The following is a 224,438-nucleotide window of genomic DNA, read 5'->3' as shown; positions in this document are numbered from 1 at the left end:
GTGCGTCGGTGTCCTCGCCGAGCTGGCCGCGGGCCGTGCGGCGCTGGAACTGGGCATCGGCACTGGCCGCATTGGCTTGCCGCTCGCGCACTGCGATGTGCCGGTCACCGGTATCGACAATTCGCCTGCGATGCTCGAGGCCTTGCGTGCCAAGCCCGGCAGCGAACGCCTGCACCTGGTCTGCGCCGATTTCGCCGACATGCCGGTATGCGGGCCGTTCGGCCTGATCTACGCGGTGGCGGCATTCGGGTATCTGCTGACGCAGGCCGAGCAGCTGCGTTGCATGGTCAACGCGGCGCGCTGCCTGGCGCCCGACGGCCGCTTGCTGATCCAGAGCGCGGTGCCGGGTGCGGAGGTGTTCGAAAGCGGCGGCAAGGTCAGCCAGGTGCTGGACGTGTCGGACACCGACGGCGATGGCGCGGCAGTGATGCTGGTGTGCTCGCAGCCCGATCCGCTGCAGCAGCGCATCGACCAGCGCGTGGTGGTACTGGGCGAATCCGGTACGCGCATCTTCAGCGAGCGCCGCCGTTATGTGTGGCCATCGGAGCTGGACCTGATGGCGCAGATCGCCGGCCTGCGCCTGGAGGCGCGCTGGAGCGACTGGGCACGCACGCCGTATCACGGGCGCAGCCGGATCCAGATCTCGGTGTACGTGCCTGCCAGTGAGCGCACGGCCTGAGAGATTCACGCCGTCGTAAGCGCTTGACGGCGATGTCCGGTCTGCGAGTGGCGGCGTCGGAAGTAGTTGGGCTTTATCGCATTCGGCGTCTGCGGCCATGCCGCTGCCGGACTAGGCTATCCCGTTGGTGTATAGGCGAACCGCGCCTGCAGCCGCGCGCATCGTGTCTGGTCTGGTCGACGCCGTGCTACGACCCGGCACGGGCGCTTGGCTTCGCGATCGCCAGTTTGCGGCGGGGAACACTCAGCATGTCATCCTCGGTTGCGAAGTGCCGCGCTAGCCCGCGCCATGGGAGGCAGTGACAGCAAATCAGGCAAGCAACGCATCGACCAGATCAGCGTGGGCACCGGCCCCGGTTTCATGCATCGCGTGCATAGCCTGCTTCGCGTTGTGCGCGGATCGCCAGGACAAAGACGGTATCCAGCGCCACCACGTATCGGTAGAGGGCGATATATCCCTGAGCGCCTTGGCCAATCACCAGTTCACGCAGATCATGGCGCGTCAGCCGGCCGATCAGCGGATTGTCCGTCAGCACGTTCGATGCGCTGACGATCTCGCTCAGACGCTCTTGGATATGCTCGGCTTCGTGTTGTTCCAGATGGCCGATGATGCGCCGTAGGTCCTCGTTGACAGAGGGCAGGAACTCGACGTGCGCCATGCTATTTCGCGAACTTGCGGGCGGCGGGAGGGGGAATGTCCTTGCCCTCAATGCGTTCCATCAGATAGCGACGCATCTCGTCCCAGGGAATGCTCTCGCCGGTTTCGAGGAATTCGCCCCAACGGCGCTCGGCCTCTGCATGGAAGTCGACGCGCCGCTCGGCCAGCTCGGCCTTCTCGGCGATGGCTTCCAGGATGAAGTTGTGCGACGTGGTGCCGGCCGCTTCCGCGGCCTTGGCGACGCGGGCCTTGAGCGCGTCCGGCAGGCGGATGGTTGTGGTGCTCATGGGGAGCTCCAGGCGATTGGTGTGGAATCAATGTAGCACAGGTGTGGTACAGACGGCCTGGCTGGACAGGCGCGTCGGCCGACTGGCCGGAAAAGGCCGCTTGCAGCAGGGACTGCGCAAGGTGACGATGTCTGCGGCTTTCGCTCCTTACGAATTTCCAGCCCCCTGTCTCCACACGCTCGCAGCGCCGGTCGCACAAAAAACGGGCGCCTCGCGGCGCCCGTTCTGGTCTGCCTGGCGATGTCCTGCCGATGACTCAGTAGCGGTAGTGCTCCGGCTTGAACGGGCCGTCGACCGGCACGCCCAGGTAGGCGGCCTGCGCGTCGGTGAGCTTGGTCAGCTTCACGCCGATCTTCTCTAGGTGCAGGCGCGCCACTTCCTCGTCCAGCTTCTTCGGCAGGCGGTACACCTGCTTCTCGTAGCTGTCCTTGTTCTGCCACAGGTCGATCTGCGCCAGGGTCTGGTTGGCGAAGCTGTTGGACATCACGAAGCTGGGGTGGCCGGTGGCGCAGCCCAGGTTGACCAGGCGGCCTTCGGCCAGCAGGAAGATCGCGTTGCCGTTGGGCAGCACGAACTTGTCCACCTGCGGCTTGATGTTGATCTTCTGCACGCCCGGCAGCTTGTACAGCGCCTCGACCTGGATCTCGTTGTCGAAGTGGCCGATGTTGCAGACGATGGCCTGGTCCTTCATCTGCGTCAGGTGCTCGATGCGGATGATGTCCTTGTTGCCGGTGGTGGTGACGTAGATGTCGGCCTGGCCGAGGGTGTCCTCGACGGTGTTGACCTCGAAGCCTTCCATCGCCGCCTGCAGCGCGCAGATCGGGTCGATCTCGGTGACGATGACGCGGGCGCCGTAGGCGCGCAGGCTGTGCGCCGAGCCCTTGCCGACGTCGCCGTAGCCGCACACCACCGCGACCTTGCCGGCCAGCATCACGTCCATCGCGCGCTTGAGGCCGTCGGCCAGCGACTCGCGGCAGCCGTACAGGTTGTCGAACTTGCTCTTGGTCACCGAGTCGTTGACGTTGATCGCCGGGATCAGCAGGGTGCCGGCTTCGGCCAGCTGGTACAGGCGGTGCACGCCGGTGGTGGTCTCTTCGGAGACGCCCTTCCAGTCCTTGACCACGCGGGTCCAGTAGCCGGGGCGCTCCACCGCCACGCGCTTGAGCAGGTTCTTGATCACCTGCTCCTCGTGCGAGGAGGACGGCTCGTCCACCCACTTGGCGCCGTTCTCCAGCTCATAGCCCTTGTGGATCAGCAGGGTCACGTCGCCGCCGTCGTCCACCACCAGTTCCGGGCCGGTCTGGGTGCCGTCGGGCAGGGTGAAGGTCAGCGCGTCGAGGGTGCAGTCCCAGTATTCCTCCAGGGTCTCGCCCTTCCAGGCGAACACGGGGGTGCCGGTGGCGGCGATCGCCGCGGCGGCGTGGTCCTGGGTGGAGAAGATGTTGCACGAGGCCCAGCGCACGTCGGCGCCGATGTCCTTCAGCGTCTCGATCAGCACCGCGGTCTGGATGGTCATGTGCAGCGAGCCGGTGACGCGCACGCCGGCCAGCGGCTTGGCGGCGGCGTACTGGCGGCGGATCGACATCAGGCCCGGCATCTCGTGCTCGGCGATGTCCAGTTCCTTGCGGCCCCAATCGGCCAGGGAAATGTCGGCGACCTTGTAGTCGCCCTCGGTGGAAAAGCGCTTGAGTGCAGCGTTCATCGATAAAGCTCCGGTCAATGGCGAGAAACTCGCGAAGTCCGGGCGCCGTTGTCGCTCAAGCCTCGCGCCGAGCCTGGCCGGATCTGGAGACGGAGAATCCTGTCTCGATCCGGTCGCAGCGCCCCTCGGCGCAAGGGGTAACCGATTATAGCGGCTGCCGCGTGTGGCGCTTGAACGCGGGTCGGGGCGGGCAATGGCATGCCCAAGCCCAACCATCGACAGGGGGCGGGACGCGCCGGCCCTGCTACCGTCGCTGGTTCGATCGATGCGAAGGAAAGGGGAAGAGATGAACCAGATCACAGTGCGCGGGCGCCGCCGTGTCGCCAGGCCGGTCTGCGGCCTGCTGTGCGCGGCCCTGGCCGCGGCCGGCAGCGCCGCCGCCAACGCGGCCTCGGCACCTGCGGCGGCTGCCGCCGCCGATCCTGCGGACAGCGGCTACCAACTGCCGTCGGCGCCACTGCAGGCCATCGTCGATGCGCCGCGACCGCCGCAGTTGTCGTTGAGCCCGCGGCGCGATCTGGCGGCGATGCTGCAGTTGCCTGCGCTGCCCGGCATCGCCCAGGTCGCGCAGCCGGAACTCAAGCTGGCCGGGCTGCGCATCCATCCGCGCACCCGCTCGCAGAGTCGCTTCGCCTTCGGCGACAAGCTGTGGCTGCTGCGCATCGCCGACGGCAGCGAGCTGCAGATCGAGGGCCTGCCGTCGCCGCTGTCGATCGCCGGCATGGCCTGGGCGCCGGACCAGCGGCATCTGGCCTTCAACCGGGTCGACGGGCGCAGCGGCGCCAACGAACTGTGGGTGGTGGACATCGCCGCGCGGCGGGCGCGACGTGTCGCCGAGCGGCTCAACACGGTGTCCGGCGAGGGCTATGCGTGGATGCCCGACAGCCGCCAACTGCTGGTGTTGCTGCAGCCGCAGGCGCAGGGCGCGGCGCCGCCCGCCGACGCGGTGCCGACCGGGCCGGCGGTGCAGCAGACCGCCGGTGGCGGGGCCACCGCCTTGCGCACCTACCAGGACCTGCTGAAGAACGAGGCCGACGCGCGCCAGTTCGACGATCAACTACGCGCGCAGCCGGCGCTGGTCGACGTCGACGGGCGGATGCAGCGCATCGCGTCTCCCGACCTGTATCTGTCGCTGGCGCCGTCGCCGGACGGCCGTTATCTGCTGGCGCAGCGCCTGCAGCGGCCGTTCTCCTACCTGGTGCCGGCCAGCGGCTTCCCGCGCACCATCGAGGTGCTGGACCGCGCCGGCAAGCCGGTGCACACGGTGGCGCAGCTGCCGCTGGTGGAAGGCCTGCCGACCGGCAACGATGCGGTGCGCACCGGCGTGCGCGATATCGACTGGCGCAGCGACGCCCCAGCCACCCTGGTCTGGGCCGAGGCCCAGGACGGTGGCGATCCGGCGCGCGAGGCGGCGGTGCGCGACGCGGTGCTGATGCAGGCGGCGCCGTTCAAGACACCGCCGGTAACGCTGGCGCGCCTGCAGTCGCGCTTCGCCGGCATCGCCTGGGGCCGCGGCGACCTGGCGCTGATCGACGAGTTCTGGTGGAAGACGCGCCAGACCAGACAATGGCGTGTGGCCCCGGACCATCCCGCGCAGGCGCCGCAGCTGCTGGTAGAGCGTTCGCAGGAGGACCGCTACGCGGATCCGGGCACGCCGGTGACGGAGCGCGATGCGGCCGGCAACCCGCGCCTGTTGATCGCCGCCGACGGCCACAGCCTGTTCCTGCGCGGCGAAGGCGCCTCCCCGCAGGGCGATCGGCCGTTCCTGGATCGCTACGATCTGGACACGCGGAAAAGCACGCGCCTGTTCCAGTCGCAGGCGCCGTATCACGCGGTGCCGCAGGCCTTGCTCGACGCCAGTGGCCAGCGCCTGCTGATCACCCGCGAGACGCCGCAGGAGCCGCGCAATTTCTACCGGCTCGACGCTGCGAACGCGGAGCCGGTGGCGCTGACCCATTTCACCCATCCCACGCCGCAGTTGCGCGACGTGCACAAGGAGCAGATCCGCTATCGGCGCAAGGACGGGGTGGAGCTGACCGCGACCCTGCTGCTGCCGCCGGGCTACGACGCCAAGCGCGACGGCCCGCTGCCGATGCTGATGTGGGCCTACCCGGGCGAGTTCAAATCCGCCGACGCCGCCAGCCAGGTCACCGATTCGCCGTACCGCTTCAACGCGATCGGCTACTGGGGCCCGCAGGCGTTCCTGGCGCTGGGCTATGCGGTGCTCAACGATCCGTCGATGCCGATCGTCGGCGAGGGTGCGCGCGAACCCAACGACACCTACATCGAGCAACTGGTCGCCGATGCGCAGGCGGCGGTGGACGAGGTGGTGCGTCGCGGCGTCGCCGATCGCAACCGCATCGCCATCGGCGGGCATTCCTACGGCGCTTTCATGACCGCCAACCTGCTCGCGCACACCCGCCTGTTCAAGGCCGGCATCGCCCGCAGCGGCGCCTACAACCGCTCGCTGACCCCGTTCGGCTTCCAGTCCGAGGAGCGCACCTACTGGCAGGCGCAGCCGGTGTACCAGGCGATGTCGCCGTTCAACTACGCCGACCGGATCAAGGATCCGCTGCTGCTGATCCACGGCGCCGAGGACAACAACTCCGGCACCTTCCCGATCCAGAGCGAGCGCATGTACGCGGCGATCAAGGGCAACGGCGGCACCGCGCGGCTGGTGATGCTGCCCAACGAGGCGCATGCCTACCGCGCGCGCGAGTCGGTGCTGCAGATGCTGGCCGAGAGCGAGCGCTGGCTGCGCACCTATCTGGGACCGGCGCCCACGCCGACGTCCACGCCGGCTGCGGCAGGCGCCACGCCGCGCTGAGCCGCGCCTGCGCCACGGCCGCACGTGCGTGCCGCCGTGGCGCAGGGCGCTGCTGTGCAGTGCAAATGGTTCGCTTTGAAACCGTCGTGCGGCCGACGGGAACGCACTCCCTTTTCGGTTAGGCTTGCGGCGCCCCCACTGCCGAGCCATGCGTTTCCCGATGAACGAGTCCCGCAGCAGCATCGTCTTCGCCACACCCGACCTTCCCCTGCGCGACGACGTGCGCCGCCTCGGCGCCCTGGTGGGCGACCTGCTCGCCGAACAGGTCTCGGCGCAGTTCCTCGACGAGATCGAACGCATCCGCACCACCGCGATCGCGCGCCGCGAGCGCGCCGCGCCGCTGTCCTCGCTGAGCGAGCAACTCGCCGGCCGCGCACCGCGCGATGCCGAAGCGCTGGTGCGCGCCTTCAGCACGTATTTCCAGGTGGTCAACATCGCCGAGCGCGTGCACCGCATCCGCCGCCGCCGCGACTACCAGCGCAGCAGCGCCGACACGCCGCAGCCGGACGGCCTGCTCGATGCCTTGCGCCGGCTCAAGGCGCAGGGCGTCGGCATCGACGAACTGCGCGACTGGCTGCCGCGCATCGACGTGGAGCCGGTGTTCACCGCGCACCCGACCGAGGCGGTGCGGCGCGCGCTGCTGGAGAAGGAACAGTTGATGGTGGCCAGCCTGGTCGACAACCTCGACGGCCTGCGCACCCCGGGCGAGCGCGCCACCGACGCGGCGCGCTTCCGCATGGCGCTGACCGCCTCGTGGCAGACCGCCGATTCCTCGCCAGTGCGTCCCACCGTGGAGGACGAGCGCGAGCATGTCGGCTTCTACCTGACCCAGGTGCTGTACCGGGTGATCCCGGTGATGTACGAGACCCTGGAGCACGCCATCGAGCAGACCTACGGGCAGGCGCTGAGCCTGCCGCGTCTGCTGCGCTTCGGCACCTGGGTCGGCGGCGACATGGACGGCAACCCCAACGTCGATGCCGCCACCATCACCGCCACCCTCGACGCGCAGCGGCGTGCGGTGCTGGAGCGCTATCTGAAGGAACTGTGGCAGCTCGCCAGCCTGCTCAGCCAGTCGACCACCCTGGTCGCGGTGAGCGCGCCGCTGCTGGAGCAACTGGAGCGTTACCGGCAACTGCTGCCGGAGGCCGCGGCGCGCTCGCGGCCGCGCCATGGCGACATGCCGTACCGCCTGCTCAACGATCTGATGCGCGCGCGCCTGCAGGCGACCCTGGACGACGCGCCCGGTGCCTATGCCGCGCCGGCCGAACTGGAAAGCGATCTGCAGTTGATCCTGGACAGCCTGCAGGCCAACAAGGGCCTGCACGCCGGCTGGTTCGCGGTGCGGCGCCTGCTGTGGCGGGTGCGCAGCTTCGGCTTCCACCTGGCGCGGCTGGACGTGCGCCAGGAGTCCAGCGTGCACGCGCGCGCGGTCGCCGCCGCGCTGGACACGCAGGACTGGGACGCGCGCGCGGTGGAAGCGCGCGCAGGCCTGCTCGGCCCCTACGCCAGCGGCGAACAGGCGCTGCCGGCGGCCGACGACGAAGGCAATGCGCGGCTGGACGCGGTGTTCGCCGCGCTCGCCGATGCGCGCGCGCGGCACGGCGCCGATGCGCTGGGCAGCTACATCATCTCGATGGCGCACGACCGCGCCGACGTGCTGACCGTGCTGGCGCTGGCGCGCCGCGGCGGCCTGGTCGATGCCGACGGCGCGGTGCCGCTGGACATCGTGCCGCTGTTCGAGACCGTGGACGACCTGCGCGGCGGCACCGCGACCCTGCGCGACCTGCTGGCCGACCCGGTCTACCGCCGCCACCTGGCCGCGCGCGACGACGTGCAGATGGTGATGCTCGGCTATTCCGACAGCGGCAAGGACGGCGGCATCGCCGCCTCGCGCTGGGGCCTGCAGCGCGCGCAGGTGGAGCTGCTGGAGGCGGCGGCCGAACTGGGCATCCGCCTGACCTTCTTCCACGGCCGCGGCGGCTCGATCGTGCGCGGCGGCGGCAAGACCACGCGCGCGCTGGAGGCGGCGCCGCGCGGCAGCGTCGACGGGCGCCTGCGCGTGACCGAGCAGGGCGAGGTGATCCACCGCAAGTACGGCATCCGCGCGCTGGCGCTGCGTTCGCTCGAACAGATGACCGGCGCGGTGCTGCTGTCGAGCCTGCGCCCGCGTGCGGCCGATGCGCGCGAGGCCGGCTGGCGGCCGGTGATGGACCTGGTCGCCGAGCACAGCAGCCAGGCGTACCGCGGCTTCGTCGGCGATGCCGAGTTCATGCGCTATTTCCGCCTGGCCACGCCGATCGACGTGATCGAGCGCATGACCCTGGGCTCGCGGCCGTCGCGGCGGCTCGGCCAGGATGCGGCGCTGTCCAACCTGCGGGCGATTCCCTGGGTATTCGCCTGGAGCCAGGCGCGCGCGGTGATCCCGGGCTGGTACGGCGTGGGCAGCGGCCTGCAGGCGGCGGTGGACGCCGGCCACGAGGACGCGCTGCGCGCGATGGCCGCGGACTGGCCGTTCTTCCGCACCTTCCTCGACGACATCGCCATGGTCCTGTCCAAGGGCGACCTCAACATCGCCGAGATGTTCTCGCGCCTGTCCGGGCCGCTGCACGCGCGCTTCTTCCCGCGCATCCGCGACGAACTGGCGCTGACCAAGGGCTGGGTGAAGGCGCTGACCGGGCAGTCGTCGCTGCTGCAGCACGATCCGCGCCTGGCCTTGTCGATCCGCCTGCGCAATCCGTACATCGACCCCATCAGCGTGCTGCAGGTGGACCTGCTGCAGCGCTGGCGTGCCACCGACGGCGAAGACGAGGAATTGCTGCGGGCGCTGGTGGCCTGCGTCAACGGCGTCGCCCAGGGCGTGCAGAACACCGGCTGAGCCCAGTGCTTCCAGGGCGCCGCCGGTGGGTACCGGCGGCGGCCGACCGTGATCCGCTTGCAAGCGGACAAAATTGTCCGATAATGCCGCGCATGGAAATGCGAGCCGATACCGCCCACCGCCGCCGCCTGTTGCTGGACGCCGCCGACGAGGTGTTCTGCGCGCACGGCGTGCTGGCGCCGCTGGAACTGGTGGTGGAGCGCGCCGGCCTCGGCCGCGCCACCCTATACCGCCATTTCGCCGACCGCACCGAACTGATGGCCGCCCTGCTGGAACGCGGCCTCGACGGCCTGGAGGGCTGCGCGCGCGAGATCGGTACGCGGCCGGACGGGCTGTTCCTGCTGATGGACGACGTCGCCGAACACATCGCGATGTCGGCGCCGCTGGCCGACTACTGGCGGTCGATGCCGCGCGAGCATCCGACGATCGCCGCGGCGCATACACGGGCGATGGCGATCCTGCTGCCGTACCTGCAGCGTGCGATCGCCGCCGGCCTGTGCCGCGCGGACCTGGGCGAGCAGGACCTGGCCCTGGCGATGGACATGCTCGGCGCCTGCCAGCGCGGCAGCGACGAGGCCGAACGCAAGGCGCTGGCGCAGCGTTGTTGCCGCCTGCTGTGCCACGCCCTGGCCACGCCCGCGGCGGCGGCCGAGTTGTGAGCGCCGACGGCGCCGCGCGTCGACGCGCCTGGCCATGGCGGCTGGCGCGCGCACTGGCGATGCTGGCGGTGCTCGGCGCCAGCCTGTGGGGCGCGCTGTTCCTGAGCTATCTGCCGCATACCGGCGCGGTGGTGCGCTACGGCTCGGCGCTGCTGTGGGCCGCCTTGGGCGGCGCGGCGCTGTGGGGCCTGCGGCATCCGCGCGAGTACCGCGTGCTGCCGCTGCTGTTCGCGGTCGGCTGCGCCGGCATGGCGGTGGGCTGGTCGGCGCTGCAGCCGCAGCAGAACCGCGACTGGGCCGACGATGTCGCGCAACTGCTGCAGCCGCAGGTGGACGGGCACGTGGTGACCCTGCACAACGTGCGCAATTTCGCCTGGCGCAGCGACCACGACTACACCCCGCGCTGGGAGACGCGCCGCTACGACCTGGAGCGTCTGGCCTCGGCGGACCTGGCGCTGTCGTACTGGATGGGGCCGGCGATCGCCCACACCCTGGTCTCGTTCGGCTTCGACGACGGCCGTCGCGTGGTGTTCTCGCTGGAGATCCGCAAGGAGCGCGGCGAGGCGTTCTCGGCGCTGGCCGGGTTCTTCCGCAATTTCGAGCAGGTGATGGTGGCCGCCGACGAACGCGACATCCTGGCGGTGCGCAGCAACGTGCGCGGCGAGGACGTCTATCTGTACCGGCTCAACCTGTCGCGTGCGCAACTGCGCCAGCTGTTCCTGGGCTACGTGGCGCGGGCGCAGCAACTGCAGCGCACGCCGCGGTTCTACAACACCGCCACCAGCAACTGCACCACCATCGTGTTCGAACTGGCGCGCAAGCTCGATCCGGCGCTGCCGCTCGATGTGCGCCTGCTGCTGTCCGGCTACCTGCCGTCCTACGTCTATGCGCAGCACGGCTTCGTGCCCGGCTACAGCCTGGCCACGCTGCGCGCGCGCGGCCGCATCGGCGAACGCGCGCGCGCGGCTGGCGTTGGCGACGACTTCTCCACGCGCATCCGCGCCGGCATTCCCGGCGACGATCCCGCCGTCGCGCCATGACCCGGTACTTACGTCTTGCGCGGTGCGCGGGCACCGCGCTGCTGGCTGCCGGGCTGCTGCTCGGCAGCGGTTGTGCGATGGTCAGCGTGCAGTCGCGCAGCGCTGCCGACTACATCGCCACCCAGCGCGGCGACGTGCTCAGCACCGGCAAACTCAGCGATGCCAGTCTGGAGACGTTGCGCGTGCTCGCGCTCGACCCCAAGACCTGCGAGGCCGACGTTGCGGCCTGCGCCACGCAGCTGCGCGCCCTGCAGGGGCTGGATCAGGAGCGGCGGCTGGCGACCCTGTCGGAGCTGTGGGTGCATGCGGCCAATGTGCGCACGCCGCGGCAGGCGAGGGCGCTGGACGACGCGACGCTGCAGGCCTGGCTGGAGGCGGCGCGCTACGCTTACGCCTACCTGTTCTACACCCAGCGCCCGGCCAGTGCGCGCGCCTTCGAGGACCGGCAGACCCAGGTGCGCGACTACTACAACTACGCCGTGCAGCAGGTGGTCGGCGAGCTGTTCCTGCGCTGGCGCGCCGGCAGCGCCAGCGGCGAGTTGCACGACGACGACACGCTGCGCACGGCCGGCTGGCAGGTGCGCGCGGACATGGGCAGCTTCCGCCTGCCGGGTGGCGTGGCACGGCCGGACGCGATGCTGCCGGCGTCGACGCTGCGCTTCGATGGCCTGCGCAGCACCTACCGCCGCGACGGCTTCGGCGCCGAACTGGTCGCGGAGATCGCGCCGTCCAAGGTCGGCGATCCGACCGCGGCGGCGGCCGCCAAGGCCGCGCCAAACCCGCACGCGCCCGCGTTCAGCGAGATGCCGTATGCGCCGACCACGGTGCTGCTGCGCTTCGACGGCGACAGCCTGGCGCAGGTGCTGGACACCCGCAGCGTGGTGGTCGCGCCCTACGATCCGTACCGCGATGGCGAGGTCGAGGTGCACGGCCAGCGCCTGCCGCTGGCGGCCAACTTCACTGCGGCCTATGGCCTGTGGCTGGCCCGTGCCGGCTTCGCGCGGCAGTCGCTGCGCTCCATGCTCGGCCGCGAGGATGGCATCGACCAGCCGCATCTGTACCTGATGCAGCCGTACGATCCGGACCGACGCATCATCCTGATGCTGCACGGCCTGGCCAGCAGTCCGGAGGCCTGGGTCAACGTCGCCAACGAACTGATGGGCGACGAACAACTGCGCCGCCACTACCAGATCTGGCAGGTCTACTACCCGACCAACATGCCGATCGCCTGGAACCGCGCGCAGATCGAGACGCTGGTGCAGCAGACCCTGCGCCATTTCGATCCGCAGGGGCAGGCGCCGGCCTCGCAGCACATGGTCCTGATCGGCCACAGCATGGGCGGGGTGATCGGGCGCCTGTTGGTCAGCGACTCCGGCGACACGCTGTGGAACGACCTGATCGGTGCGCGCGGCGACCGGCGCCCGCTGGACCCGCAGGCGCTGGCGCAGTTGCAGCCGCTGCTGCGCTTCGCGCCGTTGCCGGAGGTGGACCGCGCCATCTTCATCGCCGCGCCGCAACGCGGCACCACCTTCGCCGAAGGGCGCCTCGGCCGCCTGGCCGGGCGCCTGGTGCGCCTGCCGGTGACGCTGCTCGATCGCTTGAACACCTTGCTGCAGGGGATCGACGGCCCCGACGGCGCGCCGGTGCGCGTGCCCAACAGCATCGACAACCTGCGCGACACCGATCCGTTCGTGCGCGCGGCGGCGGACCTGCCGATTTCGTCGGCGGTGCGCTACCACACCATCATCGCCCGCCGCGATCCGGCGGTGCCGCTGGCCGACTCCGACGACGGCTTGGTGCCGTATCGCAGCGCGCATCTGCCGGGCGCGGTCTCCGAACTGGTGATCACCTCCGGCCACAGCGTGCAGGAGACCCCGCAGGCGATCCTGGAGATCCGCCGCATCCTGCACGCGCAATTGCAGGCGGACGCCGCCGCGCCGCGCTGACGCCGCCCGCGACGTGGGCCGCGCGCTCGCGTCGTCGCACGCCGGAGTCGCTGCGTGGTCGCGCCGCGCCAATCCGCAGACGGGCGACGCAATCGCCTGCGCGCGCGACGACGCGCACCTGACCCGAGCGCCCGACGCGCCGCTTGCTCCTGAGTGCCACCCCTGCATCGCGGCGCACGCAGCGCCGCAGTTGTGCCGAATTGCGCAGGAAACGCGCCGAATCGCCAGGCTTTGGTTTCAGATGACATCGTTGTCATCAAATTGCAGCCGCGTCCGCCAACAATGCGCGCCGCCGCGAACACGATCACGGCCTCTCTCCCCTCCATGCCCGGCCTGCGGCCCGTTCCGTTGGTCGCGCCTACGTTCGGATTTTTCATGTCGCACTCGATCCATCTTCAGAAACGCCTGTCACTGGCGATCGCCACCGCGTTGCTCGGTGTCGCGCCGATGGCCTTGGCCCAGGCGCAGGATGCGCAGGAGACGCAGACCGCCGCGTCCGACGCCAGCGCCAAGACCCTGGACAAGATCACCGTCGCCGTCACCCGCTACAACGCCGCGGACATGCAGATGGCCGCGACCAACACGGCCAACGTGCTGTCGGCCGAGGACCTGAAGTACACCGCCGTGCACAACATCGCCGAGGCGCTGGGTCTGCTGCCCGGCGTCAACGTGGTCAACACCGGGCAGTCGTACTTCGGCGGCGTCGACGGCGCCGCGCGCGGCGAGGGCATGTTCGCCTCGGTGCGTGGCCTCAATGCCGAGTACAACGTCAACCTGATCAACGGCGTCAACGTGGCCCAGGGCCTGCCCTACAGCCGCAGCGTGCAGCTGAGCCTGCTGCCGCCGTCGGGCCTGCAGACCATCGTGTTGAACAAGACCTCCACCGCGGCGATGGACGGCGACGCGATCGGCGGCACCATCGACTACCGCACCCCCAGCGGCTTCGACTACAGCGAGGCGATGGGCGGCAGCGTCACCGCCAGCGGGCGCATGGAAAGCCGTGCGCGCGACTACGGCGACGACGGCCTGGGCAAGGGCGCGGCCGGCGAATTCCACGCCAAGTTCGGCGCCGACAACCAGTTCGGCGTGTACACCAGCGCGTACTACGACGAGCGCCACTACGTGAACAGCGAAGTGGCCAACGCTGCCGCCTCGCGTGGCGACTGGGGCAAGAAGTACTTCTCGCGCACCACGGTCAGCGGCCAGCCGGCGCCCGGCTACGATCCGCAGGATCTGCTGATGGCCACCGGCGCCAACATCGGCTATTCCGCCGGCGACACCAAGCGCTACGGCGGCAACGTGTCCTTCGACTGGCACGTCGACCCGAGCCTGCAGCTGTACGCGCGCGCCACCTACGCCTACGCCAAGACCGAGCAGAACACCGGCTACACCCAGCTGGTGCCGGCCAACGTGAGCCTTGCGCAGATCGGCACCACCGGCGTGTACCAGCCGCAGATCAACCGCGTGGCGGTGCGCTACTGGTACGAGACCAACCCGGAAGTGGCGGACCTGGCCACCTTCCAGTTCGGCGCCGACAAGCAACTGGGCAACTGGACGCTGTCGCCGAACCTGTTCTACAGCTACGGCGACAACGATCGCCCGGACCACGTGGAAATCTCCGCGCGCGTGGACCAGTACGCCTCCACCCAGTTCCCGTACGGCGGTGCCAGCACCTTCTCCGGCTACGACGGCGACGGCTTCCCCAAGCCGCTGCTGACCCCGGCGCTGCAGGCCCAGGCCAGCGACATCGGCAGCCTGTATGCGCGTCGCTACGGCCAGCTGACCAAGTCCTACAGCGGCCAGACCAAGGGCGGCGCCAAGTTCGACGTGCGCTACGACTTCGACCAGGGCGCGCTGAGCAACATCCAGTTCGGCGTGAAGTACGTCGACAGCTCCCGCGACTTCACCTCGCGCGACTGGACCAACAGCAAGTTCACCGACGGCACCCTGCTGCGCGACACCGGCCTGGTGGTCGGCCAGTACGACTCGGTGTACCCGGGCAAGTACGCATGGCCGACGGTCAAGCTCAGCAACGGCGGGCTCAAGGCGATGATCGCCCAGCACCTGACCGCGGCCAGCTTCGACACCTGCGGCAGCCTGGCGATCAACAACCAGAACTGCGCGACCATGCGTGGCGACGAGGCGGTGACCTCGGCGTATGCGATGGCCACCTTCCGCAGCGGCGACCTGGAAGTGATCCCGGGCGTGCGCTTCGAGCACACCAGCATCCGCAACACCTTCTGGACCATGCCCGAAGACGCCAACGGCAACGAACTGCCCGGCTTCTTCAGCAGCAACCACACCAGCTACGACGTGCCGCTGCCGAGCGTGTTCCTGAACTACCGCCCGGGCAACGGCAACGCGGTGTACCGCGCCTCGGTGTGGACCAGCTACACCCGGCCGGCGCTGGTGCAGCTCGGCGGCGGCGCCAACTACGACGTCTCCAGCGACGGCACCACGGTCATCACCGAGGGCAATCCGGATCTGAAGCCGATCAAGTCGCTCAACGTCGACCTGTCCGGCGAGTGGGACAACGGCCACGGCGGCCACGCGATGCTGGCCGGCTACTACAAGCGCCTGACCGACTACATCTACGAGAGCGGCTCGGATCCGGCCAACGCCGGCACCAGCACCGGCGCCGGCAATGTGCGCTACGTGCGTCCGCAGAACGGCGGCGACGGCAAGGTGCTCGGCGTCGAGGCCGCGGTGCGGCAGACCCTGCAGGGCATGCCGGCACCGCTGGACGGCTTCGGCATCGGCGCCAACGTCACCCGCCAGACCACCCGCGTCGACCTGGGCATGGACGGCTTCCACGACGAGCGCATCCAGAACGCGCCGGACCTGATGGCCAACGCCGAGCTGTTCTACGAGAAGGGCCCGCTGTCGGTGAACCTGGCCTACCACTACTCCGGCGAGTACGTCTCGGTGTACGACTACTACAACCGCGGCGCGACCTGGGACGACCTGTGGGTCAAGCCGATCACGCGTGTGGACCTGCACGTGGGCTACACCTTCAACGAGCACCTGCGTGCCGACCTGTCGGTGGCCAACCTCACCAACCGCCTGAGCTACTGGGCGCACGTGGGCCACAACAGCACCGCGATCTCCGACATCGTCGATGCCGGCCGTACCGCGCTGCTGAACGTGAAGTACACGTTCTGAAGCGGGCGCTTGCGCACGCGGGACGTCGCCACCCGCCGCACGGCCCTGTGCCGCGCGGCGGGTGGGGCGTTGTCGGCCGCGCGCTGCTGCTCGTCTGGCTGGCGCTGATCGGCCTGCCGGGAGCGGCCAGCGCGGCAGCGGCACCGGTGACGGTGCCGATCGACGGCTTGCGCCTGGACCAGGTGCAACTGCTCGGCTCGCACAACAGCTATCGGCCGGTGCCGACCGCGCAGGTGCGCCAGCGCCTGCAGGCGCACGATGCGGCCGAATGGCCGGCACTGGCCTATGGCCATCCTTCGCTGCAGGCCCAGCTCGCGCTGGGGCTGCGGCAACTCGAACTCGACGTGGCCGCCGATCCGCACGGCGGCCTGTACGCCGCGCCGTATGCACGCGCGGATGCGGCGACCCGGGCCCGCATGCACGCGCCCGGCGCCAAGGTCCTGCACCAGCCGGGCCTGGACTACGCCAGCCATTGCCTGCGCTTCCGCGACTGCCTGGCGATCCTCGCCGCCTGGTCGCGCGCGCACCCGCGGCACACGCCGCTGGTGGTGCTGGTCAATGCGGTGGATTTCGATCCGGTGCCGGGCCTGTGGCCGCACCGTTCCGCCTTCGACGCTCATGACCTGGACTCACTGGACCGCGACATCGCCGAGGTGGTCGGGCGTGCGCGCCTGATCGTGCCCGACGACGTGCGCGGCGACGCGCCGAGCCTGCGCGAGGCGGTGCTGGCGCATGCCTGGCCGCGGGTGGCGCAGGCGCGCGGCCGCCTGCTGTTCGTGCTCGACGGCAATCCGCGGCACGAGGCGCTGTATCGACAGGATCATCCATCGCTGCGCGGCCGCATGATGTTCGGCTGGTACGCGCCGGACCAGCCGGAAGCGGCGGTGCTGTCGATCGAGGATCCGCTGGCCGAGGCGCCGCGGATCCGCGCGCTGGTGACGCAGGGCTTCCTGGTGCGCACCCGCGCCGATACCGATGGCCGCGAGGCGCGCGCGCACGACCGCCGCCGCGCACGGGCGGCGCTGGAGGCCGGCGCGCAATGGATCAGCACCGATTACTACGCTGGCGCCCCGGATCCGCAGCGGCTGGGCTACTGGCTCGGTATCGCCACGGGCCTGCGCTGCGACCGGGTCACGGCCGCATGCGGCACGAGCGCACCGTGAGACTTTCCATGTTGGGGACGATGATGAAAACAAGAACGCGTTGGATGCTGTGGGTCGTGCTGCTGGTGGCGGCATTGGGCGCGCAGGCGCGGCCGGCGCCGAAGCCCTCGCCCGCGCTGCAGGTCGAAAAGGTCTGGATGCTGTTCCGCCACGGCGTGCGCGCGCCCTTGCCGGGCGAGGCCGCGGCCGCCGCGCTGGCGTCGCAGCCCTGGCCGGTGTGGGACACGCCGCCGAGCCTGCTCACCGCGCACGGCCGCACGGCGGTGGAACGCAGCGGCGACTACACCCGGCAATGGCTGCTGCGCGATGGCGTGCTGCCGGCGCAGGGCTGCCCGGCCGACGGCACGGTCAGCATCTACGCCAACACCGACCAGCGCACCATCGTCAGTGCGGAGCTGCTCGCCGACACCCTCGCGCCCGGCTGCCATCTGCAGGCCGGCCACCAGGCCGAGGGCAGCGACGATCCGCTGTTCCGCCCTGTGGAAGCCGGCGCGGTGGAGTTCGATGCCGCCGCCGCGGTGGCCTCGATCCAGCGCCAGACCGGCGGCCCGGGCGCGGTGCTGGCACCGTATGCGCGCGAACTGCGCACCATGCAGGAGATCCTCGGCTGCACGGAGCGCTGCGACTTCGTGCACATGCCCTCGTCGCTGACCCCGGGCGCAAACGGGCGCAGCCTGGCCCTGCACGGCCCGTTGGACCTGACCTCGGGCACGGCCGAGGTGTTCATCCTGCAGTACGCAGAAGGCATGCCGCTGGACCAGGTCGGCTGGGGTCGCGCGACGCCGGCGCGCATCGCCGCGGTGTCGCGACTGCACGCCTTGCTGTTCGAGATCTACGCACGGCCGCAGTACATGGCCGCGCGCGCGGGCGCGCCGCTGGCGCACCGCCTGCTGGACACGCTGGGCGCGGACGACGCGCCGCGGCTGAGCGTGCTGGTCGCCAGCGACACCCACATCGCCGCGCTCAGCGGCCTGCTCGACCTGCACTTCCATCTGCCCGGCTTCGGCCGCGACGACGCGCCCCCGGGCGGTGCGCTGGTGGTGGAGCAGGTGCGCGATGCACGCAACGGCCAGCGCTACGTGCGCGTGCGCTACCAGGCGCAGTCGCTGGATCAACTGCGCGCGCTGACTCCATTGAGCCTGCGCCACCCGCCGCTGCTGCAGACGCTGCAGATTCCGGGTTGCAGCGATGCCGCGACCGGGCTGTGCCCGCTGCCGAAGTTCCAGGCGCTGCTGCAGGCGGCGCTGCAGCGCCGCGGCTGAGGCGCTCCCACCGTGACCATCGCTGCTGCCTGGCGGACCTGGGCGAAGCACACATGCCGTGCCGCCTGTACGGCCGCCCTTGAGCGCACGCCGACGATGCGGTAACGCGCGCGGCTGCCTGCGGGAGTCGACTGTCATGCAGCCGCGGCAAGCGCCGCCGACAGCCGACTGACACCCTCCGTCGTCGGGACTGAAGTCCCTCCCACAAGGAGGCCCAGTCCATCCTGCGGAACGACTTCCGTTGCGACGCGCGTTCCAAGCAACGCCTGTCGCGGCCGAAGCCGCTGCTGCGCGGAAGCGTTCCTGCGGCATGGCGCACCTCTGCCTGCATGGCCGCTGCCAGTGTCCGCCACTGGCCAGTTCCCACCACCCAAACGCAGAACGGGCCGCAATGCGGCCCGTTCTTTCTTGCAAGCGCGGGCAGGCCGGCTTACTTCAGCTTGGCGTCCGCGCGCAGCGCCTCGGCGCGGTCGGTCTTCTCCCACGAGAACGCGGTGGCCTGGTGCTGGGCGCCGGTGCCGTCGGTGTAGGTGAAGGCCTTCGGGGTGCGGCCGAAATGGCCGTACGAGGCGGTCTGCTGGTACATCGGGTGGATCAGGTCGAGCATCTGGATGATGCCGAACGGACGCAGGTCGAAATGCTTGCGGATCAGCTTCTCGATCTTGTCGTCGGCGATCTTGCCGGTGCCGAAGGTGGTGACCGAGATCGAGGTCGGCTCGGCCACGCCGATGGCGTAGGAGACCTGCACTTCGCAGCGGTCGGCCAGGCCGGCGGCGACCACGTTCTTGGCGACGTAGCGCGCGGCGTAGGCGGCCGAACGGTCGACCTTGGACGGATCCTTGCCGGAGAACGCGCCGCCGCCGTGGCGCGCCCAGCCGCCGTAGGTGTCGACGATGATCTTGCGCCCGGTCAGGCCGCAGTCGCCCACCGGCCCGCCGATCACGAACTTGCCGGTCGGGTTGATGTGGAACTTGGTGCCCTTGTGCAGCCACTTGGCCGGCAGCACCGGCTTGAGGATTTCCTCGCGCACGGCTTCGACCAGGTGCTTCTGCTTGATGTCCGGATCGTGCTGGGTGGACAGCACCACCGCGTCGATGGCGGTCGCCACGCCGTCTTCGTAGCGCAGGGTGACCTGGCTCTTGGCGTCCGGGCGCAGCCACGCCAGCGGCGAGTTCTTCTTCTTGCGCACCTTGGCTTGCTGTTCGACCAGACGGTGCGACAGGTGGATGGCGGCCGGCATGAAGCTGTCGGTCTCGCGGGTGGCGTAGCCGAACATCAGGCCCTGGTCGCCAGCGCCCTGTTCTTCCGGCTTCTTGCGGTCCACGCCCTGGTTGATGTCCGGCGACTGCTTGCCGATCAGGTTGAGCACGCCGCAGGTCTCGCCGTCGAAGCCGACGTCGGAGCTGTTGTAGCCGATGTCCAGGATCACCTTGCGGGTCAGCGCTTCCAGATCGATCCAGGCGCTGGTGGTGATTTCGCCGGCGACGATCGCCACGCCGGTCTTGACCAGCGTTTCGCAGGCCACGCGCGCGCGCTTGTCCTGGGTCAGGATCGCGTCGAGCACCGCATCGGAGATCTGATCGGCGATCTTGTCCGGGTGGCCTTCGGAGACCGACTCGGAGGTGAAGAGATAGCTGGACATCGCGGCTATATCCTTGTATTCGGATGAAAAGATGGAGGCGAATGATACACGGGCGCCGGGCGGCGTGCATGCTGCCCGGGGCGGACGTTGCCCAAGGTTAACCGGTTGGCGCGCCATGGTGCGCCCGTCACCTTGCCGTAGTCAGATTGCAAGATCGGTGTCGCCGCCGCGGCCGAAGCTGTGCGCAGTCAGCAAGGGGGCTTGCCGTGCTCGCACTCGAACGCCGTCTTCAGGACCGCTACCCGCACTGGTTTGCCGGACGCCGCTCGCGGCTGGTCCGGCCATTGCTGCGCGGCCTGCAGAAATGGTCGGGACTGGACGCGCTGGACGCGTTCCTGGAGGCCAACCGCGACCTGCGCGGCTTCGCTCTGGTCCAGGCCGGTCTGGATTTCCTGCAGGCCCGCTACGTGGTTGCACCGACCGCCGCCGAGTGCATCCCGGCGCGCGGGCGCCTGCTGATCGTCGCCAACCATCCTTCCGGGGCGCTGGATGCGCTGGCGCTGCTGGACTGCGTGGGCCAGGTGCGGCGCGACGTGAAGATCGTCGCCAACGATTTCCTGTGGGCGCTGGAAGGCCTGCGCGACCTGTTGCTGCCGGTGCGCATCCTCGGCGGCGCACCGTCGCCGGCCAGCGTGCGGGCGATCGAGCAGGCGCTGGCGCAGGAGCAATGCGTGATCGTGTTCCCGGCCGGCGAGGTCTCGCGGCTGGGCTGGGGCGGCGTCGCCGACGGGCGCTGGCGCCGCGGCTTCCTGCGCTTCGCTCTGCGCACCGCCGCGCCGGTGCTGCCGGTGCGCATCCACGCACGCAATTCGGCGCTGTTCTACGGCGCCTCGGCGCTGTTCAAGCCGGCCGGCACCGCGCTGCTGGCGCGGGAGATGTTCGCCCGCCGCGAGCGCCGCATCGCGCTGAGCCTGGGCCGCGCCCGCGCGCTGCCGCAGGACCTGCCCGAAGCCGAATTGATGCGGCGCCTGCGCAGCGAGCTGTATGCGCTCGGCCGCAGCGGTGGGCAGGCCGCGCCGAACGAAGAAGCGCTGGTCGCCGCCGAGGACTCGGCGCAACTGGCCGTTGAAGTGGCCGGCCTGCGCAGCCTCGGTCATACCCTGGACGGCAAGCAGATCCGCGTCGGCCGGCTGCGCGCCGGCTCGGCGCTACTGCGCGAGATCGGCCGCCTGCGCGAGCTGACCTTCCGCGCGGTGGGCGAGGGCACCGGCCGGCGCCTGGACCTGGACGACTACGACACCTGGTACGAGCACATCGTGCTGTGGGACGGCGCCGCCACCCGCGTGGTCGGCGCGTATCGGGTCGCCCGCGGCGCGCCGGTGCTGGCCGAACGCGGCCTGGCCGGCTTCTACACCGCCGAACTGTTCCGCTACGGCGAGGGCATGCTGCCGCGGATCGCCGCGGGCATGGAACTGGGCCGCAGCTTCGTGGTGCCGGACTACTGGGGCAGTCGCAGCATCGACTACCTGTGGCAGGGCATCGGCGCCTATCTACAGGACCATCCGCAGGTGCGCTACCTGTTCGGCGCGGTGTCGATCAGCGCCGCGTTGCCGTACGCGGCGCGCGAGCAGATCGTGGCCTACTACGCCCGCTACTACGGCGACGCCAGCGGCGAAGCCGCGTCGGCGCGGCCGTTCCCGTATCCGGAAGCGCCGTCGGCGTTCGACGAACTGGACGCCGACACCGCCTTCAAGGTGCTCAAGGGCAACCTCGACGCGCTGGGCGCGGCGGTGCCGATGCTCTACAAGCAGTACACCGATCTGTGCGAACCCGGCGGTGCGCGCTTCCTCGCCTTCGGCGTGGACCCCGCGTTCAACGACGCCGTCGACGGCCTGATCGAGCTGGATCTGCAGCGCATCCGCAGCAAGAAGCGCGCGCGCTACCTCGAACGTCCCCGCAACGAAGCAGAGGTGGTGGCATGAGTCCGCTCAACAGCCTGGCGCCGCGCCGCGCGGTGTTCGTCTCCGATGTGCACCTGGGCGCGCCGCATTGCCACGCACGCGAGCTGGCCGACTTCCTCGGCGGCCTGCGCTGCGACCAGCTGTACCTGGTCGGCGACATCGTCGACTTCTGGTGGATGGCGCAGCGCCGCGCGGTGTGGAGCGCGGCGCACCAGCGCGTGGTCGATGCGCTGCACGCGCTGGCCCGCGGCGGCACCGAACTGATCTACGTGCCGGGCAACCACGACCGGCCGATCCGCCGTTTCTGCGGGCTGGCGCTGCCGGCGATGCAGGTGCGACGGCGCGCGGTGCACGCCACCGCCGACGGGCGCCGCCTGCTGGTGGTGCACGGCGACGACTACGACAGCGTGACCCAGTTCGGCGGCCTGCAGGAGAAGTTCGGCGACTGGCTCTACTACCGCATCCTCACCGGCAATCAGCTGACCAACCGCGTGCGCCGCCGCCTGGGCATGCGCTACTGGTCGCTGGCCGACTACCTGAAGCGGCAGAGCAGCGCCGCCGAGCGCTACATCGAGCGCTTCGTCACTGCCGGCCTGGACGACGCGCGCCGCCGCGGCCTGGACGGGGTGATCTGCGGCCACGTGCATCGCGCCGGACTGTTCGAGCGCGACGGCCTGGTCTACGCCAACGACGGCGACTGGGTCGAAAACCTCACCGCGCTCGCCGAAGAGGCCGACGGCACCCTGCGTCTGCTCTCGCACCGCGGCGAGGTGCTGCGCGAACTGCCGCCGCGTCTGCGGCTGGTGCAGGAGAACGTCTGGCCGCGCGCGGCGTGAATCAGACGATCGTGCCAGGCGGTGCTGCACAGCCTGGCGCGTGACTGGCAGGTCGTGCGTTCCACTGCTGCCGCGCCTGCGCGCTCCGCAGGTGTCCTTGTCGCGAATCGCCCTGGGCGTGGCACCGCCGTCCCTGCAGTGGACGGAAGCGTAGAACGCGGTGTGACCGCTATTCCACGATGACCCGTGTGTGGTGTGCATCACCACCGCGCGCGCTTGCCCGGCTTCCGTGGCATCGGGTCTACTGCGATGCGTCGGCGCGACATGCCCGGGCAGGAACCCACGTTCGCGCCCGGGCCTCACGCTGATCCATGTCGCTGCGGCGCGCGTGCGCCGCATCCCGATCAGTTCTGGAGTTGTGGAGACAGTGAAACCAGGGAAGGCGTTGTGCGGCCGGTCGCGCAGATCCATGGGGACATGGTTCGGCTTGGTCGGGTCCGGCGTTTCTGGCGATTCCGTCCAGGCGAACGTCACCGCGCCTGGCACGCGGCCGCGGACATGCCTGCGATGGGCGTGCCTGGGCGTCCTGCTTGCGGCGAGCGCGGCCGCGATTGCGCAGAACACGATCTATGGCTGCGCGGAGCCTGCGGCGCCGCGTCCGCTTCCCGATCCGCTGCTGTGCGTGCAGCAGGCGGGCGTGTCGACGCCGCACTCGGCGGGCGATGCGCGGGTCGAGGCATTGTTCGCACTTGCCAAGCAGCAACTCGATGGCGGCCGCTTCGACGCCGCCGAACAGGCGCTGGATTGCGCGCAGGCCAACCTCGGCGATGCCGGCGGCGCGCGCTTGCGCTACGAGCTCACCCGCCGCCGCGGCATTCTCGATTTCCGCCGCGAACGCCTGCCGCAGGCGCTGGCGCGCTTCGAGTGTGCGGCCACGCTGTCCCGCTCGCTGCACGACCGCATGGGCGAGGCGCGCGATCTGAACAACGTCGGTGCGGCGCTGCGCCGGCTCGGGGATTTTCGCGGCGCCCTGCGCAACCTGACGCTGAGCCTGGACATCCAGCGCGCGCGCGGCGCGGTCTCTGCGTCCGTGCTGACCAATATCGCCGACGTGTATCGCGAACTGCGCGAGTCCGACACCGCGATGCGTTACTACCGCGATGCGCTTGCCGCCAACCGCGCGCAGGGCGACGCCATCGAGGCCGCGCACGTGCAGGAAACCATGGCCGAGCTGGCGCTTGACAGCGGCGACACGCCGCAGGCGCTGGCCTGGCTGCAGGAGGCGCTTGCCGTGTACCGGGCGCAGGGCCGCCGCGTGTACGAACTGCGTGTGCACGATGGCCTGATCCGCGCGGCATTGGCGCTCGGCGACGTCGCGCAGGCGCAGCGCTGGAGTTCCAGTGCGCTGGCGCTCGCCGAGGCATGGGCGCTGCCGCTGCCGTCCGCGCTGCAATTGCAGCTGGCGCGGACCGCCCGCCTCGAAGGCAACGCGGCCGCCGCCGCGGCCCGCCTGCGCGCGGCGCTGGCAGCGGCCGCCGGCGGCGATCCGGTGCGGGTGCCGTTGCTGGAGGAGTTGGCGCGGCTGCAGGAAAGCAGTGGCGAGACGGCGGCGGCCATCGCCACGCTGCGGCGCGCGAATGCGGAGGCCGCGGCGCTGGTACGCGCGCAGCACGATCGCCAGTTGGACTGGCTGCGGATCCGCTTCGACACCGCCGAAAAGCAGCGCACCATCGATGCCCTGCAAAGCGAGAACCGCCTGCGCCAGGTCCAGCTGCGGCAACGCACGTTGCTGCTGTGGCTGGCATTGGTGTCCGGCGTCGCCGCCGCGCTCGGCCTCTGGATGTGGCTGCAGCGTCGCCGCCAGCGCGAACGTTTGCTGCAAGCCGCACGGCAGGTCCGCCACGAGGAGCAACTGGCCCGCTATCGGCGAGAGGCGGACGCGCTGGCCGAGGATCGCAGCCTGCTGCAGACCCTGCTCGACAGCCGCGAGGACGCGCTGTGCCTGCTCGATGCCGAAGGCCAGGTCCTGGCCACCAATCGTGCCGGCCGCCTGCTGCTCGGCGGCGCGGACGACGCCGAACCGGTCGGGCAGCCGGTGTTCGCCTGCGTTGCCAAGGGCGACCGCCCGGCGTTGCAGGCGGCGCTGGAGCGGATGGAGGACAGCGCCGCGCAGCGCCTGGAGATCGTCGCACGGCATGGCACGCCGCTCGCCGTGACCTTCACGCCCTGGCGCGGTGGCGATGGCCTGGTCGTCCTCGGCCTGCAGGAACGCGACCGTGGCGCGGTGGCGGACACCGCGCAGGCCGAGCACACGCCAGCGGAGGCCGCCGCGCCTGCGTTGCGCGATGCCTTCCGGCGTGCGCTGGTCGACCTGATGCTGGCGGTCATCGACACCTGGGAGCGCGCCACCGCGACCGGACGCCTGGAGTTGGCCGAGCGCAGCCGCATCTGGCGCGTGAACATCGACGACGGCCGCCTGCGTGCGCGGGCGATGGAGCGCTACCTGGCGGTCTCCAAATTGCCTAGCAACCCGCGCTGGCGGGACGTGCTGCGCTCGGCCTATTTCGTGCTCGCGCACTGCGGAGAGCTGTCGGCGGAGGCGCGCGCCGCCCTGCAGTCGAGGATCGACACGGTGCTGGCCTACACCCGCCGGGACGCGCTCGGCTGAGCAAGCCCGGCACTTCTCCTGCCGGCGATCGTCGGCTGCGCTAACCGGCGAGCGCGCCTGCATGGTGCGTCAGCGCCCGCGCTTGGCCGGGCAGACCACGCAGGCGCCCTTCAAGCCTTGCTCCATGCGGTAGGCGCTGTGGTGGTCGCGTGCCAGGAAGGTCGTCGGGCCGAGCACGATGGGCTTGGCCGAGCGCGACGGCGCCACCACCTCGCAATAGGCTGCAATGGTGTTCAGCGTATTGGTGTACGGCTCGTGGCTATCGACCACGCCGCACTTGTCCATCGTCTGCCGCAACTGCTCGCCGTCGAAATCGAATTTCACCACCACCTCCGGTTCCTGGCTCTCCTCCAGGCACCAGTCCGGCGGCAGGGTGTCGTGGCCGTGGGCGATCAGCGGCAAGGTCAGCAGGGCCGCGGCAAGGGCGGCATGGAAGACGGAACGGCAGGCAGGCATCGGAACCTCGCAACGCGCAGAGAAGAGACTGCAGCCTACGAATGGCGGCGGCGCGGATGCCAGCGCATCCGCGGGTATAGACCGGGAACAAATCCGCCTAAGGCCTTGATTTTTCGGCAGTGGCATCCGTGCCGCAGGCGCGAGGCGCGCCACCGTGCAGTCGCTCCGCCTGGCACGGCGTCGCCAATCCGACCCGGTTCGTTCCGTGGGCGGCCCGGCTTCGCCCTCGTGCCACGCCGACGCGCTGCCTAGCCTGGAATCGCCGGATCGCAGCGTGTGCCGATGCGGCGGTGGCCATCCCCCGGGGGCGATCCACGCACCCCAGCCATCTCCAATCCCTTCCATATAGCGAGAGAACGCTCATGAAGAAGAAGTTCCTTGTCGCAACCGCTCTGCTGGTGGGCAGTGTCGTCGGCGCCCCTGCGCTGGCGGCCGAAAACCCGGTCGACCAGGCTGGCATCCAGCACAACATGTACTTGGGCTGCCTGATGGACCTGAATGCCACGGCCGAAGACGCGCTGACCCTGCTGGTCAAGAAGTGCGGCTATGCCCCCGGCGTGCCGCTGGAACGCTTCGTCGCCACGCAGCAGCCCATCGTCGATGGCGTCGATCCGACCCGGCCGATGACCGAGAACCTGGCCGGGCTGCGCCAGCAGCTCAGCGCCTACGAATACTCGTTCATCGAGCGGATGGACCAGATCGTGCAGAACGCCGAGGACTTCGACGCGGCGGCGTTGCAGTTCGAGGAACTGGAGCGGGAAGGCATTGCGCGGCTCGACCCCAAGTCGAAGAATGGCGCGCTTGTCCTGGGCGCGCTTAGCGTGGCCAGGCACTCCACGCAGTACTGGTCCAAGTATGCCGCCGAGCATGGGGAGTCCACCGCTGGCGGAGCTACCTCGAAGAAGGGCTTCTGGAAGTGGTTTGCCACCATCGGCTCGGACGTGGTCGGCTATGCGCTCTCAAGCAACATCGGCGTGGCGGCAACCGTCTCCAATGTTGTCCACGGATGGTTCAAGTGAGCGGCTGATTCAAACAGCGCATGAAGAAGGGCAGGGCGTCCCAGCGGGCGCCTTGCCTGTTCTATTTGGCATGTAGTGGAGCGTGTTCGCCCATCCGCTCGTCAAGGCGCAGCACGCCCGCCACGGCTACCGCTGTGCCTCGATCGCCGCATCGCTGCTAGCATCGGCCGATGGATTCCCTCACCCAGATCGTGCTCGGCGGCGCCATTGCCGCCGCCATCGCCCCGGCCGCACATCGGCGCGCGGCACTGCTTGCCGGCGCCGCGCTCGGCACCCTGCCGGATCTCGATGCGCTGATCCTGCTGCCGCTGACCCGCGATCCGGTGACGCTGATGACGGTGCATCGCAGCGTCAGCCATTCGCTGTTCGTGCTGCCGTTGCTCGGCTGGCTGATCTGGTGGCTGTTCCGGCGCTTCGGCCATGGACGCGTGGCCGAAGCGCCACACCGCTGGTTCTGGGCGATCCAGCTGGCGCTGATCACCCACCCGCTGCTGGATGCGTTCACCGTCTACGGCACGCAGCTGTGGTGGCCGCTGCGGCCATCGCCGACGATGTGGTCGAGCGTGTTCATCATCGATCCCGTCTACACGCTGTGGCTGCTGCTGGCCTGCGCCATCGCCTGGTTCGCCCGCGCGCGGCGCGTGGCGCAGCAGGCGTTGCTGGTCGGACTGCTGTTGAGCAGTGTCTACCTGGGCTGGTCGCTGCAGGCCAAGCAACTGGTCGACCGCGAGGCCGACCGCGCGCTGGCGGCGATGGGCCTGGCGCAGGCGCCGCGCTTCTCGGTGCCGATGCCGTTCAACACGCTGCTGTGGCGGGTGGTGGCGATGACCCCGAGCGGCTACGTGATCGGCGAGCGCTCGCTGGTCGCCGACCACGGGCCGATGCGCTTCCAGGGCTATCCTTCCAACACCCAGGCGCTGGCGCAGGTGCGCGACCTGCCGGCGGTGCAGCGCCTGACGTGGTTCAACCGCGGCTTCATGCGCGCGCAGGTCAAGGACGGCGAACTGGTGCTCAGCGACCTGCGCATGGGCCTGGAGCCGGACTACAACTTCAACTTCGCGGTGGCGCGACAGCAGGGCGACGGCTGGGCGGCGATACCGCCGCGGCAGCTGCAGGCCGCGTACCGGGCGCCGGTGGCACGTGGGCAGATTGGTGCGGCGTTGGCGCGGATGTGGCAACGGATCTGGACCGAACCGGCATCGCCCGCGCCGGTCGGCGCTCAGGTGCCTACCGCGGCGCGTTGAGCGCGGCGCGATGCGCCTTCATTGCCGGCGCCAAGTCGCACGAAGCGGCATTGGCTGCCAGAACTTAGGCGCATACTTCTCGTGCCCGGCTGCCCCGCACGTGACCATCACCTGCCGCGGTGATTCCCGGTTGAAATCGAACTTCGTCACCACCTGCGGCTTGTGATCCTGCTGCAGGCGGCAGTCCGACGGTAGGTGCGGTGTCGTGCCCGTGGGCGGCTAACGGCAAGCTCGAAGGGCCGCGACGACGGAATGCGCGCCGGCGGCCGCGGTGCGGCCAGCGCGGCATGGACGACGCGACGCTGGTGAGTGGGTGAGCTTCCTAACCACAAGGCGCGCAACAGCCGCGTTGCAGCGACGCCGCGATTCCAGCGCATCCGCGGCGATGGATCGGGAACGAATCGGCGCAAGGCATTGATTCTTCGATCATGGAATGTCCGCCGGCAGCCAGGGCTACGTTTGCGCGATGCGGTGACGGTGCCATCGATTCGCCAATTCGACCCGGTTCGTTCCCGTCGCGACCCGGTTTCGTCCTCGTGCGTCGCCGCAGATCTGCCTAGCCTGAAACCGTCGCATCGCGCCGTGTGCCGATGCGGTGTGGTCGCCTCGCCTGGGTCCTCCGCAGGAACGTCGGGAGATCTTGGCCACCCTCCATCCATTTCATGAGAACGTTGATGAACAAAAAGCTTCTTGTCGCAACCGCCGCGCTCCTGGTCGGCAGTGCCTTCGGTACCGCCCCCGTGCTGGCGGCCGAGAACCCGATCGACCAGGCGGGCATCCGGCACAACATGTACCTCGGCTGCTTGATGGATGCCAAAGCCTCACCCGACGAGATTCTCGCCGTCCTGGTCGAGAAGTGCGGCTACAACCCAGGGATGCCGCTGGAGCGCTTCATTGCCACGCGGCAGCCCATGCTGGATGCCATCGATCCGCTCCGGCCGATGACCGAAAACCTGGCCGGGCTACGCCAACAGCTCAGTGCCTACGAGTTCTCGTTCATCGTGCGAATGGATCAGATCGTGCAGAACGCCGAGGGCCTGGATGCGGCGGCGGTGCAATTCGAGGAATTGGAACGGGAAGGCATTGCGCGGCTCGATCCAACGTCGAAGAATGGCGCGCTGGTTCTGGGCGGGCTGAGCGTGATCAGACACTCCGCGCGTTACTGGTCCAAATTTGCGGTCGACACCGCATCGAAATACGCTGCGTCTCTGGACCCGAAAAAGGGCTGGGCGATTGTCGCAGCGTGCGATGCAGTGGGTTACTTCGTGTTTCATGACGGCGAAATGGGCGCTTCCACCTCCCGCGCAGCCTTTCATGCGCTCGCTTCACAAGGATATTTCCCGCTCTACGCTTACTAATAGCGTTCCCCCTAAGCCTGCTTCAGGCGGTGCGGATGAAGGGAGGCGTTCCTGACGGGACGCCTTTTCACCAAACAGGGGATGTGGCCGTGTCGCTACTGTTCCGGTGTGCAGGCGCATGGTTGATCCGGGCTTCTGGAGCTGGCCGAGCCAACTCCGCATCGCCAGCACAGTGGCTTTGCGCGACAACTCCAACTTCGCGGTGGCGCGGCAGTGCGGCGATGGCTGCGAGGCGATCGCGCCGAGGCAGCTGCAGGCGGCTTACCGGGCGCCGGTGGCGCGCGGGCAGAGCGGCGCAGCGCTGGCGTGGGTGTGGCGGCGGATCTGGGTCGAACCGGCCGCGCCCGAGCCGGTCGATGCGGCAGCGTCGCCGCGAACACGGCTCAATACACCGTCGCGTGCGCCTGCACGAACGAATAGAAGAACACCGCGTCCGGGTCGCTCTGCACCTGGGCCATTTCCCGGCGCATGCCGGCCACGGTTTCCTCATCCACCGCGCCGGCCTGCAGCAGCCGTTCGGCCGCCGACAGCAGCAACTCTTCCCAGAACCCGATCATGGTCTTGCGCCGCGCCGGCTCGCGGTTGTCCAGGTGCAGCGTCTTGATCTCGGTGCTGACGTCGCGATAGCCGCCGGCCAGCAGCAGGTTGCCGAGCTTGGCGCCGACGAACGGGTCGCCGCCATGGTCGTACTGGAAGTCGTTGAACGCCATCCAGTAGCGCCATACGTTCGGCGAGTACGGATGCAGCAGGAACGAGGCGTTCATCACCTCGGTCACGTACACCGGCGACCCCGGTGCCAGCACCCGCCGCACTTCGCTGAGCACCCGCGCCGGCGACGGCACGTGTTCCAGCACCCAGCACAGGAACGCCGCATCGAAGCTGCGCGGCTGGAACGGCAGGTCGCCGGCGTCGGCCTGCTGCAGCGTGTAGCGGTCCTGGCACCAGGGCATGCGCTGCAGGTTGTCGCGCGCGGCCTGCAGTTGCGCCTCGCTCAGGTCGATGCCGGTGACGTGCAGCTCCGGGAAACGCCGCAGCAAGACTTCGGTCTGGGCGCCGACGCCGCTGCCCACTTCCAGCAGGCGCCGCGCGCCGGTGTAGTCGATCTGGTTGAACAGGGTGGCTTCCAGCAGCCGCGCCTGTTTCAACAGGCGTGCCTGTTCGGTGTCGGAATAGCCGTGCAGATAGGTCGGGGTTTCGGGAGACGAGCGCATGGCGATGCTCCAGGGAGAAGAAGACGTCAGGCGGCGGCGGACAAGGCCGGCGGCACCCCGGCGATCAGCGCATCGAAGTACTCGGCGGTCAGCGCCAGCTGTGCCTGCGCGCTCTCGGCGCGGTTGACCACGGCGCGGAACGCGGCGTTCTCGGGTTGATCCTTGGCATACCAGCCCAGGTGCTTGCGCGCGATGCGCACGCCCTGCACCTCGCCGTAGAACGCGTGCAGCGCCTGCAGGTGGCCGAGCAGGGTGTCGCGGACGAAGGTCAGCGACGGCGCCGGCCGCAGTTCGCCGGTGGCCAGGTAGTGCGCGATCTCGCCGAAGATCCACGGCCGGCCCTGCGCCGCACGCCCGACCATCACCGCATCGGCGCCGGTCGCGGCCAGCACCTGCGCCGCCTTCTGCGGCGAATCGATGTCGCCGTTGGCGATCACCGGAATGCGCAGCATCGCCTTGATCTGGGCGATGGTCGCGTACTCGGCTTGGCCGCTGTAATGCTGGTCGCGGGTGCGCCCGTGCACTGCCAGCGCGGCGATGCCGCAGTCCTCGGCGATGCGCGCGATGACCGGGCCGTTGCGGTGGTCGCAGTCCCAACCGGTGCGGATCTTCAGCGTCACCGGCACCGGCGAGGCCTTCACCACTGCACTGAGGATGCGCGCCACCAGCGCCTCGTCGCGCATCAGCGCCGAGCCGGCCCAGGCGTTGCACACCTTCTTCGCCGGGCAACCCATGTTGATGTCGATCAGTTGCGCGCCGTGGTCGGCGTTGTAGCGCGCGGCCTCGGCCAGTTGCTGGGGTTCGGTGCCGGCGATCTGTACGCTCACCGGGTCCGGCTCGCCGGCGTGGTCCATGCGCTGCAGCGACTTGCGGGTCTGCCAGAAGCGCGGATCGGAGATGGTCATTTCCGACACGGCCAGGCCCGCGCCCAGCCGCTTGCACAGCAGCCGGAACGGCTTGTCGGTGACCCCGGCCATCGGTGCCAGGATCACCTTCGGTTCGATCGTGTAGGGGCCGATACGCATGCGCTTAGTGTAGCGGGGCGCATGCGCTGGCGGGCCGGGCGACCCGCGCGGCCGTCAGCGCATCAGCTGGTACAGCTCGAAGCCGTTGTCCTTGCCGTCCAGGATCAGCAGCAGTTCGTCCGGACCCAGCGCGACCAGGCGGCCGACGCTGTTGCCGTGCGTGCCGTCGGAGGCATGGCCGGGCGTGTAGGCCGCTTCCGGCTCGTCGTTGACCGTGCTTGCGCCGAGGAAGGCCAGCTCATGGCTGCCGGCGGACAGCGGATACAGCGTGCCGCTGCGGCGCTGCGAGCCGCTGGTCTTGCTCAGGTGGTAGCCGCAGGGAGCGCGGCGGATCTCGGCCTTGAAGTAGGGATAGGCGTAGGCGAAGTGCGGGTCGACCTGGATCGAGCGCACCTTCCAGCGGCCTTCCAATGTGCCCGGCTGCTGCGGCGTCTGCGCGCGCTGCAGCAGTGTCCGCGCCAGCGCCGCGCCCTTTTCCTGCTCGGCATCGTCGTAATGCGCCGCGATCACCTGCTGCAGGCGTTTGGCGGAGACGGTCACCGCGGCGCGGTCGGCGTCGGTGGCCAGGCTGTTCCAGTCGCAGCGCGGTGCCGCGGCCGCGGACAGCGGGAGCAGCAGTGCGCATAGCGCGGCGAACGGGCTGACGGAACGGCGGGGCATCGGCAACTCCTTGTCGGATGCGTGGCCGGCGCAGCGCCGGCGCTGGTTTGTGATGGCAGGCAACGGCGACGGCCGGCACCGTCGCGCCGATCGCTCAGCCGGCCTCGGGCGTCAGCCGCGGCATCGACGCCGCCGCGCCTTCGGCCTCGGTGGAGCGCGCCGCGTAGTGGTTGGCGAAGCGCACGTGGGTGGCGAACGCGGCGTTCGGCGACTGCGCCAGCGACGCCACCAGGGCACCGTTGAAGGCGTCGCCGGCACCGGTGGTGTCCACGGTATGCGCGGTTTCGGCGCCGATCCGGTAGTAGGGCTGGGTGTCGCCGAGCAGGCGCTCCTCGGGGTGCGAGATGAACGCACCGACCGCGCCCAGCGTCACCACCACGGTGCCGCCCGGCAGCAGCTTGCGGCACAGCGCGTGCAGGCTGCCGCCATCGGTGGCGGCGACGTCGTCGGCGTCCACGCGCACGCCGACATGGCGGGCGAGCAGGGCGGCGAACTCGGTTTCGTTGGGGGTCAGCACGTCGGCCAGCTTGAGCAGGCCGATGCTGGTCTGCGCGTTGGCCGGGGCGGCGTTGAGTACGGTGGTCAGGCCGGCCTCGCGGGCGAGGGCGAGGGTGCCCTCGATGGTCTCGATCGGCGATTCCAGCTGCGCCAGCAGTACCCGCGCCGAGCCCAGCAGCGGGCGCTGCGCCTGCACGAAGTCCAGGCTCAGCGCGGCGTTGGCGCCGGCGCCGATGACGATGGTGTTGCGGCCGTGGCCGTCGACGTAGATGCCGCCGGTGCCGGTCGGCTCGCTGCTGGCCTCGGCGACCAGGGCGATACCGTCCTGCGCGGCCAGGCCGCGCGCCATCGCGCCGCCGGCGTCGTCGCCGAGCGCGCAGACGAAGCTGGTGCGCGCGCCGGCACGCGCCGCCGCCACCGCCTGGTTGAAGCCCTTGCCGCCGGGGCCGGTGCTGTAGCGGCCGGCGATGGTCGCCCCCGGTGCGGGCAGATTCTCGCAACGCCACACATGGTCGACATTGAACGAACCGACGACGATGACCGAACTCATAGGCATGTACTGCTTCTCGACTGGAACTGAAAAAAAGAAAGACGGGTGCGGCGGATGCCGCGGCCGGATCAGGCGAAGTGCGACAGCACCCCGGCGATGGTCGCGGTCATGAAGGTGGCGATCGAGCCGCCCAGCACCGCACGCAGGCCGAAGCGGGCCAGGTCGTGGCGGCGTTCGGGGGCCAGGCCGCCGATGCCGCCGATCTGGATCGCGATCGAACTGAAGTTGGCGAAGCCGCACAGCGCGTAGGTGGCGACCAGCCGGCCTTCCGCGCTCAGGCTCACGCCCGGCACCTGGCCCTGGACGATACGCGACAGCTCGGTATACGCGACGAACTCGTTGATGACCACCTTCTGGCCGATCAGCGAACCGACCGTGGTCGCATCCGGCCATGGCGTGCCGATCACCCAGGCCACCGGCGCCAGCACGTAGCCGAAGATGGTGGACAGGTTGGTCGGGCGGCCGATCACGCTGGCCAGGCCGGTGACGTCGCCGATCCAGGTGAGCGGCGCATTGACCAGCGCGATCAGCGCGATGAACGCCAGCAGCATCGCGCCGATGTTCAGCGCCAGGCGCAGGCCGTCGCCGGCGCCGGCGGCGGCGGCATCGATCACGTTGCTGGTGGTCTTCTCCACTTCCATCTTGACCGTGCCGCGGGTCAGCGGCGTGCCGGTTTCCGGGATCAGCAGCTTGGCCACCACCAGCGTCGCCGGCGCGGCCATGATGCTGGCCGCCAGCAGATGCTTGGCATAGAACGCCTGCTGCGCCGGGTCGCCGCCGCCGAGCATGCCCACGTAGGCCGCCAGCACGCCGCCGGCGATGTGCGCCATGCCGCCGATCATCATCGTCAGCAGTTCGGACTCGGTCATGCGCGGGATGTACGGACGCACCGTCAGCGGCGCCTCGGTCTGGCCAATGAACACGCTGGCGCAGACGCTGGTGGTCTCGGCGCCGGACACGCGCATCACCTTGGTGATCGCCCAGGCCATCACCCGCACCACCGCCTGCATCACCCCCAGGTGGTACAGCACGCCCATCAGCGCGGAGAAGAAGATGATGGTCGGCAGCACCTGGAAGGCGAAGATGAAGCCGTAGGTCTTGGTGTCGAGCAGGCTGCCGAAGATGAAGCTGGAGCCTTCGTTGACGAAGCTCAGCACCTTGACGAACACCTGGCCGAGCCAGTCGAACACCTCACGGCCGCCGGGGACCAGCAGCACCAGCGAGGCGAACCCGATCTGCAGGACTAGGCCGGTCGCGACCAGCTTCCAGTCCACCGCCCGGCGGTTGTTGGAGAACAGCCAGGTGATCCCGATCAACACCGCCAAACCGAACAGGCCGAAGCCGATCCTTCCCAATCCCTCGACCATCTGCGTCCCCGGTCCCCGACCAAAGACGGGAAGCCTAGTGCAGGGGGTGACGGCCGGCAAGGCGAGGCGTGTTCAGTCGGGGGATTCGGGATTGGGGATTGGGGATTCGCAAGAGCGGGGCGCCTGGCTGCCGACGGCGTGGCGGCGCCGACGGGGCCTTGCGGCAGCGCCGCTACACTGTGCGGCCGCCCCCCGGCCGTGCCGCGGGTTCGTTCAGCAGGAGGAGTTGCCATGCATTACCGTCGCCTCGGTGCCACCGGGCTGCAACTGTCGGCGCTGTCGTTCGGCGCCTGGATCAACTTCGGCGGGCAGACCGGCCGCGACGAAGCGCGCAACCTGATCGCCGCTGCCTGGGACCACGGCATCAACTTCTTCGACAACGCCGAGGTCTATGCGCACGGCCGCGCCGAGCAGGTGATGGGCGACGTGATCGCCGACCTGCGGCTGCCGCGCGACGGCTTCTGCGTGTCCAGCAAGGTCTACTTCGGCGCGGTCGAGTCGCCGCGCCCCACTCAGCGCGGGCTCTCGCGCAAGCACGTCACCGACGCCTGCCATGCCGCGCTCAAGCGGCTGCGAGTGGAGTATCTGGATCTCTACTACTGCCACCGCCCCGATCCGGACACGCCGGTGGAGGAAACCGTGCGTGCGATGGATGCGCTGATCCGCCAGGGCAAGGTGTTGTACTGGGGTACCTCCGAGTGGCCGGCCGAGCGCATCCGCGAGGCGGCGCAGGTGGCGCGTGCGCTGGGCCTGCACGGGCCGTCGATGGAACAGCCGCAGTACAACCTGCTGCATCGCGAGCGCGTGGAGCAGGAGTATGCGCCGCTGTACGCCGAACTCGGCCTGGGCACCACCATCTGGTCGCCGCTGGCCTCGGGCCTGCTCACCGGCAAGTACAACGACGGCATCGATCCGGCCTCGCGCCTGGGCCAGGAGCGCAATGCCTGGCTGCAGCAGGAGGTGATCGGGTCGCCCACGCAGCGCCGGGTCGAGCGCGCGCGCGCCTTCACTGCGCTGGCCGCAGCCGAAGGCGTGACGCCGGCGGCGCTGGCGATCGCCTGGTGCCTGCGCAACCCGCACGTGTCCACGGTGATCCTCGGCGCCAGCCGGGTCGCGCAGTTGCTGGAGAACCTGGCTGCGCTGGAGCTGGCCGCGCGCGACGACGCGGCGTGGTGGGAACGGGTCGACGCCGCGGTGCGCTGACGACGGCATGCGCTTGCGCCGCCGCAGTGCAGCGGTGGCGCGGCGGCGAAGGCGTTGATGTGTGGCGATCTTTGGAATCTTTCGTGGTCGGGGTTTCGATCGGGATTGCCAATCGAATCGGGCGAGAATGGGTCTTGATTAAGTATTGAGAATCATTATCATCTCGATGCACCCCGTGGATGGAGTTCGACCATGACCGCTCAACCCGTGCTGTTGCGTCACCCCGAGACCCTGAGCCTGCGCGAGCGCACCGTGCCGCGCGCCGTGCCGGCCGAAGAAACCATCAGCAGCCAGGCGCTGCTCAAGGGCCGCCGCGAAGTGCTGATCCAGCACGGCGACCGCGTCTATCGTCTGCGCCACACCAGCAACGACAAGCTGATCCTGACCAAGTGATGCCCTCCGGCCGCCGCGCGCGGCCGGTCTCCCCGCCCGATCTGCCGCCACCTGGCCCACGCCCTTGCGCGTCGGCCGCGGCCGCCTCGCAGTCGCGATCCTTCTCTCCCCCTCGGCCAGGCGCGGACCCCGCGCCGTGCCGGTCGAGGGTCTTACGCGACCACCGATGCTCCCCATGTTCCGTACCGCCCCGCTCACCGGCGCGCTGTGGCTGGCTCTGGCCGCCTGCGCGCATGCCGCTCCCGCACCCGCCTCTGCCTCCGACGCTGACGACGCCGCCAGTGCGGCGGCCGCCACCCGCGATTTCGATCGCCTGCAGGTCACCGCCACCCGCACCCAGCGCGCCATCGTCGACGTGCCCGGCAGCGTCGACGTGATCGATCGCGAACAGATGGACCGCGCACTGGTCCACGACCTGAAGGATCTGCTGCGCTATACGCCCGGCGTGTCCGCCACCGGCAACAGCGGCCGCTTCAGCGGCATCTCCGGCATCCGCATCCGTGGCCTGGACGGCAACCGCGTGCTGATCCAGACCGACGGCATCCCGGTCTCGGACACCTTCAGCTTCGGCAGCTACCTCAACGCCAACCGCAACTTCGTCGACATGGACACGCTCAAGCGCGTGGAGATCGTGCGCGGTCCGGCCAGCGCGCTGTACGGTTCGGATGCGCTGGGCGGGGTGGTCGCCTACGTCACCAAGGATCCGGCCGACTACCTGGCGCCGGGCAAGGACAGTTACGTCGGCCTGAAGTTCGGCTACGAGAGCGAGTGGAAGGGGTTGTTCGCCGGCGCGCTGGTCGCCTTCGGCGGCGACCGCTGGAGCGGCATGGCCGCGCTCAGCCATCGCCAGGGCCAGGAAAGCGAGACCCAGGGCGACAACCGCAGCATCGGCGCCGCCCGCACCGCGCCCAATCCGCTCAGCAGCGACGGCCGCAGCCTGCTCAGCAAGCTGGTCTACGCGCCCAGCGCCAATCAGCGCTTCAAGCTGACCGTGGAAGGCAACGAGGACTACTCGCGCATCGATGCGCTGAGCAACGTCACCGCCAGCATCCTGTCGCAGCGCGGCCGCGACCATCAGACCCGCGCCCGCGTGTCGCTGGCACACGAGGTGGATCAGCTCGACACGCTGCTCGCCGACGACCTGCAGTGGCAGCTGTACCGCCAGGACAGCCAGAGCCTGCAACGCACCGACGAGCGCCGGAGCAACGGCACGCTGCGGCACATGGAGCACGACTTCGACCAGCGCCTGTACGGACTGCAGGCGAATCTGCACAAGCGGGTCGATCAGGGGCGCATCGTCCACGACATCAGCTACGGCATCGACCTGTCGCACACCGACACCCACGAAAAGCGCGACGGCCGCACGCTGAACCTGCGCACCGGCACGATCAGCAAGACCGTGGGCATGGAAACCTTCCCGGTCCGCGACTTCCCGATCACCGAGACGCTCAAGGCCGGCGCCTACCTGCAGGACGAGATCGCGCTGGCCGACGGCCGCTTCAGCCTGACGCCGGCGCTGCGTGCCGACTACTATCGGCTGTCGCCGCAGGTCGATGCGATCTTCGCCACCGACAATCCCGGCGTGGCGGCGAAGAAGATCAGCGATCGCAACGTCTCGCCCAAGCTCGGCGCGATCTGGCGCCTGGACGATGCCTGGTCGCTGTACGCCAACTACGCGCACGGCTTCCGCGCGCCGCCGTACAACGACGTCAATATCGGCTTCACCAACCTGCTGATCGGCTACACCGCGATCGCCAATCCCGACCTGAAGCCGGAGACCAGTCGCGGCGCGGAGTTGGGCGTGCGCTATGCCGGTCCGGCGGTCTACGCCGGCTTGAGCGCGTACCGCAACGCCTATCGCGACTTCATCGAGTCCTATCGCTTCGTCGGCTTCAACGCCGACGGCCTGATGCTGTATCAATCGCGCAACGTCGACCGAGTGACGATCCACGGCGTGGAAGCCAAGGCCGGCATCGACGTCGGCGCACTCGATGCGCGCTGGAGCGGCTGGTCGCTGCAGGCCAGCGCGGCCTATGCCCGCGGCGACAACCGCACCGACGGCACCCCGCTCAATTCCGTGGATCCGCTGCGTGGCGTGCTCGGCCTGGGCTACGACCACAGTACCTGGGGTACGCAACTGGTCGCCACCGCGGTGGCGAAGAAGCGCCGGCCGGAACTGCCGAGCTATTACACGCCGGCCGGCTACGCGACGCTGGACCTGCTCGCACACTGGCGCTTCACCGAAGGCGCGCGGCTCGACGTCGGCGTGTTCAACCTGGCCGACCGCCGCTACATCGACTGGAACATGCTGCCCGGCGCGACCCTGGCCCGCAGCAGCGTGCTCGACCGCTACACCGGCGCCGGGCGCAACGTCTCGGTCAGCCTGGCGCTGGACTGGTAGCCCTACATGCGCATCGCTGCGCCAGCGCGTACCGGCCCGGAGCGGATCGCCGCGCCGCTGCCGCGCCCGGCGCAGTTGGCCGCACTGGGCACGGTGTTGTGTCTGTACCGCGCCCACACCGGCGCCGAACTGATCGGCTGGCGCCACGCCTGCAGCGTGGCCGCGCACCTGGACGTGGACAGCGATGGGGTGCTGGAGAGCCTGCGCTTCTACGACCGCCAGCAACAATGCTGCTGGCGCCTGTACCTGCTGCCCGACAGCGATTTCGTCGCCTGGGACATGCTGCTGTCGGCGCTACCCGCGGCGCAGGATGCCGCCGACGGCGGCGTCGCCGAGCGGCTGTGGCGGCGCGTCGCCGGGCGCCTGCGCGGCGACGGCTGGCACGCACGGGCGCTGCGCCTGCACGCGGCCGATGGCGTGCTGGCGGCCAGCGTCGCCGGCGTGTCGCCGCTCGGTGCCAGCATCGCCCGCCGCATCGCGCGCCTGGAGGCGGCCGAGGGCGATGTGCTGGTCGACTACTGCTGTTGCGCCCGCGCCGGACGCCCTGCGCCGCGCTCCGATCCCGAGCGGCCGTGGCCGCTGCTGCGGTTGTGAGCGGCCGCTGGCGTTTCCTCGTTTCCCATCAACCAAGACACCTCTCTCGATGAAGAAAGCTCCGCCCCTGCTCTGCACCCTGCTGCTTGCTGGCAGCCTCCCCGTCCACGCCGAGAGCGCCGACCCGGCGCGCGACCGTTCCAGCATCCTGGCGATGCAGGGCGAGTACACGGTGGCGTTCGCCTTCGACGAGACCGTGCTGCTGCAACCCGGCTACGCGCGCGCCGCGCCAATGCGCAGCGGTGGCGACGAAGTGGTGATCGTGGTCGAGGACAGTCCGCGCAAGGTGGTGCTACAGCATCTGCTGGTGGAGCCCAAGAGCGGGCACGTGACCAAGCACTGGCGCCAGGACTGGATCTACGAGGCGCCGCAGCGCTTCGAGTTCAGCGCCGATCAGACCTGGCAGGTGCGCCCGCTCGACGCCGCGACCACCCGTGGTGCCTGGACCCAGTGCGTGTACGAGGTCAGCGACGCGCCGCGCTACTGCGGCACCGGCCGCTGGGACTACGCCGATGGCCATCCGACCTGGACCAGCGACCTGAGCTGGCGCCCGTTGCCGCGCCGCGAGTACACCAAGCGCAGCGACTACAACGCGCTGGCGGTGATCAACCGGCACACGCTGACCCCGGCCGGCTGGACCCACGAGCAGTTCAACACCAAGGTGCTGCGCAAGCCCGATGGCAGCCAGCAGGCCATCGCCCGCGAGTTCGGCTTCAACGACTACGTCAAGACCACGAGCGTGGACTTCACCCCGGCCCGCACCTACTGGAGCGCAACCCGGGACTACTGGGCCAGGGTGCGCGCGCGTTGGGACGGCCTGCTCGGCAAGCCGCCGGGCGTGCAGCTGAAGACCAAGGTCGATGGCATGGCGATCATCGTGCCGCTGTTCGCGCAGGCCGAGGCGGTGCAACAGGGCAAGCCGGTCAGCGATGCGCAACTCGATGCGGTGTTCGCGCAATGGACGGCGCCGGCGCCGGCCGCGCGCTGAGGCCAGCGCCGGCAACACAGCCAGGGTGGGGAAGGCGGCCGGGATGGCGTCTTCCCCTTTTTCTTGCGCGTGTCGCGTTCTTTCGAGACACCTTTCCGAGGCGCGACACGCGTTGCGGCCATTGTCGCCACGTACTGCCGTCGAGCGCCGGCGGCGACAGCATCACATGTCGCGCTCCTCCAATCCCCACTCCCGATTCCCCACTCCCGGCTCCTTCACTGCTCGCGCAGTGCCAGCGCCGGCGGCGTGCGCAGGATGCGGCGGGTGCCGGACCAGCCGGCTAGCAGGCTCAGCGCCACGCCACCGAGGCCGCCGAGCAGCAGCGCCGGCCACGGCGGCGACAGCGCGAGGTCGAAGGCCTGCCTGGCCACCACCACGCCGATGATCGCCGCCGCGCCGACCGCGAGGATCGCGGCGAGCAGGCCGAGCGCGCCGAACTCCACCAGCACCGCGCCGCGCAACTGCCCGCGCCGCGCGCCCAGGGTGCGCAGCACCGCGCTGTCGTAGCGGCGCTCGCCGGCGGTGGCCTGCAGGGCGGCGAGTAACACCAGCGCGCCGGCCAGCAGGCTGAAGCCCATCACCAGTTGCACCGCCTGGGCGACGCGGTCGATGACTTCGCGCACCCGCTGCAGGATCGCGTCGATGTCCAGCAGCGACACGTTCGGATAGGCGCGGCTGAGCCCGCTCAGTTGCGCGGCCGAGGCGCGCGGCAGGTGGAAGGCGGAGATCAGGTTGTACGGCGCATCCTGCACTGCGCCGGCGTTGAGCAGCAGGAAGAAGTTGACCCGGAACGAATCCCAGTCGGCCTTGCGCACATTGGTGACGGTGAAGCTGCGTTGCTGGTCGCCGAGCAGCAGGGTGATGCGGTCGCCGAGCTTGAGCCCGTAACGCTGCGCCCAGCCTTCCTCCACCGAGGCCTCGGCGGCGGTGCTGTCGGCGGCCCAGAAGCGTCCGGACAGCAGCCGGTTGGCGGCGGGGAACTCGTGCCGCCAGGAGAAGTTGATCGGCCGGTCGCTGCCATCGCCATCGTCCTCCGGCCCCTGCTCGCGGCGCTGCGGCGGCTTGCCGTTGATCGCCACCAGCTTGCCGGTGCTGAACGGCTCGACTGCCGCATCGGCGACACCGAGCGTGCGCAAGGTGCCGAGCACCTGCTCGGCCTGATCGGGCTGGATGTTCATCAGGAAGTAGTTCGGCGTGTCCGCCGGCAGCCGGTCGCGCCATTGTCCCAGCAGGCCGGGGCCGATCACCGCCAGCAACAGCAGGGCGCACAGCGACAGCGACAGGCCCACCAGTTGCACCACGCTCAGTGCGCGGCGCCGGGTCAGCGCCGCCAGGCCCAGCTTCCAAGGCCCGCGCAGCTGTCCCTGCAGTCGCCGCAGCACCGCCAGCAGCACGCCGCCGACCGCCGCGGCCAGCGCCGCCAGCAGGGTCAGGCCGCCCAGCACCCAGGCCGCCAGCACGCCGTCGCCGGTGGCGTAGACCGCCAGCACCACGGTGGCGACCAGGGCCGCGGCGTAGACCAGCAGTGAGGTTGGCGGCAGTGCGGCAAAGCTGCGGTTGAGCACGCGCATCGGCGGGACGTCGCGCAGGCGCAGCAGCGGCGGCAGGCCGAAGCCGAGCAGCAGCAACAGGCCGATGCCGGCGCCGGCCAGCGCCGGGGTCGCCTGCGGCAGCGGCAGGCGGTCGGGAATCAGGCTGCCCAGCGCTTCGACCAGGCCGACCTGGGCCAGCATGCCCAGGCCCACGCCGAGTGCGCAGGCGGGGATCGCCAGCAGCAGCAACTGCACCGCCAGCGCACCGAGGATGTCGCGTTGGCGCGCGCCCAGGCAACGCAAGACCGCGACCTGGTCGATGCGGCGCAGGGCGAAGCGGTTGGCGGCCAGCGCGGTGGCGACGCCGGCCAGCAGCACCGCCAGCAACGCGGCCAGGGCCAGGAAGCGCCCGGCGCGGTCGAAGGCGCCACGTACGCCGCGCTGGGTGTCCTCGATGCCGACCAGGCGGTAGGCCTTGGCGCGTGGCGCCAGCCATTCGCGCAGGGCGGCGATCTCGCCGGGCGCACCGGCGAACATCAGTCGATAGGAAGCGCGGCTGCCGGGGCCGAGCAGACCGGCGGCATCGACGTCGGCGCGGTTCACCAGCAGCGGCGGCGACAACTGCATCAGCTCCCCGGAGGCATCCGGTTCGGCGCGCAGCACCCGGGTCACGCGCAGCGTGCCGGCGCCGAACTCCAGCGCATCGCCGAGCTTCAGCCCCAGCGCCTCGAGCAGGCGCGGATCGGCATAGGCTTCGCCGCGCGGCGGCGGACCGGCGCGTTCGCTGCCGGCGCCGACGGTGTCGCGCGCGACCAGCAACTCGCCGCGCAGCGGATAGCCCGCGCCCACCGCCTTGATGTTGGCCATCTGGCTGGCGTCGCCATGGAACAGCACGCTGGGGAAACTGACCATGCGCGTACTGCGCAGCCCGCGCCGTTGCGCTTCCTCGGCGAAGGCGGCGGGGATGTCCTGGCGCCCGCTGACGCCGAGGTCGCCGCCGATCACCTCGGCGGCGCTGCCGGTCAGCGCCAGGGTCACCCGGTCGACCAGGGTGCCGACCGCGGTCATCACCGCCACGCCCAGCACCAGCGCGGCGAACACGGTCAGCAGATCGCCGGCGAACAGCTCGCGGCGCAGTGCGCGCGCGGCGTGGCGCAGCACGTTCATGCGGCATCCGCCGCGTCGGCGCCGCGCAGGCGGCCGCCGTCGAGCCGGTAGCGGTGTTCGCAGCGCTGCGCCAGGCGCATGTCGTGGGTGACCAGCACCAGGGTGGTGTCGCTGCCTTCGTTGAGCGCGAACAGCAGGTCGCTGATCTGTTGCCCGGTGGCCTGGTCGAGGCTGCCCGTGGGCTCGTCGGCGAACAGGATCCGCGGCCGCGCCACGAAGGCGCGCGCCAGCGCCACGCGCTGCTGCTCGCCGCCGGACAGTTGCCGCGGATAGTGCCGCGCCCGCGCGCTCAGCCCGACCGCTTCCAGCACCTCGCGCACCCGCGCCGGATCCTCGCGTCCGGCCAACTCCAGCGGCAGCGCGATGTTTTCCGCCGCGGTCAGCGACGGCAGCAGATGGAAACTCTGGAACACGAAGCCGACCTCGCGCGCGCGCAGCGCGGCGCGCGCTTCCTCGTCCAATGCGTTGAGCGACTGCCCGGCCAGCACGATCTCGCCGCGCGTGGGCAGGTCGAGGCCGGCCAGCAGGCCGAGCAGGGTGGTCTTGCCGGAGCCGGAGGCGCCGACGATGGCGACGCTGTCGCCTTCACCGATGGTCAATCCGACCTTGTCGAGAATGTGGACCGTACCCTCCGGTCCGCTGACGGATTTGCCGACATCGCGCACGTCGATGGCGATGCTGGCGCGAAGCGTGGGGGCCTGGCTGTCGATGAGGGAATCTCCAATGCGTGGCGACGAGACGAGAAGCAAGCGGGCCTGGATGCGCCGCGCCTGGCTGCTGCTGGCATGGTGGGTGCTGCTGCCCGCCATCGCCTGTGCCAAAGGTGCGACGGGGCCGGTGCTGGTGCTCGGCGACAGCCTCAGCGCGGCGCACAACATCCCGGTGCAGTCCGGCTGGGTGGCCTTGCTGGACAAGCGCCTGCAGCAACAGATGCGGGCGCCACCGGCGGTGGTCAATGCCAGCATCAGCGGCGAGACCTCCTCCGGCGCGCTGACCCGCCTGCCGGCGCTGCTGCAGAAGCACCGGCCGTCGGTGGTGGTCATCGAACTGGGCGGCAACGACGCGTTGCGCGGGCTGAGCCCGGCCGAACTGCGCGGCAACCTGGAGAAGATGATCGTGCTCAGCCGTGACGCCGGTGCGAAGGTGCTGTTGCTGGGCATCGACGTGCCGCCGAACTACGGACCGGGCTACCGGCAGCGCCTGCGTGCGGTCTATGCGGACCTGGCCAGGCAGTACCGGACCGGCCTGCTGCCGTTCCTGCTGGAGGGCGTGGCGCTGAACCCGGCGCTGATGCAGGGCGATGGCCTGCACCCCACCGCGGCGGCCCAGCCCAAGGTGCTGGACAATGTCTGGCCTCAGCTCAAGCCATTGATCGCGCAGTAGTTTTTTTGTTGCTCAGGCAGATGAAGCGGCCTTCACGCCACCACCACCGCCCATCCGGCATGTTTCACAAAGCTGAAGACTGAGGAAGCGTTATGCGTCAGACCAAGGAAACATCCGGGCTCGTGCTGGTCGTGGAAGACAACCGCAATATTTCCGAGATGATCGGCGAGTACCTGGAAGGCCGCGGGTTCGAAGTGGATTACGCCTGCGACGGCCTGGACGGCTACCGCCTGGCGGCGGAGAACAGCTACGACGTGGTGGTGCTGGACCTGATGCTGCCGCGTCTGGACGGCATCGAAGTGTGCCGCCGCCTGCGCAACGACGCGCGCAAGTCGACCCCGGTGCTGATGCTGACCGCGCGCGACACGCTCGACGACAAGCTCACCGGCCTTGGCTTCGGTGCCGACGACTACCTGACCAAGCCGTTCGCGATCCAGGAACTGGAAGCCCGCCTGCGCGCGCTGATCCGCCGCGAGCGCCGCCAGGTCGGCTCGGAAGTGCTGAAGGTGGCCGACCTGGTGCTGGATCCGGTGAGCATGCGCGCCACCCGCGCCGGCACCGAGTTGCAGCTGTCGCCGATCGGCCTGCGCCTGCTGACCATCCTGATGCGCGAATCGCCGCGCGTGGTCACCCGCCAGGAGATCGAGCGCGAGATCTGGGGCAACGGCCTGCCGGACTCGGACACCCTGCGCAGCCACCTGTACAACCTGCGCAAGATCATCGACAAGCCGTTCGACCGCCCGCTGCTGCACACCGTGCAGAGCGCCGGCTACCGCATCGCCGACATCGCCCAGCCGATGAGCTGAGGCAACGCCCGATCGTGGACCCCGCAGCGGCCCCGGTGAACGGGGCCGCTTGCACGAAAGGCTCACGATCGGCCTTCCTATAATCGCGGCAACGATCACGGATGCCGTATGCCGCACGGGTTGCCGCGCAAACTTCGCCTCGCCCTGATCGCCCGCATCGTGTTTGCGGGCTGTGTGGTCACGCTTGCCAGTTATCTGGTGGTCGCGATCGTGCAGCACTCGCTGGTCGGCTCGATCCTGAAGCAGGAGGCGCGCTACTACTGGCGCCTGCGCGCGCAGCTGCCGCAGCAACCGCCGCCCAACAGCCACAGCCTGCGCGGTTATCTGGTGCCCGCCGGGCAATCCGATGCGGCGGTGCCTGCCGACCTGCGCGGGTTGGCGCCCGGTCTGCACGAAGATCGCCCTGGCGGCGAGATGGTGCTGGTCGACCAGACCGAGAACGGGCGCCTGTACCTGGTGTTTTTGCGCGCACCGGCGCAGCGGCTGGCGTTCTGGTTCGGCGTGGTGCCGACGTTGCTCACCCTGATCGCGGTGCTGGTGGTGGCCTGGCTGACCTGGCGGGTGTCGCGGCGCTTGCTGTCGCCGATGAACTGGCTGGCGCGGCGGGTCTCGCGCTGGGATCCGCGGCATCCAGCCGCCGCCGAACTGGCCCCGGAAAACCTGCCGGCCGACGTACAGGGCGAGGCGCGGCAACTGGCTGCCGCGCTGCATGCGCTGGCCCTGCGCGTCACCGACCACGTCGCCCGCGAACGCAACTTCACCCGCGATGCCAGCCACGAGCTGCGCACCCCGCTGACGGTGATCCGCGTCGCCACCGACATCGCCATGACCGAGCAGGAACTGCCGCCGCGCCTGCACCGCAGCCTGCAGCGCATCCAGCGCGCCGGCCGCGACATGGAGGCGGTGATCGACGCCTTCCTCATCCTGGCGCGGGAAGCGGACGTGGTGCCGCAGAGCGAACTCTTCGAGATCGCCGACGTGGTCGAGTACGAGGCCGAGAACGCGCGCGAGCTGCTGGTGGGCAAGCCGGTGACCCTGAGCGTGCGCGTGCTGGCCTCGGCGACACTGCATGCGCCGCCGCGCGTGCTGCACGTGGTGGTCAGCAACCTGCTGCGCAACGCCTGCAGCTACACCGACGCCGGGCGCATCGAGGTCGAGGTCGAGGCCGACCGCATCCGCATCCGCGACACCGGCATCGGCATGTCCGAGGACGCCTTGCGGCACGCCTTCGAGCCGTTCTTCCGCGCCGAGCCGGAGCGCCCGCAAGGGGCGGGGCTGGGCCTGTCGATCGTGCGCCGGCTGTGCGAGCGCTTCGGTTGGCAGGTGGCCCTGGAGAGCGCCGAGGGCGGCGGCATTCTTGCGACCGTGCGGTTCCCGCCGGTCACGTGAGCGCCCGCGCACGGCGGCGCGGGCGCGTCACGGTTCAATCCTTCAGGTACGGACGCAGGGTGTCGCGCCACAGCGCGTAGCCGGCCGCGTTCATGTGCAACTTGTCCGGTCCGAACAGCTCGGCGCGCGGCTGCCCGTCGGCACCCAGCATCGGCGTGTACACGTCGACGAACTGCACCTGCTTCAGGCTGGCTGCGGCCTTGCGGATCAGCGCGTTGGCCTCGGCCATCTTCGGCATCAGCGCCGCGCGCGAGGGGCTGGGCTTGATCGACAGATAGACGATACGGGTCTTGGGCAGGTCGCGGTGCACGCGGGTCACGAAGGCCACGAAGTCGTCGCGCACCTGCTGCGGGCTGCGGCCGCTGTTGAGGTCGTTGTCGCCGGCGTAGAACACGATCAGGCGCGGCTTGTACGGCACCACGATGCGGTCGGCATACCAGGTGCTGTCGCGGATCTCCGAGCCGCCGAAGCCGCGGTTGAGCGTCTGCACGCCCGGAAAATCCGTGGCCAGCGAGGTCCAGAAGCGGATCGAGGAACTGCCGACGAACAGCACGCCACCGGGTTTGACCGGATGCGCGGCATCGTCCTTGGCGAAACGCGCCATGTCCTCTTCCCAGGCCGCATTGGAGACCTGGTCGGGCACGCTGGGCGGCGGGAGTGGGGTGAGCGCCAGCGCCGGCGACATGCCCAGCAGGGACAGGCTGAACAGACTCAGGGCGAGCAGCGGTGCGCGCAGCGGCGAACGGGGCATGACGCCTCCTCGAAGCAAGGGGATCGGCGATGGTGCCGCAGGCGCCGCATGCAGGCAAATCCGTGGCGATGCCGGCGGTGCCGCGGGGCTTGTGGCAAAATTGCCGCCTATCCCGCTGCGCCTTGCCCATGACCGATTCCTTCCGGCCGTCGTCGTCGCGTCCCCGTTCCCTGGGTCGGGGCTGAGCCGTGGCCGACCAGTTCGGGCATCTGCCGCGCGGACCGCGCCGCATGCTGATGGCGGCACGCTGGTCGTGGCAGGGGCTGCGCGCGGCTTGGCTGCACGAGTCCTCGTTTCGTCTGGAGGTGTGCCTGTTCCTGATCCTGGCGCCGCTGGCGCTGTGGCTGGGGCAGGGGCCGGTGCAGCAGGTGCTGATGATCGGCTCGCTGCTGCTGGTGCTGGCGGTGGAACTGCTCAATTCGGCGATCGAAGCGGTGATCGAGCGCTACGGGCCCGAGCATCACGAACTGGCCGGCCGCGCCAAGGACATGGGCTCTGCCGCGGTCTTCGTGATGCTGGCCAACGTGGTGCTGTGCTGGGGCCTGATCCTGCTGCCGCGCCTGCTGTGATCGCCGCCCGTTTCTTCTTCCGTTAAAGGATCCGACGCCATGGCCCTCGAGTTTCTCGCCGACCCCAACACCTGGCTGACGCTGTTGACGCTGAGTGCGTTGGAGATCGTGCTGGGCATCGACAACCTGGTGTTCATCTCCATCGCCGTGGGCAAACTGCCGGAAGCGCAGCGCCCGGCCGCGCGCAAGTTCGGCATCGCGGTGGCGTGCCTGACCCGCATCGCGCTGCTGGTGTCGCTGGCGTTCCTGGCGCGGATGCAGGGCGAACTGTTCAGCGTCGCCGGCATGGGCATCTCGATCCGCGACCTGGTGCTGATCGTCGGCGGCCTGTTCCTGCTGGTGAAGGGCACCATGGAGATCCGCGAACTGATCACCGGCGGCGAGGACGAAGACCCCACCACCAGCAAGGCCTCGGGCGTGTTCTGGATGGTGATCGCGCAGATCGCGGTGATCGACATCGTGTTCTCGCTGGACTCGGTGATCACCGCGGTGGGCATGGCCCAGCACATCCCGGTGATGATCGCCGCGGTGCTGCTGGCGGTGGCGGTGATGCTGCTGGCGGCCAATCCGCTGGGCCGTTTCATCGACGCCAACCCGACGGTGAAGATGCTGGCGCTGGCCTTCATCCTGATGATCGGCGTGGTGCTGATCCTGGATGGCCTGGACGTGCACGTGCCCAAGCCCTACATCTACGCGGCGATGGGCTTCTCGGTGCTGGTGGAGTGGCTGAACCTGCTGATGCGCCGGCGCGCCGCGGCGCACCAGGTGCCCGGCGCCGGCAAGTGGTGAGCCACCGCTGAGGTCGGCTGCGTTTTCACCGGCGGCGTGGCAAGCTGCGCGCAGTCATCCGCCGGAGTCCTCGCATGCGCCTGTTGTTCCGCTCCCTGTTTTTGGCCGCGCTGGCGGTGTTGCTGTCCGGCTGCGGCTACAACGCGATCCAGCAGAAGGACCAGGCGGTCAAGGCCGGCTGGTCGGAAGTGCTGAACCAATACAAGCGCCGCGCCGACCTGGTGCCGAACCTGGTCAACACGGTCAAGGGCTATGCCGACCAGGAGCGGCAGGTGTTGACCGACGTGACCAACGCCCGTGCCCGCGTCGGCCAGGTGCAGGTCAACGCCGACGACGCCGCCTCGCTGCAGCAGTTCCAGCAGGCGCAGGGCCAGCTGTCCAGCGCGCTGTCGCGGTTGCTGGTGGTCAGCGAGAACTACCCGAACCTCAAGTCCGACCAGGCCTTCCGCGACCTGCAGGCGCAGCTGGAAGGCACCGAGAACCGCATCACCGTGGCGCGCGGTCGCTACATCCAGGCGGTGCAGGACTACAACACCTACATCCTGTCCTTCCCGCAGGTGCTCACCGCCAAGATGTTCGGCTACAAGGAGAAGCCCAACTTCTCGGTGGAGAACGAAGCGCAGATTTCCGAGGCGCCGGCGGTGAACTTCGGTGGCCAGCCCGCGTCCGCTCCACAGCAGCCGCAACAGCCGGCGCCGGCGCACTAAGCGTCGCTGCAGGCCGGCCCGACCGTGCGTTTCACCTCCGAGGCTGAGCGCGCCGCCGCAGCGACGTCGTGCGGTGGCACCCGCGCTGCGGCCGGCCGTCGACACGTCTGCGTCTGGCTGCTGCTGCTGGCGCTGCTGCCCTGGCTGGCCTGGGCGCAGGCCGAGGCGCCGATCCCGCCGCTGGATGCGCCGGTGGTCGACACCACCGGCACGCTGACGCCGAACCAGCGCCTGGAGCTGGATCGGCAGGCGGTGCAGTTGCAGCAGCGCAAGGGCAGCCAGCTGCAGGTGCTGGTGGTGCCCAGCACCGCGCCCGAGAGCATCGAGCACTACACCCAGCGCGCGTTCGACCAGTGGAAGCTCGGCCGCAAGGGCGTGGACGACGGCGTCCTGCTGGTGGTGGCCAAGAACGACCGGCGCGTGCGCATCCAGCCCGGCTATGGCCTGGAAGGCGCGATTCCCGACGCCACCGCCAACCGCATCATCCAGGAGTACCTGGTGCCGCGCTTCCGCGCCGGCGACTACAGCGGCGGGATTGCCGAAGCGACCGCGATGCTGGTCAAGCTGATCGACGGCGAAGCGTTGCCGGCGCCGGTCAGCGCGCACGCTTCGGCGTCGCGCGGCGGCGGCCCGGGATTCGGTTTCTTCGCCGGCCTGTTCGCGGCGCTGGTCGCGCAGGTGCTGTTCGCGCGGCTGTCGCGCCCGGTGCGCGGCGTGCTGAGCGGCGTGGTCGGCGGCGGCGTCGGCCTGCTGCTGAGCCTGTCGCTGTTCGTCGGCGTGCTGACCGGCGCGATCGGCCTGCTGCTGGGCCTGTTTGTGGGAATCGCACCGGGCCGTTCGGCCGGCGGCGGCGGTTGGGGCGGCTGGGGTGGTGGCGGCTTCGGCGGTGGCTGGGGCGGCGGTGGCGGTGGCGGTAGTTGGGGTGGCGGCGGAGGCGGCTTCGGCGGCGGCGGCTGGGGCGGTGGTGGCGGCAGTTCCGGAGGCGGTGGCGCCTCGGGGAGCTGGTGATGCGCCTGCTCCGGCACCTGTTCGCGCCGTCCGCACAGCGCCTGTTCCCGGCGGCCAGCCTGGAGCGCATCGGCGCGGCGATCGCCGAGGGCGAGCGCCTGCACAGCGGGCAGGTGATGTTCGCGGTGGAATCGGGGCTGGCACCGGCGCAGGTGCTGCGCGGCATGGCGCCGCGGCTGCGCGCCGAGCACGCGTTCGCACAGTTGCGCACCTGGGATACCGAGGCCAACAACGGCGTGCTGATCTATCTGCTGCTGGCCGATCACCACATCGAGATCGTCGCCGACCGTGGACTGCACGGGCGGGTGGACGCCGCACAATGGCGCCAGGTCTGCGCGCTGATCGAGCACGACATGCGTGCGGGCCAACCCGAACAGGCGGTGATCGCCGGCGTCGGCGCGGTGTCCGCGTTGCTGGCCGCGCACTTCCCGGCACAGCCGGGCCAGCAGGGCGAGAACGAACTGCCGAACCTGCCGCAGGTGCTGGATTGAGTGTGCTGCTGTGGTGGTTTGCGCTGTCAGCAGAGGCGCCGGTGTTGTGGAAGGGACTTCGGTCCCTAGGCGAGAGTGCCGGGCTGGGGCCTGATGGCTCTGCTCGTCGCGGCTGAAGCCGCTCCCACATCAGGGCGATGCCGCTCCCTGCATGGGGGGCGACGGGTGGCGTTGTGGGAGGGACTTCAGTCCCGACGCGATAGCGCCGGAGTGAATCCCATGGCTCTGCTCGTTGCCGCTGATGGCCTGGAGGCCACATGGGCCGTTCCCACAAGCAACGAGAGGCACGTGGCGTCTGGGCTGAGCATATTGTCCTGGGGTCGGTCGGTGGCAGATTCGTGCGCCTGCCAGCAGATGAAGCGCCACCCCGCTGCGCCGTCCGCAGTCGCGGCAATTAGCGGAGTCAGTGGCAGACGCGCGCGCCTGCCAGCAGATGAAGCGCTACCCCGCTGCGCCGTCCGCAGGCGCGGCAAGTAGCGGAGTCAGTGGCAGACGCGTGTGCCTGCCAGCAGATGAAGCGCTACCTCGCTGCGCCGTCCGCAGGCGCGGCGAGCAGCGGAGTCAATGGCAGACGCGTGCGCCTGCCAGCAGATGAAGCGCTACCCCGCTGCGCCGTCCGTAGGCGCGGCAAGGAGCGGAGTCAGTGGCAGACGCGTGCGCCTGCCAGCAGATGAAGCGCTACCCCGCTGCGCCGTCCGTAGGCGCGGCAAGCAGCGGAGTCGGTGGCAGAATAGGCACTCTTTGCCCCCGGCCGACGTTTGCGCATGACCTATCTCCACCAGATCGATCCCATCGCCTTCTCGTTCGGGCCGGTGAAGGTGCATTGGTACGGGCTGATGTATCTGGCCGGCTTCATCTCGGCCTGGTGGCTTGGACGCTGCCGCATCCGCGCCGGGCGCCTGCCCGGGGTGAACGAGGAGGGCTTCTCCGACCTGCTGTTCTACGCGATGCTCGGCGTGGTGCTGGGCGGGCGCATCGGCTACATGCTGTTCTATGCACTGTCCGATTTCCTGGCCGACCCGCTGCTGATCTTCAAGGTGTGGGACGGCGGCATGAGCTTCCACGGCGGCCTGCTGGGCGTGCTGGCGGCCTGCCTGTGGTGGACGCGCAAGGCGCGCCTGCATTTCTTCGACACCGTCGACTTCATCGCGCCGCTGGTGCCGCTGGGCCTGGGCTTCGGTCGCATCGGCAATTTCGTCGGCGGCGAGTTGTGGGGCAAGTTGACCCACGCCGGCTGGGGCGTGATCTTCCCGCACGCGCCGGCGACCGACGGGGTGGCCAACGCGCCAGCGCTGGAGAGCTTGATGAGCAGCGCGCAATTGCAGCAGCAGTACGCCGCCGGCCTGCTCGATCGCTATGCCCGCCATCCGTCGCAGTTGTACGAAGCAGCGCTGGAAGGGCTGGTGATGTTCGTGGTGCTGTGGACGTTTTCGATGAAGCCGCGCGCGCGCTATGCGGTGTCCGGCTTGTTCGCGCTGCTCTATGGCGTGTTCCGCTTCGCCGTGGAATTCGTGCGGGTGCCGGATGCGCAGCTCGGCTACCTGGCATTCCATTGGCTGACCCGCGGCCAGCAGTTGAGCATCCCGCTGATCCTGCTCGGCCTGTTCCTGCTGTGGCGCTCGCGCAGCGCGCCGGTGCTGCAGCCGGTGCCGCCGCCGGAGGTGAGCAAGTGAAGCAGTACCTGGATTTGCTGCAGCACGTGCTGGAGCGCGGCGCGGAGAAATCCGACCGCACCGGCACCGGCACGCGCAGCGTGTTCGGCTGGCAGATGCGCTTCGATCTCAACGACGGCTTTCCGCTGGTCACCACCAAGAAGCTGCACCTGCGCTCGATCGTGCACGAGTTGCTGTGGTTCCTGAAGGGCGAGACCAACATCGCCTATCTCAAGGACAACAAGGTCAGCATCTGGGACGAGTGGGCCGACGCGCAGGGCGAACTCGGCCCGGTGTACGGCAAGCAGTGGCGGCGCTGGACCGGTGCCGACGGTCGCGAGATCGACCAGATGCAGTGGTTGGTGGACGAGATCAAGCGCAACCCGGATTCGCGCCGGCTGGTGATCAGCGCCTGGAACGTGGCCGAGTTGCCGCAGATGGCGCTGATGCCCTGCCACAGCCTGTTCCAGTTCTACGTGGTCGACGGCAAGCTCAGCTGCCAGCTGTACCAGCGCAGCGGCGACATTTTCCTGGGCGTGCCGTTCAACATCGCCAGCTATGCGCTGCTGACCCACATGGTGGCGCAGGCCACCGGCCTGGGCGTGGGCGATTTCGTGCATACGTTGGGCGATGCGCATCTGTATTCCAACCACTTCGAACAGGCGCGCGAACAACTGGCACGCACGCCGCGGCCGTTGCCGCAGCTGCGGCTGAATCCGGCGGTGACCGATCTGTTCGCCTTCACCTACGACGACATCGCCATCGAGGGCTACGACCCGCATCCGGCGATCAAGGCGCCGGTGGCGGTGTGAGTGGCGGGGAGCGGGGAATGGAGAATGGGGAATCGGAAAAGGCGGCAGTGGCGGCGGGGACGGATTTGGAGCCGTCTACGCGCACCTCGCTGCAGTTGAGCCTGATCGCGGCGCTGGATCGGGCCAATGCGATCGGTCGCGACAACGACTTGCCGTGGCGCCTGCCGGACGATCTGAAGCGGTTCAAGGCGCTGACCCTGGGCAAGCCGGTGCTGATGGGGCGCAAGACCGCGCAGTCGCTGGGGCGCGCGTTGCCCGGGCGCTTGAATCTGGTGATGACCCGTTCCGGGCAGGTGCCGTTCGCGGACATGCAGGCGGTGGCGTCGCTGCAGGCGGCGATCGACGCGGCGCGCGCGGCCGGCGCTGCGGAGCTGGCGGTGATCGGCGGTGGCGACATCTTCGCCCTGACCCTGCCGCTGGCCGACGTGTTGTACCTCACCCATGTCGACACCGTGGTCGACGGCGCCGATGCGCATTTTCCCGCGTTCGATCCGGCGCAATGGGAGGTGGTGGCGCGGCAGGCGCATCCGGTGGATGCGCGGCATGCGCTGGCCTTCGAGTTCGTGGATTACCGGCGCCGGGCGGGCGCGGTGTAAGCAGCGGCTGGCGGATGCCGGCGCACATGCCGGGATTGTTAGGAGCGGCTAGCCGCGACACGCATTCCCGGGAACGCCTGTCGCGGCTGAAGCCGCTCCTGCGAAACCGCAACGTCTCGCGTTAGACCTATTCCTGCTCGGGCGCAGCAGAGGCAGCCGGCGCCGGTTGTCCACGGTTCGGCGCGCTGCGCCGCCGCGGCGTGGCGGTGCGCGCTGCTGGCGGCGGTCCCTGCACTGGTCGGCCGGGGACCTGCACGACCTGCAGGTCCTCGCTGTCCAGGCGCAGGGCAGTGAGCTTGCCGCCCCAGACCGCGCCGGTGTCGATCGCGTGCACGCCCTGGGTGATGGTCAGGCCCAGCGTCGACCAGTGCCCGCAGACGATCTTCAGGTCGCGCTCGACCCGACCCGGCACCTCGAACCACGGGTACAGGCCCTGCGCCTGGGTGCCGGGCGTGCCCTTTTCCTCGATCGCGATGCGCCCACGCGGGGTGCAGTAGCGGGCGCGGGTGAACAGGTTGATGATCGCGCGCGAGCGGTCGTAGCCGGTCAGGCCCGGCGACCAGGCCGGGCGGTCGCCGTACATGTTGCGGAACAGCTTGCGGTAGCCGTTGCCGTGCAGTTGCTGCTCGACCTCGCGTGCATGCTTCTCGGCCAGCGCGGTGGTCCACTTCGGCGCCAGGCCGGCGTGGATCATCATCCAGCCGAGCTGGCGGTCAGCGTGCAGCAGCTTCTGCATGCGCAGCCAGGTCAGCAGTTCGTCGCGATCCTCGGCCAGCACGATGCGTTGCAGGTCCGGATTGACCTTGCGCTGTTCGTCCGGGCTGCGCTCGCCGATCGCCAGCAGCGACAGGTCGTGGTTGCCCAGCACCACCACGCTGTGCTCGCGCAGCGAGTGCACCAGGCGCAGGGTCTCCAGCGATTGCCCGCCGCGGTTGACCAGGTCGCCGCAGAACCACAGCCGGTCCACCGCCGGATCGAAGCGGATCTTCTCCAGCAACTGCTGGGTGATGTCGTAGCAACCCTGCAGGTCGCCGATCGCCCAGACCGCCATCAGTGCAGGGTCCGCGGGACGGACAGCACGAACGGCGCGATCGCGGCGATGAAATGGGTCCCGTCGTCGGCTTCCATGTCGTAGTGGCCGCGCATCGTGCCGTGCTCGGTTTCCAGTACCAGCCCGGAGGTGTAGCGGAAATCCTCGCCCGGGCGCAGCCGCGGCTGTTCGCCGACCACGCCATCGCCGTCGACGCGTTCGATGCGGCCGTTGCCGTCGGTGATCTCCCAGTGGCGGGCGATCAGGCGCGCGGCGACGCGGCCGCGGTTGTGGATGCGGATCGTGTAGGCGAACGTGTAGCGTCCGTCCTCCGGCGCCGATTGGTCGTCGAGGAATCGGGGCGACACTTCGACCTCGATCCGATAGGGGGCGTCATCGTTCATCCCCACAGTTTAGAGCGTGTTTTGCCGTTTGAGGCGAGATGCGTCAGCGGTTGTCACGGCCGAGCCGCTGGCATGCGGCAATGGCCCTGGTGGCCGCCTGCGCGAACCGCCGGTGCGGGCTTGTTGCTGCGGCAAGCAGTGTGTAGGAGCGTCGTTGGCGGGCGGTCCGTGTTGTGCGGCTTGCGGCGCCGCGGCGTCGATGCGATGCCGTCGCCGCCACGCGCACGGCGCAGGCCAGCGAGGCCTGTGCCGGCGGCATGCCAGGTGCGGAGCGACACCCGCGCAGGGGCCTCACCACACAAGCAGGCAGATGCCGTGCGGCGAGGGACGTCCGCTCAGGCGTGCGCGATGTTGGCCAGGCGCACGAAGTCGGCGACCTCGAGCTGCTCGGCGCGCGCGTCCGGACGTACGCCCGCGGCCTCGAACTGCGCGGCATCGCAGACGCCGTTCAAGGCGTTGCGCAGGGTCTTGCGGCGCTGCCCGAATGCGGCGCGGACCACGTCGGCGAAGCGCTTGGGATCGGCGATGCCCACCGTCTGCGGCGGCCGCGGCACCAGCCGCACCACGGCCGAATCCACCTTCGGCGGCGGCCGGAACGCGCCCGGCGGCACCACGAACAGCGAGGTCACCTCGCAGTAGGCCTGCAGCATCACGCTGAGCCGGCCATAGACCTTGCTGCCCGGGTCGGCGGCCATGCGGTCGACCACTTCCTTCTGCAGCATGAAGTGCATGTCGGCGATCGCCGTGGCGTGGTCCAACGCATGGAACAGGATCGGCGAGGAGATGTTGTAGGGCAGGTTGCCGACCAGGCGGATGCGCGCGCCCTCGGCCAGGGCGGCGAAATCCACCGACAGCACGTCGCGGTTGAGGATGGTCAGTTCGCCGACGTCGGCCGCCGCCGCGGTCAGCGGCGCGATCAGGTCGCGGTCGAATTCGATGACGGTCAGCTGGCCATGCCGGCGCAGCAGCGGAAAGGTGATCGCGCCCTGGCCGGGACCGATCTCCACCAGCCGGTCGCCCGGCTTGGGATCGACCGCGCGGACGATGCTGTCGATGTAATGGCGGTCGCTGAGGAAGTGCTGGCCGAGGGATTTCTTGGCCGGAGCGCCGAAGCCGGAAGAGGAAGTCATGGCCGGCATTTTATCGGCATGCACGGGGTGGCGCGCGCTCGCAGCGACGCAGGAGCGGCATCACCGGGCCCGCCCTGGTTGCGGCAGATCGCGAACGCCGCCCGGCTATGCGCCTAGAACTGCGCGCGGCGCGCGGCCAGTTGCGCGCACAGCGCAGTGGCAGCGAACAGGCTGGAGGGGTCGGCCACGCCGCGGCCGGCCAGCTCCAGTGCGGTGCCGTGGTCGACCGCCACGCGTGGGTAGGGCAGGCCCAGGGTCAGGTTCACCGCCTGCTCGAAGCCGCTGTACTTGAGCACCGGCAGGCCCTGGTCGTGGTACATCGCCAGCACCGCATCCACGCTCGCCAGCTTCTGCGGCAGGAACGCGGTATCGGCCGGCAGCGGGCCGAGCAGGCGCATGCCCTCCGCGCGCAAGGCGTCCAGCACCGGCTGCATCACCTGGATTTCCTCCAGGCCCAGGTGGCCGTCCTCGCCGGCATGCGGGTTCAGCCCCAGCACCGCGACGGTCGGCGCGGCGATGCCGAACTCGCGGCGCAAGGCGGCCTCGGTGATGCGTAGGCTGCGTTCCAGCAGGGCTGGCGTCAGCGCATCGGCGACGGCGCGCAGCGGCAGATGGGTGGTGACCAGGGCCACGCGCACGATGGCGTTGGCCAGCATCATCACCACCTCGCGGCCGGCGTGTTGGGCCAGCAGTTCGGTGGTGCCGGTGTAGGCGATGCCGCCGGCGTTGATCGCCGCTTTATGGACCGGGCCGGTCACCACGCCGTCCAGTTCCCCGCGCAGGCAGGCATCGGCCGCCTGGGTCAGTGCGGCGATCACCGCAGCCGCGTTGGCCGGTTCGGTCGCGCCAAAACGGCTTGGCACGGCATTGGCGACCGTGCGCAGGCGCAGGTCGCCAGGGGCGAGGGCGGGGCTGGATTCGGGCAGCAGCTGCAGCGGCAGCGACAGCGCCGCCGCGGCGGCGCGCAAGGTGTCGGGATCGGCGAAGGCCAGGAGCTGGCAGTCGTGACGCGGCTGTTGCGCCAGCCGCACGCACAGCTCCGGGCCGATCCCGCCCGGCTCGCCCGGCACCAGCGCGAGCGAGGGGCGCATGGATCAGGGCTTGGCGGCGGGCGCCGGCGCGGGCGTGGCCGCCGGCGCAGTGGCGGCGTCGGTGTTGCCCACGCGCAGGTCGACGTAGGCTTCGCCGCGCATTTCCTGCAGGAAGCGGTTGTATTCCTCTTCCAGCTTGCGGCGGCCGATGGTCTCGCGGACCTGGGCGCGCTGGGTATCGCTGGTCACGTCGGTCTGGCGCTCGCCGACGCGCTGCACGATGTGCCAGCCGGCCTCGGTGCGGAACGGCTGCGAAATCTGGCCGTCCTGCAGGCTCGCGACGTGCTGGCCGAAGTCCGGGCCGAACGCGTCGGCCGGGAACCAGCCCAGATCGCCGCCCTGGCTGCGGCTGTTGGTGTCTTCCGACGCTTCCTTGGCCACGGCCTGGAAGTCGGCGCCGCCGGCGATGCGGGCGCGCAGCGTCTCGATCTTGGCCTTGGCGACCGCGTCGGGCTGCGCATCGTTGACCCGGATCAGGATGTGGCGGGCGTGGTACTCGGTGACCGTCTTCTTTTCCGGATTGGCCGAGGCGTCGCGCACTTCGACCAGCTTCAGCAGCTGGAAGCCGCTGGGGCCGCGCAGCGGGCCGGCGACCTGGCCCGGCTTCATGTCGCGGATCAGCTGCGCGAACGCGTTGGGGATCTCGTCCAGGCTGCGCCAGCCCAGGTCGCCGCCTTCCAGCGCGTTGGGACTGTCGGAATAGCGCACCGCCGCGGCGTTGAAATCGATCTCGCCCTTGTCGATCAGGTTCTTGACCCCGTCGATCTTGCCCTGAGCGGTCTTGATCTGCTCGGCGGTGGCGCCTTCCGGCAGGCCGACCAGGATGTGCGCCAGGTGGTACTGGGTGCCGGTGGTGGCTTGCTGCGCCAGCGCCGCGTCGACTTCGGCCTCGCTGACGTTGATGCGGCTCTGCGCAAAGCTCTGGCGCAGGCGCTGCACGGTGATTTCGTCGCGCACCGAGTTGCGGAAGTCGGTGTAGGACATGCCGTCGGCGGCCAGCTTCTTGCGCAGGCCGTCCACGTCGGTGCCGTTCTGCTGGGCGATGCTGGCGATGGCGCGGTTCAGTTCGTCGTCGCCGACGCGGATGCCGGTGCTGTTGGCGCGCGCGACCTGCAGCTTGACCAGGACCAGGCGCTCCAGCACCTGCCGCTGCAGCACGTTATCCGGCGGCAGCTGCGCCTCGCGGCCGGCATACTGCGCCTTCACGTTGCGCACGGCACGATCCAGTTCGCTCTGCAGTACGACATCCTCGTCGACCACCGCGGCGATGCGGTCCAGCGGTTGGGTTTGTTGCGCGGCGGCCGGAGCGGACACGCCGGCGATCGCCACCAGGGCGGCGAGAAAAACAGAAAGGGTCTTGGTCATGGAATCTGGTTCGGATCGTAAGCGTCCGGATCGGTCGTGGTGTTGCTGGGCGGGACCAAGTACAGGTCGTCGCGGTTGTAGCCGAGAATAGCACGGCGCAGAACGCGGTCCGTGTCCTGGCCCAGAGACGACAGCCCCTTGAGCACGAACTCGATCTGGAAGGCGGTATCCAACGCGCCGGTGCGGTTGCGCACGTAGCGCCGCGCCAGCGCCCGCACCGCCAGACAGCAGCTGTCCCACTGCACGCCGAGGATGCTTTCCAGCGGCTTCTTGTCCATCAGCGAGTAGTAATGCCGGCCAACGACGCTCCAGGTCGGATTGATCGGGTACAGGAACGACACGTCGGCCTGTTCCAGCAGATCGCGGCGGTAGCGGTAGGCGATATTGACGATGCCGTCGCCGGGCATCAGGTAGCGCGCGCGGAAGCTGGCCAGGTCCTTGCGCCGGTACTTGGGATCCCACTGGTAGGTGGCGCCCAGGTTCCAGCGATCGTTGATCATGTAGTTGGCATCGGCGACCCAGGCCGACTTGCCCTGCTCGATGGTGGTGTCGCTGTTGGGCAGGCTGACCCGCGAATCGCTGAAATACAGGATCTGGCCGAGGCTGACCGACAACTTCTCCTTGCCATCGTCCTGACGCAGCAGGCGCGAGCTCAGGGCCATGGTCAGCTGGTTGGCGTCGTTCTGCCGGTCGGCACCGGTGTAACGCGAATCGCGGAACAACTGGCCCCAGCTGAAGGTGAACTCGCGGGTGTCGAAGATCGGCAGGTCGTTCTGGTCGCGGTACGGCGTGTACAGGTAGAACAGTCGCGGTTCCAGGGTCTGCAGATAGTTGGTGTTGCCCCACTTGGTATCGCGGTCGAAGTACACGCCCGCATCGACCGTGGCGATCGGCAGGCTGCGCGAGGGCGTGGTGTCGCCGCCGAGCGTGGCCGCCAGATCCTTGTCCAGCTGATAGGCGGTATAACGCCAGGCCAGGGTCGGCTTGAGGAACCAGGCGGCGCCGGCCAGCGGCATCGAGATGTAGGGCTTCAGGTCCAGGCGGCTGCCGCCGGGGCGCGGGGTGACCACGCCGGTGCGTTCGTAGGTGCCGTCGGTGGTTTTCTGATGGATATCGTCGTGCACGAAGCGCACCGCTTCGCTGTACAGCCCGGCTTCGAAATAGTTGCCGAACGACTGGTCCCAGTTGAAGAAGGCGCGCGGCTGGCGGTTGTACGGCAGCGCATCCTCGGTCAGGGTGTAGTCGGTCAGCTGCCAGCGGTCGGCCATCACGCCCGCGGTCCAGGTCTCGCCAGTGCCGTAGACGCCGATCGTGCTCTGGATGTTGGACACCGCATTGCCGAGCAGGCGGTTGGAGAAGTCTTCGGTGTAGCGCTCGTCGCTGACCCAGGCCAGCGAGGCGCGCGCCTGCCACTGCGCATTGATGTTGTGGTAGCCCTGGTAACTGAAGCGGCCGCGATCCTTGTCGCGCAACTTGTCGTCCGGCAGGTAGGCGGCTTGCAGCTCACCCTTGCCACCGTCGTAGAGATAGCGGAATTCGCTGCCCAGCATCAGGCCGCGGCGGGCCATGAAACGCGGATACAGGGTGGCGTCGTAGTTCGGCGCGAGGTTCAGGTAGTACGGCTGGGTGTAGTCGAAGCCGTTGCGGCTGGACATGCCGATCGCCGGGAACAGGAAGCCGCTGCTGCGGCGATCGTCGATCGGGAACTTGAACCAGGGCGCGTACAGGATCGGGACGTTGTAGATCTTCAGGATCGCGTTGCGCGCGGTGCCGAAGCCTTCGTCGTTGTCGACGTCGATTTCCGGCGCGTGCAGCTCCCACACCCGCTGCGAGGGGTCGCAGGTGGTGTAGGTGGAGCGGTGCATCTGCCCCAGCGCGCCCTGCAGGTCGACCGAGTCAGCCTTGCCGTTGCCGCGGCGGGCCAGCAACTGGTAGCGGATGTTGGTGATCTTGTGGGTGTCGGTGTCCTGATTGCCCTCGGCGCGGTCGGCGATCATGCGGATCGACGAGTCCTGGTAGCGCACGTGACCCTCGGCAATGTAATTGCCGGTCTCGGTGTCCACCCGCAGGCTGTCCGTGCCCATGAACTGGTCGCCGCGCTTGAGCGCGACGTTGCCGGTGTAGTTGGGGATGGTGGTGGTGCCCGACAGCTGGTCGCCTTCGATATTGGTCGGCTGCTGCTCGCGATTCTGCGCCAGCTTGGGATCCGGTTGCTGCGCGTCGTCGAACTTGGGCAGCACGTCCGGGGTCGGGCACAAGCCCCAGTTCGGCGGCTTTTCAGCCGCCAATGCCGGCAGGCACAGGGCGATACTGAACGGAAGAGGGAGCAGGCGAAGGGTTCGGCGCACGCGCGTCAGGTATCGGGCGAAAACGGTCGCTAGCTTGCCCCATCCCGTGCATAGGGGCAATGAAGGCGTCCCCGGGGCGGGGGACGGGGTTCATCGGCCTGGCGGGGCGGGGTTTCGATCCGGGCGTGCCGCGCCGCGGCCGCCGCCGCGCGGGCGCGTACCCTCAGCGCAGCGCGTCGACGTGGGCGACGCTGCCCTCGCGCAGGGCCTGCAGGTCGTAGCCGCCTTCCAGCAGGGACACCACCCGGCCGCGCGCGTGCCGCTGTGCGACTGCGCGCAGTTCGGCGGTGATCCAGCCGAAGTCCTCGGTCTCCAGCATCAGGTCGGCCAGCGGGTCGCGCATGTGCGCGTCGAAGCCGGCCGAGATCAGCAGCAGCTGTGGCTTGAACGCGTCCAGCAGCGGCAGCATCTGGTCGGCCCAGGTGTTGCGGAAGCGGAAACCGCCGCTGCCCGGTGGCAGCAATGCGTTGTGCAGGTTGCCGACGCCGCGGTCGTGGACCCCGCCGGTGTGCGGGAACAGCCCGGACTGGTGGGTGCTGAGGTACTGCACCTTCGGCTCGCGCTCGAAGATCGCCTGGGTGCCGTTGCCGTGGTGCACGTCGAAATCGACGATGGCGATCCGCTCCAGGCCGTGCGTGTCGCGGGCGTGGGCGGCGGCCACGGCCACGTTGTTGAACAGGCAGAAGCCCATCGCGGTGTCGGCGGTGGCGTGATGGCCGGGCGGGCGCACCGCGCAGAAGGCGGTGTCGGTGACACCGTGCATCACCACATCCACGGCGGCGACGCCGGCGCCGGCGGCGCGCAGTGCGGCCGCGCGCGAGCCGGGCGAGAGGACCGTGTCCACGTCGAGCATTTGCGGGCCGTCGAGATCGGCCAGAACACGATCGATCAGTTCGCGCTCATGGACCCGGGCCAGGTCGCCGAGCTTGGCCAGCGGCGCCTCGCGCCATTCCAGCGCGGGAAAGGCCTCGCGCAGTGCGGTGGTCACCGCCTCCAGGCGCTGGGGCCGTTCCGGGTGTTCCGGTCCGGGCGCGTGGCCCAGGCAGGCAGGATGGGTATAGATCAGCATGCGCGGCCGCGGCCCGGGCGTGGCTCAGGCCTGGCGCCGGTCGTGGCGCCACAGCACTTCGCCGTGGCCGTCGGCCCGCGCCAGCACCCGCGCCAGCACGAACAGCAGGTCGGACAGGCGGTTGAGGTAGCGCACCGCTTCCGGGCGCACCGCGTCCTGCCGCGACAGCGCCACCGTCTCGCGCTCGGCGCGGCGCACGATGGTGCGGGCCAGGTGGCAGCGCGCCGCCGCCTCGCCGCCGGCGGGCAGGATGAAGTCCTGCAGCGGCGGCAGGGTGTCGTTGTAGCGGTCCAGGTGCCGTTCCAGCGCATCGATGTCGGCGGCATGGATGGCCGCGTGGCCGGGGATGCACAGCTCGCCGCCGAGATCGAACAACTGGTGCTGGATCGCAGTCAGCAGGTGCCGCACGTCCTCGGCCAGCGGGCAGGCCAGGACCACGCCGATCGCCGAGTTGGCCTCGTCCACGGTGCCGTAGGCGGCGACACGTGCCGAGTCCTTGCCGACCCGGTTGCCGTCGCCCAGGCCGGTGCTGCCGTCGTCGCCGGTGCGGGTGTAGATCTTGGAGAGGCGGTTGCCCATCCCGGTCAGTGACCGACCGGCTGGCCGCGCTGGCCCAGCCGCGCCAGCTGCTCGACGCCGACCTGGATCGCCGCGGCCAGCGCCACATACAGGCTGGCGCTGCCCAGGTAGGGCAGCAGCCAGTCGCTGTAGTTCTGCCACCAGCCGGCCAGTGTCGGGTTCGGCACGCTGCGGCTGACCCAGTAGAAGCTGCCCTGCGCCAGCAGGTGGCACAGCGCCACCGCCACCAGCAGGCTGGCGGCGGCCAGGCCCAGGGCGCGCCAGTCGGCGCCGCGGTAGCGCTGCGCCAGCCAGGCGCCGCCGGCCCACAGCACGAAGTAGGCCGGGATCAGGCACCAGTAGGCCGGCGACACGCAGTAGTGCTGCCAGAAATCCAGGCCCTGGCTGCGGATGACCAGGTAGTCGACCAGCACCGCCAGCGCCATCAGCAGCGGGAACGCCCAGCGGGTCCAGCTGCGCAGGTAGAAGCCGCCGACGAAGAACACCGCCCACGACGCGTCCGGGATCGCCCCGAAGTGGTTGATGCGGGTCGCGGCCAGCAGCACGGTCAACAGCAGCAGGGCGGGGAGGCGGTGGGCGGAAGGCGTCATGACGGCGGGCACCGGGGCACGTAAGACCCCGGATTCTACTGGAAGCGCGGCGCGCGCGAGCGCCGTGCGCCGCTGCCGCCACGGCACGCAAGCTGGGCGGTGGCGCTCACCGGGCAGAGGGGTGCGGGTCGTATCATGGCCGGATGAGCAAACGACATGACGTAGTGATCGTCGGCGGCGGCCTGGTCGGCGCCAGCCTGGCCATCGCCCTGGACCGGCTGGGGGTGGACGTGGGCCTGGTCGAGGCCGCGCCGCCGGGCGCGTTGCCGCCGGTGTTCGACCAGCGCAACCTCAGCTTCGCCGCCGCCACGGTCAACGCGCTGGGCGCGTTGGGGGTGATGCAGCGGCTGCGCGCGGCGACCGGCCCGATCCGCCGCATCCACGTCAGCCGCGCCGGCGATTTCGGCCGGGTGCGGCTGGAGGCCGCCGACTACGGACGCGAGGCCTTCGGCCAGGTGGTCGTCGCGCGCGACTTCGGCGAGGCGCTGGAGGCCAGCCTGGCGGCGACGCGGCAGCTGACCCGCTACCGCCCGGCGCAGTTCGTGGCACTGGAGCCCGACGCCGAGCATGGAGAGCGCCGGGTGCGGATCCTGCGCGACGGCAGCGAGCAGGTCCTGCACACGCGCCTGCTGGTCGGTGCCGACGGCAGCGCCAGCGCGGTGCGCGAGGCCTTGGGCATCGCCGCAACGCGCCACGATTTCCAGCAGACCCTGTTCGTGGCGCGGGTGCGCGGCAGCCGCCAGCCCGACGGCACCGCCTACGAGCGCTTCCGCGATGACGGCCCGACCGCTTTGTTGCCGCGCGGCGACCGCCATTACGGCGCGATCCACGCGGTCGCCGCCGAGGACGCCGACGCGGTGGCGGCGCTGGACGAGGGCGCCTGGCTGCAGCGGCTGCAGGACGCGCTGGGCTGGCGCGTCGGCCGCCTGCTCGGTAGCGGCGAGCGCAGTGCCTATCCGATCGTGCAGGTGCTGGCCGAGCGGCTGACCGATGCGCGCGCGGTGCTGCTGGGCAATGCCGCGCAGACCTTGCACCCGCTGGGCGCGCAAGGCTTCAACCTGGGCCTGCGCGATGCGCTGACCCTGGCCGAACTGATCGAGCGCGACGGCACCGACCCGGGCGCGCCGGCGCTGCTGCAGCAGTACGCGCAGCGCCGCGAGCAGGATCGCCAGCGCACGGTGACGTTCTCCGGCGGGCTGGCGCGGCTGACCGCCAACCCGGCCACGCTGCTGCGCCCGCTGCGCAGCCTGGGCCTGCTGGCGGCGGCGCAGGCCGCGCCGCTGCAGTCGTTCCTGGTCGGCGGCGCGATGGGCTTCCGCGGCGATGTGCCGCAGCTGTGCCGGGAGACGCGCGCATGAGCCGGCGCGGTGTGCTGGATGTGGTGGTGGTGGGCGGCGGCGTGGTCGGCGCGGCCTGTGCGCTGGCCCTGGCCGGCGAAGGCCTGGCGGTGGCGCTGGTCGAGGGTCGCGAGCCGCCGCGCTGGTCGGCCGACACGCCGGACCTGCGCGTCTATGCCTTCGCCCCGGACAATGCGGCGCTGCTGCAGGGCCTGGGCGTGTGGCCGCAGGTCCTCGCCGGCCGCGCCAGCGCGTACCGGCGCATGCGCGTGTGGGATGCCGGCGGCGGTGGCGAGTTGGCCTTCGACGCCGACACCCTGGGCCGCGACCAACTCGGCTGGATCGTCGAACACAATCTATTGGTCGAACAGCTGTGGGCGGCGCTGCCGGCGGCCGGCGTGCAGGTGCATTGCCCGGCACGGGTGGAGGCGCTGGAGCCGTCGGCCGAGCGTGCGCGCCTGCGCCTGGACGACGGCAGCCGCCTGGACGCGCGTCTGGCGATCGCCGCCGACGGCGCCGAGTCCACGGTGCGCGGCCTGGCCGGGCTGGACGCGCCGGCGCACGACTACGGCCAGCGCGGCGTGGTCGCCTTCGTACAGACCGAACAGCCGCACCAGGACACGGCCTGGCAGCGTTTCCTGCCGGGCGGCCCGCTGGCGTTCCTGCCGTTCGCCGACGGCCGCAGCTCGATCGTGTGGACCTTGCCCGAGGCCGAGGCGGCGCGGGTGCTGGCGCTGGACGATGCGGCGTTCGGCGCCGAACTGACCCAGGCCTTCGGCGCCCGCCTGGGTGCGGTGCGCGCGCTGTCGCCGCGGCTGGGCTTCCCGCTGCGCCGGCAACTGGTGGAGGCCTACCAGCGCGGTCGTCTGCTGGTGCTGGGCGATGCCGCGCACGTGGTGCATCCGCTGGCCGGGCAAGGCGTCAACCTGGGCCTGCGCGACGTCGCCGCGCTGGCGAAACTGGTGCGGCAGGCGCAGGCGCAGCGGGTCGACTGGGCGGCGCCGCAGCGGTTGGCGCGCTGGGCGCGTGGCCGCCGCAGCGACAACACCGTGGCCGCCTACGGCTTCGATGCGATCAACCGGCTGTTCTCCAACGACGAGCTGCACCTCACCCTGCTGCGCGGCCCGCTGCTGGGCCTGGCCGGCAAGCTGCCGTTGTTGATGCACGGCTTCTGGAAGCGCGCTTCCGGCGTGTGACTGCGCGCTCCGGCCCGGCGCGGCGGCCGCAGATTCGACCACGCGCGCCGAGCGGCGCCCGTACCCTCATCCGCCCCTTCGGGGGCACCTTCTCCTGGAGGGAGAAGGAAGAGCCAGCGTCGGCTGGTTTGCTTGAGCCCCTCTCCCCTCGGGAGATGGGTTGGGGTGAGGGTAGGGCGCGAAGCGCAGCACGCAGGCCGCGTTCCTGCCATGGAGAACGACGATGCAAGACGCGACCCGGACGCAGACCGTGGATCTGCTGATCTCCCACAGCCAGGTGCAGTTGCGCGCCCGCACCTTCGACGAGGCCGCCTGCCGCTGGGGGCCGCGCAACCTGGAGCAGGGGGCGATCCTGCACCGCGACTACGTGGTGTTCGATCCGCTGCCCGAGGACGCGTTCGGCGCGCAGGTGCACGTGGTGCTGGCCACGACGTTCGCGCCCGATCCGCGCGCGCAGCGGCGCATGCAGGTGCCGTTCCGGGTGAATCCGGATGCGCGGGTGCAGGTGGCGTCTGCCGCCGAGGCCTTCGATGTGACACTGGCGCTGCAGCCTGGCGACTACGCGCTGTACTACGAAGTCTGCGAAGGCGACGACGAGGTGTATTACCGGCTCACCCTGGTGCCGGCGGCGCAGCCGGTCGCGGCGCGCTATCTGCTGGATGATCCCTGGGGCGGGGTGCGGGATGCGCCGCTGCAGGAGGGACTGCTGTAGCTGTCGTCAGCGCGGTGGGCGAGGCGAGATGGAGGGCGTGTTGGACGACGCGCGCGGCGCGGCGATCGATGCGGCAGCGGCAGCTGCGCTGAAGCGAGCGCATGATGCTACGGCCGGCGCGTGACGGGTGTCTGCGATGTTGCCGCTTCAGAAAACAATCGCGCCGCATGCGGCGGGAAGGTCGCAGGCGGCGCGCGTGGTGGAGAGGGTGCGGGTCAGTCTACGCGTGGGTCGCGTCACGTCGACATCCAGCCTTCCAGGTCGGCCTTGCTCAGGCGGCCGTGGTGATGCACGTCGACGGCATCGAACTCGGCGTACAGCGTCGGGTCGGCCTTGGCTTCGGCGCGGCTGATGTAGCCGTCATGGTTGCGGTCGAGCTTGGCGAAGTCGATGTGGTAGTCGCCGACGATCGAGTTGGGTTCGACCGAGGTGACATTGATGATCTGGCCGTTCTGGTGCAGGGTCACTTCGTCCGGCGCCGACTGCGCCATGGCCAGCGCCGGCGCGGCAAGCAGCGCGAACGCGAACGGGACGAGACGAGGAACGATGCGGTTCATGGCACGACTCCTGTTGCTGGGAAGGAGTCAAGAACATAGGCCTGGCCGAATTAATCGACGCTAAAAAAATCGGGCGTTCGCATCTGCACGTCGGCGCTGTTTAGCAAGCGTTTCCAATGCACCCTGCAACGCGACCGAGGGTGCGCCGGCGCCCGCCATGGCGGCGCCGGACGCGTCTCTGGTGCGGCTACAGCCAGCCGGCCAACTGCGCGCGGCTGAGGCGGCCGCTGCGGGTGGTGTCCAGCGCGTCGAACTCGTCGGCCAGCGACGGATTGGCCTGCGCTTCGCTGCGGCTGATGTAGCCGTCGTGGTCGGTGTCCAGCGCCTCGAAGTCGATGCGGTAGCTGCCGGCCACACGGTCCGGCTGGATGCTGCGCACGGTCACCTGCGCTTCGCCGGGCGTGGCCGGCAACTGCACCTGGTGAGTGACCACGCCATTGCTGAGCGGCTGCGCGCGCACGTTGACCGGCACGTCGCGCAGCGGCTCGGTGGTGGCGCTGGAGGCAGTGTTGAGATTCTGCGCCGCGGCCGGCGCGACGCAGGCGCACAGGCAGCAGAGCAGGGCGAGGGAACGGCAGGACATGGACACAACGGACTCCAGTATGGCGATGGATGGCGTCCCCGGCTCAGCTGGGGATGAATGGAAACGCGAGCTTCAACAGGCCCTTCAGTCCGCCCTCGGCAGTGCTGGCGACGGCCTTGGCGCCGAGGCTGTTCAGGGCGCGGCGCACGTCCTCCCAGCGTAGCTTGCTCACGTCCTTCTTCAACAGGTCGGCGACCTCCTCGGCGGTGGGCGCCAGCTTCTGCAGTTCGTGCGTCACCTTCTCCGGCTCCGGTTGCAGGTAGCCCCAGCGCTCGGCGATCTTCAGCAGCGTGTCGAAGCGCACCGCCATCACGTCGCGGTTGCGCTCGTACACGGGCATGGCGCCGACGTCGACGATGGCCTGTTCGAAGCGTTGCTGGTCGTCGGGATGCTCGATGCGGATCGCCAGGAAGCCGTCCTTCTTGCTGCGCTCGCTGACATGCTTGGCCCCGGCGCGCAGGTTGTCCTCGGTCAGCACCGTGGCGACGATGCGCTGCAGCGCCGCCTCGTTGTCCTCCGGCACCAGCGCACGCCAGCGCGCATAGCCGTCGCGGCGCAGGCCCTTGACCTTGGCCGGGGTCACCCGCAGGCGCATCGCCACCGCGTTGTTGGAATCGCTGCGCGAGATCGCGCCGTCGCGTTCCAGCAACACGAAGATCAGCAGTTCCAGGTCGCGCTTGGTCAGCGACTGGAAGCCCTGCAGCAGGGTCAGGCGCAGGAATTCGTCGGCGAAGCCGGCCGGGTTGTTCAGTTCGATCGGCTGCATGTGCGCGGCCCTCCAGTCAGTGCAGCCAGGATGCCAGGCAGCCATTGCGCGGGCTGAGACGCCGCTGCGATACGCATCCCATCAGCGTCCGTGCTCGCGGCCGGGGCGGTCGCTGCGGAAGGTTTCGATCGCGCCGCGGTCCTGCAGGGTCACGTCGACATCGCGGCCGTCGGCGCCGCCGAAGGCCAGGTTGGTGGGCTTGCGGCCCTTGGTCGCGACCTCGTGCAGCAGCGTGCCGTCGGGGGCCAGCACGATCACCTTGCCGGCGTCGTAGCGGGCCACGTACAGGTTGCCGTCGATGTCGCAGCGCATGCCGTCCAGGCCGGCGTCGTCGAAACTGGCGAACAGCCGCTTGTTGGAGACGGCGCCGTCGGCCGCACGGTCGTAGACCCAGATCCGCCGCTGCACGCTCTCGTTGACGTACAGGCGCTTGCCGTCGGGGCTGACCTCGATGCCGTTGGTGGTCCCCATGCCGGTTTCGATCAGATGCGCGCTGCGGTCGCGGTCGATGCGCCACAGCTGGCCGCCGTCGTGCTTCCAGTCCGGGTCGCTGGCGTACAGGGTGCCGTCCGGCGCCATCGCGATGTCGTTGGGCTGGAACGCGCCCGGCAGCGTGGCGTAGACCTCGATGCGCTTGCTGCGCAGGGCGATGCGCAGGATGCGGTGCTGGCCGTAGTCCGCAACGTACATGCGTCCGCGGCGGTCGAAGCGGATGCCGTTGCCGATGCTGCCGTCGGGAAGATCCACGAACAGCGTGGCCTGGCCGCGGCCGTCGGCGTCGCGCTGGACCCGGCCGATGCTGCCGTCGTGGGCGAAGTTGACCACGTATAGCGCACCATCGGGACCCGTCGCAGGCCCTTCGATCTTGTCGGTGAATACGCCATCGCCGACCAGGTCATGGGCGCGGAACAGGGTCTCCTGCGCCTCGGCCGGGGCAGCCAGCAGCAGGGCGAGGGCGGCGAGCAGTGGGCGGCAGCGCATCGGGTGTCCGGACGGCGGGGGAGGCGGCAGTGTGCCAGAGGCCCCGGCGCATCGCGCGATAGCGCTCACAGTGCCGATGCCGCGCCAGCGGTTAGGGTGAAGCATCCTTCCGGTCGGAGTTGCGCATGGAGCCGTCCTCGCCGAATCGCCGCCGCCTGTTGCTGGCCGGTCTCTCCGCCACCGCCGCCGGTATGCTCGGAGCGTCCACGTGGGCGGCCACGCCGGCACGACGCCGCAAGCCGCTGGGCGTGGCCCTTGTCGGCCTGGGCGAGTACGCCAGCAGCCGCCTGGCGCCGGGGCTCGCCCTGACCCGGCACTGCCGCCTGGCCGGCATCGTCACCGGCTCGCCGCAGAAGATCCCGCAGTGGCAGGCGCGCTATCGCATCCCGGATCGCAACGTCTACAGCTACGACGAGCTGGAGCGCATCGCCGACAACCCGGACATCGACGTGGTCTACGTGGTCACGCCCACTCATCTGCATGCGCCGCTGAGCATCCGCGCCGCGGCCGCCGGCAAGCACGTGTGGTGCGAGAAGCCGATGGCGCTGCACGCCGAGCAGGCGCAGGCGATGATCGAGGCCTGCGCGCGCAACAAGGTGCGGCTGAGCATCGGCTACCGCATGCAGCACGAGCCCAACACCCGGCGCCTCATCGCCCTGGCCGGCGAACGCCCGTTCGGGGCGATGCGTAGCGTGCGCGCCGAGGCGGGCTATGCCGGCTACGGCGACACCGACCCGGCGCAGCGGCCGTGGCGGCTGCGCGCGCAGTACGGCGGCGGTGCGATGTACGACATGGGCGTGTATCCGCTCAACGCGGCGCGCTACACGACTGGCGCCGAACCGCTGGCGGTCACCGCGCGGCGTTCCACCGATCGGCCCGCGCTGTTCGACGAGGTCGACGAGCACATGCACTTCACCCTGGAGTTTCCGCATGGGATCACCGCGACCTGCGCGGCCAGCTTCGGCCGCACCATGAACCTGCTGCGCGCCGAGTGCGCGAAGGGTTGGTACGAACTGGCGCCGTTCCAGGCCTACGACGGCGTGCGCGGCCGGGCCAGCGATGGCCGCCTGTTCGACGCGCGGGTGCGCCACCAGCAGGCGCTGCAGATGGACGAGGACGCGCTGGCGATCCTGCAGGGCACGCCGCTGCGCGTGCCTGGCGAGGAAGGCTTGCGCGATATCCGCATCGTCGAGGCCATCCAGCGCTCGGCGCGGGAGGACGGGGCGCGGATCGTGCTGTAGCGGTGGCGGCGCCAATGCGCTCGTCACAGGAGCGGCTTCAGCCGCGATGGCTTTCCCGGGAAACCCATCGCGGTCGAGCCGCTGTTACGAAACACCGGATGTGGACGCGCGACCGCTCAGCCCGGGATCGCCAGCACCGTGATCTCTTCGCGGTCGTGGTAGAGCTGCTTGGCGCGCAACTGCAGCGGGCGCTCGGCACGCTCGGCGAACAGGTCCAGGCACAGCCGGGTCTCGTCCCAGCGCTTCTTCATCGGCAGCTTCAGATTGAAGATCGCGTGCCGGCACCAGCCCTCGCGGAACCAGGTGGCCATGCGCTCGGCGACGCGGCGCGGTTGCTCGACCATGTCGCAGACCATCCAGTCCAGCGGCTGGGGCGGTTTCCAGTGGAAGCCGTCGGCGCGCAGGTGGTCGACCAGGCCGCTGTCGAGCACGTGCTGGCGCAGCGGGCCGTTGTCCACGCTGGTCACGTGCAGGTGCTGGCGGGTCAGCACCCAGGTCCAGCCGCCGGGGGCGGCGCCGAGGTCGGCCGCGCGCATGCCCGGGCGCAGCAGCGTCTCGCGCTCGTGCGGGGTCAGCAGCGCCAGCAGCGCTTCTTCCAGTTTCAGCGCCGAGCGCGAGGGCGCCTCCGGCAGCAGCTTGAGGCGCGGAATGCCCAGCGGCCACGGCGCGCTGTCCTCGCTGTCGGCCACCGCCAGCAGGGCGTGGGTGCCGGTCACGAAGCACACGTGCAGGCGCGGCAGCCGCGGCTGCGGCTTGTCGCTGAGCAGGCCGGCCTTGCGCAGCGCGGGACGCAGCGCGTTGCCGAAACTGCGCGCCAGGCCCGACAGCGGCTTGCCGGCGTCCGAGTCCGGATGTTCGACCCACAGGTCGCCGAAGCGGGGCTGTCCGGCAAGCGCCTGCAGGATCGGCGCGATGCGGTCGCTGGCCGGCAGCTCGCGCAGGTCGGCCAGCAACTGCAGCTTCTGCCGGGCGAAGATCAGCCCGCGCCAGGGCAGCGCCTGCGCCGGCACCGCGGTGTCGCTGAGCAGCAGCGCGTAGCCGCTGTTGCGCTCGGTGCGCGCGTAGGCGGCCAGCCCGGCCTCGCCGGCGCGGGCGTTGAGCTCGGCCGCCAGTTCGGGTTCGAAGCCGGGCCGGCAGTAGCACAGCAGGCCATGGACCAGCGGGCCGTTCTCGAAGGACATGGGCAAGCCTTCCGGCGGGGTCAGTAGCGGGGGCTGTCGAGTTCGCCGTAGCGGCGCAGCACCGCGCAGGCGGCGTCGCGGTGCAGGCCGCGCACCACCTCGATGCCGCGGCGCTGCAACTCGCCGACCCAGTCCGCCGGCAGCGGGCCTTCGTCGAACGGGGTCAGCGCCATCACGTCCTCGGCGCTGGCACCGATCAGCAGGCGGTCGATGCCGGCCCAGATGGTGGCGCCGTAGCACTGGCAGCACGGCTGCGAGGAGGTGGCCAGGGTCACCGGCGACAGCACCGCGTTCAGCCGCGGGGTCTGCAGGCGCTGCTGGGCCAGCATGTAGGCCATGTTCTCGGCATGCGCCAGCGAGGTGGTCTGCGGCACCACCCGGTTCACGCCGACGGCGATGATGCGGTGGTCCGGGCCGAATACCGCCGCGCCGAATGGGCCGCCGCTGCCGGCATCCACGTTCAGCCGCGACAGTTCCACCGCCAGCGCGACCTTGTCGGTATCGCTGGCGTAGACGGCCTGCGGATCGACCGCCTCGTGGATCCAGGCGGGCAGGGTGAGGTGGACTTGCGCGTAGAGCATCAGCGGACGGGTTCGGCAGGCTGGGGGGCGCGCAGTGTATCGGCTTGCGCGGGGCGCGCGCTGCATTGCCCGGCCACGCAGGAGCAGCCGGCGATCGCGGGCGAGCCGCACACGCTCATGCGCCCGCTGGCCTGGCACTGCGCCATCACCCCCTGCGGATCGGTGGGGCTGTCGCGGTTGACGCAGGCCGGCATCGCGCCGCAGCAGTTGCCGACGTTCTTGACGGTGCAGTCGGCATCGGTGCGGCAACTGGTGTCGACCTTGATCGGCAGGCCGGGCGCGGATGCCGTGGGTGCCGGCGCCGGCTCCGACGGCTTGGCGGTCTCGCTGCGCGCGCAGGCGCTGGACAGCAGCATGCCGGCGATCAGGCACAGGGAACACAGCAACGACGCGAAATGACGGGGCATGGCGATCTTCCGTGCGGTGGAGTGCGGCCATGGTAGCAACCCACCGCGCCGCCGCCGGGTCAGCGGCGCACGACCGTCATCGCGTCGGCGCTTTCCTCCGAGATCCGCAGCGCTGTGCCGTCCAGCGCCTGGTGCAGCGCCTGGCGGATGCTGACCTGTCCCTTCACCGCGTTGACCGGCAGCGAGGCGAGGCCGGGATCGCGGTACACGACCATGCAGCCGGTGGCGTGGGCCAGTTGCTGCGAGACCTCATCGAAGCGCCCGGCCGGCAGGTCGTAGGCATGGTCGGGGACGGTGTCGCACTTGCCGGTTGCCGCCGGTGCGCTGGCGGTGACGGCCGAATCCGGTGTCGCGGCGGAAGGTGCGGTGGAAGCGTTGCTGCAGCCGGCGAGTGCGAAGACCAGCGCGAGGACGGGGCAGCAACGGCGCAGGAGGGTGTGCATGGCGCGATTCCCGTGAGAGGACCTGCGCCAGTCTAGGCAGCGCCGCTTAACCGGGCTTGGCTTCGTGCGCTGCGGGCTGCGGCCGCGCGTGCACCAGCGTGCACCACAGCACGCCGCCGAGCAGGCAGGCGATCGCCAGCAGTTCCAGCGCGGTCGGCCAGCGCTGCTCCCACAGGAAGCCGTACAGCAGCGCGAACACGGTCTCGAACACGATCATCTGCCCGACCAGGGTCAGCGGCAGCAGCCGGCTGGCGTGGTTCCAGCAGGCGTTGCCGATCACCGAAGCGAACAGCGCCAGCACCAGCGCCATGCCCCAGAAGCGCATCCAGTCGGCGCCGGCATGGGCCGTGCCTGACAGGGCGAACGCCGGCAGCGCCAGGGTCAGGGCCAGCGCGCCGGTGACCACGCCGGTCAGCAGCGACCAGTCGCGGCCGGACAGGTCCGGGCGCCGCCGCAGCCAGCGCGCGTTCTTGATCGAGTAGGCGGTCCAGCACGCCAGCGCGCCGACCGCACAGGCCAGTCCCGCCGCACGCAGGCCGAGGCTGGCGGGAATGTGCGGCCGCGCCACGGCCAGGGTCTGCACCGCGACCAGCGCCACCCCGAGCACGCACAGCGCGCAGGGCGCGGCGAGCCGGCGCAACCGCACCGCGCCGGCCGCGCGCGAACCGATGACGGTGACCGCCGCCGGCAACAGGCCGATGATCAGCGCGGTGGCGGCGCCGCCGGCCCACTGCACCGCGCTGCCCAGCAGCACGTAGTAGACGATGTTGCCGAGCAGGCTCAGGCGCAGCAGCGCCCACCATTCGGGCGCGCCCAGCGGCGCGGTCGCGGCGCGCCAGCGCGGCAGCAGCACCACGGCGGCGATGGCGCCGTAGGCCAGGTAGCGCGAGATGGCCAGTTGCAGCGGCGAGAAAGCGCTCAGCAGTTGCGGCGCCAGGAACACCAGGCCCCACAGCGCGCCCGCGACCATGCCGGTGCCGACCCCTGCCCATAGACGTTCGCGCATGCGGTTCGTTTCCGTGTCGGCCGTGTCAGCCGTGACGGCTCAGCATGCCGGTGCCGGCAGCGGCCGGCTTGTCCCAGACTCCTGTCCTGGCGCCGGGCGATGACGGCGGCGGTAGGCGGCCGGGGTCTGCCCGGTGCTGCGCTTGAGCGCGCGGGTCAGCGCGCTCTGGTCGGCATAGCCGCTGTCCTGGGCCAGGTCGGCGATCGGCCGGTTGCCATGCGCCAGCTGTCGGCGCACCCAGTCCAGCCGCCGTGCCGCCACCCAGTCCTGCGGCGTGCGTCCGAACGCGGCGCGGAACAACGCGTGCAGGCGACTCGGACTCAGGTGCGCCAGCTGCGCCATGCGCCGCACCGGCCAGTCCTGGCCGGGCGCGGCCTCGATGCGCCGGCACAGCGCCTGCAGCCGCTGCCAGCCGCGCGGCGCGGTGTCCGCCTGCAGCCAGGCCAGCACGGCGGCGCCGGCTCGGGCATGGGCGGCAGCGAGGTCCGGATGCGGTGTCTGGTCGGCGAGCAGATCCTGCAGCGGCGGCGGCAGGTCGAGGAAGGGCTGTCGCCGCAGGCGCTCCAGCGCGTCGTCGCCGAAGGCGTCGGTGCGGCAATCGACGATCAGGAAGCGGTTGGCATCCAGCGCGGACTGCGCATGCCGGGTCTGCGGCGCGACCACCGCGGCGCGGAAACGGTCCAGATAGCCGCCGCGGCCGTCCACTTCCAGCTCCAGCGTGCCGTGCAGCGGCAGCACCAGTTGCACGTGGCCATGCTGATGGGCGGCGCCATCGCGGCCGTAGCTGCGCAGGCTCAGGGACGGGGTGGGGGACATGCCCGTTACGCTAGCGCGCGGGCGGTGGCGGGGGAAGGGCGGGGATTGGGGATTGGGGATTTTTCGCGAGTGCACGGTATGTGTGGCGCCTCTGGCGACAAAAAGCCACTCCGCGATTCCACGGTGGGTGCGGCTTCAGCCCCGACAGGCGTTATCGGTAAAGCCTGTCGGCGCTGAAGCCCCTCCCACAGTGCAATCGCAACCGCCCAGCACTTGCGGAACATTTCGGGTCCCGATTTGCGGGGTTCCGAATCCCCAATCCCAAGTCCCCAATCCCGGCTTTTTAGCCCCCGCTTCAGCGCGATGCCTCACCAATAAAACAACGCTAACGCTAGCCCTGCAGGAAGCGGCCGCGCATGCAGCCATCCTGTGGGAGGGACTTCAGTCCCGACGCGATAGCGCCAAACGACGCTGCAGATTTCCCGGCACGCGGTCCGCGGCCGATGCGCTGCCTTCCTCCAGGACATCGCCGTCGCTGGAGGCATCGCACACGCGCTTGGTCAGCCGCCCTGGCCGCCGCTCCAGGTATCGCGCAACGTCACGCTGCGGTTGAACACCGGCGCGTCGGCGCGGTGGTCGTAGCGGTCGGCGACGAAATAGCCGGTGCGCTCGAACTGGAACGCCTGCTCCGGCGCGGCCTGGGCGGCGGCGGGTTCGACATAGCCGCGCACGCTGCGCTTGGAGTCGGGGTTGAGGTGGTCGCGGTAGGTCTTGCCGTCGGACTCGTCGTCCGGCTTTTCCACCGAGAACAGGCGGTCGTACAGGCGGATCTCCGCCTCCACCGCGTGCGCGGCGCTGACCCAGTGGATGGTGCCCTTGACCTTGCGGTTGGCACCCTCCATGCCCGGGCGCGATTCCGGGTCGAGCCAGCCGCGCAGTTCCACGATCTCGCCGGCGTCGTTCTTGATCACTTCGTCGACGCGGGCGATGCCGGCGCCGCGCAGGCGCACTTCGCCGCCCGGCACCAGCCGCTTCCAGCCCTTGGGCGGGACTTCGGCGAAGTCCTCGCGTTCGATCCACAGTTCGCGCGAGAACGGTACTTCGCGCGTGCCGAAGCTCTCGTCCTTGGGGTGATTGGAAAAGGTTAACGTCTCGCTGTGGCCCTCGGGCAGGTTGCTCAGCACCAGCTTCAGCGGCTCGATCACCGCCATGCGCCGCGCGGCGTGCGCGTCCAGGTCTTCGCGCAGGCAGCCTTCCAGCACCGAGAAGTCGATCACCGAGTTCTGCTTGCTGATGCCGACGCGGTCGACCAGCAGGCGCAGCGCGGCCGGCGTGTAGCCGCGGCGACGCAGGCCCTGCAGGGTGTACATGCGCGGGTCGTCCCAGCCGTCGACCAGGCCTTCGGCGACGAGTTGGGTCAGCTTGCGCTTGCTCATCACCGTGTAGTTGATGTTGAGCCGCGAGAACTCGATCTGCCGCGGTTTGGCCGCCTCGCGCGGCAGGCCCTTGTCCAGCAGCGGCTGCAGCAGTTCCGGGCGGCCGGCCAGGTCGACCTTGTCCACGCACCAGTCGTACAGCGGGCGGTGGTCCTCGAACTCCAGCGTGCACAGCGAGTGGGTGATGCCTTCCACCGCATCGCCCAGCGAATGCGCGAAGTCGTACATCGGGTAGATAGGCCAGGCGTTGCCGGTGTTCTGGTGCTCGACGTGCTTGATCCGATACAGCGCCGGGTCGCGCAGGTTGATGTTGCCGCTGCTCATGTCGATCTTGGCGCGCAGGGTGCGCGCACCGTCCGGGAACTCGCCGGCGCGCATGCGCCGGAACAGGTCCAGGTTCTCCTCGACGCTGCGGGTGCGGTAGGGCGAATCGCGGCCCGGCTCGGTGAGGGTGCCGCGGTATTCGCGCACCTGCTCGGCGGAGAGGTCGCAGACGAAGGCGTGGCCGTCGCGGATCAGCTTCTCGGCGGCCAGGTAGTACACCTCGAAATAGTCCGAGGCGTGGCGCAGCTCGGCCCAGTCGAAGCCCAGCCAGCGCACGTCGTCCTGGATCGCGGCGACGAATTCGGGATCTTCCTTGGCCGGGTTGGTGTCGTCGAAGCGCAGGTTGCAGCGCCCGCCGAATTCGGCAGCGATGCCGAAGTCCAGGCAGATCGCCTTGGCGTGGCCGATGTGCAGGTAGCCGTTGGGCTCGGGCGGGAAGCGGGTGCGCACAACCGTGTGCTTGCCGCTGGCCAGGTCCTCGCGGACGATCTGGCGGATGAAGTCTTTCTTCTCGGCCGGGGCGGAGGCGTCGGTGGCGGGGGTGTCGGACATGCGCGCGTCAACAAATTGGGTGCGCAACAGTCTACTCGGGTCAACAAACGTTGACCCTATGTTGACGTTTGTTGACGCTGGGGGCTCGGTTCGGCTGGCTGCGACCGGCGTCCCCAGCGTACTCTGCCGATCTCCCTTTGCGAGAACGCGCCATGCCTTTGCTCAGCCTCGTTATCGGCGCCCAGACCCTGTCTGCGAGCGTGCGGCGCGTCTCCCGTGCCGTCGCCAATGTCGCTGTGTACGGCTGAGGGGCCGACCATGCAGATCGCCTATCGCGCCCAGCACCTGATCGATGCGCACCTGGCCAAGCACGCGCTGGAGGATGCCGGCATCACCGCCTTTGTGTTCGGCGAGGCCCTGCTCGGTGGCGCCGGCGAACTGCCGTTCGGCGTGGTCCAGGTCTGCGTGGCCGACGAACTGCTGGAAAAGGCCCAGGAAGTGCTGATGGCATTGGGCTTGGGCGGCCAGGTGACGCGGGCGATGTAGGTGTGGGGCTGGGATTGGGGAGTCGGGATTGGGGATTGGCAAAAGCGGGGGGCTGCCGTTGCGAATCCCCAATCCCTAATCCCCAATCCCGGCCGTCAGCCATCCCGGCGGCGCGGCATCCGCCACGGCCAGCGCGCGCAGGCGCTTGAACAGCACCACGGTCTCGGCCACGTTCCAGACCCGCAGGGCGACTTCGAAGGTGTCCAGCGGCTTGGTCAGGAAATCCTTGGCGCCCAGGCCGAGGGCGCGGTGACGGGCACTGCGGCTCGGGTCGGCGGTGAGCACGATCACCGGCAGGAAACTGGACGGGCCGGCCAGGCGCGCCAGTTGTTCCAGGATCGCGTAGCCGTCCAGCTCCGGCATCATCAGGTCGAGCAGGATCAGGTCCGGCGCGAATGCAGCGACCAGGCCCAGCACCCGCTGCGGGTCGGTGGTCGCCACCACCTGGCGGAAGCCTTCGCGCTGCAGCAGTTCTTCGAGCAGGCGGACGTTGGCCGGTTCGTCGTCAATGATCAGGATGCGCGCGGCGAGGACATCGTTGCGGGTCATGCGAGGTGTCGGTCCAGAACGGAGAAGAAGTCGGCCACGTCCAGCGGCTTGGTCAGGTAGGCACGCACGGGATCGCCCTGCACGCGGGCCAGCGTGGTCGCGGTGGCATCGGCGCTGATCACCACCACCGGGATCGCCGCGGTGTGCGGCTGCGCGCGCAGCGCCTGCAGCAGGTCCTCGCCGTTGCCGTCGCTCAGGTGCAGGTCGAGCAGGATCAGGTCGGGCGTGGCCTGCTGCAGATGCGCGCGCGCCTGCGCCAGGCTGGCGGCCTCGTGCAGGCGCCAGTGCGGGCGGCGTTCGACCAGGGTGCGGATCAGCGCCTGGTTGGACGGGTTGTCCTCCACGCTCAGCAACTGGCGCTGGATCCCGCTCGCCGTCGTCGCCATCACGGCGGGGTCAGGCAGTGCCGCTGCCTGTGGGCGGTCCAGCGGCAGCGCGATCGTGAACCGCGATCCGTCCGCGCCGCTGTCCACGGCGATGCGCCCGCCCATCGCCTCGGTCAGGCGCTTGCTCAGCGCCAGGCCAAGGCCGGTGCCCTCGATCGCCGAGCGCTCGGCGCCGAGCCGCTCGAACGGCGTGAACAAGCGTTCCACCTGCGTCGGCGTCAGACCGTGGCCCTGGTCGTGCACGCTCAGCGCCAGGGACTGGCCTTCGGGCGTCGCGCTCACCCACACCGCGCCACCCGGACGGTTGAACTTGATCGCGTTGGACAGCAGGTTGATCAGCACCTGGCGCAGGCGCTGCGGGTCGGCGCGCACGGTCCACTCCGGCGGCAACTGCGGTGGCCGCAGCACGATGCCCCGCGCCTGCGCCTCCGGTGCGACCAGGCCCAGCGCCTCTTCCAGTGCGGCATGCACCGGCACCGGGCGCGGGCTCAGGTCGAGCTGGTCGGCCTCGATGCGGGCGATGTCCAGCAGTTCGGTGATCAGTCCCAGCAGGTGCCGGCCGGCGCCGAGGATGTGCTGCAGGTGGTCGCGCTGCGCCGCGCCCGGCAGGTCCATCTCCAGCACCTGCGCGTAACCGAGGATGGCGTTGAGCGGCGTACGCAGTTCGTGGCTGCTGCGCGAGAGGAATTCGGTCTTGGCGCGGTTGGCGCTCTCGGCCTCGCGGCGCGCCGACTGCGCTTCCTCGGCGCGCGCGGCGAGCAGGGTGCTGGCCTGCTGCAGGCGCTGCGCGACCTGGCCCAGTTCGTCGCCGGCCGGCGGCTGCGGCGCCAGCGGCCGGCCGTCGCCGAGGCGGTCGGCATTGGCCGAGAGCTGGCGCAGGCGCCGCGACAGCGACGAGGCGAACCAGGCCACCGCGAGCACCGCGCCGAGCCCGCCCAGCATCGCCGCGCACAGGGTGATCAGCAGGTTGCGCTGGCGCAGCGCCTGCGCCTTGGCGGTACGCACCTGCAACTGCGCGGTCTCGTAGTTGCGCAGCTCGCGCAGTTCCGCACGCAGGATGTCGAGGGTGACCTTGCCCTCGCGCAGTTGGCGGATCTCTTCCTCGCGGCTCAGGTCCGGCGCCAGCAGCCGCCGCCAGCCCTGCATCTTCTCCTCGAACAGTGGCTGGATGCGGGCGAAGCGCTGCGCCTGCAGCGGATCGGTGATGCGCTGCGACAGGCGCTGCACCACGGTCTTCAGCCGCGGCTCGGCGTCGCGGTACGGGGTCAGGAACGCGTCCTGGCGCACCAGCCGGTAGCCGCGCACGCCGGCGGCGGTCTCTGCCAGCAACGCATGCGCTTCATGCAGGTCGCTGAGCAACTGCAGGGTGCGGCGCACGTCGTTCTCGGCGGCGATGTTCTGCCGCTCCACGCTGTAGATCGCCACCAGCGCCGCCACCAGCAGCAACAGCGGCAGCGCCACCAGCGCCAGGCTCTTGCGGGTCAGCGGCCAGTCGTTCCAGCGCCGCGCCAGCGCCCTCACAGCGCCACCCCCGCCTGCACCGCGACCACCGCGGCCTGGGTGCGGTCGGCCACCTGCAGCTTGTGCAGGATGCGCTCGACGTGGACCTTGGCGGTGCCGGCGCTGATGCCCAGTTCGGCGCCGAGCGCGGCATTGGTGAGGCCGCGCGCGAGCAGCGCCAGCACCTGCCGCTCGCGCGCGCTGAGCACGGCCAGGCGGTCGGCCTGCGCCGGTTTGCGCCGTCGCGGCGCACGCGGCGGTTCGGCCGCCAGCGGCGCCAGCAGCGCGGCGATCGCGGACAGAGCCTGCACGTCTTCCGGCGCCGGGACGGTGCGGGCGTCCCAGCCCAGGCACAGCATGCCCAGCGGCACGCCCAGCGCGGCGATCGGCAGGCACAGTTCGCCGGCCTCGTTGGCGGCATTGCCGCGCAGGCGCCAGGCCTGCGCCGGGGCCTCGACGGCGACGCTGGCGCCCGGCGGCAACGCATCGCCCTGGCTGGCCAGTACCAGGCAGCGGGCGCCCCGCACCGCCAGCACCGCGGCGTGCGGGGCCGCCACCAGGGCACTGGCCGGCACGAGTGCGTGCGCAGCGGCCTGCGCGGCATCGCCGGCCTCGCGCAGCGCCGCCGCGGCGGCGGCCACGGCTTGCCAGCGCGCGGCGTCGGCAGCGTCGCGGCGCAGCGCTTCACGCCACTGGCCTGCATTGGAGGGAGGGTGCACGGGCGCGTCTCCGATATGCCGAACGGCATATTCGAGGATATGCCGCCCAGCGGATGTTGCGCAAGCCGCCGCTGCCGATACTCGCTTCGCCCCGAGACGGCATCCCCTCAGCACACGGAGACTTCCCATGCGTCGCATCCTGTTCGCCCTGGCACTGGGCCTGACCACCACCTCCACCGCGCTGGCCGCGCCGGCGATGCACTACGACGGCCAGCCGGCGACGCCGGCCAGCAGCGCCGAACGCGAGATCGCCGGCCTGTTCGAGCGCTGGAACGCGGCGCTGGCCACCGGCAATCCGCAGCGCGTGGCCGACCTGTACGCCCGCGACGGCGTGCTGCTGCCGACCGTGTCCAACCAGGTGCGCGCCAGCCGCGCCGAGATCGAGGACTACTTCAGCCACTTCCTCGCCGCCAAGCCGCGCGGCGCCATCAACTACCGCCAGGTGCGGCTGCTCGACGACGACAGCGCGGTCGATGCCGGCGTCTACACCTTCACCCTGAACAATCCCGACGGCAGCACCCGCCAGGTGCAGGCGCGCTACACCTTCGTCTACGAAAAGCGCGACGGGCGCTGGCTGATCATCAACCACCACAGCTCGGCGATGCCGGAACCGGTCGCCGCCGCCACGGCCAGCGCCGCAGCGAAGTGAACGTCGCGTCCGTCACCGCCGCCGCGGTGGTCGGGCGCACTTGAAAGCTGACTCCGGCAGCGCCATCCACACGACATCGCCGTCGCTGCCAGGAGTCCATGCCATGTTGGGAATCGGTGCCTTCAAGCAGCGCCTGCCGCGCCCGGGCGAGAGCCTGCCGGGACGCGCGCAGCCGCTGCCGCTGCACAACCGTCACTTCGTCAACGGCCATCCCTTGCGCGATGCCTTTGCCGGCCTGGAGCAGGTGCAGTTCGGCCTGGGCTGCTTCTGGGGCGCCGAACGCAAGTTCTGGTCGCTGCCCGGCGTGTTCAGCACGGCGGTCGGCTACGCCGGCGGCGAGACGCCCAATGCCACCTATCGCGAAGTGTGCTCCGGTCAGACCGGCCACACGGAGGCGGTGCTGGTGGCGTTCGACCCGCAGACCGTGCGCTTCGAGCAGTTGCTGCAGACCTTCTGGGAAAGCCACGACCCGACCCAGGGCATGCGCCAGGGCAACGACACCGGCACCCAGTACCGCTCGGCGATCTACTGCACCACCCAGGCGCAGTACGAGGCCGCGCTGGCCAGCCGCGATGCCTACCAGCAGCGCCTGGACGCCGCCGGCTACGGCTCCATCACCACCGAGATCCGCTTCCCGGCGCCGCCGTTCTACTACGCCGAGGACGAGCACCAGCAGTATCTGGCCAAGAACCCGGGCGGCTACTGCGGCCTGGGCGGGACCGGGGTGAGTTGCCCGATCGGGCTGGAGGCCTGAACGATCGCACCTGCGCGTCGTTCGCGCAGGATGCTGTCGCCATCGAGGGTCACGGCGACCGTGGGTGACGTCTCGCCGCGAGCCCGTTACTCCGCGGCACGCGGATCGCGCGTGCTTGCGGCGGCGGACCGCAGCCGCGCCGCATAGCCGGACAACTGCAGCGCCTTGCGTGGCGACAGCTCGGCCTTGAGCCGTGCGATCGCCGCATCGCCGTCGCGGCTGCGGCCGAGCGCGTAGTCGGTGCGTGCCAGTTCCAGCGTCGCGCGTTGGCGGACCGTCAGATTGCCGAAGGGATCGAAGAACGAATCCACGCGGGTGCGGTCCTGCACGCCGGTCCAGCCGAATGCCAGCTCGGCTGGAGTTTCCTCGGCGAGCCGTGCGTAGCGCCACCGTGCTTCGGCCGGTGCGAGCTGGCCGCTCAGCAGGGCCAGGCGGGTTCGCAACAGCGCCGTTTCGGCGGCCGGCGCGTCGGCGGCGTAGGCAGCCAGGACGCGGCTCATCCATGCCCAGTCGACGTTGCCGGTCTCGGCCTGGGTGCCGAGCAGGTTGAAGGCGAGGATCGCGGCGCGCTGCGTCGCGGTGGTGGCGCGCTCGACCGCGTCCGCAGTGGGGCGCCCCAGTGTGGACGGCTGCACCAGCGCGATCGCCGGGTCGTGCGCAAGGATCGCCTCCAGGTCCGGTTTGTGGAAATAGCCCACCACCACCAGCACGGTCTTGCCCGAGTGCGCCAGCGCCGCGGCGCGGATGCGCTGGGCCTGCAGGAAGGTGCGGTACAGGTACAGACGTCGCGGCAGGTCCTGGTCGGCACGTGGCGCCGGCGTCTGCGCCCACTGCCGCACCGCGGCCACGTTCTCGGCCGCATCCGCCGCGAAGAAATCGCGCTGCAATGCGGCCTTGTCGGGGAACGACAGGAAGCCCTGGAAGCCCTGTTCGCGGCGCAGTTCCAACGGGGTGTCCAGGTCCACGCCGAAGCCGAGCCTGGCGTCCTCCACCGGCGGCATCCAGTCGATCGGGCAGAGGGCGACCGGATGCGCCGCGGCGTACGGCAGGATCACGTCCTGCACCTCGTAGGTGTATTCGTAGTAATCGCCGCGCGCCGCCTGCTCCGGCGGGCGTTCGATACAGATCGCGTCCGGCGCGAGTTGCTCCAGGAACGCGGCAAGCACGCCCGGCTGGTCGCGCTCGGAGACCAGTTGCGCCGCGTGCTCCACGCCCAGGATCGCGACCCGGGTCGGTGCCGGCGTGGCGGCCATGCCGGTGGCACTGGCGGCGGCCAGCGCCAGCGAAAACAAATAACGCGCCATCCATCCGCGCATGCGCCTTCTCCTGTCGACGTCGTGGAAGCACCCTGCTGGCGCGCTGGCATGCGTGACCGCCGTTGCGTCACGCCCGCCAAGGGTCGATCGCGACGCCGCGCTCAGCCGCCGATGGCGTACCTCACGGTGTGTGACGACAAGTGTAGTCATGCGGCGCCGCCACCGTCTGCATGACACGTGGCACTGGTCGCGCTACACGAACTCGGCCGCGAACATCTGCCGCATCTGCGCGATCTGCTCCTCGCGTTCGGGGTGCAGCAGGCGCAGGCATTCCTCGGCGAAACTGACCGGGCTGGTGCCGGGGGCGGTGATCAGGCCGCCGGCGCTGACTACGCGGCGTTCCTGATAATGCGTGCTGCCGGCGTAGACGCCGGCGTGCTCGCGCAGGAAGGCTTCGGAATTGCTGGTGTGCGGGCGGCTATCGAGCAGGCCGGCGTAGGCCAGCGCCAGGGTCGCCCCACAGATCGCCGCCACGCCGCGGCCAGCCTCCAGACGCTGCAGCAGCAGTGCGCTCAGTCCTGGAATCTCGCCGGCCTGCCAGCGGTCGCTGCCGGGCAGCAGCCACAGGTCGGCGTCCAATGGCGCCAGGTCCGACAGCGCATAGGTGGGGTGCAGCTCCAGCCCGCCGATCGAGGTGATGGGCTTGCCGTCGATGCTGGCGATCTGGATCGTGTCGCCGAACCAGGCCCGCGCTGCCGGCAGGATGGTGCCGATCTCCCAGTCCGCCACGCCGTCCACCATCACCACTGCGATCGTCGCCATTGCCTTGCCTCTGCACGCGGGGAGGCAGCATAGCCGGGAAGACGTCGCCGCTGCGCCAAACGCACGGCGACGACCGAGGGCGATGGCCGGTCATGCGGCACCCTGCCCGGAGGAGCGACGTCGCCCCGGCGTATGGTTCGACTATCCCGGGCGCCGCCCGGCCAGTCATGGTGCGGCGCGTGCACAAGCGGCCATGCAAGCGGCCATGAAGTCGATGTGGCATGCCTTGCAACCACGGTGTGCAAAAAGCATGTTACAAACCGTGCGGTCGCACCTGTGCCGGGCGAGGACGACGCACGGTGTGAAAGGGGGAGCGGAATTTCGAGATCGGAGCACGGCGCCGACGAGGCTGCGGTTCGTCGATGCCTGTGTCTTCGCCTGCGTGGTTCGATGGTTCGTATCTGGAGAACAGGTGATGAGCTTTCTCTGTCAGGGCGTCTGCAACAGTTTCGACCTCAACAAACAGATCACCGACCAGGGAAGCCGTTCGGGACGGGAAATCAGCTTCTGGCATCCGCTGGTGAGCGGCATTGGCCATGGCGAGGATTATTTCTACATTGGCCTGTACGCGACCAATAACTACGCCAATCCGCCGTCCCCATCCGGTCCGGTGGTCGTGTTGCAGGAATACGATTCCGACAAGAATCTATGCCTGAGCGCGCCCCTCGGCTTCACGACCGTATGGGAGTGCGAAGGCAACGACAGTCCCTGCAATCTCGGCATTTACAACCTGCAGGCGCCGGCCGGATACATCGCGCTCGGGTCGATCGCGGTGGCGGATTTCAATACCCCGCCAAGCCTTGCCGACTACCCGAGCCTGATGTGCGTGCGCGACGAATTCTGCCAGGTGGTCACGCTGGGCAAGGAAAACCTGATCTGGGACAACGCGGAGTCCGGCGCCGACCGCAACGTGCTGGTGTGGCAGCTTCCGTACTCCGGCGCGTGTTTCGCCCGTGGCTATCAGCGCAGCCAGGGGTATCCGACGGATATTCAGACCTTCGACCTCATGCTGCCGCCCTGACCGAGCCTGCCGCGCGCGTGTCGGGGACAGAAAAAGAGCGGCGTCGCCGCCGCTCTTTCGTTGCCGTGATGTGCGCGACGCTCAGCCGACCAGCTTTTGCCGGATCGTGTCGCGCAGGGTCTGCAGGTCCTTGGCGAAGGTGTCGATGCCGCCGGCCAGCTTTTCGGTAGCCATCGGATCGGCGGCCAGGTCGGCGGCGAAGCGCTTGGCGTCGATCGGCTCGATCTTGGCGCCGTCGGCCTGGCCGGGCGAGAGCTTGCGCGGCAGCGGGCCGTGGTCGGCGTCGAGCTTCTCCAGCAAGTCCGGCGAGATGGTCAGGCGGTCGCAGCCGGCCAGCGCTTCGATCTGCGCGGTGGAACGGAACGAGGCGCCCATGACCACGGTCTGCGAACCGCGGTGCTGCCAAGTTTCCCCATTCCCTTTTGCCCATTCCCTGCAATAAAAGAATGAGTGCCCATTAATCTCCGATCGGTCTAGTCAAATGCCGCTCGCCTTTGCTGATGCAGGGGCTAGGCTTGATAAGGAGCGCTTCGAGTAGTTCGCGCGCTACAACTCTGGCCAAGTAAAGGCCATGACGAGAAATGCACTTGTCGCTACTCCGCAAAGGGCGCTGACAAGTCGTTTGTGACTGGGTGCCAAGCGATAAGCACTGAGACAGCAAACCAGCACGGATAGAAGAAGCATCACAATCAGGAGTGAAGATTCTGCAGATGGGTACCAACTTTGTGAACATGTAGTGGTGGCTATTCCGTAGTTGTCACTCGCTAGGTCGGTCACCCCCTCTATCGACTTTGACGATGGAGGGCATACCTGCAGCAGCAATTGATGGCATAGCCAATACATGCCCGCCATCGATAAGAGGCTGGCAACTACGGCCGGTGCAAGAAGGAGCCAGCGAAGTAGAGGCTTTCCCATGGTCATATTCACGGTCCAGGCGGAAAGGAGCGCATGACTCCGGGATTGGCATAATTCTTCCAATGGAAGTAAGGAACCTTTCCATAGATTCCGCTTATGCCAAGATTGTTGTACCACATGTACTGCGTGGCGCCCGATGTAGCAGTGGAATACTTGTTTGCGAACTGTTCGGCGATCGAGTTCTCTCCCTGCCCTGAGCGGCACCCCATAAATTCAACCGGCTCACCGGGAGTCCAACCCGCTCCCTCAATAATGTACTTGACACCTTCCACGTCCAGCTTCACAGCAAGACCATCATGGCGCTGGTCGAGAACGCGGTCAGGTCCCATGTGCCCAAACACCCTGGTGACGCCTGGAATGTCAGGAGTCGCCATTGCGCCTTGGTAGAACGGATAGTCGCCAGGGTTGAAGAGGATCACCTTTCTGAGGCCAAGTGGGTCTATGGATGACACCGGATTTTCTTGCACGTAGGCATATGTATTGACGCCGCCTGCGATACCGATTGGATCTGACTGTACGTAACGTGCTGAGACGGGTCCGCCAAACCCGGCGATTAGAATGGCTAGCACGCCCCCTGCGCATTTTAGCTTGTGCATCACCGCCCTCACTGTTGCGTTGCCTTTGCGTGTTGGATGGTTTGTAGGTAGTTCGCATCCTGTGTCTTGGGTGGCATCGTCCAACCAAGCGCCTCGGCCCGATTAAACCAAAGATCGTTACTGCGTTGGAGTGCATCGAAATCCAAACGCTGTTCTGGGGGAATGGCCGCAGGCGACGGATACTTCGCCATGTACTGTTGCATTAACCTGAAGTAGGCGTTGCCCTTCTGTAGCATCGCCGCAATATCCTTGGGGTCGGCCTGCAACGCCAGGTCGGCGATCGCGATGCGTTGCTCCTGACGCTGCTGCTGCCCGTAAAACTCCATCAAGGTACTCAGCATGACTGCGACAGACTCGCGTTTGTTTAGCGGCCGCAAGTAGAGGCGGTTGGCCACGGCCTTCGGCGAGATGTTGGTTTCCTGCTCATAGCTGGCGTTGCTCTTCGTGCCAAAGCTGGTGGCCTCGATGTTGATCCACTGGCCTCGGTCGTTCCGGAACTTCGCCAGGACGTGCTCGGGCGCTGTCGCCAAGGTCATATCCAGTCCCAGCTTCTGGCCCAGAATTACAAGCAGCACCGGCATTGAGACGCAGTTGCCCTTGCGGGTCGTCAGGTAGGTTGAAAGCAGCTTATTGTGGATCGTTTTGCCGAATGGGTCGTTCAGGTCGTAACTGAAAGGGCGATAGTCATTCCACGGCCCGGCCTGGGACAGCGAGTTCACAAGCAATTCCAACTTGGACTGGCTGGTCGCATTCGTCGGAAAACGCGCCTTGATGCGAGTAGTCAGTGTGTCGAGCTGCAGCAGGGTGACAGTGGGGTCAACCTTCGAGTCGATCATGCGGTCGATAGCGAGCTTGGCCTTTGCCAAGTCGATTTCGCTCTCGGGCGTCTGCAGGAGTGCTCGGAGCTCCGTGACCGTGGCGTCCGGTGTTCGTTGCTGGCTCTGACGAGTCGCCGGCTTGGGAGGATCAGCCAAGCTCTCGCCCGATACGCCAAGCATGAGAAACGCTGCAAACAAGAGAAGTGCTGGTCGCATTCCTTTGCCCCCAAGTCCTTTGGTCATCCTAGTCTGGCCAAAGAGGACTGTCTATTGATTGTCAAACCTTATCGACCTCAGCGGATTGAGGAGCAAGTCAACTGACAGGCTATCAGCGTAAGGAATGACGCAAGGTTGGGAGTCAAGGCAAGCGCCGCATGCTCAATGCGCGAATAAAAAAGGAGCGACGTTGCCGCCGCTCCTCGGGATGATGCAAGGCGTGCGCTGCTCAGCCGGCCAGCTTGTGCCGGATCGTGTCGCGCAGCGCCTGCAGATCCTTGGCGAAGGTGTCGATGCCGCCGGCCAGCTTTTCGGTAGCCATCGGATCGGCGGCCAGGTCGGCGGCGAAGCGCTTGGCGTCGATCGGCTCGATCTTGGCGCCGTCGGCCTGGCCGGGCGAGAGCTTGCGCGGCAGCGGGCCGTGGTCGGCGTCGAGCTTCTCCAGCAAGTCCGGCGAGATGGTCAGGCGGTCGCAGCCGGCCAGCGCTTCGATCTGCGCGGTGGAACGGAACGAGGCGCCCATGACCACGGTCTGCGAACCGCGGCGCTTGAACTCGTCGTACACGCCGCGCACGAACTGCACGCCCGGGTCCTCGTCGATGGTCGCCGGGGTCTGGCCCTTGGCCACGTACCAGTCGAGGATGCGGCCGACGAAGGGCGAGATCAGGAACACGCCGGCCTCGGCGCAGGCCAGGGCCTGGGTGCGGTTGAAGATCAGGGTCAGGTTGCAGTCGATGCCGTCCTGCTGCAGCTGCCGCGCCGCCTCGATGCCTTCCCAGGTCGCGGCGACCTTGATCAGGATGCGGTCCTTGGGGATGCCGCGCTCGGCGTACATGGCGATGAACTTGTGCGCCTTGGCGATGGTGGCGGCGGTGTCGTGGGCCAGGTCGGCGTCCACCTCGGTGGACACGCGGCCGGGCACCAGCGCGCTGAGCTTGGCGCCGACGCCGATGGTCAGGCGGTCGGCGATCTCGTCGACCAGGGCGGTGTGGTCGCCGTCCTGGCCGCGCGCCCAGGCCAGTGCCTCGTCGATCAGATCGGCGTAGACCGGCAGGTCCAGCGCCTTCTTCACCAGGGTCGGATTGGTGGTGCAGTCCACCGGCTTGAGCCGCTTGATCGCGTCATAGTCGCCGGTATCGGCCACGACCACGGACAACTCGCGCAACTGGGCGAGCTTGGAGGGGGCGGAAGAGGTCATCGGTATCTCTCGGAAACGAGTGGGAACAAGGATAGGGCCGCGCACGTTAACGCGCTGCGCGCGCATTGTCGTCGTCGGCGCGCTGCACCGCGGTCACGCGCAGGCGCAGCGGGCGTCCGCCGGGCGCCTGCCAGTCGATCGACTGGCCCACGGCCAGGCCGAGCAGGGCGCTGCCGACCGGGGCCAGCACCGAGATGCGCGCATGCGCGGCATCGGCTTCGTGCGGATAGACCAGGGTCAGCTGATGGCGTTCGCCGTGCAGTTCGTCTTCGCACTCCACGCGGGAATGCATGGTGACGATGCCGGGGGGAATCTGGTCGGGCGCCATCACGGTGGCGCGGTCGAGTTCTGCGCCCAGCGCTTGCGCGGCCGGGTGCTGGTGCAAGGCAGGGGAGTCGAGCAGGGCTTCCAGGCGCGCGAGGTCGCGGCTGGAGACGATCAACGAGGGCGGCAGGCCGCTGTGGTGTTGCGAGGTCATGGACAGGCTCCGGTTGGATGGCACAACGAACGGAGGCGGCACCGCGCCGCCCCCGTTCCCATTGTGCAAGCAAGCCGGCGCCGATGCGACGTCGCGGCCGGTCGGCCTGTTCAGGCCACCTGGCGCGGCGCCTGGTCCGGCAGCGACGCCTGCGCCGGCAGCGTGAACAACTCCTCGGGCAGTGCACCGAACAGGTGCGCCAGTTGCTGCAGGAACGCGCCCATCGCCGAACTGCGCCGCCACAGCATGGCGATGCGCCGGCTCGGCCCGCCGTCGGGCGCGAACGGCAGCAGGCGCAGGTTCGGCGGATTGGCCACCGGCGGCTGCACCGCCAGCAGCGGCAGCAGGGTCACACCGACGTTGGCGGCGACCATCTGCCGCAGCGTCTCCAGGCTGGTGGCCTGGAACTCGGCTTTCTCCAGCGCGCCGGACAGGTGGCACACGTCCAGCGCCTGGTCGCGCAGACAGTGCCCGTCCTCGAGCAGCAGCAGGCGTTGCGCGTGCAGTTCGTCCATGGTCAGCGGGGTCGGCCGCCGCGCCAGCGGATGCTGCTCGGGCACCGCCAGCACGAACGGTTCCTCGAACAGGAATTCGGCATGCAATTGCTCGTCGTGCAACGGCAGCGCCAGCAGCGCCGCGTCCAGCCGGCCCTCGCGCAGGCGGGTCAGCAGCACGTCGCTCTTCTCTTCGATCAGCAGCAGTTCCAGCTGCGGGAAGCGCGCGCGGATGCGCGGGATCACATGCGGCAGCAGGTACGGGCCGAGCGTCGGAAAAATGCCCAGGCGCACGGTGCCGGCTTCCGGGTCCTGGCTGCGCCGCGCCGCCTCCTTCATCTGCTCGATCTCGGCGACGATGCCGCGCGCGCGGCTGGCGGCCTCGCGCCCGGCCGGGGTCAGCATGACCTTGCGTGGGGCGCGTTCGACCAGCGGCACGCCCAGTTCGTCCTCGAGCTTCTTGATCTGCGTGGACAGCGTCGGCTGGCTGACGAAGCAGGCCGCGGCGGCGCGTCCGAAATGCTTGTGATCGGCCAGCGCCACCAGGTATTTCAGATCACGCAGGTTCATCAGCGGGTTCCTCGGAACGCAGCAGCGGGAGGTGACGCAAGGTCACAGCATAGAGCGTGTGGCGCACATGGCGGCGAGACAGATGGACGCGCGCGGTGGAGACCGCACACCCTGGTCCCGCGCCGGCGAAGGGGCGCGGGATGGGTGCGGATCAGGCCGCTTCGGCCACGCTGCCGCTGGCGACCGGTGCGCTGTGCCGGATCAGGTGGTCGAACGCGCTCAGCGCCGCCTTGGAACCTTCGCCCATGGCGATGATGATCTGCTTGTACGGCACCGTGGTCGCGTCACCGGCGGCGAAAACACCCGGCAGCGAGGTCTGGCCGCGGTCGTCGACCACGATCTCGCCACGCGGCGACAGCGCCACCGTGCCCTGCAGCCACTCGGTGTTCGGCAGCAGCCCGATCTGCACGAAGATGCCTTCCAGCGCCACGCGATGCACATCGCCGCCGACGCGGTCCTTGTAGACCAGGCCGGTGACCTTCTGGCCGTCGCCGAGCACTTCGGTGCTCTGCGCGTTGACCAGGATGTCGACGTTGCCCAGGCTGCGCAGCTTGCGCTGCAGGACTTCGTCGGCGCGCAGCTTGCTGTCGAACTCGACCAGGGTGACGTGGCTGACGATGCCGGCCAGGTCGATCGCCGCTTCCACGCCGGAGTTGCCGCCGCCGATCACCGCCACGCGCTTGCCCTTGAACAGCGGGCCGTCGCAGTGCGGGCAGTAGGCCACGCCCTTGTTGCGGTACTGGTCTTCGCCGGGCACGTTCATCTGCCGCCAGCGCGCGCCGGTGGACAGGATCACCGTGCGGCTCTTCAGCGAGGCGCCGTTGGCCAGCTTGACCTCGACCAGGCCGTCGGCGCCGGCCGGCACCAGCTGTTCGGCGCGCTGCAGGTTCATGATGTCCACGTCGTACTGGCGCACGTGCTGCTCCAGCGCCGCGGCCATTTTCGGGCCTTCAGTCTCCTGCACGGAGATGAAGTTCTCGATCGCCATGGTGTCCAGTACCTGGCCGCCGAAGCGCTCGGCCGCCACGCCGGTGCGGATGCCCTTGCGTGCGGCGTAGATCGCCGCCGCCGCGCCGGCCGGACCGCCGCCGATCACCAGCACGTCGAACGGCGCCTTGGCCGCGATCGCCGCCGCATCGCGCTTGGCCGCGCCGGTGTCGAGCTTGGCCACGATCTGCTCCAGGGTCATGCGGCCCTGGTCGAAGACTTCGCCATTGAGGTACACGGTGGGCACCGACATGATCTGCCGCGCCTCGACCTCGTCCTGGAACAGCGCGCCGTCGATCGCCACGTGCTGGATGTTCGGATTCAGCACCGCGGCCAGGTTCAGCGCCTGCACCACGTCCGGGCAGTTCTGGCAGGACAGCGAGAAATAGGTTTCGAAGCGGTACTCGCCGGGCAGGTTGCGCACCTGCTCGATCAGCTCAGCGGTGGCCTTGGACGGATGCCCGCCGACCTGCAGCAGCGCCAGCACCAGCGAGGTGAACTCGTGGCCCATCGGCAGGCCGGCGAAGCGCAGGTGGATGTCGTGGCCGGGGCTGTTCAGCGCGAAGGAGGGCGCGCGCTCGCCGCTGTCGCGGTGCACGTCCAGGGTGATCTTGTCCGACAGCAGCACCAGGTCCTCGAGCAGGTCGAGCATCTCGCGCGACTTGGCGCCATCGTCCACCGACGCGGTGATGTGGATGGGCCGGACGACCCGCTCCAGGTAGGCCTTCAACTGGGTTTTCAGATCGGCATCCAACATGGCGGACTCCTGACGTTGGGCAAAGCGAGGGGGGGCACGCTGCCGGAGCAGCGCGCTGCGAAGAGGGGAGGAGGGATGAACCGCAGCCGGCGCCGGCGCGCGATGCCGGCTGCGGTTCACCCCCACCCCCGCCGCGAGGCGGAGATGGGAGCGCGGGCGGCTTAGATCTTGCCGACCAGGTCCAGCGACGGCTTCAGGGTCTTCTCGCCTTCCTTCCACTTGGCCGGGCAGACCTCGCCCGGGTGCGAGGCGACGAACTGCGCGGCCTTGAGCTTGCGCAGGGTCTCGGTGACGTCGCGAGCGATCGCGTTGTCGTGGATCTCGAGGGTCTTGATCACGCCTTCCGGGTTGATCACGAAGGTGCCGCGCAGGGCCAGGCCTTCTTCCTCGATGTGCACGCCGAAGGCGCGGGTCAGCTGGTGGGTCGGGTCGCCGACCAGCGGGAACTGGGCCTTGCCCACCGCCGGGGAGGTCTCGTGCCACACCTTGTGCGAGAAATGGGTGTCGGTGGTGACGATGTAGACCTCGGCGCCGATCTTCTGGAACTCGGCGTAATGCTCGGCGGCGTCTTCCACTTCGGTCGGGCAGTTGAAGGTGAAGGCGGCCGGCATGAAGATCAGCACCGACCACTTGCCCTTCAGGTCCGCGTCGGTGACTTCGATGAATTCGCCATTGCGGTAGGCGTTGGCCTTGAACGGCTGGACCTGGGTGTTGATCAAAGACGACATGGAGTTTCCTCGTGGTTGCAATAGGGGTCGGGGGATGGAACGAGGCTCATGATAGGGGGCGCCGATAGATCCCTCAAATCGATTGATGGAATTGAATAGATAGGTTTCCTCTATCGATTCCCAAGCCTGGCTCTTTGCTGCACTGCCGCGCGAACAGCGCGTCAGCCGCCCAGGGCGCATGGGCGTCGGTCCGTTCTACCACGTTGGCTTTTCCGCGCTCGCTGCGTCATCGTGACAGCGATGAATGCGCCCACCCCCGAATCCCTGCTGCGCGCGGCCTGCACCCAGGTCGAGCGTGCCGATGCCGAAGCCCTGCTGCTGCACGCCCTGCAACGCGACCGTGCGTGGCTGTTCGCGCACGCCCGCGATCCGTTGGCGGACGAGGTGGCGGATGAGTTTCAGGCGCTGCTCGCCCGGCGTGCACAGGGCGAGCCGGTGGCCTACCTGACCGGCCGGCGCGGCTTCTGGACCCTGGACCTGGCGGTCGGGCCGGCCACGCTGATCCCGCGCGCGGACACCGAGCGGCTGGTGGAACTGGCGCTGGAGCGACTGGATCCGGCGCCGGGCCGGCGCATCGCCGACCTCGGCACTGGCAGCGGCGCGATCGCCCTGGCCTTGGCCAGCGAGCGGCCCCGGGCGCAGGTGCTGGCCACCGACCTCAGTGCGGCCGCCCTGGCGATAGCGCAGGCCAATGCGCAGGCGCACGGCCTGGGCAACGTCGCCTTCGCGCATGGGCCGTGGCTGGCGCCGCTGGCCGGGCAGCGCTTCGACCTGATCGCCAGCAACCCGCCGTACATCGCCGAGGATGACCCGCACCTGCAGCAGGGCGACCTGCGCTACGAACCGGCCAGCGCCCTGGCGTCCGGTCCCGACGGCCTGGACGATCTGCGCCGGATCGTCGCCGATGCGCCGGCGCATCTGCTGCCCGGTGGTTGGCTGCTGCTGGAACACGGCTGGGACCAGGGCGCGGCGGTACGCGCGCTGCTGGAGGCGGCCGGCTTCGCGGAGGTGGCGACGTATCAGGACCTGGAGGCGCGCGACCGGGTCACGCTGGGGCAGTGGCCGGTGCTGGAAGCTTGAGTTGGCGGTCTTGACGGATAAAGCTTGGACAACGTGCTGTAACCCATGCGCTGTAAAGGATCTCGTGTAGCGCTATGCCGCAGGTATAAACAACATCGCCACTCCTTTGGTGCGCCTGCCGCCGGCGGCGTAAAGTGACCGCATGAAAACCCGAACCGCCTTGGTTGCATTCACCCTTTCCTTTGCCTTGATGACAGGATGTTCCATGACACACGGTAGCCCGAAAAAACCTGCGAAGAACCCACACCCGGTCAAGCGCTACGAAGTCATTGCCACGTCACACGCACCTGGGTCGTGGGATTCGATCATCGGTTATATTCACTACGATGTCATTAATGCGAAATGTGTGCCAATGGACTCGTTTATTGGTCAGCAGGATGTGCCAAAAATCGGGGTTCATATTGAAATGACTCCCGTGGACGACCACACGTGGAAAGGGCATTTCTACCGAGATGCCTTTCAGGATGAGGACTACTATAAGCTGGGTGTGTGCCACTGGGACGTCACCAGCGTAAGCGTCAACACGATGGTGCAAGGAGTAAGGTTCGGCTGGGGGGGGCTATTTACCGAATTGCTGCGCGACAGTCCGGAAGCAAGCTATTTCAAGAAGAGCGTATACGGGGACAAGTCTTTTGCTCCTTATGGCGCGCCTGACCTTAGCCCTAATGACCCTGAAGTGCTTCAACACCCCGATGCCTATTTTCCCGTCACCATCGCTGTCAAGGAAGTCATGCCATGAATCCCTTAAGTCAAGCACAAGCACAGGCCGATGCCGCCAATGATTCATATAAAAATCGGTCGCAGAGTGAGATTGACAGCGATACATATGTGTCCCTAAACGGCCAAAAGTATCAAATCTTTGGCTACGCGAACGATCCCATCACTGGCTTCCACGCCACGGCGTACCGCAATAGAGAAACAAAAGAGGTCATCATCGCCTACCGCGGCACCGACCCGGCGCTCTTTTCAGGCACCACTCCCGCCGAACAGAGGGACCATGCGCTGACCACGCTCCAGGACATCGCGGTGGATGCCAAGATGGTGCGCGACAGCGTCAATCCGCAGAAGGCCGCCGCCGATGCGTTCACGGCGCAGATGCTCGACAAGGCGGCCAAGTATGGCATCCCCAAGGACCACGTGACGGTCGCCGGCCACTCCCTTGGAGGGGCGTTGGCGGAAATCGAGGCCGCCAAGTACGGCTTGCACGGCGCCACCTTCAACGGCTACGGCGCGGCGGAACTGATCGATGCCCCGCCGCACCCGGGCTGCCAACTCACCAACTACCGCATGGCCGGCGATGTGGTGAGCGCGGCCAGTCCGCACATCGGCGAAGTGGTGTCGCTGGCCAGTGAAGAGGACATCCACAGCCTGCGTGCCGGCCGATACCTGGATGCGCCGCCTGGGGCGGCGGCCAATGTGCTGATCGCGATGCGGCTGGGCGATCACGGTGGTCAACAACACTTCGGCAGCCTGGGTCCGGACAACGTGAGCCAGAATCCGGACAACATGCTGGACCCCACTCGCTTCGCAGAGGCGATGCAGCGCTCTGCGGAGCATGAAGCGGCCATTGCGCAGTTCCGCAGCGACGTTACGCATCACCGCGGGGAACTGTCGCTGGCGCTGCGGCAGATGCAGGCGGGCGATGGCCAGCGCCTGCTGCCCCTCGAGATTCAGCGGCAAGTGAACGAGTACCTGACCTTGCATGCCGACCAACCCATCCGCGACCGGATTGAAGGCAACGGTGTTGTGCGGGGCGTGCAACATGGCCTGCAATCCAGTGCCGATGCCGTGCGCGCCGGCGGTCGCTACGTGCAAGCGCTTGACGAACGTATCGCGATCGTGGCGCGGGAGGGCGGGCGCCTTACCGCGCCCTTCATCCCGGTTGCGCCGCTGGCTGGACATGTGGTGGGCGAAGCCGCCCGTCTGCACGGTCAAGGTGCGGATGCGGCGGCGCGGTGGGTGGGCGGCGGGCTGGAATCGGCCAAAGGCGCCGTGGAGCGAGGCGCGCATGCGGCTGCCGACGCCGTGGTGGAGCGGATCCATGATCCTCGCTTCCAGGCGGGCGTGGCCAACGTCACCAATTACATCGTCGATGCCTATGATGGTGCGCGGGTCGCGGCGCAAACCGCCACGCAGACATATCAGCTCGGCAAGCAGGCGATCTCCGATGGGATCGATCGGACCGAACGCGCGGTGACGCAAACCTACGACGCGACCAAGCACATGGTGACCGAAGGCGCGGAGCAGGTCGGTCGCGCCGCCACCCAGGCCTACGGCGCCGCGAAGCATGTGGTGATTGAAGGCGCGGAGCAGGTTGGGCGTGCGGCCACTCAAACCTACGACGCGACCAAGCACGTGGTGACCGAAGGCGCGCAGCAGGTCGGTCGTGCCGCCACCCAGACCTACGACGCCGCGAAGCATGTGGTGACTGAAGGCGCGGAGCAGGTTGGGCGTGCGGCCACTCAAACCTACGACGCGTCCAAACACGTAGTGACCGAAGGCGTGGCGCAAGCTGGACGTGCGGCCACCAGTGCCTATGATGCGGCGAAGCAAGCGGCCGACAGCGCCGCGCGGGTTGGTACGCACGCGTACGAAGCCGCAAGACAGACCGCCACGCAGGGCATCGATGCCGCCAAGCACGCGGCGGGCAAGGCCTACGACACGCTGACCCATCCCGGGCAGTGGTTCCAGCGCAGCGCGCCGGCCCAAGCGCCTGCCGCGACGCCTGCTTCCGGCGTCCAGTCGGCGCCGTCGGCCGGACACAAGGCCGATCGTGAGCAGAACCTCGCCGCACTGCCTGCGTCCGATCAGACCATGTTCGCGCGCATCCGCAGGGACGTACCGACGCGTATCGACGATGCGCATGTCGCGCAGGCGATGCTCGGTGCCAAGCGGGCCGGCATCGCCGATGCCGACAAGATCGACCGGGTGCAGATGGCCGGCGACACGCTGTGGGTGTCCGGCACCACGCCGGGCTTCCGCGCCGCCACGGACGTGGCGCAGGCCGCTGCACCGATGCACGAGACGGTGCAGCAGGCGCAGGCGTTCAACCAGCAGCGCGCGCAGCACCTGGCCATGGAAGCGCAGCAGCGGTTGCAGGACGCCCCTGGCGGCAGAGGCGCGCCGGCGATCGGTTGATCCCGACCCCGGTTGGCCGATCGGCGCCGCGCCAGGTCCGTTCGCGGCCGGCCGTTGCTGGTCAGCGCCGCTCAAGTGGCGCGCATGGGTAGAATCGCGGTTTTCCCGCAGGAGTCGCCATGCGCACGCTGTATCCCGAGATCGAGCCGTTCGACAGCGGCATGTTGCCGGTGGACGCACGGCATACCCTGTCCTACGAACAGTGCGGCAATCCGCACGGCAAGCCGGTGGTGCTGCTGCATGGCGGTCCCGGCGGCGGCTGCAACGCCAAGATGCGTCGCTTCCACGATCCGGCCAAGTACCGCATCGTGCTGTTCGACCAGCGCGGCTCCGGCCGCTCCACGCCGCATGCCGACCTCGTCGACAACACCACCTGGGACCTGGTCGCCGATATCGAGCGGCTGCGCACGCACCTGGGCATCGACCGCTGGCAGGTGTTCGGCGGCAGCTGGGGCTCGACCCTGGCGCTGGCCTACGCGCAGAGCCATCCGGAGCGCGTCACCGAACTGGTGCTGCGCGGCATCTTCATGCTGCGTCGCTGGGAACTGGAGTGGTTCTACCAGGAAGGCGCCAGCCGCCTGTTCCCCGATGCCTGGGAGCACTACGTCGCGGCGATCCCGGCGGTGGAGCGCGCCGACCTGATCTCCGCCTTCCAACGGCGCCTGACCAGCGACGACGAGGCGACCCGCCTGGCCGCGGCCAAGGCCTGGAGCGTGTGGGAAGGCGCGACCAGCTTCCTGCACGTGGATGCCGATTTCGTCGACAGCCACGAGGACCCGCACTTCGCGCTGGCCTTCGCCCGCATCGAGAACCACTACTTCGTCAACGGCGGCTTCTTCGAGGTCGAGGACCAGTTGCTGCGCGACGCGCACCGCATCGCCGACATCCCGGGGGTGATCGTGCACGGCCGCTACGACGTGGTCTGCCCGCTGGCCAACGCCTGGGACCTGGCCAAGGCCTGGCCGAAGGCGACGCTGCAGATCACCCCGGCCTCCGGCCATTCCGCGTTCGAGCCCGAGAACGTCGACGCGTTGGTGCGCGCCACCGACGGCTTCGCCTGAGTTCGCGCGCGGCTGCGTGGAGCGTTCACGGAAGGGTGGTGCTGCGCATGGCGGCACCGTCCACTGCAATGATTCAGCAGGCCAGCGCGTTGCCGGGTTCGCATCCGGCGGCGGTGATGGCACCGGCCGTTGCGCAGGGGCGCGTGTCGAGCTGTGCCTGCTTGGTCTCGTCGGTCCACACTACGAACGATTCGAGCACGTTGTCGCCGAAGGTGGTGCTGATCGCCACGTCGGCGGCGTCGCGGCCGCGCGCGATCAGCACCCGGCCGATGCGCGGCACGTTGTGGCGTGCATCGAAGGTGTACCAGCGTCCGTCGAGGAAGGCTTCGAACCAGCCGGAAAAATCCATCGGTGCGTCCGAGGCTGGTACGCCGATGTCGCCCAGATAGCCGGTGCAGTAGCGCGCCGGGATGTTCATGCAGCGGCACAGCGCGATCGCCACATGCGCGAAGTCGCGGCACACGCCGCGCCCTTCCTGCAGCGCCTGCGCGGCGCTCTTGGTGGCGCAGGCATGTGCATAGCCGAAGGCGATGCGCGTATGCACGTAGTCGCAGATCGCCTGTACCCGTGCCCAGCCGGGCGGCGTGCCGCCGAACAGCTCCCAGGCCATGCCACTGAGCAGGTCGGTCTCGCAGTAGCGGCTGCCGAGCAGGTACACCAGGGTGGCGTCGGGCAACTGCTCCACTGGGGTCTGCGCGGCGTCGTAGCGGTACTGGTCCGGCAGTCCGCTGTCGCGCACCACCGCATCGGCACGCAGGGTCAGCGTTCCGGCGGGCGCCTGCAGGCGCGTGCAGCGGTTGCCGAAGCCATCGCCATAGGTGCGCAACGGCACCGTCGGCACGCTGTGCAAGGCGGTGGCGGCAACGATGTCGTCGCGGCGGCTGTCGTGGATGTCCAGCATCGCCAGCATCGGCGTCGCCTGCGCGAACCGGTAGCGGATCTCGTAACCGAGGCGGATGAGCATGTGGTGTCCGATGCGGGGCGGGTTTCCGGTACGGACCGGTCCAGCCCGAGCGTGCGCAGGAGACACTCAGCTTAGTGTGAAGGCAGGCGGCAGCCGCTTCAGCATGCTGAGCGGCGTCGTGGCCAGTGCATGCCGAACGGCCGCAGGGGCAACCGGGCGTTGCGGATCGCGGGCGCCGCTGCGCCAGCCGCGTACCGCTGCACTGGGGGCGCATCGCGGCGGCGCTGCCGGTCGCGGACTGCTTGGGTGCGGGCGAGCGGTCGTCGTCGAACGGGATCGCGGATCGACACGCCAGGCGATGTCCAGCGACGTCTCGCTCCGGTCTCGCAGGCTTCATTCTCCTTCAGCGTCCGCATACCTGCCGTAGACTGCGCTGCCGCGCGCTGCCTGCCCGACGACGTATGATTCCGCTATTGACCTTGCGTGAGACGCTGGATGCCTTTGCCGCCTGCAACGACGACGGCCACGTGCGCGAGGCGTTCGGCTGGGTGCATGCCACCGGCGAGGATCCGCTGCAGGCGCGCTTCTGGTTGCCGCCCGACGAAGCCACTGCATTCGGCGACGATGACACACCGCCCGCGGCGGCGCGCGCGCTGGGCTTGGCGCCCTACCTGGAACCGGCGACGTTCGCCGACGTGCTCGACGTGCAGAAGCGGCAACGCCCGCTGTCGACGTTATACGACTACGCGCAGGCGTTGGCCTACTACGCGGAGTACGACGCGTTCCTGCAGGTCGAGGGTGTGGACGAGGCGCTCGGCGAGGCGGACGAGGACGCTTGGGAGGCGGCGCGCGCGGTTGGCGTCGGTGCAGGCGTCTTTGCCTCGTTCGATCTGGTGCTTGCGCGCTGTCCGCCCGAATGCGTCAAGCCGATAGCGCAGCAGGTCGCGCACCTGCTGGACTGGCCGATTGGCCAGGCGTTGGCCGCCTGTCGCGCCGGGTCGCTGACCGTGGGCGAGGCATTGGATGGTCTTCGTGCCGCGGCGATCGCGGCCGATTTCGCCGCACTCGGCGTTCCGCTGCAGGTGCAGGGCTACAAGGCGTTTCCGTGGATGCCAGTGCCGACGCTGGCATGAGGCGTGGTGCGGGAAGGGCGTCGGCGTTACTCAGCGCAGCGCCAGCAACTGCGGCTGCAGCCTGGTGAAGATCCGCGCCAGCCGCTGCGCCCAGGCCTGCTGGCCGGCGGCATCGGCGATCAGGTCCTGGCGGATCTCCAGTTCCACATGCGGCAGGCCGCGGCCTTCGCCGTGCACGGGCACCGCGTAGTCGCTGCTGTCGCTGACCGCATACGGCGCGTTGTCGCCGACCAGCAGGTCGTCTTCCGCGCGCAGCGCCTGCAGCAGCGCGTGGGCGAAGCGGGTGTCGCGGTGATACAGCACGCCGGCATGCCAGGGCCGCGGCACGCCGTCCATCACCGGGGTGAAGCTGTGCATCATCACCAGCACGGTGGGGCGCGCGGCGGCGCGGCGTGCGTCCAGTTCGGCGTCGATGCGCGCGTGGTAGGGCGCATGCACGGCGTCGATGCGCTGCTGCCGCTGCGCCGCCGTGAGTGCGGCGTTGCCCGGCACCACGGTGCGGTCGCTGACGGACGGGATCAGTGTCGGCGAGGCGAGCGGGCGGTTGCAGTCGATCAGCAGCCGCGAATAGGTCTGTTCGATCGCCCAGGCGTCGAGCAGCGCGGACAGCGCGCGGGTGGTGCCGGCGATGCCGATGTCCCAGCCGATGTGCCGATCCAGTTCCGCCTGCGCCAGGCCGAGGCCGTGCAACGCGCGCGGCACTGCCTGGCCGGCGTGGTCCGCCAGCAGCACGAACGGCGAGGTGCCGTGTGGTCGGTGGATGCTGAACACCGCCGGGTCGTCCGCGCCCAGCAGCGGCGGCAATGCGTGGCTGAGACCCTCAGCCACGCGGCGTGCCGTCGAGTTCGTGTTCGATCATCCACAGCCCCGCCCACAGCTTCGCATCCAGTGCGTAGCCTTCGCCCATCTTCTGCACCAGCCACGCGGCGGCGCGCGAGCGCGGCACCGAATGCACGGTGATGTCCTCGCTGGCGTCGCCGCCGCCGTTGCCGACCTTGCGCAGGCCGCTGGCGCGCACGAAGGCGATCTTCTCGTTGCTGGCGCCGGCCGAGGTCGGGCCGATCAGCAGCACTTCGGCGTGCTCGGCGGTCCAGCCGGTTTCCTCTTCCAGTTCGCGCACCGCCGACACCTCGATCGATTCGCCGGCATCGATGTCGCCGACCAGGCCGGCCGGCATCTCGATGGTGCGCGCCTGCAGCGGCACGCGGAACTGTTCGACGAACAGCACCTCGTCGTCCGGCGTGACCGCCACGATGATCGCGGCCAGGCCGCCGGCATGCACGCGCTCGGAATACTCCCAGGTGCCGCGCACGACCATGCGCTGGTACTTGCCTTCGTAGACGACGCGGGGCGGGGAATCGTGGCGGGGCATGGGCAGCTCGCAAGATGGCGGAGGAAGAAGGCGCGGTCGCGCACGGCGCGGTCCGGCGATGCGGTGCAGTGTAGAACGTGCGCTGTGTTTTTTTGATGCGCGCCTGGTCGTGCCCGGGGGCGCTGGCGCCGCGCGAGTCGCTCGGCGCCAGCGACCACACAGTGCAACCGACACAACGCGTGCGAGAGCGTGCCTGCTTCGGGCAGCGGCATCGCCTGCCCGTGGCGAAGGTCAGCGCTCAGCCGGCCACAAACTCCAGGCCGGCCGCCTGCAGCAGGCGGCGTCGGGTCAGCGGCCCGAAGCGCAGCGCCTCGCACAGGCCGTGCAGCATGTCGGCATCGGCCGCGCCGCGGGCGAACCCCGGCGCGGCCGTGTGCAGCGGCGCGTCCAGGGCGATGGTGGTCAGCTGCCGCCACAGCAGCGCGTGCTCGCGCTGCTCGCGCAGGCGCACGGCCATCTGCGCAGCGCCGCGCAGGCGCAGGAACGCCACTTCGTCGACCCGCGCCAGCAGCGTGTCCAGGTCGCCGAAATGCGCCAGCAGGATCGCCGCCGACTTGGCGCCGATGCCGGTGACGCCGGGAATGTTGTCGATCGCATCGCCGGTCAGCGCCAGGTAGTCGGCGATCTGGTGCGCATGCACCCCATGGCGCGCCTTGACCCCGGCCGCGCCCCAGCGCTGGCCGCGGCCGTAGTCCCATTGTTCGTCGAACTCCAGCAGCAGCTGCGACAGATCCTTGTCGGCGGACACGATCACGCCGTGGAAACCGTCGCCGCGCGCACGGTGCAGGGCGCTGCCGATCAGGTCGTCGGCCTCGTAGTCGTGGTGCGCCAGCACGCCCAGGCCCAGGGCCGCGCACAGCGCCTTGCAGTGCGCGAACTGGCGGCGCAGCGCGTCCGGCGCCGGCGCGCGGTTGGCCTTGTAGGCGGCGTACAGGCGATGCCGGAAGCAGCTGTCCAGCGCTTCGTCGAAGGCGATCACGATGTGCTGCGGGCGCTCGCGCTCGAGCAGGTCGAGCAGGAAGCGCGCGAAGCCGTGCACCGCATTGGTCGGCCAGCCCTGTGCGTCCTGGAATTCGTCGGGAATCGAATGCCAGGCGCGGAACACGTATAGGCTGGCGTCGACCAGGTACAGCGGCCGCGACACGGGCAGGCCTGCGTTCACGGCGTCCAGTCGCTGAGCAGCGCGCGCGGATCCGGCCGCTCGCGCTCCGGCACGTCGAGGCGGGCGGTGCCGATGTGGATGAAGCCGGCGACGTGCTCGTGCTCGGCCAGGCCCAGCCGCGCGGACACCGTTTCGTCATACGCCATCCAGCCGGTCAGCCACTGCGCGCCGAAGCCGTAGGCCTGCGCGGCCTGCAGCAGCGCGAAGCACACCGAACCGGCGGTCATCCACTGTTCGATTTCCGGCACCTTGTGTCCGCGCTGCAGGCAGGCGATCACCGCGATCACCACCGGCGCATGCGCGAAGCGTTCGCGATCCTTCTCCACCGCCGCCGGCGCCGCGCCGGGATCGCGCTGCAGGGTGCGCGCGGCGAGGATGTCGCCCAGGGCCTGACGCGCCGGGCCGGCGATGCGCAGGAAGCGGAACGGCACCAGCTTTCCGTGATCGGGGACACGCACCGCCGACTGCAGCATGGCCAGCAGCGTCTCCGCGTCCGGTCCCGGCTCGCCCAACTGCTTGGATGGCACTGAACGGCGCGCATCCAGCGCTTGCAGCGAATGAATTGTGCGCATAGTCTCGATTCCGTGGGGCGGGCGCGGAATTATAGTCGGGCGCTCGCAGGCGGCAGCGGATGCCGCAGTTACACGGACAATCGCGTTGTGTTGCTGATCTGCCGCTAGCTTCCGAATTGACGTCGGTCTCACTGCTGCCTGCGTATCACACTGCCATGACCCTTGCTGAATACGCTGAAGAGTTGTCGCCCAGCCGCAACGCGGATCTGCTCGATCAGGTCCGGGATGTGGTGTCGGTTCCGCTCGCCGGCGCTTTCGGCGAGGTGCTGGATGTGCTGGCCGAAGCGCTGTTCCGCATGGCCGAGCGCGCCGGGCCGACCCAGAACGATTATTTCGAGGCGATCCAGCTGCTGCGCCAGCAGCGCGAGCCGATCGCCGCGCGCTTCCGCGCGCACCTGGCCCAGGCCTGGCAGGCGCTGGAAGCCGGCCGTCCGCTGTCGGTGGAGCGCAGCCTGGCGCGCGAGCGCGGCGACCTCAGCCTGGTCTCGGAACAGGAACTGGACGTGCGCCTGGCGGTGCGCAACCTGGCTGGGGCGATCCAGCACCGCTGGCGGCCGGAGCTGATGCGGCTGAACCGATTCCTCGGCTTCATCGCCGGCGGCCAGCGCATCGATGCCGACAACAACCCGTTCGGCCCCGAGCACGTGGGCGCGGCGGTGTATGCGGCGCTGCACGGGCTGGTGCTGGCGCCGCAGGTGCAACTGGCGATCGTCAAGATCTGCGAGCAGGAACTGCAGGAGCGCGTCGGCGAACTGTATGCGCAACTGGAGCAGCGCCTGAACGAGGTCGCGCGCGCCCGCGCGCTGCCGAGCGGGCGCCCGCGCCGCCGCGCCATCCCGCGCCTGGGCGCGAGCGAGGACGAGGCGGCGCCGGACTGGATCAGCCGCTTCTTCGAGAACTGGGACACCGCCGCGCCGCTGTCGGCGGCGCAGCGCCGCGCCGCGCGCGCCCTGGACGCGCACGCGCGCAACGAGCAGGAGGTGCTGCCGCCGGCGCTGCGCGCGCTGCTGCACGAGGCGCAGCCGGACGCGGGCCCGGGCGACGGCCGGCGCTGCCTGTCGCCGCGCGAGCTGCTGTCGGTGCTGTCGTTGCTGCAGACCATGCCGTTGGCCGGATTCGCCGCGGTCTGCGAACACGGCGGCCCGCTGGCGCTGGGCCTGCGCCGGCAGATCGCCGGTATCGGCGCCTCGCTCGGCCTGGACCCGGCCAGCACCTGCCTGGATCCGGCCGATGCCGACACCCTCGATCTGGTCGGCCTGCTGTTCGATGTGATGCTGGAGGAATGCGTGCTGCAACCCGCGCAGCGCGAGCTGCTGGGGCAGATGCTGGTGCCGATGGCCAAGGTGGCGCTGATCGACGGGCGCCTGTTCGTGCGCGACGGGCATCCGGCGCGGCGCCTGCTCAATCTGCTGGCCGACGCCTGCGACGGCAATGCCGGCAGCACCGGCCCGGAGCAGGCGCTGCTGGCGCAGGCGCAGGCGGCGGTGGAGCGGGTGGTGCGCGATTTCGACGAGCACCTGGCGGTGTTCCTGGCGCTGGAGGCCGAGTTCGGCAGCGCCTACGAGCAGTACCGGCGCCGGGTGGAGATCGCCGAGCGCCGCGCGGCCGAACTGCAACGGGCGGAGGAGCGCCGCGAGGTCGCCCGGCAGCGCGCCGCGCAGGCGCTGCACGATCTGCTGCAACAGGCCGGCGACGACCTGACCGTGCCGCTGCCCATCGAGGCCTTCCTGCGCCAGTCCTGGTGCCAGTACGTGCAGCAGTCGGCCTTGCGCGACGACGGTCAGGGCAGCGCGCTCGCCGCGGCGCTGGCGCTGGGCGATGCGGTGCTGGCGCAGTGCCGCCAGGCCCGGAACGGTGTGGTGCCGGTAGAAGGCTGGCTGCAGCCGCAACATGCCGAGCTGACCCGGCTGTGGACCAGCGTCGGCCTGGACGCCGCGGCGGCCGAAGCCGCCTGGCAGGCCCTGCACACGGCGCTGGACGACCTGGCGCACGCGCGGCCGCTGCAGGCCGCGCTGCCGGCGACGGGCGTGGACGTGCCCGAGCCGCCCGCCGCCGAGACCGTGCCGGCACTGCCGGAACCGGCCCAGGCCACCGATTTCGACCACATCACCGCCGATTACTTCCGCATCCTGCCGCTGGGAACCTGGCTGGACTTCGTCGACCGCGAAGGCCGCGTGCAGCCCGGCAAGCTGACCTGGGTGAGCCCGATCTCGGCGCGCCTGCTGTTCGTCAACCGCCGCGGCGGGCGGCTGTGCGTCGCCTCGGCCGAGGCGCTGGCAGTGATGGCGCGGCTGGACCGGCTGCGCCTGCATCGTGACGACGATGCCTTCTACAGCGCCATGCAGGGCGTGGTCGACCGCCTGGAACGGGTGGCGGTGGCGGCCTGATCCTCGACGGGCGTGCCGTATTCATGCCGCATTGCCGCCGTAGTGACGCCTTCCATGCCTACGATCCTGCACGAGGTCACGTTCTGGAGCCAGAAATGCGCAGCGCATCACGGTCGCTGTTCAGACACCTTGCCTACCATGCAGGAGCGGAAACAGGGGCCGCGTCCGATCGTCTTCCACCTTCCTTCTATCTGGCGCCGTCCATGGCGCGGAGCCGTCGCGCATGAGTTTCAGCCCCAGCCCGCACGCACACCCGGCGCGTGACCCGCGCCTGTTGACGCAGGCGCGCGAGGGCATGCTGCCAGTGCTGGGCCAGGCCTTCGCCGCGGCGCTGGCGCATTTCGACGACGTGCTGTTCGACCGCGCCGAGAGTGCCGGCGCGTCGCAGTTGCTGTTCCTCGACGGCATGCGCGAACTGCGCCGTCGTCGCGACGAGATCGCCGCGCGCTTCCGCGCCCAGCTGCATACCGCCTGGGAAGCGCTGGAGGCCGGCGCGCCGCTCTCGGCCGAAGTCGCCCTGGCCGGCTACGGGCAGGGCCTGAGCCTGATCTCCGAACACGAGCTGGAGTCGCGGCTGGCGGTACGCAACCTCGCCAGCGTGCTGCTGCGCGAATGGAAGCCGGTGCTGACCCGCATCGACCGGCGCCTGGGCTGGATCGCCGGCGGCCTGGAGCTGGATGCGGACACCAATCCGATCGGCCCCGAACACATCGGCGTGGCCGTGCATGCCGCGTTCTCCACCAGCGACCTGGCCCCGGAAGTGCGGCTGGTGCTGATCAAGCTGTGCGAACGCGACTTCACCGCCGGGGTCGGCAAGCTCTACCAGGATCTGGACGACAGCCTCGCCCAGGCCGGGATCATGCCGGAGATCTCGCGGCCGCGACCGCCGCCGCCGCCGCGGCGCGCACCGCCGCCGGAGCAGCGCCCGCCGCGCGAGGCCGGCGCTGCCGGGGATGGCGTCGGTGCCGAGCTGGGCGAGGACGAAGAACACTACGCGCCGGCCTGGGCCAACCGCTTCGTCAACCGCTGGGCCGAGCGCCGCGGCAGCCTGCAGGCCGGCGAGCGCTACGACGACGGCGAGGCGCGCCTGCCCGGCGGTAGTCAGGGCGTGTTGCTGGAGGCGTTGCACGAACTGTTGCAGCAGACCCGCAACGCGCGCGAGAGCGCCACCTCCGCGGCGACCGCGGCGGTCGGCCAGCAACGCCCGCTGAGCCAGCGCGAGATGATGTCGGTGCTGTCGCTGCTGCAGGCCACGCCCAGCGCCACCCTGCGCGCGGCGATCGGCGACGACAGCGAGTCGCTTGCGCAGCGGCTCAAGAGCGAGGTGCTGTCCAACGCCACCCAGTTCGGCGTGGACCCGGCGCATGCACGGCTGGATCCGGTCGACGAGGATGCGATCGACCTGGTCGGCATGCTGTTCGACGTGATGCTGGACGAGCGCGACCTGGAAGGCCGCTCGCGCGAATTGATCGGCCGGCTGGTGGTGCCGTTCGTCAAGGTCGCATTGCTGGACCGGCGCATGTTCGTGCAGAAGACCCATCCGGCGCGACGCCTGCTCAATTCGCTGGCCGAGGCCTGCGAGGGCAACACCGGCGAGAGCCAGGCCGAGCGCGTGCTGATGGGCAAGGTCGAGGAGATCATCGACCGGCTGGTGGCCGAGTTCAACGAGAACCTGGCGATCTTCCTGACCCTGGAAGAGGAATTCCGCGATTTCCTGGTGCAGCACCGCCGCCGCATCGAGATCGCCGAGCGCCGCGCCGCCGAGACCCAGCGCGGCCAGGAGAAGCTGGAACTGGCGCGGCAGCGCGCCGAGGCCGAACTGCAGGTGCGCCTGCAGGGCCGGCAGTTGCCGCAGGCGTTGCAGGATTTCCTGCGGCAGCCGTGGCAGCACCACCTGACCATGGCGATGCTGCGCGAAGGCGAGGGCGGCCCCGGCGTGCGCGATGCGCTGGCGCTGGCCGACGGCCTGCTCGAGGAAGCCGCCGAGGCGCAGCGGCACATCGTCGGCAAGCCCTGGCTGCAGGCCTGGCAGGGCGCGCTGCAGCGGGTCTTCGCCAGCGTCGGCCTGCATGCCGAGGCGGCCACGGCCGCGATCGACGCGCTGCACGACACGCTGCAGGCGGTGGCCGAGCTGCGCCCGGAACTGGAGCGGCCGCTGCCGGAGTTGCCGCAGGTGGCGCTGCCGCAGCCGCCGGTGCAGGAGGCGCAACCGGTGGACGTGGCGCCGCCGCAGACCATGGACGATTTCGACAACGCCGATGCCGACCGCTTCCGCACGATGCAGATCGGCACCTGGCTGGATTTCGTCGACCGCGACGGCAAGATGCAGGCCGGCAAGCTGTCGTGGGTGAGCCCGATCTCGTCGCGCCTGCTGTTCGTCAACCGGCGCGGCGTGCGCTTCTGCGTGGCCTCGCCGGAAGAACTGGCGGTGATGGTGCGGCTGGGCCGGCTGCGCGCGCACGTCGACGACGGCGCCTTCGACAGCGCCATGCAGGGCGTCATCGACCGTCTCGATCCGCATAGCGCGACCTTGCACTGAGAGCACCGCGGCGGCGCGGGCGATCGCCGCCGTGGCGTTGCACGGGTCGCGTGTTGCTCGGCTGCCAGTATCGGCGGCGTCAGCGCATCGCCAGCGACGCGTTCCGGCGGCCGTTGGTCGCTATGCCATCGCGACGGTAGGGGCGGCTTCAGCCGCGAGGGGCTTTACTCGGAGCACCATTCGCGGCTGACGCCGTTTCCAGTCCGTGGGCCTTGGCTGGATCAGGAGGTCTCCTCCGCCGCGACCCGGTTTCCTCGCGCTGCCGGTCGCGGCTGACGCCGCTCCTGCGCCTGACCCGCGTTGGCGATCGCTTGCCGGCGATGCAGGTGTTCCCCGCGCGCCGCGCCCTTCCCGACCTGGCCATGCCCCTGGCCGCCCCGGCGGAGAACACGCCTTCGCCGAGGCGGCGTGCGCCGGGCGCCCTCGGGTCGGGGGCGCCAACGCGCCCGGTCGCCGATGCCCACTTGGCGTGCGCGACGCCTCCACCTGGCGTGCGGACGCTGTAGGATCGGCGCGGACGACAGGCAAGGCACGGGGAATCGCATGGCAGTGCAGGTGCTGGTGGTGAAGGAATCGGCGCAGGGCGAACGCCGCGTGGCGGCGACGCCGGAGACGGTCAAGAAACTGGTCGCCCTGGGCGCGCAGGTGCGGGTCGAGCCGCAGGCCGGCGTGTCGGCCGGCTTCGTCGATGCGGCCTACCTGGCCGCCGGCGCCAGCCTGGCCGATCCCGACAGCCCGGCGCAGGCGGATCTGGTGCTGTGCGTGCAGCCGTTGCCGGCGGTGGCGCTGCAGCAGCTCAAGGAGGGCGCCGGCGTGGTCGGCATCCTGCAGCCGCAGGCCGATCCGGCGCGCGCGGCGGCGCTGCAGGCGCGGCAACTGGTCGCCTTTCCGCTGGAACGGCTGCCGCGCACCACCCGCGCGCAGGCGATGGATGTGCTCAGCTCGCAGGCCGGCATGGCCGGCTACAAGGCGACCCTGATCGCCGCGCAGCTGGCGCCGCGTTTCTTCCCCATGCTGACCACCGCGGCAGGCACCATCCGCCCCTCCAAGGTGCTGATCGTCGGCGCCGGCGTGGCCGGCCTGCAGGCCATCGCCACCGCCAAGCGCCTGGGTGCGCAGGTGGAGGGCTTCGACGTGCGCCCGGAAACCCGCGAGCAGATCGAGTCGCTGGGCGGCAAGTTCCTCGATCTCGGGGTCAGCGCCGCCGGCGAGGGCGGCTACGCGCGGCAACTCACCGACGACGAGCGCGCGGAGCAGCAGCGTCGCCTGGCCGAGCACCTGAAGGGCATCGACGTGGTGGTGTGCACCGCCGCGGTGCCGGGACGGCCGGCACCGAAGATCCTCAGCGCGGCGATGGTCGCCGGCATGAAGCCGGGCAGCGTGGTGGTGGATCTGGCCGCCGAGACCGGTGGCAATTGCGAGCTCACCCGACCGGGCGAGACCATCGAACACGCCGGCGTGACCATTGCCGGGCCGTTGGATCTGGCCAGCATGGGCGCGGTGCATGCGAGCGAGATGTACGCGCGCAACGTCTACAACTTCGTCGCCCTGTTCCTGAAGGACGGCGCGATCGCCTACGACTGGAACGACGAACTGCTGGCGAAGACGCGCTGGACGGCGTGAGTGCGGTCGCGATGCTTGGGCGCCAGTTCGGGTGGCGTTGATCTGCGGGCAAGGTGAACCCGTGCAAGAGCGGTTTCAGCCGCGACCGGGTTTACCGGGAACGCCGTGGGGGCTGAAGCCGCTCCTGCGGGGCGATTTCTGCGGCGCTGGACTCCATGCGCCGCACACGACGAGGCGAGGGCGCGCGCGCCATGCGCATCGGGCTTGAACCGGCGCCGCGTTTCGCCTACCTGGCAGCATCCGGCGGCGGCAGGTTGTCCGGGCCGGCATTGGCGCGGATCCAGGCGGCGCGTTGTGCCGGCGTCATCGCTTCCCAGCGGTCGCGCAGCGCCTTGCGCTGGTCCGGCGGCAGCGTGCGCATGCGCTCGAACAGCACCCGCGCCTCCTCGCGCTGCTGCGGGGTCATGTCCTCGTAGCGGCGGGCGCCCTTGCGTGCGCGGTCGCGTTGCTCGGGGGTCATCGACTGCCAGCGCTGCGCGTGCTCGAACATGCGTCGGCGTTGCTGCGGGGCATCGTTCCAGCGCTGCCGCAGGGGCGCGATCAGCAGCTCGCGCTGCTGTGGGCTCAGGTGTTCCCAGTCGGGCAGCGGCGGGCCGGAGTCGTCGTCGCGGTCGGCCGCGCTCGGCGGTGGCGGCGGCCCGGGCGGGGGCGGGGCGGCGAAGGCCGCCGGGACGGCAGTGCCGGCCAGCAGCGTCAGCGCCAGGGAGAGACGGATCAGGCGAGTCATCGGGTTCATTCCATTGCCAGCGAGGTATCGGAGCCCAGCCACAGGTACAGGTCGGGATTTTCGTCGAGCATCGCGGTCGCGGCCTGGTCGCTGTCGGCGGCCGCGCCGGCGCGCACCGAGGCGGTCGCGGCCACGGTCGTGGCAGTGGCAGTGGCAGTGGCGGTGGCGACGCTGGCGGTGGTGGTGGTCGGCATCGACGGTGCGGGGCGCAGCAGCAGATGCACGCCCAGCGCCGCGCCGAGCAGCGCAGGGACCGCCGCCAGCAGCCAGCCCCAGCGCCGGCTTGGCGCCGCGTGCGCACGGCTGGCCTGCTGGCGTGCGGCGCGCAGCCGCGCCAGGGTCGGCGCGGGCAGGGCCTGCAAGCCGTCCTGGTGGACGGCGCGCATCTGCGTGTCGAAATCCGCCGGGCGGGTGCGATCGGATGTCATCGGACGTCCTCCAGATGTTTCTGCAGCGCCTCGCGGGCGCGCGACAGATGGGTCTTTACCGAGCCTTCCGAGCAGCCCATCGCGCGTGCGGTGGTGGCCACGTCCAGCTCTTCCAGTACGCGCAGGGTGAAGGCCTCGCGCTGGCGCGCGGGCAGCGCGCGCAGCGCCGTCACCAGCCGCGCATGGGTCTGCCGACGCTCGTGCTGCTCGGACGGATTGGGGCCGTCGTCGGCCCAGTCCGGCGGGCTGTCCGCGTCACGCTCGCTGGTCGGCGCCCAGAAGCGCAGGCGGAAGGTGCGGCGGCGCTGCAGGTCGATGATGCGCCGGCGCAGGATGCTCCAGAACAGCGGCGTCCATTCCTGCGCCGGGCGCTCGCGATAGGCCAGCAGCTTGATCATCGCGTCCTGCACCGCGTCCAGCGCGTCCTCGCGCTGGCGCAGTCCGGCTTCGGCGAAGCGGAACGCGCGCGGCCCGATCTCGGCCAGGAACGCGTCCAGCGACGCCGGCAGCGGGCGCTGTTCGGTGTCGGCATCGGTCGATGGCGGTGCGAGGGCGGGCGTGCTCACCAGCACAGCTTAGCTTCCGGCAGGGGGATGCCGTGGTTAACGCGCGGTGGCGGGCGTGGTTGACCGGCCGGGCCTCGCGGCCTTCGCGCAAGCGCATGCCGGCATCGCACAGCGGTTCAGCACGCGGTTATGATGCGGCGGACGGGCGCGGCGCCCGGGAGAATGGTGCGATGAGCGACGGGTTCGTGGCCTTGTACATCTTCATGCTGGCGGCCATCGCCGGGCATGTGATCATCTCGCGGGTGCCGGTGATCCTGCACACCCCGCTGATGTCCGGTTCCAACTTCATCCACGGCATCGTCCTGATCGGCGCGATGGTGGTGCTGGGGCATGCCGACACCACCCTGGAGAAAGCCATCGGCTTCGTCGCGGTGCTGCTCGGTGCCGGCAATGCCGCCGGCGGCTATGTGGTGACCGAGCGCATGCTGGACATGTTCAAGTCCAGCAAGCCGGATGCCTCCAAGACCAAGGCGAAGGATTGAATGCGCGGCATCGGCGCACCGCCGCGGCGTTGGCCGTGGCCGTCCTGCTGGCACCGCTCGGCCTCGCGCCGGGCGTCCTCTCGTACCTTCTGCCACTCGGGCAGATGTCCTTTTTCGGAGCACGCGTGCTGATGGAACTGTTGCCGATCCTGATCAAGAGCAGCTATCTGGTCGCCGCCACCCTGTTCCTGCTCGGCCTGCAGCGCATGGCCTCGCCCAGGACCGCGCGCAGCGGCATCCGCTGGGCCGGTTTCGGCATGCTGCTGGCGACCGCCGCCACCTTCCTGCTGCCGGGTCTGCACAACCTGCCGCTGATCGTGCTGGCGATCGTGCTCGGCACCGCCGCGGCGTGGATCTCCGCCAAGAAGGTGGCGATCACCGACATGCCGCAGATGGTCGCGCTGTACAACGGCATGGGCGGCGGCTCGGCGGCGGCGATCGGTGCGGTGGAGCTGCTGCGCTTCTCGTTCCTGATGCGCCGCGATACCACCCATTGGAGCGAGGCCGCGATCGCCGCGCTGGCCGCGCGCCAGCCGGATGCGACCACGCTGGCGCTGGCGGTGATCGGCTCGGCGATCGGCGCGGTGTCGCTGTCCGGCTCGATCATCGCCTGGGCCAAGCTCGACGGGCGCCTGGACAAGCGCGTCACCTTCCCCGCGCAGCAGGCGTTCAACCTGCTGGTGTGCGTGGCGATGCTGGGCGTGGGCGCCTGGGCCGCGATCAGCCTGAGTCCGCTGGCGATCGTGCTGTTCTTCGTGCTGGCGCTGGCCCTGGGCGTGCTGATGACGCTGCCGATCGGCGGCGCCGACATGCCGGTGGTGATCTCGCTGTACAACGCCTTCACCGGCCTGGCGGTGGCCTTCGAGGGCTACGTGCTCGGCAACGAGGCGCTGATCATCGCCGGCATGATGGTCGGCGCGGCCGGCATCCTGCTGACCCGGCTGATGGCCAAGGCGATGAACCGGCCGATCCGCGGCGTGCTGTTCTCCAACTTCGGCGGCGGCGGCCAGGCGCAGGCGATCGCCGGCAGCCAGAAGCCGATCGAGGCCGGCGACGTGGCGGCGATGATGGCCTACGCCGAGCGCGTGGTGATCGTGCCCGGTTACGGCATGGCGGTTGCGCAGGCGCAGCACAAGATCTGGGAACTGGCGCAGCGGCTGATCGAGCGCGGGGTCAAGGTCAAGTTCGCGATCCATCCGGTGGCCGGGCGCATGCCCGGGCACATGAACGTACTGCTGGCCGAGGCCGGCGTGCCCTACGACCTGATCGCCGACATGGACGACATCAATCCCGAGTTCGCCAGCACCGACGTGTCGCTGGTGATCGGCGCCAACGACGTGGTCAACCCGGTGGCCAAGACCGACCCGGCCAGCCCGATCTACGGCATGCCGATCCTGGACGTGGTCAATTCCAGGAACGTCATCGTCATCAAGCGCGGCAAGGGCACCGGCTTCGCCGGCATCGAGAACGCGCTGTTCTATGCCGACAACACCCGCATGCTGTACGGCGACGGCGCCGAGGCGGCCGGCGCCCTGGTCAGCGAACTGAAGGCGCTGGATGGCGGCGGGCATTGAGCCGTTGCGGGCGGGGCAGGGGGGGCGTAGCGAGTGCAGGGCGCGCAGGAGCGGCTTCAGCCGCGATGGGCGTTACCGGTAACGCCCATCGCGGCTGAAGCCGCTCCCACAAAAACGATGCGCTTCATGGCGAAGGCGGATGATCGGGGCGTTGTCAGGCCGCAACCACCATCGCCATGCCAGCGGCGTCCGCCGCACTCCGGCCGTGCTCAGCGCGCGCTGAAATACGCCGTGGCCACGCCGATGCCCAGCCACAGCAGGTCGCCCGGGCTGTTGGCCAGCAGGGTCAGGGTCCAGGCGTAGTGGGCGCCCATCTTCAGCGACGAATCCCACACGTTCAGGCCCAGCCCCGCGCCCATCTGCGCGGCGGCGATGCCCCAGTTGGCGGCGACGATCACCAGCACCGTGGCGCTCATCGCCACGGCGATGCGCAGCGGGCCGCGCGGCAGGTTGCCTAGGCGCAGCATCCAGACGATCTCCAGCGCCACCACCACGGCCATCCAGCCGGCCTGGCGACCCAGCGACAGCGCCACCAGCAACCAGGCGATCAGCGCGGTGAAACAGCCCATGGCGAGCAACAGAGGCCACAGCCAGTGCGAGGGCCTGGCCGGCGTGGAGGAAGGCGGCATTCGATGTTCCCGGAGAAGGCGTACAGGATACTTCCGGCGCGCGCCCCGCGCACTCGGATAAACTGCACGACTTGCACCGGCGGGGCCTGGCCCCATATCGCCCCCATGTACTCACGCAGCAGCGAACCTGTCCAATTCGAACGCGATTGCGCCGCGGTGATGGTGCCGCAGGGCGACGCGGTGACCCTGCCCGCCGGCAGCTACGGCTACATCACTCAGGCCCTGGGCGGCAGCTACACGGTGTTCGTGGAGGGCAATCTGTTCCGCATCGCCGGCAAGGACGGCGACGCCATCGGCAAGGAGCCGCCGCCGGGGCTGGAACTGCCCGAGGATGCCGGCGACGAGCAGGTCGAAGCCCTGATCTGGCAGCAGTTGCGCACCTGCTTCGACCCCGAGATCCCGTTCAACATCGTCGATCTGGGGCTGATCTACGACGTGACCATGCATGCGCGCGAGGATGGCCAGCGCACCGTCGAGGTCAAGATGACGCTGACCGCGCCCGGCTGCGGCATGGGCGAGATCCTGGTCGACGACGTGCGCAGCAAGCTGGAGATGATCCCGACCATCGCCGAGGCCGACGTCGAGTTGGTGTTCGATCCGCCGTGGGGCCGGCATATGATGTCCGAGGCCGCGCGCCTGGAAACCGGCATGCTCTGACCCGCGCGCGACGCCTCGCGCGTCGCGACGGAGCCCGATCGGGCGCCGCCGCTGCCGTCCCCGCGACGCTGCGGCCTGGCCATCCCTCGACTACCACAGGAATTCCCGGTGTCCGCTACCGAGCCGTCCACGCAGTTCCGCCTGACCCCGTCCACCGCCGCGCGCAGCGCCGAGGCGCGCGCGCAGATCCTCGCCGCGCCGGGCTTCGGCAACTATTTCACCGACCACATGGTCGCCATCGAATGGAGCCGCGAGCAGGGCTGGCACGACGCCGAAGTGCGCGCCTACGGCCCGCTGGCGCTGGATCCGGCCGCCTCGGTGCTGCACTACGGCCAGGAGATCTTCGAAGGCATCAAGGCCTACCGCCATGCCGACGGCTCGATCTGGACCTTCCGCCCGGAGGCCAACGGCAAGCGCCTGCAGCGCTCGGCGCAGCGCCTGGCGCTGCCGGAGCTGCCGGTGGAGCTGTTCGTGGAATCGCTGCGGCAGCTGATCGCGGTGGATGCGGCGTGGGTGCCGTCGGCGCCGGAGACCAGCCTGTATTTCCGTCCGTTCATGATCGCCAACGAGGCCTTCCTGGGCGTGCGCGCCGCGCAGAAGGCCGGCTACTACGTCATTGCCAGCCCGGCCGGCGCCTATTTCGCCAAGGGCGTGGCGCCGGTGGCGATCTGGCTGTCCACCGACTACGCGCGCGCCGCCAAGGGCGGCACCGGCGCGGCCAAGTGCGGCGGCAACTACGCCGCCTCGCTGCTGCCGCAGCAGCAGGCGCAGGCGCAGGGCTGCTCGCAGGTGCTGTTCCTCGATCCGGTCGAGGGCAAGTACATCGAGGAACTGGGCGGCATGAACGTGTTCCTGGTGATGCGCGACGGCAGCCTGGTCACCCCGGCGCTGTCGGGCAGCATCCTGGAAGGCATCACCCGCGACAGCATCCTGCAACTGGCCCGCGACCGCGGCATGCAGGTGGTGGAGCGGCAGGTGAGCATCGACGAGTGGCGCGACGGCGTGGCCTCGGGCGAGATCGCCGAGGTGTTCGCCTGCGGCACCGCCGCGGTGGTGACCCCGATCGGCCAGCTCAAGGGCAAGGACTTCGCGGTCGGCGACCTGACCGCGCCCGCCGGCCCGGTGACGCTGTCGCTGCGCCAGGAACTCACCGACATCCAGTACGGCCGCGTGGCCGACCGCCACGGCTGGCTGGTGCGGCTGGGCTGAGCCGAGCGCCCAACGCTGGGGCGGCTGTCGGCTGCCCTGGCGAATGGACCTCATGCCACTTGGCGCATGGTCCGACAGCGTCGACCATCGCCGGCGACGTCCGCGCTGGTGCGCCGGGGCGTGCGATGTGTCGCCGCCCCGCCTCCGCATCGCGCCTTCCCGGGAGTCCGCTCCCCAGACATTCCGTGTCCGTCCGATGTATGGCGCTGCCATGCAGGCGACCTCTGTCGTCTGTATCCACTGTCTCCTTTTCTTGTCCCGTGTGTCGCGCGGGAGCCAAAAATCTGCCCCTGATTTGCCGAGTCTGGCGTCTTTTCATGCTGCACTGCAGCAAAAATGAGGTGCAGTTCTCTTTATGACATCGACGTTCATTGCATTTCTTCGCTTTGTACAACGGATTTCCGTCACGCCCTGCTCCATACGCGCTTGTACTGAGCTAGCGTCGATGAATGGTCGGCAACACGCCATCCGACCGGGCTCGCAACGCACGCCAGGTTCAGGTTTCGGCCGGACCGGTGCGGCGCGGAACACCGCCATCAGGCGGCTACTCAACCGAAAGGAAGTCCGAATGTCCGAAATGTCGCATCGTGGGTCGCGCCAGCGTCCGTGGCTGGTCGTGCTGGGCGCGTCCGCTCTCACCTCCCTGCTGTTGGCCACCCCAGCCTTCGCCGGTGACGTGAACCTCTCCGGCCTGTCTTCCGAACCGACCGTACAGCGCTTCATCGTCAAGACCCGCGATGCCGCGCCGGTCAGCATCTCCAGCGCGTCCGCCGCCGCTGCGGCGCCCTCGGCGGCGCTGCGCGCGACGCTGCAGTCGGCCGCCGCCGCGCTGCCGGCCAAGAACGGCCGCGCGCTCGGCCTGACCAGCCTGCGCCGCCTGGCGGTGGGTCCGGAAGTGGTCAAGGCCAGCCGTCCGCTGGACCGCGCCGAGGCCGAGACGCTGATGCGGCAGATCGCCGCCGACCCGAACGTCGAGTACGTCGAGGTCGACCAGCGCATGACCATCGCGCTGACCCCGAACGATCCGCGCCTGGGCGACCAGTGGGCCTTCGGCACCACCAACGCCGGCATCAACGTGCGCTCGGCCTGGGACAAGGCCAGCGGCGACGGCGTGGTCGTGGCGGTGATCGACACCGGCATCACCAGCCACCCGGACCTCAACGCCAACGTCCTGCAGGGCTACGACTTCATCAGCGATGCGGATTCGGCGCGCGACGGCAACGGCCGCGACAGCAACCCGGCCGACGAAGGCGACTGGGCCGCTGCCGGCGAGTGCTACTCCGGTTCGCCCGCCTCCAATTCCAGCTGGCACGGCACCCATGTGGCCGGCACCATCGCCGCGATCACCAACAACGGCACCGGCGTGGCCGGCACCGCGTTCAAGGCCAAGATCCTGCCGGTGCGCGTGCTCGGCAAGTGCGGCGGCTACACCTCCGACATCGCCGATGCGATCACCTGGGCCTCCGGCGGCACCGTCAGCGGCGTGCCGACCAACCAGAACCCGGCCGAAGTCATCAACATGTCGCTGGGCGGCAGCGGCACCTGCTCGAGCACCTACCAGAACGCCATCAACGGCGCGGTCAGCCGCGGCACCACGGTGGTGGTGGCGGCGGGCAACAGCTCGACCAACGTGTCCAGCTCGGTGCCGGCCAACTGCAACAACGTGATCGCGGTGGCGGCGACCACCTCGTCGCGGGCCAAGGCCAGCTACTCGAACTACGGCGCGGGCATCGACATCTCCGCGCCGGGCTCGAACATCCTGTCCACGCTCAACGACGGCACCACCACCCCGGGCAACCCGAGCTACGCCTCGTACAACGGCACCTCGATGGCGACCCCGCACGTGGCCGGCGTGGTCGCGCTGATGCAGTCGGTGGCGCCGACCGCGCTGACCCCGGCGCAGGTGGAAAGCACCATCAAGAACACCGCGGCCAGCTTCTCCTGCTCGCAGGGTTGCGGCGCCGGCCTGCTCGACGCCAACGCGGCGGTCACCGCGGCGTTGAACGGCGGCAGCAGCGGTGGTGGCGGTGGCGGTGGCAGCAGCAACGAACTGCAGGATGGCGTGGCGGTCACCAACCTCAGCGCCAACAGCGGTTCCTCGCTGAACTACACGGTCAAGGTGCCGTCCGGCGCCAGCAGCCTGGTGGTCACCACCTCCGGCGGCAGCGGCGATGCCGACCTGTACGTGCGCTTCGGCAGCGCGCCGACCGACTCGGCCTACGACTGCCGTCCGTACAAGAACGGCAACAACGAGAGCTGCACCTTCAACTCCCCGCAGGCCGGCACCTACTACGTGCGGGTGAAGGCGTACAGCACGTTCTCCGGTGTCAGCCTGAAGGCCGACTACTGAGGCACTCCGTCGCGGCGGCCGCGCCATGGCCGCCGCGCACTTCCCGGTGCCGGATCGCAGCGGTCGGCCAGGACGCCGCCGCCGCCACTCTCGGTCGCCCCGCGCTTCGGCGCGGGGCTTTTTTGTTTGTGCCGCGTCCGGCCGCCCTGGTCCGGTCGTCTTGATGCATTCCGCAGCCGGGCTCGTCGCCGATCACAGATCCGCACATTGCGCCGCTTGCGCCCTCCACCCGATCCGCGCCTTGCCGCTATCCGCGGTGCAGGACCGTCCTGCGGCTGTCGCGTACGCGGTGGCCGCGGCCTGCACCGCCACGTTCGAACCTGCGCGGTGGACGGCCGACTGCGCCACGTGTACAGCCCGGGGGGAGTCTCATGTTCAAGTACAGCGTGCTTCGGCGGCGCAGCGCCGCGTGCCTTTTGCTGCTGGCAGCCGCCGGCACCGCCGCTGCCGGCGAGATCGGATTGCAGGCGCTGGCGACGACGCCGAATCCACAGCGTTTCATCGTCACCTATCGCGATGGCGCCGCGCCTGCGCTGGCCTCGCGCGCGGCACCGCTGGCGGAGGCCGCGCGCATGTTGCCGGCCCGGCGCGGCCGTGCCCTCGGCCTGGCATCGTTGCGGCGCCTGGCGACCGGTGCCGACGTCATCGCCGCCGATCGCAGCCTGGATCGCGTCGAGGCGGAGACGCTGATGCGGCGCCTGGCCGCCGATCCGGCCGTCGCTCGCGTGGAGGTCGATGTGCTGTTGCGCCCCCTGCTGGTCCCGAGCGATCCTGGCCTGTCCCAACAATGGGCGTTCGGAACCGGTACGGCGACGATCAATGTGCGCCCGGCCTGGGATCTGGCGACGGGCAAGGGCGTGGTGGTCGCAGTGCTCGATACCGGCATCACCGCACATCCGGATCTGGCGGCGAACGTGTTGCCGGGCTACGACTTCATCAGCGATCCCCTGGTGGCCGGCGATGGCGGCGGCCGCGACCGTGACGCCGCCGATCCGGGCGATGGCTATCCCGCCAATACCTGCGGTGCCGGTACGCCGGCGGCGAGTTCGAGTTGGCACGGCACGCATGTGGCCGGCACCATCGCCGCGGTCACCAATAATGCCGCCGGTGTCGCCGGCGTCGCCTTCAACGCGAAGCTCCTGCCGGTGCGTGTGCTGGGTAAATGCGGTGGTTATCTCTCCGATGTCGCCGACGCCATTGTCTGGGCGTCCGGCGGCGCCATCGCGGGCGTTCCCGCCAACCCGACGCCGGCGCAGGTCATCAACCTGTCGCTGGGTGCCGCCGGAAGCTGTTCGCCGACGATGGCAGGGGCGATCGCGAGTGCGGTTGCGCGCGGGACCAGCGTCGTCGTCGCTGCGGGCAACAGCAACAGCAATGTCGCCGGCAGCGTGCCCGCCAACTGTCCGAACGTGATCGCGGTGGCCGCGACCACCTCCGCCGGCGCCCGTGCCAGTTTTTCCAACTATGGGGCGGGCGTGGACATTGCCGCTCCCGGACAGGGCATCCTGTCCACGCTCAATACCGGCACGCTGGGGCCGGGGGCGCCGGCGTATGCGTCCTACAGCGGCACCTCGATGGCGGCGCCGCACGTGGCCGGCGTCGCCGCGCTGGTGCTGTCGGCAGCGCTGAATCCGCTGACGCCGGCGGAACTGGAGGCCCGGCTGAAGGCCACCGCCAGCCCGCTGCCGGTGGCGTGCACTGCCGGCTGCGGTGCAGGGCTGGTCAATGCGGGGGCGGCGGTGGCGGCGACAGTGAAGGCGCAGACGCTGGTGCGTGGCGTGCCGATGGCAAACCTGTCGCTCAAGGCGGGGACGTCGCTGTACTACCAGATCACCGTGCCCGCCGGCACGTCGGCGCTGACGCTGGCCCTGAGCGGTGGCAGCGGCAATGCCGATCTGTACCTGCGCGCGGGCGCCCTGCCGACCGATACCGCATACGGTTGCCGGTCGGTCGCCGCCGGTACCACCGAGCGCTGCTCGCTGACCTTGCCGGCCGGGCTCTATTACGTGCGGATCAAGGCGGTCACCGCGGTGGCGGGCGTGAGTGCGACCGCGAGTTACTGACGCGCCTCACTCGCACAGGTCGCAGGCACGTGCCTGCAGTGCGTCGAGCACCTGCGCGGCCTCCATTTCCAGCAGCAGGCCGCGCTGCCCGGCGTTGAACCAGACGCTGCCTGCGCCCAGTGCCGTTTGCTCGATCAGCACCGGCGCCGGCCGCTGCTGGCCCAGCGGACTGATGCCGCCGACCTTGTAGCCGGTGCGGCGCTCGGCCTCGGCGGCCTCCATCATCCGCGCCGCCTTGCCGCCCGCGGCGGCGGCCAGTTTCTTCAACTGCACGCGGCGGTCGGACGGGACCACCACGCAGACCGCGCGCGTGTCGACCCAGGCCATCAGACTCTTCAGCACCCGCTCCGGCGGCAGGCCCAGCGCCTGTGCGGCCTGCAGGCCCTTGGCGCCGGCTTCGGCTTCGTAGTCGTAGGGATGCAGCCGGTAGACGACGCCGGCCGCATCCAGCGCCTTGGTTGCGCGCGTGGCCTTGGACATCGTCGCCGCTCAGGCCGCTTCGAAACGGTTCGCCGCCACGTTCTTGCGCACCTTCTGCGGGTCCCAGATGCGCCCGTTCATGGCGATGTAGACGCCGGCCGGCAGCGACTGCACCGCGCCGACCGCGCAGCCGATGTTGAACTCGGCGTCGGAGCCGCGGAAGCGCGCCGGGTTCAGCGCGCCGGTCATCACGATGGTCTTGCCCTCGATCGCCTGCAGCACCTTGCCGGTCTGCACCATCGAGTCGGTGCCGTGGGTGATCAGCACATGCCGCGCGGACTGCGCGGCGATGGTGGCGCGGATCAGCTCGCGGTCTTCGTCGGTGATGTGCAGCGAATCCTTGCGGATGATCGGGATCACCGTGAAGCGGAAGGTCACGCCCAGTTCCTTGAGGATCTGGCCGATCTGCGGGTCGCCGATCTGGTAGTCGGACTTGTCGTCGAAGTAGATCTTGTCGATCGTGCCGCCGGTGGTGACGATCAGGAGTTCTTCCATTGCCGTTCCTAGAAGCATGTCGGGGCGCGGCCGTGGCCGCGCAGGCCGTCCATGATACCGGGCGCGGCGGTACGGCCGCTCAGTCGCGCCCGGCCGCGCCGCGGCGGCGGGCGAAGCGTGCGCGGATGCCCGGCGCGCTGGACAGGCCCACCACCAGCAGCGCCAGCAGCAGTTCCGCCCAGCCGTAGCCACGCTGTGGCGGGTGGCTCCAGGCGGTCATCACCCCGTGGCTGAACCACAGCAGCGCGCCGACGCCGCTCCAGAATCGTGCCACTGCCGAGCCGCGCAGCACGCCCACGGCCAGCAACAGCGGCGGCAGCGCGAACACCAGCAAGGCGGCGAGACGGTGGCGATCGTCGTGGAACCAGGTCGCGAACAGTGCCGTCAACGCCAGCAGCGTCGCCCCCAGCGCCACCCGCAGGCGCCCGCCGCTCATGGCGCTGCCAGTCGTTGCGCGATCTCGGCCAGGCGCCGGCCGAGTGCGCGCGCCAGGTGCGCTTCTTCCTCGCTGGGCTGCGGATCGTCGTCGGCGCCGGCGACGTGACTGGCGCCGTACGGCGTGCCGCCGCTGCGGGTGCTGCTGAGCAGCGGTTCGGTGTAGGGAATGCCGACGATCAGGCAGCCGTGGTGCAGCAGCGGCAGGTGCATCGACAGCAGGGTGGCTTCCTGGCCGCCGTGCAGCGACGCGGTGGAGGTGAACACCGCCGCCGGCTTGCCGGCCAGCGTGCCGCTGGCCCAGTCGGCGCCGAGCCCGTCGATGAAGTGCTTGACCGGCGCGGCCATGTTGCCGAAGCGGGTCGGGCTGCCCAGTGCCAGGCCCACGCACTCGCGCAGGTCGCTGGCGTCCACGTACGGCGCGCCGCTGTCGGGCACCGGCGGTGCGCTGGTCTGGGTGACCGCCGCCACCGGCGGCACGGTGCGCAGGCGCGCGGCCATGCCCGGCACCTCGCCGACGCCGCGCGCGATCTGCCGCGCCAGGCGCGCCACCGAGCCGCCACGGCTGTAGTACAGGACCAGAATCTCGGCCATGCGGCCCTCTCGTGGATCGGAACGACCGCCAGTATCGACGATGCCGGCGTCCATGCGCATCGGGTACCCTTGCCCGATGCAGCCGCTGGACACCGTCAATCTCTGGGCCGATCGCCTGCGCGACCGCGCGCGCATGCGCAGCTTCGCCGGCTTCCTGTGGCGGCGCTTCCTCGACGACCGCCTGTTCCAGGCTGCGGCCTCGCTGGCCTACACCACCATCTTCGCGCTGGTGCCGCTGGCGGTGGTGGTGTTCGGGGTGCTGTCGGCGTTCCCGGTGTTCGACAAGTGGAGCGACCAGCTCAGCGACTACATCTTTTCCAACTTCGTGCCGGCCGCGGCGCGTTCGGTGGAGTCCTACCTGCGGCAGTTCTCGGCCAGCGCCGGGCAACTGACCACCGCCGGCGTGATCGCGCTGGTGGTCTCGCTGCTGATCACCCTCAACAGCGTCGAGCAGACCTTCAACCAGATCTGGCGGGTGGTGTCGGCGCGGCCGCAGCTGACCCGCTTCCTGGTGTACTGGACCGTGCTGACCCTCGGCGCGCTGCTGGCCGCGGCCTCGCTGGCGGTGTCGGCGCGGTTCTTCGCGCTGCCGCTGTTCAAGACCAGCGAGGGCCGGCTGCTGGCGCAGGTGGTGCTGAGCGTGGCGCCGGTGCTGATCGAATTCGTCTGCATCACCCTGGTGTACCGGGTGGTGCCGCATCACACGGTCAAGCTGCGCCATGCGGTGCCGGGTGCACTGCTGGCGGTGCTGCTGCTAGAGCTGGTGAAATGGGGCCTGAGCCTGTACCTGGGCAGCTTCCAGTCGTACCAGCGCATCTACGGCACGGTCGCGTTCGTGCCGATCTTCCTGCTGTGGATCTACATGAGCTGGATCGCGATCCTGCTCGGTGCCTCGGTGTCCTCTTCGATCGCCGCCTTCCGCTACCAGCCGGCCTCGATGCGCCTGCCCGCCGGCTACGAGATCTATGGCCTGCTGCGCCTGCTCGGCCGCTTCGCGCAGGCGCGCAGGCAGGGCAGGGGGCTGCAGGAGGACCAACTCCTGGAACTGGAGCCGATGCTGACCGATTCGCTGGTGCAGGAACTGCTGTGCGAACTGGAGCGCATCCGCCTGCTCAGTCGTACCGAGCAGGGCGACTGGATGCTGGCCCGCGACCTGAGCGACGTGCCGGTGGCCGAGCTGTACGAGAATTGCCAACTGCGCATCCCTGTCGTCGAGACCTATCTGCCGTGCCGCGACGACGCCCTGGGCCAGGCGGCGTGCCGCGCGCTGGACGAACTGCGCCTGCCGTTGCGCGACGTGCTCAAGCGTCGCGTCGGCGACCTCTACACCGAGATTGGAGACCTTGCATGACCGCCATGCGCCTGCTGTTCCCGCTGTTCGCCGCTGCCGCCTTGCTGGCCGGGTGCGACCGCCAGCCCACGCCCAAGCCGGCCGACGGCGCCGCGACCACCGCGTCGTCCACCGCGCCCAAGGCGCCGCCCGCCCCGGCAGCGCCGGAGGCGCCCGCTGCGCCGGCGGCCGGGCCGTCCGTGGTGCAGGAGACCCGCCCCGAGCCGACCCTGAAGATGAAGGCGGTGGACGGCCGCGAGTACGACCTGGCCGCGCATCGCGGGCAGTGGGTGGTGGTGAACTTCTGGGCCACCTGGTGCGCGCCGTGCCTGAAGGAGATGCCGGAACTGTCGGCCTTGCACGTGATGCGCGACAACATCGAGGTGGTGGGCCTGGCCTACGAGGACATCGAGCCGGCGGAGATGCAGGCGTTCCTGAAGCAGCACCCGGTCGCCTATCCGATCGTCATCGTCGACACCTATGCGCCGCCGGCCGACTTCGCCACCCCGCGCGGCCTGCCGATGACCTACCTGATCGCGCCCGACGGCAAGCTCGCCAAGCAATTCCTGGGGCCGGTCACCGCCCACGACATCGAAACCGCGATCGCCGCCGCCGGTGGCCCGGCGCCCGGGCAGGGCAAGGGGAAGGGAAAGGCGGCTGGGTGAGGGGGCGGTGGCCTAGGTGACCGCGGCCGCCGCCGGGATTGGGGATTGGGGATGCGCGCGTCCTTGCGTGCGCATGTTTTCGCCGTCTGAGCGCCGCGGGCCGCTGTGCCGCTTCGGTGCCGTAGGAGTGGCTTCAGCCGCGACCTGCATAGCTGACTCGTGGTCGCGCTACGGGTGAGCCTGCATCCCCTCCCTCCGATGTGTTGGAAGCGAAAAGTCTTCCTTGTGGGAGGGACTTCAGTCCCGACGCCTTGCGCGACCAGAGGATGGGATGGCTTCGCTCGTCGCGGCTAAGGCCGCTCCTGCGGGGACAGCCGCCTCTTTAGTGGTGCGCGAGCCGAAACGACCGTAGAGGCGGCTTCAACCGCGACGCGCTGTTCCGGAATGGCTGTGAGTGGCGCGCCCGGCGACGCGCGGTCGCAAAGCGACGACTGCGCGCCGCAGGCTTCAACCAATCCCCAATCCCTAATCCCCACTCCCCGCCTCATACGACGGAATCGGCTGCAGCAGCCCAAACTTTTCCTTGTGCAGCTTCTGCTTCAGCGGCGGCAGATCCAGGTCCGGTTCGTGCAGGCGGGTTTCCGGCAGTTGGTCGAGCAGGTGCCGGATCAGGGTCAGGCGGCCGCGCTTCTGGTCGTTGAAGTCGACCAGGGTCCATGGCGCATAGTCGCGGTGGGTGGCTTCCAGCATCGCCTCGCGCGCGCGGGTGTAGTCGGCGTACTGGCTGCGCGACTTCAGGTCCACCGGCGACAGCTTCCAGCCCTTCAACGGGTCGTGCAGGCGCTCGGCGAAGCGCTTTTCCTGCTGCGCCTGGTCCACGCACAGCCAGTACTTGAACAGGCGGATGCCATCGTCCACCAGCAACTGCTCGAACAGCGGGGTCTGGCGCAGGAAGGTGTGGTATTCGGCGTCGCTGCAGTAGCCCATGACCCGTTCCACGCCGGCACGGTTGTACCAGCTGCGGTCCATCAGCACGATCTCGCCGGCGGCCGGCAGGTGCGCGATGTGGCGCTGGAAATACCACTGGGTGGCTTCGCGGTCGGTCGGCTTGGGCAGGGCGACCACGCGGCACTGGCGCGGGTTCAGATGTTCGGCGATGGCCTGGATCGCGCCGCCCTTGCCGGCGGTGTCGCGGCCTTCGAACAGCACCAGCACGCGCTCGCCGCTGTGCTGCACCGCCTGCGCCATCGCGGTCAGTTCCAGTTGCAGCGGCTGCATCAGGGCCTTGTACTGCTTGCGCTTGAGGTGGCTCATTTGCTGCTCCGCTTGCGGGTACCGGTACCGGCCATGCTGCGTGCCACTTCCAGCAATGCGCCCTGCTGGCGGGTGTCGAGGGCGCGGTAGGCCTGCAGCAGATCGTGTTCGCCGCGGGTGCGTGCCGGGTCGAGTTGGCTGGCCAGTTCGCCGAGCAGGGCGCCGGCGGGGACGCCGAAGGTGCGTGCCAGCGCGGTGAGTTGGGCGCGCCCGGGCAGCTTTTCGCCCGCCATCCAGGCCTTGACCGTGGCCGCGCCGGCGCGCGGGATGGCCGCGGCGATATCCGCGGCGCTCATGCCGCTGGCCTTGGCCAGCAGGCGCAACGTGGTGTCCAGGGGCATGCGGGAGTCCAGGTCATTCCTTCAGCCGCGGGCGCAGCGTGGCCAGATTGCAGGGGCGGGTGCGAGCATCCAGTTGCGCGGCGATGATCCGCTCCCAGGCCGTGCGGCAGGCCGAGGTGGAGCCGGGCAGGCAGAACAGGAAGGTGGCGTTGGCCAGGCCGGCGAAGGCGCGCGACTGCAGCGAGGAGGTGCCGATCTCCTCGACGCTGATCGCGCGGAACAGTTCGCCGAAGCCCGGCATCTCCTTGTCCAGCAGCGGCAGCAGCGCCTCGGGCGTGGAATCGCGGCCGGTGAAGCCGGTGCCGCCGGTGACCAGGATGCCGTCCACCTGCGGATCGGCGATCCAGGCCGAGACCGTGGCGCGCATCCGGTAACGGTCGTCCGGCAGCAGTTCCCGTGCGTGCAGGCGATGGCCGACGCCGCCGAGAGCGGCGACCAGGTAGTCGCCGGAGCTGTCCTGGTCGAGGCTGCGCGTGTCCGAGACGGTCAGCACGCACAGGTTCAAGGCGATGAAGTCGGCGTTGGCGGTCATGCCGGCAGCCTAGCGGCTCGCCCGGCCGGCGTACAGCCTGAGCGCGTTGGCGCTTCAGCCGCGGCTACGGCGGGGTTGGCGCGTTGTCGTGGACGACGGCAATGGGGGCGCTTCGGGCCGCCGAAGTGTGCGCCTGGGCGTGGTGATCGCGCGCTCGGATCGCCGCCCGGGCGGGGAGCCGCATCCGCGCACGTTGCTGGCGCGCGCCCGCCGATTCAGGCGTGGAGGTGGACCGGGGTCGTGCCGTCGCATGGCAGGACCAGGGTGCGTGGCCGGAAACGATGGACGCTGGCGGCACGATCGGCGGCCAGCGGCAGGCGCTCGGGTTCGCGCTGCAGGGCACGCCGCTGTGCCTCCGCACTGTGCCACTCGGTGCATTCGAGCAGGGTGCGGCCGTCGTCCGACAGGTACAGGTGCGCGGCGATCAGGCCGCGCAGCGCATGTGCGCCATCCTGCAGGGCGGCGAAGGCGGCATCGGCGCGGCTTTGCGCCTGCGCTGCATTGCGGGTCGGGACGCGGGTCATCACCACGCAGGACGCTGCCCGGTGCGGATCGGATACGCCGCTGCGGATGCGCCGGTAGCGCCGCAGCGTCCGCCGCAGCGCCGGCAGGCGTGCGCGCAGCAGTCCATGCAGTGCTGGCGCCGCGTCGCAGCAGCAGCGTGCGTACAGCAGGTCGGGGGCATCGCCCAGCGATTCCATCCAGGTCAGGGCATGCAGCCGGTGATCGCACAGGCCGCGCATGCAGTCGAACAGCGCGGCGCGATCCGGAATGGGGGCTTCGGCGAGCAGCATGCTGCGAACGGGGGCGGAAGAATGGGGCGTCGGAATCGGGAGCGGCAGCGACATTGCGGGATCTGCACGAGGAGCGTACGCGCAGTGTCGGACCTCAAGTTCGCTTGAGGTCAAGCGCTTCGGTAGCTCGACTTGCACGCTGGCGACTGTGCCCCTGCGCCTTACGGGCTGCCGTTGGCTGGGTCGCTGCAACCTGCAGCGACGCTCGTCCACACCACCCGTGCGCTGTGACGCAAGCGCGCGCGGCGACGGGAGATGGCGATGCGGATGTACCGGCGGTGATGTCGATGGCGACGTTGACTGGCGATACGTCGCTACGTCGTCCGTTGCTGGATGTGCCGCCGCGGACTTGTGGCGCATCCGTGAGCGATCGATCAGGTCGAGCCTGCGCCTTCCCAGCCATGGCGCGAAGCGGTGTCGCGCAGCAGCGCGGCGAAGTCGTCGGCAAAGCCCTGCATGTCGAACAGGCCGCTGTCCGCGCGCCGCGCCTGCAGCCGCTCGCGCAGCGCCTGCAGCGCCGCTGGATCGCGCCCCAGGCGCACCGCGGTGGCGACGAACGCCGCGTCGTCGGCGGCATTCATGTCGTCCAGGCCGAGGTGATGGTTGAGGCTGCCGGCCACGCGCGCGGCGAAGGTGCTGCCGGGGCAGGTCAACACCGGGCAGCCGGCCCACAAGGCATCGGAAGCGGTGGTGTGGGCGTTGTACGGGTGCGTGTCCAGGAACAGGTCGGCGTGCCGGTAGCGTGCCAGATAATCCGGGTGCGCCAGTTTGGGCATGAAGCGCAGGCGCGTCGGTTCCACGCCGGCCGCCGCGGCGGCCGCACGCAGTCGGTCATCGGCCTGGCCCGGGCCGGACAGCAGCCACAGCACGCTGTCCGGCACCTGGCGCAGCACCTCCAGCATCCGCGCCATGCTGCGCGGGCCGAGCTTGTAGCTGTTGTTGAAGCAGCAGAACACGGTGCCGTGCTCGGGCAGGCCGCAGTCGCGGCGCGCGGGTGGGGTGCCGACATGGCGGGTATCGTCGGACGGCTGGAACGCGCGCGGCAGCCGCAGCACCCGCTCGCTGTAGTGCGCGGCCAGCGCCGGCGGCAACGCGTAGGCGTCGCCGACCACGTAGTCGATCCAGGGTGCGCCGGAGGTGCCGGGGTAGGCCAGCCAGTTCACCTGCACCGGCGCCGGACGCAGCGCCAGCACTTCCGGCGTGCCGCCGCCGCCCCAGCCGCGCAGATCGAACAGCAGGTCGATGCCGGTATCGCGGATGCGCTGGGCGATCTGCCGATGCGGCTGTCCGGCCACGTCGTGCCAGGCATGTGCAGCCGCCTGCAGCCGCGCGCGCAGCGCGCTGCGGTCGTCGCCGTTGAGCGCGAACAGGTGCACCTGCAGGTCGGCATGCGTGCGCAGGCGCTCGAACAGGGCGACGGTCAGCAGGCCGGTGGGATGCGCGCCGAAGCCGTTGGACAGGAAGCCGATACGCAACGCGCCATCGCCGCGCACCTGCGCAGCCGGCAGCGGTGCGAGGGAGCGCGCCAGCGCCTGGGCGCGGTTGCGCGCGCAGCGCAGTTGTTCGTCCGCGCCCGCGTCCTCGTTGAGGAAGGCGAACGGTTCGATCGCCGGGTGGCCTTGCCGTACCGCGCTGCGCACCTGCTGCGATAGCGCGTCCAGTCCGCGCCAGTCGCACAGCTTGCGCCGCCAGTTCAGCAGGTAGGCGGCGATCGACGGTTCCTGCGGCAACAGTGCATGCGCGTGGGCATAGGCCTGTGCCGCGGCTTCCGCCTGGCCATTGTCTTCCAGGGCGTGGCCGAGCCATACCGCGATGCCGGGGTGCTGCGGCGCCTGCCGCAGTGCCTCGCGCAATGCCTGCGCTGCGTCGGCATGACGACCCTGGGTCCAGCGCACCCGGCCCAGCCGCGCCAGCGCCTCCGGATGTCCCGGGCGCAACTGCAGCGCGCGCACGGCGGCCTGTTCGCCGGCCGCCACTGCGCCGGCGCCGAGTTCGGCGTCGGCGAGCATCACCCAGGCCAGGAAGTCCTGCGGATCGCGGCGCACCGCGGCCTGCAGTTGCAGGCGTTCGTCGGCGCCGCCGTTCATGCCGCCGTGGCGGCCGCGATCGACCGCGGGCGGTGCACGCTCACGGCACCAGCGCCTTGGCGTAGTGCTGCGCGCTCAGCTCCTGCTGCCAGCCGCAGGCGCGGTACAGGGCCTGCGCGGACAGATTGTCCTGCGCCGTCTCCAGCACGATGCGCACTGCGCCGTCGTCCGCGGCGTGGCGTTCGGCGGCATGCAGCAGCGCCTGCGCCACGCCGTGGCGGCGGTGTGCGGGCGCCACGTACAGATCGTTGAGGATCCACAGCCGTGCCGCCCGCACCGAGGAGAAGGACGGATACAACTGCACGAAGCCGGCGGCCTGCGCATCGCGTTCGGCCAGCAGCACGACCGACTCGGCGCGGGCAATGCGCGCGGCGAGAAAGTCGTGCGCAGTCGCCGCATCCGGCGCCTGCCCATAGAACTGCCGGTAGGCATCGAACAGCGTTGCCAGCGCCGGCAGGTCGTGCGCATCGGCCTGGCGCACGCGCACGCTCATGGGCTGTCGCTCAGGCGCGCCAGTTCGTCGACCTGGTGCTCGTGGCTCAGGCGCCCGATCAGCGCATCGAGGTCGCCCTCGATCACGTTCGGCAGGTCGTACAGGGTCAAGCCCTCGACGCGGTGATCGGTGATGCGGCCCTGCGGGAAGTTGTAGGTGCGGATGCGCTGGCTGCGGTCGCCGCTGCCGACCTGCAGCTTGCGGTCCTGCGCCTCGGCCGCGGCCTGCTTGCTGCGCTCGGCCTCCAGCAGTTGCGCCTTGAGCCGCTTCAGCGCCTTGTCGCGGTTGGCGTGCTGGCTGCGCTCGGTCTGGCACTCCACCACCACGCCGCTGGGCACGTGGGTGATGCGGATCGCCGACTCGGTCTTGTTGACGTGCTGGCCGCCGGCGCCGGAGGAGCGGAAGGTGTCGATCTTCAGATCGGCCGGGTTGATCGCGATCTCCTCCACGTCGTCGGCCTCGGGAATGATCGCTACGGTTGCCGCGGAGGTGTGGATGCGGCCCTGCGACTCGGTCGCCGGCACGCGCTGCACGCGGTGCGTGCCGGATTCGAACTTGAGTTTGGAGTAGGCGCCACGGCCGACGATGCGCGCCACCACCTCCTTGTAGCCGCCGTGCTCGCCGGGGCTGTCCGATTCCACTTCCACCTTCCAGCCCTGGCGTTCGGCGTAGCGGGCGTACATGCGGAACAGGTCGCCGGCGAAGATCGCCGCCTCGTCGCCGCCGGTGCCGGCACGCACTTCCAGGAACAGGTTGCCGTCGTCGCGCGGGTCGCGCGGCACCAGCAGCAGCGCCAGTTCCGCGTCGAGTTCGGTCAGGCGCGCCTGCGCGGCGGCGATTTCCTCCTCGGCCAGTTCGCGCAGTTCCGGATCGGCACGCATCGCCTCGGCCGAGGCCAGGTCGGCCTTGGCCGCGGCCTCGGCGGCCAGCGCGGCGGCGACCGGCTCCAGTTGCGCGAATTCGCGCGAGTAGTCGCGGAAGCGCGTGTTGTCGCTCACCACCTCGGGGTCGGACAGCAGGCGTTCGAGTTCTTCGCGACGCTCGGCCAGCGCCTCCAGCTTACGGCGCAGGGTCGGTGTCATCGGTCTTCAGGATCGGATGGAAATAGCCCGGCTTCTCCGGGAACAGGCGTTCGGCGGCGCGCGCCAGCTCGGCGTCGCCGCGCAGCGCCGCCTCGCGCAGCGCCGCGGTGGGCGGGTGCAGCAGGCGGTTGGTCAGCGTATTGGCGAGGAACTCCAGCACTTCGTCGGCGGGCTTGCCGTGCGCCAGTTGCTGCCGCGCCTTGGCCAGCACGTCGTCGCGGGTGCTGTCGCCGTGCGCGCGCAGGCGCTTGAGCGGCGCCTGGCGGGTGCTGGCCTGCAGCGCCTCCATGTAGCGCACGACCTGCAGGTCGATGATCGCCTCGGCCGCTTCGGCGGCCTCGCGGCGGCCGCGACGGTTGTCCTCGACCGCGCGCTCCAGGTCGTCGACGGTGTACAGGTAGGCGTCGGCCAGGTCGGCCACGGCGGCCTCGATGTCGCGCGGCACCGCCAGGTCGAACAGCAGCATCGGCTTGTGCTTGCGCGCGCGCAGCGCCTGCTCGACCTGCGCCCGGGTCACCACCGGCTCGCGCGCGGCGGTGGCCGAGAACACCACGTCGGCCTCGTGCAGGTGGCGCTCCAGCTCGCTCAGCGGCAGGGCCACGCCGCCATGGCGGCTGGCCAGCTCCTGCGCGTGGGCGAGGGTGCGGTTGGCGATCAGCAGGCGCCGCACGCGGCCCTCGCTGAGATGCTTGGCGGCCAGTTCGATGGTCTCGCCGGCGCCGACCAGCAGCACGGTGGATTCGCTGAGCCGGGCGAAGGAGCTTTGCGCCAGGCGCACCGCGGTGGAGGCGACCGAGACCGGATTGGCGCCGACCCGGGTGTCGGTGCGCGCGCGCTTGGCCACCGAGAAGGTCTGCTGGAACAGCCGGTCCAGGCGGCTGCCCATCGCCCCGTGCTCGCGCGCCAGCGACCAGGCGTCCTTCACCTGGCCGAGGATCTGCGGCTCGCCCAGCACCATCGAGTCCAGCCCGGTGGCGACCCGGAACAGGTGCCGCACCGCGTCCGCGTCCTGGTGTTGGTACAGATAGCCGTGCAGACCGGCGGCATGCGAGTCCAGCCAGTCGGCCAGGTGCTGCGCATCGCCGGCGATGGCGTACAGCTCGGTGCGGTTGCAGGTGGACAGCAGCGCCGCCTCGGCGACGTCGGGCAGCCCGCGCAGCGATTGCAGCGCGCGCGGCAATGCGTCGCCGGCGAATGCCACCCGTTCGCGCAGGTCGACCGGCGCGGTCTGGTGGTTCAATCCGAGCACCCACAACGTCATCTGTTCAGTTGCTTGCGATAAGCTGCTGGCCATTCAGGGCCCCATTTTACGGCCCGGCCGCTTCCGATGCCCGCACTGATTCGCATCCGTACCTTTCTGCTGCTGTCCGCAATCGCCGCCGTGGCCGCACCGGCCGCGGCCAAGGCGCCGAGTCCCGCCCAGGACGTGATGACCCCGGTGCTGGCCGGCGAGTTCGCGTTGCAGGCCGGGCAACTGGCCGACGCCTCGCGCTGGTACCTGCAGGCCGCCAACGACAGCCCCGGCGATGCCGGCCTGGCCGAGCGCGCCACCCGCATCGCCATGCTCGCCAACGACAGCGCGGCCGCCGCCCAGGCGCTGGCGCTGTGGCGGCAGCGCGCGCCCGAGTCGCTGGCCATGCGCAGCGCCGAGGCCTCGCTGGCCTTGCGCAGCGGCAACCTGCGCCAGGCGCGCAGCCTGCTGGTGGCCTTGCTGCGCGACAAGGACCCGCGCGGCTGGCGTTTCGCGCTGATCGCCCTGGTCAGCGGCAACCGCGATCCGGAGGTCGCGGCCAAGGCCCTGGACCAGTTGCTCGACGCCAATGCCATCCCCGACCAGCTCGAGGCCTGGCAGGAGTTCGGGCGCCTGGCGCTGCGCCTGGACCAGCCCAAGCTGGCCGAGCGCATCGTTGACCAGTTGGTCAAGCGTTTCCCGCAGGAGCCGCGCGTGGCGCTGCTGCATGCTACGCAGTTGCAGCAGGCGGGCAAGACCGAACAGGCGCGCGCGTTGCTGCAGGGCGTGGAGCCCAAGGTGTCCGGCGACCCGGAACTGCGCACGGCGCTGGCCTATGCCTACGATGCCATCGGCGACACCGCCGCCGCGGCGCGGGTGCTGGCGCTGGGGCCGCAGACCACCCAGAACTACGGCCTGCGCGCCTCGATGCTGGCCAAGCTGCAGGACAATGCGGCCTTGACCGCGCTGTACGACGAGTTGCGCAAGGGCGCCGACCGGCCGGATCCGGAGCGGCGCCTGCTGCTCGGCAAGATCGCCGAGTTCCTCAAGCGCAACCAGGAAGCGGTGGACTGGTACCGCGGCGTGCCGGGTGGCCCGCTGCGTAGCGAAGCGCGGCTGCGCGCCGCCGGCGCGCTGTACGCGCTCGGCCAGAAGGACGCGGCCTTCGCCGAGGCGCGCGCGCTGCAGGACGATGCCGAGGCCGACGATGCCGCGCGCCGCGACGCCTACGTGCTGGAGGCGGAACTGCGCCAGCGCAGCGGCGACGACGCCGGCGAGCTGCAGGTGTTCGAGCGCGGCCTGGCTGCGTATCCGGACGACAACGCGCTGCTGTATGCGCGCGGACTGTCCTGGGAGCGTCGCGACCGCATCGACCGCGCCGAGGCCGACCTGCGCAAGATCCTGGTCACCGACCCGGAGAACGTGGCGGCGCTGAACGCGCTCGGCTACACCCTGGCCGATCGCACCAAGCGCTATCGCGAAGCGCTGCAGCTGATCGACCGCGCCCGCACCGCCGATCCCGACAATGCCGCGATCATCGACAGCTACGGCTGGGTGCTGTACCGGCTCGGCAAGACCCAGGAGGCGCTGGTGCAACTGCGCCGTGCCTGGAGCCTGGTGAAGGATCCGGAGATCGCCGCGCACATCGGCCAGGTGCTGTGGGAGCAGGGCAAGCACGAGGAGGCCAACAAGTACTTCGACGAGGCGCGCAAGCTCGATCCGGACAATCGCGCGCTGCGCCGCGCCCTGGACAAGGTGGCGCCGTGACCGCCGGCCTGCGCACCGCCTTGGCGCTGGCCGCCGGGCTGCTGCTGGCCGGTTGCAGTGCGCTGCCGACCCGCACCCCGTCGCCGATCGCCGTCGCCGCCCCCGACGCCGCTGCGCAGCAGGCCGAGGCCGCGCGTGCGCAGTGGCTGCGGGCGCATCCGGACTGGTCGTTCCAGGGGCGGGTGGCGATCACCAAGGGGCGCAACGGCGGCAGCGGCCGCATCGACTGGACCCAGCGGCAGCGCCAGTACGAGGTGCAACTCAGTGCGCCGGTGACCCGGCAGAGCTGGCGCCTGACCGGCGACAGCCACTCCGAGGCCGGGCGCCTGGAAGGGCTGGAAGGCGGTCCGCGCGACGGCGAGAACGCCGAACAGCTGCTGCTGGAGGCGACCGGCTGGGAGATCCCGGTCAACCTGCTGCCCGACTGGGTGCGCGGGCTGGTGGCGACCGACGCGCAGGCGCCGGAGCGGGTCGACTACGACGCGCAGGGTCGGCCGCATACGCTGCGGCAGATGGGCTGGGACATCGAATTCCAGGACTGGTATCCGCCCAGCGACGGCCGTCCGGCGCTGCCGCGGCGCATCGAGGCGCGCAACGGCGACGCCAAGGTGCGCCTGCTGGTCGACGCCTGGACCGTGCCTGCGCCATGAGCGGGGGCACCGATGGGGGCTGGTCGTCTTGGCCGGCCCCGGCGAAGCTGAACCTGTTTCTGCAGATCACCGGCCGCCGGCCGGACGGCTACCACCAGTTGCAGACCGTGTTCCGCCTGCTGGACTGGGGCGATACGGTGCATCTGCGGCCGCGTGCGGACGGGGTGGTGGCGCGGATCGGTCCGTCCGTGGCCGGCGTCGCCGAGGCCGACGACCTGCTGGTGCGCGCCGCGCGCCTGCTGCAAAAATCGGCAAATATCGCCCAAGGTGTGGATATTCGCGTCGAAAAGCGCATTCCGGCCGGCGGTGGCTTTGGTGGCGGTTCGTCCGATGCGGCGACCGCGCTGGTGGCGCTGAATGCCCTGTGGGGCGCCGGGCTGGACGAGGACGCCCTGGCCGGCCTCGGCCTGTCGCTGGGCGCGGACGTGCCGGTGTTCGTGCGCGGGCGCGACGCCTGGGCCGAGGGCGTGGGTGAGCGATTGACCGCGCTGGCGCTGCCGCCGGCCTGGTATGTGCTGGCCGATCCGGGGGTGCACGTGCCCACCGCGGCCCTGTTCCAGTCCCCGGATTTGACGCGGGATGCTGCGCCCGCGAAAATAGCGGACTTCGTTTCAGGTTTCCTGCTCGGCAATGCGTTCGAGCCGGTCCTGCTTCGCCGCGAACCGGCCGTCCAGGCCGCGTTCCAGGCGCTGGCTCGGATCGGTACGCCACGCCTGACCGGGTCGGGGAGCGGTTGTTTCGTCGAGTTCGCCGATCGCGCTGCCGCCGTGCGCGCGCTGGCGGACTTGCCGGACGGGATGCGCGCCTGGGTGGCAGGTGGCGTCCCGCGTTCGCCGCTGCTCGACGCGCTGGAGGCTTGACACAGGTTTACGCAGGGGCGTCGCCAAGAGGCCCAAGGCACCAGGTTTTGATCCTGGCATTCGTAGGTTCGAATCCTACCGCCCCTGCCATTATGCGAGTCCCTCGCAAAAGCCCGCACATCCATGTGCGGGGGTTCAACAGGTAGAAGCATCGCTCCTCCTGGCTTCCCGATTCACATCGTTATCGTCGCCACACGCTCTTTGCAGCCACCCGAGAGACCCCTCATGCAAGACCAACGCAACCTGCTGGTGTTCTCCGGCAACGCCAACAAGCCCCTGGCCAAAAGCATCTGCCGCGAGCTGGGCGTGCGCCCCGGCAAGGCGATGGTCTCCAGCTTCTCCGACGGCGAAGTGCAGGTGGAGATCGAGGAGAACGTGCGCCGGCAGGAAGTGTTCGTGATCCAGCCGACCTGCGCGCCCAGCGCAGAGAACCTGATGGAGCTGCTGGTGATCATCGACGCGCTCAAGCGCGCCAGCGCCGCCAGCGTCACCGCGGTGGTGCCGTACTTCGGCTACTCGCGGCAGGACCGGCGCATGCGCTCCTCGCGCGTGCCGATCACCGCCAAGGTCGCGGCGAAGATGTTCAGCGCGGTCAACGCCGACCGCGTGCTGACCGTCGACCTGCACGCCGACCAGATCCAGGGTTTCTTCGACATCCCGGTCGACAACGTCTACGCCTCGCCGCTGCTGCTGGCCGACATCTGGCGCGCCTACGGCACCGACAACCTGATCGTGGTCTCGCCGGACGTGGGTGGCGTGGTCCGTGCCCGTGCGGTGGCCAAGCGCCTGGACGATGCGGACCTGGCGATCATCGACAAGCGCCGTCCGCGCGCCAATGTGTCCACGGTGATGAACATCATCGGCGACGTCGAGGGCAAGACCTGCGTGCTGGTCGACGACATCGTCGACACCGCCGGCACCCTGTGCGCCGCCGCGGCCGCGCTGAAGGAGCGGGGCGCCCTGAAGGTCGCCGCGTACTGCACGCACGCCGTGCTGTCCGGCCCGGCGGTGAGCAACATCAGCAATTCGCAGCTGGACGAACTGGTGGTCACCGACACGATTCCGCTGTCGGAGGCCGCCCGCGCCTGCGGCAAGATCCGCCAGCTCAGCGTCGCCGAGCTGCTGGCCGAAACCATCCGCCGCATCGCCTTCGGCGAGTCGGTGAGCTCGTTGTACGTGGATTAAAGGCTGGGAATGGGGAATCGGGAATAGGGAATGGGCGAAGCGCGGCATTGCGCTGTTGCGATTCCCCATTCCCGGTTCCCCACTCCCGGCTTCACAGACTCTTCTGGTCGCGGAAGAGTCATCAAAACCGCCGCGAGGCGGTTCATTCAACCAAGGTAGTAAACGCAAATGGCAACCACGCATGAAATCAAGGTTCAGCGCCGCGAAGTCGAGGGCAAGGGTGCGAGCCGCCGCCTCCGTCGCGACGGCCTGATCCCGGCGATCGTCTACGGTGGCGATCTGAAGCCGGTCAACATCCAGCTCGACCACAACGAAGTCTGGCTGGCCAGCCAGAACGACTGGTTCTATTCGTCCATCCTCAGCCTGAGCCTGAACGGCGACGTGCAGAAGGTGCTGCTGCGCGATATGCAGCGTCACCCGTTCAAGCAGCTGATCATGCACATCGACTTCCAGCGCGTGAACGACAACGAGGCCCTGCACGCCTCGGTGCCGCTGCACTTCATCAACGAGGACGTGTCCCCGGCCGGCAAGTCGGCCGAAGTGGTCGTCACCCACGAGCTGAACGAAATCCAGGTCGTGTGCCTGCCGAAGGACCTGCCGGAGTTCGTCGAAGTCGACCTGGCCGCGCTGTCGGTCGGCGACGTGATCCACCTGTCGGACCTGAAGCTGCCGGCCGGCGTCGAGCTGCCGGAACTGAAGCTGGGCAAGGAGCATGACGTGGCGGTGGTCATCGCCAAGCACGGCCGTGTCGAGGAAGAGCCGGAAGCCACCGACGCGGCAGCTGCCGCCGAGCCGGCCAAGAAGGACGGCAAGTAATCGCCTGCGCGGCGTCCGGGCCATCGGTCCGGACGCCGCGGCGATGCATTGCGCATGACTGGTCTGCGTCTGATCGTCGGCCTGGGCAACCCCGGCGCCGAACACGCGAATACCCGGCACAACGCCGGGTTTCGTTTTGTCGACGCGTTGGCCGAGCGGGCCGGCGCGCGCTGGAGTGTGGACGCCAAGCTGTTCGGCGAGACCGCCAAGGTCGAGGTCGCGGGGCAGTCGGTGTGGCTGCTGAAGCCGGCCACCTTCATGAACCTCAGCGGCAAGTCGGTCACGGCCGCCTTGCGCTTCTGGAAGATCGAACCGGCGCAGGCGCTGCTGGCGCACGACGAACTGGACCTGGCGCCGGGCACGGCGCGGCTCAAGTTCGACGGTGGCCACGGCGGCCAGAACGGACTGCGCGATACCATCCGCCTGCTCGGGCACGCCGGCTTCCACCGCCTGCGCATCGGCATCGGCCATCCCGGCCACAAGGACAAGGTGGTGCCGTGGGTGCTGGGACGCGCCGGCAAGGACGACCAGGTGCTCATCGATCGCGCCATCGACGACGCCATCGACGTGCTGCCGCTGGCCGTGCAGGGCGATTTCAACGAGGCGATGAAGCGGTTGCATACGCAGGGGAAATAGGGAATGGGGAATGGGGAATGGAAAGGCGGCTATGCTTTCCGATTCCCTATTCCCGATTCTCCATTCCCGGATTACACACATGGGCATCAAATGCGGCATCGTCGGCCTGCCCAACGTCGGCAAGTCGACCCTGTTCAATGCGCTGACCAAGGCGGGCATCGCCGCGGCCAATTTTCCGTTCTGCACCATCGAGCCGAACGTGGGCGTGGTGCCGGTGCCGGATCCGCGCCTGAACGCGCTGGCGGCGATCATCAATCCGCAGAAGGTCGTGCCGACCGCGGTCGAGTTCGTCGACATCGCCGGCCTGGTCGCCGGTGCGGCCAGCGGTGAGGGCCTGGGCAACAAGTTCCTGGCGCACATCCGCGAGGTCGATGCGATCACCCACGTGGTGCGCTGCTTCGAGCATGGCGACATCATCCATGTGAACAACAAGGTTGACCCGGTTTCCGACATCGAGACCATCGACACCGAACTGGCCCTGGCCGACCTGGACAGCGTCGAGAAGGCGCTCAACCGCGCCGAGCGTTCGGCCAAGGGTGGCGACAAGGACGCGGCGGCGCGCAAGCCGGTGCTGGCCAAGCTGCAGGCCGCGCTGGCCGAGGGCAAGGCCGGGCGCAACGCCGGGCTGGACGAGGAAGAGAAGGCGCTGGTGCGCGACCTGTTCCTGCTCACCCTCAAGCCAGTGATGTACATCGCCAACGTGCTGGAAGACGGCTTCGAGAACAATCCGCACCTGGATGCGGTGCGCGCGCATGCTGCCGCCGAGGGTGCCGAGGTGGTGCCGGTGTCGGCGGCGATCGAGGAAGAACTGTCGCAGCTGGACGACGCCGACCGCGATGCGTTCCTGGCCGATCTGGGTCTGAGCGAGCCGGGCCTGAACCGAGTGATCCGCGCCGGCTATACCCTGCTGGGGCTGCAGACCTACTTCACCGCTGGCGTGAAGGAAGTGCGCGCCTGGACGGTCAAGGCCGGGTCGACCGCACCGCAGGCCGCGGCGGTGATCCACACCGACTTCGAGAAGGGCTTCATCCGCGCCGAAACCATCGCCTACGACGACTTCATCAAGTACAAGGGCGAGGCCGGCGCCAAGGAAGCCGGGCGCCTGCGTCTTGAGGGCAAGGAGTACCGCGTGCAGGAAGGCGATATCCTGCATTTCCGCTTCAACGTCTGATGCGTGCGCGTGTCCTGGCCGGGCGCGCGCGAGCCACGACGATTTCCTGCGACATCGCGTCAAAATACTGTTGACAAGGCGGGGATGTCAGGGAAGAATAGCGGGCTGTTTCACCCCTCTCTGATTTCGGCTTCGCAGCCGGGTTCGAGTGGGTAAGTTGGAGGGATACCCAAGCGGCCAACGGGGGCAGACTGTAAATCTGCTGGCTTACGCCTTCGGTGGTTCGAATCCACCTCCCTCCACCAGTTATTTTGTTGTGGCAGTGCGGCATCCCGTAGCGGGAGTAGTTCAACGGTAGAACCTCAGCCTTCCAAGCTGATGGTGCGGGTTCGATTCCCGTCTCCCGCTCCATTGAACGCGCTTGTGTCACAATAGAACAACGCTCACGTAGCTCAGTCGGTAGAGCACCTCCTTGGTAAGGAGGAGGTCGAAGGTTCGATTCCTTTCGTGAGCACCATATTCAGTCGTCAAATCTTTCTACGATCACCGAGAAGAAGCAGCCATGGCCAAGGGTAAGTTCGAGCGCACCAAGCCGCACGTCAACGTCGGCACCATCGGTCACGTCGACCACGGCAAGACCACGCTGACCGCGGCGCTGACCAAGATCGGCGCAGAGCGCTTCGGCGGCGAGTTCAAGGCGTACGACGCGATCGACGCGGCGCCGGAAGAGAAGGCACGCGGCATCACGATCTCGACCGCCCACGTGGAATACGAATCCCCGACGCGCCACTACGCGCACGTGGATTGCCCGGGTCACGCGGACTACGTCAAGAACATGATCACCGGTGCGGCGCAGATGGACGGCGCGATCCTGGTGTGCTCGGCCGCTGACGGCCCGATGCCGCAGACCCGCGAGCACATCCTGCTGTCGCGCCAGGTCGGCGTGCCGCACATCGTGGTGTTCCTGAACAAGGCCGACATGGTCGACGACGCCGAGCTGCTCGAGCTGGTCGAGATGGAAGTGCGCGAGCTGCTGAGCAAGTACGACTTCCCGGGCGACGACACCCCGATCATCCACGGTTCGGCGCGTCTGGCGCTGGAAGGCGACCAGAGCGAGATCGGCGTGCCGGCGATCCTGAAGCTGGTGGACGCGCTGGACTCGTTCATCCCGGAGCCGCAGCGCGACGTGGACAAGCCGTTCCTGATGCCGGTGGAAGACGTGTTCTCGATCTCGGGCCGCGGCACCGTGGTGACCGGTCGTATCGAGCGCGGCATCATCAAGGTGGGCGACGAAATCGAAATCGTCGGCATCCGTGCGACGCAGAAGACCACCGTGACCGGCGTGGAAATGTTCCGCAAGCTGCTGGACCAGGGCCAGGCGGGCGACAACGCGGGCCTGCTGCTGCGCGGCACCAAGCGTGACGACGTGGAGCGCGGCCAGGTGCTGTGCAAGCCGGGTTCGATCAAGCCGCACACCGAGTTCGAAGCCGAGGTGTACGTGCTGTCGAAGGACGAGGGCGGCCGTCACACCCCGTTCTTCAAGGGCTACCGTCCGCAGTTCTACTTCCGTACCACCGACATCACCGGTGCGGTGCAGCTGCCGGAAGGCGTGGAAATGGTGATGCCGGGCGACAACGTCAAGATGGTGGTGACGCTGATCAACCCGGTGGCGATGGACGAAGGCCTGCGCTTCGCGATCCGCGAAGGCGGCCGTACCGTCGGCGCCGGCGTGGTGGCCAAGATCATCAAGTAATGCCCTCCGGCGGCGCAGGCCGCCGGGCTCGACGGCAGGATGGCGGTCTCGGCCGCCGGAATCCGACGAGGTGCAGACGGCTACGGCCGTCGGGTTCAGCGAAGGGCGGGCCGGAACCTTCGGTCCGCCTTCGCCGTCTCAGGGAAGTGCAGTCGTTCTTACTACACGCCAGTAGCTCAATTGGCAGAGCAGCGGTCTCCAAAACCGCAGGTTGGGGGTTCGAGTCCCTCCTGGCGTGCCAATCTGCCGCTCCCTATCCAGTGACCTCGGTCGCATAGCAGCAAGAGTCGGATGAACAGCAAGATCGAGCATTCCAAAGGCCCCGCCGCCTCTGTCGGTGGCGATATCGTCAAGTACGTCATCGCTGCGTTGCTGGTGGTCGCCGGCCTGTTTGTCTGGTTCTGGTTCGGCGATGCGAGCCGTGCTGCACAGCTGGGGAGTTGGTCCGGTCCGCTGCGCGGACTGGCGGTGGTGGCCGGTCTGGTCGCCGGTGCCGCGGTGTTCCTGCTGACCGCCAAGGGTCGCGAAGGCCGCGAGTTCCTGTCCGAATCCCGTTTCGAACTGCGCAAGGTGGTGTGGCCGACCCGCCAGGAAGCCATCCGCACCACCTGGGTGGTGATCGTGGTGGTGATCATTCTGAGTCTGTTGCTGGGCGGGTTCGATTTCCTGATCCAGAAGCTGATGCAGTGGTTCGTGAGCCGTTGAGGAGAGTGCAGCAGTGAAGCGTTGGTATGTCGTTCACGCCTATTCAGGCTTCGAGAAGTCCGTGGCCCAAGCGCTGCGCGACCGTATTGCGCGTGACGAGATGCAGGAGCGCTTCGGTGACGTGCTGGTGCCCACCGAGGAAGTGATCGAGATGCGCTCCGGCCAGAAGCGCCGTTCCGAGCGCAAGTTCTTCCCGGGTTACGTCCTGGTCCAGATCGAAACCCACGACGAAGGCGGCATTCCGCGCATCGACAACGAAAGCTGGCACCTGGTCAAGGAAACGCCGAAGGTGATGGGCTTCATCGGCGGTACCGCCGATCGTCCGCTGCCGATCCGTGACGAAGAGGCCGATGCGATCCTGCAGCGTGTTCAGGATGGCGTGGAGAAGCCGCGTCCGAAGGTGCTGTTCGAGCCGGGCCAGATGGTCCGCGTCACCGATGGTCCGTTCAACGACTTCAATGGCGTGGTCGAGGAAGTCAACTACGAGAAGAGCCGCCTGCGCGTGGCGGTGCTGATCTTCGGCCGTTCCACCCCGGTGGAGCTGGAATTCGGCCAGGTCGAGAAGGCCTGAGCCCGCCCCGGCGCGGCTGCGCCGGGCGCCAAAATCTCTGCTATACTGCGCGGCTCCCTGTCCAGGCAAGCCGCCGGGCAGAACGGAAGCCGCCGCGAGGCGGCTTTCTGCGCACTTCAAAAACGTGATGGCGGGACACGTGATTTTCCCGTCGCGATGGGGAGCCTGCGGTTTAGGCGCTAGCACCCGGAGACACTAAAATGGCAAAGAAAGTCGTCGGTTACATCAAGCTGCAGGTGAAGGCCGGTCAGGCCAACCCCTCGCCGCCGGTCGGTCCTGCGCTGGGTCAGCGTGGCCTGAACATCATGGAATTCTGCAAGGCGTTCAACGCCGCCACGCAGAAGCTGGAGCCGGGCCTGCCGACTCCGGTCATCATCACGGCCTATTCGGACCGTACCTTCACCTTCGTCACCAAGAGCACCCCGGCCAGCGTGCTGCTGAAGAAGGCCGCGGGCGTCAGCTCCGGCTCCAAGCGCCCGAACACCGAGAAGGTGGGCAAGGTGACCCGCAAGCAGCTCGAAGAGATCGCCAAGGCGAAGGAAGCCGACCTGACGGCGGCGGAGCTGGAAGCGGCGGTACGCACGATTGCGGGTTCCGCCCGCAGCATGGGCCTGACGGTGGAGGGTTAAGCAATGGCACAGACCAAGCGACAGAAAGCGATCCGTGCTGCCGTGCAGCCGGGCAAGGCGTATTCGATCGACGAAGCGCTGAAGATCGTCAAGACCACCAGCAAGGCCAAGTTCGTCGAAGCCGTCGACGTGGCCGTGCGCCTGGGCGTGGACGCCAAGAAGTCCGACCAGCAGGTGCGCGGTTCCACCGTGCTGCCGGCCGGTACCGGCAAGAGCGTGCGCGTGGCCGTGTTCGCCCCCGCCGGCGCCAAGGCCGATGAGGCGCTGGCCGCCGGTGCCGACGCCGTCGGCATGGACGACCTCGCCGAGAAGATGCAGGGCGGCGACCTGAACTACGACGTGGTTATCGCCACCCCGGACGCGATGCGCGTCGTCGGCAAGCTGGGCACCCTGCTGGGCCCGCGCGGCCTGATGCCGAACCCCAAGGTCGGCACCGTGTCCGCCAACCCGGCCGAAGCGGTCAAGAACGCCAAGTCGGGCCAGGTGCGCTACCGCACCGACAAGGCCGGCATCATCCACTGCACCATCGGCAAGGCCAGCTTCGAAGACGACGCGCTGAAGAGCAACCTGCAGGCGCTGCTGCTGGACCTGGTCAAGGCCAAGCCGGCGACCTCGAAGGGCACCTACCTGCAGAAGATCTCGGTGAGCTCGACCATGGGTCCGGGCGTCACCATCGATCAGGCTTCGCTGTCCCTGAAGTAATCGCAACACGGCGCCGCCCGTCAGGTGCGGCGCCGGTTTTACCCTTTTGAAGGCGTCGCCCGGGGCAACCCGACGCGAAGCCGTCAAAGACCGCAGGCGCGGTCTGCGCACACCGACGACGGGCACGGAAGCTCGACACGGCAAGGAGTCGCCGTCGGTACAGCGGGATCGCTTAATCAGCCCCTCGGGGCCAGCCGGCGTAGATGGTGCCGCCTTTCTGGAGTTTTTCTGGTGCAGGCCAGCCCGGTGTTCCGGGCGCGCTCACTCCAGGTCTGGAACGGCCACCAACTGGGATGCCATGCGGCATCCCCGGCATCCAGGATGGAGGCCGCCCAGGACCGCAAGCGGCAGGAGCCGCGAGCGGAGTAAGTTTGAAGCAGGGATTCGGGATTCGGGATTGGGGGTTGGCAAGAGCGGCGGTGTCGCTCCTGACGCATCCCAGGTCGCGCATTTCAACTCCCGGCTTTAACGGAGGAGTGCAATGGCTCTCAATCTGTCCCAGAAGCAAGAAGTCGTCGCCGAACTGGCCGACGTCGCCGCGAAGGCCCACTCCTTGGTTGCTGCCGAGTACGCCGGCATCACGGTCTCGCAAATGACCGCGATGCGCAAGAAGGCGCGCGAAACCGGTGTGTACTTGCGTGTTGTCAAGAACACCCTGGCCGCGCGTGCCGTTGCCGGTACCGAATACGAGTGCGTCCAGGACGCGCTGGTCGGTCCGCTGCTGTATGCGTTCTCGACGGAAGAACCCGGCGCTGCCGGTCGTCTGATCAAGGAATTCGCCAAGGGTAACGACAAGCTGCAGGCCAAGGTCGTGTCGCTGGGTGGTCAGCTGTATCCGGCCGCTCATCTCGAGGTGTTGGCGTCGCTGCCGACCCGCGAGCAGGCGCTGGCCATGCTGGCACGCGTCCTGGCCGAGCCGGCGAGCATGTTCGCCCGTGCGGTCAAGGCCGTGGGCGACAAGCAGGGCGGCGGCGACGCCGCGCCTGCCGACGCCGAAGCGGAAGCCCCGGCCGAAACGGCTTAAGTTCGCGACACCTGAAACGGTTCACTAGAACCTCATCCAGAAAAAATTCCAAAGGTAATCACAATGTCCCTGTCTAACGAGCAGATCGTCGACGCAATCGCCGAAAAGACCCTCATGGAAGTGATGGAGCTGGTCAAGGCCATCGAAGACAAGTTCGGCGTCTCCGCCGCCGCCCCGGTCGCCGCTGCCGGTCCGGCCGTGGCCGCCGCGCCGGTCGAAGAGCAGACCGAGTTCAACGTCATCCTGATCGACGCCGGCGCCAAGAAGGTCGACGTCATCAAGGCCGTCCGCGCCATCACCGGCCTGGGCCTGAAGGAAGCCAAGGACCTCACCGAGGCCGGCGGCGTCCTGAAGGAAGCCGTGTCGAAGGAAGACGCCGACAAGTTCAAGAAGGACCTGGAAGCCGCTGGCGCGAAGGTCGAAGTCAAGTAAGCAGTCCCTTGCATCGCCAGCCGTTCAAGGCGATGCACTGAAGGCTGGGGGCGAGAGCCCCCGGCCTTTGGCCGTTTCAGGCGGGAACCGGGAATCGGGAATGGAGAATCGGAACAGCCACGCTACGTGCGCTCCACGATTCCCCTTTCTCCATTCCCCAGTCCCCGCTTCACCACCGAGTTGGTAGTTGGAAGTAGCGGGAGAAGGCGTGCTGGTGCCGGCAATACCAGCGACTTCCAACTGACAATTTATGTTCACTCAGGGCCGCGGACGCGTGGCCCGCATCAGCCAAGGTGATACCTCATGACGTCTTATTCGTTCACCGAAAAGAAGCGTATCCGCAAGGACTTCGGCAAGCAGCGCTCGATCCTCGAAGTGCCGTTCCTGCTCGCCATCCAGGTGGATTCCTACCGCGAGTTCCTGCAGGAGAACACCGACCCGAACAAGCGTTCGGACCACGGCCTGCACGCGGCCCTGAAATCGGTGTTCCCGATCTCCAGCTACAGCGGCAACGCGGCGCTGGAGTACGTCGGCTACAAGCTCGGCGAACCGGTGTTCGACGAGCGTGAATGCCGCCAGCGCGGCATGAGCTACGGCGCGCCGCTGCGCGTGACCGTGCGCCTGGTGATCTACGATCGCGAGTCCTCGACCAAGGCGATCAAGTACGTCAAGGAGCAGGAGGTCTACCTCGGCGAAATCCCGCTGATGACCGACAACGGCACCTTCATCGTCAACGGCACCGAGCGCGTCATCGTTTCGCAGCTGCACCGTTCGCCGGGCGTGTTCTTCGACCACGACCGCGGCAAGACCCACAGCTCGGGCAAGCTGCTGTACAGCGCCCGCATCATCCCGTACCGCGGCTCCTGGCTGGACTTCGAGTTCGACCCGAAGGACGCGCTGTTCACCCGTATCGACCGCCGCCGCAAGCTGCCGGTGTCGATCCTGCTGCGCGCGCTCGGCTATTCGAACGAGGAGATGCTGTCCGAGTTCTTCGAGATCAACACCTTCCACATCGACCCGAAGGAAGGCGTGCAGCTGGAGCTGGTGCCCGAGCGCCTGCGCGGCGAGACCCTGAACTTCGACCTGGCCGATGGTGACAAGGTCATCGTTGAAGCCGGTAAGCGCATCACCGCGCGCCACGTCAAGCAACTCGAGGCCTCCGGCATCGCCGCTTTGGCCGTGCCCGACGAGTACCTGGTCGGCCGCATCCTGTCGCACGACGTGGTCGATGCCTCGACCGGCGAACTGCTGGCCAGCGCCAACGACGAAATCAGCGAAGATCAGCTGACCGCGTTCCGCAAGGCCGGCGTCGATGCCGTGGGCACGCTGTGGGTCAACGACCTGGATCGCGGCCCGTACCTGTCCAACACCCTGCGCATCGATCCGACCAAGACCCAGCTCGAGGCGCTGGTCGAGATCTACCGCATGATGCGTCCGGGCGAGCCGCCGACCAAGGACGCCGCGCAGAACCTGTTCCACAACCTGTTCTTCACCTTCGAGCGCTACGACCTGTCCACGGTCGGCCGCATGAAGTTCAACCGCCGTGTCGGCCGCAAGGAAGTCACCGGCGAGTCGGTGCTGTACGACAAGAAGTACTTCGGTGAGCGCAACGACGAGGAGTCCAAGCGCCTGGTCGCCGAGCACGCCGACAGCTCCGACATCCTGGACGTGATCAAGGTCCTGACCGAGATCCGCAACGGCCGCGGCGTGGTCGACGACATCGACCACCTGGGCAACCGTCGCGTGCGTTCGGTCGGCGAAATGGCCGAGAACGTGTTCCGCGTGGGCCTGGTCCGCGTCGAGCGCGCGGTCAAGGAGCGCCTGTCGATGGCCGAGTCCGAAGGCCTGACCCCGCAAGAACTGATCAACGCCAAGCCGGTGGCCGCCGCGATCAAGGAGTTCTTCGGCTCCTCGCAGCTGTCGCAGTTCATGGACCAGAACAACCCGCTGTCGGAAGTGACGCACAAGCGTCGCGTCTCCGCGCTGGGTCCGGGCGGTCTGACCCGCGAGCGTGCCGGCTTCGAAGTGCGCGACGTGCATCCGACCCACTACGGCCGCGTCTGCACCATCGAAACGCCGGAAGGCCCGAACATCGGCCTGATCAACTCGCTGGCGGTGTATGCCCGCACCAACCAGTACGGCTTCCTCGAGACGCCGTACCGTAAGGTCGTGGACGGCCAGATCACCGACGAAGTCGAGTACCTGTCGGCGATCGAAGAGAACGAGTACGTCATCGCCCAGGCCAACGCGCTGCACGACGCCAAGAGCCGCCTGACCGAGCAGTTCGTGCCGTGCCGCTACCAGGGCGAGTCGCTGCTGAAGCCGCCGGCGGAAGTGCACTTCATGGACGTGTCGCCGATGCAGACCGTGTCGATCGCGGCCGCGCTGGTGCCGTTCCTGGAGCACGACGACGCCAACCGCGCGCTGATGGGCGCGAACATGCAGCGCCAGGCCGTGCCGACGCTGCGTGCGCAGAAGCCGCTGGTCGGCACCGGCATCGAGCGCGCCGTGGCGCGCGACTCGGGCGTGACCGTGAACGCCCGCCGTGGCGGCGTGATCGAACAGATCGACGCCGGCCGCATCGTGGTCAAGGTCAACGAGGCCGAGATCGGCGGCGGCACCGACGCCGGCGTCGACATCTACAACCTGATCAAGTACACCCGCTCCAACCAGAACACCTGCATCAACCAGCGTCCGCTGGTGAACGTGGGCGACGTGATCGCGCGCGGCGACGTGCTGGCCGACGGCCCCTCGACCGACATCGGCGAGTTGGCCCTGGGCCAGAACATGCTGATCGCGTTCATGCCTTGGAACGGCTACAACTTCGAAGACTCCATCCTGCTCTCCGAGCGCGTGGTAGAAGAGGATCGCTACACCACGATCCACATCGAAGAGCTGACCTGCGTGGCGCGCGACACCAAGCTGGGGCCGGAGGAAATCTCCGCCGACATCCCCAACGTGTCCGAGCAGGCGCTGAACCGTCTGGACGAGAGCGGCGTGGTGTACATCGGTGCGGAAGTGCGCGCCGGCGACATCATGGTCGGCAAGGTCACGCCGAAGGGCGAGAGCCAGCTGACCCCGGAAGAGAAGCTGCTGCGCGCGATCTTCGGCGAGAAGGCCTCGGACGTGAAGGACAGCTCGCTGCGCGTGCCGCCGGGCATGGACGGCACCGTCATCGACGTGCAGGTGTTCACCCGCGACGGCATCGAGAAGGACAAGCGCGCCCGCCAGATCGAGGAAAACGAGATCAAGCGGGTCAAGAAGGACTTCGACGACCAGTTCCGCATCCTGGAAAGCGCGATCTATGCGCGTCTGCGTGGCCAGCTGATCGGCAAGGTCGCCAACGGCGGTCCGAACCTGAAGAAGGGCGACACCATCAGCGACGCCTACCTGGACGGCCTGAAGAAGTCCGACTGGTTCGCGCTGCGCATGAAGGACGAGGACGCCTCCGAGGCGATCGAGCGCGCGCAGAAGCAGATCCAGGCGCACGAGAAGGAGTTCGAGCGTCGCTTCGCCGACAAGCGCGGCAAGATCACCGCCGGCGACGACCTCGCCCCGGGCGTGCTGAAGATGGTCAAGGTGTTCCTGGCGGTGAAGCGCCGCATCCAGCCCGGCGACAAGATGGCCGGTCGCCACGGCAACAAGGGTGTCGTGTCGATGATCCAGCCGATCGAGGACATGCCGTACATGGCCAACGGCGAGACCGTGGACATCGTGCTGAACCCGCTGGGCGTGCCGTCGCGTATGAACATCGGCCAGGTGCTGGAAGTGCACCTGGGCTGGGCCGCCAAGGGCCTGGGTCGCAAGATCCAGAACATGCTCGAGGCCCAGGCCAAGGTCGCCGACCTGCGCAAGTTCCTGGCGCAGATCTACAACCACGACCAGAAGCTGGGCGAGGACCGCGTGGATCTGGACCAGTTCAGCGACGCGGAGCTGCTGGCGTTGTCGAAGAACCTGACCGACGGCGTGCCGATGGCCACCCCGGTGTTCGACGGTGCCACCGAGGCCGAGATCAAGCACATGCTCGAGCTCGCCGACCTGCCGATCAGCGGCCAGACCCAGCTGTACGACGGCCGCACCGGCGAGGCGTTCGATCGCCACACCACGGTCGGCTACATGCACATGCTGAAGCTGAACCACCTGGTCGACGACAAGATGCACGCGCGCTCCACCGGTCCGTACTCGCTGGTCACCCAGCAGCCGCTGGGCGGCAAGGCGCAGTTCGGCGGCCAGCGCTTCGGCGAAATGGAAGTCTGGGCGCTGGAAGCCTACGGCGCGGCCTACACCCTGCAGGAAATGCTGACGGTGAAGTCCGACGACGTGCAGGGCCGCAACCAGATGTACAAGAACATCGTCGACGGCGAGCACGAGATGGTCGCCGGCATGCCGGAGTCCTTCAACGTGCTGGTGAAGGAAATCCGCTCGCTGGCGATCAACATGGAACTGGAAGACTGAGGGCAGGGAATGAGGAGTCGGGACTAGGAAACCGCCCGGGCGTTTGCCCACAGGCCGCCGGCGTTTCCTGTCCCGCCTCTCCGCTTCCAACGATTCCCTATTCGCTATTCCCGATTCCCGGAGAAATCAAATGAAAGACCTGCTCAACCTCTTCAACCAGCAGCGCCAGACGCTGGACTTCGACGCGATCAAGATCGCGCTGGCCTCGCCGGACCTGATCCGTTCGTGGTCCTTCGGCGAAGTGAAGAAGCCGGAAACCATCAACTACCGGACCTTCAAGCCCGAGCGCGACGGCCTGTTCTGCGCCGCCATCTTCGGCCCGATCAAGGACTACGAGTGTCTGTGCGGCAAGTACAAGCGCATGAAGCACCGCGGCGTGGTCTGCGAGAAGTGCGGCACCGAAGTGACCCTGGCCAAGGTGCGTCGCGAGCGCATGGGCCACATCGACCTGGCCTCGCCGGTCGCGCACATCTGGTTCCTGAAGTCGCTGCCGTCGCGCATCGGCCTGATGCTGGACATGACCCTGCGCGACATCGAGCGCGTGCTGTACTTCGAAGCCTACGTGGTGACCGAGCCGGGCCTGACCGCCCTGGAGCGCCGCCAGCTGCTGACCGAAGAGCAGTACCTGACCGCGCGTCAGGAGCACGGCGACGACTTCGACGCCGCCATGGGCGCCGAGGCCGTGTACGAACTGCTGCGCACCATCGACCTGCAGTCGGAAATGACCCGCCTGCGCGAAGAGATCGCCAGCACCGGTTCGGAAACCAAGCTCAAGCGTCTGACCAAGCGCATCAAGCTGATCGAGGCCTTCATCGAGTCCGGCAACCGTCCGGAGTGGATGGTGATGACCGTGCTGCCGGTGCTGCCGCCGGATCTGCGTCCGCTGGTGCCGCTGGACGGCGGCCGCTTCGCGACCTCCGATCTGAACGATCTGTACCGCCGCGTCATCAACCGCAACAACCGCCTGCGCCGCCTGCTCGAGCTGAACGCGCCGGACATCATCGTGCGCAACGAAAAGCGCATGCTGCAGGAATCGGTCGATGCGCTGCTGGACAACGGCCGTCGCGGCCGTGCCATCACCGGCACCAACAAGCGCCCGCTGAAGTCGCTGGCCGACATGATCAAGGGCAAGCAGGGCCGGTTCCGTCAGAACCTGCTCGGCAAGCGCGTGGACTACTCCGGCCGTTCGGTGATCGTGGTCGGCCCGACCCTGCGTCTGCACGAGTGCGGCCTGCCGAAGAAGATGGCGCTGGAGCTGTTCAAGCCGTTCGTGTTCGCCAAGCTGCAGCGTCGCGGCCTGGCCACCACCATCAAGGCCGCCAAGAAGCTGGTCGAGCGCGAAGAAGCCGAAGTCTGGGACATCCTGGAAGAGGTGATCCGCGAGCACCCGGTGCTGCTGAACCGTGCGCCGACCCTGCACCGTCTGGGTATCCAGGCGTTCGAGCCGGTGCTGATCGAAGGCAAGGCGATCCAGCTGCACCCGCTGGTCTGTACCGCGTTCAACGCCGACTTCGACGGTGACCAGATGGCCGTGCACGTGCCGCTGTCGCTGGAAGCGCAGCTGGAAGCGCGCGCGCTGATGATGTCCACCAACAACATCCTGTCGCCGGCCAACGGCGAGCCGATCATCGTGCCGTCGCAGGACGTGGTGCTGGGTCTGTACTACATGACCCGCGCCCTGGAGAACAAGAAGGGCGAGGGCATGGTCTTCGCCAACATCGCCGAAGTGAAGCGCGCCTACGACAACCGTGCGGTCGAACTGCACGCCAAGGTCAAGGTCCGCATCACCGAGACGGTGATCGACGAGGACGGCAACCGCACCAAGAAGGCCTCGATCGTGGACACCACGATCGGGCGCGCGCTGCTGGCCGAGATCCTGCCGGAAGGCCTGCCGTTCGCGCTGGCCAACACCGAGCTGACCAAGAAGAACATCAGCCGCCTGATCAACTCCAGCTACCGCCAGCTGGGTTTGAAGGACAGCGTCGTGTTCGCCGACAAGCTGATGTACACCGGCTTCGCCTACGCGACCCGTGCCGGCGTGTCGATCGGCATCGACGACATGCTGATCCCGTCGGAGAAGAAGGGCATCCTCGGCGAAGCCGAGCAGGAAGTGCTGGAAATCCAGGAGCAGTACCAGTCCGGTCTGGTCACCGCCGGCGAGCGCTACAACAAGGTCGTGGACATCTGGTCGCGCACCAACGAGCGTATCGCCAAGGCGATGATGGACACCATCGGCACCGAGAAGGTGGTCAACGCCAAGGGCGAGACCATCGACCAGAAGTCGATGAACTCGCTGTACATCATGGCCGACTCCGGCGCGCGTGGTTCGCAGGCGCAGATCCGTCAGCTGGCCGGCATGCGCGGCCTGATGGCCCGCCCGGACGGCTCGATCATCGAGACGCCGATCAAGGCGAACTTCCGCGAAGGCCTGAACGTGCAGGAGTACTTCAACTCCACCCACGGTGCCCGTAAGGGTCTGGCCGATACCGCGCTGAAGACCGCCAACTCCGGTTACCTGACCCGTCGCCTGGTCGACGTGGCGCAGGACGTGGTGATCACCGAGCCGGATTGCGGCACCACCGACGGCCTGACCATGACCCCGATCGTGGAAGGCGGCGACGTGGTCGAGCCGTTGCGCGACCGCGTGCTCGGCCGCGTGGTGGCCGAGGACGTGTTCCTGCCGGGCAACGACGAGGATCCGATCGTCACCCGCAACACCCTGCTCGACGAGCAGTGGGTGGCCAAGCTGGAAGAGGCCGGCGTGCAGTCGGTCAAGGTCCGCTCGACCATCACCTGCGAATCGGCGTTCGGCGTGTGCGCGCGTTGCTACGGCCGCGACCTGGCCCGTGGCCACCTGGTCAACATCGGCGAAGCGGTCGGCGTCATCGCCGCGCAGTCGATCGGCGAGCCGGGTACCCAGCTGACCATGCGTACCTTCCACATCGGCGGCGCGGCTTCGCGTGCGGCGGCGGTGGACAACATCACGGTCAAGACCACCGGTTCGATCAAGTTCAACAACCTCAAGTCGGTCGAGCACGCCAACGGTTCGCTGGTGGCGGTGTCGCGTTCGGGCGAACTGTCGGTGCTCGACGGCCACGGCCGCGAGCGCGAGCGCTACAAGCTGCCGTACGGCGCCACCATCACCGCCAAGGACGGTGACGCGGTCAAGGCCGGCCAGTCGGTGGCGAACTGGGATCCGCACAACCACCCGATCGTGTCGGAAGTGGCCGGTTTCATCCGCTTCATCGACTTCATCGACGGCGTCACCGTCATCGAGAAGACCGACGAACTGACCGGCCTGGCCTCGCGCGAGATCACCGATCCGAAGCGTCGCGGCACCCAGGCCAAGGACCTGCGCCCGATCGTGCGCATCGTCGACGCCAAGGGCAACGACCTGACCATCCCGGGCACCGATCTGCCGGCGCAGTACCTGCTGCCGCCGCGCTCGATCGTCAACCTGCAGGACGGCGCGCCGGTCGGCGTGGGCGATGTGGTCGCCAAGATCCCGCAGGAAGCGTCCAAGACCCGCGACATCACCGGTGGTCTGCCGCGCGTGGCCGACCTGTTCGAAGCGCGCAAGCCGAAGGATCCGGCGATCCTGGCCGAGCGTTCGGGCATCATCAGCTTCGGCAAGGACACCAAGGGCAAGCAGCGCCTGATCATCAAGGACACCGACGGGTCGGAGCACGAAGAGCTGATCCCGAAGTACCGCCAGATCATCGTGTTCGAAGGCGAGCACGTGGCCAAGGGCGAAACCGTGGTGGACGGCGAGCCGAGCCCGCAGGACATCCTGCGTCTGCTGGGCGTCGAGCCGCTGGCCGCGTACCTGGTCAAGGAAATCCAGGACGTGTACCGCCTGCAGGGCGTGAAGATCAACGACAAGCACATCGAGGTCATCACCCGGCAGATGCTGCGCAAGGTCGAGATCACCGACCAGGGCAACAGCAAGTTCCTCAACGGCGAGCAGGCCGAGCGCCAGCGCGTCATCGAGGAGAACGCCCGCCTGGTGACCCGCAACGAGCTGCCGGCCAAGTACGAGCCGGTGCTGCTGGGCATCACCAAGGCGTCGCTGGCGACCGAGTCGTTCATCTCGGCCGCGTCGTTCCAGGAGACCACCCGCGTCCTCACCGAGGCGGCGGTCCGCGGCACCAGCGACACGCTGCGCGGCCTGAAGGAAAACGTGATCGTGGGTCGCCTGATCCCGGCCGGTACCGGCCTGGCGTACCACAACACGCGCCGCCGCAACGCCAGCGGCCTGACCGAGTCGGAGATGCAGACCCTGTCCGGCGGCAGCGCCGAGCCGGCGGTCGAGACCTCCGCCCCGGCGGCTGCCGGCAGCGAAGAGTAAGCAACACGCCGGACCGGTCCCGCCCGCGGGGCCGGTCTACCACGCGAAAGGGGGCGCAGCGGAAGCGCCCCGTATTCCGGCCCCGGATGGGCCAGCAAGTAAAAATTCCGTTGTGTTGACGGCGCTTTGACTTGCCCGCTATACTTTCCTGTCTCGGCAGGCCGTCCTTCGGCCTGCCTTCGTTTTCACGCATCCAGGCCCGACGGCCTCAATCAGAAGAATCCACTGATGGCGACGATCAACCAGCTGGTCCGCAAGCCGCGGCAGGCGACCACCTACAAGAGCGCCTCTCCGGCGCTGGACAAGTGCCCGCAGCGCCGTGGCGTCTGCACGCGCGTGTACACCACCACCCCGAAGAAGCCGAACTCGGCCCTGCGCAAGGTCGCCAAGGTGCGCCTGACCAACCAGGAAGAGGTCATCAGCTACATCGGCGGCGAAGGCCATAACCTGCAGGAGCACTCCGTGGTCCTGATCCGCGGCGGCCGCGTCAAGGATCTGCCGGGCGTGCGCTACCACACCGTGCGCGGTTCGCTCGACGCCGCCGGCGTCGCCAAGCGTCGCCAGGGTCGTTCCAAGTACGGCGCCAAGCGCCCGAAGAGCTAAGGGAAAGTACACATGTCTCGTAAAGGTAATACGCCGCAGCGCGCCGTTCTCCCGGACCCCAAGCACGGGAGCGAAACCATCGCCCGCTTCATCAACATGGTGATGCTGAGCGGCAAGAAGTCGGTCGCCGAAAAGATCGTGTACGGCGCGATGGACGTGATCGGCGAGAAGAACCCCAACGCCATCGAACTGGTGCAGAAGGCGCTGGACAACGTCGCTCCGGCGGTCGAAGTCAAGTCCCGCCGCGTCGGTGGTGCCACCTACCAGGTGCCGGTCGAGGTGCGTTCCTCCCGTCGCATGGCGCTGGCGATGCGCTGGCTGATCGACTCGGCGCGCAAGCGCGGCGAGAACTCGATGCCGCGCAAGCTCGCGGCCGAGCTGGTCGATGCTTCGGAAAACCGTGGCGGCGCCATCAAGAAGCGCGAAGAGACTCACCGCATGGCGGAAGCGAACAAGGCGTTCGCGCACTACCGCTGGTGACCTTCCGGGCCTTGGAAACGGGGCCCGCTGGCACCATCTGAGTGCCGCTAGCCGCGCCGTTGCGCGTGGCACAAATCCGAAGGCCGCCGCAAGGCGGCGTTCGGCCATCCGAAATCCAAGAAATTTGAGAGGCTCCCTGTGGCCCGTACCACTCCCATCGAGCGTTACCGCAACTTCGGCATCATGGCTCACATCGATGCCGGCAAGACCACCACCTCCGAACGCATCCTGTTCTACACCGGCGTCAGCCACAAGATCGGCGAGGTGCATGACGGTGCCGCGACGATGGACTGGATGGAGCAGGAGCAGGAGCGTGGCATCACGATCACCTCCGCGGCCACCACCGCGTTCTGGACCGGCATGGACAAGTCCATGCCGCAGCACCGCTTCAACATCATCGACACTCCCGGGCACGTGGACTTCACCATCGAAGTCGAGCGCTCGCTGCGCGTGCTCGACGGCGCGGTGTTCGTGCTGTGCGCGGTCGGCGGCGTGCAGCCGCAGTCCGAGACCGTGTGGCGTCAGGCCAACAAGTACGCGGTGCCGCGTCTGGCGTTCGTCAACAAGATGGACCGCACCGGCGCCAACTTCGACAAGGTCGTCGAGCAGCTGAAGGCCCGCCTGGGCGCCTACCCGGTGCCGATGCAGGTGCCGATCGGCGCCGAAGACGGCTTCGAGGGCGTGGTCGACCTGGTCAAGATGAAGGCGATCCACTGGGATACCGCCTCGCAGGGCACCGTGTTCGAATACCGCGACATCCCCGCGCACCTGGTCGACAAGGCCACCGAAGCGCGCGCGTTCATGGTTGAGGCCGCGGCCGAAGCCAACGAAGACCTGATGGACAAGTACCTCAACGAGGGCGACCTGTCCGAGGCCGAGATCCTGGGCGGTCTGCGCGAGCGCACCCTGAAGGTGGAAGTGGTGCCGGTGTACTGCGGTACCGCGTTCAAGAACAAGGGCGTGCAGGCCATGCTCGACGGCGTGATCCAGCTGCTGCCGTCGCCCAGCGACCGTCCGCCGGTCAAGGGCATCGACGAGGACGAGAAGGAAGACAGCCGTCCGGCCACCGACAACGCCCCGTTCTCGGCGCTGGCGTTCAAGATCATGACCGACCCGTTCGTCGGCTCGCTGACCTTCTTCCGCGTCTACTCGGGCACGCTGAACTCCGGCGACCAGGTGTACAACCCGGTCAAGTCGAAGAAGGAGCGCGTGGGTCGCATCCTGCAGATGCACTCCAACAACCGCGAAGAGATCAAGGAAGTGCGCGCGGGCGACATCGCCGCGGCGGTGGGCCTGAAGGACGTCACCACCGGCGACACGCTGTGCGCGCAGGACCACATCATCACCCTGGAGCGCATGGTGTTCCCGGAGCCGGTGATCTCGATGGCGGTCGAGCCGAAGACCAAGTCGGACCAGGAAAAGATGGGCATCGCGCTGAGCCGTCTGGCGCAGGAAGATCCCTCGTTCCGCGTCAACACCGACGAAGAGTCCGGCCAGACCATCATCCGCGGCATGGGCGAGCTGCACCTGGAAATCATCGTCGACCGCATGAAGCGTGAGTTCAACGTCGAAGCCAACGTCGGCAAGCCGCAGGTGGCCTACCGCGAGACCATCCGCAAGGCGGTCAAGCAGGAAGGCAAGTTCGTGCGTCAGTCCGGCGGTAAGGGCCAGTACGGTCACGTGGTGCTCGAGATCGAGCCGCAGGAACGCGGCCAGGGCTACACCTTCGAGAACGCGATTGTCGGCGGCGTGGTGCCGAAGGAATACATCCCGGCGGTGGACAAGGGCATCCAGGAAGCGGTGGCCAACGGCGTGATGGCCGGCTATCCGATCGTGGACGTCAAGGTGCGCCTGATCGACGGTTCGTACCATGACGTCGACTCGTCGGAAATGGCGTTCAAGATCGCCGGCTCGATGGGCTTCAAGGAAGGCTTCAACAAGGCCAACCCGGTGCTGCTGGAGCCGATCATGAAGGTCGAGATCGTCACCCCGGAGGATTACCTGGGCGACGTGATGGGCGACGTGAGCCGTCGTCGCGGCATCCTGCAGGGCCAGGACGACAGCCCGTCGGGCAAGGTGATCAACGCGATGGTGCCGCTGGGCGAAATGTTCGGCTACGCCACCACGCTGCGCTCGATGTCGCAGGGTCGCGCCACCTTCTCGATGGAGTTCGACCACTACGCCGAAGCGCCGGCCAACATCGCCGACTCGGTCATCAAGAAGAACTGAGATTAGAGCGACGGGATGCGTGCCGCGGACCCGATCCGCGCCGCATCCCGCTCGCTCGTCCCCCAATACGAATCACGAGGTAGAGAAGACATGGCAAAGGGTAAGTTCGAGCGCACCAAGCCGCACGTCAACGTCGGCACCATCGGTCACGTCGACCACGGCAAGACCACGCTGACCGCGGCGCTGACCAAGATCGGCGCAGAGCGCTTCGGCGGCGAGTTCAAGGCGTACGACGCGATCGACGCGGCGCCGGAAGAGAAGGCGCGCGGCATCACGATCTCGACCGCCCACGTGGAATACGAATCCCCGACGCGCCACTACGCGCACGTGGATTGCCCGGGTCACGCGGACTACGTCAAGAACATGATCACCGGTGCGGCGCAGATGGACGGCGCGATCCTGGTGTGTTCGGCCGCTGACGGCCCGATGCCGCAGACCCGCGAGCACATCCTGCTGTCGCGTCAGGTCGGCGTGCCGCACATCGTGGTGTTCCTGAACAAGGCCGACATGGTCGACGACGCCGAGCTGCTCGAGCTGGTCGAGATGGAAGTGCGCGAGCTGCTGAGCAAGTACGACTTCCCGGGCGACGACACCCCGATCATCCACGGTTCGGCCCGTCTGGCGCTGGAAGGCGACCAGAGCGAGATCGGCGTGCCGGCGATCCTGAAGCTGGTGAACGCGCTGGACTCGTTCATCCCGGAGCCGCAGCGCGACGTGGACAAGCCGTTCCTGATGCCGGTGGAAGACGTGTTCTCGATCTCGGGCCGCGGCACCGTGGTGACCGGTCGTATCGAGCGCGGCATCATCAAGGTGGGCGACGAAATCGAAATCGTCGGCATCCGTGCGACGCAGAAGACCACCGTGACCGGCGTGGAAATGTTCCGCAAGCTGCTGGACCAGGGTCAGGCGGGCGACAACGCGGGCCTGCTGCTGCGTGGCACCAAGCGTGACGACGTGGAGCGCGGCCAGGTGCTGTGCAAGCCGGGTTCGATCAAGCCGCACACCGAGTTCGAAGCCGAGGTGTACGTGCTGTCGAAGGACGAGGGCGGCCGTCACACCCCGTTCTTCAAGGGCTACCGTCCGCAGTTCTACTTCCGCACCACCGACATCACCGGTGCGGTGCAGCTGCCGGAAGGCGTGGAAATGGTGATGCCGGGCGACAACGTCAAGATGGTGGTGACGCTGATCAACCCGGTGGCGATGGACGAAGGCCTGCGCTTCGCGATCCGCGAAGGCGGCCGCACCGTCGGCGCCGGCGTGGTGGCCAAGATCATCAAGTAATGCCCTCCGGCGGCGAAGGCCGCCGGCTGGAATCGCCAGCGACCTCGGTCGCCGGCATCGCGAGGGGTCGGCGTAAGCCGGCCCTTCGTCGTTTCCGGGCAGGCGAATGTTCTGGCGATTTGTTGTTGCGAGGTGTTGCGGAGGCGTGAAGTCGTCGCTATAATGCACGGCTCGGCGTTCCTGGGTAGGGCGCCGGTAAGACAGCGAAAAGAGAGGCAGGACGCCGCTCGTGTTCGCAGGACCGGGAAGGTCGCGTCGCATGGAGCACTCAACAGCCCCGGGTTGTTGACGCTGCTCTAGCTGCGCATTATACTTTTCCGTCTGGGCAGGCCGGGTCGACTGGTCTGCCCCAGTTTTTGGGGCGGAGGAATGCCCCCGCCGAGCCGGATGCTCTGCGGTACGACATCAGGAAACAACCGGGGCAGGTATCCCAGAGGCCTTGCCCGTCGCTCTTTTAACGAAGGAACCCACCGTCATGGCGGACCAAAAGATCCGGATTCGGCTGAAGGCGTTCGATCATCGTTTGATCGACCGTTCGGCCAGCGAGATCGTCGAGACGGCCAAGCGGACCGGCGCGCAAGTGCGTGGCCCGATCCCGCTGCCGACCAAGATCGAACGCTACACCATCCTCGTTTCCCCGCACGTCGACAAGGACGCGCGTGACCAGTACGAGACCCGCACGCACAAGCGCGTGCTCGACATCGTCGACCCCAACGACAAGACCGTGGACGCGCTGATGAAGCTCGAGCTCGCGGCTGGCGTCGATGTCCAGATCAAGTTGACCTGAGGACTACGACCATGACGAAGAAGTATTCGTTGGGCTTCGTGGGCCGCAAGGCCGGCATGAGCCGCGTCTTCACCGAAGACGGCCGCTCCATCCCGGTCACCCTGATCGAAGCGACCCCGAACCGCATCACCCAGCTCAAGACCGTCGAAGCCGACGGCTACAGCGCCGTGCAGATCACCGTGGGCGCCCGTCGCGCCGCGCTGGTCAACAAGCCGGCGTCCGGCCATTTCGCCAAGGCGAAGGTCGAAGCGGGTCGCGGCCTGTGGGAGTTCCGCGTCGAGGACGCGCAGCTGGGCGAGTTCGCCGTCGGCGGCGAAATCAAGGCGGACATCTTCGCCGTCGGCCAGAAGGTCGATGTCCAGGGCGTCACCAAGGGTAAGGGCTTCCAGGGCACCATCAAGCGGCACAACTTCCGCATGGGCGATGCCACCCACGGTAACTCGCTGTCGCATCGCGCGCCGGGTTCGCTGGGTCAGCGCCAGACCCCGGGTCGCGTTTTCCCGGGCAAGAAGATGTCCGGCCACATGGGCGCGGTGCAGCAGAGCACGCAGAATCTGGAAGTGGTCAAGGTCGACGTCGAGCGTGGCCTGATCGCCATTCGCGGCGCTGTGCCTGGCGCTGCCGGTGGCGACGTGATCGTGCGTCCGGCTAGCAAGGCATAAGGAGAGATGACGATGGAACTCGTTATCACGGGTAGCAACAACAAGGTCTCGGTCTCCGACGCCGTGTTCGGCCGCGATTTCAGCGAGGATCTGGTTCACCAGGTCGTCGTCGCCTATCGCAACGCCGGCCGCGCCGGCACCAAGGCGCAGAAGACGCGTTCGGAAGTCAACGGCACCACCAAGAAGTCGAAGAAGCAGAAGGGCGGTGGCGCTCGCCACGGCGCGCTGACCGCTCCGATCTTCGTCGGCGGTGGCGTGACCTTCGCGGCCAAGCCGCGCAGCTTCGAGCAGAAGGTCAACCGCAAGATGTACCGCGCGGCCATCTGCGCGATCCTCTCGGAACTGAACCGCCAGGGCCGCCTGATGGTCGTCGACGCGTTCGACGTCGAGGCCAGCAAGACCAAGGGCCTGGTCGAGAAGCTGAAGGGTCTGGAAGTGGGCAAGCGCCCGCTGATCGTGACCGAAGAAGCGTCCGAGCATCTGTACCTGTCCGCCCGCAACCTTCCCTACGTGGAAGTGCGCGACGTGCAGGGCCTGGATCCGGTGTCGCTGGTCGGGGCCGACACGGTCGTGATCACCGCCGATGCGGTCAAGAAGGTCGAGGAGTGGCTGGCATGAGCAGCAACGAAAAAATCTTCAGCGTGCTGCGCGCTCCGCGTGTCTCCGAAAAGACCGCGCGCCTGCAGGAACTCTCCAATCAGTACGTCTTCGAGATTTCGAACGAAGCCACCAAGGCCGATGTCAAGGCCGCGGTCGAGCAGCTGTTCGACGTCAAGGTCGAGTCGGTCAACGTGTTGAACGTCAAGGGCAAGAACAAGTCCTTCCGTTCGCGCAGCGGTCGTCGCGGCGATTGGCGCAAGGCGTACGTGCGTCTGGCCGAAGGCCAGTCCATCGACGTAACGGCCAAGGCCTGAGGTACATCCCATGCCATTGATGAAATTCAAGCCCACCTCCGCAGGCCGTCGTTCGGCCGTGCGCGTGGTCACGCCCGATCTGCACAAGGGCGCCCCGCACGCTGCACTGGTGGAAAAGCAGAGCAAGTCCGGTGGTCGTAACCACCACGGCCGCATCACCACCCGCCACGTCGGCGGTGGCCACAAGCAGCACTACCGCGTCATCGACTTCAAGCGCAACAAGGAAGGTATCCCGGCGCGCGTGGAGCGGATCGAATACGATCCCAACCGCACCGCCCATATCGCCCTGCTGTGCTACGCCGACGGCGAGCGCCGCTACATCATCGCGCCGAAGGGCCTGAAGGCCGGCGATCAGGTGATCGCGGGTTCGGATGCGCCGATCAAGACCGGCAACACCCTGCCGCTGCGCAACATCCCGGTCGGTACCACCGTCCACGGGATCGAGCTGAAGCCGGGCAAGGGCGCGCAGATCGCGCGTGCCGCCGGCGCCGCGGTGCAGCTGGTCGCGCGTGAAGGCATCTACGCCACCCTGCGTCTGCGCTCCGGCGAAATGCGCAAGGTGCCGTCCGAGTGCCGCGCCACCATCGGCGAAGTCGGCAACGACGAGCACAACCTCGAGAAGCTGGGCAAGGCGGGCGCCAAGCGCTGGCGCGGCGTGCGTCCGACCGTTCGCGGTGCGGCCATGAACCCGGTCGACCACCCGCACGGTGGTGGTGAGGCGAAGGCCGGTCAGGGTAATCCGCATCCGGTCACCCCGTGGGGTGTCCCGACCAAGGGTTACAAGACGCGCCATAACAAGCGCACCGAACAATTCATCGTCCGCGATCGTAGGGGCTAATCGACCATGGCACGTTCACTCAAGAAGGGCCCGTTCGTCGATCACCACCTCGTCAAGAAGGTGGAGGCCGCGGCCGGTAGCAAGCGTCCGATCAAGACCTGGTCGCGTCGCTCGATGATCCTGCCGGAGATGGTGGGTTTCACCATCGCCGTGCATAACGGCAAGAACCACGTTCCGGTGCTGGTCAACGAGAACATGGTCGGCCACAAGCTCGGCGAATTTGCCGTCACCCGGACCTTCAAGGGTCACGGTGGCGACAAGAAGTCGGGCCGGTAAGGAGAGATGACGATGGAAGCGAAAGCAATCCTGCGCACCGCGCGCATCTCCCCGCAGAAGGCCCGCCTGGTCGCCGACCAGGTCCGTGGTCTTTCCGCCGAGCGGGCGGTCAACCTGCTGAAGTTCTCGGACAAGAAGGCTGCCCACCTGATCAAGAAGGTGGTGGAGTCGGCGATCGCCAATGCCGAGAACAATCAAGGCGCGGATGTCGACGAGCTGAAGGTCAAGACCATCATGGTTGATGAAGGTCCGACCCTGAAGCGTTTCATGGCGCGGGCGAAAGGCCGCGGTACCCGCATCCTCAAGCGCACCAGCCACATCACTGTGGTTGTGGGCGCCGCCAAGTAAGCGGAAAGGAAAAGACGATGGGTCATAAAGTTCATCCGATCGGAATCCGCCTGGGTATCGCCAAGGACTGGAATTCCAAGTGGTACGCCAACAAGGCCGAGTTCGCCGGTTACCTGGCAGCCGACCTCAAGGTCCGCGAAATGCTGCGCAAGAAGCTGGCGCAGGCGGGCATCAGCAAGATCCTGATCGAGCGTCCGGCCAAGACCGCGCGCGTGACGATCCACACCGCCCGCCCGGGCGTGGTGATCGGCAAGCGCGGTGAGGACATCGAGAAGCTGCGCAAGGAAGTGAGCGAGATGATGGGCGTCCCCGCCCACATCAACGTCACCGAAGTGCGCAAGCCGGAGCTGGACGCGCAGCTGGTCGCCGAGTCGATCGCGCAGCAGCTGGAGCGTCGCATCATGTTCCGCCGCGCGATGAAGCGCTCGGTCGGCAACGCGATGCGCCTGGGTGCCCTGGGCATCAAGGTCAACGTCGCCGGCCGTCTGAACGGTGCGGAAATCGCCCGTTCCGAGTGGTACCGCGAGGGCCGCGTGCCGCTGCACACGCTGCGTGCCGACATCGACTACGGCTTCGCCGAAGCCAAGACGACCTACGGCATCATCGGCATCAAGGTCTGGATCTACAAGGGCGAGATCTTCGATTTCTCCCAGGTTGGCCAGGAAAAGCAGGACGATTCCCCGCGCAACGATCGTAACGATCGCGGCGACCGTGGCGACCGTCCGTCGCGTCCGGCCCGTGAAGCGAGGTAACGGCAATGTTGCAACCCAAGCGAACCAAATACCGCAAGATGCACAAGGGTCGTAACGACGGCCTGGCATGGAGCGGAAACGCCGTCAGCTTCGGCGAGTACGGGCTGAAGGCCACGGCGCACGGTCAGCTGACCGCGCGCCAGATCGAAGCGGCGCGCCGCTCGATCAGCCGCTACGTCAAGCGCGGCGGCAAGATGTGGATCCGCGTGTTCCCGGACAAGCCGATCACCAAGAAGCCGATCGAAGTGCGAATGGGCTCCGGTAAGGGTAACGTCGAGTACTGGGTCGCGCAGATCCAGCCCGGTCGCATGATCTATGAAATCGAAGGCGTCGGCGAAGATGTCGCGCGCGAGGCGTTCCGCCTGGCCGCTGCCAAGCTTTCGGTGACCACCACCTTCGTGACCCGGACGGTACGCTGATGGACATCAAACAACTCCGCGAGAAGTCGGCCGACGATCTGAAGGCCCACCTGACCGATCTGCGCAAGGAGCAGTTCGCCCTGCGCATGCAGCAGGTCACCGGGCAGCTGCCGAAGACTCACGAAACCCGCCGGGTGCGCCGCGAGATCGCTCGCGTCAAGCACCTGCTCGGCAGCACGAAGTAAGGATGGCCGCGATGAGCGACAATAACGAAAGCAAGACGCTGCGCACGGTCGAAGGCCGTGTGGTCAGCAACAAGATGGACAAGACCGTCACCGTGCTGGTGGAGCGTCAGGTCAAGCATGCGCTGTACGGCAAGTACATCAAGCGCTCGACCAAGCTCCACGCCCACGACGCCGACAACGCCTGCAACGAAGGCGATGTCGTGCGCGTGACCGAGATTGCGCCGATGTCCAAGACCAAGAACTGGCGGGTGGTGGAAATCGTCACCCGCGCGGCCGAATAAGGGAGATCTGAATCATGATCCAGATGCAGAGCTACCTCGACGTCGCCGACAATTCCGGTGCCAAGGAAGTGATGTGCATCAAGGTGCTCGGCGGCTCCAAGCGCCGCTACGCGCACATTGGCGACATCATCAAGGTCACCGTCAAGGACGCGATCCCGCGCGGCAAGGTCAAGAAGGGCGAAGTCTACGACGCCGTCGTCGTGCGTACCCGCAAGGGTGTGCGTCGTCCGGACGGTTCGTTGATCCGCTTCGACGGCAACGCCGCGGTGTTGCTCAACAACAAGCAGGAGCCGATCGGCACGCGCATCTTCGGGCCTGTGACCCGCGAGCTGCGGTCCGAGAAGTTCATGAAGATCGTCTCGCTCGCTCCCGAAGTGCTGTGAGCGGAGGACATACACATGGCTAACCGTATCAAGAAGGGCGACCAGGTCGTCGTCACCACCGGCAAGGACAAGGGCAAGCAGGGCGAAGTCGTCCGCGTCGACGGCGACCGCGTGGTCGTCTCCAACGCGAACATCGTCAAGCGCCACACCAAGCCGAACCCGCAGGCGGGCGTCGCCGGCGGCGTGGTCGAGCGCGAAGCGTCGATCCATATTTCCAACGTTGCGATCCTCAACCCGGCCACGGGCAAGGGCGACCGCGTTGGCTTCAAGGTGCTGGAGGATGGACGCAAACTGCGTGTGTTCCGCTCCAGCGGTGAGGCGCTCGACGCCTGAGGAATGACACAATGACTTCCCGTCTCGAAAAGATCTACAAGGAAGAAGTGGTACCGGCTCTGATGAAGAAGTTCGGTTACACCAATCCGATGGAAGTGCCGAAGCTGGTCAAGGTCACGCTGAACATGGGCGTGGGCGAAGCCGCGACGAACAAGAAGATCCTGGAAAACGCCGTCGCCGACATGGCCAAGGTCTCCGGCCAGAAGCCGGTGGTGACCAAGTCGCGCATCTCGGTGGCGTCGTTCAAGATCCGCGATGGTTGGCCGATCGGCTGCAAGACCACGCTGCGTCGCGCCAAGATGTACGAGTTCCTGGACCGCCTGATCAACATCTCGCTGCCGCGCGTGCGCGACTTCCGTGGTGTCTCGGGTCGTTCGTTCGACGGCCGCGGCAACTTCAACATGGGCGTGAAGGAGCAGATCATCTTCCCGGAAATCGACTTCGACGCCGTCGACGCGATCCGCGGTATGGATATCGCCATCACCACCACCGCCAAGACCGACGCCGAAGCCAAGGCGCTGCTCGAAGCGTTCAAGTTCCCGTTCCGTAACTGATTGACAGACGGGATTCGGGATTCGGGATTCGGGATGGAAGGGCGCTGCGCCCGTCACATCCCGGGTTCTGGAAATCTCCAATCCCCACTCTCGAATCCCGAGGATTTACAGATGGCAAAGACCTCCATGGTCAACCGCGACATCAAGCGCAAGAAGCTGGCGAAGAAGTTCGCCGACAAGCGTGATGCGCTGAAGAAGATCATCGCCTCCGGCACCGCCTCGTACGACGAGAAGGCCGAGGCCGTGACCAAGCTGCAGAAGCTGCCGCGCGATTCGTCGCCGAGCCGCCAGCGGACCCGTTGCGAACTGTCCGGCCGCCCGCGTGGCGTCTACGGCAAGTTCGGCCTGGGCCGCAACATGCTGCGCAAGGCGACCATGAACGGCGACGTTCCGGGCCTGCGCAAGGCCAGCTGGTAATGCCAGCGGCGCCGGTCCCGTTCGCGGGGCCGGGCAGGGCGGTCTAGCCGCCCGCGTGTCGTTCAGACAACGAGTCCGACGCAAGTCGGACTTTTTGTCGTATACTCCCGCTCCTTGCCTCGCGGCAGGGACGGGTATGGCAGCCGCCGCGGGTTCCTCCGGCGGTTGCGCGCTTCACCCCCTGCGTCATTCCACCGCTCCACCACACAAGATTTTCGCGAAAGCGGATATCGGTGCACTCAAAGGTAGACACCATGAGCATGACTGATCCCATCGCCGACCTGCTGGTCCGCATCAAGAATGCGGCCGCGGTTGGCAAGCCGACGGTGAAGATGCCGTCCTCCAAGATCAAGGTTGCGATCGCGGAAGTGCTGAAGGCCGAAGGCTATATCAGCGATCTGCGCGTCAACGCGATCGAGAACAACAAGTCCGAACTGGAAATCGTGCTGAAGTATTTCGAGGGCCGCCCGGTCATCGATACGCTCAAGCGCGTGTCGCGTTCGGGTCTGCGCCAGTATCGCGGCAAGACCGAGCTGCCGAAGGTTCTCGGCGGTCTGGGCGTTGCCATCATTTCCACGTCCAAGGGCATCATGACCGATGCGCAGGCCCGTCAGGCCGGCGTCGGTGGCGAAGTCCTGTGCTTCGTGGCCTAAGGGAAGGAGCACTCACATGTCCCGCGTAGCCAAGAAGCCGATCTCCCTCCCGAAGGGCGTCGAACTCACCGTCCAGGCCGATCAGGTCAGCGTCAAGGGCCCGAAGGGCACCCTGTCGCTGCCGAAGCCGGCCGGCGTCGAAATCAAGCAGGAAAACGGTGTCGCCACGCTGTCGGCGAACGATCCGTCGCACATCGCCATCACCGGCACCGTTCGCGCCATCCTGGCGAACATGGTGCAGGGCGTGTCCGCGGGCTTCGAGCGCAAGCTCGAGCTGGTGGGCGTCGGCTACCGTGCCACGATGCAGGGCAAGGACCTGAGCCTGGCGCTCGGTTTCTCGCACCCGATCGTGTTCAGCGCGCCGGAAGGCATCACCCTGGCCGCTCCGACCCAGACCGAGATCCTGGTGCAGGGCGCCGACAAGCAGCGCGTCGGCGAAGTCGCCGCCAAGATCCGCGGTTTCCGTCCGCCGGAGCCCTACAAGGGCAAGGGTGTGAAGTACGCCGGTGAAGCCATCATTCGCAAGGAAGCCAAGAAGGCCTAAGGCAGGTCCTTCTGCGAGGAGCCCGGCCATCCATGGCCGGACTCTCCACTGCAAAAGCCTGTTCCCCTTCAGCTTTCCTAGGACACATACCATGAGCATCAACAAGAACATCGCCCGCCTGCGTCGCGCCAAGTCGACCCGCGCCCACATCCGCGAGCTCGGCGTCGCCCGCCTGTCGGTGCTGCGCACCGGCCAGCACCTGTACGCGCAGGTCTTCACCGCCGACGGCTCCAAGGTCCTCGCCGCGGCGAACACCCTGCAGGCCGACGTCAAGGACGGCCTGAAGAACGGCAAGAACAGCGACGCCGCCGCCAAGGTGGGCAAGCTGATCGCCGAGCGCGCCAAGGCCGCGGGTGTCGAGAAGGTCGCCTTCGACCGCTCGGGCTACCGCTACCACGGCCGCATCAAGGCGCTGGCCGACGCCGCGCGCGAAGGCGGCCTGCAGTTCTGATCCTTGCGGGTGCGGCGATGCCGCGCCCGTCCCGCCGATGCGGGCTGCATCGGACCTTGGCGCGCCTTCTGCGCGCGTCCGGGGAACACGGCTCCAGACCACAACCACAAGCGGCAACGAAGCCGTAAATCTTTTCCTCTATCAAGGACATCACAATGGCTGAAGAACAGCGTGCACCGCGGGGTCGTGATCGCGACCGCAACCGCGAAGAGAAAGTCGACGACGGCATGATCGAGAAGCTGGTCGCGGTCAACCGCGTCAGCAAGACGGTCAAGGGCGGTCGCCAGTTCACCTTCACCGCGCTGACCGTGGTCGGCGACGGCAACGGCAAGATCGGCTTCGGTTACGGCAAGGCGCGCGAAGTGCCGGTCGCGATCCAGAAGTCGATGGAGTATGCGCGCAAGGGCATGCTCAACATCGATCTGAACAACGGCACCCTGTGGCACCCGGTGAAGTCCGGCCACGGCGCGGCGCGCGTGTTCATGATGCCGGCCTCGGAAGGTACCGGCGTGATCGCCGGCGGCGCCATGCGCGCCGTGCTGGAAGCGGTGGGCGTGAAGAACGTGCTGGCCAAGGCCGTCGGTTCGCGCAACCCGATCAACCTGGTGCGCGCCACCCTGCGCGGCCTGGAAGACATGCAGTCGCCGGCCCGCATCGCGGCCAAGCGCGGCAAGAAGGTGGAGGATCTGACCCATGGCTAATGAATCCACCAAGACCGTCAAGGTGCGCCTGGTGCGCGGCCTGCGTGGTACCCAGTCGCGTCACCGCCTGTCGGTGCGTGCCCTGGGCCTGAACAAGCTCAACGATGTGCGCGAACTGAAGGACAGCCCGCAAGTGCGCGGCCTGATCAACAAGGTTCAGTACCTCGTCCAGGTTGAGGAGTAATCGACCATGACTTTGCATCTGAATGATCTGAAGCCCGCTCCGGGCGCGCGTACCGAGCGCACCCGCGTCGGTCGCGGCATCGGTTCCGGTCTCGGCAAGACCGCCGGCCGCGGCCACAAGGGTTCGTTCGCGCGCAAGGGCGGCGGCAAGATCAAGGCCGGCTTCGAAGGCGGCCAGACCCCCATGCAGCGCCGTCTGCCGAAGATCGGCTTCCGTTCGAAGATGGCCAAGGACACCGCCGAAGTGCTGTCCTACCAGCTCGACAACCTGCCGGCCGGCGAGATCGATTTCGCCGCGCTGCGCGCCGCGAAGCTGGTCCCGAGCACCGCGAAGAAGGCCAAGGTGGTCCTGAAGGGCGAACTGACCAAGAAGTTCGTGCTGAAGGGCGTTGCGGCGACCGCCGGTGCCAAGGCGGCAATCGAAGCTGCCGGCGGCAGCGTGCAGGAGTAACACGCAGATGGCGCAGGCTGGCATGGGTAACCTCGGCGGCGGGCTCGGCAAGTTCACGGAACTTCGCCAGCGCCTGTTGTTCGTTCTCGGCGCATTGATCGTCTATCGCATCGGCTGCTACGTGCCGGTGCCGGGCGTCAATCCCGAAGCCATGCTTGCGCTGATGCAGGCGCAGGGCGGCGGCATCGTGGACATGTTCAACATGTTCTCGGGCGGCGCCCTGCACCGTTTCAGCATCTTCGCGCTGAACGTGATGCCGTACATCTCGGCGTCGATCGTGATCCAGCTGGCCACGCACATCTTTCCGTCGCTGAAGGCGATGCAGAAGGAAGGCGAGTCGGGCCGGCGCAAGATCACCCAGTATTCGCGCATCGGCGCGGTGCTGCTGGCGGTGGTGCAGGGCGGCAGTATCGCCCTTGCGCTGCAGAACCAGACCGCACCGGGCGGCGCGCCGGTCGTCTACGCCCCCGGCATGGGCTTCGTGCTCACCGCGGTGATCGCGTTGACCGCCGGCACCATCTTCCTGATGTGGGTCGGCGAGCAGGTGACCGAGCGCGGCATCGGCAACGGCGTCTCGCTGATCATCTTCGCCGGCATCGTCGCCGGCCTGCCGGCGGCGGCGATCCAGACCGTGGAAGCCTACCGCGACGGCAACATGAGCTTCATCTCGCTGTTGCTGATCGTCCTGACCATACTCGCCTTCACCCTGTTCGTGGTGTTCGTCGAGCGCGGGCAGCGGCGGATCACGGTGAACTACGCGCGCCGCCAGGGCGGTCGCAACGCGTACATGAACCAGACCTCGTTCCTGCCGCTGAAGCTCAACATGGCCGGCGTGATTCCGCCGATCTTCGCCTCGAGCATCCTCGCCTTCCCGGCGACGCTGTCGATGTGGTCGGGCCAGGCCGCCTCCAACAGCACGTTCGGTATGTGGCTGCAGCGCATCGCCAACGCGCTGGGCCCGGGCGAGCCGGTGCACATGATCGTGTTCGCTGCGCTGATCATCGGCTTCGCGTTCTTCTATACCGCGCTGGTGTTCAACTCGCAGGAAACCGCGGACAACCTGAAGAAGTCCGGCGCGCTGATTCCGGGCATCCGGCCGGGCAAGGCCACCGCCGACTATGTCGACGGCGTGCTGACCCGCCTGACCGCGGCCGGCTCGGTGTACCTGGTGATCGTGTGCCTGCTGCCGGAAGTGATGCGTGCCCAGCTTGGCACCTCGTTCCACTTCGGCGGCACCTCGCTGCTGATCGCGGTCGTGGTGGTGATGGACTTCATCGCGCAGATCCAGGCGCACCTGATGTCGCACCAGTACGAGAGCCTGTTGAAGAAGGCCAACCTCAAGGGTGGCTCGCGCGGCGGCGGTTTTGCCCGCGGTTGATTGCTATACTGTTTGAATCCTTCCGCGAAGACGCCCCCGGTTCCCGGGCGCAGTCTTCCGACTTGAAGGGCGGCCCGTGCAGCGGTCTCGTGCGCGGGTGAGACGTGGTGGTCCTGCGCTGGAGTAGCGCGGGCGACAGGGCGGAGGTTTCTCCCTGTCAACGACGTCCGGCGCCGGAGCATGGGCACACTCCCCATGCCGGGCTTGCGGAACCTTGCGGTTCCGCGGGCTTCCATGTAACCCGAGACCTTGCTAGACTTACAAGTTCACTTTTTGATCCATCCTGCCGGATGGCGCCGTGGTGCGCCGTCGGGCCATCACTCAGTTGGAGAACCGCGTCATGGCGCGTATTGCAGGCGTCAACCTGCCAGCCCAGAAGCACGTCTGGGTCGGGTTGCAAAGCATCTACGGCATCGGCCGTACCCGTTCGAAGAAGGTCTGCGAAGCCGCAGGCGTGACCTCGACCACCAAGATCCGCGACCTGTCCGAGCCGGAAATCGAGCGCCTGCGTCTCGAAGTCGGCAAGTACATCGTCGAAGGCGACCTGCGTCGCGAAATCGGCATCGCCATCAAGCGACTGATGGACCTGGGCTGCTACCGCGGCCTGCGTCACCGTCGTGGCCTGCCCCTGCGCGGTCAGCGCACCCGTACCAACGCCCGCACCCGCAAGGGTCCGCGCAAGGCGATCAAGAAGTAAGGGACCGACATGGCTAAGCCCGCAGCAGCAAAGACCAAGAAGAAGATCAAGCGCGTCGTCACCGACGGCGTCGCCCACGTCCACGCTTCGTTCAACAACACCATCGTGACCATCACCGACCGTCAGGGCAATGCGTTGTCCTGGGCGACCTCCGGTGGCGCCGGTTTCCGCGGTTCGCGCAAGTCCACGCCGTTCGCGGCGCAGGTGGCCGCCGAGAAGGCCGGGCGCGCTGCGCTCGACTACGGCGTGAAGTCGCTGGAAGTGCGCATCAAGGGCCCGGGTCCGGGTCGCGAGTCCGCCGTCCGTTCGTTGAACAACGTCGGATACAAGATCACCAACATCATCGACGTGACGCCGATCCCGCACAACGGGTGCCGTCCGCCGAAGAAGCGTCGCGTCTAAAGGAGCGATAAGAAATGGCTCGTTATATCGGTCCTACCTGTAAGCTCGCGCGCCGCGAAGGCGCCGATCTTTCCCTCAAGAGCCCGGCGCGTGCGCTGGACTCCAAGTGCAAGCTGGAGCAGAAGCCCGGCCAGCACGGCGCGACCGCCCGCAAGGGCAAGCTGTCCGACTACGCCACCCAGCTGCGCGAGAAGCAGAAGGTCAAGCGTATCTACGGTCTGCTGGAGCGTCAGTTCCGCAACTACTACAAGAAGGCCTCGACCAAGAAGGGCAACACCGGCGAGAACCTGCTGCAGCTGCTGGAAACCCGCCTGGACAACGTCGTCTACCGCATGGGCTTCGCCGTCACCCGTCCGGCCGCGCGCCAGCTGGTGTCGCACCGTGGCGTGCTGGTGAACGGCAAGTCGGTGAACCTGGCCTCGTACCAGGTCAAGGCCGGCGACGCGATCGCCCTGTCGGAAAAGGCGCAGAAGCAGCTTCGCGTGCAGGAAGCGCTGACCGTTGCCGAAACGCACGACCTGAACCCGTCGTGGGTCGAGGTCGATTCGAAGAAGTTCAGCGGCATCTTCAAGGCCGTGCCGGACCGTGCGGACCTGCCTGCCGACATCAACGAAGCGCTGATCGTCGAGTTGTATTCGAAGTAATCACATCGGAGAGCCTCCGGTCCACGGAGGCTCGTCAGGAGAACCCGCAACATGACGGTTACCGCCAACCAGGTTCTGCGCCCGCGTGGGCCGCAGATCGAACGCCTTACCGACAACCGCGCCAAGGTCGTGATCGAGCCCTTGGAGCGCGGGTATGGGCATACGCTGGGCAACGCCCTGCGTCGCGTGCTGCTGTCCTCGATTCCCGGCTTCGCGATCACCGAAGTCGAGATCGACGGCGTGCTGCACGAGTACACCACGGTCGAAGGGCTGCAGGAGGACGTGCTGGAAGTCCTGCTGAACCTCAAGGACGTGGCCATCCGCATGCATACCGGTGACAGCGCCACGCTGTCGCTGTCCAAGCAGGGTCCGGGCACGGTCACTGCCGCCGACATCAAGACCGACCACAACGTCGAGATCCTCAACAACGACCACGTGATCTGCCACCTGACCAAGGACACGGCGATCAACATGCGTCTGAAGATCGAGCGTGGCTTCGGCTATCAGCCGGCCGCCGCGCGCCGCCGTCCGGACGAAGAGACCCGCACCATCGGTCGCCTGGTCCTGGACGCCTCGTTCTCGCCGGTGCGCCGCGTCGCCTACGCGGTCGAGTCGGCCCGCGTCGAGCAGCGAACCGACCTGGACAAGCTGGTCCTGGACATCGAAACCAACGGCACGATCGATGCCGAGGAAGCCGTGCGCACCGCCGCCGACATCCTCAGCGACCAGCTGTCGGTGTTCGGCGACTTCACCCATCGCGACCGTGGCGCGGCCAAGCCGGCCAGCAACGGCGTGGATCCGGTGCTGCTGCGTCCGATCGACGATCTGGAACTGACCGTGCGGTCGGCCAACTGCCTGAAGGCCGAGAGCATCTACTACATCGGCGATCTGATCCAGAAGACCGAAGTCGAGCTGCTCAAGACCCCGAACCTGGGCAAGAAGTCGCTCACCGAGATCAAGGAAGTGCTGGCCCAGCGTGGCCTGTCGCTCGGCATGAAGCTGGAGAACTGGCCGCCGGCCGGCGTCGCCCAGCACGGCATGCTCGGCTGAGTTTTGCGCATCCGGCCGGTGCCGCAAGGCATCGGCCGCGTGTCGTTCGCTTCATCCGCATCACCACGTCGACGGGTCGCCAAGCCCGCGGCGTCGCCCGGTCAGGGACGGCCGGCACGGACCATCCGCAGTCCACTTTCAACGCCAGGACGGCGACAGCGATCTCCAACAGTCACACTCTTCCATAGGAATCCCAACCCATGCGTCACCAGAAATCCGGCCGCAAGTTCAGCCGCACCAGCGCCCACCGCGAAGCGATGTTCAAGAACATGGCGGCGTCGCTGATCAAGCACGAGCTGATCAAGACCACCCTGCCGAAGGCCAAGGAACTGCGCCGCGTCGCCGAGCCGCTGATCACCCTGGCCAAGGTCGACAACGTCGCCAACCGCCGCCTGGCGTTCGCCCGCCTGCGCGACAAGGAAGCGGTCGGCACCCTGTTCACCACGCTGGGCCCGCGCTACCAGGCGCGCCCGGGCGGCTACCTGCGCATCCTCAAGTGCGGCTTCCGCGCCGGCGACAACGCGCCGATGGCGTACGTCGAGCTGGTCGATCGCCCGGCCGTGGCCGAGGAAGTGGCCGAGTAATCGGTTCGCACCTGCAGCAGCAAGAAGCCCGGCATGTCCGGGCTTTTTTGTTTTTGGGGATCGCGGAGTCGGGATTGGGGATGGGGAGAGCGCGGTCGCGGCGCGGGCTGGGGCGGCCGACAGCGCCATGACACATGGTGATGGAGCGCACGATCGCGGATAATGCGTGGATCGTCGATGCGAGTTCGAGTCCGATGAATCCGTTACGTTGGGGTTTCCGCGCGCAGTTCCTGCTCGGCTTTCTGATCTGTGCCGGCCTGCTGGGCTATGCGATCTTCGTGCAGCTGCAGCTGGGCATCGAGCCGTGCCCGCTGTGCATCTTCCAGCGCATCGCGTTCGCCGCACTGGGCGTGCTGTTCCTGCTCGGTGCCCTGCACGGGCCGCGCAGCGCCGGTGGGCGCAAGATCTATGGCGTCCTGGCCTTCCTGGCCGCGCTCGTGGGCGCCGGCATCTCCACCAAGCATGTCTCGGTGCAGCTGTTCCCGGACCCGATGGCGTCCTGCGGCCCGCCCCTGAGCTTCCTGCGCGAAACCATGGGACCGTTCGAGGTGCTGCGCCGGGTGCTGACCGGCACCGGCGACTGCGGCAACATCGACTGGCGCTTCCTCGGCCTGTCGATGCCGATGTGGTGCCTGATCTGCTTCGTGTTGCTGGCGGTGTTCGCGCTGTATGCCGGGTTCAAGAGCCGCAAGCGCACGCTGATCTGACCGTCTTGCGGCTGCGCGTCGGTCGCCTGGTCTGATGGCGACCGTCGTCAACCCGCCGGGCGCTGCTGCGGCCGTCGCGGGCAGCGCTGACGTATGCCGCTGACGCGCACCGACGTTGCCCATCCTGTCCGTTCGGCGCCCCCGGTGTTTGTGCAGTGCCGGGCTGTCGGTCAGCGCGACGCGCTGGCCGGCGCCCGCGCTCCGTCGGCCTGCGGAACCACCTGAGCGAGGAATGCCGCCACCGGCCTGGCCCAGACCGACGGGTCGGCCTGGGCGAAGGTCTTGTGGCCATCGTCGCCGAACGGCGGCAGGTCGACGAAGGTCACCGGCGGGGTCGAGCCCGCGCGGTAGGCGGAGTACATGCGGTGCGCCAGGTCGCGCCGGAAGAAGTGATCGTTCTCGGCGTACAGCCATAGCTGTGGCAGCATATTCGCCGCGCCCAGGGTTTTCTCCGCCTCGACCAGGCGGTCCTCGCCGGCGCAGATGACCTCCTTGCCGTTGCTGCCGCGCCCGCCGGCGAAGCTGATCACGCCACGCACGCCGGGTGGCGGCGCATCGGCCAGCGCCACCGCGCCGAGGCCGCCGGCGGACTGGCCGACCACGACGATGCGTTGCGGGTCCGCGCCGGGCAGGCGTGCGGCGGCGTCGACGATCGCCGCCTCGGCCGCCGCGATTTTGTGCCCGGCGACGACGAAATCGACGTCGTGACAGTTGCCCGCGCCTTCCAAATAGCTACCGCTGGAACTGCCGTAGCCAGGCCGTAAGGCCAGCACCACCATGTCGCCGCGGGCGGCGAACCAGCGCGCGGCGCGGGCGAAACCAAGCCGGGTGTCGGCGAGCTTGCGCTTGTCCGCCGGTGTGCCGTGATGGATGACGATCAGCGGGAACGGGCCGGGGCCTGTCGGTCGATACACGCGCGCGGCGAGATCGTAGTCGACGCCTTGCACGACCACCGGCATTCGGAAGTCGGTGACGCGTTCGGCGTGCGCCGGCGGCGGTGCGGCGAGGGTGAGGATGGCGGCCGCGAGGGCGGCGGCGAACAGATGTCGACGCATGGATGGCACCTGCCTGGACGGATGCGTGGCAACGCGTCGTGGCGGTCCGGGCGCGGGGATGCCGCTGTGGGGCGCCTCTCTCGGGCGGGGCGACGCCATGGCCACGACGCGGCACATGGTGCCACTGTAGTGCCGGACGGACCACGGCGTGTCGCCGGACCCGTCACCTGCGGCTGAACGCGCGGCCTGCGGCGTGCCGGGTGGCACGCCGCAGGCCGTCGCCGTGGCTGGCTCAGAAGTCCTGCTGCAGGCTCAGGTAGACGCCGCGGCGCGGCGCCCATTGCGGCGCGAACACACCGATGCCGCCGCCGTCGCGCAACTGGTAGTGGCGGTCGAGCACGTTGAGCACGGCCAGCTGTGCGTGCAGCGGGTGGCTGCTGGCCAGGGCGAAGTCGTGGCCGGCGCTGAGGTTGAGCTGGAAGTACGCCGGCAGCTCGCCGCCATTGGGCACGCCGTCGGCGTCGGTGCGCAGGCCGCTGCCGAAAAGGTAGTCGGCGCCGATGCGGCTGTCGTCGGCCAGGGCGTAGTTGATGCCGCCGGAGGAGGTCAGCTTCTGGTCGTGGTCCAGGTGGATCCAGTGGTCGTAGGCGTAGGCCAGCGCGTCCGGGTCGAAGTTGTACAGGCTGGTCATCACCCGCTTGCCCATGGCCTTGCTGTAGGCCGCGTTGAAGTAGGCGTTGATCGGGCCGTTGCTGTAGTCGGCGCTGAACTCGGCGCCGCGGATGCGGCCGTAGCGGTAGTTGAAGGTGGAGTAGACGTAGGCGGCGCCGAACTGGCCTTCGTCCTGCAGGCGATCGGCCTTGCGGTAGTAGGTGTCCAGGCCCAGGGTCAGGTGGTCGCCGACCATCTGCGAGATGCCCAGGTCGTAGTAGTCGCTGCGCTCGCTCAGCGGCTTGGTCGGGCCACCCGCCGCCGACTGCTGGTTGGTGGTGCCGTCGTACAGGGCGATGTCGCTGGTGGAGATCAGCTCGGTGGCCGGCGGGGTGAAGTAGCGCGCATAGCCGGCGTGCAGGGTGGTGCTGTCGCTGGCGTGCCAGACCACGCCCAGGCGTGGGCTGAGCTGGCCCTCGGTGGTGCCGAACGCCTTGTAGCGGTCGCCGCGCACGCCGTAGTTGATGGTCCAGGCGTCGCTCGGCTGCCATTCGTCCTGCAGGTAGACCGCGTAGGTGCTGGCGTGGAAGCGGCTGGCGTCGGGGATGAACAGCGGCACGTCGCTGCTCTGGCTGCCGTCGTCGTTGGCCGGGAACACATAGGCGTTGTTGCTGGCGTTGGCGTGCTCGAAGTTGCCGTACACGCCATAGCGCAAGGTGTGGGTGCTGCCCCACGGCGTGGAGAAGTCGGCCTGCAGGGTGCTGGCACGGTTGGCGCGCTGCACCTGCGAGGCGATGCCGTTGAAGATCAGGTCGCCGGCGATGTCCGGGGAGAACGCGACGCTGCTGTAGCGCTGGCCGGCCGACAGCTGGTAGCTGGTGTCGCCGAGCGCGCCCTGCAGCACCAGGGTGCCGAAGCGGGTGTTCTCGCGCTGGTTCTCGTCGAGCTGAGAGGAATCGAAGGTGCTGGTGCCCTGGTAGGTGAAGGCCGGCGTCTGCCCCGGGTTGTTGGGGATCTGGAAGCGGTTGTTGGCGTAGCCGACCAGCAGGCTGAGCCGGGTGTTCTCGTTCAGCAGGTAGCTGAGGTCGGCGAAGCCCTTGCCCTGGTGGGTCTTGTCGTGGATCGGGTTGTCGCTGTCGGTGGGGTTCTCCATGCCGATGCGGTTCTGCAGGTAGTTGCCGCTGGCGAACCAGCTGAAGCGGCCGTCGCTGCCCCACCACGAGGCGTTGGGGTTGAGCGTGCCGTAGGAGCCGCCGGTGATGCCGATGCTGCCGCCGTTGCCCAGTTCCACGCCGTTCTTGGTGGTGATGTCGACCACCGCCGCGGTGCGGTCGCCGAACTGCGCCGGCAGCGCGCCGTCGAGCAGGCGGATGTTCTTGATCGTGCGCGGATCCAGGGTCTGGCCGAAGCCGGAGATGGATTCGGGGATCATCACGCCATTGATGCGGTACTGCAGGTTGGCGTGGTCGCCGCGCACATGGATGCCGCCATAGGAATCCTGGACCACGCCCGGCGCCTGCAGCAGCACCTGGTTGAGCGGGGTGGAAGCGCCCAGCGGCAGGCGCGCGATGTCCTCGGCGCTGATCGCGTACTGGCTGCTGCCGATGTCCGGCGACAGCGCGTTGCGCGCGGCTTCCAGCTTGGCGGTGACGGTGACCGGATCGAGATCGACGGTCGGCTCGGCGGCAGCGGTGCTGTCGGCGGCCGCATCTGCGGCGAGGGCGAGGCCGGGGGCGACCAGGAGCATCAGGGCGATGGCGGAGGAGAGGGGGCGACGTGTCATGGCGAGGTGGACCGAATGGAAAGGAATTGTTACTTAATAACAGTGTGCTTTCGCAAAAACGCCGGCGTAGGCCGGAAGTCATGGTGGCGTCGCGATGTTGCTTGCCGTTCATGTCCTGGCGCTGCCAGCGTGACCGGCGTGCGGCGCTATGCGGCGCGCCCCGGCTCTGCGAACATCGCACACTGCCAAGGAGTCCTTTCATGAATCTGTCCGCCGCCGCCGTGTCCGCATCCGCCTCGTCGTCCTGGTCACCTGCCAGTTGGCGTGACAGGCCGGCGCTGCAGATGCCGGTGTATCCGGACCCGCAGGCGCTGGAGACCGCGCTGACGGAACTGCGGCAGTTGCCGCCGCTGGTGACCTCCTGGGAGATCTTCGCGCTGAAGAAGCAGCTGGCCGAGGCGCAGGAAGGCAAGCGCTTCCTGCTGCAGGGCGGGGATTGCGCGGAGAACTTCAGCGATTGCGAATCCGGCACCATCTCCAACCGGCTCAAGGTGCTGCTGCAGATGAGCCTGGTGCTGGTGCACGGCCTGCGCCTGCCGGTGGTGCGGGTCGGTCGCTACGCCGGGCAGTACGCCAAGCCGCGCTCGGCCGATACCGAGACCCGCGACGGCGTGACCCTGCCCAGCTACCGCGGCGACGTGGTCAATGGCCCGGAGTTCACCGCGCAGGCGCGGGTGCCGGACCCGCGGCGCATGATCACCGCGCACTCGCGTTCGGCGATGACCATGAACTTCGTGCGCGCGCTGATCGACGGCGGCTTCGCCGACCTGCACCATCCCGAGTACTGGAACCTGAGCTGGGTCGGCTGCTCGCCGCTGGCCGAGGACTACCAGAAGATGGTGGCCTCGATCGGCGATGCGGTGCGCTTCATGGAGACCCTGTCCGGCGCGCAGCTGTACAACCTCAATCGCGTCGATTTCTACACCTCGCACGAGGCCTTGCTGCTGCCCTACGAGGAAGCGCTGACCCGAGAGGTCCCGCGGCAGTGGGGCTGGTTCAACCTCAGCACGCACTATCCGTGGATCGGCATGCGCACCGCGGCGCTGGACGGCGCGCATGTGGAGTACTTTCGCGGCATCCGCAATCCGATCGCGATCAAGGTCGGGCCGTCGGCGCAGCCGGACCAGTTGCTGCGCCTGATCGACGTGCTCAATCCGGAAGACGAGCCGGGCCGGCTGACCTTCATCCACCGCATGGGCGCGGCGCAGATCGCCGAGAAGCTGCCGCCGCTGCTGGATGCGGTGAAGCGCGACGGCCGCCGAGTGCTGTGGGTGTGCGATGCGATGCACGGCAACACCGAAAGCACCAGCAACGGCTACAAGACCCGGCGCTACCAGAACGTCCTGGGCGAGGTGGAGCAGTCGTTCGACATCCACGCCGCGGCCGGCACCCGCCTGGGCGGCGTGCATCTGGAACTGACCGGCGAGGACGTCACCGAGTGCACCGGCGGCGCGCGCGAACTCACCGAGCGCGACCTGGAGCGGGCCTACCGTTCCAGCGTCGACCCGCGCCTGAACTACGAGCAGTCGCTGGAGATCGCGATGGCGATCGTGCGCAAGCAGAACGGACGCAACGTCGCCACGCCGCTGGCGTAGTCGGTTGGTGTAGTCCGCCGCGCGTGCCGCTGCCGCACGTGCGGCGCCTTGTCGTGCCGTGGCCCGAGGGCTGCGGCATCGCTGCGTGCGATGCCGCGCATCGGCTTCGCGTCGCCAGCGGCATGCGCCGCTTTTCGGAAGCGTTTGCACGCGCGCCTGTATGCCATGCGGCTGCCGTCGCTCGGCGCCGCTGCGCGTGCTCGACATCGCGCTAATCCCTCCACTGCCAGACTGTCGCGACTCCTCCCCCCGACAAAGGAGCGCATCTTGACCCTCGATCTTCATTGGGTGCCCTGGCGTGCCTATACGCTGCCGATCGGCGCCGCACTGATTCTCGGTTTCCTGGCCTGGTGGCTGCTGTTGCGCATCGCCCAGCGCATGCGCGGCCGCGACTACCGGCGTGCGCGCATCGTGCGCGTGATCAGCGTGCCGGTCGCCTTCCTGCTGCCGATGCTGATGCTCAGCTTCGCGCTCGAATCCACGCCGCTGGACGAGAAGGCGCTGACCGACCTGCAGCACCTGCTGCACATCGGCATGATCGGCTGCGTGACCTGGCTGCTGGTGCGCGGCGTGGCGGCGCTGGAAACGGCGATCCTGCGCAGCCATCCGATCGAGGTGGCGGACAACCTCACCGCACGCCGCGTGCAGACCCAGACCCGCGTGCTGGCGCGGGTGGCGATGGGCACGATCATCCTGGTGGGCACCTCGATCGTGCTGCTGACCTTCCCGGCGGTGCGGCAGATCGGCACCACCTTGCTGGCCTCGGCCGGCATCATCGGCCTGGTCGCCGGTATCGCCGCCAAGCCGGTGTTCGGCAATCTGATCGCCGGCCTGCAGATCGCGCTGACCCAGCCGATCCGGCTCGACGACGTGGTCATCGTCGAAGGCGAGTGGGGCCGCATCGAGGAGATCGGCAGTTCCTACGTGGTGGTGCGGATCTGGGACGAGCGGCGCATGGTGGTGCCGCTGACCTGGTTCATCGAGAACCCGTTCCAGAACTGGACGCGCAACAGCGCCGACCTGCTCGGCACCGCATTCCTGTGGCTGGACTACCGCACGCCGATCGCACAGGTGCGCGCCGAGCTGGAGCGGATCTGCAAGAGCGAGCCGCTGTGGGACGGACGGGTCTGCGTGACCCAGGTGACCGACACTAGCGAGCGCACGATCCAGGTGCGCCTGCTGGTCAGTGCGCGCAACTCCGGCGATGCCTTCGACCTGCGTTGCATCGTGCGCGAACGCATGCTGGATTTCCTGGTGCGCGAGCATGCCTACGCGTTGCCGCTGCTGCGCGCGGAAGTGGCGCCGGAGCCCGTGCGGCTGTCGCACCCACCGGTGCGCGCCAGCGATTCGGAGGCGATGCGTTCGCCCGGTGCCGAGGATGGGGCGCCGGCAGTGAATGCGACAGCGGGCGAGGCGCGCGCGTCTCGCTGATCGCTGAGCGGTCTTGCCGCATGGTCATACTGCGTGGGACGGATTCTCTGCGCGACCGCCAGCGGTGCCCGCCGAATGCCAGGAACGCGAATGCGCCCACCGGTGACTGGCAGGCGCTTATCGCTTGAAGAAAGCCGGCACCGCCGCGGCGCGGGGTGCGGCTAGGCTGCCGGAGGATGCCGGCGCCGCCGCACCAAATCGCGGGCGAGGATGCCGACCACGGCGAGATTGATCGCCAGCACCGCCCACGACGCCCAGCCTGGGTGGCGCACGATCGCGTAGACGTCGAAGGGCAGGTAGATCGCCGCGGAGATGCAGCCCAGCAGCGAGGCCCAGGCCTTGGCGCGCCACAGGCCCCAGGCCTCGATGATGTGCAGCACGCCGTAGGCGAGCATGCCGGCGGCGGCCAGGTGCACCGCGCCGGGGTTGATCATGGTCAGCAGCGAGGGCAGGGCGCCGTGGTCCGGGTCCAGGCTGAAACGCACGATCAGCTTGTCCACCCCCGCGCGCAGCGGGGCCGGGCCCATCAGTTCCAGCCCCGTGGCCGCCAGCACCGCGAGCAGGCCCTTGCCGGCCTCCAGCAGTGCGATCAGGTGCAGACCCGGATGCGCGTGCGGATCCGGGTTGTACGCCTTGTCGGCGGCCATGGGCGTGCGCTATCCCTTAGCCCGCGCGACCGGCGCGCTTGCGCTCGTTTTCGGTCAGGTGCTTCTTGCGCAAGCGGATCTCCTTCGGGGTGACTTCGACCAGTTCGTCGTCCTCGATGAAGTCCAGCGCCTGCTCCAGCGTGTACTTGATCGCCGGAGTCAGCTTGATCGCATCGTCCTTGCCCGAGGCGCGCATGTTGGTCAGCGGCTTGGTCTTGATCGCGTTGACGGTCAGGTCGTTGTCCTTGGAGTGGATGCCGACCAGCTGTCCTTCATACACGTTGTCGCCTTCGGCGGCAAACAGGCGGCCGCGCTCTTCCAGCGGGCCCAGCGCGTAGGCGGGGGTGGCGCCCGGCGCATTGGCGATCATCACGCCGTTCTGGCGCTTGGCGATGGCGCCCTGTTCCTTCGGGCCGTAGTGGTCGAACACGTGGAACAGCAGGCCCGAACCCTGGGTCAGGGTGCGGAACTCGTTCTGGAAGCCGATCAGGCCACGCGCCGGGATCATGTAGTCCAGGCGCACGCGGCCCTTGCCGTCCGGCTCCATGTTCTTCAGCTGGCCCTTGCGGATGCCCAGCTTCTCCATGACGCCGCCCTGGTGCTGCTCCTCGATGTCCACCACCAGCTGCTCGACCGGCTCCATCAGCTGCCCGTCGATCTCCTTGATGATGACTTCCGGGCGCGACACGGCCAGTTCGAAGCCCTCGCGGCGCATGTTCTCGATCAGCACCGACAGGTGCAGTTCGCCGCGGCCGGAGACCAGGAACTTGTCGGCGTCTTCCAGCTGCTGCACCTTCAGCGCCACGTTGTGCACGGTCTCGCGCTCCAGCCGGTCCTTGAGCTGGCGGCTGGTCAGGAACTTGCCGCCGGACAGGTCCTTGTTGCCGGCGAACGGCGAGTTGTTGACCTGGAAGGTCATCGAGATGGTCGGCTCGTCCACGGTCAGCGGCGGCAGCGCCTCGGGGGCTTCCAGCGCGCACACGGTGTCGGAGATGGTCAGTTCCTGGATGCCGGAGATGGCGACGATGTCGCCGGCCTGCGCGCTGTCCTGCTCGATGCGCTCCAGGCCCAGGAAGCCCAGCACCTGCAGCACCTTGCCCTGGCGCTTCTTGCCTTCGCGGTCGATCACCGCCACCGGCATGTTCTTCTTCAGCACGCCGCGCTGGATGCGGCCGATGCCGATCACGCCGACGAAGTTGTTGTAGTCCAGCTGGCTGATGCGCATCTGGAACGGGCCGTCCGGGTCCACGTCCGGCTTCGGCGCGTGCTGCATGATCGCTTCGTACAGCGGGGTCATGTCGCCGTCGCGCACGCTGTCGTCCAGCGAGGCGTAGCCGTTCAGCGCCGAGGTGTAGACGATCGGGAAGTCGAGCTGCTCGTTGGTGGCGCCGAGCTTGTCGAACAGGTCGAACACCTGGTCGATCACCCAGTCCGGACGCGCGCCCGGGCGGTCGATCTTGTTGACCACCACGATCGGCTTGAAGCCCATCGCGAACGCCTTCTGGGTCACGAAGCGTGTCTGCGGCATCGGGCCGTCCATCGCGTCGACCAGGATCAGCACGGTGTCCACCATCGACAGCACGCGCTCCACCTCGCCGCCGAAGTCGGCGTGTCCGGGGGTGTCGACGATGTTGATGCGGTTGCCCTGCCAGGTGATGGCGGTGTTCTTGGCCAGGATGGTGATGCCGCGTTCCTTTTCCTGGTCGTTGCTGTCCATCACGCGCTCGGCCAGCACCGTGCGCTCGGACAGGGTGCCGGACTGCTTCAGCAGGCAGTCGACGAGGGTGGTCTTGCCGTGGTCGACGTGGGCGACGATGGCGATATTGCGAAGATTTTCGATGGACATGCGAAAGGGGGCCAGCCGGCGCCAGAAGGAAGGAAAGGAAGCCACCTAGTATACCCGGATCCCGTGACGCCTGCCGGCGGCCGGCGGCGGTGGGCCGGGCGGGGGCATTCAGGCGCCGGCGGCGGGCGCGGGCAAAGCCTGAACGAAGCGACGTGTATCCTATGCGCCCCTCATGACGCCCCCGTTTCCAAGGAATCCCATGTCCCTGATCGCCCATTTCGACACCGCCCGCGGCCCGATCAAGATCGAGCTGTATCCCGACAAGGCCCCGCTGACCGTGGCCAATTTCGTGAACCTGGCCAAGCGCGGCTTCTACGACGGGCTGAACTTCCACCGCGTGATCGCCGACTTCATGATCCAGGGCGGTTGCCCGGAAGGCTCCGGCCGCGGCGGCCCGGGCTACCGCTTCGAGGACGAGACCAACAACGGCGTGCGCCATGAGCGCGGCGTGCTGTCCATGGCCAACGCCGGCCCCAGCACCAACGGCAGCCAGTTCTTCATCACCCACACCGCCACCCCGTGGCTGGACGGCAAGCACACCGTGTTCGGCAAGGTGCTCGAGGGCCTGGACGTGGTCGACAGCGTCGCCCAGGGCGACGTGATCAACAAGATCACCATCGAAGGCGACGCCGATGCGGTGCTGGCGGCCAAGGCCGACCGCGTCGCCGAGTGGAACCGCACCCTCGACGCCTGATCCGGCGCTGTCCGCGCGACCGGTCCTGCGGCCGGGCGCGCGGAACCTGCGTGCTACCATTTTCCCGATTGATTGCCGCACCCGACCGCCGATGACGATGCGCCCCCTTGTGTTGTGCCTGCTGCTGCTCGTGATCGGCGGCGGCGTGCACGCGTGGTGGCGCAGTGCGGCCTCGACACCGTCGGTCGCACTGGCCGCCGGCGACCCGCGGTTGCTGACCGGCGAGGCCGGCATCGTCATGCTCGCCGCCGACTGGTGCGGCTACTGCCGCCGGCAACAGGCCGATTTCGCCCGCGCCCAGGTCCGCTACACGGTCCTGGACGTGGAGCAGGAGGCCGGCCGCCAGGCCGCCGCCGCGCTGGGCCTGGAAGGCGTGCCGATCACCGTGATCGGCCAGCATGTGGTCGAAGGCTACGACACCACCGCCCTGGACCTGCACCTGCAGCCGCTGGGCTATCGCGTCTACTGATCCACCCCACCCACTTTCTTAGCAGAGGAATCCCCCATGAAAGCACCCGTTCGTGTTGCCGTGACCGGCGCCGCCGGCCAGATCGGTTATGCCCTGCTGTTCCGCATCGCCTCAGGCGAAATGCTCGGCAAGGACCAGCCGGTGATCCTGCAGTTGCTGGAACTGCCGATGGAGAAGGCCCAGGCCGCGCTGAAGGGCGTGATGATGGAGCTGGAAGACTGCGCGTTCCCGCTGCTGGCCGGCATGGTCGGCACCGACGACGCCGAAGTGGCGTTCAAGGACGCCGACATCGCCCTGCTGGTCGGCGCGCGTCCGCGCGGCCCGGGCATGGAGCGCAAGGACCTGTTGCTGGAGAACGCCAAGATCTTCACCGCGCAGGGCGCGGCGCTGAACAAGGTGGCCAAGCGCGACGTCAAGGTGCTGGTGGTCGGCAACCCGGCCAACACCAACGCCTACATCGCCATGAAGTCGGCGCCGGACCTGAACCCGAAGAACTTCACCGCCATGCTGCGCCTGGACCACAACCGCGCGCTGAGCCAGCTCTCGCTCAAGCTCGGCAAGCCGGTCGGCGGCATCGAGAAGCTGGTGGTGTGGGGCAACCACAGCCCGACCATGTACCCGGACTACCGCTTCGCCACCGCCGACGGCGCCTCCATCGCCGAGGCGATCAACGACCAGGAATGGAATGCCGGCACCTTCATCCCGACCGTGGGCAAGCGCGGCGCGGCGATCATCGAAGCGCGCGGCCTGTCCTCGGCCGCCTCGGCCGCCAACGCCGCCATCGACCACGTGCGCGACTGGGTGCTGGGCAGCAACGGCAAGTGGGTGACGATGGGCGTGCCGTCCGATGGCTCCTACGGCATCCCGGAAGGCGTGATCTTCGGGTTCCCGGTCACCACCGAGAACGGCGCCTACACCATCGTCAAGGATCTGCCGATCGACGACTTCAGCCAGAAGTACGTCGACAAGACCCTGGCCGAGCTGGAAGAAGAGCGCAGCGGCGTGGCCCACCTGCTGGGCTGATCGCCAACGCGATCGCGTCGTCACGGAACGCCGGGCCCCGCCCGGCGTTTCGCGTTGTGGGAGTCCGACATGATGAATCTGATCCACTGGCGGCTGTACGTCGCCGTCGTCGAGTGCGGCAGCATCAGCGCCGCTGCCGCGCGCTGCGGCATCACCCAGTCCGGCGCCAGCCAGGCCATCGCGCAGATGGAACACGTGCTCGGCGCAGCGCTGCTGCTGCGCGAGCGCGGGCGGGTCCGGCCGACCCCGTTCGGCGTGCGGGCGCTGGCGCATGCACGGGTGATGCTGGCCGAGCTGGGGCAGATCCAGGCCCTGGCCAGGGCGCAGCGCGCAGCGGGTGCGGCCTCGCTGCGGGTGGCAGGCTTCGCCTCGTCGCGGCCGTGGCTGGCGCCGCGCCTGCGCGCGTTCGAGCGGGCGCATCCGGACACGGGTGTGGTCTGGCTGGAAGGCAGCGACGAGGAGGTCGAGGCCTGGCTGGCCGCCGGGACGGTCGACCTGGGCGTGGTGCTGGATCCGGCGCCGGAGCGCGACGCCATGGTGTTCGGCATGGACGAGTGGCTGGCGGTGCTGCCGCCGGCGCTGGCGCGTCCGCGGGCGCGCGACATCGCCCTGGCGGAACTGCTGGCGCTGCCGTTCGTGCTGGCCACCGGCGGTTGCTGGCTGCACGCGCAACGCCTGGCCGAACGCGCCGGGCTGGCGATCGCCGACCTGCGCCTGCAGGTGCGCGACTGGTCCAGCGCCTGGGCGCTGGTGCGCGACGGCGCGGGCGCCAGCCTGCTGCCGGCATCGGTGCTGCCGGCCGAGCGCGACGGCGTGCAGGTGCTGCCCTTGCAGCCGCGGCTGCAGCGCCGCTTCGCCCTGGTCGCTGCTGCACACGCGGCGCCGGCTGCGCGGCAACTGCGCCGGTTCCTGGACGAGGCCATTAGCGGCGCTACTGATCCGTCCTGACATTCTTGTTTCTCCGCAGGCCGCCGTGCCGCACACACTGCGCGCGCCGACTGTCCGTCGCCCCTGCGAGACGTTCCGATGCTCCTCTATGCCGCTCCTGGCGCCTGTTCCCTGGCGCCGCACATCGTGCTGCGCGAACTGCAGTTGCCGTTCCGGTTGCTGCGCGTGGACAACCGAAGCAAGCGCACCGACGAGGGCGAGGATTACCTCGCGATCAACCCCAAAGGCTACGTGGCCGCGCTGCAACTGGAGGACGGCCAGGTGCTGACCGAGGGGCCGGCGATCCTGCTGTATCTGGCCGATCGCTGCCCACAGGCGGCGCTGGCGCCACCGGCGGACGCAGACACTTTGCCGCGCTACCGCCTGTACGAGTGGCTGGCCTTCATCAACAGCGAACTGCATGCCGGCAGCGTGCCGCTGTTCGATGCCGGGCTGGCGCCGGAGCGGCGCGCCGCGGTCGCCGCCCGCCTGCTGCAGCGCTATGCCCATGCCGAGGCGGCGCTGCGCACGCAGCCGTACCTGCTCGGCGAGCGCTTCGGTGTGGCCGATGCCTATCTGTTCACCGTGCTCGGCTGGCTGCCGCGGTTCGGCCTGTCGCTGGACGCGCTTCCGGCGTTGGCCGCGTACGCGGCGCGTATGGCGCAGCGTCCCAGCGTGGTGGCGGCGCTGGCGGCAGAGCAGGCGCTGCAACCGGCCTGAGCGCGGCACGCGGGCGGTGCCAGGCATGACCTTCGGCGCTCGGCCGCAGCGCGGCGGCCGTGCTAGGTTGCCCGGGCCATTCGAAAGGGGATTTCGACCATGCTCATGCCGTTCCGCTGGATCGGCGCCCTGGCGCTCGCCAGTGCGTTGCCTGTCGCCGCCCACGCCGCCACCGCCGACAGCGGGTATCGGCAACCGCCCGAGCCGCTGCTGGGCGTGATGCGCGCCCCGCTCAATCCGTCGCCGCGGCTGGACCCGACCGGCCGCACCCTGTTGCTGGTGGAACGCCAGGCCTACCCGCCGATCGCGCGCGTCGCCGAGCCGTACCTGAAGCTGGCCGGGGTGCGCGTGGAACCGCGCACCCACGCCCGCCACGACATGTCCAACGGCTACGGCATCCGCGCCTGCCTGGACGGCTTCAGCCTGGTCGACGTGGCCAGCGGCAAGCAGACCGCGGTGACCCTGCCGGCCGGCGCCTGCCCGGCGCAGCCGGTGTGGTCGCCGGACGGGCGTCGCTTCGCCTTCAACAACACCGCGGCCGACCGCGTCGAACTGTGGCTGGGCGACGTCGCCACCGGCGCGGTGCGTCGTATCGACGGCGTGCAGCTCAACCCGGTACTGGGCGGCGAGATCCAGTGGCTGGGCGGCAGCGACACGCTGCTGGTGCGTGCGGTACCGCAGGACCTGGGGCCGGCGCCGGTGAAGGCGGCGGTACCGCCGGGGCCGGAGGTCAAGGAAGCGATCCGCGGCAAGGGCGAGAGCAGCACCTACGAGGCCCGCGACACCCTGTCCAGCCCCGAGGACGAGGCCCAGTTCACCTACTACGCCACGGCGCAGCTGGTCACTGTGGATGCCGCCAGCGGCAAGCTGCGCACGGTCGGCAAGCCGGCGGTGTACTCGGTGGTCGACGGTGCGCCGGACGGCCGCCACGTGCGCGTGGAGCGCCTGCAGCGTCCGTACTCCTACGTCACCACCTACGGCCGCTTCGCCCACGACGTGGCGGTGCTGGACCTGGCCGACGGCAGCGAGCGGGTGCTGGCGAACCTGCCGGTGGCCGATCGCGTGCCGGTACACGGCGTGCCCACCGGGCCGCGCGCCTACGGCTGGCGCGCCAACCAGCCGGCCACCCTGGTCTGGGCCGAGGCGCTGGACGGCGGCGACTGGAAGACCAATGTGCCGGCGCGCGACAAGCTGCTGACCCTGTCGGCACCGTTCACCGGCAAGCCGCGCGAACTGGCCAAGGTGACCCAGCGCTACGCCGGCCTGAGCTGGTTCGCGCAGGGCGGGCAGGCGCTGCTGGACGAGTACGACGAGAACCGCCACTGGCGCCGCACCACGCTGCTGGACGCGGACCGCCCCGGCAGCGCCGGGCGGGTGCTGTTCGACCTGTCCACCGACGACCTCTACGCCGATCCCGGCACGCCCGAGCTGCGTCGCCTGGCCAACGGCGAATACGTGCTGCGCGAGGACAACGGCGCACTGTTCCTGAGCGGTCAGGGCGCCACCCCGGCCGGCGACCGGCCGTTCCTGGATCGCTATGATCTGGCGAGCGGCAAGACCCAGCGTCTGTTCCGCAGCGGCGCCGATGTTGATGAGGCCTTCGCCGGGTTCGCCGGCGAGGACACCACCCGCCTGCTGACCTGGCGGCAGTCGCCGAGCGACCCGCCGAACGTCTACCTGCGCACGCTGGGCCAGGCGCAGCCGGCTGCGGCAGCCGGCGAGGCGGTGGTCGCCTCCACCCTGGCGCCGGTGACTCGCTTCCCCGATCCGACCCCGGTGGTGCGGCAGATCAAGAAGCGGCTGGTGACCTACAAGCGCAAGGACGGCGTGGAACTGTCCTTCACCCTGTACACGCCACCGGGCTACAAGGAAGGCACGCGGGTGCCGGCGATCCTCTACGCCTATCCGCTGGACTATGCCGATGCCTCCAAGGCCGGCCAGGTCAGCGGCGCCAACGACCGCGACTTCACCCGCCTGCATTCCTACCAGCTGTTGCTGCTGGCCGGCTACGCGATCATCGACGACGCCGCGTTCCCGATCGTCGGCGATCCCAAGACCGCCTACGACACTTACCTGCAGCAGCTGGTGGAGAACGCGCAGGCGGCGGTGGACAAGGCGGTGGCGCTGGGCGTGGTCGACCGCGACCGCATCGGCGTCACCGGCCACAGCCACGGCGCGCTGATGGCGGCCAACCTGCTGGCGCACACCGACCTGTTCCGCGCCGGGGTGGCCACCAGCGGCAGCTACAACAAGACCCTGACCCCGTTCGGCTTCCAGAACGAGCGGCGCTCGTTCTGGGCCGCACCGGAGGTGTACGCGCAGGCCTCGGCGTTCTTCCACGCCGACAAGATCAACGAACCACTGCTGCTGGTGCACGGCATGGACGATGCCAACCCCGGCACCGAGACCACCCAGGCCCCGCGCATGTTCCAGGCCATCCGCGGCCTCGGCGGCACCGCACGGCTGGTGCTGCTGCCGTTCGAACCGCACTGGTACACCGCGCGCGAATCCAACGAGGACGTGGTGGCGGAAATGCTGGAGTGGTTCGATCGCTACGTGAAGCAGGCGCCGCCGCGTGCGGCGTCGGCGGACAAGGCGAAGGCGCAATAGTCGGCTGACCTGGGAGCGCACGATGACATGGCGTTTGCTCTGCGCGCCGGTGTTGCTGGCGCTCACTGCATGCGGTGCGGTCGACACGGTGAAGAATGCGTAGGCGCATTCGCGGGAGATGGCTGCCGACTTGGAGAAATCGGTCGGCAGCTTCAGCAGGCGCCGGCGAATGTGGTAGTGATGTTTGCGGTGCCGGGGAAGTAGGTCCGTCTCCGGGGATTCATCCAGCTGACGCCACGTTGCGGCGCAACGTTGCTACCCGTAGTGCTACTACACGCATGTTTTTGCGAGACTAAGCTATGTCAGAGCAAAGTTGGCTTGCTTATGCTGGATCAATTGCAGGCATGGTAGGAGGAGTGACCGGCGTTATAGGAGCAGTGGTTGCAATTCTGGCATTTCGCCGAACCGGCGAAATCAAAGCTCTTGATCTCCGTGTGGAGCTTAGACGCATGGAGAGCACACTGCGATCCGACATCCAAGGCTTAGTTCCGCTTCTTGAGCGCGCAAAGAAATCCCATACAAGGTTAGCCGCTGCTCAAGGTTGCTACCGATCAGGCGCCGTGGTCCATTGGCTGTCCGAGTGGGATATAGACTTCGCTGAATCTAATCAATTGGTCGCCGGCGCTTCTGTACTGGACCTAGACTGTTCTAAGTTCTCTCAAAAAGACCTTGAGACAAGGCTGGTCACTGTTTACAAGCTGCAGCGCCAGGTTGCTGAACTTTCTGACAAGTATCGAACATGTCTTGCAACTGATGATGCGGATCGGCAGCAGCTTCGAGCAGATCAGAGGCTAATCACTCAAGCGCGCCTCGACGGAAAGCTATAGATCGGCATCCTTCGACCAAGGTCGGAACGACGCCCTCCCCGCCGAAGGACTATGCTCGGAGCCGGTGCACCGGCCTTGGGAGGGGCGGCATGGACTACGCGACGCTGTACCGACGTTCGATCGAGCGGCCCGAGGAGTTCTGGGCCGAGCAGGCCAGGGCGATCCACTGGGAGCGGCCGCCGCAGGCGATCCTGGAGTACGACACGCCGCCGTTCCGGCGCTGGTTCGTCGGCGGGCTGACCAATCTGTGCCACAACGCGGTGGACCGGCATCTGCCCGAACGCGCCACGCAACTGGCGCTCGTCGCGGTGTCCAGCGAAACCGGGCAGACCCAGGAGATCACGTATGCGCAGCTGTACCGCGAGGTCAACGCCTTCGCCGCGGTGCTGCAGCGGCTGGACGTGCAGCGGGGCGATCGCGTGGTCATCTACATGCCGAACATGGCCGAGGCGGTGTACGCGATGCTGGCCTGCGCGCGCATCGGCGCGGTGCATTCGGTGGTGTTCGGCGGCTTCGCCGCGCATAACCTGGCGCTGCGCATCGACGATGCGCGGCCCAAGCTGCTGATCGCCGCCGATGCCGGCAGCCGCGGCGGCAAGCGTATTCCCTACAAGCCGCTGGTCGATGCCGCCTGCGCGGAGGCCAGTGCGCCGCCGCCGACGGTGCTGATCGTCTCGCGCGGGCTGGATCCGGCGCAGCCGCGCGTGCCCGGGCGCGACGTCGACTATGCCGAGCTGCGCGCCGAGGTCGGCGATGCGCAGGTGCCGGTGGTGTGGCTGGAATCCAACGAGCCCAGCTACCTGCTGTACACCTCCGGCACCACCGGCAAGCCCAAGGGCGTGCAGCGCGATGTCGGCGGGCATGCGGTGGCGCTGGCGCTGTCGATGCGCACGGTGTTCGACTGCGGCCCGGGGCAGACCATGTTCTCCACCTCCGACGTGGGCTGGGCGGTGGGGCATTCGTACAACGTGTACGGTCCGCTGATCGTCGGCGCGACCTCGCTGCTGTACGAAGGCCTGCCGGTGCAGCCGGATCCCGGCGTGTGGTGGGCGCTGTGCGAGAAGTACCGGGTGCGCACCATGTTTTCCTCGCCGACCGCGATCCGCGTGCTGAAGAAGCATCCGGCGCGCTACCTGCGCGAGCGCGACCTGAGCGCGCTGCGCTATCTGTTCCTGGCCGGCGAGCCGCTGGACGAGCCGACCGCGTTGTGGATCGGCGAGGCGCTGGGCAAGCCGGTGATCGACAACTACTGGCAGACCGAAACCGGCTGGCCGGTGCTGACCCTGTTGCCGGGCGTCGAACTGCGGCCGGTCAAGCCGGGATCGCCGGGTTTCCCCAATCTGGGCTATCGCACGCGCATCGTCGACGAGCACGGCGTCGAGGTGCCAGCCGGGCGCAAGGGCGTGCTGGTGATCGAGCCGCCGTTGCCGCCGGGCTGCATGACCACGGTGTGGAACGACGACGCGCGCTTCCTGCGCAGCTACTTCAGCCACTTCGATACGCTGCTGTACAGCTCGCTGGACTGGGCGATCCGCGACGAGGACGGCTATACCTTCATCCTCGGTCGCACCGACGACGTGATCAACGTGGCCGGACATCGCCTGGGCACGCGCGAGATCGAGGAGGCCATCGCCGGCCACGCCGACGTGGCCGAGGTCGCGGTGGTTGGCATGCACGACGAATTGAAGGGGCAGGTGCCGGTGGTGTTCGCGACGCTGAAGCACGTCGCGCCGGATGCGGCGGCGGTGATCGAGGAACTGCGCCAGTGCGTGGTGGAGCGTCTTGGCGCGGTGGCGCGCCCGGCGCAGGTGTATCTGGTGCAGGCCTTGCCGAAGACGCGGTCGGGCAAATTGTTGCGGCGCTCGCTGCAGGCGCTGGCCGAGCAGCGCGATCCGGGCGATCTGTCGACGCTGGACGATCCCGGCGCGCTGGAGGAAATCCGCCGCGCCTTGCGCGGCTGACGTGCGACCGGCGACGCCGGCGCAGCCGCGCCGGCGTTCGCATCATCGCTTAGCTCAGGCCTTCGGCCTGCAGCGCCGCCTGCACCTGCGGATCGGCGGACATGCGTTCGAAATGCAGTTGCAGATTGGGGCCGAGAGCGATCTGCTGCGCGCGCGCCCAGCGCAGGGTGACGAACAGGTAGGCATCGGCGATGGAACGGCGCGCGCCGCCCAGCCAGGTCTGCTGTTCCAGCGCGGCCTCCACGCGCGCGTATAGCGTGCGCACGCGTTCGCGTGCGTGCTCCTGGGTGCGGGCGATCACCGCGGCGTCGTCGAGATAGCGGGTGCTGCCGAACAGCGGATGAAACGCCGGGTGCAGATCGGCGTTGAGGAAGGCCAGCCAGCGCTGCACTTCGGCACGGCTGCGCGGGCTGCCGTCGCCGGCCAGGTGCGCGTCGGGCGCGAGATCTGCGATGTAGTTGAGGATCGCCGAGTTCTGGGTCAGCACCCAGTCGTCCATCTGCAGCGCAGGCACCGCGCCGGCCGGATTGATCGCCAGGTACGCCGGCGCCTTCATCGCCGCGGCATCCAGCAGCTTCAGTTCGAACGGCAATCCGGCCCAGCGCAGCGCGATGTGATCGGCCAGCGAACAGGCGCCGGGCTTGGAATAGAGTTTCATGGCAGGCGGCTCCGCATCGGTCAGGACGGCAGAGCGTACCTGCTGCGCGGGGCGCTTGGCGATGAAGGCGCGCCATGCGTGGCGCGCGCGCCTGCGTCAGGACATGCCTGTGTGGCGAACGATCAGGACGCGTTGCGCGGGCGCAGCTTCTGCACGCGATAGAACGTGTGGTCGCCGATGGTCGCGACTTGATAGGCATTGCGCCAACTCGGGCTGGCGATGGCATGCGCGGCGAAGTGGCTGGCGCCCGGCACGATCTCCTTGCGCTGGCCCTGCGGCAGCGCCCAGTTGCGCTCGGCGGCGAAGGCGACCTTGACCGCATCGGCCCAGGCGTCGTCGTTCTTCAGTTCGGTGCCCGGCTTCACCAGGCCTGGCGCGAACTGCTTGCGTGCGGTGACCACCTGGCACATCGAATCGCCCCACAGGCCGCTGTCCAGGCGACGCAGCGCCACTTCGGCGACGGCTTGTTGTCCGCGCAGCGTCTGGTCGCGCGCTTCCAGGTACACGGTGGTGCTGAGGCAAAGCGAATCGGCAGCGGGTTGCGGCAACAATTGCGAGAGCCAGAGAATCCAGGCCAGTTTCATCGTACTCCTTGCTCCGTATGGGCCGTCGTCGTGGCGCTGCGCCGGGATGGCGCGGCAAGCGATGCGGCTTGGCGTCATGGGGAGGCGGCCTGTCACGGGCCGCCCGGGTGCCGGCAATCTGAAGTCCGGCGGATCCGCCAAGATGGGCGGATCGAGAAGAGGCGCGAACGATAGGGGCCGGTTCCCGAATCGCAACTGAATCCCGAGTGTTGACAGGGTTCACATCTCGCTGTGTCGAGATGCCGTCGCGCCTGGCCGCGCGACGGCATTGTGCAACGCCGCACTGCGGTGCATGAGGCTCAGGGAAACTGCTTGCGCTGCATCAGCATGGCGTACACCTTCACCACCGGATCGGCGTGTCCGCTCAGTTGCGCCAGGCGTTGATCGCGATCCGGCCAACGCTGCGCCTGATCGGCGAGCACGCGCAGATCGCCGAACCAGGTGTCGTGATCGCGTGCGTAATACGGGCCGCTCAGCAGCGTGGCGAGCAGGTGCATGCCGCGGTCGCGCGCCGCGCCCGCCGGCGCGTACTCGAGATAGCGCAGCAGTTCGCGCAGGCGCGCGCGCTGCACGCGGCCGCTATCGTCGCTGGCGGCGGTCTGCTGCAGCACGCCGTGGTCGAGTTGGTCGAGGAACTCGATCGATGCTTTTTCGGTCGCCGCATCGCCTGCACCGGAAGCCGGATCCAGCAACTGCGTGCGGATGTTGTAGCCGGCCTGGCGGATCAGCGAGATCGCATCGGCGTCGATCGACTGCGCGGGGAGCTGCGGTGCCGGCACGATGCGCTCGGCCGGCAGCTCGGCGACGAAGCGCTGTTCCAGCAGCCAGTGGTTGCCGAGCACGCTGGAAGGGCAGCGCGTCTGCGCAAGATGCGCGGCGACGTAGCCGCGGTAGGCGGCGTGCAGGCGCTCGCGCAGGGCGCTGTCGGACACTTGTTGCAGCACCAGCGGCATGTCGCCGGCCACGCTGAGTTCGGTGGCGGTGAAACCGGCGTCGTCGCCGCGGATGCGTTCGAACATGCGCACCAGGCTGTCGCCGAGCTGTGCCTGTCCCGCAGTGTCCAGCGGCGCCGCGGCGAGCGCCATCTTCAGCGCCGGGGCGGAGTCGGTTTCGTGTTGCGCCGCGTCCACGCGTGCGGCGATTGCGCTGGCGCGCGCTGCCGGTGACGCCGGCTGCAATGCGCTGGCCAACGCATAGGTCGGGCTGGGATCGTCGAGATAGTCCGCATCGCAACTGCCGGCGTGAGGCGTCGGCAGTGCGGCGAACAACGCCTGAACCTGCGCTGGCGTGGCGTGTTGTGAGGCGCGTGTCTGCAGCGTCAGCCGATCCAGACCAGCGGTGCGTGGTGAGCGCAGTTCGTCGTCGTGCTCTTCGTCGATGCTGCCGACGCGGGCCAGGCCTGGCATGCGCCGTTGCGCGCGCTCGGCCAGTGCCACAGCCTGTTGGGTCAGCCGTTGCGCGGCAGCGGCACGGTCGCCATCGGTTTGCAGGTCGTCGGAGGCGGCGAGGCGCAGCAGCACATCGGCCTGGAAGTCGGCAGGCAGCGCCTGCGCCGCGGCCAGCACCGCACTCGCAGGTGGCCCGGGCACGGCGCTACCGTTCATCGAATCGGCGCCAGTGGACGGCGGCGTCTGCGCACTGGCCGGATCGGCAGGCGGGTGTGTTGCGAGGGAAGCCGGCGCTGCGGTTGGCGCGCCGTGGGTGGTGGCCGCGCGTTGCAGCAGCGGCACGCAGGCGCCGGCGACCAGCAGCGCGAGAAGCAGATGGCGGGGACGTGGGGCGGAACGCATGGGAACTCCTGAAGGCGGGCGACGGACTGCACGGCGCATGGGCGCCGTGCAGGACCGGGGAGCGCACTCCCCGGGCGACCATCCAGTGGTCAGTTGTAGCGCGCGGTGTTGCGCGGCACGTTGGCGCGAATCACCCCGAGCGGATCGTCGGTGATGATGCTGGTGAAGCCGGCGGTGACCTGCGCGCGGAAATCCGGACGGTCGTCGGCGGTCTCGTTGCCGAAGTACTTGGTACGGGTCAGGTAATCGTCGAGCGAGGCACAGCAGGTGCCGTTGCTGCGCACGTAGTGCTGGCCGTCATGGCTGCTCAGGCGGTACTCGGGCACCGGCGAGAACGCGCCGATCGCGCGTTTCTGCGCCTGGTTCTCGGCCAGCAGTTCGGCGGTCGGGTCGCCGCGGCGGGGCTGCTTGTTGCCGATTTCCAGCCAGGCGAAGCCGTTTTGGCGACGCGCCTCGTTGATCCAGGCGTTGACCCGGCACGCCGGCGTGTCGCCGCGCCCCGAGCCGCACTCGCCGACGTAGCCGCCATCGGCCAGCCTGTCCATGTCGCCGGCGTAGATGGTCGGCGCGAATGGCACACCCTTGGTGAAGCGGGTGATCTCGCTGGGCGTCTTCGGCAGCAGCGAGGCGCTGAATTTCAGCACCACCTGGTTCTCCATGCGAAACGCATGGACCTGGTCGGCCGCGCGCGAGACTGCATCCAGGTTCTTCAGATCAAGCACCACCACCATGTGGTTGGCGTAGGTCACCACGGTGTTCAGCGCCTTGGCCAGCGAGGTCGGATTGTCGTTGGTCTTGGCGAAGTTCTTGTCGCGCAGGAACGAGTTGACCAGATCATGACTGGTCAGGGTGCTGATGTCCGGATTCCAGCCCTTCGGATTGGTTGCCGGCTGGAAGATATAGAAGCCGGGTTCGTGATACACCACGCGACCGGCGTTCTGGTCGTGGAACAGCCAAAGGATGCCGTCGGAGGCTTGCTTGACATCGAGTTCGATCGCTTCGATGTTGTTGTTGTAAGTGCTGAGGATCGAGCAGGTGGAGTTTTCCGCGCAGCCGTTGCCGACCAGCCCGCGATGCGAGATCACCACGACGTCGGCGTGATTCCCCTGGTAGGGATTCTTCATCACGTTGAGGATATGTTGCGGGTTCCAGTTGCTGGCGGCCGACGCCATGCCGGACAGCGTGGCCAGCGACGCGCAGGCCAGCGCCAGGGCGAGAACCTTGGCGGGTTTCTTGGGCAGTTTCATGTGCTCTCTTCCGTTCGGGGTTGATGGAATGAAGTGAAGCAGCGCAGCGCGCGGCAACCGCCGCGCCCATGGGCGCGGTTGTCTGCAGCGCAATGCTCGAAGCGACGGGCATCGTCCTGGCGTTGCATGCCACCCGTCTGAAACTGGACTCCCGGCGACACCGCGCGTGGGCCACCGCGTGGTGTCGCCGGGATTTGGACCGAGGCCCGCTACCCGGGCGTGTCCGTGCCGTGCAGGTAGCGTTGCAATGCCAACGGCTCGTCGGTTTGGATCATGCTGACGCCGTGCTTGCGCAGCCCGCCCCAGACCGCAGCCGGATCGCGCAGCGCGCGCTGGTCGGTGTAGTGCGCCGACAGCCGCATCGGTTTGCCGCTGGCGATGTCGTTGGTCATGGTGTTGACGAACAGCCGCGCGTGCGGCGCCAGTTCGCGCTGCGCGATGTCCAGAACCACCGGGTCGTCGAACATCAGCTGCACCACCGCCGGCTGCAAGCTGGCGGCGCGGCGCAGGGCCTGCTCGGGCGGCAGCGTCGATTCACGCTGCAGGTACAGCGCCTGCACCGCGATGTCGGCCTTGCGCGCGCGCTGCAGCACCGCTGCGGGCACGTCCAGCGGCACGTTGAGCAGCACGTCGCGTTGCGCGCCGGCCGCCTCCACCGCGTCGATCACCTGGTCCAGTGCCGCGGCCTTGATGTCCAGGTTCACCAGCACCTTGCCGCGCGCCATGGCCAACGCCTGCGCCAGCGTCGGCGGATGCCGCGCGGTGAGCGTGCTGTCGCGGCCGCCACCCCGGCTGCGCACGCGCAAGGCGGCGATCTGCGCCGCGTCCAGATCGGCCACCGCGCCGTGCCCATCGGTGGTGCGGTCCACCGTCTCGTCGTGCATCAGCACCAGCGCGCCGTCGCGGGTGGTGCGCACGTCGATCTCGACCATGTCCACGCCGCGCGCGATGCACGCGGCGATGCCGTCAAGCGTGTTCTCCGAGGCGAACGTCCAGCAGGCGCGGTGCGACACCACCAGCGCCGGTCCGTGCGGGTCGCGCAGCCGGTCGGGCAGGCTCGGCGTTGCCGCCATGGCCAGGACCGGCATCGACAGCACGGCGCTCATCAGCAGTCTCCGGAAGCGCATGCTCACCATCTCCAGGTCAGCGAAGCGTTGTAGTTGCGGCCGAAGATCGGCCGCGCATAGATCGCGTCGGCGGTGCCCTGGCCGGACAGCGTGTCCACGCGCGCATTGCCTTCGGTCAGGCCGAGCGCGTTGCCGACGTTGGCGGCGTGCAGCTGCAGCTCCAGGTGCGCGCTCAACCGCGCGAACAGGCCCAGGTCGTAGGTGGTGTAGGCGGGCAGGGCGGTGGCGTTGGTGTAGTCGACGTAGCGCTGGCCCATGCGATAGGCGGTGGCCGACAGTTCCAGCGGCCGGCCGTCGATGTCGAAGTACAGGGTCGGGCTGATCGACGCCATGAACTTCGGGATGCGCGAGATCTGCTTGCCGTCCAGGTTGCCGTAGCTGAGGCCGGTGGTCGCGTTGCTCAGGCCGCGCGTCTGCGGATCCTGCAGCGTGGCCGAACCGGTGATGCCGAACAGCGGCGACGGCCGCCAGGTGAACTCCGATTCCAGGCCAAGCGTGCGGGTCTTGCCGACCAGCGCCAGGCTCTGCACCGCGCCGCTGCCGTCGAGCACGATGGCGCTGATCGACAGATCGTTGAAGCGGCTCCAGAAGGCGACCGTGGAGAACGAGAAGGTGTCGCCGAAGCTGCCGCGCAGGCCGGCCTCCGCCTGGTCGATGTCGGTGACGTCCGCGTTCTGGGTCTGGTAGACGTTCTGCAGCCGCGGCAGGCGCTGCGACTGGGTGTAGCGGGCGAAGGTCTGCCACTGCGGGGTGAGCGCGAACTCGGCACCGAGCGTCCACTGCATGGCATGGCGATGATCGGTGCGCGGGCTGAACGCGCCGCTGAGCCCGCCAACGTTGTCGTCGGCCAGCGTGGTCGGATCGCCGAGATTGCGCGTGGTGTTGGCGTAGACGCCGCCGTTGGCGTTGTAGCGGGTGTAGCGCACGCCGGCATCCAGGCCGAGGCGGCCGAAGCGCACCGAATCCCACAGGTACGGCGACAGGTAGGTGCCGTTGGCGAAGCCGCTGGTGACGCCATTGCCGTAGCGCACGAAGCCGTTCTGGGTGACCGAACCGACCACGTTGCCGGCGGCGTCGTAGGCCAGTACGTCCAGGCGCTGCGCGTTGTTCTGCAGCGTGGTCAGCACGGTGTTCTGCAACCGGTCCTGGCGGTATTCGAAGTGCTGCACGTTGAGGCCGGCGGTGAGCGTGTGCTGGCCCAGCGCGGTGTCGTCGAACGCCTTGCTCAGGCGCAGGTCGTCGGACAGCGTGCGCAGATGCGTGCGCGCATTCCACAGGCCGCTCTCCAGCACCAGGCCGTCGGCCGCGGCCGGATCGTAGGCGGCGCCGTTGCGGCTGGCGACGTAGCCGACCCGCGCCACCCGCGCACCGAAGCCGCTGCGCGCACGGCCGAGTTGCGTGTTGAGGTAGGCGCCGGCGTCGTAGGGTGCGGCGCCGGAGAACAGCGCGGTGTAGTCCACCTCCGCATCGACGAAGCGCATGCGGTTGTTGAGGGTCAGGCCGTCGCCCAGATCCCATTCCAGGTGCGTGCCGAGTTGCTTGACCTTGCTGTGGATGCCGTCGGCCAGGTCGAGGTTGCGCGCCAGCGGGCCGTTGCCGTCGAAGCTCAGCGCGGTGGTGTGGCGCAGGTCGTTGGACAGCAGGGTGCCGTCCAGCGGATCGAGCAGCGCCGACAGCGATTGCGACGGGTTGCGTGGGTCGGCCAGGGGGATCGGGTTGTAGAAGGCGGTCCGGTCGTTGAGGTACTTGGCGACGACGTCGAGGATCGCATCGCCGATCAGGAAGGTCAGGTTGCCGCGCAACTGGCCGCCCTGGTCGGCGGTGTAGCCGGTGCGGCGCAGGCCGTCGTCGCTGCGGTGGTAGCCGCCGATGCTGTACAGCACGTTCTCGCTGAGCGGGCCGGCGCTGTAGGCGTCCTCGCGGCGCAGGCCGTCGCTGCCGACGGTCATGCGCACCGCGCCTTCGGGGGTGGCGGTGCCGTGGCGGGTGATGGCGTTGACCGTGCCGCCCGGCGCGTTGGTCGCGAACAGCGGCGAGGTGCCGCCGCGCACCACCTCCAGGCGCTCGGTCATCATGTCCAGCGCGAACAGGGTGTCGACGTTGAAGAAGCTTTCCTGCGGCTCGTCGAACAGGGTCAGGCCGTCTTCCTGGTACTGCACGTAGTACCAGCCGCCGGCCGGCAGGCCGCGCACGTAGAGATTCTGGCCGCCGCCCTGGCCGCCGGAGGGTTCGGCGGAGAAGCCGGGGACCGCCCGCAGCATGTCCACGCTGCTGCTCGGGGTGCTCCGCTCCAGGCGTTCCTTGGACACCACGCTGATCGCGAAGGGGGCGTCCTTCTGCGACTGGCCCTGCGGCGTGCCGGTGACCACGATCTGGTCCAGCGTGGTGGTGGCGTCTGCCGGGGGCGCTGGCGCGTCCTCGGCATGGACGGTCGCGGCGCTGCCGAGGATGGACGCGAGCGCCAGTGCCAGCAGGCTCGGGTGCGGATGGACGGTACGCATGAAGATCCCCAATAAAAGAATGTGTGGTTAATACTATTTGCAATGTATGAAACTTAGATGTCCACGTGCTAGGTTGTTGCGGTTCGTGCATCCATCACGCTTTGCGTCCGCCTATGCCGCATCCCGATTTCCCGCCGCGCGTCAGTGCCGGCGGCCGCCAATTGCTCGACCGTGTGTTCAAGACCGGGGTGCAGACCCAGGCGGCGCTGAGCCGCGACCTGGATCTGTCGCAGCCCACCGTGGCGCGCCTGCTGCAGGGCTTCGTGCAGGACCGCATGGTCCAGCTCAGCGCCCGTGCCGCCGAGGGTCGCGGCAACCCCAGCGTCGATGTGCGGCTGGCGCCGGATTACGCCTACGCCTTCGGCATCGGCCTGATGGGCGACGTGGTGGCGCTGGCGCTGGTGGATTTCGCCGGCACCGTGCGCGGCCAGCGCCGCGTGGGCCTGGCCGACATGCGCCGCGCGCCGGTGCTGGCGCAATTGCAGCGATTCCGTGCGGAGTTGCTGGCCGAGACCGGCGTGGACCCGGCGCGGGTGGTCGGCATGGGCATGGCGATTTCGGCGTTCTTCACCGGGCAGGGCCGGCAGATGGCCGGGCCGCCGGCGCTGGAGGACTGGACCCAGGTGGACCTGGTGCCGATTCTGGAAGAAGCCCTGGGCTGCGCGGTCACCATCGAGAACGATGGCGCGGCGGCGGCGGTCGCCGAAAGTCTGTACGGGGTCGGCCGCGACTGCCGCGACTTCGTCTACCTGCACCTGACCAACGGCTTCGGCGGCGGCATCATCGCCGATGGCCGGCTGTTCCGCGGCCACCGCGGCAATGCCGGCGAGTTCGGCGGCATCTGGACCGTCGGCGCCATGGCCTATCCGAATCTGGACGCGCTGCTGTCGCTGGTGCGGGCCGCCGGCCAGGACTACGCCGGAGTCGAGCAGATGCTCGGCGCGATCGACGCGCATACCCCGGGCGTGGACGCCTGGCTGGACATGGCCGAGGCACCGTTCTCGCAGTTGTGCGCGTATCTGGCCTATGCGCTGGATCCGCAGGCGATCGTGATCGGCGGGCGCCTGCCGGCCGCGATCGCGCAGCGCCTGATCGAGCGTATCCGCATCCCGCGCGCGCCCAACCGGCACGGCCTGGCGCCGCCGCTACCGCAGTTGTGCATCGCCCGCACCGTCGGCGACGCGGTGACCCTGGGCGCGGCATTGATGCCGCTGCAGCAGGCGTTCTTCGCCTGAGGCCCGCAGCGGCGGGCGCCGTGCGTCGCGCCGCGGCGCGCTGCGGATGCTGCTGACCAGGCGCTCGCTCGCGGTGCATCGCGGCGGCGTCGACCGTGCGCCTCGGTCTCAGCCGCTGCTCGCGTGTGCCGCCAGGCCGGCGCCGAGCGGAGGCGATCGGCCGCGCCCGGTGAGCCATGCCAGCAGCAGGCACAGCGCCCCGCATAGCAGCGGGCCGGCCGCCATCGCCCAGCACAGCAGCAGGCAGTGCCCGTCGCGGTAGTCCAGCGCATCCAGCAGCACGCCGATCAGCACCACCCCGGCGGCCAGCGCGACCTGTGCGGCGGCGGTCAGCGCGGCGAAGCACAGCGCATGCTCGGCGACCGCCCGGGTGGCGGTGCACTGCGCGTGCCAGGCCCATACCAGTTGCCCGCCGCTGCCGCCGATGGCGCCGATGCAGGCCGCCGCGGCCAGGCTCAGCAGCGGCTGCGCCGGCAACGCCAGGGCGAACAGCGGCGCGCACAGCAACAGGGCGCTGCCGAGCCAGGCCAGCCGTTGCGTCGGCGTGCGCTGCCGGCCCCAGCGCGCGGCCAGCGGTTGCACCAGCACCGTGCCGAGCGCGTAGGCGATCAGGACCGCACTGCCCCAGCCGGGCGAGAGCAGGCCGTAGGCGGCCACGTACGGGGCGAGCTTGGTGAACGCGGGCAGGGTCAGCGAGACCGCTGCGATCAGTGCCAGCGGCTGCCAGGGAATCGCGCGCCACGAGGGCGCTCGGTCGATCGCGATCACGGCCGTGGCGTCGGCCGGGGCCGGGTGCGCATTGGCGTGATGGCGCAGCACCCGCTGCAACTGCCAGGCGCACAGCATCGCCACCGCCGCCAGCACCGCGCTGGCCTGCAGCGCCAGGCTGCCGCCATCGGTCCCGCGCGCCAGCACCGCACCGACCACGCTGCTGATCAGCAGCGCCGCCGCGCCGCTGCCGGCCAGGCGCAGCGCGCTGGCGCCGTCGTGGCCGCGCCAGGGCCACTGCGCCAGGCTCAGCAAGGTGTTCTGGGCCACGTCGCAGGCGGCGTAGGCCAGCCGGAACAGCAGGCTCACCGCCAGCACATAGCCGAGTCGCCACGGCGGCGGCAGCAAGGGTGCGGCGAACACCAGCAGCAGCGCCAGCGCCGCGGCGGCCAGGCCGTGCCATTGCAGGCGCCCGGCGCTGCGCACGTCGCGCAGGCGCCGGCGCAGGCCCCAGCCGGCGCCGAGGCCGATCGCGGCGCTGAGCAGCAGGCCCAGCGCCAGCACCAGCCCGGCCGTGATCGCGCGCAGGCCGGCATGTTCGGTCATCGAGTAGATCAGCAGCAGTTCGCCGGCGTACCACAGCAGGCTCTTGCCGAAATGCGCGCCGGCATACGCCGCCAGCGCCGTTTGCGGCAGGCGGGGCAGGGCGGGCAGGGGCGAGGGGTGCGGCATGCCCAGGCTTATAGCCGCGCGATGCGACAGCACCAAGTCCGCTCCTTTGGCCGGCGGCCTCCCGGCTACCGGCTGACCATGCCTACAGTTGCGCCGCCAGCCGGCTGCCCTGGGCGATGGCGCGCTTGGCGTCCAGTTCGGCGGCGACATCGGCACCGCCGATCAGGTGCGCGCTGCGGCCGGCGGCCTGCAGCGCCGCCTGCAGGTCGCGCCGCGGTTCCTGGCCGGCGCAGACCACCACCGTGCCCACCGGCAACAGTTGCTCGGCGCCGTCCACGCGGATGCGCAGGCCGCTGTCGTCCACGCCCAGGTATTCGACGCCGCCGAGCATGGTCACGCCCTTGGCCTTGAGCGTGGCGCGATGGATCCAGCCGGTGGTCTTGCCCAGCCGCGCGCCGGGCCGGCCCGGGCTGCGCTGCAGCAGCCACACGCTGCGCGCCGGCGGCTCCGGGCGTGGCTTGCACAGCGCGCCACGGCCTTCGAATTGCGGGTCCACGCCCCACTCGGCCATCCAGCGCGCCGGGTCCAGCGCGGTCGACTCGCCGGCGTGCACCAGGAACTCGCCGACATCGAAGCCGATGCCGCCGGCGCCGATGATCGCCACCTTGTCCGCGGCCTGCACCCGGCCCTGCAGCACGTCCAGGTAGCTGACCACGCTGGGATGGTCGGCGCCGGGGAAATCCACCGCGCGCGGCACGATACCGGTGGCCAGTACCACCTCGTCGAAGTCGGCCAGCAGCGCCGCATCGGCGGTGGTGTGCAGGCGCAACTCCACGCCGGTGGCGTCGAGTTGGTGGCGGAAGTAGCGCAGCGTCTCGTGGAATTCCTCCTTGCCGGGAATGCGCTTGGCCACGTTGAACTGGCCGCCGATCTCGCTGGCGCTGTCGAACAGGGTGACGCGGTGGCCGCGCTGCGCGGCCACGGTGGCGCAGGCCAGGCCGGCCGGGCCTGCGCCGACCACTGCGATGCGCTTGGGCGCGCGGGTCGGCAGGTAGTTCAGTTCGGTCTCGGCGGCCGCGCGGGGATTGACCAGGCAGCTGGCGGTCTTGTTCTCGAACACGTGGTCCAGGCAGGCCTGGTTGCAGGCGATGCAGGTGTTGATCGCCTGCGCCTGGCCGCGCTGCGCCTTGTTCGCCCATTCCGGGTCGGCCAGCAGCGGCCGTGCCAGCGACACCATGTCGGCACCGCCGCCGGCGAGGATGCGCTCGGCCACGTCGGGCATGTTGATGCGGTTGGTGGCGATCAGCGGCAGCCGCACGTGCGGCTTGAGCTTGGCGGTCACCGCGGCGAAGGCGGCGCGCGGCACCGAGGTGGCGATGGTCGGCACGCGTGCCTCGTGCCAGCCGATGCCGGAGTTGATGAGGGTCGCGCCGGCGGCCTCGATCGCCTGCGCCTGCAGCACGATCTCCTGCCAGTCGCTGCCGTCCTCGACCAGGTCCACCAGCGACAGCCGGTAGACGATGATGAAGTCCGGCCCGCAGGCGGCGCGGATGCGGCGCACGATCTCCACGGCGAAGCGCATGCGCTTGGCCGCGTCGCCGCCCCAGGCGTCGTTGCGGCGGTTGCTGCGCGGGGCGATGAACTCGTTGATCAGATAGCCTTCCGAGCCCATCACTTCGACGCCGTCGTAGCCGGCCTCGCGCGCCAGCTTGGCGGCATGGGCGTAGGCATCGATCTGGCGTTCGACGCCGCGCGCCGACAGCGCACGCGGGGTGAATGGGTTGATCGGCGCCTTCAGTTTCGACGGCGCCACCGACAAGGGGTGGTAGGCGTAGCGTCCGGCGTGCAGCAGTTGCAGGCAGATCTTGGCGCCATGCGCGTGCACCGCGGCGGTCACCTGCCGGTGCGGGCGCACCTCCCACGGCCAGGACAGCTTGCCGCCGAACGGTTTCAGCCAGCCGACCACGTTCGGTGCGAAGCCGCCGGTGACGATCAGGCCGACGCCGCCGGCGGCGCGCTCGGCGAAGTACGCGGCCAGTTTGGGGAAGTCGCGGGCGCGGTCCTCCAGGCCGGTGTGCATGGAGCCCATCAGGATGCGGTTGCGCAGCTGGGTGAAGCCCAGGTCCAGCGGGGCGAACAGGTGCGGGTAGGCGGTGGGGGTGGGGTCGGGCTGGCCGGGGGCGGGCGACATGGCGTGGATACGCAGGCGTACGGAAGGGCGCAGGGTGCCGTGAAACCGGGCTGGCGGCAAGAGGGGCGTTGCCTTGAGCCGCCTTTACATCCTTCTGGGATTTTGAAGCATGACGCTTAGAAGCAAGAGCAACAGCTTCCGCTGGCGCGGGTTACTTTTCTTTGCTTGTGCAAAGAAAAGTAACCAAAAGAAAGCACACCCCGCAGCGCGCCCTCCGCGCTGCGCGCTCCGGGTTCGCAGCCACGACGGGGATTCGCGGAAGGGGCATCCTGCCCCTGCCGCGAACGGCGCACATCCATGTGCGCCGCCCTTCGGGTTTTTCCCCGCCGCGTCTGCCGCGCTGAGGGGACCTGGTAGATCAAAAGCACAGCAACAGCAAAGAGCAGCAACAACAAAAGCAGCAGAAGAAGCTGAGCTATCAGTCACGGTCGGCCGATGACCGCTACGCGCTCAAAGCGGGGCGATCGCGCCAATGTTTCGATCGCTGCGCCGCCTGCTCAGCCCCAGCCGACCAGGGCCAGTTTGCCGATGGTGCTGCCCGACTCCAGGCGGCGGTGCGCCTCGCGCAGGGTGGTGGCGTTGATCGGGCTCAGGGTCTCGGTCAGGGTGGTGCGCAGTTCGCCTGCGTCCACCAGGCTGGCGGTGCGCGCCAGGATGCGGTGCTGTTCGATCATGTCGTCGGTGCGGAACCGGGCGCGTGCGAACATCATTTCCCAGTGGATGCCGATGCACTTGGCCTTGTACGGGTCGCCGATGTGCAGCGGACCGCTCGGCTCGACGATCAGCCCGACGTGGCCCTGCGGCGCCAGCAGCTCGCCCAGCGCCTGCCAGTAGCGGTCGGTGTCGGCCAGGTTCAACGCGGCGTCCACCTGGTCGATGCCCAGTGCCTGCAGCTGCGGCGCCAGCGCCTGGCGATGGTCGATCACGTGGTGCGCGCCGAGTTGCAGGCACCAGTCGCGGGTCTGCGGCCGCGAGGCGGTGGCGATCACCTCGAAGCCGGCATGCCGCGCCAACTGGATCGCGATCGAGCCGACCCCGCCGGCGCCGCCGATCACCAGCAGGCGGCGGCCGCGGTTGTGTTCGTCGTCGAAGTCGAACGGCATGCGCTGGAACAGCAGTTCCCAGGCGGTGAGGGTGGTCAGCGGCAGCGCCGCGGCCTGGGCGAAGTCCAGCGTGGCCGGCTTGCGCGCGACGATGCGCGCATCCACCAGTTGGTATTGCGCGTTGCTGCCGGCGCGGGTGATGTCGCCGGCGTAGTAGACCTCGTCGCCCGGCTCGAAACCGTCGACCTCGGGCCCGACCGCCTCCACCACGCCGGCGGCGTCGTAGCCCAGCACCTTGGGCTGGCCGTCGCTCGCGCCCTTGGCGCGGACCTTGGTGTCCACCGGATTGACCGACACCGCCTCCACCCGCACCAGCAGGTCGTGGCCGGCGGGCGCGGGGGGCGTCGGCAGGTCGAGGTCGTGCAGCGACTGCGGATCGTCGATCGGCAGGGGATGGAGGGTGGCGACCGCTTTCATGGAGGCTCCTGGACGTGAAGGAAAGGAGGGCACGGCCGCGGTTCAAACCGGCCGCGGGTTGCGCTCGGCGAAGCCGCGCTGGTGCCAGTACGGATACGCCGGTACCGCCGCGCTGGCCGCATCCAGCTGTTGCACGTGGGCGGCATCGAGGGTCCAGCCGACCGCCCCCAGATTCTGCCGCAACTGGTCTTCGGTCCGTGCGCCAATGATCACGCTGCTGACCGTCGGCCGCTGCAACAGCCAGTTCAGTGCGATCTGCGGCACGCTGCGGCCGGTTTCGGCGGCGATGGCTTCCAGGGCGTCGATCACCCGGTACAGGCGCTCTTCCTCCACCGGCGGCCCGGCCTCGGTGACCGCCTTGTCGTGCAGGCGGCTGCTTTCCGGCAGCGGCTGGCCGCGGCGCAGCTTGCCGGTCAGCCGGCCCCAGCCCAGCGGGCTCCACACCAGCGCGCCCACGCCCTGGTCCAGGCCCAGCGGCATCAGTTCCTCCTCGTAGTCGCGGCCGATCAGCGAGTAGTAGGCCTGGTGCGCGACGTAGCGCGACCAGCCGTGGCGGTCGGCCACCGCCAGCGACTTCATCAGGTGCCAGCCGGAGAAGTTGGATACGCCGAGGTAGCGGATCTTGCCGGCACGCACCAGGTCGTCGAGCGTGGACAGGGTTTCCTCCACCGGCGTGTGCGCGTCGAAGCCGTGCAACTGGAACAGGTCGAGATAGTCGGTGCCCAGGCGGGTCAGCGCCGTCTCCACTGCGCGGATCAAATGGAAGCGCGAGGAACCGACGCTGTTGGGCGCGGCGCGGTCGAAGCGGAAGCCGGCCTTGGTCGAGAGCAGCACCTGGTCGCGGCGGCCCTTGATCGCCGCGCCCAGCACCGATTCGGCGGCGCCGCCGGAATAGACGTCGGCGCTGTCGAACAGGGTGACGCCGGCTTCCAGGCAGATGTCGATCAGGCGCCGGGCCTGGTCCACGTCCGAATTGCCCCAGGTGGCGAAGAACGGATCGGTGCCGGCGAAAGTGCCGGTGCCGAAGCTGAGCACGGGAACCTTGAAGCCGGATGCGCCGAGATGACGGTATTCCATGGAGAACTCCTGATGAGGGAAGGAGGAAGGGAGGGGAGAGAAGGCGTCAGCGCGCCGCGGCGTCGGTGTCGATGGCGTCGGTCGCAGCGGAGGTGGAAGCGGCTGCGTCGGCGCCGAGCAACTGCGCAGCGGCCTCGGCCATGGCCGCGTAGCCGGCGTCGCCGGGATGCAGGTGATCGCCCGAGTCGAAATCCGCGCGCATCCGCGTGGGATGCGCGGGGTCGCGTAGCAGGGCGTCGACATCCAGGATCGCGTCGAAGCCGTTGCCGGCGCGCAGCCAGGCATTGACCTGCTGGCGCACGGCCTCCTTCTGCGGGCTGTAGTAGCCGGGGATCGGCGAGTCCGGCAGCGCGCCCTCGAACGGGGTGAGGGTGGCGCCGATCACCCGCAGGCCGCGTGCCTGCGCGCGCTGCAGCACCTGCCGGTAGCCGGCGATCAGGTCCTCGGCCGGCACCGGCGCATCGTCCGGCGCGAACGGCGTGCCGTACCAACTGATGTCGTTGATGCCCATCAGCAGGATCAGGGTGCGCACGCCGGGCTGCGCCAGCACGTCGCGGTCCAGCCGCGCCAGCGCGTTGCGGCCCATGCGGTCGCGCAGCACGCGCCCGCCGGAGATGCCCGCGTTGAGCACCGCCACCCGCTGTGCCACCAGCCGCGTGGCCAACTGGTCCGGCCAGCGCCGGTCCTGCCCCGGTGTCGACGCGGCGCCGTCGGTGATCGAATCGCCCAGCGCCACCACCGCGCCGATGGCATCGGCGCGGCGCACCTGGATGCCGCTGACGAACAGCCGCACCGGCAGCGCGCTGACGCCGGCCAGCGTGGCGTCGGCGGTGCGCTCGCCCTCGGCCAGCCAGGCGCTCTGCAGGCCTTCCCAGTGGAAGGTGGACGGCGCGGTCGGCTGCGGCAGGTACAGACTGATGCTGAGCCGGGCCAGGTCCGGCACGCTCAGCGCCACCGGGTCGCTGAGCACCGGTGCGCCCGGCGGCACGGTCACCTCGGTCTTGCCGCCGAAGCGCAGCGGCCGCTGCGAGCCGGGCAGGATCGCCGCGCCTTCGCCGGCCAGCGCCAGCGAGGCGGCGCCGATGTGCAGCGGCGCATCGCCATAGGCGTTGCTCAGCTCCACCCGCACCTCGCTGCCACCCAGGCTGACCCGCGCCACCTGGCGCACGGTCTGCCGCCATAGGTGGAATGGCGTCTGTGTCGGGAACGGGAAGTCCGCGGCCCACAGCGGCTGCGGGCTGGCCTGCCAGGTCGCGATCCACTCGCGCGGCGCCGCCTCGGCCGGCAGCGCGAGGGTGCCCAGCAGTGCCGTCGCCAGCGCGGCCGTCGCCATCGGACGGCTCATGCTGCACCGCCGGCGGCGCAACCCGCGCCGTGACTGGCGGCGGGTGCGGCGGTGGCCGGCGACAGCCGCAGCGCGCCCAGCGCCACCGCTAATCCGGCCAGGGTCAGCAGCGCCGCCACCCACGGCAGTTGCGACAGGCTGCCGCCATGGCCGAGCACCAGGCCGCCCAGCCAGGCGCCCAGCGCATTGCCCAGGTTGAACGCACCGATGTTCAGGCTCGAGGCCAGATGCCGGCCGGCCTCGCCGGCCTTGCCCAGCACCCACACCTGCAGCGGCGCCACCGTGGCGAACGCGGCCACGCCCAGCAGGCCGATGCCCAGCGTCATCGCCGGCGCCGACGGCAGGGCGAGGGGCAGTGCCGCCAGCACCACCGCCAGCACGCCCAGGCTCAGCGGCAGCGCCTGCCGCGGGCGGCGGTCGGCCAGACGTCCGCCGAGCACGTTGCCGACGATCATGCCCACGCCGAACACCAGCAGCAGCGGCGACACCGCACTCTCGGAAACTCCAGTGACCTGGGTCAGCAGCGGCTGCACATAGGTGTACACGGCGAACACGCCGGCATAGCCCAGCACCGTCGTCGCCAGTCCCAGCAGCACCGGCGCGCGGCCGACCGCGCGCAGTTCCTCGCGCAGCGGCACGGCCCCCGGTGCGGCGCGGTCGGCCGGCACCAGCGCGGCGATCACCACGGTGGCCAGCGCGCCGATCCCTGCCACCGCCCAGAACGTGGCGCGCCAGCCGTAGTGCAGGCCCAGCCAGGCACCGGCCGGCACCCCGAGCAGGGTGGCGACGGTGAGGCCGGTGAACATGGTCGAGATCGCCGAGGCCTTGCGCTGCGGCGGCACCAGGGTGGTGGCGACCACCGCGCCGACGCCGAAGAAGGTGCCGTGCGCCAGCGAGGTGACCACCCGCGCCGCCATCAGCGCCGCGTAGCTCGGTGCCAGTGCGCAGGCCAGGTTGCCGGCGGTGAACACCAGCATCAGCGCCAGCAGCACGCGCTTGCGCGGCCAGCGCCGGCTGGCCACGGTCAGCAGGGGCGCGCCGAGGAACACGCCCAGCGCATAGCCGGAGATCAGCAGCCCGGCGGCGGGAACGCTGACCCGCAGGTCGGCGGCGACCTGCAGCAGCAGGCCCATGATCACGAATTCGGTGGTGCCGATGCCGAACGCGCCGGCGGTCAGCGCGTACAGCGCGAGCGGCGTGCGCCCGGCAGCGGGTTGCTGGGGAGGTGGAGCGAGCGAGGCGGCCATGCGGCGGCTCCGGAAGTGGCGGGAGGACGGCAGCCTAGGCCTGCAGGTTCTCAGCAAAAACAGTAAAAATATTGAACGACTTTCAATGGAATCCACACAATGGACCGGATCGGCGACATCGCCCTGTTCCTGCGCGTGCTCGACCTCGGTTCGATCAGCGCCGCCGCGCGCAGCCTGGACCTGTCGGTGGCGGTGGCCAGCCAGCGGCTGCAGCGGCTGGAGCGCGCGCTCGGCGTGCGCCTGCTGCACCGGACCACGCGGCGCCTGCACCCGACCCCGGAAGGTCTGCAACTGGCCGAACAGGGGCGGCCGCTGGTCGAGGACCTGGAATCGCTGGCCGGCGGCCTGCGCCAGGCCGGCGTCGTCGCCGCCGGCACCCTGCGGGTGACGATGTCGGCGGCGTTCGGCCGCCTGTATGTGTCGCCGCTGCTGCCGCGCTTCATGGCGCTGCATCCGCAGGTGCGGCTGAGCGTGCACCTGAGCGACAACGTCGTGGACCTGGTCAGCGAAGGCTTCGACCTGGCGATCCGCATCGGCACCCTGCGCGACTCCAGCCTGGTCGCGCGGCGCCTGGCCGGCAATCGGCGCATGCTCTGCGCCTCGCCCGACTACCTGCGCCGCCACGGCACCCCGGCCACGCCGGCCGACCTTGCCGCGCACGCCTGCCTGCTGCTGACCGGCAGCGACGGCCGCCAGGACACCTGGCGGCTGCAGGGACCCGACGGCGAAATCGCCGTCCGCGTGGCCGGGCCGCTGGAGACCAACTTCGGCGAGGTGTTGCGCGATGCCGCGGTCAACGGCCAGGGCATCGCCCTGCATTCGGAATGGCACGTGGCCGAGGACCTGCGGCAGGGGCGGTTGCGCCAGGTGCTGGCCGACTACCCGCTGACCGAGACCGGCATCCACGCGGTGATGCCGCAGCGCCGGCTGGTGCCGCCGCGGGTGCGGGCCTTCGTCGAGTTCATGCAGGCCGAGTTGGCCGACCCGCCGCCATGGGCGCGGCCGCGGTGAGAACTGGGTCGCCCTGCGGGCCGTTGTCTACGACCGCAAACGGTCATCTCCGTGCCGCATTGCGGGATTTCATCAACCTGTATAGGGTGTATCCACGGCCTAGGAGGGGCTGGCGTTGACTTTCACATGTTACGTGCTCGTTAACGCCATCTTCACTATGCCGCGCATAATGTGCGCGGCGATGGCGTGCGGAAACGGCCGTCTGGATGTGACGAGACATCTGTACTGAACCATGCCTCTACCGGTTTCTATCTCCCCGAAACAAGGAGTTGTATTAATGAACAAGAAAATTCTCACCGCCGCGTTGCTGGGCGGTCTGGCCGTCGCCCAGGCAGCGTCCGCGCAGGAATTCGACGACCGCTGGTACCTGACCGGTTCGGCTGGTTTCAACTTCCAGGACAAGGACCGCACCACCAACGATGCGCCCTTCGTCACCCTGGGCCTGGGCAAGTTCATCAACCCGAACTGGTCGCTGGACGGTGAGCTGAACTATCAGAACCCGAACTTCGACAAGAACCAGGACCTGAACTGGAGCCAGTACGGCATCTCGTTCGACCTGCGTCGCCACTTCATCCAGGAAGGCCGCGGCTGGAACCCGTACCTGCTGTTCGGCCTGGGCTACCAGCGCTCGGAAGAAGAGTTCGACACCGGCGGTCCGGTCTCCCCGGGCCAGCGCAAGGACGGCAACTTTGCCGCCAAGGCCGGCGTCGGTCTGCAGACCACCTTCGACAAGCGCGTTGCCGTGCGTGCCGAAGTGGCCTACCGCGCTGACTTCGACGACCAGAGCGTTGCCGCTCCGTCGCAGAACTGGTTCGGCGACGTGCTGGCTTCGGTCGGCGTCGTGATCCCGCTGGGCCCGCCGCCGGCTGCCCCGGTCGCCCCGCCGCCGCCGCCGGCCGCTGCGCCGAGCTGCGCCGATCTGGACGACGACGGTGACGGCGTCAACAACTGCGACGACAAGTGCCCGAACTCCCAGCCTGGCCAGACCATCGGTCCGGACGGCTGCCCGGTGCCGGTGTCGATCGACCTGAAGGGCGTCAACTTCGACTTCAACAAGGCGAACCTGCGTCCGGACGCCGTGGCGATCCTGGGCGAGGCCACCGAGATCCTGAAGCGTTACCCCGACCTGCGCGTCGAGGTTGCCGGTCACACCGACTCGAAGGGTACCGAAGCCTACAACCAGAAGCTGTCCGAGCGCCGCGCCCGCGTCGTGTACGACTACCTGACCAAGAACGGCGTCAGCGCTTCGCGTCTGGTCGGTCCGATCGGCTACGGCGAGAGCCGTCCGATTGCCCCGAACACCAACCCGGATGGTTCGGACAATCCGGAAGGCCGTGCGAAGAACCGTCGTACCGAGCTGAACGTCCAGAACTAATCGGACGCTTCCAGTCTCAAGCAAAGCCCGGCCTCGTGCCGGGCTTTGTTTTTGTGGGGTGGGAAATGTATGTCGGTGTCGTTGTGGGAGCGGCTTCAGCCGCGACAGACGTCCCGGAAATGCCTGCCGCGGCTGAAGCCGCTTCTGCAGGATGCACAAAGCATTCAAGCTGAATTTTTTCAGCAATCCCAATTATTTAGCGCATTTAGTGCCGGTAACAGTTGAAAGCACGCCGGGGCCTGCCTACACTCGCTCGTCGACTCGCCTGAATGGAAAAAAACCGATGCTGCGTATCGTGACGGCCAGCCTGCTCGCGCTTGCCCTGATTCCTGCGGCCCACGCCGCACCGGATTGCTCCGGCGATCTGCTGCCCAAGCCGCTGGCGCTGCCGGCCACGGTTGCGGCGCCGGTCGCTTCGGAACTGTTCAGCCGCAACGTGCAGCTGGGTATGCCCAGCGGCGTGCTGACCCAGTCCTACAGCAGCGACCAGTCGCTGGACCGGGTGCTGCTGCGGCTGCGCGCCGAAGGCTGCCAGAGCCTGGCCAATGCCACCCCGGGCGCGGTGAAGCCGAACGATCCGGCCGCCTACAAGCCGGCCACCGCCTTCGACAACACGCCATGGCGGTTCGACATGAGCCAGAACGGCAAGCGCATGACCGCCGAGGAGTTCGACGCGTGGATGAAGGCGCGTGGCGTGCGCGTGGTCAAGGCGCGTCCGGCCGCTGCACCTGCCGCTGCCGCCGCCGAGGCGCCGGCGCCGGCCGACGCCAACAAGCAGTAAGTCCGGCGCGCGGCCGCTCGCGGCCGCGCCCGTCCGCGCCGTGCGAGGGGCCAAGCCGCCGCGTTCCCGCCGTCCGGCGTCGTCCCCGGCAGCGCCCGCACGTCCGCGCCTGCCCGCGCGCAGCGCCGCCGCGCCGGCCGTGCCGCGCCACGGCCTGGCCCGCACCCTGTCCAAGCTGGGCCTGTGCTCGCGCACCGAGGCCGCGCGCTGGATCGCCGCCGGCCGCGTCGCCGTCGACGGGCGCATCGTCACCGATCCCGAATTCCCGATCCTGCAGGGCCGCCACCGGCTGGCCGTGGACGGCGCGCCGCTGGCCGACACCGCGCGCCGGTACCTGATGCTCAACAAGCCGCGCGGGCTGGTCACCAGTGCGCAGGACGAGCGTGGCCGCGACACCGTGTACCGCTGTTTCGACGGTGCCGGCCTGCCGTGGCTGGCGCCGGTCGGGCGCCTGGACAAGGCCAGCGAGGGCCTGCTGCTGTTCAGCAACGATCCGCAGTGGGCGGCGCGGGTCACCGATCCGGGCAGCGGCCCGGACAAGACCTACCACGTGCAGGTGGACGCGGTGCCCGACGCAGCGCTGCTGGCACGGATGTGTGCCGGCGTGGTCGACGATGGCGAACCGCTGCGGGCCAAGCAGGCGCGCCTGCTGCGCCAGGGCGAGCGCCATGCCTGGCTGGAAGTGGTGCTGGACGAAGGCCGCAACCGGCAGATCCGGCGGCTGCTGGCCGTGCTTGGCCTGGACGTGCTGCGGCTGGTGCGGGTAGCGATCGGCGACCTGGTGCTGGGCGACCTGGGCAAGGGCGCGTGGCGCGAGCTCAGCGCCGCCGAAGTCACGGCGTTGGCGCCGGCGGCGGACGCCAGCGCGCCAGCCGCGCGCTGAGCAGGGCGGCGACCACCTCACGGGCGCGCGCGTCCTGCGGCCCGCGTGCGTCGTGGTGGCGGCCCTTGGCGTGATTGCAGCCGGCACAGGCCAGCGCCAGGTTTCGGGCATCGTTGGCATCGTCGCCCACCTGGGCGCACAGCGCCGCCGCGACGCGGCGCCCGAACCAGGCCTGCGGCACTACGTGTTCCAGCGTGCTGTGTCCGAGCGGTTCGCCGTCAGCGCGCAGGCGCAGGCGCCGGCGGCAATGCAGGCAGCGGGTCTCCCAGCCGTCCTCCAGCGCTTGCGCCTGGGCGTCGGTCTGCGCCGCCAGCAACAGCCGTTGGCGCAGCGCGGCGCGCATCTCAGGCGGCGAGTACGCCCAGTTCGCGGCCGATGCGGGTGAACGCGTCGATCGCCCGATCCAGGTGGGCGCGAGTGTGCGCGGCGCTGATCTGGGTGCGGATCCGCGCCTGGCCCTTGGGCACCACCGGGAAGAAGAAGCCGATGGCGTAGATGCCTTCCTCCAGCAGCCGCTCGGCGAAGCGCTGCGCCAGCGGCGCGTCGTACAGCATCACCGGGCAGATCGGATGGGTGCCGGGCTTGATGTCGAACCCGGCGGCGGCCATGCGCTCGCGGAAGTAGGCGGTGTTCTCGACCAGGCGCGCGCGCAGGTCGTCGGCGGCGTCGAGCATCGCGAAGGCCTTGATCCCGGCCGCGACCACGTGCGGCGGCAGCGAGTTGGAGAACAGGTACGGTCGCGAGCGCTGACGCAGCAGTTCGATCACCTCGCGGCGGCCGGTGGTGAAACCGCCCAGCGCGCCGCCCATGGCCTTGCCCAGGGTGCCGGTGACGATATCGATCCGGTCCAGCACGCCCTTGACCTCGGCCGAGCCGCGGCCGCTGGCGCCGAGGAAGCCGGTGGCATGGCATTCGTCGATGTGCACCAGCGCGTTGTACTTCTTCGCCAGCGCGGTGATCTCGTCCAGCGGAGCGATGAAGCCGTCCATCGAGAACACGCCGTCGCTGGTGATCAGCTTGGTCTTGCAGCCGGCGGCGTCGGCCGCCTGCAGCTGCGCTTCCAGATCGGCCATGTCGCAGTTGGCGTAGCGGAAGCGCTTGGCCTTGCACAGGCGCACGCCGTCGATGATCGAGGCATGGTTGAGCGCGTCGGAGATGATCGCGTCGTGCTCGCCGAGCAGCGGTTCGAACAGGCCGCCGTTGGCGTCGAAGCAGGCGGCGTAGAGGATGGTGTCCTCGGTGCCGAAGAACGTGGCGATCTGCGCTTCCAGTTGCTTGTGCAGGTCCTGGGTGCCGCAGATGAAGCGCACCGAGGCCATGCCGAAGCCGTGCGTGTCCAGCGCGTCCTTGGCGGCCTGGATCAGTGCCGGATGATCGGCCAGGCCCAGGTAGTTGTTGGCGCAGAAGTTCAGCACGCGGCGGCCGTCGGCGAGGACGATTTCCGCCGCCTGCGGGCCGACGATGATGCGCTCGGACTTGAACAGGCCCTGGGCGCGGATCGCGTCCAGTTCCTCGGCGTAGTGCTGGGTGAGGCGGGAGTCGGTCATGACGGGCACGCGCGGCGGAAAGAAGCGGCGATGTTACCGCGGCGCCCGCGCCGGCCGCGGCCGTCATGCACAAATGGCATGAGTCGCTGCCGGGAAGTCATTTCACCCGCCGCCTGCCGCTGCGCAGCATGCGTCATGGTCCGCGGCGGGTATCGGCCGCGGCGTCGGCCTGTGTGTTTTCGGAGAACCGCCCATGTCCAGCCTTCCGCCGCGCCGCTGGCGCCCGCTGCTCGCGCTCGCCTTGTGCGTGTTCGCCGGGGCCGCGGCCGCCGCCGAGACGCAACTGCTCAACGTGTCCTACGATCCCACCCGCGAGCTGTACCGGGACTACAACGCCGCCTTCGCCAGGCACTGGGCGCAACTGCATCCCGGCGAGCAGGTCGCGGTGGAGACCTCGCACGGCGGCTCCGGCAAGCAGGCGCGCGCGGTGATCGACGGGGTCGAGGCGGACGTGGTGACGCTGGCATTGGCCTACGACGTCGATGCGATCGCCGCCAAGAGCAAGCTGATCGATGCGAACTGGGCCACGCGCCTGCCCGACAACAGCGCGCCGTACACCTCGACCATCGTGTTCCTGGTGCGCAAGGGCAATCCCAAGGGCATCAAGGACTGGCCGGATCTGCTGCGCAGCGGGGTGTCGGTGATCACCCCCAATCCCAAGACCTCCGGCGGCGCGCGCTGGAACTACCTGGCCGCCTGGGCCTACGCCGATCACATCTTCAAGGGCGACCGCGAGCGCATCCTCAACTACATGCGCGCGCTGTTCCGCAACGTGCCGGTGCTGGATACCGGCGCGCGCGGCGCCACCACCACCTTCGTCCAACGCGGCATCGGCGACGTGCTGCTGGCCTGGGAGAACGAGGCGTTCCTGGCGCAGCAGGAACTGGGCCAGGACAAGTTCGAGATCGTCGTGCCGAAGCTGTCGATCCTGGCCGAGCCGTCGGTGGCGCTGGTCGACAGGAACGTGGACAAGCACGGCACCCGCGCGGTGGCAGAGGAATACCTGAAGTACCTGTACTCGCCGGAAGGACAGAAGATCGCGGCCAGACACTATTACCGGCCGCGCCATCCCGAGTATGCCGATCGCGCCGATCTGGCGCGGCTGCCGAAGGTGCGCCTGGTCACCATCGATCAGGCGTTCGGGTCCTGGGCCAAGGCGCAGGCCACGCACTTCGACGACGGCGGCCTGTTCGACCAGATCCAGGCGAGCAAGTGACGCGATGGCCGTGACCGCCGCCGCCGTTGCCCGCGGACCGCGCCGGCGCCGGGTGATGCCGGGGTTGGGGCTGAGTCTGGGCATCACCCTGACCTGGCTGGGACTGGTGGTGCTGATCCCCTTGTTCGCGGTGCTGCTCAAGACCAGCGGGCTGGGCTGGGACGGCGTGTGGCGGGTGTGGAGCGAGCCGCGGGTGCTGGCGGCGTTGCGCTTGAGCTTCGGCACCGCGTTGGCCGCGGCCGCGTTCAATGCGGTGATGGGCACCTGGGTGGCCTGGGTGTTCGTGCGCTATCGCTTTCCCGGCAAGCGCCTGTTCGACGCGATGATCGATCTGCCGTTTGCCCTGCCGACCGCGGTGGCCGGCATCGCCCTGACCGCGTTGTACGGCAGCAACGGCTGGATCGGGCGCTGGCTGGAGCAGCCGACGCAGGCGCTGGCGGCCAGCCTGCCGACGCTGGCCTGGTGGTGGCCACGGCTGGCGCTGCTGCTGGCGCTGGCGGCGACCGGCTACGCGCTGCTGCGGCGTAGCCAGGCGCTGCTGCCGGCACCGCTGCGCGTGCTGCAGCGCCTGCTCGGCACGGTCGCGGTGCTGAGCCTGGCCGCACTGGGCGTCGGCGGCCTGCTGATCGGCTATGTCGGGCTGATGCAGGTCAGCGGGGCGAGCGGGGTCAAGGTCGCCTACGCGCCACTGGGCATCGTCGTGGCGCTGGTGTTCGTGGGGCTGCCGTTCGTGGTGCGGATCGTGCAGCCGGTGCTGGCCGAGGCCGAGCGCGAACTGGAAGAGGCGGCGGCCACGCTCGGTGCCGGGCGCTGGCAGACGGTACGGCGGGTAGTGCTGCCGACCCTGTGGCCGGCGGTGCTGACCGGATTCGCGCTGGCCTTCGCGCGTGGCGTCGGTGAGTACGGCTCGGTGATCTTCATCGCCGGCAACCTGCCCAATGCCACCGAGATCGCGCCGTTGCTGATCACCATCCGCCTGGAAGAGTTCGACTACGGCGGTGCCAGCGCGATCGCCGCGGCGATGCTGCTGTTGTCGCTGCTGTCGCTGCTACTGGTGAATGGCGCGCAAGCCTGGTTCGCGCGGCGCGGCAGGGCGGTGGCGTGATGGCGTCGGTCGTGTCCGCGCTGGCCGCGCACGTCCCCGGGCAGGCCGGCGCTGCCGCCGTCGCCGCGCACGTGCAGGCTTCGGTGGTCGACGAGCCGCGCTGGGTGCGGCGGTTACTGATCGGCGGCGTGCTCGCCTTCCTGCTGGCGTTCCTGCTGCTGCCCTTGCTGCTGGTGTTCACCGAGGCGTTGCGCAGCGGCGTCGGCGTGTTCTGGCGCGCGATCTCCGATCCGGACGCGCTGGCGGCGATCCGCCTGACGCTGTTGGTGGCGGCGATCGTGGTGCCGTTGAACCTGGTGTTCGGCGTGGCCGCGGCCTGGGCGGTCAGCAAGCACCGTTTCCCCGGCAAGCGCCTGCTGGTGAGCCTGATCGACCTGCCGTTCTCGGTGTCGCCGGTGGTCGCCGGCCTGTTGTTCATCCTGATCTTCGGCCGCAACGGCTGGGTCTGGCCGTTGATCGACGAAGGCGTGTGGCTGCATCTGCCGCCGCTGGGCGACGTGTCGCTGCATCTGCCGCGCATCGTGTTCGCACTGCCGGGCATCGTGCTGGCGACCACCTTCGTCACCTTTCCCTTCATCGCCCGTGAACTGATGCCGCTGATGGAGCAGCAGGGCGACGACGAGGAGCTGGCGGCGCTGAGCCTGGGCGCCAGCGGTTGGCAGACGTTCCTGCGGGTGACCTTGCCGAACATCCGCTGGGGCCTGCTGTACGGCGTGCTGCTGTGCAGTGCGCGGGCGATGGGCGAGTTCGGCGCGGTGTCGGTGGTGTCCGGACAGATCCGCGGGCGCACCAACACGCTGCCGCTGCATGTGGAGATCCTCTACAACGAATACGCCTACAGCGCGGCCTTCGCCTGCGCCAGCCTGCTGGCGCTGACCGCGCTGCTGACGCTCGCCGTCAAGTCCTGGCTGCACTGGCGCCACGGCGCGGCGCTGGCCGCCACTCACCGACATTGAGGTTGCGATGAGCATCCGCGTACAGCATCTGGGCAAGCGCTTCGGCGATTTCGCCGCGCTCGACGACGTCAGCCTGGACATCCGCCAGGGAGAACTGCTGGCGCTGCTGGGGCCCTCCGGCTCCGGCAAGACCACGCTGCTGCGGGTGATCGCGGGGCTGGAACATGCCGACCGCGGACGCGTGCTGATCCACGGCGAGGACGCCACCGCGCTGTCGGTGCAGGCGCGCCGGGTCGGCTTCGTGTTCCAGCACTACGCCTTGTTCAAGCACATGAGCGTGTACGAGAACATCGCCTTCGGCCTGCGCGTGCGCCGCGAGGCGCGCTGGAGCGAGTCGCGCATCCGCGCGCGGGTGCAGGAACTGCTGGCGCTGGTGCAGTTGCACGATCTGGAGCGACGCTACCCGGCGCAACTGTCCGGCGGCCAGCGCCAGCGTGTGGCGCTGGCCCGCGCGCTGGCGATCGAGCCGCGCGTGCTGTTGCTCGACGAACCGTTCGGCGCGCTCGACGCGCAGGTCCGCCGCGACCTGCGGCGCTGGCTGCGCGAGCTGCACGAACGCACCGGCCTGACCACGGTGTTCGTCACCCACGACCAGGAAGAGGCGCTGGAACTGGCCGACCGCGTGGCCATCCTCAACCGCGGCCGGATCGAGCAGATCGGCAGCCCGGCACAGGTCTACGAGCAGCCGGCTTCGCCCTTCGTCTACGCCTTCGTCGGCGCGGTGAACCGGCTGCCCGCGCGTCTGCACGACGGGGCGGTGCAGGTCGGCGGCCTGGCCTTGCCGGCGCCGTCGACGCCGCTGTCCAGTGGTCCGGTCGAGCTGTATGTGCGGCCGGAAGACCTGGCGCCAGGCAACGAGGGCTGGGCGGCGACGGTGCTGTCGATCCAGCGCAGCGGCCCGCGACTGCGCTTGCGCGCGCAGCTGGCGCACGGCCACGACGAGGTGGAGGTGGAACTGCCGGCGGGCGAGGGGGCACCCGACTACGCGCCGGGCCAGCCATTGCACCTGCGCGCACGCCGTTTCGGGGTCTTCGCCCGGCCCGACTGAGGCGCCATCGCGCCTTGCCGATCGGCGACCGCCCGCGCCTGCGCATTGGTGTGGCCAGCGGCTGCCTGCCCGGTCGCGGCCTGACCGCCAACTCCCGGACGAGGGCCTTCCCTGGCAGGCCGGCTCCCGCTGTCGGCGGCTCGCTGTGTCCGCGCTTGGCGCGAATCGGGGGTTTTGTGTCACGGCGTGGCATGCGCCGTGTGAAAAGTTGTTGCACTGCACGATCAAAGCAGTTAAAAAACCGTAAAGGCGCATCCGCCTCGTCGCTGCACCCCTTCCTCGTCAACCCTAGGAGAATGACCGGTGAACAAGACCACTCTCGCCCTGGCCGTCGCACTGGCCGCTTCGCCGCTCACCGTCCTGGCCCAGGACGAGCCCACCTCGCCGATCACCGGCTCCTATGGCGTGGTCAGCGACTACGTGTTCCGTGGCGTCTCCCAGACCAACAAGGGCCCGGCGTTCCAGGCCGGCCTCACCTACACCTCGCCGTTCGGCCTGTACGTGGGCACCTGGGGCTCCAACGTCGATTTCGGCGCGGGCGATCCGGATTGGGAAGTGGACGGCTTCGTCGGCTACAACGTCGATTTCTCGCCGGACTGGAACTTCGATGTGATGGTCAACCGCTACGGCTATCCGGGCGCCGGCAAGTCGAACTACAACGAACTGATCACCAAGACCAAGTTCCTCAAGACCTACACCCTGACCGTGGCCTACACCGACAACGTGTACAACCTGGACCGGGACAGCTTCTACTACGCGCTGGACGGGAACTGGTCGCTGCCGCAGGGCTTCAGCGTCGGCGCGCACGTCGGCCGCACCACCTACGAAAGCGCGTTGACCGCGTACCAGGACTACACCGACTACAACGTCAGCGTGGGCAAGATGGTCGGCCCGCTGGCGCTGAGCGTGGGCTACTACGACACCGACAACAAGGGCGCGGCGAACTTCACCGAGCGCCTGGCCGGTCACCGCGTGGTGGTCTCGGGCACGATCGCGTTCTGATCGCATCGTCTCGTGAAACGACGAAGGGCGCCGCGAGGCGCCCTTCGTCTTTTTCGGCATCGCATCGCCGCGTTGCCGCGGCGCGCGCATCACCAGCTCAGCACGACCTTGCCGGCCTTGCCTTCTTCCATCAGGTCGAAGCCCTTCTGGAATTCGTCGATGGTCAACTGGTGGGTGAGCACCTTGCCCAGCGGGAAGCCGGACAGCACCAACTGGGTCATCTTGTACCAGGTCTCGTACATCTTGCGGCCGTAGATGCCCTGCACGGTCAGGCCCTTGAAGATGATCTTGTCCCAGTCGCAGCCGGCGCCGCGCGGCATGATGCCGAGCATGGCGATCTTGCCGCCGTGGTACATGCAGTCGAGCATGTCGTTGAACGCGCGTGGATTGCCGCTCATCTCCAGGCCCACGTCGAAGCCTTCCATGTGCAGGTCGGCCATCACGTCCTTGAGCGAGGTGTTGGCGACGTTGACCACGCGGGTCGCGCCCATGTCCGCGGCCAGCTTCAGGCGGAAGTCGTTGACGTCGGTGACCACCACGTTGCGCGCGCCGATGTGCTTGCAGATGCCCGCGGCGATGATGCCGATCGGGCCGGCGCCGGTGATCAGCACGTCCTCGCCGATCACGTCGAACTCCAGCGCGCAGTGCGCGGCGTTGCCGTAGGGATCGAAGAACGCGGCCAGTTCGGACGGGATCTGGTCGGGGATCGGCCACAGGTTGGAGGCCGGCATCACCATGTACTCGGCGAAGGCGCCGTTGACGTTGACGCCGATGCCGACCGTGTTCGGGCACAGGTGCGGACGCCCGCCGCGGCAGTTGCGGCAGTGGCCGCAGACGATGTGGCCTTCGGCCGAGACGCGCTGGCCGACCTCGTAGCCGGTGACCGCCGAGCCGAGCTGGGCGATGCGGCCGACGAACTCGTGGCCGATGGTCAGGCCGGGCTTGATGGTGCGCTGGCTCCATTCGTCCCACAGGTAGATGTGCAGGTCGGTGCCGCAGATCGCGGTCTTTTCCAGCTTGATCAGCACCTCGTTGGGGCCGGGCACCGGCACCGGCACCTGTTCCAGCCAGATGCCCTTGGCGGCCTCGCGCTTGACCAGCGCCTTCATTGTTTGCGCCATGTCGGTGCAGATTCGATGGGAAGAGGGCGCGCAGTATAAGCGCCCGGCCGACGCGGCCATGTTGCGGCGCGGTCAGGGTGCCATTGGTCACGGTCCGGCCACTTGATGACAGCCGTTACACTCTAACGTCTGTCATCAAGGAAGCTATTCGATGCGTTCGAATTCGTTGGCTGTCGCCATCGCCGCCGTGGCCGCCCTGTCCGGCGCCTCCGCCGCCCACGCTGGCGAGGGCATGTGGGTCCCGCAGCAGTTGCCGGACATCGCCGGGCCGCTGCAGCAGGCCGGCCTGAAGCTGTCGCCGCAACAACTGTCCGATCTCACCGGCGACCCGATGGGCGCGGTGGTCTCGCTCGGCGGCTGCACCGCCAGCTTCGTCTCGCCGCAGGGCCTGGTGGTGACCAACCACCACTGCGCCTATGGCGCGATCCAGCTCAACTCCACTCCGCAGAAGAACCTGATCCGCGACGGCTTCAGCGCCGCCAGCCAGGGCGCCGAACTGAGCGCGGGCCCGAACGCGCGCATCTACGTGCTCGACCGCATCACCGACGTCACCGCGCAGGCCAAGGCGGCGATGGCCGCCGCCGGCAACGATGCGCTCAAGCGCACGCAGGCGCTGGAGGATTTCGACAAGGCCCAGGTCGCCGCGTGCGAAGCCGATGCCGGCTACCGCTGCGAGCTGTACAGCTTCTCCGGCGGCAACACCTACCGCCTGTTCCGCACCCTGGAAATCCGCGACGTGCGCCTGGCCTACGCGCCGCCGTCGGGCATCGGCAAGTTCGGCGGCGACGTCGACAACTGGATGTGGCCGCGCCACACCGGCGACTTCTCGTTCTACCGCGCCTACGTCGACAAGGACGGCAAGCCGGCCGCCTACGCCAAGGACAACGTGCCGTACCAGCCCAAGCACTTCCTCAAGTTCGCCGACCAGCCGCTGGGCGCCGGCGATTTCGTCATGGTCGCCGGGTACCCGGGGCGCACCAACCGCTACGCGCTGGCCTCCGAATTCGACGCCACCGCGAGCTGGGGCTATCCCACCAGCGCGCGCCAGTACCGCGACCTGATCGCGCTGGTCGAGCAGGCCGGCAAGCAGAACCCGGACATCCAGGTGAAGTACGCCGCGACCATGGCCAACTGGAACAACACAGCCAAGAACTACGAGGGGCAGTTGGAAGGCTTCCAGCGCATCGATGCGGCGGCCAAGAAGCATGCCGAGGAAGACGCGGTGCTGGCCTGGCTCAAGCGCCAGGGCGGCGAGGGCAAGGCGGCGTTGCAGGCGCATGCGCAGCTGCTGGCGCTTGGCGAGCAGGCCAAGGCCACCCGCGACCGCGACCTGGTGCTGCGGCAGATGCGTCGCACTGGCGTGCTCGGCAGTGCAGTGACCTTGTACCGCCTGTCGATCGAACGCGCCAAGCCGGATGCCGAGCGCGAGCCGGGCTATCAGGAGCGCGATCTGCCCGAGATCGAGGGCGTGATGAAGCAGATGGAGCGCCGCTACGTCGCGGCCATGGACAGCCAGTTGCAGCGCTACTGGTTCGACCAGTACCTGAAGCTGCCGAAGGCGCAGCGCCTGCCGGCGCTGGACC

Annotated in this window: 208 protein-coding genes, 5 tRNA genes, 1 pseudogene and 1 riboswitch (2 of these 215 running past the window's edge); of the genes and pseudogenes, 128 read left to right on the top strand and 86 right to left on the bottom strand. The window is 68.9% G+C overall.

What is annotated here, in order from left to right:
- Positions 1-679, top strand: partial view of a class I SAM-dependent methyltransferase gene (locus RAB70_RS20835; protein ID WP_148827882.1) — the 3' portion only. The gene continues 83 nt to the left of window position 1, outside the view; 679 of the gene's 762 nt are visible here — the last part of the coding sequence; its start codon lies off the left edge, out of view; its stop codon occupies positions 677-679.
- A gap of 358 nt (positions 680-1,037) precedes the next feature.
- Here the strand turns inward: RAB70_RS20835 and RAB70_RS20830 are convergent, their stop codons facing one another.
- The 3 genes from RAB70_RS20830 to ahcY form a co-directional block, all read right to left on the bottom strand.
- Positions 1,038-1,337 (bottom strand): type II toxin-antitoxin system RelE/ParE family toxin, encoded by a 300-nt coding sequence (locus RAB70_RS20830; protein ID WP_017912972.1) that lies wholly within the window; start codon positions 1,335-1,337, stop codon positions 1,038-1,040.
- 1 nt (position 1,338) lies between these two features.
- Positions 1,339-1,623, bottom strand: a complete 285-nt coding sequence (locus RAB70_RS20825; protein ID WP_017909630.1) for a CopG family ribbon-helix-helix protein — start codon at positions 1,621-1,623, stop codon at positions 1,339-1,341.
- A 256-nt stretch (positions 1,624-1,879) separates the two neighbouring features.
- Entirely contained in the window at positions 1,880-3,325 is a 1,446-nt protein-coding gene (ahcY, locus tag RAB70_RS20820) for an adenosylhomocysteinase (RefSeq protein WP_017909629.1), read from the bottom strand.
- 33 nt (positions 3,326-3,358) lie between these two features.
- Positions 3,359-3,458, bottom strand: a riboswitch (S-adenosyl-L-homocysteine riboswitch).
- A 153-nt stretch (positions 3,459-3,611) separates the two neighbouring features.
- On the opposite strand from ahcY, the gene RAB70_RS20815 reads away from it, so the two are divergent.
- From RAB70_RS20815 to RAB70_RS20780, 8 genes are all read left to right on the top strand, one after another.
- Positions 3,612-6,152 carry a prolyl oligopeptidase family serine peptidase gene (locus RAB70_RS20815; protein WP_225851545.1) on the top strand — a complete coding sequence of 847 codons (2,541 nt, stop codon included), beginning with the start codon at positions 3,612-3,614 and terminating at the stop codon, positions 6,150-6,152.
- 160 nt (positions 6,153-6,312) lie between these two features.
- Complete coding sequence (gene ppc / locus RAB70_RS20810) at positions 6,313-9,027, top strand: phosphoenolpyruvate carboxylase (RefSeq protein WP_026143494.1); 2,715 nt, start codon at positions 6,313-6,315, stop codon at positions 9,025-9,027.
- A gap of 83 nt (positions 9,028-9,110) precedes the next feature.
- Complete coding sequence (locus RAB70_RS20805; RefSeq protein WP_148827881.1) at positions 9,111-9,686, top strand: TetR/AcrR family transcriptional regulator; 576 nt, start codon at positions 9,111-9,113, stop codon at positions 9,684-9,686.
- Between the two features lie 59 nt (positions 9,687-9,745).
- On the top strand, positions 9,746-10,726 hold the full coding sequence (locus RAB70_RS20800) for a DUF4105 domain-containing protein (protein ID WP_170268140.1): 981 nt from the start codon (positions 9,746-9,748) through the stop codon (positions 10,724-10,726).
- On the top strand, positions 10,723-12,672 hold the full coding sequence (locus tag RAB70_RS20795) for an alpha/beta fold hydrolase (RefSeq protein ID WP_148827880.1): 1,950 nt from the start codon (positions 10,723-10,725) through the stop codon (positions 12,670-12,672). The genes RAB70_RS20800 and RAB70_RS20795 overlap by 4 nt, the downstream gene beginning before the upstream one ends.
- Positions 12,673-13,119: 447 nt before the next feature.
- The gene (locus RAB70_RS20790) at positions 13,120-15,834 is read left to right on the top strand and encodes a TonB-dependent receptor (protein WP_148827909.1); all 2,715 of its coding nucleotides are present in this window, start codon (positions 13,120-13,122) and stop codon (positions 15,832-15,834) included.
- Between the two features lie 47 nt (positions 15,835-15,881).
- Positions 15,882-16,997 carry a Ca2+-dependent phosphoinositide-specific phospholipase C gene (locus RAB70_RS20785; protein WP_148827879.1) on the top strand — a complete coding sequence of 372 codons (1,116 nt, stop codon included), beginning with the start codon at positions 15,882-15,884 and terminating at the stop codon, positions 16,995-16,997.
- Between the two features lie 44 nt (positions 16,998-17,041).
- Positions 17,042-18,259 (top strand): histidine-type phosphatase, encoded by a 1,218-nt coding sequence (locus RAB70_RS20780; RefSeq protein WP_148827878.1) that lies wholly within the window; start codon positions 17,042-17,044, stop codon positions 18,257-18,259.
- Positions 18,260-18,689: 430 nt separating this feature from the next.
- Here the strand turns inward: RAB70_RS20780 and metK are convergent, their stop codons facing one another.
- Positions 18,690-19,901 (bottom strand): methionine adenosyltransferase, encoded by a 1,212-nt coding sequence (gene metK / locus RAB70_RS20775; protein ID WP_010342184.1) that lies wholly within the window; start codon positions 19,899-19,901, stop codon positions 18,690-18,692.
- 206 nt (positions 19,902-20,107) lie between these two features.
- On the opposite strand from metK, the gene RAB70_RS20770 reads away from it, so the two are divergent.
- The 3 genes from RAB70_RS20770 (at position 20,108) to RAB70_RS20760 (ending at position 25,246) form a co-directional block, all read left to right on the top strand.
- The gene (locus tag RAB70_RS20770; RefSeq protein WP_192578905.1) at positions 20,108-21,823 is read left to right on the top strand and encodes a lysophospholipid acyltransferase family protein; all 1,716 of its coding nucleotides are present in this window, start codon (positions 20,108-20,110) and stop codon (positions 21,821-21,823) included.
- Positions 21,820-22,638: a UDP-2,3-diacylglucosamine diphosphatase gene (locus RAB70_RS20765; protein WP_148827877.1), complete on the top strand. Its 819-nt coding sequence runs from the start codon at positions 21,820-21,822 to the stop codon at positions 22,636-22,638. The genes RAB70_RS20770 and RAB70_RS20765 overlap by 4 nt, the downstream gene beginning before the upstream one ends.
- Positions 22,639-23,275: 637 nt before the next feature.
- Positions 23,276-25,246, top strand: coding sequence for a tetratricopeptide repeat protein (locus tag RAB70_RS20760; protein ID WP_170268139.1), 1,971 nt, complete (start codon positions 23,276-23,278; stop codon positions 25,244-25,246).
- Between the two features lie 69 nt (positions 25,247-25,315).
- Here RAB70_RS20760 and RAB70_RS20755 read toward each other — a convergent pair whose 3' ends face one another.
- Complete coding sequence (locus tag RAB70_RS20755) at positions 25,316-25,702, bottom strand: hypothetical protein (RefSeq protein WP_148827875.1); 387 nt, start codon at positions 25,700-25,702, stop codon at positions 25,316-25,318.
- Between the two features lie 362 nt (positions 25,703-26,064).
- Between RAB70_RS20755 and RAB70_RS20750 the strand changes: the two genes are divergently transcribed.
- The 3 genes from RAB70_RS20750 (at position 26,065) to RAB70_RS20740 (ending at position 29,323) form a co-directional block, all read left to right on the top strand.
- Entirely contained in the window at positions 26,065-26,721 is a 657-nt protein-coding gene (locus tag RAB70_RS20750; RefSeq protein ID WP_017907553.1) for a hypothetical protein, read from the top strand.
- A gap of 170 nt (positions 26,722-26,891) precedes the next feature.
- Positions 26,892-27,965, top strand: a complete 1,074-nt coding sequence (locus tag RAB70_RS20745) for a metal-dependent hydrolase (RefSeq protein ID WP_148827874.1) — start codon at positions 26,892-26,894, stop codon at positions 27,963-27,965.
- A 674-nt stretch (positions 27,966-28,639) separates the two neighbouring features.
- Complete coding sequence (locus RAB70_RS20740) at positions 28,640-29,323, top strand: hypothetical protein (RefSeq protein ID WP_225851544.1); 684 nt, start codon at positions 28,640-28,642, stop codon at positions 29,321-29,323.
- Positions 29,324-29,706: 383 nt separating this feature from the next.
- Here RAB70_RS20740 and RAB70_RS20730 read toward each other — a convergent pair whose 3' ends face one another.
- From RAB70_RS20730 to RAB70_RS20710, 5 genes are all read right to left on the bottom strand, one after another.
- Positions 29,707-30,534: a class I SAM-dependent methyltransferase gene (locus RAB70_RS20730; RefSeq protein WP_148827873.1), complete on the bottom strand. Its 828-nt coding sequence runs from the start codon at positions 30,532-30,534 to the stop codon at positions 29,707-29,709.
- Between the two features lie 26 nt (positions 30,535-30,560).
- The gene (gene dusB / locus RAB70_RS20725; RefSeq protein WP_148827872.1) at positions 30,561-31,559 is read right to left on the bottom strand and encodes a tRNA dihydrouridine synthase DusB; all 999 of its coding nucleotides are present in this window, start codon (positions 31,557-31,559) and stop codon (positions 30,561-30,563) included.
- Positions 31,560-31,613: 54 nt separating this feature from the next.
- Positions 31,614-32,219 (bottom strand): DUF4893 domain-containing protein, encoded by a 606-nt coding sequence (locus tag RAB70_RS20720; RefSeq protein ID WP_148827871.1) that lies wholly within the window; start codon positions 32,217-32,219, stop codon positions 31,614-31,616.
- Positions 32,220-32,313: 94 nt separating this feature from the next.
- Positions 32,314-33,267 (bottom strand): ribokinase, encoded by a 954-nt coding sequence (locus RAB70_RS20715; RefSeq protein ID WP_017907558.1) that lies wholly within the window; start codon positions 33,265-33,267, stop codon positions 32,314-32,316.
- A gap of 68 nt (positions 33,268-33,335) precedes the next feature.
- Complete coding sequence (locus RAB70_RS20710) at positions 33,336-34,634, bottom strand: NupC/NupG family nucleoside CNT transporter (RefSeq protein WP_017911618.1); 1,299 nt, start codon at positions 34,632-34,634, stop codon at positions 33,336-33,338.
- A gap of 231 nt (positions 34,635-34,865) precedes the next feature.
- On the opposite strand from RAB70_RS20710, the gene RAB70_RS20705 reads away from it, so the two are divergent.
- The 5 genes from RAB70_RS20705 (at position 34,866) to RAB70_RS20685 (ending at position 40,213) form a co-directional block, all read left to right on the top strand.
- On the top strand, positions 34,866-35,837 hold the full coding sequence (locus RAB70_RS20705) for an aldo/keto reductase (protein WP_148827870.1): 972 nt from the start codon (positions 34,866-34,868) through the stop codon (positions 35,835-35,837).
- Positions 35,838-36,029: 192 nt separating this feature from the next.
- Positions 36,030-36,230, top strand: coding sequence for a hemin uptake protein HemP (gene hemP, locus RAB70_RS20700; RefSeq protein ID WP_017907561.1), 201 nt, complete (start codon positions 36,030-36,032; stop codon positions 36,228-36,230).
- 175 nt (positions 36,231-36,405) lie between these two features.
- The gene (locus RAB70_RS20695; protein WP_148827869.1) at positions 36,406-38,631 is read left to right on the top strand and encodes a TonB-dependent hemoglobin/transferrin/lactoferrin family receptor; all 2,226 of its coding nucleotides are present in this window, start codon (positions 36,406-36,408) and stop codon (positions 38,629-38,631) included.
- Between the two features lie 6 nt (positions 38,632-38,637).
- Positions 38,638-39,225, top strand: a complete 588-nt coding sequence (locus RAB70_RS20690) for a Hemin transport protein (RefSeq protein ID WP_148827868.1) — start codon at positions 38,638-38,640, stop codon at positions 39,223-39,225.
- Positions 39,226-39,274: 49 nt separating this feature from the next.
- Entirely contained in the window at positions 39,275-40,213 is a 939-nt protein-coding gene (locus RAB70_RS20685; RefSeq protein WP_148827867.1) for a DUF6607 family protein, read from the top strand.
- Between the two features lie 215 nt (positions 40,214-40,428).
- On the opposite strand, the gene RAB70_RS20680 is transcribed toward RAB70_RS20685, so the two are convergent.
- Complete coding sequence (locus RAB70_RS20680; RefSeq protein WP_148827866.1) at positions 40,429-42,912, bottom strand: ABC transporter permease; 2,484 nt, start codon at positions 42,910-42,912, stop codon at positions 40,429-40,431.
- Positions 42,909-43,511 carry an ABC transporter ATP-binding protein gene (locus tag RAB70_RS20675; RefSeq protein WP_148827865.1) on the bottom strand — a complete coding sequence of 201 codons (603 nt, stop codon included), beginning with the start codon at positions 43,509-43,511 and terminating at the stop codon, positions 42,909-42,911. Before RAB70_RS20675 ends, RAB70_RS20680 begins: the two co-directional genes overlap by 4 nt.
- Positions 43,512-43,620: 109 nt before the next feature.
- Here RAB70_RS20675 and RAB70_RS20670 point away from each other — a divergent pair, with 109 nt between their 5' ends.
- From RAB70_RS20670 to RAB70_RS20660, 3 genes are all read left to right on the top strand, one after another.
- Positions 43,621-44,295, top strand: a complete 675-nt coding sequence (locus RAB70_RS20670) for an arylesterase (protein WP_408068879.1) — start codon at positions 43,621-43,623, stop codon at positions 44,293-44,295.
- Between the two features lie 92 nt (positions 44,296-44,387).
- Complete coding sequence (locus RAB70_RS20665) at positions 44,388-45,101, top strand: response regulator transcription factor (RefSeq protein ID WP_003481607.1); 714 nt, start codon at positions 44,388-44,390, stop codon at positions 45,099-45,101.
- 108 nt (positions 45,102-45,209) lie between these two features.
- On the top strand, positions 45,210-46,490 hold the full coding sequence (locus RAB70_RS20660; protein WP_148827863.1) for a HAMP domain-containing sensor histidine kinase: 1,281 nt from the start codon (positions 45,210-45,212) through the stop codon (positions 46,488-46,490).
- A 34-nt stretch (positions 46,491-46,524) separates the two neighbouring features.
- Here RAB70_RS20660 and RAB70_RS20655 read toward each other — a convergent pair whose 3' ends face one another.
- Complete coding sequence (locus tag RAB70_RS20655) at positions 46,525-47,241, bottom strand: SGNH/GDSL hydrolase family protein (protein ID WP_148827862.1); 717 nt, start codon at positions 47,239-47,241, stop codon at positions 46,525-46,527.
- 188 nt (positions 47,242-47,429) lie between these two features.
- Here RAB70_RS20655 and RAB70_RS20650 point away from each other — a divergent pair, with 188 nt between their 5' ends.
- The 8 genes from RAB70_RS20650 (at position 47,430) to RAB70_RS20615 (ending at position 53,865) form a co-directional block, all read left to right on the top strand.
- Complete coding sequence (locus RAB70_RS20650) at positions 47,430-47,810, top strand: diacylglycerol kinase (protein WP_010342212.1); 381 nt, start codon at positions 47,430-47,432, stop codon at positions 47,808-47,810.
- Between the two features lie 39 nt (positions 47,811-47,849).
- The gene (locus RAB70_RS20645; protein WP_010342213.1) at positions 47,850-48,599 is read left to right on the top strand and encodes a TerC family protein; all 750 of its coding nucleotides are present in this window, start codon (positions 47,850-47,852) and stop codon (positions 48,597-48,599) included.
- Positions 48,600-48,673: 74 nt separating this feature from the next.
- Entirely contained in the window at positions 48,674-49,306 is a 633-nt protein-coding gene (locus RAB70_RS20640) for a LemA family protein (protein ID WP_148827861.1), read from the top strand.
- Positions 49,307-49,423: 117 nt separating this feature from the next.
- Positions 49,424-50,314, top strand: a complete 891-nt coding sequence (locus RAB70_RS20635) for a TPM domain-containing protein (RefSeq protein WP_265531639.1) — start codon at positions 49,424-49,426, stop codon at positions 50,312-50,314.
- Positions 50,314-50,805, top strand: a complete 492-nt coding sequence (locus tag RAB70_RS20630) for a TPM domain-containing protein (protein ID WP_265530868.1) — start codon at positions 50,314-50,316, stop codon at positions 50,803-50,805. The genes RAB70_RS20635 and RAB70_RS20630 overlap by 1 nt, the downstream gene beginning before the upstream one ends.
- 764 nt (positions 50,806-51,569) lie before the next feature.
- Positions 51,570-52,478 (top strand): prolipoprotein diacylglyceryl transferase, encoded by a 909-nt coding sequence (gene lgt / locus RAB70_RS20625; protein ID WP_148829863.1) that lies wholly within the window; start codon positions 51,570-51,572, stop codon positions 52,476-52,478.
- Positions 52,475-53,269 (top strand): thymidylate synthase, encoded by a 795-nt coding sequence (locus tag RAB70_RS20620; RefSeq protein WP_026143716.1) that lies wholly within the window; start codon positions 52,475-52,477, stop codon positions 53,267-53,269. The genes lgt and RAB70_RS20620 overlap by 4 nt, the downstream gene beginning before the upstream one ends.
- An 89-nt stretch (positions 53,270-53,358) precedes the next feature.
- The gene (locus tag RAB70_RS20615; protein WP_192578985.1) at positions 53,359-53,865 is read left to right on the top strand and encodes a dihydrofolate reductase; all 507 of its coding nucleotides are present in this window, start codon (positions 53,359-53,361) and stop codon (positions 53,863-53,865) included.
- A gap of 127 nt (positions 53,866-53,992) precedes the next feature.
- Here RAB70_RS20615 and RAB70_RS20610 read toward each other — a convergent pair whose 3' ends face one another.
- From RAB70_RS20610 to RAB70_RS20570, 9 genes are all read right to left on the bottom strand, one after another.
- Entirely contained in the window at positions 53,993-54,916 is a 924-nt protein-coding gene (locus RAB70_RS20610) for a symmetrical bis(5'-nucleosyl)-tetraphosphatase (protein WP_017916442.1), read from the bottom strand.
- On the bottom strand, positions 54,916-55,299 hold the full coding sequence (apaG, locus tag RAB70_RS20605; protein ID WP_010340000.1) for a Co2+/Mg2+ efflux protein ApaG: 384 nt from the start codon (positions 55,297-55,299) through the stop codon (positions 54,916-54,918). The genes RAB70_RS20610 and apaG overlap by 1 nt, the downstream gene beginning before the upstream one ends.
- Positions 55,300-55,634: 335 nt before the next feature.
- Positions 55,635-56,429, bottom strand: coding sequence for a 16S rRNA (adenine(1518)-N(6)/adenine(1519)-N(6))-dimethyltransferase RsmA (rsmA, locus tag RAB70_RS20600; RefSeq protein WP_148829864.1), 795 nt, complete (start codon positions 56,427-56,429; stop codon positions 55,635-55,637).
- Positions 56,430-56,542: 113 nt separating this feature from the next.
- The gene (gene pdxA, locus RAB70_RS20595) at positions 56,543-57,520 is read right to left on the bottom strand and encodes a 4-hydroxythreonine-4-phosphate dehydrogenase PdxA (RefSeq protein WP_148829865.1); all 978 of its coding nucleotides are present in this window, start codon (positions 57,518-57,520) and stop codon (positions 56,543-56,545) included.
- A gap of 3 nt (positions 57,521-57,523) precedes the next feature.
- Positions 57,524-58,885, bottom strand: coding sequence for a peptidylprolyl isomerase (locus RAB70_RS20590; protein WP_148829866.1), 1,362 nt, complete (start codon positions 58,883-58,885; stop codon positions 57,524-57,526).
- On the bottom strand, positions 58,882-61,233 hold the full coding sequence (gene lptD, locus RAB70_RS20585; protein ID WP_148830593.1) for an LPS-assembly protein LptD: 2,352 nt from the start codon (positions 61,231-61,233) through the stop codon (positions 58,882-58,884). The genes RAB70_RS20590 and lptD overlap by 4 nt, the downstream gene beginning before the upstream one ends.
- Before the next feature lie 163 nt (positions 61,234-61,396).
- Positions 61,397-62,302, bottom strand: coding sequence for a histone deacetylase family protein (locus RAB70_RS20580; RefSeq protein ID WP_265530867.1), 906 nt, complete (start codon positions 62,300-62,302; stop codon positions 61,397-61,399).
- Between the two features lie 24 nt (positions 62,303-62,326).
- The gene (locus tag RAB70_RS20575) at positions 62,327-62,881 is read right to left on the bottom strand and encodes a cob(I)yrinic acid a,c-diamide adenosyltransferase (RefSeq protein ID WP_017913876.1); all 555 of its coding nucleotides are present in this window, start codon (positions 62,879-62,881) and stop codon (positions 62,327-62,329) included.
- A gap of 5 nt (positions 62,882-62,886) precedes the next feature.
- Complete coding sequence (locus RAB70_RS20570) at positions 62,887-63,471, bottom strand: hypothetical protein (protein WP_148829712.1); 585 nt, start codon at positions 63,469-63,471, stop codon at positions 62,887-62,889.
- Between the two features lie 143 nt (positions 63,472-63,614).
- Here RAB70_RS20570 and ubiH point away from each other — a divergent pair, with 143 nt between their 5' ends.
- The 3 genes from ubiH (at position 63,615) to comJ (ending at position 66,716) form a co-directional block, all read left to right on the top strand.
- Complete coding sequence (ubiH, locus tag RAB70_RS20565; protein ID WP_148829711.1) at positions 63,615-64,829, top strand: 2-octaprenyl-6-methoxyphenyl hydroxylase; 1,215 nt, start codon at positions 63,615-63,617, stop codon at positions 64,827-64,829.
- Entirely contained in the window at positions 64,826-66,004 is a 1,179-nt protein-coding gene (locus tag RAB70_RS20560) for a UbiH/UbiF family hydroxylase (RefSeq protein ID WP_148829710.1), read from the top strand. The genes ubiH and RAB70_RS20560 overlap by 4 nt, the downstream gene beginning before the upstream one ends.
- A gap of 223 nt (positions 66,005-66,227) precedes the next feature.
- Positions 66,228-66,716, top strand: coding sequence for a competence protein ComJ (comJ, locus tag RAB70_RS20555; protein ID WP_148829709.1), 489 nt, complete (start codon positions 66,228-66,230; stop codon positions 66,714-66,716).
- 236 nt (positions 66,717-66,952) lie between these two features.
- Here the strand turns inward: comJ and RAB70_RS20550 are convergent, their stop codons facing one another.
- The 4 genes from RAB70_RS20550 to RAB70_RS20535 form a co-directional block, all read right to left on the bottom strand.
- Complete coding sequence (locus RAB70_RS20550; RefSeq protein ID WP_010340011.1) at positions 66,953-67,273, bottom strand: hypothetical protein; 321 nt, start codon at positions 67,271-67,273, stop codon at positions 66,953-66,955.
- A gap of 187 nt (positions 67,274-67,460) precedes the next feature.
- Entirely contained in the window at positions 67,461-67,856 is a 396-nt protein-coding gene (locus RAB70_RS20545; protein ID WP_017915448.1) for a hypothetical protein, read from the bottom strand.
- A gap of 43 nt (positions 67,857-67,899) precedes the next feature.
- The gene (locus tag RAB70_RS20540; RefSeq protein WP_148829708.1) at positions 67,900-68,622 is read right to left on the bottom strand and encodes a hypothetical protein; all 723 of its coding nucleotides are present in this window, start codon (positions 68,620-68,622) and stop codon (positions 67,900-67,902) included.
- A gap of 81 nt (positions 68,623-68,703) precedes the next feature.
- Complete coding sequence (locus RAB70_RS20535; RefSeq protein WP_148829707.1) at positions 68,704-69,603, bottom strand: SMP-30/gluconolactonase/LRE family protein; 900 nt, start codon at positions 69,601-69,603, stop codon at positions 68,704-68,706.
- A gap of 125 nt (positions 69,604-69,728) precedes the next feature.
- Between RAB70_RS20535 and RAB70_RS20530 the strand changes: the two genes are divergently transcribed.
- On the top strand, positions 69,729-70,844 hold the full coding sequence (locus tag RAB70_RS20530) for a Gfo/Idh/MocA family protein (RefSeq protein WP_148829706.1): 1,116 nt from the start codon (positions 69,729-69,731) through the stop codon (positions 70,842-70,844).
- 116 nt (positions 70,845-70,960) lie between these two features.
- Here RAB70_RS20530 and rlmM read toward each other — a convergent pair whose 3' ends face one another.
- The 7 genes from rlmM to RAB70_RS20495 form a co-directional block, all read right to left on the bottom strand.
- Positions 70,961-72,025 carry a 23S rRNA (cytidine(2498)-2'-O)-methyltransferase RlmM gene (gene rlmM, locus RAB70_RS20525; RefSeq protein WP_148829705.1) on the bottom strand — a complete coding sequence of 355 codons (1,065 nt, stop codon included), beginning with the start codon at positions 72,023-72,025 and terminating at the stop codon, positions 70,961-70,963.
- A gap of 20 nt (positions 72,026-72,045) precedes the next feature.
- Positions 72,046-72,606: a nucleoside deaminase gene (locus RAB70_RS20520; RefSeq protein ID WP_017907752.1), complete on the bottom strand. Its 561-nt coding sequence runs from the start codon at positions 72,604-72,606 to the stop codon at positions 72,046-72,048.
- Complete coding sequence (locus RAB70_RS20515) at positions 72,606-73,013, bottom strand: hypothetical protein (protein WP_148829704.1); 408 nt, start codon at positions 73,011-73,013, stop codon at positions 72,606-72,608. Before RAB70_RS20515 ends, RAB70_RS20520 begins: the two co-directional genes overlap by 1 nt.
- A gap of 59 nt (positions 73,014-73,072) precedes the next feature.
- Entirely contained in the window at positions 73,073-73,456 is a 384-nt protein-coding gene (locus RAB70_RS20510) for an STN domain-containing protein (protein ID WP_148829703.1), read from the bottom strand.
- A 46-nt stretch (positions 73,457-73,502) separates the two neighbouring features.
- A complete protein-coding gene (locus RAB70_RS20505) occupies positions 73,503-74,462 on the bottom strand; it encodes a DMT family transporter (RefSeq protein WP_265530866.1) in 960 nt (319 codons plus the stop codon).
- A gap of 39 nt (positions 74,463-74,501) precedes the next feature.
- Positions 74,502-75,278, bottom strand: a complete 777-nt coding sequence (locus RAB70_RS20500; RefSeq protein WP_265530865.1) for an AraC family transcriptional regulator — start codon at positions 75,276-75,278, stop codon at positions 74,502-74,504.
- 500 nt (positions 75,279-75,778) lie between these two features.
- Positions 75,779-77,530, bottom strand: coding sequence for a glutamine--tRNA ligase/YqeY domain fusion protein (locus RAB70_RS20495; protein WP_148829849.1), 1,752 nt, complete (start codon positions 77,528-77,530; stop codon positions 75,779-75,781).
- Positions 77,531-77,788: 258 nt separating this feature from the next.
- Here RAB70_RS20495 and RAB70_RS20490 point away from each other — a divergent pair, with 258 nt between their 5' ends.
- A complete protein-coding gene (locus RAB70_RS20490; RefSeq protein WP_017915895.1) occupies positions 77,789-78,016 on the top strand; it encodes a DUF2007 domain-containing protein in 228 nt (75 codons plus the stop codon).
- 75 nt (positions 78,017-78,091) lie between these two features.
- On the opposite strand, the gene RAB70_RS20485 is transcribed toward RAB70_RS20490, so the two are convergent.
- Genes RAB70_RS20485 through RAB70_RS20475 form a run of 3 tightly spaced genes read right to left on the bottom strand, consistent with a single transcriptional unit; the run spans position 78,092 to position 81,170 of the window.
- Positions 78,092-78,565, bottom strand: coding sequence for a response regulator (locus tag RAB70_RS20485; protein ID WP_148829850.1), 474 nt, complete (start codon positions 78,563-78,565; stop codon positions 78,092-78,094).
- On the bottom strand, positions 78,562-80,472 hold the full coding sequence (locus tag RAB70_RS20480) for an ATP-binding protein (protein ID WP_148829851.1): 1,911 nt from the start codon (positions 80,470-80,472) through the stop codon (positions 78,562-78,564). Before RAB70_RS20480 ends, RAB70_RS20485 begins: the two co-directional genes overlap by 4 nt.
- Positions 80,469-81,170 carry a helix-turn-helix transcriptional regulator gene (locus RAB70_RS20475; protein ID WP_148829852.1) on the bottom strand — a complete coding sequence of 234 codons (702 nt, stop codon included), beginning with the start codon at positions 81,168-81,170 and terminating at the stop codon, positions 80,469-80,471. Before RAB70_RS20475 ends, RAB70_RS20480 begins: the two co-directional genes overlap by 4 nt.
- Before the next feature lie 127 nt (positions 81,171-81,297).
- On the opposite strand from RAB70_RS20475, the gene RAB70_RS20470 reads away from it, so the two are divergent.
- Together RAB70_RS20470 and msrA are read left to right on the top strand one after the other, a co-directional pair.
- Positions 81,298-81,819, top strand: coding sequence for an SgcJ/EcaC family oxidoreductase (locus tag RAB70_RS20470; protein WP_148829853.1), 522 nt, complete (start codon positions 81,298-81,300; stop codon positions 81,817-81,819).
- A 103-nt stretch (positions 81,820-81,922) separates the two neighbouring features.
- Positions 81,923-82,573 (top strand): peptide-methionine (S)-S-oxide reductase MsrA, encoded by a 651-nt coding sequence (msrA, locus tag RAB70_RS20465; protein ID WP_148829854.1) that lies wholly within the window; start codon positions 81,923-81,925, stop codon positions 82,571-82,573.
- Positions 82,574-82,659: 86 nt separating this feature from the next.
- On the opposite strand, the gene RAB70_RS20460 is transcribed toward msrA, so the two are convergent.
- Together RAB70_RS20460 and RAB70_RS20455 are read right to left on the bottom strand one after the other, a co-directional pair.
- Positions 82,660-83,889, bottom strand: coding sequence for a hypothetical protein (locus RAB70_RS20460; RefSeq protein ID WP_148829855.1), 1,230 nt, complete (start codon positions 83,887-83,889; stop codon positions 82,660-82,662).
- Positions 83,890-84,081: 192 nt separating this feature from the next.
- Positions 84,082-84,651, bottom strand: coding sequence for a type 1 glutamine amidotransferase family protein (locus RAB70_RS20455; RefSeq protein WP_017915102.1), 570 nt, complete (start codon positions 84,649-84,651; stop codon positions 84,082-84,084).
- Positions 84,652-85,066: 415 nt separating this feature from the next.
- Here RAB70_RS20455 and RAB70_RS20450 point away from each other — a divergent pair, with 415 nt between their 5' ends.
- On the top strand, positions 85,067-85,672 hold the full coding sequence (locus RAB70_RS20450) for a Vps62-related protein (protein WP_152238569.1): 606 nt from the start codon (positions 85,067-85,069) through the stop codon (positions 85,670-85,672).
- Between the two features lie 81 nt (positions 85,673-85,753).
- Here the strand turns inward: RAB70_RS20450 and RAB70_RS20445 are convergent.
- The 8 genes and pseudogenes from RAB70_RS20445 to ahpC all read right to left on the bottom strand — a co-directional run.
- A pseudogene (locus RAB70_RS20445) lies at positions 85,754-86,077 on the bottom strand (transaldolase family protein); the annotation flags it as partial.
- Between the two features lie 518 nt (positions 86,078-86,595).
- Positions 86,596-87,183 carry an RHS repeat-associated core domain-containing protein gene (locus RAB70_RS20440; protein ID WP_148829857.1) on the bottom strand — a complete coding sequence of 196 codons (588 nt, stop codon included), beginning with the start codon at positions 87,181-87,183 and terminating at the stop codon, positions 86,596-86,598.
- An 8-nt stretch (positions 87,184-87,191) separates the two neighbouring features.
- The gene (locus RAB70_RS20435; RefSeq protein ID WP_148829858.1) at positions 87,192-88,244 is read right to left on the bottom strand and encodes a transglutaminase family protein; all 1,053 of its coding nucleotides are present in this window, start codon (positions 88,242-88,244) and stop codon (positions 87,192-87,194) included.
- 202 nt (positions 88,245-88,446) lie between these two features.
- Complete coding sequence (gene tal, locus RAB70_RS20430) at positions 88,447-89,415, bottom strand: transaldolase (protein ID WP_148830473.1); 969 nt, start codon at positions 89,413-89,415, stop codon at positions 88,447-88,449.
- A gap of 46 nt (positions 89,416-89,461) precedes the next feature.
- Entirely contained in the window at positions 89,462-89,893 is a 432-nt protein-coding gene (gene rnk / locus RAB70_RS20425) for a nucleoside diphosphate kinase regulator (RefSeq protein ID WP_017915104.1), read from the bottom strand.
- A 110-nt stretch (positions 89,894-90,003) separates the two neighbouring features.
- Positions 90,004-90,957, bottom strand: coding sequence for a LysR substrate-binding domain-containing protein (locus RAB70_RS20420; protein ID WP_017911310.1), 954 nt, complete (start codon positions 90,955-90,957; stop codon positions 90,004-90,006).
- A gap of 151 nt (positions 90,958-91,108) precedes the next feature.
- Positions 91,109-92,701 (bottom strand): alkyl hydroperoxide reductase subunit F, encoded by a 1,593-nt coding sequence (gene ahpF, locus RAB70_RS20415; protein WP_148829880.1) that lies wholly within the window; start codon positions 92,699-92,701, stop codon positions 91,109-91,111.
- A 161-nt stretch (positions 92,702-92,862) separates the two neighbouring features.
- Positions 92,863-93,429 carry an alkyl hydroperoxide reductase subunit C gene (gene ahpC, locus RAB70_RS20410; RefSeq protein ID WP_010341941.1) on the bottom strand — a complete coding sequence of 189 codons (567 nt, stop codon included), beginning with the start codon at positions 93,427-93,429 and terminating at the stop codon, positions 92,863-92,865.
- Positions 93,430-93,669: 240 nt separating this feature from the next.
- Here ahpC and prmC point away from each other — a divergent pair, with 240 nt between their 5' ends.
- The 4 genes from prmC (at position 93,670) to pip (ending at position 98,708) form a co-directional block, all read left to right on the top strand.
- Complete coding sequence (gene prmC / locus RAB70_RS20405; protein ID WP_148829881.1) at positions 93,670-94,509, top strand: peptide chain release factor N(5)-glutamine methyltransferase; 840 nt, start codon at positions 93,670-93,672, stop codon at positions 94,507-94,509.
- 142 nt (positions 94,510-94,651) lie between these two features.
- Positions 94,652-95,248, top strand: coding sequence for a hypothetical protein (locus RAB70_RS20400; RefSeq protein ID WP_223875683.1), 597 nt, complete (start codon positions 94,652-94,654; stop codon positions 95,246-95,248).
- Positions 95,245-97,647 (top strand): hypothetical protein, encoded by a 2,403-nt coding sequence (locus tag RAB70_RS20395; RefSeq protein WP_225851714.1) that lies wholly within the window; start codon positions 95,245-95,247, stop codon positions 97,645-97,647. The genes RAB70_RS20400 and RAB70_RS20395 overlap by 4 nt, the downstream gene beginning before the upstream one ends.
- 119 nt (positions 97,648-97,766) lie before the next feature.
- Positions 97,767-98,708 (top strand): prolyl aminopeptidase, encoded by a 942-nt coding sequence (pip, locus tag RAB70_RS20390; RefSeq protein ID WP_148829882.1) that lies wholly within the window; start codon positions 97,767-97,769, stop codon positions 98,706-98,708.
- Between the two features lie 73 nt (positions 98,709-98,781).
- Here the strand turns inward: pip and RAB70_RS20385 are convergent, their stop codons facing one another.
- The gene (locus RAB70_RS20385) at positions 98,782-99,672 is read right to left on the bottom strand and encodes a transglutaminase family protein (protein ID WP_148829883.1); all 891 of its coding nucleotides are present in this window, start codon (positions 99,670-99,672) and stop codon (positions 98,782-98,784) included.
- 467 nt (positions 99,673-100,139) lie between these two features.
- On the opposite strand from RAB70_RS20385, the gene RAB70_RS20380 reads away from it, so the two are divergent.
- Positions 100,140-100,745 carry a hypothetical protein gene (locus RAB70_RS20380; RefSeq protein ID WP_225851715.1) on the top strand — a complete coding sequence of 202 codons (606 nt, stop codon included), beginning with the start codon at positions 100,140-100,142 and terminating at the stop codon, positions 100,743-100,745.
- A 30-nt stretch (positions 100,746-100,775) separates the two neighbouring features.
- Here RAB70_RS20380 and RAB70_RS20375 read toward each other — a convergent pair whose 3' ends face one another.
- The 4 genes from RAB70_RS20375 to RAB70_RS20360 all read right to left on the bottom strand — a co-directional run bounded on the left by RAB70_RS20375 (position 100,776) and on the right by RAB70_RS20360 (position 103,851).
- Positions 100,776-101,573: an N-formylglutamate amidohydrolase gene (locus RAB70_RS20375; RefSeq protein ID WP_170268185.1), complete on the bottom strand. Its 798-nt coding sequence runs from the start codon at positions 101,571-101,573 to the stop codon at positions 100,776-100,778.
- Positions 101,566-102,117: an NUDIX hydrolase gene (locus tag RAB70_RS20370; RefSeq protein WP_148829884.1), complete on the bottom strand. Its 552-nt coding sequence runs from the start codon at positions 102,115-102,117 to the stop codon at positions 101,566-101,568. The genes RAB70_RS20375 and RAB70_RS20370 overlap by 8 nt, the downstream gene beginning before the upstream one ends.
- 238 nt (positions 102,118-102,355) lie before the next feature.
- Entirely contained in the window at positions 102,356-103,279 is a 924-nt protein-coding gene (locus tag RAB70_RS20365; protein WP_148829885.1) for a 5'-3' exonuclease H3TH domain-containing protein, read from the bottom strand.
- Positions 103,276-103,851 carry a nitroreductase gene (locus tag RAB70_RS20360; RefSeq protein ID WP_017911349.1) on the bottom strand — a complete coding sequence of 192 codons (576 nt, stop codon included), beginning with the start codon at positions 103,849-103,851 and terminating at the stop codon, positions 103,276-103,278. The genes RAB70_RS20365 and RAB70_RS20360 overlap by 4 nt, the downstream gene beginning before the upstream one ends.
- Before the next feature lie 155 nt (positions 103,852-104,006).
- Here RAB70_RS20360 and RAB70_RS20355 point away from each other — a divergent pair, with 155 nt between their 5' ends.
- The 3 genes from RAB70_RS20355 to RAB70_RS20345 all read left to right on the top strand — a co-directional run bounded on the left by RAB70_RS20355 (position 104,007) and on the right by RAB70_RS20345 (position 110,400).
- A complete protein-coding gene (locus RAB70_RS20355) occupies positions 104,007-106,238 on the top strand; it encodes a DUF1631 family protein (RefSeq protein WP_170268184.1) in 2,232 nt (743 codons plus the stop codon).
- A 223-nt stretch (positions 106,239-106,461) separates the two neighbouring features.
- Positions 106,462-108,777 (top strand): DUF1631 domain-containing protein, encoded by a 2,316-nt coding sequence (locus tag RAB70_RS20350; RefSeq protein WP_148829886.1) that lies wholly within the window; start codon positions 106,462-106,464, stop codon positions 108,775-108,777.
- A 543-nt stretch (positions 108,778-109,320) separates the two neighbouring features.
- A complete protein-coding gene (locus RAB70_RS20345) occupies positions 109,321-110,400 on the top strand; it encodes an NAD(P) transhydrogenase subunit alpha (protein WP_017908585.1) in 1,080 nt (359 codons plus the stop codon).
- Between the two features lie 226 nt (positions 110,401-110,626).
- On the opposite strand, the gene RAB70_RS20340 is transcribed toward RAB70_RS20345, so the two are convergent.
- From RAB70_RS20340 to RAB70_RS20330, 3 genes are read right to left on the bottom strand one after another with little or no spacing between them, the layout of a single operon-like run.
- Entirely contained in the window at positions 110,627-111,127 is a 501-nt protein-coding gene (locus tag RAB70_RS20340) for a DUF3106 domain-containing protein (protein ID WP_026143493.1), read from the bottom strand.
- Positions 111,128-111,132: 5 nt separating this feature from the next.
- Positions 111,133-111,555 (bottom strand): hypothetical protein, encoded by a 423-nt coding sequence (locus RAB70_RS20335; RefSeq protein ID WP_265530864.1) that lies wholly within the window; start codon positions 111,553-111,555, stop codon positions 111,133-111,135.
- A complete protein-coding gene (locus RAB70_RS20330) occupies positions 111,552-112,127 on the bottom strand; it encodes an RNA polymerase sigma factor (protein WP_017909518.1) in 576 nt (191 codons plus the stop codon). The genes RAB70_RS20335 and RAB70_RS20330 overlap by 4 nt, the downstream gene beginning before the upstream one ends.
- Positions 112,128-112,291: 164 nt before the next feature.
- Between RAB70_RS20330 and RAB70_RS20325 the strand changes: the two genes are divergently transcribed.
- Together RAB70_RS20325 and RAB70_RS20320 are read left to right on the top strand one after the other, a co-directional pair.
- Positions 112,292-112,603: an NAD(P) transhydrogenase subunit alpha gene (locus RAB70_RS20325; RefSeq protein ID WP_017909519.1), complete on the top strand. Its 312-nt coding sequence runs from the start codon at positions 112,292-112,294 to the stop codon at positions 112,601-112,603.
- 131 nt (positions 112,604-112,734) lie between these two features.
- The gene (locus RAB70_RS20320; protein WP_087963684.1) at positions 112,735-114,177 is read left to right on the top strand and encodes an NAD(P)(+) transhydrogenase (Re/Si-specific) subunit beta; all 1,443 of its coding nucleotides are present in this window, start codon (positions 112,735-112,737) and stop codon (positions 114,175-114,177) included.
- Positions 114,178-114,386: 209 nt separating this feature from the next.
- On the opposite strand, the gene RAB70_RS20315 is transcribed toward RAB70_RS20320, so the two are convergent.
- Positions 114,387-114,806, bottom strand: a complete 420-nt coding sequence (locus RAB70_RS20315; protein WP_148828334.1) for a hypothetical protein — start codon at positions 114,804-114,806, stop codon at positions 114,387-114,389.
- A gap of 105 nt (positions 114,807-114,911) precedes the next feature.
- On the opposite strand from RAB70_RS20315, the gene sufT reads away from it, so the two are divergent.
- The 4 genes from sufT to RAB70_RS20295 all read left to right on the top strand — a co-directional run bounded on the left by sufT (position 114,912) and on the right by RAB70_RS20295 (position 121,085).
- Positions 114,912-115,463, top strand: a complete 552-nt coding sequence (sufT, locus tag RAB70_RS20310; protein WP_017909071.1) for a putative Fe-S cluster assembly protein SufT — start codon at positions 114,912-114,914, stop codon at positions 115,461-115,463.
- Positions 115,464-115,571: 108 nt separating this feature from the next.
- Positions 115,572-116,672: a branched-chain amino acid aminotransferase gene (locus RAB70_RS20305; RefSeq protein WP_010341242.1), complete on the top strand. Its 1,101-nt coding sequence runs from the start codon at positions 115,572-115,574 to the stop codon at positions 116,670-116,672.
- Between the two features lie 577 nt (positions 116,673-117,249).
- A complete protein-coding gene (locus RAB70_RS20300) occupies positions 117,250-119,022 on the top strand; it encodes a S8 family peptidase (RefSeq protein WP_017909072.1) in 1,773 nt (590 codons plus the stop codon).
- 371 nt (positions 119,023-119,393) lie between these two features.
- Complete coding sequence (locus RAB70_RS20295; RefSeq protein ID WP_148828335.1) at positions 119,394-121,085, top strand: S8 family peptidase; 1,692 nt, start codon at positions 119,394-119,396, stop codon at positions 121,083-121,085.
- A 6-nt stretch (positions 121,086-121,091) separates the two neighbouring features.
- Here the strand turns inward: RAB70_RS20295 and ybaK are convergent, their stop codons facing one another.
- The 4 genes from ybaK to wrbA form a co-directional block, all read right to left on the bottom strand.
- Positions 121,092-121,565, bottom strand: coding sequence for a Cys-tRNA(Pro) deacylase (gene ybaK / locus RAB70_RS20290; RefSeq protein WP_017909074.1), 474 nt, complete (start codon positions 121,563-121,565; stop codon positions 121,092-121,094).
- Positions 121,566-121,574: 9 nt separating this feature from the next.
- On the bottom strand, positions 121,575-122,060 hold the full coding sequence (locus RAB70_RS20285) for an asparaginase domain-containing protein (RefSeq protein WP_017909075.1): 486 nt from the start codon (positions 122,058-122,060) through the stop codon (positions 121,575-121,577).
- Between the two features lie 79 nt (positions 122,061-122,139).
- Positions 122,140-122,496, bottom strand: a complete 357-nt coding sequence (locus tag RAB70_RS20280; protein WP_148828336.1) for a DUF2069 domain-containing protein — start codon at positions 122,494-122,496, stop codon at positions 122,140-122,142.
- Positions 122,493-123,089: an NAD(P)H:quinone oxidoreductase gene (gene wrbA, locus RAB70_RS20275; protein ID WP_043091380.1), complete on the bottom strand. Its 597-nt coding sequence runs from the start codon at positions 123,087-123,089 to the stop codon at positions 122,493-122,495. The genes RAB70_RS20280 and wrbA overlap by 4 nt, the downstream gene beginning before the upstream one ends.
- Before the next feature lie 76 nt (positions 123,090-123,165).
- Here wrbA and RAB70_RS20270 point away from each other — a divergent pair, with 76 nt between their 5' ends.
- Together RAB70_RS20270 and RAB70_RS20265 are read left to right on the top strand one after the other, a co-directional pair.
- Positions 123,166-124,440: a YihY family inner membrane protein gene (locus RAB70_RS20270; protein WP_148828360.1), complete on the top strand. Its 1,275-nt coding sequence runs from the start codon at positions 123,166-123,168 to the stop codon at positions 124,438-124,440.
- Positions 124,437-125,084, top strand: a complete 648-nt coding sequence (locus RAB70_RS20265) for a TlpA family protein disulfide reductase (RefSeq protein WP_408068847.1) — start codon at positions 124,437-124,439, stop codon at positions 125,082-125,084. The genes RAB70_RS20270 and RAB70_RS20265 overlap by 4 nt, the downstream gene beginning before the upstream one ends.
- 465 nt (positions 125,085-125,549) lie before the next feature.
- Here RAB70_RS20265 and ppk2 read toward each other — a convergent pair whose 3' ends face one another.
- From ppk2 to hemA, 8 genes are all read right to left on the bottom strand, one after another.
- Positions 125,550-126,338 carry a polyphosphate kinase 2 gene (ppk2, locus tag RAB70_RS20260; protein ID WP_148828338.1) on the bottom strand — a complete coding sequence of 263 codons (789 nt, stop codon included), beginning with the start codon at positions 126,336-126,338 and terminating at the stop codon, positions 125,550-125,552.
- A complete protein-coding gene (locus RAB70_RS20255; RefSeq protein WP_017911650.1) occupies positions 126,335-126,679 on the bottom strand; it encodes a helix-turn-helix domain-containing protein in 345 nt (114 codons plus the stop codon). Before RAB70_RS20255 ends, ppk2 begins: the two co-directional genes overlap by 4 nt.
- 13 nt (positions 126,680-126,692) lie before the next feature.
- The gene (gene moaB / locus RAB70_RS20250) at positions 126,693-127,211 is read right to left on the bottom strand and encodes a molybdenum cofactor biosynthesis protein B (RefSeq protein WP_148828339.1); all 519 of its coding nucleotides are present in this window, start codon (positions 127,209-127,211) and stop codon (positions 126,693-126,695) included.
- 215 nt (positions 127,212-127,426) lie between these two features.
- Complete coding sequence (locus tag RAB70_RS20245) at positions 127,427-128,005, bottom strand: hypothetical protein (RefSeq protein ID WP_148828340.1); 579 nt, start codon at positions 128,003-128,005, stop codon at positions 127,427-127,429.
- A gap of 374 nt (positions 128,006-128,379) precedes the next feature.
- Positions 128,380-130,092, bottom strand: coding sequence for a tetratricopeptide repeat protein (locus RAB70_RS20240; protein ID WP_148828341.1), 1,713 nt, complete (start codon positions 130,090-130,092; stop codon positions 128,380-128,382).
- Positions 130,093-130,132: 40 nt separating this feature from the next.
- Positions 130,133-130,585: a GNAT family N-acetyltransferase gene (locus RAB70_RS20235; protein ID WP_148828342.1), complete on the bottom strand. Its 453-nt coding sequence runs from the start codon at positions 130,583-130,585 to the stop codon at positions 130,133-130,135.
- Positions 130,582-131,667 (bottom strand): peptide chain release factor 1, encoded by a 1,086-nt coding sequence (prfA, locus tag RAB70_RS20230; protein WP_148828343.1) that lies wholly within the window; start codon positions 131,665-131,667, stop codon positions 130,582-130,584. The genes RAB70_RS20235 and prfA overlap by 4 nt, the downstream gene beginning before the upstream one ends.
- Positions 131,645-132,928, bottom strand: a complete 1,284-nt coding sequence (hemA, locus tag RAB70_RS20225; RefSeq protein WP_148828344.1) for a glutamyl-tRNA reductase — start codon at positions 132,926-132,928, stop codon at positions 131,645-131,647. The genes prfA and hemA overlap by 23 nt, the downstream gene beginning before the upstream one ends.
- Positions 132,929-132,994: 66 nt before the next feature.
- On the opposite strand from hemA, the gene RAB70_RS20220 reads away from it, so the two are divergent.
- The 53 genes from RAB70_RS20220 (at position 132,995) to RAB70_RS19960 (ending at position 174,729) form a co-directional block, all read left to right on the top strand.
- The gene (locus RAB70_RS20220; RefSeq protein ID WP_148828345.1) at positions 132,995-134,665 is read left to right on the top strand and encodes a tetratricopeptide repeat protein; all 1,671 of its coding nucleotides are present in this window, start codon (positions 132,995-132,997) and stop codon (positions 134,663-134,665) included.
- Positions 134,662-135,315, top strand: a complete 654-nt coding sequence (lolB, locus tag RAB70_RS20215) for a lipoprotein insertase outer membrane protein LolB (RefSeq protein ID WP_148828346.1) — start codon at positions 134,662-134,664, stop codon at positions 135,313-135,315. Before RAB70_RS20220 ends, lolB begins: the two co-directional genes overlap by 4 nt.
- Positions 135,312-136,175, top strand: a complete 864-nt coding sequence (gene ispE, locus RAB70_RS20210; protein WP_148828347.1) for a 4-(cytidine 5'-diphospho)-2-C-methyl-D-erythritol kinase — start codon at positions 135,312-135,314, stop codon at positions 136,173-136,175. Before lolB ends, ispE begins: the two co-directional genes overlap by 4 nt.
- 13 nt (positions 136,176-136,188) lie before the next feature.
- Positions 136,189-136,265, top strand: a tRNA-Gln gene (locus tag RAB70_RS20205).
- A gap of 135 nt (positions 136,266-136,400) precedes the next feature.
- Positions 136,401-137,360 carry a ribose-phosphate diphosphokinase gene (locus RAB70_RS20200; protein ID WP_017907365.1) on the top strand — a complete coding sequence of 320 codons (960 nt, stop codon included), beginning with the start codon at positions 136,401-136,403 and terminating at the stop codon, positions 137,358-137,360.
- A 168-nt stretch (positions 137,361-137,528) separates the two neighbouring features.
- Entirely contained in the window at positions 137,529-138,176 is a 648-nt protein-coding gene (locus RAB70_RS20195; RefSeq protein WP_017907366.1) for a 50S ribosomal protein L25/general stress protein Ctc, read from the top strand.
- A 54-nt stretch (positions 138,177-138,230) separates the two neighbouring features.
- On the top strand, positions 138,231-138,812 hold the full coding sequence (gene pth / locus RAB70_RS20190) for an aminoacyl-tRNA hydrolase (protein WP_017907367.1): 582 nt from the start codon (positions 138,231-138,233) through the stop codon (positions 138,810-138,812).
- Positions 138,813-138,891: 79 nt separating this feature from the next.
- A complete protein-coding gene (gene ychF, locus RAB70_RS20185; protein WP_010341267.1) occupies positions 138,892-139,983 on the top strand; it encodes a redox-regulated ATPase YchF in 1,092 nt (363 codons plus the stop codon).
- Positions 139,984-140,142: 159 nt separating this feature from the next.
- Positions 140,143-140,228 (top strand) — tRNA-Tyr (locus RAB70_RS20180).
- A 32-nt stretch (positions 140,229-140,260) separates the two neighbouring features.
- Positions 140,261-140,334: transfer RNA gene (locus RAB70_RS20175), tRNA-Gly, on the top strand.
- A 30-nt stretch (positions 140,335-140,364) separates the two neighbouring features.
- Positions 140,365-140,440, top strand: a tRNA-Thr gene (locus tag RAB70_RS20170).
- Between the two features lie 45 nt (positions 140,441-140,485).
- Positions 140,486-141,676 (top strand): elongation factor Tu, encoded by a 1,191-nt coding sequence (tuf, locus tag RAB70_RS20165; protein WP_043093035.1) that lies wholly within the window; start codon positions 140,486-140,488, stop codon positions 141,674-141,676.
- Between the two features lie 165 nt (positions 141,677-141,841).
- A tRNA-Trp gene (locus RAB70_RS20160) sits at positions 141,842-141,917 on the top strand.
- Between the two features lie 50 nt (positions 141,918-141,967).
- Positions 141,968-142,381, top strand: coding sequence for a preprotein translocase subunit SecE (secE, locus tag RAB70_RS20155; RefSeq protein ID WP_017908390.1), 414 nt, complete (start codon positions 141,968-141,970; stop codon positions 142,379-142,381).
- A 13-nt stretch (positions 142,382-142,394) separates the two neighbouring features.
- A complete protein-coding gene (gene nusG, locus RAB70_RS20150) occupies positions 142,395-142,952 on the top strand; it encodes a transcription termination/antitermination protein NusG (protein ID WP_010341344.1) in 558 nt (185 codons plus the stop codon).
- 200 nt (positions 142,953-143,152) lie between these two features.
- The gene (rplK, locus tag RAB70_RS20145) at positions 143,153-143,581 is read left to right on the top strand and encodes a 50S ribosomal protein L11 (protein ID WP_010341342.1); all 429 of its coding nucleotides are present in this window, start codon (positions 143,153-143,155) and stop codon (positions 143,579-143,581) included.
- A gap of 3 nt (positions 143,582-143,584) precedes the next feature.
- Positions 143,585-144,283 (top strand): 50S ribosomal protein L1, encoded by a 699-nt coding sequence (gene rplA, locus RAB70_RS20140; protein WP_017908392.1) that lies wholly within the window; start codon positions 143,585-143,587, stop codon positions 144,281-144,283.
- Positions 144,284-144,764: 481 nt separating this feature from the next.
- Positions 144,765-145,307 (top strand): 50S ribosomal protein L10, encoded by a 543-nt coding sequence (rplJ, locus tag RAB70_RS20135; protein WP_010341340.1) that lies wholly within the window; start codon positions 144,765-144,767, stop codon positions 145,305-145,307.
- Between the two features lie 63 nt (positions 145,308-145,370).
- Positions 145,371-145,739, top strand: a complete 369-nt coding sequence (gene rplL, locus RAB70_RS20130) for a 50S ribosomal protein L7/L12 (protein WP_010341338.1) — start codon at positions 145,371-145,373, stop codon at positions 145,737-145,739.
- Positions 145,740-146,042: 303 nt separating this feature from the next.
- Positions 146,043-150,194 carry a DNA-directed RNA polymerase subunit beta gene (rpoB, locus tag RAB70_RS20125; protein ID WP_017908393.1) on the top strand — a complete coding sequence of 1,384 codons (4,152 nt, stop codon included), beginning with the start codon at positions 146,043-146,045 and terminating at the stop codon, positions 150,192-150,194.
- A gap of 130 nt (positions 150,195-150,324) precedes the next feature.
- Positions 150,325-154,542, top strand: a complete 4,218-nt coding sequence (gene rpoC / locus RAB70_RS20120; RefSeq protein WP_017908394.1) for a DNA-directed RNA polymerase subunit beta' — start codon at positions 150,325-150,327, stop codon at positions 154,540-154,542.
- A 228-nt stretch (positions 154,543-154,770) separates the two neighbouring features.
- Positions 154,771-155,145, top strand: coding sequence for a 30S ribosomal protein S12 (gene rpsL, locus RAB70_RS20115; protein WP_003469157.1), 375 nt, complete (start codon positions 154,771-154,773; stop codon positions 155,143-155,145).
- Positions 155,146-155,157: 12 nt separating this feature from the next.
- Positions 155,158-155,625 (top strand): 30S ribosomal protein S7, encoded by a 468-nt coding sequence (gene rpsG / locus RAB70_RS20110; RefSeq protein ID WP_010341334.1) that lies wholly within the window; start codon positions 155,158-155,160, stop codon positions 155,623-155,625.
- Between the two features lie 138 nt (positions 155,626-155,763).
- Complete coding sequence (fusA, locus tag RAB70_RS20105) at positions 155,764-157,854, top strand: elongation factor G (protein ID WP_010341333.1); 2,091 nt, start codon at positions 155,764-155,766, stop codon at positions 157,852-157,854.
- Positions 157,855-157,944: 90 nt separating this feature from the next.
- Positions 157,945-159,135, top strand: a complete 1,191-nt coding sequence (tuf, locus tag RAB70_RS20100) for an elongation factor Tu (RefSeq protein ID WP_148828348.1) — start codon at positions 157,945-157,947, stop codon at positions 159,133-159,135.
- Between the two features lie 475 nt (positions 159,136-159,610).
- Positions 159,611-159,922: a 30S ribosomal protein S10 gene (rpsJ, locus tag RAB70_RS20095; protein WP_010341589.1), complete on the top strand. Its 312-nt coding sequence runs from the start codon at positions 159,611-159,613 to the stop codon at positions 159,920-159,922.
- A gap of 11 nt (positions 159,923-159,933) precedes the next feature.
- On the top strand, positions 159,934-160,584 hold the full coding sequence (rplC, locus tag RAB70_RS20090) for a 50S ribosomal protein L3 (RefSeq protein WP_010341590.1): 651 nt from the start codon (positions 159,934-159,936) through the stop codon (positions 160,582-160,584).
- A gap of 12 nt (positions 160,585-160,596) precedes the next feature.
- Positions 160,597-161,202, top strand: coding sequence for a 50S ribosomal protein L4 (gene rplD, locus RAB70_RS20085; RefSeq protein ID WP_010341591.1), 606 nt, complete (start codon positions 160,597-160,599; stop codon positions 161,200-161,202).
- Positions 161,199-161,498: a 50S ribosomal protein L23 gene (rplW, locus tag RAB70_RS20080; protein WP_010341592.1), complete on the top strand. Its 300-nt coding sequence runs from the start codon at positions 161,199-161,201 to the stop codon at positions 161,496-161,498. Before rplD ends, rplW begins: the two co-directional genes overlap by 4 nt.
- Positions 161,499-161,508: 10 nt before the next feature.
- Positions 161,509-162,336 (top strand): 50S ribosomal protein L2, encoded by an 828-nt coding sequence (gene rplB / locus RAB70_RS20075; protein WP_010341593.1) that lies wholly within the window; start codon positions 161,509-161,511, stop codon positions 162,334-162,336.
- Between the two features lie 6 nt (positions 162,337-162,342).
- A complete protein-coding gene (gene rpsS, locus RAB70_RS20070; RefSeq protein ID WP_010341594.1) occupies positions 162,343-162,612 on the top strand; it encodes a 30S ribosomal protein S19 in 270 nt (89 codons plus the stop codon).
- 12 nt (positions 162,613-162,624) lie between these two features.
- A complete protein-coding gene (rplV, locus tag RAB70_RS20065; RefSeq protein WP_003470663.1) occupies positions 162,625-162,960 on the top strand; it encodes a 50S ribosomal protein L22 in 336 nt (111 codons plus the stop codon).
- A gap of 17 nt (positions 162,961-162,977) precedes the next feature.
- Positions 162,978-163,712 carry a 30S ribosomal protein S3 gene (gene rpsC, locus RAB70_RS20060; protein ID WP_010341595.1) on the top strand — a complete coding sequence of 245 codons (735 nt, stop codon included), beginning with the start codon at positions 162,978-162,980 and terminating at the stop codon, positions 163,710-163,712.
- A 5-nt stretch (positions 163,713-163,717) separates the two neighbouring features.
- The gene (gene rplP / locus RAB70_RS20055; RefSeq protein ID WP_003470657.1) at positions 163,718-164,131 is read left to right on the top strand and encodes a 50S ribosomal protein L16; all 414 of its coding nucleotides are present in this window, start codon (positions 163,718-163,720) and stop codon (positions 164,129-164,131) included.
- Positions 164,131-164,316, top strand: a complete 186-nt coding sequence (gene rpmC, locus RAB70_RS20050) for a 50S ribosomal protein L29 (RefSeq protein WP_010341597.1) — start codon at positions 164,131-164,133, stop codon at positions 164,314-164,316. Before rplP ends, rpmC begins: the two co-directional genes overlap by 1 nt.
- A gap of 11 nt (positions 164,317-164,327) precedes the next feature.
- Positions 164,328-164,597, top strand: a complete 270-nt coding sequence (gene rpsQ / locus RAB70_RS20045; protein WP_010341599.1) for a 30S ribosomal protein S17 — start codon at positions 164,328-164,330, stop codon at positions 164,595-164,597.
- Positions 164,598-164,611: 14 nt separating this feature from the next.
- The gene (gene rplN / locus RAB70_RS20040) at positions 164,612-164,980 is read left to right on the top strand and encodes a 50S ribosomal protein L14 (RefSeq protein WP_003486699.1); all 369 of its coding nucleotides are present in this window, start codon (positions 164,612-164,614) and stop codon (positions 164,978-164,980) included.
- A gap of 15 nt (positions 164,981-164,995) precedes the next feature.
- On the top strand, positions 164,996-165,313 hold the full coding sequence (rplX, locus tag RAB70_RS20035) for a 50S ribosomal protein L24 (protein ID WP_010341604.1): 318 nt from the start codon (positions 164,996-164,998) through the stop codon (positions 165,311-165,313).
- Between the two features lie 11 nt (positions 165,314-165,324).
- Positions 165,325-165,867: a 50S ribosomal protein L5 gene (gene rplE, locus RAB70_RS20030; protein ID WP_010341606.1), complete on the top strand. Its 543-nt coding sequence runs from the start codon at positions 165,325-165,327 to the stop codon at positions 165,865-165,867.
- Between the two features lie 111 nt (positions 165,868-165,978).
- Entirely contained in the window at positions 165,979-166,284 is a 306-nt protein-coding gene (rpsN, locus tag RAB70_RS20025) for a 30S ribosomal protein S14 (protein ID WP_010341607.1), read from the top strand.
- 254 nt (positions 166,285-166,538) lie between these two features.
- The gene (gene rpsH, locus RAB70_RS20020; protein ID WP_010340446.1) at positions 166,539-166,937 is read left to right on the top strand and encodes a 30S ribosomal protein S8; all 399 of its coding nucleotides are present in this window, start codon (positions 166,539-166,541) and stop codon (positions 166,935-166,937) included.
- Between the two features lie 16 nt (positions 166,938-166,953).
- A complete protein-coding gene (gene rplF, locus RAB70_RS20015) occupies positions 166,954-167,481 on the top strand; it encodes a 50S ribosomal protein L6 (RefSeq protein ID WP_017908703.1) in 528 nt (175 codons plus the stop codon).
- A 91-nt stretch (positions 167,482-167,572) separates the two neighbouring features.
- The gene (rplR, locus tag RAB70_RS20010) at positions 167,573-167,932 is read left to right on the top strand and encodes a 50S ribosomal protein L18 (RefSeq protein WP_010340448.1); all 360 of its coding nucleotides are present in this window, start codon (positions 167,573-167,575) and stop codon (positions 167,930-167,932) included.
- A 155-nt stretch (positions 167,933-168,087) separates the two neighbouring features.
- On the top strand, positions 168,088-168,633 hold the full coding sequence (gene rpsE, locus RAB70_RS20005; RefSeq protein WP_010340449.1) for a 30S ribosomal protein S5: 546 nt from the start codon (positions 168,088-168,090) through the stop codon (positions 168,631-168,633).
- A complete protein-coding gene (gene rpmD, locus RAB70_RS20000; protein WP_010340450.1) occupies positions 168,626-168,817 on the top strand; it encodes a 50S ribosomal protein L30 in 192 nt (63 codons plus the stop codon). The genes rpsE and rpmD overlap by 8 nt, the downstream gene beginning before the upstream one ends.
- Before the next feature lie 6 nt (positions 168,818-168,823).
- Positions 168,824-169,267: a 50S ribosomal protein L15 gene (gene rplO, locus RAB70_RS19995; protein ID WP_010340451.1), complete on the top strand. Its 444-nt coding sequence runs from the start codon at positions 168,824-168,826 to the stop codon at positions 169,265-169,267.
- Between the two features lie 7 nt (positions 169,268-169,274).
- A complete protein-coding gene (secY, locus tag RAB70_RS19990; RefSeq protein ID WP_026143874.1) occupies positions 169,275-170,645 on the top strand; it encodes a preprotein translocase subunit SecY in 1,371 nt (456 codons plus the stop codon).
- A 340-nt stretch (positions 170,646-170,985) separates the two neighbouring features.
- Positions 170,986-171,342 carry a 30S ribosomal protein S13 gene (rpsM, locus tag RAB70_RS19985; protein ID WP_010340453.1) on the top strand — a complete coding sequence of 119 codons (357 nt, stop codon included), beginning with the start codon at positions 170,986-170,988 and terminating at the stop codon, positions 171,340-171,342.
- A gap of 9 nt (positions 171,343-171,351) precedes the next feature.
- A complete protein-coding gene (gene rpsK / locus RAB70_RS19980; RefSeq protein ID WP_003470632.1) occupies positions 171,352-171,744 on the top strand; it encodes a 30S ribosomal protein S11 in 393 nt (130 codons plus the stop codon).
- 14 nt (positions 171,745-171,758) lie between these two features.
- Positions 171,759-172,388 carry a 30S ribosomal protein S4 gene (gene rpsD / locus RAB70_RS19975; RefSeq protein WP_010340454.1) on the top strand — a complete coding sequence of 210 codons (630 nt, stop codon included), beginning with the start codon at positions 171,759-171,761 and terminating at the stop codon, positions 172,386-172,388.
- Between the two features lie 51 nt (positions 172,389-172,439).
- Positions 172,440-173,438: a DNA-directed RNA polymerase subunit alpha gene (locus RAB70_RS19970; RefSeq protein ID WP_010340455.1), complete on the top strand. Its 999-nt coding sequence runs from the start codon at positions 172,440-172,442 to the stop codon at positions 173,436-173,438.
- 200 nt (positions 173,439-173,638) lie between these two features.
- Positions 173,639-174,022, top strand: coding sequence for a 50S ribosomal protein L17 (gene rplQ / locus RAB70_RS19965; RefSeq protein WP_010340456.1), 384 nt, complete (start codon positions 173,639-173,641; stop codon positions 174,020-174,022).
- 194 nt (positions 174,023-174,216) lie between these two features.
- A complete protein-coding gene (locus RAB70_RS19960; RefSeq protein WP_043095224.1) occupies positions 174,217-174,729 on the top strand; it encodes a disulfide bond formation protein B in 513 nt (170 codons plus the stop codon).
- 170 nt (positions 174,730-174,899) lie between these two features.
- Here the strand turns inward: RAB70_RS19960 and RAB70_RS19955 are convergent, their stop codons facing one another.
- Both RAB70_RS19955 and RAB70_RS19950 read right to left on the bottom strand, forming a co-directional pair.
- Positions 174,900-175,883: a S9 family peptidase gene (locus RAB70_RS19955; RefSeq protein ID WP_225851583.1), complete on the bottom strand. Its 984-nt coding sequence runs from the start codon at positions 175,881-175,883 to the stop codon at positions 174,900-174,902.
- Between the two features lie 133 nt (positions 175,884-176,016).
- Positions 176,017-178,158: a TonB-dependent receptor gene (locus RAB70_RS19950; RefSeq protein WP_148828349.1), complete on the bottom strand. Its 2,142-nt coding sequence runs from the start codon at positions 178,156-178,158 to the stop codon at positions 176,017-176,019.
- A 200-nt stretch (positions 178,159-178,358) separates the two neighbouring features.
- Here RAB70_RS19950 and RAB70_RS19945 point away from each other — a divergent pair, with 200 nt between their 5' ends.
- A complete protein-coding gene (locus RAB70_RS19945) occupies positions 178,359-179,753 on the top strand; it encodes a class II 3-deoxy-7-phosphoheptulonate synthase (RefSeq protein ID WP_026143872.1) in 1,395 nt (464 codons plus the stop codon).
- 267 nt (positions 179,754-180,020) lie between these two features.
- A complete protein-coding gene (locus RAB70_RS19940; protein ID WP_026143871.1) occupies positions 180,021-181,184 on the top strand; it encodes a mechanosensitive ion channel family protein in 1,164 nt (387 codons plus the stop codon).
- A 161-nt stretch (positions 181,185-181,345) separates the two neighbouring features.
- Here the strand turns inward: RAB70_RS19940 and RAB70_RS19935 are convergent, their stop codons facing one another.
- Both RAB70_RS19935 and typA read right to left on the bottom strand, forming a co-directional pair.
- Positions 181,346-181,831, bottom strand: a complete 486-nt coding sequence (locus tag RAB70_RS19935) for a DUF2127 domain-containing protein (protein WP_017913015.1) — start codon at positions 181,829-181,831, stop codon at positions 181,346-181,348.
- Positions 181,832-181,847: 16 nt separating this feature from the next.
- Positions 181,848-183,677 (bottom strand): translational GTPase TypA, encoded by a 1,830-nt coding sequence (typA, locus tag RAB70_RS19930; RefSeq protein ID WP_010340464.1) that lies wholly within the window; start codon positions 183,675-183,677, stop codon positions 181,848-181,850.
- A 199-nt stretch (positions 183,678-183,876) separates the two neighbouring features.
- Here typA and RAB70_RS19925 point away from each other — a divergent pair, with 199 nt between their 5' ends.
- The 7 genes from RAB70_RS19925 (at position 183,877) to prpE (ending at position 192,908) form a co-directional block, all read left to right on the top strand.
- Positions 183,877-184,371 carry a peptidylprolyl isomerase gene (locus tag RAB70_RS19925; protein WP_010340465.1) on the top strand — a complete coding sequence of 165 codons (495 nt, stop codon included), beginning with the start codon at positions 183,877-183,879 and terminating at the stop codon, positions 184,369-184,371.
- Positions 184,372-184,462: 91 nt separating this feature from the next.
- The gene (locus RAB70_RS19920) at positions 184,463-184,840 is read left to right on the top strand and encodes a glutaredoxin family protein (protein ID WP_148828350.1); all 378 of its coding nucleotides are present in this window, start codon (positions 184,463-184,465) and stop codon (positions 184,838-184,840) included.
- Positions 184,841-184,876: 36 nt separating this feature from the next.
- Positions 184,877-185,863, top strand: a complete 987-nt coding sequence (locus RAB70_RS19915) for a malate dehydrogenase (RefSeq protein WP_026143870.1) — start codon at positions 184,877-184,879, stop codon at positions 185,861-185,863.
- A 69-nt stretch (positions 185,864-185,932) separates the two neighbouring features.
- Positions 185,933-186,811, top strand: coding sequence for a LysR family transcriptional regulator (locus RAB70_RS19910; RefSeq protein WP_148828351.1), 879 nt, complete (start codon positions 185,933-185,935; stop codon positions 186,809-186,811).
- Positions 186,812-186,889: 78 nt separating this feature from the next.
- Positions 186,890-187,510, top strand: a complete 621-nt coding sequence (gstA, locus tag RAB70_RS19905; protein ID WP_148828352.1) for a glutathione transferase GstA — start codon at positions 186,890-186,892, stop codon at positions 187,508-187,510.
- Positions 187,511-187,609: 99 nt separating this feature from the next.
- A complete protein-coding gene (locus RAB70_RS19900) occupies positions 187,610-190,120 on the top strand; it encodes a prolyl oligopeptidase family serine peptidase (protein ID WP_148828353.1) in 2,511 nt (836 codons plus the stop codon).
- A gap of 916 nt (positions 190,121-191,036) precedes the next feature.
- Positions 191,037-192,908: a propionate--CoA ligase gene (gene prpE, locus RAB70_RS19895; RefSeq protein ID WP_148828355.1), complete on the top strand. Its 1,872-nt coding sequence runs from the start codon at positions 191,037-191,039 to the stop codon at positions 192,906-192,908.
- A gap of 49 nt (positions 192,909-192,957) precedes the next feature.
- Here prpE and RAB70_RS19890 read toward each other — a convergent pair whose 3' ends face one another.
- The 6 genes from RAB70_RS19890 to RAB70_RS19865 all read right to left on the bottom strand — a co-directional run bounded on the left by RAB70_RS19890 (position 192,958) and on the right by RAB70_RS19865 (position 200,815).
- The gene (locus tag RAB70_RS19890; protein WP_017911124.1) at positions 192,958-193,566 is read right to left on the bottom strand and encodes a glutathione binding-like protein; all 609 of its coding nucleotides are present in this window, start codon (positions 193,564-193,566) and stop codon (positions 192,958-192,960) included.
- 122 nt (positions 193,567-193,688) lie between these two features.
- Entirely contained in the window at positions 193,689-194,150 is a 462-nt protein-coding gene (locus RAB70_RS19885) for a cell wall hydrolase (RefSeq protein ID WP_019797714.1), read from the bottom strand.
- Positions 194,151-194,449: 299 nt separating this feature from the next.
- Positions 194,450-195,940 carry a hypothetical protein gene (locus tag RAB70_RS19880; RefSeq protein WP_225851584.1) on the bottom strand — a complete coding sequence of 497 codons (1,491 nt, stop codon included), beginning with the start codon at positions 195,938-195,940 and terminating at the stop codon, positions 194,450-194,452.
- A gap of 89 nt (positions 195,941-196,029) precedes the next feature.
- Entirely contained in the window at positions 196,030-197,187 is a 1,158-nt protein-coding gene (locus tag RAB70_RS19875; RefSeq protein WP_017911121.1) for a glycerophosphodiester phosphodiesterase family protein, read from the bottom strand.
- Positions 197,188-197,396: 209 nt separating this feature from the next.
- Entirely contained in the window at positions 197,397-198,293 is an 897-nt protein-coding gene (locus tag RAB70_RS19870; protein WP_148828356.1) for a glycerophosphodiester phosphodiesterase family protein, read from the bottom strand.
- Between the two features lie 23 nt (positions 198,294-198,316).
- The gene (locus tag RAB70_RS19865) at positions 198,317-200,815 is read right to left on the bottom strand and encodes a TonB-dependent siderophore receptor (protein WP_148828357.1); all 2,499 of its coding nucleotides are present in this window, start codon (positions 200,813-200,815) and stop codon (positions 198,317-198,319) included.
- A 113-nt stretch (positions 200,816-200,928) separates the two neighbouring features.
- Here RAB70_RS19865 and RAB70_RS19860 point away from each other — a divergent pair, with 113 nt between their 5' ends.
- Complete coding sequence (locus RAB70_RS19860) at positions 200,929-202,050, top strand: ROK family protein (protein WP_148828358.1); 1,122 nt, start codon at positions 200,929-200,931, stop codon at positions 202,048-202,050.
- A 108-nt stretch (positions 202,051-202,158) separates the two neighbouring features.
- Here RAB70_RS19860 and RAB70_RS19855 read toward each other — a convergent pair whose 3' ends face one another.
- From RAB70_RS19855 to RAB70_RS19830, 6 genes are all read right to left on the bottom strand, one after another.
- The gene (locus RAB70_RS19855) at positions 202,159-203,490 is read right to left on the bottom strand and encodes an MFS transporter (protein WP_148828363.1); all 1,332 of its coding nucleotides are present in this window, start codon (positions 203,488-203,490) and stop codon (positions 202,159-202,161) included.
- An 82-nt stretch (positions 203,491-203,572) separates the two neighbouring features.
- On the bottom strand, positions 203,573-205,621 hold the full coding sequence (locus RAB70_RS19850; protein WP_265530812.1) for an FAD-dependent oxidoreductase: 2,049 nt from the start codon (positions 205,619-205,621) through the stop codon (positions 203,573-203,575).
- A 497-nt stretch (positions 205,622-206,118) separates the two neighbouring features.
- Positions 206,119-207,141 carry a zinc-binding alcohol dehydrogenase family protein gene (locus tag RAB70_RS19845; protein ID WP_148829687.1) on the bottom strand — a complete coding sequence of 341 codons (1,023 nt, stop codon included), beginning with the start codon at positions 207,139-207,141 and terminating at the stop codon, positions 206,119-206,121.
- A gap of 42 nt (positions 207,142-207,183) precedes the next feature.
- The gene (locus tag RAB70_RS19840) at positions 207,184-208,218 is read right to left on the bottom strand and encodes an aldo/keto reductase (RefSeq protein ID WP_148829686.1); all 1,035 of its coding nucleotides are present in this window, start codon (positions 208,216-208,218) and stop codon (positions 207,184-207,186) included.
- Positions 208,219-208,264: 46 nt separating this feature from the next.
- Complete coding sequence (locus tag RAB70_RS19835; RefSeq protein WP_148829685.1) at positions 208,265-209,563, bottom strand: SGNH/GDSL hydrolase family protein; 1,299 nt, start codon at positions 209,561-209,563, stop codon at positions 208,265-208,267.
- On the bottom strand, positions 209,560-210,810 hold the full coding sequence (locus RAB70_RS19830; protein WP_148829684.1) for an MFS transporter: 1,251 nt from the start codon (positions 210,808-210,810) through the stop codon (positions 209,560-209,562). Before RAB70_RS19830 ends, RAB70_RS19835 begins: the two co-directional genes overlap by 4 nt.
- A 99-nt stretch (positions 210,811-210,909) precedes the next feature.
- Here RAB70_RS19830 and RAB70_RS19825 point away from each other — a divergent pair, with 99 nt between their 5' ends.
- The 4 genes from RAB70_RS19825 (at position 210,910) to RAB70_RS19810 (ending at position 214,860) form a co-directional block, all read left to right on the top strand.
- Positions 210,910-211,821, top strand: a complete 912-nt coding sequence (locus tag RAB70_RS19825) for a LysR family transcriptional regulator (RefSeq protein WP_017914119.1) — start codon at positions 210,910-210,912, stop codon at positions 211,819-211,821.
- A gap of 277 nt (positions 211,822-212,098) precedes the next feature.
- Positions 212,099-213,196, top strand: coding sequence for an OmpA family protein (locus RAB70_RS19820; protein WP_017909479.1), 1,098 nt, complete (start codon positions 212,099-212,101; stop codon positions 213,194-213,196).
- Positions 213,197-213,479: 283 nt separating this feature from the next.
- Entirely contained in the window at positions 213,480-213,977 is a 498-nt protein-coding gene (locus RAB70_RS19815) for a hypothetical protein (protein ID WP_148829683.1), read from the top strand.
- A gap of 40 nt (positions 213,978-214,017) precedes the next feature.
- A complete protein-coding gene (locus RAB70_RS19810) occupies positions 214,018-214,860 on the top strand; it encodes a pseudouridine synthase (protein WP_170268189.1) in 843 nt (280 codons plus the stop codon).
- Here RAB70_RS19810 and RAB70_RS19805 read toward each other — a convergent pair.
- Positions 214,811-215,203 (bottom strand): HNH endonuclease, encoded by a 393-nt coding sequence (locus RAB70_RS19805; RefSeq protein WP_148829682.1) that lies wholly within the window; start codon positions 215,201-215,203, stop codon positions 214,811-214,813. The genes RAB70_RS19810 and RAB70_RS19805 overlap by 50 nt on opposite strands.
- Before the next feature lies 1 nt (position 215,204).
- Positions 215,205-216,407 carry a glycine C-acetyltransferase gene (gene kbl, locus RAB70_RS19800; protein ID WP_148829681.1) on the bottom strand — a complete coding sequence of 401 codons (1,203 nt, stop codon included), beginning with the start codon at positions 216,405-216,407 and terminating at the stop codon, positions 215,205-215,207.
- A 193-nt stretch (positions 216,408-216,600) separates the two neighbouring features.
- Here kbl and RAB70_RS19795 point away from each other — a divergent pair, with 193 nt between their 5' ends.
- The 5 genes from RAB70_RS19795 to RAB70_RS19775 all read left to right on the top strand — a co-directional run bounded on the left by RAB70_RS19795 (position 216,601) and on the right by RAB70_RS19775 (position 221,734).
- Positions 216,601-217,623: a sulfate ABC transporter substrate-binding protein gene (locus RAB70_RS19795; RefSeq protein WP_148829680.1), complete on the top strand. Its 1,023-nt coding sequence runs from the start codon at positions 216,601-216,603 to the stop codon at positions 217,621-217,623.
- A gap of 4 nt (positions 217,624-217,627) precedes the next feature.
- The gene (locus RAB70_RS19790) at positions 217,628-218,728 is read left to right on the top strand and encodes an ABC transporter permease subunit (protein WP_309252718.1); all 1,101 of its coding nucleotides are present in this window, start codon (positions 217,628-217,630) and stop codon (positions 218,726-218,728) included.
- On the top strand, positions 218,728-219,684 hold the full coding sequence (gene cysW, locus RAB70_RS19785) for a sulfate ABC transporter permease subunit CysW (protein ID WP_148829679.1): 957 nt from the start codon (positions 218,728-218,730) through the stop codon (positions 219,682-219,684). Before RAB70_RS19790 ends, cysW begins: the two co-directional genes overlap by 1 nt.
- Before the next feature lie 7 nt (positions 219,685-219,691).
- Entirely contained in the window at positions 219,692-220,732 is a 1,041-nt protein-coding gene (locus RAB70_RS19780; RefSeq protein WP_017914302.1) for a sulfate/molybdate ABC transporter ATP-binding protein, read from the top strand.
- A 303-nt stretch (positions 220,733-221,035) separates the two neighbouring features.
- On the top strand, positions 221,036-221,734 hold the full coding sequence (locus RAB70_RS19775) for a TorF family putative porin (RefSeq protein ID WP_017910766.1): 699 nt from the start codon (positions 221,036-221,038) through the stop codon (positions 221,732-221,734).
- Positions 221,735-221,823: 89 nt separating this feature from the next.
- Here the strand turns inward: RAB70_RS19775 and tdh are convergent, their stop codons facing one another.
- Entirely contained in the window at positions 221,824-222,855 is a 1,032-nt protein-coding gene (tdh, locus tag RAB70_RS19770; RefSeq protein ID WP_026144006.1) for an L-threonine 3-dehydrogenase, read from the bottom strand.
- 151 nt (positions 222,856-223,006) lie between these two features.
- Here tdh and RAB70_RS19765 point away from each other — a divergent pair, with 151 nt between their 5' ends.
- Positions 223,007-224,438, top strand: partial view of a S46 family peptidase gene (locus RAB70_RS19765; protein ID WP_148829678.1) — the 5' portion only. It continues 728 nt past the right edge of the window; only the first 1,432 of its 2,160 coding nucleotides appear in the window; it begins with the start codon at positions 223,007-223,009; the stop codon falls past the right edge of the window.

Origin of the sequence: Xanthomonas sontii (assembly GCF_040529055.1) — a bacterium.
Taxonomy (GTDB): domain Bacteria; phylum Pseudomonadota; class Gammaproteobacteria; order Xanthomonadales; family Xanthomonadaceae; genus Xanthomonas_A; species Xanthomonas_A sontii.
The sequence above is the reverse complement of the archived record's forward strand: the minus strand, read 5'-3'. Positions and strand labels throughout refer to the sequence as shown.

What these genes read in the sequence shown, in the direction of transcription:
- RAB70_RS19875 (WP_017911121.1), bottom strand. Translation starts at nt 197,187, where the DNA reads ATGAAACTGCCCAAGAAACCCGCCAAGGTTCTCGCCCTGGCGCTGGCC.
- ahcY (WP_017909629.1), bottom strand. Translation starts at nt 3,325, where the DNA reads ATGAACGCTGCACTCAAGCGCTTTTCCACCGAGGGCGACTACAAGGTC.
- RAB70_RS19840 (WP_148829686.1), bottom strand. Translation starts at nt 208,218, where the DNA reads ATGGAATACCGTCATCTCGGCGCATCCGGCTTCAAGGTTCCCGTGCTC.
- RAB70_RS20220 (WP_148828345.1), top strand. Translation starts at nt 132,995, where the DNA reads ATGCCCGCACTGATTCGCATCCGTACCTTTCTGCTGCTGTCCGCAATC.
- dusB (WP_148827872.1), bottom strand. Translation starts at nt 31,559, where the DNA reads ATGCGTATCGGCCCCTACACGATCGAACCGAAGGTGATCCTGGCACCG.
- rnk (WP_017915104.1), bottom strand. Translation starts at nt 89,893, where the DNA reads ATGACCTCGCAACACCACAGCGGCCTGCCGCCCTCGTTGATCGTCTCC.
- rpsL (WP_003469157.1), top strand. Translation starts at nt 154,771, where the DNA reads ATGGCGACGATCAACCAGCTGGTCCGCAAGCCGCGGCAGGCGACCACC.
- RAB70_RS19790 (WP_309252718.1), top strand. Translation starts at nt 217,628, where the DNA reads ATGGCCGTGACCGCCGCCGCCGTTGCCCGCGGACCGCGCCGGCGCCGG.
- rplO (WP_010340451.1), top strand. Translation starts at nt 168,824, where the DNA reads ATGACTTTGCATCTGAATGATCTGAAGCCCGCTCCGGGCGCGCGTACC.
- RAB70_RS20300 (WP_017909072.1), top strand. Translation starts at nt 117,250, where the DNA reads ATGTCGCATCGTGGGTCGCGCCAGCGTCCGTGGCTGGTCGTGCTGGGC.
- RAB70_RS19910 (WP_148828351.1), top strand. Translation starts at nt 185,933, where the DNA reads ATGATGAATCTGATCCACTGGCGGCTGTACGTCGCCGTCGTCGAGTGC.
- RAB70_RS20560 (WP_148829710.1), top strand. Translation starts at nt 64,826, where the DNA reads ATGAGCCGGCGCGGTGTGCTGGATGTGGTGGTGGTGGGCGGCGGCGTG.
- RAB70_RS20490 (WP_017915895.1), top strand. Translation starts at nt 77,789, where the DNA reads ATGCAGATCGCCTATCGCGCCCAGCACCTGATCGATGCGCACCTGGCC.
- RAB70_RS20545 (WP_017915448.1), bottom strand. Translation starts at nt 67,856, where the DNA reads ATGTCCTGCCGTTCCCTCGCCCTGCTCTGCTGCCTGTGCGCCTGCGTC.
- RAB70_RS20670 (WP_408068879.1), top strand. Translation starts at nt 43,621, where the DNA reads ATGAGGGAATCTCCAATGCGTGGCGACGAGACGAGAAGCAAGCGGGCC.
- lgt (WP_148829863.1), top strand. Translation starts at nt 51,570, where the DNA reads ATGACCTATCTCCACCAGATCGATCCCATCGCCTTCTCGTTCGGGCCG.
- RAB70_RS20550 (WP_010340011.1), bottom strand. Translation starts at nt 67,273, where the DNA reads ATGAACCGCATCGTTCCTCGTCTCGTCCCGTTCGCGTTCGCGCTGCTT.
- kbl (WP_148829681.1), bottom strand. Translation starts at nt 216,407, where the DNA reads ATGACCGACTCCCGCCTCACCCAGCACTACGCCGAGGAACTGGACGCG.
- RAB70_RS20240 (WP_148828341.1), bottom strand. Translation starts at nt 130,092, where the DNA reads ATGAACGGCGGCGCCGACGAACGCCTGCAACTGCAGGCCGCGGTGCGC.
- RAB70_RS20690 (WP_148827868.1), top strand. Translation starts at nt 38,638, where the DNA reads ATGCGCATCGCTGCGCCAGCGCGTACCGGCCCGGAGCGGATCGCCGCG.
- RAB70_RS19860 (WP_148828358.1), top strand. Translation starts at nt 200,929, where the DNA reads ATGCCGCATCCCGATTTCCCGCCGCGCGTCAGTGCCGGCGGCCGCCAA.
- RAB70_RS20710 (WP_017911618.1), bottom strand. Translation starts at nt 34,634, where the DNA reads ATGGTCGAGGGATTGGGAAGGATCGGCTTCGGCCTGTTCGGTTTGGCG.
- rpoC (WP_017908394.1), top strand. Translation starts at nt 150,325, where the DNA reads ATGAAAGACCTGCTCAACCTCTTCAACCAGCAGCGCCAGACGCTGGAC.
- rplP (WP_003470657.1), top strand. Translation starts at nt 163,718, where the DNA reads ATGTTGCAACCCAAGCGAACCAAATACCGCAAGATGCACAAGGGTCGT.
- RAB70_RS20470 (WP_148829853.1), top strand. Translation starts at nt 81,298, where the DNA reads ATGCGTCGCATCCTGTTCGCCCTGGCACTGGGCCTGACCACCACCTCC.
- rplD (WP_010341591.1), top strand. Translation starts at nt 160,597, where the DNA reads ATGGAACTCGTTATCACGGGTAGCAACAACAAGGTCTCGGTCTCCGAC.
- ahpF (WP_148829880.1), bottom strand. Translation starts at nt 92,701, where the DNA reads ATGTTGGATGCCGATCTGAAAACCCAGTTGAAGGCCTACCTGGAGCGG.
- RAB70_RS19825 (WP_017914119.1), top strand. Translation starts at nt 210,910, where the DNA reads ATGGACCGGATCGGCGACATCGCCCTGTTCCTGCGCGTGCTCGACCTC.
- rsmA (WP_148829864.1), bottom strand. Translation starts at nt 56,429, where the DNA reads ATGACTTCCTCTTCCGGCTTCGGCGCTCCGGCCAAGAAATCCCTCGGC.
- rplR (WP_010340448.1), top strand. Translation starts at nt 167,573, where the DNA reads ATGAGCATCAACAAGAACATCGCCCGCCTGCGTCGCGCCAAGTCGACC.
- RAB70_RS20395 (WP_225851714.1), top strand. Translation starts at nt 95,245, where the DNA reads ATGAATCCCTTAAGTCAAGCACAAGCACAGGCCGATGCCGCCAATGAT.
- RAB70_RS19920 (WP_148828350.1), top strand. Translation starts at nt 184,463, where the DNA reads ATGACGATGCGCCCCCTTGTGTTGTGCCTGCTGCTGCTCGTGATCGGC.
- RAB70_RS19830 (WP_148829684.1), bottom strand. Translation starts at nt 210,810, where the DNA reads ATGGCCGCCTCGCTCGCTCCACCTCCCCAGCAACCCGCTGCCGGGCGC.
- pip (WP_148829882.1), top strand. Translation starts at nt 97,767, where the DNA reads ATGCGCACGCTGTATCCCGAGATCGAGCCGTTCGACAGCGGCATGTTG.
- RAB70_RS19805 (WP_148829682.1), bottom strand. Translation starts at nt 215,203, where the DNA reads ATGCGCGCCGCGCTGCGCCAACGGCTGTTGCTGGCGGCGCAGACCGAC.
- rplQ (WP_010340456.1), top strand. Translation starts at nt 173,639, where the DNA reads ATGCGTCACCAGAAATCCGGCCGCAAGTTCAGCCGCACCAGCGCCCAC.
- cysW (WP_148829679.1), top strand. Translation starts at nt 218,728, where the DNA reads ATGGCGTCGGTCGTGTCCGCGCTGGCCGCGCACGTCCCCGGGCAGGCC.
- rplX (WP_010341604.1), top strand. Translation starts at nt 164,996, where the DNA reads ATGGCTAACCGTATCAAGAAGGGCGACCAGGTCGTCGTCACCACCGGC.
- RAB70_RS20665 (WP_003481607.1), top strand. Translation starts at nt 44,388, where the DNA reads ATGCGTCAGACCAAGGAAACATCCGGGCTCGTGCTGGTCGTGGAAGAC.
- typA (WP_010340464.1), bottom strand. Translation starts at nt 183,677, where the DNA reads ATGTCCATCGAAAATCTTCGCAATATCGCCATCGTCGCCCACGTCGAC.
- RAB70_RS20515 (WP_148829704.1), bottom strand. Translation starts at nt 73,013, where the DNA reads ATGCCCCGTCATTTCGCGTCGTTGCTGTGTTCCCTGTGCCTGATCGCC.
- RAB70_RS20790 (WP_148827909.1), top strand. Translation starts at nt 13,120, where the DNA reads ATGGCCTTGGCCCAGGCGCAGGATGCGCAGGAGACGCAGACCGCCGCG.
- RAB70_RS20590 (WP_148829866.1), bottom strand. Translation starts at nt 58,885, where the DNA reads ATGACCAAGACCCTTTCTGTTTTTCTCGCCGCCCTGGTGGCGATCGCC.
- RAB70_RS20645 (WP_010342213.1), top strand. Translation starts at nt 47,850, where the DNA reads ATGGCCCTCGAGTTTCTCGCCGACCCCAACACCTGGCTGACGCTGTTG.
- rpsQ (WP_010341599.1), top strand. Translation starts at nt 164,328, where the DNA reads ATGAGCGACAATAACGAAAGCAAGACGCTGCGCACGGTCGAAGGCCGT.
- RAB70_RS20705 (WP_148827870.1), top strand. Translation starts at nt 34,866, where the DNA reads ATGCATTACCGTCGCCTCGGTGCCACCGGGCTGCAACTGTCGGCGCTG.
- RAB70_RS20495 (WP_148829849.1), bottom strand. Translation starts at nt 77,530, where the DNA reads ATGTCCGACACCCCCGCCACCGACGCCTCCGCCCCGGCCGAGAAGAAA.
- RAB70_RS19835 (WP_148829685.1), bottom strand. Translation starts at nt 209,563, where the DNA reads ATGAGCCGTCCGATGGCGACGGCCGCGCTGGCGACGGCACTGCTGGGC.
- RAB70_RS20695 (WP_148827869.1), top strand. Translation starts at nt 36,406, where the DNA reads ATGTTCCGTACCGCCCCGCTCACCGGCGCGCTGTGGCTGGCTCTGGCC.
- RAB70_RS20400 (WP_223875683.1), top strand. Translation starts at nt 94,652, where the DNA reads ATGAAAACCCGAACCGCCTTGGTTGCATTCACCCTTTCCTTTGCCTTG.
- RAB70_RS20680 (WP_148827866.1), bottom strand. Translation starts at nt 42,912, where the DNA reads ATGAACGTGCTGCGCCACGCCGCGCGCGCACTGCGCCGCGAGCTGTTC.
- rpsC (WP_010341595.1), top strand. Translation starts at nt 162,978, where the DNA reads ATGGGTCATAAAGTTCATCCGATCGGAATCCGCCTGGGTATCGCCAAG.
- secY (WP_026143874.1), top strand. Translation starts at nt 169,275, where the DNA reads ATGGCGCAGGCTGGCATGGGTAACCTCGGCGGCGGGCTCGGCAAGTTC.
- rplV (WP_003470663.1), top strand. Translation starts at nt 162,625, where the DNA reads ATGGAAGCGAAAGCAATCCTGCGCACCGCGCGCATCTCCCCGCAGAAG.
- RAB70_RS20355 (WP_170268184.1), top strand. Translation starts at nt 104,007, where the DNA reads ATGACCCTTGCTGAATACGCTGAAGAGTTGTCGCCCAGCCGCAACGCG.
- ychF (WP_010341267.1), top strand. Translation starts at nt 138,892, where the DNA reads ATGGGCATCAAATGCGGCATCGTCGGCCTGCCCAACGTCGGCAAGTCG.
- RAB70_RS20805 (WP_148827881.1), top strand. Translation starts at nt 9,111, where the DNA reads ATGCCGCGCATGGAAATGCGAGCCGATACCGCCCACCGCCGCCGCCTG.
- RAB70_RS20570 (WP_148829712.1), bottom strand. Translation starts at nt 63,471, where the DNA reads ATGACGCCTTCCGCCCACCGCCTCCCCGCCCTGCTGCTGTTGACCGTG.
- RAB70_RS20745 (WP_148827874.1), top strand. Translation starts at nt 26,892, where the DNA reads ATGGATTCCCTCACCCAGATCGTGCTCGGCGGCGCCATTGCCGCCGCC.
- gstA (WP_148828352.1), top strand. Translation starts at nt 186,890, where the DNA reads ATGCTCCTCTATGCCGCTCCTGGCGCCTGTTCCCTGGCGCCGCACATC.
- metK (WP_010342184.1), bottom strand. Translation starts at nt 19,901, where the DNA reads ATGTCCAGCTATCTCTTCACCTCCGAGTCGGTCTCCGAAGGCCACCCG.
- rpsJ (WP_010341589.1), top strand. Translation starts at nt 159,611, where the DNA reads ATGGCGGACCAAAAGATCCGGATTCGGCTGAAGGCGTTCGATCATCGT.
- RAB70_RS19955 (WP_225851583.1), bottom strand. Translation starts at nt 175,883, where the DNA reads ATGGCGTCGCCCCGCCCGAGAGAGGCGCCCCACAGCGGCATCCCCGCG.
- RAB70_RS20750 (WP_017907553.1), top strand. Translation starts at nt 26,065, where the DNA reads ATGAAGAAGAAGTTCCTTGTCGCAACCGCTCTGCTGGTGGGCAGTGTC.
- RAB70_RS19815 (WP_148829683.1), top strand. Translation starts at nt 213,480, where the DNA reads ATGCTGCGTATCGTGACGGCCAGCCTGCTCGCGCTTGCCCTGATTCCT.
- RAB70_RS20510 (WP_148829703.1), bottom strand. Translation starts at nt 73,456, where the DNA reads ATGCACACCCTCCTGCGCCGTTGCTGCCCCGTCCTCGCGCTGGTCTTC.
- ybaK (WP_017909074.1), bottom strand. Translation starts at nt 121,565, where the DNA reads ATGTCCAAGGCCACGCGCGCAACCAAGGCGCTGGATGCGGCCGGCGTC.
- RAB70_RS19845 (WP_148829687.1), bottom strand. Translation starts at nt 207,141, where the DNA reads ATGAAAGCGGTCGCCACCCTCCATCCCCTGCCGATCGACGATCCGCAG.
- rpsS (WP_010341594.1), top strand. Translation starts at nt 162,343, where the DNA reads ATGGCACGTTCACTCAAGAAGGGCCCGTTCGTCGATCACCACCTCGTC.
- RAB70_RS19880 (WP_225851584.1), bottom strand. Translation starts at nt 195,940, where the DNA reads ATGCGTTCCGCCCCACGTCCCCGCCATCTGCTTCTCGCGCTGCTGGTC.
- RAB70_RS20730 (WP_148827873.1), bottom strand. Translation starts at nt 30,534, where the DNA reads ATGCGCTCGTCTCCCGAAACCCCGACCTATCTGCACGGCTATTCCGAC.
- RAB70_RS20580 (WP_265530867.1), bottom strand. Translation starts at nt 62,302, where the DNA reads ATGCTGATCTATACCCATCCTGCCTGCCTGGGCCACGCGCCCGGACCG.
- pth (WP_017907367.1), top strand. Translation starts at nt 138,231, where the DNA reads ATGACTGGTCTGCGTCTGATCGTCGGCCTGGGCAACCCCGGCGCCGAA.
- secE (WP_017908390.1), top strand. Translation starts at nt 141,968, where the DNA reads ATGAACAGCAAGATCGAGCATTCCAAAGGCCCCGCCGCCTCTGTCGGT.
- RAB70_RS20530 (WP_148829706.1), top strand. Translation starts at nt 69,729, where the DNA reads ATGGAGCCGTCCTCGCCGAATCGCCGCCGCCTGTTGCTGGCCGGTCTC.
- RAB70_RS19915 (WP_026143870.1), top strand. Translation starts at nt 184,877, where the DNA reads ATGAAAGCACCCGTTCGTGTTGCCGTGACCGGCGCCGCCGGCCAGATC.
- prmC (WP_148829881.1), top strand. Translation starts at nt 93,670, where the DNA reads ATGAATGCGCCCACCCCCGAATCCCTGCTGCGCGCGGCCTGCACCCAG.
- RAB70_RS20485 (WP_148829850.1), bottom strand. Translation starts at nt 78,565, where the DNA reads ATGACCCGCAACGATGTCCTCGCCGCGCGCATCCTGATCATTGACGAC.
- RAB70_RS20655 (WP_148827862.1), bottom strand. Translation starts at nt 47,241, where the DNA reads ATGCCCCGTTCGCCGCTGCGCGCACCGCTGCTCGCCCTGAGTCTGTTC.
- rplW (WP_010341592.1), top strand. Translation starts at nt 161,199, where the DNA reads ATGAGCAGCAACGAAAAAATCTTCAGCGTGCTGCGCGCTCCGCGTGTC.
- RAB70_RS20420 (WP_017911310.1), bottom strand. Translation starts at nt 90,957, where the DNA reads ATGAACCTGCGTGATCTGAAATACCTGGTGGCGCTGGCCGATCACAAG.
- RAB70_RS19820 (WP_017909479.1), top strand. Translation starts at nt 212,099, where the DNA reads ATGAACAAGAAAATTCTCACCGCCGCGTTGCTGGGCGGTCTGGCCGTC.
- RAB70_RS20535 (WP_148829707.1), bottom strand. Translation starts at nt 69,603, where the DNA reads ATGCGCTGCCGCCCACTGCTCGCCGCCCTCGCCCTGCTGCTGGCTGCC.
- RAB70_RS20825 (WP_017909630.1), bottom strand. Translation starts at nt 1,623, where the DNA reads ATGAGCACCACAACCATCCGCCTGCCGGACGCGCTCAAGGCCCGCGTC.
- RAB70_RS20245 (WP_148828340.1), bottom strand. Translation starts at nt 128,005, where the DNA reads ATGCTGCTCGCCGAAGCCCCCATTCCGGATCGCGCCGCGCTGTTCGAC.
- RAB70_RS20540 (WP_148829708.1), bottom strand. Translation starts at nt 68,622, where the DNA reads ATGCAGCCGATCGAACTGAACAACCCGGCCGGCTTCGCCGACGAATTC.
- RAB70_RS19795 (WP_148829680.1), top strand. Translation starts at nt 216,601, where the DNA reads ATGTCCAGCCTTCCGCCGCGCCGCTGGCGCCCGCTGCTCGCGCTCGCC.
- RAB70_RS20455 (WP_017915102.1), bottom strand. Translation starts at nt 84,651, where the DNA reads ATGGCGACGATCGCAGTGGTGATGGTGGACGGCGTGGCGGACTGGGAG.
- RAB70_RS20265 (WP_408068847.1), top strand. Translation starts at nt 124,437, where the DNA reads ATGACCGCCATGCGCCTGCTGTTCCCGCTGTTCGCCGCTGCCGCCTTG.
- RAB70_RS20715 (WP_017907558.1), bottom strand. Translation starts at nt 33,267, where the DNA reads ATGAGTTCGGTCATCGTCGTCGGTTCGTTCAATGTCGACCATGTGTGG.
- RAB70_RS20520 (WP_017907752.1), bottom strand. Translation starts at nt 72,606, where the DNA reads ATGCTCTACGCGCAAGTCCACCTCACCCTGCCCGCCTGGATCCACGAG.
- comJ (WP_148829709.1), top strand. Translation starts at nt 66,228, where the DNA reads ATGCAAGACGCGACCCGGACGCAGACCGTGGATCTGCTGATCTCCCAC.
- RAB70_RS20720 (WP_148827871.1), bottom strand. Translation starts at nt 32,219, where the DNA reads ATGCCCCGCCGTTCCGTCAGCCCGTTCGCCGCGCTATGCGCACTGCTG.
- tal (WP_148830473.1), bottom strand. Translation starts at nt 89,415, where the DNA reads ATGACCTCTTCCGCCCCCTCCAAGCTCGCCCAGTTGCGCGAGTTGTCC.
- ppk2 (WP_148828338.1), bottom strand. Translation starts at nt 126,338, where the DNA reads ATGAGCCACCTCAAGCGCAAGCAGTACAAGGCCCTGATGCAGCCGCTG.
- tdh (WP_026144006.1), bottom strand. Translation starts at nt 222,855, where the DNA reads ATGGCGCAAACAATGAAGGCGCTGGTCAAGCGCGAGGCCGCCAAGGGC.
- tuf (WP_148828348.1), top strand. Translation starts at nt 157,945, where the DNA reads ATGGCAAAGGGTAAGTTCGAGCGCACCAAGCCGCACGTCAACGTCGGC.
- ahpC (WP_010341941.1), bottom strand. Translation starts at nt 93,429, where the DNA reads ATGTCGTCTTTGATCAACACCCAGGTCCAGCCGTTCAAGGCCAACGCC.
- RAB70_RS20505 (WP_265530866.1), bottom strand. Translation starts at nt 74,462, where the DNA reads ATGCGCGAACGTCTATGGGCAGGGGTCGGCACCGGCATGGTCGCGGGC.
- rpsE (WP_010340449.1), top strand. Translation starts at nt 168,088, where the DNA reads ATGGCTGAAGAACAGCGTGCACCGCGGGGTCGTGATCGCGACCGCAAC.
- RAB70_RS19925 (WP_010340465.1), top strand. Translation starts at nt 183,877, where the DNA reads ATGTCCCTGATCGCCCATTTCGACACCGCCCGCGGCCCGATCAAGATC.
- RAB70_RS20255 (WP_017911650.1), bottom strand. Translation starts at nt 126,679, where the DNA reads ATGCCCCTGGACACCACGTTGCGCCTGCTGGCCAAGGCCAGCGGCATG.
- rpsG (WP_010341334.1), top strand. Translation starts at nt 155,158, where the DNA reads ATGTCTCGTAAAGGTAATACGCCGCAGCGCGCCGTTCTCCCGGACCCC.
- moaB (WP_148828339.1), bottom strand. Translation starts at nt 127,211, where the DNA reads ATGACCGCCAACGCCGACTTCATCGCCTTGAACCTGTGCGTGCTGACC.
- rpmC (WP_010341597.1), top strand. Translation starts at nt 164,131, where the DNA reads ATGGACATCAAACAACTCCGCGAGAAGTCGGCCGACGATCTGAAGGCC.
- RAB70_RS19935 (WP_017913015.1), bottom strand. Translation starts at nt 181,831, where the DNA reads ATGGCCGCCGACAAGGCGTACAACCCGGATCCGCACGCGCATCCGGGT.
- rpsD (WP_010340454.1), top strand. Translation starts at nt 171,759, where the DNA reads ATGGCTCGTTATATCGGTCCTACCTGTAAGCTCGCGCGCCGCGAAGGC.
- RAB70_RS20195 (WP_017907366.1), top strand. Translation starts at nt 137,529, where the DNA reads ATGGCAACCACGCATGAAATCAAGGTTCAGCGCCGCGAAGTCGAGGGC.
- pdxA (WP_148829865.1), bottom strand. Translation starts at nt 57,520, where the DNA reads ATGCGCCCCTCGCTCGCGCTGGTGCCGGGCGAGCCGGGCGGGATCGGC.
- rpoB (WP_017908393.1), top strand. Translation starts at nt 146,043, where the DNA reads ATGACGTCTTATTCGTTCACCGAAAAGAAGCGTATCCGCAAGGACTTC.
- RAB70_RS20780 (WP_148827878.1), top strand. Translation starts at nt 17,042, where the DNA reads ATGCTGTGGGTCGTGCTGCTGGTGGCGGCATTGGGCGCGCAGGCGCGG.
- RAB70_RS20200 (WP_017907365.1), top strand. Translation starts at nt 136,401, where the DNA reads ATGCAAGACCAACGCAACCTGCTGGTGTTCTCCGGCAACGCCAACAAG.
- RAB70_RS19865 (WP_148828357.1), bottom strand. Translation starts at nt 200,815, where the DNA reads ATGCGTACCGTCCATCCGCACCCGAGCCTGCTGGCACTGGCGCTCGCG.
- RAB70_RS19855 (WP_148828363.1), bottom strand. Translation starts at nt 203,490, where the DNA reads ATGCCGCACCCCTCGCCCCTGCCCGCCCTGCCCCGCCTGCCGCAAACG.
- RAB70_RS20630 (WP_265530868.1), top strand. Translation starts at nt 50,314, where the DNA reads ATGCGCCTGCTCCGGCACCTGTTCGCGCCGTCCGCACAGCGCCTGTTC.
- prfA (WP_148828343.1), bottom strand. Translation starts at nt 131,667, where the DNA reads ATGACACCGACCCTGCGCCGTAAGCTGGAGGCGCTGGCCGAGCGTCGC.
- RAB70_RS20360 (WP_017911349.1), bottom strand. Translation starts at nt 103,851, where the DNA reads ATGCGCACAATTCATTCGCTGCAAGCGCTGGATGCGCGCCGTTCAGTG.
- rplC (WP_010341590.1), top strand. Translation starts at nt 159,934, where the DNA reads ATGACGAAGAAGTATTCGTTGGGCTTCGTGGGCCGCAAGGCCGGCATG.
- hemP (WP_017907561.1), top strand. Translation starts at nt 36,030, where the DNA reads ATGACCGCTCAACCCGTGCTGTTGCGTCACCCCGAGACCCTGAGCCTG.
- rplE (WP_010341606.1), top strand. Translation starts at nt 165,325, where the DNA reads ATGACTTCCCGTCTCGAAAAGATCTACAAGGAAGAAGTGGTACCGGCT.
- sufT (WP_017909071.1), top strand. Translation starts at nt 114,912, where the DNA reads ATGTACTCACGCAGCAGCGAACCTGTCCAATTCGAACGCGATTGCGCC.
- RAB70_RS20440 (WP_148829857.1), bottom strand. Translation starts at nt 87,183, where the DNA reads ATGCACAAGCTAAAATGCGCAGGGGGCGTGCTAGCCATTCTAATCGCC.
- RAB70_RS20460 (WP_148829855.1), bottom strand. Translation starts at nt 83,889, where the DNA reads ATGCGCGGATGGATGGCGCGTTATTTGTTTTCGCTGGCGCTGGCCGCC.
- RAB70_RS20315 (WP_148828334.1), bottom strand. Translation starts at nt 114,806, where the DNA reads ATGCCGCCTTCCTCCACGCCGGCCAGGCCCTCGCACTGGCTGTGGCCT.
- RAB70_RS20800 (WP_170268140.1), top strand. Translation starts at nt 9,746, where the DNA reads ATGCTGGCGGTGCTCGGCGCCAGCCTGTGGGGCGCGCTGTTCCTGAGC.
- RAB70_RS20575 (WP_017913876.1), bottom strand. Translation starts at nt 62,881, where the DNA reads ATGGGCAACCGCCTCTCCAAGATCTACACCCGCACCGGCGACGACGGC.
- RAB70_RS20340 (WP_026143493.1), bottom strand. Translation starts at nt 111,127, where the DNA reads ATGACTCGCCTGATCCGTCTCTCCCTGGCGCTGACGCTGCTGGCCGGC.
- rplK (WP_010341342.1), top strand. Translation starts at nt 143,153, where the DNA reads ATGGCAAAGAAAGTCGTCGGTTACATCAAGCTGCAGGTGAAGGCCGGT.
- RAB70_RS20640 (WP_148827861.1), top strand. Translation starts at nt 48,674, where the DNA reads ATGCGCCTGTTGTTCCGCTCCCTGTTTTTGGCCGCGCTGGCGGTGTTG.
- rplL (WP_010341338.1), top strand. Translation starts at nt 145,371, where the DNA reads ATGTCCCTGTCTAACGAGCAGATCGTCGACGCAATCGCCGAAAAGACC.
- RAB70_RS19950 (WP_148828349.1), bottom strand. Translation starts at nt 178,158, where the DNA reads ATGACACGTCGCCCCCTCTCCTCCGCCATCGCCCTGATGCTCCTGGTC.
- RAB70_RS20270 (WP_148828360.1), top strand. Translation starts at nt 123,166, where the DNA reads ATGCAGCCGCTGGACACCGTCAATCTCTGGGCCGATCGCCTGCGCGAC.
- rplN (WP_003486699.1), top strand. Translation starts at nt 164,612, where the DNA reads ATGATCCAGATGCAGAGCTACCTCGACGTCGCCGACAATTCCGGTGCC.
- RAB70_RS20815 (WP_225851545.1), top strand. Translation starts at nt 3,612, where the DNA reads ATGAACCAGATCACAGTGCGCGGGCGCCGCCGTGTCGCCAGGCCGGTC.
- RAB70_RS19890 (WP_017911124.1), bottom strand. Translation starts at nt 193,566, where the DNA reads ATGAAACTCTATTCCAAGCCCGGCGCCTGTTCGCTGGCCGATCACATC.
- rpsK (WP_003470632.1), top strand. Translation starts at nt 171,352, where the DNA reads ATGGCTAAGCCCGCAGCAGCAAAGACCAAGAAGAAGATCAAGCGCGTC.
- ppc (WP_026143494.1), top strand. Translation starts at nt 6,313, where the DNA reads ATGAACGAGTCCCGCAGCAGCATCGTCTTCGCCACACCCGACCTTCCC.
- RAB70_RS20235 (WP_148828342.1), bottom strand. Translation starts at nt 130,585, where the DNA reads ATGAGCGTGCGCGTGCGCCAGGCCGATGCGCACGACCTGCCGGCGCTG.
- RAB70_RS19870 (WP_148828356.1), bottom strand. Translation starts at nt 198,293, where the DNA reads ATGAGCGCCGTGCTGTCGATGCCGGTCCTGGCCATGGCGGCAACGCCG.
- RAB70_RS19900 (WP_148828353.1), top strand. Translation starts at nt 187,610, where the DNA reads ATGCTCATGCCGTTCCGCTGGATCGGCGCCCTGGCGCTCGCCAGTGCG.
- rplJ (WP_010341340.1), top strand. Translation starts at nt 144,765, where the DNA reads ATGGCTCTCAATCTGTCCCAGAAGCAAGAAGTCGTCGCCGAACTGGCC.
- rpsM (WP_010340453.1), top strand. Translation starts at nt 170,986, where the DNA reads ATGGCGCGTATTGCAGGCGTCAACCTGCCAGCCCAGAAGCACGTCTGG.
- RAB70_RS20370 (WP_148829884.1), bottom strand. Translation starts at nt 102,117, where the DNA reads ATGCCCCGCCACGATTCCCCGCCCCGCGTCGTCTACGAAGGCAAGTAC.
- RAB70_RS20660 (WP_148827863.1), top strand. Translation starts at nt 45,210, where the DNA reads ATGCCGCACGGGTTGCCGCGCAAACTTCGCCTCGCCCTGATCGCCCGC.
- RAB70_RS20295 (WP_148828335.1), top strand. Translation starts at nt 119,394, where the DNA reads ATGTTCAAGTACAGCGTGCTTCGGCGGCGCAGCGCCGCGTGCCTTTTG.
- tuf (WP_043093035.1), top strand. Translation starts at nt 140,486, where the DNA reads ATGGCCAAGGGTAAGTTCGAGCGCACCAAGCCGCACGTCAACGTCGGC.
- RAB70_RS20765 (WP_148827877.1), top strand. Translation starts at nt 21,820, where the DNA reads ATGAGTCCGCTCAACAGCCTGGCGCCGCGCCGCGCGGTGTTCGTCTCC.
- RAB70_RS20435 (WP_148829858.1), bottom strand. Translation starts at nt 88,244, where the DNA reads ATGACCAAAGGACTTGGGGGCAAAGGAATGCGACCAGCACTTCTCTTG.
- RAB70_RS20685 (WP_148827867.1), top strand. Translation starts at nt 39,275, where the DNA reads ATGAAGAAAGCTCCGCCCCTGCTCTGCACCCTGCTGCTTGCTGGCAGC.
- RAB70_RS19960 (WP_043095224.1), top strand. Translation starts at nt 174,217, where the DNA reads ATGAATCCGTTACGTTGGGGTTTCCGCGCGCAGTTCCTGCTCGGCTTT.
- rpsN (WP_010341607.1), top strand. Translation starts at nt 165,979, where the DNA reads ATGGCAAAGACCTCCATGGTCAACCGCGACATCAAGCGCAAGAAGCTG.
- RAB70_RS20755 (WP_148827875.1), bottom strand. Translation starts at nt 25,702, where the DNA reads ATGCCTGCCTGCCGTTCCGTCTTCCATGCCGCCCTTGCCGCGGCCCTG.
- rlmM (WP_148829705.1), bottom strand. Translation starts at nt 72,025, where the DNA reads ATGTCCTTCGAGAACGGCCCGCTGGTCCATGGCCTGCTGTGCTACTGC.
- RAB70_RS20335 (WP_265530864.1), bottom strand. Translation starts at nt 111,555, where the DNA reads ATGACATCCGATCGCACCCGCCCGGCGGATTTCGACACGCAGATGCGC.
- RAB70_RS20325 (WP_017909519.1), top strand. Translation starts at nt 112,292, where the DNA reads ATGAGCGACGGGTTCGTGGCCTTGTACATCTTCATGCTGGCGGCCATC.
- RAB70_RS20385 (WP_148829883.1), bottom strand. Translation starts at nt 99,672, where the DNA reads ATGCTCATCCGCCTCGGTTACGAGATCCGCTACCGGTTCGCGCAGGCG.
- wrbA (WP_043091380.1), bottom strand. Translation starts at nt 123,089, where the DNA reads ATGGCCGAGATTCTGGTCCTGTACTACAGCCGTGGCGGCTCGGTGGCG.
- RAB70_RS20350 (WP_148829886.1), top strand. Translation starts at nt 106,462, where the DNA reads ATGAGTTTCAGCCCCAGCCCGCACGCACACCCGGCGCGTGACCCGCGC.
- rplF (WP_017908703.1), top strand. Translation starts at nt 166,954, where the DNA reads ATGTCCCGCGTAGCCAAGAAGCCGATCTCCCTCCCGAAGGGCGTCGAA.
- RAB70_RS19850 (WP_265530812.1), bottom strand. Translation starts at nt 205,621, where the DNA reads ATGTCGCCCGCCCCCGGCCAGCCCGACCCCACCCCCACCGCCTACCCG.
- RAB70_RS20795 (WP_148827880.1), top strand. Translation starts at nt 10,723, where the DNA reads ATGACCCGGTACTTACGTCTTGCGCGGTGCGCGGGCACCGCGCTGCTG.
- rpsH (WP_010340446.1), top strand. Translation starts at nt 166,539, where the DNA reads ATGAGCATGACTGATCCCATCGCCGACCTGCTGGTCCGCATCAAGAAT.
- RAB70_RS20740 (WP_225851544.1), top strand. Translation starts at nt 28,640, where the DNA reads ATGAACAAAAAGCTTCTTGTCGCAACCGCCGCGCTCCTGGTCGGCAGT.
- prpE (WP_148828355.1), top strand. Translation starts at nt 191,037, where the DNA reads ATGGACTACGCGACGCTGTACCGACGTTCGATCGAGCGGCCCGAGGAG.
- RAB70_RS20320 (WP_087963684.1), top strand. Translation starts at nt 112,735, where the DNA reads ATGGAACTGTTGCCGATCCTGATCAAGAGCAGCTATCTGGTCGCCGCC.
- hemA (WP_148828344.1), bottom strand. Translation starts at nt 132,928, where the DNA reads ATGACGTTGTGGGTGCTCGGATTGAACCACCAGACCGCGCCGGTCGAC.
- RAB70_RS19970 (WP_010340455.1), top strand. Translation starts at nt 172,440, where the DNA reads ATGACGGTTACCGCCAACCAGGTTCTGCGCCCGCGTGGGCCGCAGATC.
- rpmD (WP_010340450.1), top strand. Translation starts at nt 168,626, where the DNA reads ATGGCTAATGAATCCACCAAGACCGTCAAGGTGCGCCTGGTGCGCGGC.
- RAB70_RS20345 (WP_017908585.1), top strand. Translation starts at nt 109,321, where the DNA reads ATGGCAGTGCAGGTGCTGGTGGTGAAGGAATCGGCGCAGGGCGAACGC.
- RAB70_RS20285 (WP_017909075.1), bottom strand. Translation starts at nt 122,060, where the DNA reads ATGGAAGAACTCCTGATCGTCACCACCGGCGGCACGATCGACAAGATC.
- RAB70_RS20610 (WP_017916442.1), bottom strand. Translation starts at nt 54,916, where the DNA reads ATGGCGGTCTGGGCGATCGGCGACCTGCAGGGTTGCTACGACATCACC.
- RAB70_RS20450 (WP_152238569.1), top strand. Translation starts at nt 85,067, where the DNA reads ATGAGCTTTCTCTGTCAGGGCGTCTGCAACAGTTTCGACCTCAACAAA.
- RAB70_RS19780 (WP_017914302.1), top strand. Translation starts at nt 219,692, where the DNA reads ATGAGCATCCGCGTACAGCATCTGGGCAAGCGCTTCGGCGATTTCGCC.
- RAB70_RS19885 (WP_019797714.1), bottom strand. Translation starts at nt 194,150, where the DNA reads ATGAAACTGGCCTGGATTCTCTGGCTCTCGCAATTGTTGCCGCAACCC.
- rplB (WP_010341593.1), top strand. Translation starts at nt 161,509, where the DNA reads ATGCCATTGATGAAATTCAAGCCCACCTCCGCAGGCCGTCGTTCGGCC.
- rplA (WP_017908392.1), top strand. Translation starts at nt 143,585, where the DNA reads ATGGCACAGACCAAGCGACAGAAAGCGATCCGTGCTGCCGTGCAGCCG.
- RAB70_RS20280 (WP_148828336.1), bottom strand. Translation starts at nt 122,496, where the DNA reads ATGAGCGGCGGGCGCCTGCGGGTGGCGCTGGGGGCGACGCTGCTGGCG.
- apaG (WP_010340000.1), bottom strand. Translation starts at nt 55,299, where the DNA reads ATGAACGATGACGCCCCCTATCGGATCGAGGTCGAAGTGTCGCCCCGA.
- msrA (WP_148829854.1), top strand. Translation starts at nt 81,923, where the DNA reads ATGTTGGGAATCGGTGCCTTCAAGCAGCGCCTGCCGCGCCCGGGCGAG.
- ispE (WP_148828347.1), top strand. Translation starts at nt 135,312, where the DNA reads ATGAGCGGGGGCACCGATGGGGGCTGGTCGTCTTGGCCGGCCCCGGCG.
- ubiH (WP_148829711.1), top strand. Translation starts at nt 63,615, where the DNA reads ATGAGCAAACGACATGACGTAGTGATCGTCGGCGGCGGCCTGGTCGGC.
- RAB70_RS20830 (WP_017912972.1), bottom strand. Translation starts at nt 1,337, where the DNA reads ATGGCGCACGTCGAGTTCCTGCCCTCTGTCAACGAGGACCTACGGCGC.
- RAB70_RS20500 (WP_265530865.1), bottom strand. Translation starts at nt 75,278, where the DNA reads ATGTCCCCCACCCCGTCCCTGAGCCTGCGCAGCTACGGCCGCGATGGC.
- RAB70_RS19945 (WP_026143872.1), top strand. Translation starts at nt 178,359, where the DNA reads ATGAATCTGTCCGCCGCCGCCGTGTCCGCATCCGCCTCGTCGTCCTGG.